General features: G+C 62.4%; 224 protein-coding genes, 3 tRNA genes, 2 other RNA genes and 1 pseudogene (2 of these 230 running past the window's edge). 83 read left to right on the plus strand and 147 right to left on the minus strand.

What is annotated here, in order from left to right; all coding sequences use genetic code 11:
- Positions 1-68, minus strand: partial view of an SspB family protein gene (locus ACZ5Y5_RS05780; RefSeq protein ID WP_464810221.1) — the start only. It extends 409 nt beyond the left edge of the window; only the first 68 of its 477 coding nucleotides appear in the window; it begins with the start codon at positions 66-68; its stop codon lies off the left edge, out of view.
- 97 nt (positions 69-165) lie between these two features.
- Between ACZ5Y5_RS05780 and hisB the strand changes: the two genes are divergently transcribed.
- The 6 genes from hisB (at position 166) to ACZ5Y5_RS05810 (ending at position 4,010) form a co-directional block, all read left to right on the plus strand.
- Positions 166-753: an imidazoleglycerol-phosphate dehydratase HisB gene (gene hisB / locus ACZ5Y5_RS05785; RefSeq protein ID WP_464810222.1), complete on the plus strand. Its 588-nt coding sequence runs from the start codon at positions 166-168 to the stop codon at positions 751-753.
- Positions 750-1,367, plus strand: a complete 618-nt coding sequence (hisH, locus tag ACZ5Y5_RS05790; protein ID WP_464810223.1) for an imidazole glycerol phosphate synthase subunit HisH — start codon at positions 750-752, stop codon at positions 1,365-1,367. Before hisB ends, hisH begins: the two co-directional genes overlap by 4 nt.
- A gap of 27 nt (positions 1,368-1,394) precedes the next feature.
- A complete protein-coding gene (gene hisA, locus ACZ5Y5_RS05795; RefSeq protein WP_464810224.1) occupies positions 1,395-2,132 on the plus strand; it encodes a 1-(5-phosphoribosyl)-5-[(5-phosphoribosylamino)methylideneamino]imidazole-4-carboxamide isomerase in 738 nt (245 codons plus the stop codon).
- Positions 2,133-2,244: 112 nt separating this feature from the next.
- Complete coding sequence (gene hisF / locus ACZ5Y5_RS05800; RefSeq protein WP_464810225.1) at positions 2,245-3,009, plus strand: imidazole glycerol phosphate synthase subunit HisF; 765 nt, start codon at positions 2,245-2,247, stop codon at positions 3,007-3,009.
- A gap of 35 nt (positions 3,010-3,044) precedes the next feature.
- Positions 3,045-3,365 (plus strand): phosphoribosyl-ATP diphosphatase, encoded by a 321-nt coding sequence (locus ACZ5Y5_RS05805; RefSeq protein WP_464810226.1) that lies wholly within the window; start codon positions 3,045-3,047, stop codon positions 3,363-3,365.
- 72 nt (positions 3,366-3,437) lie between these two features.
- Positions 3,438-4,010 (plus strand): hypothetical protein, encoded by a 573-nt coding sequence (locus tag ACZ5Y5_RS05810; RefSeq protein ID WP_464810227.1) that lies wholly within the window; start codon positions 3,438-3,440, stop codon positions 4,008-4,010.
- Here the strand turns inward: ACZ5Y5_RS05810 and ACZ5Y5_RS05815 are convergent.
- The gene (locus ACZ5Y5_RS05815) at positions 4,007-4,912 is read right to left on the minus strand and encodes a histone deacetylase family protein (protein ID WP_464810228.1); all 906 of its coding nucleotides are present in this window, start codon (positions 4,910-4,912) and stop codon (positions 4,007-4,009) included. The two genes, ACZ5Y5_RS05810 and ACZ5Y5_RS05815, sit on opposite strands and share 4 nt — an antisense overlap.
- 58 nt (positions 4,913-4,970) lie before the next feature.
- On the opposite strand from ACZ5Y5_RS05815, the gene ACZ5Y5_RS05820 reads away from it, so the two are divergent.
- The 3 genes from ACZ5Y5_RS05820 (at position 4,971) to ACZ5Y5_RS05830 (ending at position 7,496) form a co-directional block, all read left to right on the plus strand.
- The gene (locus ACZ5Y5_RS05820; RefSeq protein ID WP_464810229.1) at positions 4,971-6,425 is read left to right on the plus strand and encodes a L,D-transpeptidase family protein; all 1,455 of its coding nucleotides are present in this window, start codon (positions 4,971-4,973) and stop codon (positions 6,423-6,425) included.
- A gap of 6 nt (positions 6,426-6,431) precedes the next feature.
- On the plus strand, positions 6,432-6,725 hold the full coding sequence (locus tag ACZ5Y5_RS05825; RefSeq protein WP_464810230.1) for a hypothetical protein: 294 nt from the start codon (positions 6,432-6,434) through the stop codon (positions 6,723-6,725).
- A gap of 90 nt (positions 6,726-6,815) precedes the next feature.
- The gene (locus ACZ5Y5_RS05830; protein WP_464810231.1) at positions 6,816-7,496 is read left to right on the plus strand and encodes a murein L,D-transpeptidase catalytic domain-containing protein; all 681 of its coding nucleotides are present in this window, start codon (positions 6,816-6,818) and stop codon (positions 7,494-7,496) included.
- A gap of 12 nt (positions 7,497-7,508) precedes the next feature.
- Here ACZ5Y5_RS05830 and ACZ5Y5_RS05835 read toward each other — a convergent pair whose 3' ends face one another.
- From ACZ5Y5_RS05835 to ACZ5Y5_RS05860, 6 genes are all read right to left on the minus strand, one after another.
- Positions 7,509-8,204 (minus strand): ATP12 family chaperone protein, encoded by a 696-nt coding sequence (locus ACZ5Y5_RS05835; RefSeq protein ID WP_464810232.1) that lies wholly within the window; start codon positions 8,202-8,204, stop codon positions 7,509-7,511.
- Positions 8,201-8,455 carry a hypothetical protein gene (locus ACZ5Y5_RS05840; protein WP_464810233.1) on the minus strand — a complete coding sequence of 85 codons (255 nt, stop codon included), beginning with the start codon at positions 8,453-8,455 and terminating at the stop codon, positions 8,201-8,203. Before ACZ5Y5_RS05840 ends, ACZ5Y5_RS05835 begins: the two co-directional genes overlap by 4 nt.
- Complete coding sequence (locus tag ACZ5Y5_RS05845; RefSeq protein ID WP_464810234.1) at positions 8,452-9,111, minus strand: HAD-IA family hydrolase; 660 nt, start codon at positions 9,109-9,111, stop codon at positions 8,452-8,454. The genes ACZ5Y5_RS05840 and ACZ5Y5_RS05845 overlap by 4 nt, the downstream gene beginning before the upstream one ends.
- On the minus strand, positions 9,108-10,421 hold the full coding sequence (locus ACZ5Y5_RS05850; RefSeq protein WP_464810235.1) for an RluA family pseudouridine synthase: 1,314 nt from the start codon (positions 10,419-10,421) through the stop codon (positions 9,108-9,110). Before ACZ5Y5_RS05850 ends, ACZ5Y5_RS05845 begins: the two co-directional genes overlap by 4 nt.
- Positions 10,418-10,801, minus strand: a complete 384-nt coding sequence (crcB, locus tag ACZ5Y5_RS05855) for a fluoride efflux transporter CrcB (RefSeq protein WP_464810236.1) — start codon at positions 10,799-10,801, stop codon at positions 10,418-10,420. Before crcB ends, ACZ5Y5_RS05850 begins: the two co-directional genes overlap by 4 nt.
- A gap of 61 nt (positions 10,802-10,862) precedes the next feature.
- The gene (locus tag ACZ5Y5_RS05860) at positions 10,863-11,591 is read right to left on the minus strand and encodes a hypothetical protein (RefSeq protein WP_464810237.1); all 729 of its coding nucleotides are present in this window, start codon (positions 11,589-11,591) and stop codon (positions 10,863-10,865) included.
- Positions 11,592-11,746: 155 nt separating this feature from the next.
- Between ACZ5Y5_RS05860 and ACZ5Y5_RS05865 the strand changes: the two genes are divergently transcribed.
- Both ACZ5Y5_RS05865 and rarD read left to right on the plus strand, forming a co-directional pair.
- Positions 11,747-11,968 carry a hypothetical protein gene (locus tag ACZ5Y5_RS05865; RefSeq protein ID WP_464810238.1) on the plus strand — a complete coding sequence of 74 codons (222 nt, stop codon included), beginning with the start codon at positions 11,747-11,749 and terminating at the stop codon, positions 11,966-11,968.
- 17 nt (positions 11,969-11,985) lie between these two features.
- Complete coding sequence (gene rarD, locus ACZ5Y5_RS05870; RefSeq protein ID WP_464810239.1) at positions 11,986-12,867, plus strand: EamA family transporter RarD; 882 nt, start codon at positions 11,986-11,988, stop codon at positions 12,865-12,867.
- A 20-nt stretch (positions 12,868-12,887) separates the two neighbouring features.
- On the opposite strand, the gene ACZ5Y5_RS05875 is transcribed toward rarD, so the two are convergent.
- Positions 12,888-14,219, minus strand: coding sequence for a dihydroorotase (locus tag ACZ5Y5_RS05875; protein ID WP_464810240.1), 1,332 nt, complete (start codon positions 14,217-14,219; stop codon positions 12,888-12,890).
- Between the two features lie 126 nt (positions 14,220-14,345).
- Here ACZ5Y5_RS05875 and ygfZ point away from each other — a divergent pair, with 126 nt between their 5' ends.
- Both ygfZ and ACZ5Y5_RS05885 read left to right on the plus strand, forming a co-directional pair.
- Positions 14,346-15,083: a CAF17-like 4Fe-4S cluster assembly/insertion protein YgfZ gene (ygfZ, locus tag ACZ5Y5_RS05880; protein ID WP_464810241.1), complete on the plus strand. Its 738-nt coding sequence runs from the start codon at positions 14,346-14,348 to the stop codon at positions 15,081-15,083.
- Entirely contained in the window at positions 15,080-15,904 is an 825-nt protein-coding gene (locus tag ACZ5Y5_RS05885; RefSeq protein WP_464810242.1) for a glutaminyl-peptide cyclotransferase, read from the plus strand. Before ygfZ ends, ACZ5Y5_RS05885 begins: the two co-directional genes overlap by 4 nt.
- 7 nt (positions 15,905-15,911) lie before the next feature.
- On the opposite strand, the gene ACZ5Y5_RS05890 is transcribed toward ACZ5Y5_RS05885, so the two are convergent.
- Positions 15,912-16,217: a plasmid stabilization protein gene (locus tag ACZ5Y5_RS05890; protein ID WP_464810243.1), complete on the minus strand. Its 306-nt coding sequence runs from the start codon at positions 16,215-16,217 to the stop codon at positions 15,912-15,914.
- Between the two features lie 125 nt (positions 16,218-16,342).
- Between ACZ5Y5_RS05890 and ACZ5Y5_RS05895 the strand changes: the two genes are divergently transcribed.
- From ACZ5Y5_RS05895 to ACZ5Y5_RS05915, 5 genes are all read left to right on the plus strand, one after another.
- The gene (locus ACZ5Y5_RS05895; protein WP_464810244.1) at positions 16,343-16,675 is read left to right on the plus strand and encodes a hypothetical protein; all 333 of its coding nucleotides are present in this window, start codon (positions 16,343-16,345) and stop codon (positions 16,673-16,675) included.
- Positions 16,672-16,917 carry a hypothetical protein gene (locus ACZ5Y5_RS05900; RefSeq protein WP_464810245.1) on the plus strand — a complete coding sequence of 82 codons (246 nt, stop codon included), beginning with the start codon at positions 16,672-16,674 and terminating at the stop codon, positions 16,915-16,917. The genes ACZ5Y5_RS05895 and ACZ5Y5_RS05900 overlap by 4 nt, the downstream gene beginning before the upstream one ends.
- Before the next feature lie 102 nt (positions 16,918-17,019).
- Positions 17,020-17,949, plus strand: coding sequence for a DUF808 domain-containing protein (locus ACZ5Y5_RS05905; protein WP_464810246.1), 930 nt, complete (start codon positions 17,020-17,022; stop codon positions 17,947-17,949).
- Between the two features lie 108 nt (positions 17,950-18,057).
- Positions 18,058-19,434 carry an MATE family efflux transporter gene (locus ACZ5Y5_RS05910; RefSeq protein WP_464810247.1) on the plus strand — a complete coding sequence of 459 codons (1,377 nt, stop codon included), beginning with the start codon at positions 18,058-18,060 and terminating at the stop codon, positions 19,432-19,434.
- Between the two features lie 84 nt (positions 19,435-19,518).
- Positions 19,519-19,839, plus strand: coding sequence for a hypothetical protein (locus ACZ5Y5_RS05915; protein ID WP_464810248.1), 321 nt, complete (start codon positions 19,519-19,521; stop codon positions 19,837-19,839).
- A 37-nt stretch (positions 19,840-19,876) separates the two neighbouring features.
- On the opposite strand, the gene ACZ5Y5_RS05920 is transcribed toward ACZ5Y5_RS05915, so the two are convergent.
- The 4 genes from ACZ5Y5_RS05920 to ACZ5Y5_RS05935 form a co-directional block, all read right to left on the minus strand.
- On the minus strand, positions 19,877-20,647 hold the full coding sequence (locus ACZ5Y5_RS05920; protein WP_464810249.1) for an ABC transporter permease: 771 nt from the start codon (positions 20,645-20,647) through the stop codon (positions 19,877-19,879).
- A complete protein-coding gene (locus tag ACZ5Y5_RS05925; protein ID WP_464810250.1) occupies positions 20,644-21,576 on the minus strand; it encodes an ABC transporter ATP-binding protein in 933 nt (310 codons plus the stop codon). The genes ACZ5Y5_RS05920 and ACZ5Y5_RS05925 overlap by 4 nt, the downstream gene beginning before the upstream one ends.
- Positions 21,577-21,639: 63 nt before the next feature.
- Positions 21,640-22,269, minus strand: a complete 630-nt coding sequence (locus tag ACZ5Y5_RS05930) for a class I SAM-dependent methyltransferase (RefSeq protein WP_464810251.1) — start codon at positions 22,267-22,269, stop codon at positions 21,640-21,642.
- Positions 22,270-22,367: 98 nt separating this feature from the next.
- Positions 22,368-22,829 carry a cupin domain-containing protein gene (locus tag ACZ5Y5_RS05935; RefSeq protein WP_464810252.1) on the minus strand — a complete coding sequence of 154 codons (462 nt, stop codon included), beginning with the start codon at positions 22,827-22,829 and terminating at the stop codon, positions 22,368-22,370.
- Positions 22,830-22,951: 122 nt separating this feature from the next.
- On the opposite strand from ACZ5Y5_RS05935, the gene ACZ5Y5_RS05940 reads away from it, so the two are divergent.
- Positions 22,952-23,254, plus strand: coding sequence for a glycine zipper 2TM domain-containing protein (locus ACZ5Y5_RS05940; protein WP_464810253.1), 303 nt, complete (start codon positions 22,952-22,954; stop codon positions 23,252-23,254).
- 69 nt (positions 23,255-23,323) lie between these two features.
- On the opposite strand, the gene ACZ5Y5_RS05945 is transcribed toward ACZ5Y5_RS05940, so the two are convergent.
- Positions 23,324-23,608: a hypothetical protein gene (locus tag ACZ5Y5_RS05945; RefSeq protein ID WP_464810254.1), complete on the minus strand. Its 285-nt coding sequence runs from the start codon at positions 23,606-23,608 to the stop codon at positions 23,324-23,326.
- Positions 23,609-23,744: 136 nt separating this feature from the next.
- Complete coding sequence (locus tag ACZ5Y5_RS05950; protein ID WP_464810255.1) at positions 23,745-24,152, minus strand: EVE domain-containing protein; 408 nt, start codon at positions 24,150-24,152, stop codon at positions 23,745-23,747.
- Positions 24,153-24,226: 74 nt separating this feature from the next.
- On the opposite strand from ACZ5Y5_RS05950, the gene ACZ5Y5_RS05955 reads away from it, so the two are divergent.
- Complete coding sequence (locus tag ACZ5Y5_RS05955; protein ID WP_464810256.1) at positions 24,227-25,171, plus strand: isopenicillin N synthase family dioxygenase; 945 nt, start codon at positions 24,227-24,229, stop codon at positions 25,169-25,171.
- A 9-nt stretch (positions 25,172-25,180) separates the two neighbouring features.
- Here ACZ5Y5_RS05955 and ACZ5Y5_RS05960 read toward each other — a convergent pair whose 3' ends face one another.
- Complete coding sequence (locus ACZ5Y5_RS05960) at positions 25,181-25,564, minus strand: dihydroneopterin aldolase (RefSeq protein WP_464810257.1); 384 nt, start codon at positions 25,562-25,564, stop codon at positions 25,181-25,183.
- Between the two features lie 111 nt (positions 25,565-25,675).
- On the opposite strand from ACZ5Y5_RS05960, the gene ACZ5Y5_RS05965 reads away from it, so the two are divergent.
- The 4 genes from ACZ5Y5_RS05965 to ACZ5Y5_RS05980 are packed head-to-tail and all read left to right on the plus strand — an operon-like array spanning position 25,676 to position 28,604.
- The gene (locus ACZ5Y5_RS05965) at positions 25,676-26,194 is read left to right on the plus strand and encodes a GNAT family N-acetyltransferase (RefSeq protein WP_464810258.1); all 519 of its coding nucleotides are present in this window, start codon (positions 25,676-25,678) and stop codon (positions 26,192-26,194) included.
- A gap of 43 nt (positions 26,195-26,237) precedes the next feature.
- A complete protein-coding gene (locus ACZ5Y5_RS05970) occupies positions 26,238-26,804 on the plus strand; it encodes a DUF1285 domain-containing protein (RefSeq protein ID WP_464810259.1) in 567 nt (188 codons plus the stop codon).
- Positions 26,801-27,412 carry a CoA pyrophosphatase gene (locus tag ACZ5Y5_RS05975; RefSeq protein WP_464810260.1) on the plus strand — a complete coding sequence of 204 codons (612 nt, stop codon included), beginning with the start codon at positions 26,801-26,803 and terminating at the stop codon, positions 27,410-27,412. Before ACZ5Y5_RS05970 ends, ACZ5Y5_RS05975 begins: the two co-directional genes overlap by 4 nt.
- Positions 27,393-28,604: a CCA tRNA nucleotidyltransferase gene (locus ACZ5Y5_RS05980; protein ID WP_464810261.1), complete on the plus strand. Its 1,212-nt coding sequence runs from the start codon at positions 27,393-27,395 to the stop codon at positions 28,602-28,604. Before ACZ5Y5_RS05975 ends, ACZ5Y5_RS05980 begins: the two co-directional genes overlap by 20 nt.
- On the opposite strand, the gene ACZ5Y5_RS05985 is transcribed toward ACZ5Y5_RS05980, so the two are convergent.
- Both ACZ5Y5_RS05985 and parC read right to left on the minus strand, forming a co-directional pair.
- Positions 28,568-30,223, minus strand: coding sequence for a putative bifunctional diguanylate cyclase/phosphodiesterase (locus tag ACZ5Y5_RS05985; RefSeq protein WP_464810262.1), 1,656 nt, complete (start codon positions 30,221-30,223; stop codon positions 28,568-28,570). The genes ACZ5Y5_RS05980 and ACZ5Y5_RS05985 overlap by 37 nt on opposite strands.
- 180 nt (positions 30,224-30,403) lie before the next feature.
- A complete protein-coding gene (parC, locus tag ACZ5Y5_RS05990) occupies positions 30,404-32,692 on the minus strand; it encodes a DNA topoisomerase IV subunit A (protein ID WP_464810263.1) in 2,289 nt (762 codons plus the stop codon).
- Positions 32,693-32,818: 126 nt separating this feature from the next.
- Between parC and otsB the strand changes: the two genes are divergently transcribed.
- The 5 genes from otsB (at position 32,819) to purC (ending at position 37,966) form a co-directional block, all read left to right on the plus strand.
- On the plus strand, positions 32,819-33,583 hold the full coding sequence (gene otsB, locus ACZ5Y5_RS05995) for a trehalose-phosphatase (protein WP_464810264.1): 765 nt from the start codon (positions 32,819-32,821) through the stop codon (positions 33,581-33,583).
- Positions 33,584-33,690: 107 nt separating this feature from the next.
- A complete protein-coding gene (locus ACZ5Y5_RS06000; RefSeq protein ID WP_464810480.1) occupies positions 33,691-35,460 on the plus strand; it encodes a glycoside hydrolase family 15 protein in 1,770 nt (589 codons plus the stop codon).
- Positions 35,457-36,866, plus strand: a complete 1,410-nt coding sequence (gene otsA, locus ACZ5Y5_RS06005; protein ID WP_464810265.1) for an alpha,alpha-trehalose-phosphate synthase (UDP-forming) — start codon at positions 35,457-35,459, stop codon at positions 36,864-36,866. Before ACZ5Y5_RS06000 ends, otsA begins: the two co-directional genes overlap by 4 nt.
- A gap of 38 nt (positions 36,867-36,904) precedes the next feature.
- On the plus strand, positions 36,905-37,045 hold the full coding sequence (locus ACZ5Y5_RS06010; protein WP_464810266.1) for a hypothetical protein: 141 nt from the start codon (positions 36,905-36,907) through the stop codon (positions 37,043-37,045).
- Positions 37,046-37,183: 138 nt separating this feature from the next.
- Positions 37,184-37,966: a phosphoribosylaminoimidazolesuccinocarboxamide synthase gene (gene purC / locus ACZ5Y5_RS06015; protein WP_464810267.1), complete on the plus strand. Its 783-nt coding sequence runs from the start codon at positions 37,184-37,186 to the stop codon at positions 37,964-37,966.
- Between the two features lie 67 nt (positions 37,967-38,033).
- Here the strand turns inward: purC and ACZ5Y5_RS06020 are convergent, their stop codons facing one another.
- Together ACZ5Y5_RS06020 and ACZ5Y5_RS06025 are read right to left on the minus strand one after the other, a co-directional pair.
- Positions 38,034-38,786: a sulfite exporter TauE/SafE family protein gene (locus ACZ5Y5_RS06020; protein WP_464810268.1), complete on the minus strand. Its 753-nt coding sequence runs from the start codon at positions 38,784-38,786 to the stop codon at positions 38,034-38,036.
- 51 nt (positions 38,787-38,837) lie between these two features.
- On the minus strand, positions 38,838-38,987 hold the full coding sequence (locus ACZ5Y5_RS06025) for a hypothetical protein (RefSeq protein ID WP_464810269.1): 150 nt from the start codon (positions 38,985-38,987) through the stop codon (positions 38,838-38,840).
- A 127-nt stretch (positions 38,988-39,114) separates the two neighbouring features.
- Between ACZ5Y5_RS06025 and purS the strand changes: the two genes are divergently transcribed.
- Both purS and purQ read left to right on the plus strand, forming a co-directional pair.
- Positions 39,115-39,348 carry a phosphoribosylformylglycinamidine synthase subunit PurS gene (gene purS / locus ACZ5Y5_RS06030; RefSeq protein WP_464810270.1) on the plus strand — a complete coding sequence of 78 codons (234 nt, stop codon included), beginning with the start codon at positions 39,115-39,117 and terminating at the stop codon, positions 39,346-39,348.
- 3 nt (positions 39,349-39,351) lie between these two features.
- On the plus strand, positions 39,352-40,026 hold the full coding sequence (gene purQ / locus ACZ5Y5_RS06035) for a phosphoribosylformylglycinamidine synthase subunit PurQ (protein WP_464810271.1): 675 nt from the start codon (positions 39,352-39,354) through the stop codon (positions 40,024-40,026).
- A gap of 202 nt (positions 40,027-40,228) precedes the next feature.
- Here purQ and ACZ5Y5_RS06040 read toward each other — a convergent pair whose 3' ends face one another.
- From ACZ5Y5_RS06040 to uvrC, 18 genes are all read right to left on the minus strand, one after another.
- On the minus strand, positions 40,229-40,753 hold the full coding sequence (locus ACZ5Y5_RS06040) for an A24 family peptidase (protein WP_464810272.1): 525 nt from the start codon (positions 40,751-40,753) through the stop codon (positions 40,229-40,231).
- Positions 40,750-41,571 (minus strand): tetratricopeptide repeat protein, encoded by an 822-nt coding sequence (locus tag ACZ5Y5_RS06045; protein WP_464810273.1) that lies wholly within the window; start codon positions 41,569-41,571, stop codon positions 40,750-40,752. Before ACZ5Y5_RS06045 ends, ACZ5Y5_RS06040 begins: the two co-directional genes overlap by 4 nt.
- Positions 41,568-42,425: a tetratricopeptide repeat protein gene (locus ACZ5Y5_RS06050; protein WP_464810274.1), complete on the minus strand. Its 858-nt coding sequence runs from the start codon at positions 42,423-42,425 to the stop codon at positions 41,568-41,570. The genes ACZ5Y5_RS06045 and ACZ5Y5_RS06050 overlap by 4 nt, the downstream gene beginning before the upstream one ends.
- Before the next feature lie 23 nt (positions 42,426-42,448).
- Positions 42,449-43,420, minus strand: a complete 972-nt coding sequence (locus ACZ5Y5_RS06055) for a type II secretion system F family protein (protein WP_464810275.1) — start codon at positions 43,418-43,420, stop codon at positions 42,449-42,451.
- A 4-nt stretch (positions 43,421-43,424) separates the two neighbouring features.
- Complete coding sequence (locus tag ACZ5Y5_RS06060) at positions 43,425-44,429, minus strand: type II secretion system F family protein (RefSeq protein ID WP_464810276.1); 1,005 nt, start codon at positions 44,427-44,429, stop codon at positions 43,425-43,427.
- Complete coding sequence (locus ACZ5Y5_RS06065) at positions 44,426-45,787, minus strand: CpaF family protein (RefSeq protein WP_464810277.1); 1,362 nt, start codon at positions 45,785-45,787, stop codon at positions 44,426-44,428. The genes ACZ5Y5_RS06060 and ACZ5Y5_RS06065 overlap by 4 nt, the downstream gene beginning before the upstream one ends.
- Complete coding sequence (locus tag ACZ5Y5_RS06070) at positions 45,787-46,998, minus strand: AAA family ATPase (RefSeq protein WP_464810278.1); 1,212 nt, start codon at positions 46,996-46,998, stop codon at positions 45,787-45,789. Before ACZ5Y5_RS06070 ends, ACZ5Y5_RS06065 begins: the two co-directional genes overlap by 1 nt.
- Before the next feature lie 20 nt (positions 46,999-47,018).
- A complete protein-coding gene (locus tag ACZ5Y5_RS06075) occupies positions 47,019-47,651 on the minus strand; it encodes a TadE/TadG family type IV pilus assembly protein (RefSeq protein WP_464810279.1) in 633 nt (210 codons plus the stop codon).
- The gene (locus ACZ5Y5_RS06080; protein WP_464810280.1) at positions 47,648-48,139 is read right to left on the minus strand and encodes a TadE family protein; all 492 of its coding nucleotides are present in this window, start codon (positions 48,137-48,139) and stop codon (positions 47,648-47,650) included. Before ACZ5Y5_RS06080 ends, ACZ5Y5_RS06075 begins: the two co-directional genes overlap by 4 nt.
- An 18-nt stretch (positions 48,140-48,157) precedes the next feature.
- Positions 48,158-49,801, minus strand: coding sequence for a pilus assembly protein TadG-related protein (locus tag ACZ5Y5_RS06085; RefSeq protein WP_464810281.1), 1,644 nt, complete (start codon positions 49,799-49,801; stop codon positions 48,158-48,160).
- Positions 49,802-49,820: 19 nt separating this feature from the next.
- A complete protein-coding gene (locus tag ACZ5Y5_RS06090) occupies positions 49,821-50,087 on the minus strand; it encodes a hypothetical protein (protein WP_464810282.1) in 267 nt (88 codons plus the stop codon).
- Positions 50,088-50,101: 14 nt separating this feature from the next.
- Positions 50,102-51,613, minus strand: coding sequence for a type II and III secretion system protein family protein (locus ACZ5Y5_RS06095; protein WP_464810283.1), 1,512 nt, complete (start codon positions 51,611-51,613; stop codon positions 50,102-50,104).
- The gene (cpaB, locus tag ACZ5Y5_RS06100) at positions 51,600-52,526 is read right to left on the minus strand and encodes a Flp pilus assembly protein CpaB (RefSeq protein WP_464810284.1); all 927 of its coding nucleotides are present in this window, start codon (positions 52,524-52,526) and stop codon (positions 51,600-51,602) included. Before cpaB ends, ACZ5Y5_RS06095 begins: the two co-directional genes overlap by 14 nt.
- 69 nt (positions 52,527-52,595) lie before the next feature.
- The gene (locus ACZ5Y5_RS06105; protein WP_464810285.1) at positions 52,596-52,778 is read right to left on the minus strand and encodes a Flp family type IVb pilin; all 183 of its coding nucleotides are present in this window, start codon (positions 52,776-52,778) and stop codon (positions 52,596-52,598) included.
- Positions 52,779-52,792: 14 nt separating this feature from the next.
- Complete coding sequence (locus ACZ5Y5_RS06110; protein WP_464810286.1) at positions 52,793-52,978, minus strand: Flp family type IVb pilin; 186 nt, start codon at positions 52,976-52,978, stop codon at positions 52,793-52,795.
- A 686-nt stretch (positions 52,979-53,664) separates the two neighbouring features.
- Positions 53,665-54,447, minus strand: a complete 783-nt coding sequence (locus tag ACZ5Y5_RS06115; RefSeq protein WP_464810287.1) for a DUF2569 domain-containing protein — start codon at positions 54,445-54,447, stop codon at positions 53,665-53,667.
- A gap of 465 nt (positions 54,448-54,912) precedes the next feature.
- Complete coding sequence (locus tag ACZ5Y5_RS06120; RefSeq protein ID WP_464810288.1) at positions 54,913-56,571, minus strand: sensor histidine kinase; 1,659 nt, start codon at positions 56,569-56,571, stop codon at positions 54,913-54,915.
- 314 nt (positions 56,572-56,885) lie between these two features.
- Positions 56,886-58,802, minus strand: a complete 1,917-nt coding sequence (gene uvrC, locus ACZ5Y5_RS06125; protein WP_464810289.1) for an excinuclease ABC subunit UvrC — start codon at positions 58,800-58,802, stop codon at positions 56,886-56,888.
- A gap of 170 nt (positions 58,803-58,972) precedes the next feature.
- On the opposite strand from uvrC, the gene ACZ5Y5_RS06130 reads away from it, so the two are divergent.
- Positions 58,973-60,025, plus strand: coding sequence for an NAD(P)-dependent alcohol dehydrogenase (locus tag ACZ5Y5_RS06130; protein ID WP_464810290.1), 1,053 nt, complete (start codon positions 58,973-58,975; stop codon positions 60,023-60,025).
- Between the two features lie 122 nt (positions 60,026-60,147).
- On the opposite strand, the gene ACZ5Y5_RS06135 is transcribed toward ACZ5Y5_RS06130, so the two are convergent.
- From ACZ5Y5_RS06135 to ACZ5Y5_RS06170, 8 genes are all read right to left on the minus strand, one after another.
- A complete protein-coding gene (locus ACZ5Y5_RS06135) occupies positions 60,148-60,762 on the minus strand; it encodes a F0F1 ATP synthase subunit B family protein (RefSeq protein ID WP_464810291.1) in 615 nt (204 codons plus the stop codon).
- A complete protein-coding gene (locus ACZ5Y5_RS06140) occupies positions 60,755-61,249 on the minus strand; it encodes a F0F1 ATP synthase subunit B family protein (protein WP_464810292.1) in 495 nt (164 codons plus the stop codon). The genes ACZ5Y5_RS06135 and ACZ5Y5_RS06140 overlap by 8 nt, the downstream gene beginning before the upstream one ends.
- An 86-nt stretch (positions 61,250-61,335) precedes the next feature.
- Positions 61,336-61,563, minus strand: coding sequence for a F0F1 ATP synthase subunit C (locus ACZ5Y5_RS06145; RefSeq protein WP_021240110.1), 228 nt, complete (start codon positions 61,561-61,563; stop codon positions 61,336-61,338).
- Between the two features lie 55 nt (positions 61,564-61,618).
- Complete coding sequence (locus tag ACZ5Y5_RS06150) at positions 61,619-62,404, minus strand: F0F1 ATP synthase subunit A (RefSeq protein ID WP_464810293.1); 786 nt, start codon at positions 62,402-62,404, stop codon at positions 61,619-61,621.
- A 46-nt stretch (positions 62,405-62,450) separates the two neighbouring features.
- Positions 62,451-62,774 (minus strand): AtpZ/AtpI family protein, encoded by a 324-nt coding sequence (locus ACZ5Y5_RS06155; protein ID WP_464810481.1) that lies wholly within the window; start codon positions 62,772-62,774, stop codon positions 62,451-62,453.
- Between the two features lie 175 nt (positions 62,775-62,949).
- Positions 62,950-63,351 carry a YdbL family probable chaperone protein gene (locus tag ACZ5Y5_RS06160; RefSeq protein ID WP_464810294.1) on the minus strand — a complete coding sequence of 134 codons (402 nt, stop codon included), beginning with the start codon at positions 63,349-63,351 and terminating at the stop codon, positions 62,950-62,952.
- Positions 63,348-63,536 (minus strand): YnbE family lipoprotein, encoded by a 189-nt coding sequence (locus ACZ5Y5_RS06165; RefSeq protein ID WP_464810295.1) that lies wholly within the window; start codon positions 63,534-63,536, stop codon positions 63,348-63,350. Before ACZ5Y5_RS06165 ends, ACZ5Y5_RS06160 begins: the two co-directional genes overlap by 4 nt.
- Positions 63,533-66,754 (minus strand): intermembrane phospholipid transport protein YdbH family protein, encoded by a 3,222-nt coding sequence (locus tag ACZ5Y5_RS06170; protein WP_464810296.1) that lies wholly within the window; start codon positions 66,752-66,754, stop codon positions 63,533-63,535. Before ACZ5Y5_RS06170 ends, ACZ5Y5_RS06165 begins: the two co-directional genes overlap by 4 nt.
- Before the next feature lie 130 nt (positions 66,755-66,884).
- Here ACZ5Y5_RS06170 and radC point away from each other — a divergent pair, with 130 nt between their 5' ends.
- A complete protein-coding gene (gene radC, locus ACZ5Y5_RS06175) occupies positions 66,885-67,580 on the plus strand; it encodes a RadC family protein (RefSeq protein WP_464810297.1) in 696 nt (231 codons plus the stop codon).
- Between the two features lie 65 nt (positions 67,581-67,645).
- Here the strand turns inward: radC and ACZ5Y5_RS06180 are convergent, their stop codons facing one another.
- The gene (locus tag ACZ5Y5_RS06180) at positions 67,646-68,992 is read right to left on the minus strand and encodes a DEAD/DEAH box helicase (RefSeq protein ID WP_464810298.1); all 1,347 of its coding nucleotides are present in this window, start codon (positions 68,990-68,992) and stop codon (positions 67,646-67,648) included.
- 124 nt (positions 68,993-69,116) lie between these two features.
- Positions 69,117-69,551 (minus strand): hypothetical protein, encoded by a 435-nt coding sequence (locus ACZ5Y5_RS06185; protein WP_464810299.1) that lies wholly within the window; start codon positions 69,549-69,551, stop codon positions 69,117-69,119.
- A 77-nt stretch (positions 69,552-69,628) separates the two neighbouring features.
- Here ACZ5Y5_RS06185 and ACZ5Y5_RS06190 point away from each other — a divergent pair, with 77 nt between their 5' ends.
- From ACZ5Y5_RS06190 to ACZ5Y5_RS06200, 3 genes are all read left to right on the plus strand, one after another.
- Complete coding sequence (locus ACZ5Y5_RS06190) at positions 69,629-71,068, plus strand: FAD-binding oxidoreductase (protein ID WP_464810300.1); 1,440 nt, start codon at positions 69,629-69,631, stop codon at positions 71,066-71,068.
- A 132-nt stretch (positions 71,069-71,200) separates the two neighbouring features.
- Positions 71,201-71,989, plus strand: a complete 789-nt coding sequence (locus tag ACZ5Y5_RS06195; RefSeq protein ID WP_464810301.1) for a SapC family protein — start codon at positions 71,201-71,203, stop codon at positions 71,987-71,989.
- A 286-nt stretch (positions 71,990-72,275) separates the two neighbouring features.
- Positions 72,276-72,350, plus strand: a tRNA-Glu gene (locus tag ACZ5Y5_RS06200).
- A 25-nt stretch (positions 72,351-72,375) separates the two neighbouring features.
- Here the strand turns inward: ACZ5Y5_RS06200 and ACZ5Y5_RS06205 are convergent.
- The 13 genes and pseudogenes from ACZ5Y5_RS06205 to ACZ5Y5_RS06265 all read right to left on the minus strand — a co-directional run bounded on the left by ACZ5Y5_RS06205 (position 72,376) and on the right by ACZ5Y5_RS06265 (position 84,394).
- A complete protein-coding gene (locus ACZ5Y5_RS06205; RefSeq protein ID WP_464810302.1) occupies positions 72,376-73,125 on the minus strand; it encodes a prepilin peptidase in 750 nt (249 codons plus the stop codon).
- Positions 73,122-73,841 carry a type II secretion system protein N gene (gene gspN, locus ACZ5Y5_RS06210; RefSeq protein ID WP_464810303.1) on the minus strand — a complete coding sequence of 240 codons (720 nt, stop codon included), beginning with the start codon at positions 73,839-73,841 and terminating at the stop codon, positions 73,122-73,124. The genes ACZ5Y5_RS06205 and gspN overlap by 4 nt, the downstream gene beginning before the upstream one ends.
- On the minus strand, positions 73,841-74,329 hold the full coding sequence (gspM, locus tag ACZ5Y5_RS06215; RefSeq protein WP_464810304.1) for a type II secretion system protein GspM: 489 nt from the start codon (positions 74,327-74,329) through the stop codon (positions 73,841-73,843). Before gspM ends, gspN begins: the two co-directional genes overlap by 1 nt.
- Positions 74,326-75,435, minus strand: a complete 1,110-nt coding sequence (gspL, locus tag ACZ5Y5_RS06220) for a type II secretion system protein GspL (RefSeq protein WP_464810305.1) — start codon at positions 75,433-75,435, stop codon at positions 74,326-74,328. The genes gspM and gspL overlap by 4 nt, the downstream gene beginning before the upstream one ends.
- Complete coding sequence (gene gspK, locus ACZ5Y5_RS06225; RefSeq protein ID WP_464810306.1) at positions 75,432-76,421, minus strand: type II secretion system minor pseudopilin GspK; 990 nt, start codon at positions 76,419-76,421, stop codon at positions 75,432-75,434. Before gspK ends, gspL begins: the two co-directional genes overlap by 4 nt.
- Positions 76,414-77,031, minus strand: a pseudogene (gene gspJ, locus ACZ5Y5_RS06230) (type II secretion system minor pseudopilin GspJ); the annotation flags it as partial. The pseudogene gspJ and the gene gspK, both read right to left, overlap by 8 nt.
- Before the next feature lie 107 nt (positions 77,032-77,138).
- Positions 77,139-77,465, minus strand: a complete 327-nt coding sequence (gene gspI / locus ACZ5Y5_RS06235) for a type II secretion system minor pseudopilin GspI (RefSeq protein WP_464810482.1) — start codon at positions 77,463-77,465, stop codon at positions 77,139-77,141.
- A 55-nt stretch (positions 77,466-77,520) separates the two neighbouring features.
- Positions 77,521-78,030: a GspH/FimT family pseudopilin gene (locus ACZ5Y5_RS06240; RefSeq protein WP_464810483.1), complete on the minus strand. Its 510-nt coding sequence runs from the start codon at positions 78,028-78,030 to the stop codon at positions 77,521-77,523.
- Positions 78,014-78,520, minus strand: a complete 507-nt coding sequence (gene gspG, locus ACZ5Y5_RS06245; RefSeq protein WP_464810307.1) for a type II secretion system major pseudopilin GspG — start codon at positions 78,518-78,520, stop codon at positions 78,014-78,016. Before gspG ends, ACZ5Y5_RS06240 begins: the two co-directional genes overlap by 17 nt.
- A 57-nt stretch (positions 78,521-78,577) precedes the next feature.
- Entirely contained in the window at positions 78,578-79,795 is a 1,218-nt protein-coding gene (gene gspF / locus ACZ5Y5_RS06250) for a type II secretion system inner membrane protein GspF (RefSeq protein ID WP_464810308.1), read from the minus strand.
- Positions 79,788-81,332, minus strand: coding sequence for a type II secretion system ATPase GspE (gspE, locus tag ACZ5Y5_RS06255; RefSeq protein WP_464810309.1), 1,545 nt, complete (start codon positions 81,330-81,332; stop codon positions 79,788-79,790). Before gspE ends, gspF begins: the two co-directional genes overlap by 8 nt.
- Before the next feature lie 60 nt (positions 81,333-81,392).
- A complete protein-coding gene (gene gspD, locus ACZ5Y5_RS06260) occupies positions 81,393-83,573 on the minus strand; it encodes a type II secretion system secretin GspD (protein WP_464810310.1) in 2,181 nt (726 codons plus the stop codon).
- Positions 83,570-84,394: a type II secretion system protein N gene (locus ACZ5Y5_RS06265; protein WP_464810311.1), complete on the minus strand. Its 825-nt coding sequence runs from the start codon at positions 84,392-84,394 to the stop codon at positions 83,570-83,572. The genes gspD and ACZ5Y5_RS06265 overlap by 4 nt, the downstream gene beginning before the upstream one ends.
- A gap of 167 nt (positions 84,395-84,561) precedes the next feature.
- Between ACZ5Y5_RS06265 and ACZ5Y5_RS06270 the strand changes: the two genes are divergently transcribed.
- Positions 84,562-85,209 (plus strand): prolyl hydroxylase family protein, encoded by a 648-nt coding sequence (locus tag ACZ5Y5_RS06270; protein ID WP_464810312.1) that lies wholly within the window; start codon positions 84,562-84,564, stop codon positions 85,207-85,209.
- A 3-nt stretch (positions 85,210-85,212) separates the two neighbouring features.
- On the opposite strand, the gene ACZ5Y5_RS06275 is transcribed toward ACZ5Y5_RS06270, so the two are convergent.
- The 4 genes from ACZ5Y5_RS06275 to ACZ5Y5_RS06290 form a co-directional block, all read right to left on the minus strand.
- A complete protein-coding gene (locus ACZ5Y5_RS06275; RefSeq protein WP_464810313.1) occupies positions 85,213-86,667 on the minus strand; it encodes a CYTH and CHAD domain-containing protein in 1,455 nt (484 codons plus the stop codon).
- 181 nt (positions 86,668-86,848) lie between these two features.
- Positions 86,849-87,192: a transfer-messenger RNA gene (gene ssrA, locus ACZ5Y5_RS06280) on the minus strand.
- Between the two features lie 4 nt (positions 87,193-87,196).
- Positions 87,197-87,709 carry a hemerythrin domain-containing protein gene (locus ACZ5Y5_RS06285; protein ID WP_464810314.1) on the minus strand — a complete coding sequence of 171 codons (513 nt, stop codon included), beginning with the start codon at positions 87,707-87,709 and terminating at the stop codon, positions 87,197-87,199.
- A gap of 66 nt (positions 87,710-87,775) precedes the next feature.
- Complete coding sequence (locus ACZ5Y5_RS06290; protein ID WP_464810315.1) at positions 87,776-87,913, minus strand: hypothetical protein; 138 nt, start codon at positions 87,911-87,913, stop codon at positions 87,776-87,778.
- A 289-nt stretch (positions 87,914-88,202) separates the two neighbouring features.
- On the opposite strand from ACZ5Y5_RS06290, the gene ACZ5Y5_RS06295 reads away from it, so the two are divergent.
- From ACZ5Y5_RS06295 to ACZ5Y5_RS06315, 5 genes are all read left to right on the plus strand, one after another.
- On the plus strand, positions 88,203-88,793 hold the full coding sequence (locus ACZ5Y5_RS06295) for an anthranilate synthase component II (RefSeq protein ID WP_464810316.1): 591 nt from the start codon (positions 88,203-88,205) through the stop codon (positions 88,791-88,793).
- A 94-nt stretch (positions 88,794-88,887) separates the two neighbouring features.
- Positions 88,888-89,880: an anthranilate phosphoribosyltransferase gene (trpD, locus tag ACZ5Y5_RS06300; RefSeq protein ID WP_464810484.1), complete on the plus strand. Its 993-nt coding sequence runs from the start codon at positions 88,888-88,890 to the stop codon at positions 89,878-89,880.
- Complete coding sequence (gene trpC, locus ACZ5Y5_RS06305) at positions 89,877-90,668, plus strand: indole-3-glycerol phosphate synthase TrpC (RefSeq protein ID WP_464810317.1); 792 nt, start codon at positions 89,877-89,879, stop codon at positions 90,666-90,668. The genes trpD and trpC overlap by 4 nt, the downstream gene beginning before the upstream one ends.
- On the plus strand, positions 90,665-91,135 hold the full coding sequence (moaC, locus tag ACZ5Y5_RS06310) for a cyclic pyranopterin monophosphate synthase MoaC (protein WP_464810318.1): 471 nt from the start codon (positions 90,665-90,667) through the stop codon (positions 91,133-91,135). Before trpC ends, moaC begins: the two co-directional genes overlap by 4 nt.
- Positions 91,132-92,316, plus strand: a complete 1,185-nt coding sequence (locus ACZ5Y5_RS06315; RefSeq protein ID WP_464810319.1) for a molybdopterin molybdotransferase MoeA — start codon at positions 91,132-91,134, stop codon at positions 92,314-92,316. Before moaC ends, ACZ5Y5_RS06315 begins: the two co-directional genes overlap by 4 nt.
- A gap of 47 nt (positions 92,317-92,363) precedes the next feature.
- On the opposite strand, the gene ACZ5Y5_RS06320 is transcribed toward ACZ5Y5_RS06315, so the two are convergent.
- Positions 92,364-92,519, minus strand: coding sequence for a hypothetical protein (locus tag ACZ5Y5_RS06320; protein WP_464810320.1), 156 nt, complete (start codon positions 92,517-92,519; stop codon positions 92,364-92,366).
- A 152-nt stretch (positions 92,520-92,671) separates the two neighbouring features.
- On the opposite strand from ACZ5Y5_RS06320, the gene lexA reads away from it, so the two are divergent.
- Positions 92,672-93,343 carry a transcriptional repressor LexA gene (lexA, locus tag ACZ5Y5_RS06325; RefSeq protein ID WP_464810321.1) on the plus strand — a complete coding sequence of 224 codons (672 nt, stop codon included), beginning with the start codon at positions 92,672-92,674 and terminating at the stop codon, positions 93,341-93,343.
- A gap of 26 nt (positions 93,344-93,369) precedes the next feature.
- Here lexA and ACZ5Y5_RS06330 read toward each other — a convergent pair whose 3' ends face one another.
- A complete protein-coding gene (locus ACZ5Y5_RS06330; protein WP_464810322.1) occupies positions 93,370-95,478 on the minus strand; it encodes a ComEC/Rec2 family competence protein in 2,109 nt (702 codons plus the stop codon).
- A gap of 36 nt (positions 95,479-95,514) precedes the next feature.
- On the opposite strand from ACZ5Y5_RS06330, the gene gltX reads away from it, so the two are divergent.
- Both gltX and ACZ5Y5_RS06340 read left to right on the plus strand, forming a co-directional pair.
- The gene (gltX, locus tag ACZ5Y5_RS06335) at positions 95,515-96,978 is read left to right on the plus strand and encodes a glutamate--tRNA ligase (protein WP_464810323.1); all 1,464 of its coding nucleotides are present in this window, start codon (positions 95,515-95,517) and stop codon (positions 96,976-96,978) included.
- A 10-nt stretch (positions 96,979-96,988) separates the two neighbouring features.
- Positions 96,989-98,275, plus strand: coding sequence for a citrate synthase (locus ACZ5Y5_RS06340; protein ID WP_464810485.1), 1,287 nt, complete (start codon positions 96,989-96,991; stop codon positions 98,273-98,275).
- Between the two features lie 62 nt (positions 98,276-98,337).
- Here ACZ5Y5_RS06340 and ACZ5Y5_RS06345 read toward each other — a convergent pair whose 3' ends face one another.
- The 4 genes from ACZ5Y5_RS06345 to ACZ5Y5_RS06360 form a co-directional block, all read right to left on the minus strand.
- Positions 98,338-99,720 (minus strand): sensor histidine kinase, encoded by a 1,383-nt coding sequence (locus tag ACZ5Y5_RS06345; RefSeq protein ID WP_464810324.1) that lies wholly within the window; start codon positions 99,718-99,720, stop codon positions 98,338-98,340.
- Positions 99,720-100,814: a DUF2336 domain-containing protein gene (locus ACZ5Y5_RS06350; RefSeq protein ID WP_464810325.1), complete on the minus strand. Its 1,095-nt coding sequence runs from the start codon at positions 100,812-100,814 to the stop codon at positions 99,720-99,722. The genes ACZ5Y5_RS06345 and ACZ5Y5_RS06350 overlap by 1 nt, the downstream gene beginning before the upstream one ends.
- 46 nt (positions 100,815-100,860) lie before the next feature.
- Complete coding sequence (locus ACZ5Y5_RS06355; protein ID WP_464810326.1) at positions 100,861-102,027, minus strand: hypothetical protein; 1,167 nt, start codon at positions 102,025-102,027, stop codon at positions 100,861-100,863.
- A gap of 78 nt (positions 102,028-102,105) precedes the next feature.
- A complete protein-coding gene (locus ACZ5Y5_RS06360) occupies positions 102,106-102,408 on the minus strand; it encodes an Hpt domain-containing protein (protein WP_464810327.1) in 303 nt (100 codons plus the stop codon).
- Positions 102,409-102,487: 79 nt separating this feature from the next.
- Here ACZ5Y5_RS06360 and ACZ5Y5_RS06365 point away from each other — a divergent pair, with 79 nt between their 5' ends.
- Positions 102,488-105,160 (plus strand): hypothetical protein, encoded by a 2,673-nt coding sequence (locus tag ACZ5Y5_RS06365; protein ID WP_464810328.1) that lies wholly within the window; start codon positions 102,488-102,490, stop codon positions 105,158-105,160.
- A gap of 221 nt (positions 105,161-105,381) precedes the next feature.
- Here the strand turns inward: ACZ5Y5_RS06365 and ACZ5Y5_RS06370 are convergent, their stop codons facing one another.
- The 4 genes from ACZ5Y5_RS06370 to wecB all read right to left on the minus strand — a co-directional run bounded on the left by ACZ5Y5_RS06370 (position 105,382) and on the right by wecB (position 110,916).
- Entirely contained in the window at positions 105,382-107,496 is a 2,115-nt protein-coding gene (locus tag ACZ5Y5_RS06370) for a GumC family protein (RefSeq protein ID WP_464810329.1), read from the minus strand.
- Positions 107,496-108,206: a polysaccharide biosynthesis/export family protein gene (locus ACZ5Y5_RS06375; protein ID WP_464810330.1), complete on the minus strand. Its 711-nt coding sequence runs from the start codon at positions 108,204-108,206 to the stop codon at positions 107,496-107,498. The genes ACZ5Y5_RS06370 and ACZ5Y5_RS06375 overlap by 1 nt, the downstream gene beginning before the upstream one ends.
- Before the next feature lie 125 nt (positions 108,207-108,331).
- Entirely contained in the window at positions 108,332-109,627 is a 1,296-nt protein-coding gene (gene wecC / locus ACZ5Y5_RS06380; RefSeq protein ID WP_464810331.1) for a UDP-N-acetyl-D-mannosamine dehydrogenase, read from the minus strand.
- 143 nt (positions 109,628-109,770) lie between these two features.
- On the minus strand, positions 109,771-110,916 hold the full coding sequence (gene wecB / locus ACZ5Y5_RS06385) for a non-hydrolyzing UDP-N-acetylglucosamine 2-epimerase (RefSeq protein ID WP_464810332.1): 1,146 nt from the start codon (positions 110,914-110,916) through the stop codon (positions 109,771-109,773).
- A 161-nt stretch (positions 110,917-111,077) separates the two neighbouring features.
- Here wecB and ACZ5Y5_RS06390 point away from each other — a divergent pair, with 161 nt between their 5' ends.
- On the plus strand, positions 111,078-112,394 hold the full coding sequence (locus ACZ5Y5_RS06390; protein WP_464810333.1) for a UDP-glucose dehydrogenase family protein: 1,317 nt from the start codon (positions 111,078-111,080) through the stop codon (positions 112,392-112,394).
- Entirely contained in the window at positions 112,391-112,513 is a 123-nt protein-coding gene (locus tag ACZ5Y5_RS06395; protein ID WP_464810334.1) for a hypothetical protein, read from the plus strand. The genes ACZ5Y5_RS06390 and ACZ5Y5_RS06395 overlap by 4 nt, the downstream gene beginning before the upstream one ends.
- 69 nt (positions 112,514-112,582) lie before the next feature.
- Here ACZ5Y5_RS06395 and ACZ5Y5_RS06400 read toward each other — a convergent pair whose 3' ends face one another.
- Complete coding sequence (locus ACZ5Y5_RS06400) at positions 112,583-113,431, minus strand: ABC transporter permease (RefSeq protein WP_464810335.1); 849 nt, start codon at positions 113,429-113,431, stop codon at positions 112,583-112,585.
- A 116-nt stretch (positions 113,432-113,547) separates the two neighbouring features.
- Here ACZ5Y5_RS06400 and ACZ5Y5_RS06405 point away from each other — a divergent pair, with 116 nt between their 5' ends.
- From ACZ5Y5_RS06405 to ACZ5Y5_RS06415, 3 genes are all read left to right on the plus strand, one after another.
- Positions 113,548-114,228 carry a GcrA family cell cycle regulator gene (locus ACZ5Y5_RS06405; protein ID WP_464810336.1) on the plus strand — a complete coding sequence of 227 codons (681 nt, stop codon included), beginning with the start codon at positions 113,548-113,550 and terminating at the stop codon, positions 114,226-114,228.
- 107 nt (positions 114,229-114,335) lie between these two features.
- Entirely contained in the window at positions 114,336-116,309 is a 1,974-nt protein-coding gene (gene parE / locus ACZ5Y5_RS06410) for a DNA topoisomerase IV subunit B (protein WP_464810337.1), read from the plus strand.
- Positions 116,310-116,413: 104 nt separating this feature from the next.
- A complete protein-coding gene (locus tag ACZ5Y5_RS06415; protein WP_464810338.1) occupies positions 116,414-117,457 on the plus strand; it encodes a transglutaminase-like cysteine peptidase in 1,044 nt (347 codons plus the stop codon).
- A gap of 9 nt (positions 117,458-117,466) precedes the next feature.
- Here the strand turns inward: ACZ5Y5_RS06415 and ACZ5Y5_RS06420 are convergent, their stop codons facing one another.
- The 12 genes from ACZ5Y5_RS06420 to recO all read right to left on the minus strand — a co-directional run bounded on the left by ACZ5Y5_RS06420 (position 117,467) and on the right by recO (position 138,971).
- Entirely contained in the window at positions 117,467-118,741 is a 1,275-nt protein-coding gene (locus ACZ5Y5_RS06420; RefSeq protein ID WP_464810339.1) for an HlyD family type I secretion periplasmic adaptor subunit, read from the minus strand.
- Entirely contained in the window at positions 118,738-119,676 is a 939-nt protein-coding gene (locus ACZ5Y5_RS06425; RefSeq protein WP_464810340.1) for a cell wall hydrolase, read from the minus strand. Before ACZ5Y5_RS06425 ends, ACZ5Y5_RS06420 begins: the two co-directional genes overlap by 4 nt.
- 134 nt (positions 119,677-119,810) lie before the next feature.
- Entirely contained in the window at positions 119,811-121,946 is a 2,136-nt protein-coding gene (locus tag ACZ5Y5_RS06430) for a type I secretion system permease/ATPase (protein ID WP_464810341.1), read from the minus strand.
- 77 nt (positions 121,947-122,023) lie between these two features.
- The gene (locus tag ACZ5Y5_RS06435; RefSeq protein ID WP_464810342.1) at positions 122,024-123,418 is read right to left on the minus strand and encodes a TolC family protein; all 1,395 of its coding nucleotides are present in this window, start codon (positions 123,416-123,418) and stop codon (positions 122,024-122,026) included.
- A gap of 14 nt (positions 123,419-123,432) precedes the next feature.
- Positions 123,433-124,089, minus strand: a complete 657-nt coding sequence (locus ACZ5Y5_RS06440) for an OmpA family protein (RefSeq protein WP_464810343.1) — start codon at positions 124,087-124,089, stop codon at positions 123,433-123,435.
- Between the two features lie 88 nt (positions 124,090-124,177).
- Positions 124,178-133,411, minus strand: a complete 9,234-nt coding sequence (locus ACZ5Y5_RS06445) for a beta strand repeat-containing protein (protein WP_464810344.1) — start codon at positions 133,409-133,411, stop codon at positions 124,178-124,180.
- A gap of 692 nt (positions 133,412-134,103) precedes the next feature.
- Positions 134,104-134,667, minus strand: a complete 564-nt coding sequence (locus tag ACZ5Y5_RS06450; RefSeq protein ID WP_464810345.1) for a tetratricopeptide repeat protein — start codon at positions 134,665-134,667, stop codon at positions 134,104-134,106.
- A gap of 33 nt (positions 134,668-134,700) precedes the next feature.
- Positions 134,701-135,492 (minus strand): LysR family transcriptional regulator, encoded by a 792-nt coding sequence (locus tag ACZ5Y5_RS06455; protein WP_464810346.1) that lies wholly within the window; start codon positions 135,490-135,492, stop codon positions 134,701-134,703.
- A complete protein-coding gene (gene apaG / locus ACZ5Y5_RS06460) occupies positions 135,489-135,887 on the minus strand; it encodes a Co2+/Mg2+ efflux protein ApaG (RefSeq protein WP_464810347.1) in 399 nt (132 codons plus the stop codon). The genes ACZ5Y5_RS06455 and apaG overlap by 4 nt, the downstream gene beginning before the upstream one ends.
- Positions 135,888-135,920: 33 nt before the next feature.
- Complete coding sequence (gene metZ, locus ACZ5Y5_RS06465; protein ID WP_464810348.1) at positions 135,921-137,129, minus strand: O-succinylhomoserine sulfhydrylase; 1,209 nt, start codon at positions 137,127-137,129, stop codon at positions 135,921-135,923.
- A gap of 10 nt (positions 137,130-137,139) precedes the next feature.
- Positions 137,140-138,186, minus strand: a complete 1,047-nt coding sequence (leuB, locus tag ACZ5Y5_RS06470) for a 3-isopropylmalate dehydrogenase (protein ID WP_464810349.1) — start codon at positions 138,184-138,186, stop codon at positions 137,140-137,142.
- Between the two features lie 50 nt (positions 138,187-138,236).
- Positions 138,237-138,971, minus strand: a complete 735-nt coding sequence (gene recO / locus ACZ5Y5_RS06475) for a DNA repair protein RecO (RefSeq protein WP_464810350.1) — start codon at positions 138,969-138,971, stop codon at positions 138,237-138,239.
- 130 nt (positions 138,972-139,101) lie between these two features.
- Between recO and ACZ5Y5_RS06480 the strand changes: the two genes are divergently transcribed.
- On the plus strand, positions 139,102-140,811 hold the full coding sequence (locus ACZ5Y5_RS06480) for a histidine kinase (protein WP_464810351.1): 1,710 nt from the start codon (positions 139,102-139,104) through the stop codon (positions 140,809-140,811).
- On the plus strand, positions 140,811-141,464 hold the full coding sequence (locus ACZ5Y5_RS06485; protein ID WP_464810352.1) for a response regulator: 654 nt from the start codon (positions 140,811-140,813) through the stop codon (positions 141,462-141,464). Before ACZ5Y5_RS06480 ends, ACZ5Y5_RS06485 begins: the two co-directional genes overlap by 1 nt.
- A 71-nt stretch (positions 141,465-141,535) precedes the next feature.
- On the opposite strand, the gene ACZ5Y5_RS06490 is transcribed toward ACZ5Y5_RS06485, so the two are convergent.
- The 23 genes from ACZ5Y5_RS06490 to thiE all read right to left on the minus strand — a co-directional run bounded on the left by ACZ5Y5_RS06490 (position 141,536) and on the right by thiE (position 163,793).
- Positions 141,536-141,796 carry a DUF1467 family protein gene (locus ACZ5Y5_RS06490; RefSeq protein ID WP_464810353.1) on the minus strand — a complete coding sequence of 87 codons (261 nt, stop codon included), beginning with the start codon at positions 141,794-141,796 and terminating at the stop codon, positions 141,536-141,538.
- Positions 141,797-141,807: 11 nt separating this feature from the next.
- Positions 141,808-143,445, minus strand: a complete 1,638-nt coding sequence (locus tag ACZ5Y5_RS06495; RefSeq protein ID WP_464810354.1) for a ribonuclease J — start codon at positions 143,443-143,445, stop codon at positions 141,808-141,810.
- Positions 143,445-144,224, minus strand: coding sequence for a type III pantothenate kinase (locus ACZ5Y5_RS06500; RefSeq protein ID WP_464810355.1), 780 nt, complete (start codon positions 144,222-144,224; stop codon positions 143,445-143,447). The genes ACZ5Y5_RS06495 and ACZ5Y5_RS06500 overlap by 1 nt, the downstream gene beginning before the upstream one ends.
- Positions 144,225-144,241: 17 nt before the next feature.
- Positions 144,242-144,940, minus strand: coding sequence for a biotin--[acetyl-CoA-carboxylase] ligase (locus ACZ5Y5_RS06505; RefSeq protein ID WP_464810486.1), 699 nt, complete (start codon positions 144,938-144,940; stop codon positions 144,242-144,244).
- Between the two features lie 5 nt (positions 144,941-144,945).
- Positions 144,946-146,382: an NADH-quinone oxidoreductase subunit NuoN gene (gene nuoN, locus ACZ5Y5_RS06510; RefSeq protein WP_464810356.1), complete on the minus strand. Its 1,437-nt coding sequence runs from the start codon at positions 146,380-146,382 to the stop codon at positions 144,946-144,948.
- Positions 146,382-147,938: an NADH-quinone oxidoreductase subunit M gene (locus ACZ5Y5_RS06515; RefSeq protein WP_464810357.1), complete on the minus strand. Its 1,557-nt coding sequence runs from the start codon at positions 147,936-147,938 to the stop codon at positions 146,382-146,384. The genes nuoN and ACZ5Y5_RS06515 overlap by 1 nt, the downstream gene beginning before the upstream one ends.
- A complete protein-coding gene (gene nuoL, locus ACZ5Y5_RS06520; RefSeq protein ID WP_464810358.1) occupies positions 147,938-150,052 on the minus strand; it encodes an NADH-quinone oxidoreductase subunit L in 2,115 nt (704 codons plus the stop codon). The genes ACZ5Y5_RS06515 and nuoL overlap by 1 nt, the downstream gene beginning before the upstream one ends.
- A gap of 6 nt (positions 150,053-150,058) precedes the next feature.
- Positions 150,059-150,364 (minus strand): NADH-quinone oxidoreductase subunit NuoK, encoded by a 306-nt coding sequence (gene nuoK, locus ACZ5Y5_RS06525; protein WP_037463269.1) that lies wholly within the window; start codon positions 150,362-150,364, stop codon positions 150,059-150,061.
- The gene (locus ACZ5Y5_RS06530; protein WP_464810359.1) at positions 150,361-150,972 is read right to left on the minus strand and encodes an NADH-quinone oxidoreductase subunit J; all 612 of its coding nucleotides are present in this window, start codon (positions 150,970-150,972) and stop codon (positions 150,361-150,363) included. Before ACZ5Y5_RS06530 ends, nuoK begins: the two co-directional genes overlap by 4 nt.
- A gap of 33 nt (positions 150,973-151,005) precedes the next feature.
- A complete protein-coding gene (nuoI, locus tag ACZ5Y5_RS06535) occupies positions 151,006-151,491 on the minus strand; it encodes an NADH-quinone oxidoreductase subunit NuoI (RefSeq protein WP_464810360.1) in 486 nt (161 codons plus the stop codon).
- Positions 151,488-152,537 carry an NADH-quinone oxidoreductase subunit NuoH gene (gene nuoH, locus ACZ5Y5_RS06540; protein WP_464810361.1) on the minus strand — a complete coding sequence of 350 codons (1,050 nt, stop codon included), beginning with the start codon at positions 152,535-152,537 and terminating at the stop codon, positions 151,488-151,490. The genes nuoI and nuoH overlap by 4 nt, the downstream gene beginning before the upstream one ends.
- A complete protein-coding gene (gene nuoG / locus ACZ5Y5_RS06545; RefSeq protein ID WP_464810362.1) occupies positions 152,534-154,546 on the minus strand; it encodes an NADH-quinone oxidoreductase subunit NuoG in 2,013 nt (670 codons plus the stop codon). The genes nuoH and nuoG overlap by 4 nt, the downstream gene beginning before the upstream one ends.
- A gap of 2 nt (positions 154,547-154,548) precedes the next feature.
- The gene (gene nuoF / locus ACZ5Y5_RS06550; RefSeq protein ID WP_464810363.1) at positions 154,549-155,865 is read right to left on the minus strand and encodes an NADH-quinone oxidoreductase subunit NuoF; all 1,317 of its coding nucleotides are present in this window, start codon (positions 155,863-155,865) and stop codon (positions 154,549-154,551) included.
- Complete coding sequence (gene nuoE / locus ACZ5Y5_RS06555; protein WP_464810364.1) at positions 155,862-156,545, minus strand: NADH-quinone oxidoreductase subunit NuoE; 684 nt, start codon at positions 156,543-156,545, stop codon at positions 155,862-155,864. Before nuoE ends, nuoF begins: the two co-directional genes overlap by 4 nt.
- Positions 156,545-157,780, minus strand: a complete 1,236-nt coding sequence (locus ACZ5Y5_RS06560; protein ID WP_464810365.1) for an NADH-quinone oxidoreductase subunit D — start codon at positions 157,778-157,780, stop codon at positions 156,545-156,547. Before ACZ5Y5_RS06560 ends, nuoE begins: the two co-directional genes overlap by 1 nt.
- Entirely contained in the window at positions 157,780-158,679 is a 900-nt protein-coding gene (locus ACZ5Y5_RS06565; RefSeq protein WP_464810366.1) for an NADH-quinone oxidoreductase subunit C, read from the minus strand. Before ACZ5Y5_RS06565 ends, ACZ5Y5_RS06560 begins: the two co-directional genes overlap by 1 nt.
- 1 nt (position 158,680) lies before the next feature.
- The gene (locus tag ACZ5Y5_RS06570) at positions 158,681-159,235 is read right to left on the minus strand and encodes a NuoB/complex I 20 kDa subunit family protein (protein WP_464810367.1); all 555 of its coding nucleotides are present in this window, start codon (positions 159,233-159,235) and stop codon (positions 158,681-158,683) included.
- Positions 159,226-159,600 (minus strand): NADH-quinone oxidoreductase subunit A, encoded by a 375-nt coding sequence (locus tag ACZ5Y5_RS06575; protein WP_464810368.1) that lies wholly within the window; start codon positions 159,598-159,600, stop codon positions 159,226-159,228. Before ACZ5Y5_RS06575 ends, ACZ5Y5_RS06570 begins: the two co-directional genes overlap by 10 nt.
- Before the next feature lie 101 nt (positions 159,601-159,701).
- Complete coding sequence (locus ACZ5Y5_RS06580) at positions 159,702-160,514, minus strand: inositol monophosphatase family protein (protein ID WP_464810369.1); 813 nt, start codon at positions 160,512-160,514, stop codon at positions 159,702-159,704.
- 157 nt (positions 160,515-160,671) lie between these two features.
- Positions 160,672-161,235, minus strand: a complete 564-nt coding sequence (efp, locus tag ACZ5Y5_RS06585; protein WP_021238169.1) for an elongation factor P — start codon at positions 161,233-161,235, stop codon at positions 160,672-160,674.
- Positions 161,236-161,316: 81 nt separating this feature from the next.
- Positions 161,317-161,904, minus strand: a complete 588-nt coding sequence (locus ACZ5Y5_RS06590; RefSeq protein WP_464810370.1) for a M23 family metallopeptidase — start codon at positions 161,902-161,904, stop codon at positions 161,317-161,319.
- Positions 161,901-163,001 (minus strand): L,D-transpeptidase family protein, encoded by a 1,101-nt coding sequence (locus ACZ5Y5_RS06595; protein WP_464810371.1) that lies wholly within the window; start codon positions 162,999-163,001, stop codon positions 161,901-161,903. The genes ACZ5Y5_RS06590 and ACZ5Y5_RS06595 overlap by 4 nt, the downstream gene beginning before the upstream one ends.
- 96 nt (positions 163,002-163,097) lie before the next feature.
- The gene (thiE, locus tag ACZ5Y5_RS06600; RefSeq protein WP_464810372.1) at positions 163,098-163,793 is read right to left on the minus strand and encodes a thiamine phosphate synthase; all 696 of its coding nucleotides are present in this window, start codon (positions 163,791-163,793) and stop codon (positions 163,098-163,100) included.
- 74 nt (positions 163,794-163,867) lie between these two features.
- Between thiE and ACZ5Y5_RS06605 the strand changes: the two genes are divergently transcribed.
- A complete protein-coding gene (locus ACZ5Y5_RS06605; RefSeq protein ID WP_464810373.1) occupies positions 163,868-164,599 on the plus strand; it encodes a DUF72 domain-containing protein in 732 nt (243 codons plus the stop codon).
- A 27-nt stretch (positions 164,600-164,626) separates the two neighbouring features.
- Here the strand turns inward: ACZ5Y5_RS06605 and ACZ5Y5_RS06610 are convergent, their stop codons facing one another.
- Positions 164,627-165,523, minus strand: coding sequence for a fructose bisphosphate aldolase (locus tag ACZ5Y5_RS06610; RefSeq protein ID WP_464810487.1), 897 nt, complete (start codon positions 165,521-165,523; stop codon positions 164,627-164,629).
- 218 nt (positions 165,524-165,741) lie between these two features.
- On the opposite strand from ACZ5Y5_RS06610, the gene ACZ5Y5_RS06615 reads away from it, so the two are divergent.
- Positions 165,742-166,263, plus strand: coding sequence for a TlpA family protein disulfide reductase (locus tag ACZ5Y5_RS06615; protein ID WP_464810374.1), 522 nt, complete (start codon positions 165,742-165,744; stop codon positions 166,261-166,263).
- Positions 166,264-166,312: 49 nt separating this feature from the next.
- On the opposite strand, the gene ACZ5Y5_RS06620 is transcribed toward ACZ5Y5_RS06615, so the two are convergent.
- The 3 genes from ACZ5Y5_RS06620 to tkt form a co-directional block, all read right to left on the minus strand.
- Complete coding sequence (locus ACZ5Y5_RS06620) at positions 166,313-167,485, minus strand: phosphoglycerate kinase (RefSeq protein WP_464810488.1); 1,173 nt, start codon at positions 167,483-167,485, stop codon at positions 166,313-166,315.
- A gap of 174 nt (positions 167,486-167,659) precedes the next feature.
- Positions 167,660-168,667: a type I glyceraldehyde-3-phosphate dehydrogenase gene (gene gap / locus ACZ5Y5_RS06625; RefSeq protein WP_021236413.1), complete on the minus strand. Its 1,008-nt coding sequence runs from the start codon at positions 168,665-168,667 to the stop codon at positions 167,660-167,662.
- Between the two features lie 32 nt (positions 168,668-168,699).
- Positions 168,700-170,670, minus strand: coding sequence for a transketolase (gene tkt, locus ACZ5Y5_RS06630; protein ID WP_464810375.1), 1,971 nt, complete (start codon positions 170,668-170,670; stop codon positions 168,700-168,702).
- Between the two features lie 173 nt (positions 170,671-170,843).
- On the opposite strand from tkt, the gene ACZ5Y5_RS06635 reads away from it, so the two are divergent.
- From ACZ5Y5_RS06635 to ACZ5Y5_RS06655, 5 genes are all read left to right on the plus strand, one after another.
- A complete protein-coding gene (locus tag ACZ5Y5_RS06635) occupies positions 170,844-171,041 on the plus strand; it encodes a hypothetical protein (RefSeq protein ID WP_464810376.1) in 198 nt (65 codons plus the stop codon).
- Entirely contained in the window at positions 171,034-171,369 is a 336-nt protein-coding gene (locus ACZ5Y5_RS06640; protein WP_464810377.1) for a cell division protein ZapA, read from the plus strand. The genes ACZ5Y5_RS06635 and ACZ5Y5_RS06640 overlap by 8 nt, the downstream gene beginning before the upstream one ends.
- Before the next feature lie 11 nt (positions 171,370-171,380).
- Positions 171,381-171,537, plus strand: a non-coding RNA gene (gene ssrS, locus ACZ5Y5_RS06645) — 6S RNA.
- 93 nt (positions 171,538-171,630) lie between these two features.
- Positions 171,631-172,209 (plus strand): 5-formyltetrahydrofolate cyclo-ligase, encoded by a 579-nt coding sequence (locus ACZ5Y5_RS06650; RefSeq protein ID WP_464810378.1) that lies wholly within the window; start codon positions 171,631-171,633, stop codon positions 172,207-172,209.
- Positions 172,206-172,445, plus strand: a complete 240-nt coding sequence (locus tag ACZ5Y5_RS06655; protein WP_464810379.1) for a DUF2842 domain-containing protein — start codon at positions 172,206-172,208, stop codon at positions 172,443-172,445. The genes ACZ5Y5_RS06650 and ACZ5Y5_RS06655 overlap by 4 nt, the downstream gene beginning before the upstream one ends.
- A 148-nt stretch (positions 172,446-172,593) precedes the next feature.
- Here ACZ5Y5_RS06655 and ACZ5Y5_RS06660 read toward each other — a convergent pair.
- Both ACZ5Y5_RS06660 and ACZ5Y5_RS06665 read right to left on the minus strand, forming a co-directional pair.
- Positions 172,594-172,670 (minus strand) — tRNA-Asp (locus ACZ5Y5_RS06660).
- 41 nt (positions 172,671-172,711) lie between these two features.
- On the minus strand, positions 172,712-173,866 hold the full coding sequence (locus tag ACZ5Y5_RS06665; protein ID WP_464810380.1) for an AI-2E family transporter: 1,155 nt from the start codon (positions 173,864-173,866) through the stop codon (positions 172,712-172,714).
- Positions 173,867-174,028: 162 nt separating this feature from the next.
- Between ACZ5Y5_RS06665 and ACZ5Y5_RS06670 the strand changes: the two genes are divergently transcribed.
- Positions 174,029-174,496 carry a hypothetical protein gene (locus ACZ5Y5_RS06670; RefSeq protein WP_464810489.1) on the plus strand — a complete coding sequence of 156 codons (468 nt, stop codon included), beginning with the start codon at positions 174,029-174,031 and terminating at the stop codon, positions 174,494-174,496.
- A gap of 169 nt (positions 174,497-174,665) precedes the next feature.
- Here ACZ5Y5_RS06670 and ACZ5Y5_RS06675 read toward each other — a convergent pair whose 3' ends face one another.
- From ACZ5Y5_RS06675 to thyA, 4 genes are all read right to left on the minus strand, one after another.
- Positions 174,666-175,982 (minus strand): dihydrolipoamide acetyltransferase family protein, encoded by a 1,317-nt coding sequence (locus ACZ5Y5_RS06675; protein ID WP_464810381.1) that lies wholly within the window; start codon positions 175,980-175,982, stop codon positions 174,666-174,668.
- Positions 175,983-175,985: 3 nt separating this feature from the next.
- The gene (locus tag ACZ5Y5_RS06680) at positions 175,986-176,990 is read right to left on the minus strand and encodes an alpha-ketoacid dehydrogenase subunit beta (RefSeq protein WP_464810490.1); all 1,005 of its coding nucleotides are present in this window, start codon (positions 176,988-176,990) and stop codon (positions 175,986-175,988) included.
- Between the two features lie 195 nt (positions 176,991-177,185).
- A complete protein-coding gene (locus ACZ5Y5_RS06685; protein WP_464810382.1) occupies positions 177,186-178,544 on the minus strand; it encodes a thiamine pyrophosphate-dependent enzyme in 1,359 nt (452 codons plus the stop codon).
- Positions 178,545-178,649: 105 nt separating this feature from the next.
- Entirely contained in the window at positions 178,650-179,576 is a 927-nt protein-coding gene (gene thyA / locus ACZ5Y5_RS06690; RefSeq protein WP_464810383.1) for a thymidylate synthase, read from the minus strand.
- A 172-nt stretch (positions 179,577-179,748) separates the two neighbouring features.
- Here thyA and ACZ5Y5_RS06695 point away from each other — a divergent pair, with 172 nt between their 5' ends.
- A complete protein-coding gene (locus ACZ5Y5_RS06695) occupies positions 179,749-180,048 on the plus strand; it encodes a JAB domain-containing protein (protein WP_464810384.1) in 300 nt (99 codons plus the stop codon).
- 100 nt (positions 180,049-180,148) lie between these two features.
- Positions 180,149-180,225: transfer RNA gene (locus ACZ5Y5_RS06700), tRNA-Pro, on the plus strand.
- Between the two features lie 171 nt (positions 180,226-180,396).
- On the opposite strand, the gene purB is transcribed toward ACZ5Y5_RS06700, so the two are convergent.
- Positions 180,397-181,713 (minus strand): adenylosuccinate lyase, encoded by a 1,317-nt coding sequence (gene purB / locus ACZ5Y5_RS06705; protein ID WP_464810385.1) that lies wholly within the window; start codon positions 181,711-181,713, stop codon positions 180,397-180,399.
- A 271-nt stretch (positions 181,714-181,984) separates the two neighbouring features.
- Here purB and ACZ5Y5_RS06710 point away from each other — a divergent pair, with 271 nt between their 5' ends.
- Positions 181,985-182,362 (plus strand): EF-hand domain-containing protein, encoded by a 378-nt coding sequence (locus ACZ5Y5_RS06710; RefSeq protein WP_464810386.1) that lies wholly within the window; start codon positions 181,985-181,987, stop codon positions 182,360-182,362.
- An 87-nt stretch (positions 182,363-182,449) separates the two neighbouring features.
- On the opposite strand, the gene ACZ5Y5_RS06715 is transcribed toward ACZ5Y5_RS06710, so the two are convergent.
- The 3 genes from ACZ5Y5_RS06715 to ku form a co-directional block, all read right to left on the minus strand.
- The gene (locus ACZ5Y5_RS06715; protein WP_464810387.1) at positions 182,450-182,635 is read right to left on the minus strand and encodes a hypothetical protein; all 186 of its coding nucleotides are present in this window, start codon (positions 182,633-182,635) and stop codon (positions 182,450-182,452) included.
- A 63-nt stretch (positions 182,636-182,698) separates the two neighbouring features.
- A complete protein-coding gene (gene ligD / locus ACZ5Y5_RS06720; protein ID WP_464810388.1) occupies positions 182,699-185,191 on the minus strand; it encodes a DNA ligase D in 2,493 nt (830 codons plus the stop codon).
- A 3-nt stretch (positions 185,192-185,194) separates the two neighbouring features.
- On the minus strand, positions 185,195-186,073 hold the full coding sequence (ku, locus tag ACZ5Y5_RS06725; RefSeq protein ID WP_464810389.1) for a non-homologous end joining protein Ku: 879 nt from the start codon (positions 186,071-186,073) through the stop codon (positions 185,195-185,197).
- Between the two features lie 138 nt (positions 186,074-186,211).
- Between ku and ACZ5Y5_RS06730 the strand changes: the two genes are divergently transcribed.
- Both ACZ5Y5_RS06730 and pyrF read left to right on the plus strand, forming a co-directional pair.
- A complete protein-coding gene (locus ACZ5Y5_RS06730; protein WP_464810390.1) occupies positions 186,212-186,547 on the plus strand; it encodes a hypothetical protein in 336 nt (111 codons plus the stop codon).
- The gene (gene pyrF, locus ACZ5Y5_RS06735) at positions 186,544-187,218 is read left to right on the plus strand and encodes an orotidine-5'-phosphate decarboxylase (protein WP_464810391.1); all 675 of its coding nucleotides are present in this window, start codon (positions 186,544-186,546) and stop codon (positions 187,216-187,218) included. The genes ACZ5Y5_RS06730 and pyrF overlap by 4 nt, the downstream gene beginning before the upstream one ends.
- A 52-nt stretch (positions 187,219-187,270) precedes the next feature.
- Here the strand turns inward: pyrF and ACZ5Y5_RS06740 are convergent, their stop codons facing one another.
- The 5 genes from ACZ5Y5_RS06740 to ACZ5Y5_RS06760 all read right to left on the minus strand — a co-directional run bounded on the left by ACZ5Y5_RS06740 (position 187,271) and on the right by ACZ5Y5_RS06760 (position 195,103).
- Complete coding sequence (locus tag ACZ5Y5_RS06740) at positions 187,271-187,924, minus strand: outer membrane protein (protein WP_464810392.1); 654 nt, start codon at positions 187,922-187,924, stop codon at positions 187,271-187,273.
- Positions 187,925-188,038: 114 nt separating this feature from the next.
- Positions 188,039-192,217, minus strand: coding sequence for a translocation/assembly module TamB domain-containing protein (locus tag ACZ5Y5_RS06745; protein ID WP_464810393.1), 4,179 nt, complete (start codon positions 192,215-192,217; stop codon positions 188,039-188,041).
- Positions 192,217-194,262: an autotransporter assembly complex protein TamA gene (locus ACZ5Y5_RS06750; protein WP_464810394.1), complete on the minus strand. Its 2,046-nt coding sequence runs from the start codon at positions 194,260-194,262 to the stop codon at positions 192,217-192,219. Before ACZ5Y5_RS06750 ends, ACZ5Y5_RS06745 begins: the two co-directional genes overlap by 1 nt.
- Positions 194,263-194,338: 76 nt before the next feature.
- Positions 194,339-194,818 (minus strand): DUF1465 family protein, encoded by a 480-nt coding sequence (locus ACZ5Y5_RS06755; RefSeq protein ID WP_464810395.1) that lies wholly within the window; start codon positions 194,816-194,818, stop codon positions 194,339-194,341.
- A gap of 105 nt (positions 194,819-194,923) precedes the next feature.
- A complete protein-coding gene (locus ACZ5Y5_RS06760; protein ID WP_464810491.1) occupies positions 194,924-195,103 on the minus strand; it encodes a YdcH family protein in 180 nt (59 codons plus the stop codon).
- A 189-nt stretch (positions 195,104-195,292) separates the two neighbouring features.
- On the opposite strand from ACZ5Y5_RS06760, the gene ACZ5Y5_RS06765 reads away from it, so the two are divergent.
- A complete protein-coding gene (locus ACZ5Y5_RS06765; RefSeq protein ID WP_066527673.1) occupies positions 195,293-195,448 on the plus strand; it encodes a YdcH family protein in 156 nt (51 codons plus the stop codon).
- Between the two features lie 133 nt (positions 195,449-195,581).
- Here the strand turns inward: ACZ5Y5_RS06765 and ACZ5Y5_RS06770 are convergent, their stop codons facing one another.
- The 3 genes from ACZ5Y5_RS06770 to ACZ5Y5_RS06780 form a co-directional block, all read right to left on the minus strand.
- Positions 195,582-195,944, minus strand: coding sequence for a PilZ domain-containing protein (locus tag ACZ5Y5_RS06770; RefSeq protein WP_464810396.1), 363 nt, complete (start codon positions 195,942-195,944; stop codon positions 195,582-195,584).
- Positions 195,945-196,006: 62 nt separating this feature from the next.
- Positions 196,007-196,471: an RNA polymerase-binding protein DksA gene (gene dksA / locus ACZ5Y5_RS06775; RefSeq protein ID WP_464810397.1), complete on the minus strand. Its 465-nt coding sequence runs from the start codon at positions 196,469-196,471 to the stop codon at positions 196,007-196,009.
- A gap of 572 nt (positions 196,472-197,043) precedes the next feature.
- The gene (locus ACZ5Y5_RS06780) at positions 197,044-197,619 is read right to left on the minus strand and encodes a hypothetical protein (RefSeq protein ID WP_464810398.1); all 576 of its coding nucleotides are present in this window, start codon (positions 197,617-197,619) and stop codon (positions 197,044-197,046) included.
- A gap of 76 nt (positions 197,620-197,695) precedes the next feature.
- On the opposite strand from ACZ5Y5_RS06780, the gene ACZ5Y5_RS06785 reads away from it, so the two are divergent.
- Entirely contained in the window at positions 197,696-197,788 is a 93-nt protein-coding gene (locus ACZ5Y5_RS06785; protein ID WP_464810399.1) for a PEP-CTERM sorting domain-containing protein, read from the plus strand.
- A gap of 180 nt (positions 197,789-197,968) precedes the next feature.
- Here ACZ5Y5_RS06785 and ACZ5Y5_RS06790 read toward each other — a convergent pair whose 3' ends face one another.
- Complete coding sequence (locus ACZ5Y5_RS06790) at positions 197,969-198,409, minus strand: host attachment family protein (protein WP_464810400.1); 441 nt, start codon at positions 198,407-198,409, stop codon at positions 197,969-197,971.
- A 101-nt stretch (positions 198,410-198,510) separates the two neighbouring features.
- Here ACZ5Y5_RS06790 and serS point away from each other — a divergent pair, with 101 nt between their 5' ends.
- The 4 genes from serS (at position 198,511) to rimO (ending at position 203,183) form a co-directional block, all read left to right on the plus strand.
- Positions 198,511-199,788: a serine--tRNA ligase gene (gene serS, locus ACZ5Y5_RS06795; RefSeq protein ID WP_464810401.1), complete on the plus strand. Its 1,278-nt coding sequence runs from the start codon at positions 198,511-198,513 to the stop codon at positions 199,786-199,788.
- A 125-nt stretch (positions 199,789-199,913) separates the two neighbouring features.
- Entirely contained in the window at positions 199,914-200,678 is a 765-nt protein-coding gene (gene surE, locus ACZ5Y5_RS06800) for a 5'/3'-nucleotidase SurE (RefSeq protein ID WP_464810402.1), read from the plus strand.
- Positions 200,679-200,697: 19 nt separating this feature from the next.
- Complete coding sequence (locus tag ACZ5Y5_RS06805) at positions 200,698-201,756, plus strand: potassium channel family protein (RefSeq protein ID WP_464810403.1); 1,059 nt, start codon at positions 200,698-200,700, stop codon at positions 201,754-201,756.
- Between the two features lie 38 nt (positions 201,757-201,794).
- Entirely contained in the window at positions 201,795-203,183 is a 1,389-nt protein-coding gene (rimO, locus tag ACZ5Y5_RS06810) for a 30S ribosomal protein S12 methylthiotransferase RimO (protein WP_464810404.1), read from the plus strand.
- Here rimO and ACZ5Y5_RS06815 read toward each other — a convergent pair.
- Positions 203,156-204,004, minus strand: coding sequence for a DUF4163 domain-containing protein (locus ACZ5Y5_RS06815; protein WP_464810405.1), 849 nt, complete (start codon positions 204,002-204,004; stop codon positions 203,156-203,158). The genes rimO and ACZ5Y5_RS06815 overlap by 28 nt on opposite strands.
- Positions 204,004-204,204, minus strand: a complete 201-nt coding sequence (locus ACZ5Y5_RS06820; protein ID WP_464810492.1) for a hypothetical protein — start codon at positions 204,202-204,204, stop codon at positions 204,004-204,006. The genes ACZ5Y5_RS06815 and ACZ5Y5_RS06820 overlap by 1 nt, the downstream gene beginning before the upstream one ends.
- Before the next feature lie 143 nt (positions 204,205-204,347).
- On the opposite strand from ACZ5Y5_RS06820, the gene ACZ5Y5_RS06825 reads away from it, so the two are divergent.
- From ACZ5Y5_RS06825 to argC, 4 genes are all read left to right on the plus strand, one after another.
- Positions 204,348-205,745 (plus strand): leucyl aminopeptidase family protein, encoded by a 1,398-nt coding sequence (locus tag ACZ5Y5_RS06825; RefSeq protein WP_464810406.1) that lies wholly within the window; start codon positions 204,348-204,350, stop codon positions 205,743-205,745.
- A 62-nt stretch (positions 205,746-205,807) separates the two neighbouring features.
- On the plus strand, positions 205,808-206,215 hold the full coding sequence (locus ACZ5Y5_RS06830) for a MarR family transcriptional regulator (protein WP_464810407.1): 408 nt from the start codon (positions 205,808-205,810) through the stop codon (positions 206,213-206,215).
- The gene (locus tag ACZ5Y5_RS06835; RefSeq protein WP_464810408.1) at positions 206,175-207,083 is read left to right on the plus strand and encodes a C40 family peptidase; all 909 of its coding nucleotides are present in this window, start codon (positions 206,175-206,177) and stop codon (positions 207,081-207,083) included. The genes ACZ5Y5_RS06830 and ACZ5Y5_RS06835 overlap by 41 nt, the downstream gene beginning before the upstream one ends.
- Positions 207,080-208,024 carry an N-acetyl-gamma-glutamyl-phosphate reductase gene (argC, locus tag ACZ5Y5_RS06840; protein WP_464810409.1) on the plus strand — a complete coding sequence of 315 codons (945 nt, stop codon included), beginning with the start codon at positions 207,080-207,082 and terminating at the stop codon, positions 208,022-208,024. The genes ACZ5Y5_RS06835 and argC overlap by 4 nt, the downstream gene beginning before the upstream one ends.
- Before the next feature lie 93 nt (positions 208,025-208,117).
- Here argC and ACZ5Y5_RS06845 read toward each other — a convergent pair whose 3' ends face one another.
- On the minus strand, positions 208,118-208,327 hold the full coding sequence (locus ACZ5Y5_RS06845; protein ID WP_464810410.1) for a hypothetical protein: 210 nt from the start codon (positions 208,325-208,327) through the stop codon (positions 208,118-208,120).
- 222 nt (positions 208,328-208,549) lie between these two features.
- Between ACZ5Y5_RS06845 and ACZ5Y5_RS06850 the strand changes: the two genes are divergently transcribed.
- Together ACZ5Y5_RS06850 and ACZ5Y5_RS06855 are read left to right on the plus strand one after the other, a co-directional pair.
- The gene (locus ACZ5Y5_RS06850; RefSeq protein ID WP_464810411.1) at positions 208,550-208,723 is read left to right on the plus strand and encodes a hypothetical protein; all 174 of its coding nucleotides are present in this window, start codon (positions 208,550-208,552) and stop codon (positions 208,721-208,723) included.
- A gap of 42 nt (positions 208,724-208,765) precedes the next feature.
- Complete coding sequence (locus ACZ5Y5_RS06855; RefSeq protein WP_464810412.1) at positions 208,766-210,097, plus strand: PQQ-dependent sugar dehydrogenase; 1,332 nt, start codon at positions 208,766-208,768, stop codon at positions 210,095-210,097.
- Positions 210,098-210,101: 4 nt separating this feature from the next.
- On the opposite strand, the gene ACZ5Y5_RS06860 is transcribed toward ACZ5Y5_RS06855, so the two are convergent.
- Positions 210,102-210,920 carry an ATP-binding protein gene (locus ACZ5Y5_RS06860; protein ID WP_464810413.1) on the minus strand — a complete coding sequence of 273 codons (819 nt, stop codon included), beginning with the start codon at positions 210,918-210,920 and terminating at the stop codon, positions 210,102-210,104.
- A 109-nt stretch (positions 210,921-211,029) separates the two neighbouring features.
- Here ACZ5Y5_RS06860 and ACZ5Y5_RS06865 point away from each other — a divergent pair, with 109 nt between their 5' ends.
- Positions 211,030-211,986, plus strand: a complete 957-nt coding sequence (locus ACZ5Y5_RS06865; RefSeq protein WP_464810414.1) for an L-threonylcarbamoyladenylate synthase — start codon at positions 211,030-211,032, stop codon at positions 211,984-211,986.
- Between the two features lie 36 nt (positions 211,987-212,022).
- Here ACZ5Y5_RS06865 and ACZ5Y5_RS06870 read toward each other — a convergent pair whose 3' ends face one another.
- From ACZ5Y5_RS06870 to ACZ5Y5_RS06900, 7 genes are all read right to left on the minus strand, one after another.
- Positions 212,023-212,289: a hypothetical protein gene (locus tag ACZ5Y5_RS06870; protein WP_464810415.1), complete on the minus strand. Its 267-nt coding sequence runs from the start codon at positions 212,287-212,289 to the stop codon at positions 212,023-212,025.
- A 173-nt stretch (positions 212,290-212,462) separates the two neighbouring features.
- Complete coding sequence (gene msrA / locus ACZ5Y5_RS06875) at positions 212,463-212,996, minus strand: peptide-methionine (S)-S-oxide reductase MsrA (protein ID WP_464810416.1); 534 nt, start codon at positions 212,994-212,996, stop codon at positions 212,463-212,465.
- Positions 212,997-213,038: 42 nt separating this feature from the next.
- Positions 213,039-214,742: a long-chain-fatty-acid--CoA ligase gene (locus ACZ5Y5_RS06880; RefSeq protein WP_464810417.1), complete on the minus strand. Its 1,704-nt coding sequence runs from the start codon at positions 214,740-214,742 to the stop codon at positions 213,039-213,041.
- Between the two features lie 267 nt (positions 214,743-215,009).
- On the minus strand, positions 215,010-215,693 hold the full coding sequence (locus tag ACZ5Y5_RS06885; RefSeq protein ID WP_464810493.1) for a DUF1013 domain-containing protein: 684 nt from the start codon (positions 215,691-215,693) through the stop codon (positions 215,010-215,012).
- Between the two features lie 114 nt (positions 215,694-215,807).
- Complete coding sequence (locus ACZ5Y5_RS06890; RefSeq protein WP_464810418.1) at positions 215,808-216,836, minus strand: glycosyltransferase family 4 protein; 1,029 nt, start codon at positions 216,834-216,836, stop codon at positions 215,808-215,810.
- Positions 216,836-217,699, minus strand: a complete 864-nt coding sequence (locus ACZ5Y5_RS06895; protein ID WP_464810419.1) for a UDP-2,3-diacylglucosamine diphosphatase — start codon at positions 217,697-217,699, stop codon at positions 216,836-216,838. Before ACZ5Y5_RS06895 ends, ACZ5Y5_RS06890 begins: the two co-directional genes overlap by 1 nt.
- A 100-nt stretch (positions 217,700-217,799) precedes the next feature.
- A complete protein-coding gene (locus tag ACZ5Y5_RS06900; protein WP_464810420.1) occupies positions 217,800-218,804 on the minus strand; it encodes an NAD(P)H-quinone oxidoreductase in 1,005 nt (334 codons plus the stop codon).
- Between the two features lie 101 nt (positions 218,805-218,905).
- Here ACZ5Y5_RS06900 and ACZ5Y5_RS06905 point away from each other — a divergent pair, with 101 nt between their 5' ends.
- The 3 genes from ACZ5Y5_RS06905 (at position 218,906) to ACZ5Y5_RS06915 (ending at position 222,555) form a co-directional block, all read left to right on the plus strand.
- On the plus strand, positions 218,906-219,103 hold the full coding sequence (locus ACZ5Y5_RS06905; RefSeq protein ID WP_464810421.1) for a DUF1192 domain-containing protein: 198 nt from the start codon (positions 218,906-218,908) through the stop codon (positions 219,101-219,103).
- A 156-nt stretch (positions 219,104-219,259) separates the two neighbouring features.
- The gene (gene clpA / locus ACZ5Y5_RS06910) at positions 219,260-221,578 is read left to right on the plus strand and encodes an ATP-dependent Clp protease ATP-binding subunit ClpA (protein ID WP_464810422.1); all 2,319 of its coding nucleotides are present in this window, start codon (positions 219,260-219,262) and stop codon (positions 221,576-221,578) included.
- A gap of 344 nt (positions 221,579-221,922) precedes the next feature.
- Positions 221,923-222,555 (plus strand): glutathione S-transferase family protein, encoded by a 633-nt coding sequence (locus ACZ5Y5_RS06915; RefSeq protein WP_464810423.1) that lies wholly within the window; start codon positions 221,923-221,925, stop codon positions 222,553-222,555.
- Between the two features lie 55 nt (positions 222,556-222,610).
- On the opposite strand, the gene ACZ5Y5_RS06920 is transcribed toward ACZ5Y5_RS06915, so the two are convergent.
- On the minus strand, positions 222,611-223,345 hold the full coding sequence (locus tag ACZ5Y5_RS06920) for a Bax inhibitor-1/YccA family protein (protein ID WP_464810424.1): 735 nt from the start codon (positions 223,343-223,345) through the stop codon (positions 222,611-222,613).
- 117 nt (positions 223,346-223,462) lie between these two features.
- Between ACZ5Y5_RS06920 and thpR the strand changes: the two genes are divergently transcribed.
- Positions 223,463-223,712, plus strand: partial view of an RNA 2',3'-cyclic phosphodiesterase gene (gene thpR, locus ACZ5Y5_RS06925; protein WP_464810494.1) — the start only. Its footprint extends 296 nt past the window's final position; 250 of the gene's 546 nt are visible here — the first part of the coding sequence; it begins with the start codon at positions 223,463-223,465; its stop codon lies beyond the right edge, outside the window.

Genomic DNA, 223,712 nt, shown 5'->3' on the forward strand with positions numbered 1-223,712 from the left:
ACGGCGCGCAGGGCCTCCTGCACGATTTCGTCATAGGGAATCAGGCTGTCGGGCAAGTCATCGCTCATGCCCCAATGTCCTAACGGCGCAGCGCGGCGGGTCAAGTGCGCCCCAACACGCAACGCCACATTGCATGCCGCCCCCACTTCGGTATAGGGCGCAGCCATGCGCACGGCCGAAATTCACCGCAACACTGCGGAAACGCAGATCGACGTGACCGTCAACCTGGACGGCACGGGCGTCTATACCGTTTCTACCGGCATCGGCTTCCTCGATCACATGATCGAGCAGCTGTCGCGTCACTCGCTGATCGACATGGAAGTGAAGACGGTCGGCGATCTGCATGTCGATCAGCATCACACGACCGAGGACACGGCGATCGCGATCGGCGAGGCAGTGGCCAAGGCGCTAGGCGACAAGCGCGGGATCACCCGCTACGGCAGCGTCTATTCGCCGATGGACGAGACGCTGAGCCGCGTGTCGCTCGACATTTCCGGGCGTCCCTGGCTGGTGTTCAACGCGAATTTCACGGTCCAGCGCCTCGGCGAGTGGGATACCGAGATGATCGAGCATTGGTTCCACAGCTTCGCACAGGCTGCCGGCATCACGCTCCACGTCGAAAATCTATATGGCAGCAACAATCACCATATCGTGGAAAGCTGCTTCAAGGGGCTTGCCCGTGCGCTGCGCCAGGCGGTGGAGATCGATCCGCGCAAGGCGGACGCGATCCCATCCACCAAGGGGATGCTGTGACTGCGCTCGCCCTCATCGACTACGGCGCAGGCAACCTTCATTCGGTCCATAATGCCCTGCGCAAGGCGGGCGCGAGCGATGCCGTCATCACTGCCGACCCCGAAGTGGTGGCGAACGCGGATCGCATCGTGCTGCCCGGTGTGGGCGCTTTTCGGGCCTGCATGGATGCGCTGTCCGCCATCCCCGGCATGATCGATGCGATGAATGAGGCGGTGGGCCAGCGCGGCACCCCCTTTCTTGGCGTATGCGTCGGCATGCAGCTTCTCGCCGATGCAGGCGAAGAGTTTGGGCGGCATGAGGGCCTTGGCTGGATACCCGGCACGGTGCGGCTGATCGAACCGGCGGACCCGACGATCAAGGTGCCGCACATGGGCTGGAACAAGGTGGTGCTGAACGGCGCGCCGCCGCTGCTGGAACCAGGCGAGGCCTATTTCCTGCACAGCTATCATTTCGAAGCCAGCGATCCCGTCCATGTCGCGGCGGTTACCGATCATGGCGGCCCGCTGGTCGCCGCCGTCGCCCGCGACACGATCATCGGATGCCAGTTCCACCCGGAAAAGAGCCAGACCTATGGCCTTTCCTTCCTGTCCCGCTTTCTGGAGTGGCGTCCCTGAGGCTGCTCGAACCGCACGGATGAATTTATGTCGTTGATCGTTTTCCCCGCCATTGATCTTAAGGGCGGCCAAGTCGTCCGCCTGGCTGAGGGCGACATGAACCGCGCCACCGTCTATGGCGATGATCCTGCCGCCCAAGCGCTGATTTTCGCCGAGGCAGGTGCCGAGCATCTGCATGTCGTCGATCTCGACGGCAGCTTCGCGGGGCGCGCGGTCAATGCAGAGGCGGTCGAGAAGATCGTCGAAGCCTTTCCGGGTCATGTCCAGCTGGGCGGCGGCATTCGCAATCGGGAAGCGGTCGAGCGCTGGTTCGACCTGGGCGTGTCGCGGATCGTGATCGGCACCGCCGCACTCAAAGACCCTGAGTTTGTGAAGGCCGCTGCTCGCGACTTCCCGGGCGGTATCGTCGTGGCTGTTGATGCACGGGACGGCTTCGTTGCGACAGACGGCTGGGCCGAAAAGTCCGATATGCCGGTCGCCGACCTCGCTCGTCGGTTCGAAGACGCAGGCGTCGCCAGCTTGCTCTTCACTGATGTGGGCCGCGACGGGCTGCTGAAAGGCTGCAATATCGAAGCGACCGTCGACCTCGCGCGCTCGACCAACATTCCAGTTATCGCCAGCGGCGGCGTGGCCGGAATCGCGGACATTCGCGTCCTCAGCCTCCATGCGGAGGAAGGGATTGAGGGCGTCATTACTGGCCGCGCGCTCTATGATGGGCGCCTGGATTTGAAGTCAGCGCTCGCGGTGGCGAAGGCGGCGGCGTGAATTCCTTTTTCTCACGCTCCGTTCGCGCTGAGCCTGTCGAAGCCCTGCTCTTTTCTTCAAGGAAGAATAGCCCTTCGGCAAGCTCAGGGCGAACGGGAAAAAGTGGCGACCTATGACCGTCTGCACCCGCGTCATCCCCTGCCTCGACGTCGCCAATGGCCGAGTGGTGAAGGGCGTCAACTTCGTCGATCTTCGCGACGCGGGCGATCCGGTCGAACAGGCGCGCGTCTATGATGCCGCGGGCGCGGACGAGCTTTGCTTCCTCGACATCACAGCCAGCCATGAGCAACGCGGCACCATATTGGATGTGGTGCGCCGCACCGCAGAGGTCTGCTTCATGCCGGTGACCGTGGGCGGCGGCGTACGCAGCCCGGAAGACGCCCGCGCGCTGCTGCTTGCCGGGGCGGACAAGGTTGCCGTCAACAGCGCCGCGGTGGCGCGTCCCGAAGTGGTCGCCGACATCGCCGACCGCTTCGGCAGCCAGTGCGTCGTCGGCTCCGTGGACGCGCGCCGGGTAGGCGAAAATCGCTGGGAAATCTTCACCCATGGGGGCCGCAAGCCCACCGGCATCGATGCGGTCGAACATGCTGTACGGCTCGCGAAGCTGGGCGCGGGCGAGTTGCTTGTCACCTCCATGGATGGAGATGGGACGAAGCAGGGCTATGACCTCGCCCTTACCCGCACCATTGCCGATGCGGTGTCGGTTCCGGTGATCGCCAGCGGCGGCGTGGGGACGCTGGAGCATCTGGTCGAGGGCGTGATCGAGGGTCATGCGAGCGCCGTGCTGGCTGCCTCCATCTTCCATTTCGGGCAGCATACGGTGGCTGAAGCGCATCGGGCACTGGCGGCTGCCGGGGTGCCCGTCCGTAACTTTTGATTGACGCGGCCAGCACCGGCCGCTTGATGGACGCCATGCGATCGACCCTCTTTGACCTGGAAAAGACCATCCGCCAACGGCGGAGCGCCGACCCCTCCACATCCTATGTGGCGAAGCTCACCGCACGCGGCCGGGGCAAGATCGCACAAAAGGTTGGCGAAGAAGCGGTGGAAACCGTCATCGCCGCCATGACGTCCGACAAGGATGGCGCAATCGGCGAGAGTGCGGACCTGCTATTTCACCTGCTCGTCCTGCTGGGCGACATGGACATCCCCCTTGACGCCGTGCTGGATGAACTCGACCGGCGCGAAGGCGTGTCCGGCATCGCCGAGAAAGCCGCGCGTCAGGCGGATTAGTTCCGCCGCCGGAAAGATTCCGCTGCCTCCGCGTTTCCCCTTCGCTTCGCGTGAACAGGGACAGGAGAGCATATGGTACGGACGGTCGTCGGCGGGCTTCTAGGCGGCTTCGCCCTATATGTGATCCGCTTCCTCTTCTGGGGAACGCCGCTCAGCGCCCTCGCCTTCCACCGCGCGGGCGAAGCGCCGAGCGCCAATCTGCAGGCTGCGCTGGCGCAGGCGCTGACACCGACCGGCACTGGCGTCTATATCATTCCCGATCCCGCCAGCGCGCAGGGCACGATCCTCTATGGCAAGGGCCCGGTAGCCACGGTCTTCTATAATGTGAGCGGCTTTCCTGTTACCGACAGCGCAGCGCTGATCGGCGGGCTGATCCTGGCGCTGGTAGTGGGGCTGGCGATCGCCTTTGCCCTGCGCTTTACCGCCGCCGATTTCGGCAACCGCGCGCGGATCGCGGTACTCTTCGCCCTCGCGGCCGTTTTGTGGCTGGATTTGGCCCAGGCAGTGTTCAACCATGTGCCCTGGGGACATATCCTCTACCTCGCTTTCAGCGATTTCATCGCCCTGGCTGCTGGAGGGCTGGTAGCGGCGAAACTGATGGAGAACCGAGTGGTCACCACGACAGAGGCTGGAACGCTGCACTAATCACGGCGCGCTGACTCGCCCGCCAGCCGGATCATGCAGGCGGCGTGGCGTTGCGCCACCGCCATCTTGTCTTCGCCATACCCCCCACCCATGGTGCTCGCGAGCGGAATACCGCGCTCGCGGGCCTCTCGCATCACCGCCCGATCGCGTGCCGCCAGTCCGGCATCGGTCAGCGACAGGCGGCCGAGCTTATCCTCCGCATGGGGATCGACTCCCGCCTGATACAGAACAAGGTCTGGCGCGAAGGCGTCGAGCGTATGGGGCAGTACGTCCATCAGGGCCGCCAGATAATCCTCGTCGCCAGCACCGTCAGCCATCGCAATATCCAGCGAAGACCGAGCCTTGCGAACAGGAAAATTCTTTTCCGCATGGATCGACAGGGTGAAGACGTCCTGCCGCCCAGCCATCAGTTGCGCTGTGCCGTCGCCTTGATGGACATCGAGGTCGAGGATCAGGATGCGGCGCGCGTCGCCCTCCGCGATCAGCCGATTCGCGGCGATGGCCAAGTCATTGAACACGCAATAGCCTGCGCCGCTGTCATACAGGGCGTGATGGCTTCCGCCCGCCGCATTGGCCGCATAGCCGTGCATCATCGCCAGCTTTGCCGCCGCCCAGGTCCCTCCTGGCGACAGCATCGACCGCCGCCGCACCCGATCAGTCACAGGAAAGCCGATCCGCCGCGCTTTTTCCGGTGGCACATTGAGCGTGGCGACCTCTTCCACATAGGCCGGATCGTGCACCGCCTCGATCCAATGCCGCGGAATCGTTTCGGGTTCATGTACGGTAAAGGCAGCCCCGCTTAAGCTAAGTGCCTCCATAACAAGCCCATATTTATCGAAGCGAAAACCGCTTCCCGCTGTTGCGGGAGCGACATAGGCAGGATGGTGAACAACATGGAGCATCATCTTTTTCCGTGATCGGAAGTTTGAACGATGGGGGCTTTGCGCTATCTGGTCCAGCATGAACCGTCCCAATCTGATCCGTTTCTACCTCTCCCCCCTGCTCGGCCTGGCGGCCGCGCCTGCTTTGGCGCAGCCGCCGGCCGTTGCGCCGACGCTGCCTGCGCCCGCCCCGCCGGTCGTCGCGCCGCCTGCCGTGGTGACGCCACCGCCGGTGCCGATCCCGGCCCCATCGGCCGCGCAACAGGCCTGGCTCAATAGTTGGCTGAAGGGCGGCGCCGAACAGGGACTTATGGCCCGCAGCAAGGCGACGAGCGCACTTAGCGGCGATGCGCTCATCTCGGCTGTGCTGGACCGCGCCAAGGCGCTTAGCACCGGACGCGTCGACACGGCCGACTTCCTCAATATCTGGGCGCTGCGGCCCGCTCCTTTCGACCCACGCCCTGGCCTCGCCCGCGCGATCGCCGAGGATCGTTTGCCGCAATGGGCCGCTGGCCTGACGCCGCCCTATTCTGGCTATGACGGCCTGCGCCGCGGCCTCGCCAGTTATGAACGGATTCGCGATGCGGGCGGCTGGCCCGTGCTGACGACAAAGTCCGCTCCCGACGCGGTGCGCAAGCGCCTCGCCATCGAGGATAAAAGCGTTCAGCCCGGCGAAAACCTGACCGACGCGCTTCAGCGGGCGCAGCGCCGCTATGGGCTCAACCCCACCGGCCTGCTCGACGCGCGCACGATCAAGGAACTTAATGTTCCGGTCGAAGATCGCATTGCCGCGATCATGGCGAATATGGAACGCTGGCGCTGGATGCCACGTCAGTTGCCAGTCAACCGCGTGCAGGTGAACATCGCCGCCGCGGTCCTTACCGTGTTCGAGGGCGATCAGCCGGTCACGTCCATGCGGGCCGTTACCGGAGCGCCAGACAATGCGACACCGATGCTGACGTCCAGCATCCATTCGATCGTCGTCAATCCGCCCTGGAACGTGCCGGCCTCCATTGCGAAGAAGGAACTATGGCCCAAAGGTCGGGCCGCCTTGTTGCGGCAGGGGTATAAGATCGTCGGCACGCCCGAAACCGGAGAGCGCATCGTTCAGCCCGCTGGACCGAGCAGCGCGCTGGGGCGGTTGAAGTTCGACTTCAACAATCCGTTCGCCGTCTATCTGCACGACACCCCTGCCCGCGCGAAATTTTCGAGCTATGACCGGCTCGCCAGCCATGGCTGCATCCGTTTGGAAAAGCCGGTGCCGCTGGCTGAACTCATGCTGCAGGACGATCCCAAGCTGTCAGGCCAGGTGCAGTCGCTGATCGACACCGGCAAGACGCAGCGCGTGCAATTGCCCAAGGAAGTGGCGGTCTATCTGCTTTATTGGACCGCCTTTGCCAGCAGCAACGGCACCATGAACTTCCGGTCCGACCCCTATGGCTGGGACAAGCTGCTCGCTCAGAAGATCGAGGCATCGAGCCGCCGTCTGGACCCCATGGCTGCTCCTGCGGCCACCATCGCATCGAAGGATTAAGACCCAATGCGCAAGATTGCCCTCGCCGTTCTCGTCGGCGCGCTCGCCCTTTCCGCATGCGGGAAGAAGGAAGAGGAAGCGCCCGCGACCAACAATCTGGTCGAGCCCCCGGTTGAAAATGTGATCATTGAAGAGCCCGAGGCGCCGCTACCGCCCGCCAATAATGCCGCTGCCGCGCCGGAACCCGCGCCGCCGCCGAGCATTTCGGAACAGCAGCAGATCCAGGATGATGCCGAGGCGACCGGCATGACGGCGCGGCTGGACAATCAGCCGTCCGAAGGAAGCAATTCGACCAATTGAGCCAAAGGCTGGCCGCCTTCGGACGAATGGCGGCCGCCCCTCTCCGCCCTGGTCTTGGACTGTTAAGACCTCTTTGCTATATTGGCCGTCATGGATCGCCGCAGTTTCACGAAGCTCGCTTTGAGCGGGCTCGCTTTTTCATTTTTGGCCGATAGCGCCGGTCGGGCCGCTCTGACGAGCGCGCCGCAGCCCGCAGCGCCCTTACCACCGCCGCCCACGCCGCATCCGGTAACGCCGCTGGCGAAGCAGCCTTATGCCAAGCTGCTCGACCGCGCAAAGGCGGCGCTGGACGAACATTCTCATTTGTTCGCGCTACGCGACCGGGTGGCCTTGGCTGACTTTAACGCCCCCTCACGCGAGTTGCGTTTCCATATTGTCGATCTGGTCGGCGGCCATTCCAGTTCCTATCTGGTCGCCCATGGCCGGGGCTCCGATCCGGCGCATTCGGGCTGGCTTCAGACATTTTCGAACGAACCCAATTCGCTTGCCAGTTCGGCAGGCGCCTACAAGACGGGCGAGATTTACGAAGGGCAGCATGGCCGGGCGATGCGTCTGGCGGGGCTCGATCCGCAGAATAACAATGCAGAGATGCGCGCCATCGTGATCCACGGCGCAGATTATGTGAGCGAGGATCATATCGCCACCTGGGGCAAGATCGGCCGAAGCGAAGGCTGCTTCGCAGTCGCGCGCCACATGCTGCCGCAGTTGCTGGGGCTGCTAGGACCGGGGCGAATGGTCTATGCGAACAAGCTGGGGTCGGCTGACGCTTGAACTGAGCCCGGCCTACCCCGCCGCCAACTCGCAGAACCGCCGCGCCATCGCAAATTCATCCCGCCGTTTGGCGGAGCGGGCGGTCGCTTCGGCGTCCTCGCCCCATTGCTCGATCTCCCAGGCTTCGTCGATCTCGGACGCGGTCCAGATCGCGTCGGCGTCATGCCCGCCCTCAACGATCGCGAGACCGCAAACCAGTGACCCCGAAAGGGTTACCAAGGTGGACAGTCCGGCCAGCATGAAGGGATCATAAGCCAACACAGCCGCTTCCAATCGCTCAAGCGTTTCAGCTGGCTGATCCACCGGGATGATGCCGTGGGTCACGCGGAAATTGACGTCATAGCGATGCCGCGCCCAATCGAGCAGCGGGTCCCATGCCGCCGCCTCGCGCGCGATCAGTTCCGCCGGTCCCTCGGCACGATAACAGAGCAGGTCGCTTTCCCCATAGCGAGCGATGCCTGCGGCAAAGCTCTCCCGGTTCAGCGCTATCTGATCGATCGCCCCGTTGGCGAGCCCGGTGAAGGGCATTGAGCGCGGATCGACGGTATCGCCTTGCGCACGCCACTCGTCCGCAACCGCCTCTGCCAGGCGTTCAGTCGGCAGCGCCAGGGCGGCGCGCGCAGGGGTGCGCACTGGCCGGCTATCCAGCTTGATCTCATACCCCCTGTCGCCCGGAACGACGGCAACATCCTTGTAAAAGCGTTTCATTGCGGCGGCCTCCGGAACAGCGCCAGCAGCAGGCGGGGGATGATGATGAACTGGAACAGGCCAACCACCACGAAGATGGAGCCCATCGCCTTGGCCTTTCCACCCTGCACCCAGCTGAACCGCTGCATCAGGATGAGAAAGCCGAACATCACGATCAGGGCGCCCGACAGGCGGAACAGCCCCAGCGCGAAATGCCGCTGACGCGCGGCCTTTTCCGGGTCGATGGAGGGTGGAGGAGGAAAGTCGGTCATTCCTGGTCGATATGGGTTCTGAGTTCGCTGCTGTCCATCGCCACGCCATGCGCGCCCGCCGCGATCAGTTCCGATGGTTCGTGGTAGCCCCAGCCTACGCCCAGCGCCCTTGTGCCCGCCGCCAGCGCCATATCGATGTCATAGCTGGTGTCGCCAATCATCACCGTGGTTTCGGGCGCCGCGCCCGCCTCTGCCATGGCGGTCAGCAGCATGGAAGGATGCGGTTTTGACGGGTGCCGATCCGCCGTCTGGAGCGTGACGAAATGCGCGTGGATGCCATGATGGCTGAGGCAGAGATTAAGCCCGCGATCCGACTTTCCGGTCGCCACTCCCAAAAGCCAGCCGTCCGCGTCCAGATCGCGAATGAGTTCGGCAATGCCGGGATAAAGCGGCTCGGACACCGCATTGTCCTGCCGCAAGCGGTGAAAGGCGCGCTTGTAGCTTTCGGAGAGATGATCGTGAAAGTCCGCCTGCGCCTCCGGCAGCAGCCGAGCGATCGCCAGCGGTAGCGAGAGGCCGACAACGGACAGGATGCTCGCCCGATCAGGCGGCGCGAGCTTCTCCCCTTCAAAGGCGCGAATCATGGCCGTGCAGATGCTATGCTGGCTATCGACCAGCGTTCCATCACAGTCGAACACGGCAAGCCGGTTGCTCATTTCTTGCGAGGGCCGCCTGCCCCCCGCGAACGGCGTTCGCCCCGCCGCCCCTTGCGGACCTGCTTGGCATGTGCGCGGGCCGCCTTCTTCTCATCCTCGCGCGTGGGCGCGCGTGCGATTTCCTCGTCCAGCGGCAGGTCGCCGCCGTTGATGTCGAAGCCCAGCGAAACGAGGCTGGCGGCGAAATGCTCGGGCAGTTCGGCGCGCACATCGACGCGGCCGCCATCGGGATGATCCACCCGAATGCGGCGGGCGTGCAGGTGCATCTTCCGGCTGATCGTGCCGGAGAGGAACGCTTCCTTGCCGCCATATTTGCCGTCGCCGACAATCGGGTGGCCGATTGCCGCCATATGCACGCGCAGCTGGTGAGTGCGGCCGGTATGGGGTTGCAGCTCCACCCAGGCGGCGCGGTTGCCAGCGCGCTCGATCACGCGATAGCGTGAGCGGGCGGGCAGCCCCTCTTGCTCATCCACGTGCATCTTCTCGCCGCCGGTGCCCGGCTGCTTGGCGATCGGCAGTTCGATCATCCCGTCGTCGATCGACGGCACGCCGATCACAATGGCCCAATAGACCTTGCGCGCGGTGCGGCTGGAGAAAGCCTTTGCAAAATAGGCCGCGGAACGTGCCGTGCGGGCGATCAGCAGCGCGCCGGACGTGTCCTTGTCCAGGCGGTGGACCAGCTTTGGCCTCTGATCCAGCTCGAATTCCAGCGCGTCGAGCAGGCCATCGACATGGTCGTCGGTCTTGGTCCCGCCCTGGGTGGCAAGGCCAGGCGGCTTGTTGATGACGATTGCCTGAGCATCACGATGAATGACCAGGCTCTGCGCAAAGGTGATCTGATCCTCGCTCAGTTCCGGACGGACGCGGCGGGGCTTGGCCGTTTCGGGAGCCTTTGGTTCGGCGGGCGGGACCCGGATCATCTGCCCTTCGGCGAGACGGTCGCCGGGCGCGGCCCGCGCGCCATCGACCCGCAGCTGTCCCGTACGGGCCCAGCGCGACACGCTGTTGAAACCGATATCGGGCAGATGGCGCTGGAACCAGCGATCGAGCCGGATGCCGTCATCATCTGCACCGACGCGGAACTGCCGGACGTCGAGCGACACGCCCTTTGCCGCAACAGCCTTCGCCGCAGCCGGCTTTGCCGCTGCAGGCTTACTCACCGGCTTTGCCGCAGGCTTCGGCGCGTCAGGTTTACGCGCGCGCGCCGCCTTGGCAGCGCCTCTCGCGCGGCCTGGGGCGCCAGCACCACCTGCCGGCTTACGGCCACCGCGTGCGGGACCCGACGATTTACCCGGAGGACGCCCCTTCATGCGACGCTCCGCATTAGGCTGAGGCCACCAACCAGCGCCGCAACGGCCGCTACGACGGAAAACAGGGCATAGCCAAGCGCCATGCCCATCTGGCCACGCTCTATCATCAGCACCGTCTCCAGGCTGAAGGAGGAAAAGGTGGTGAAGCCACCTAGCACGCCGACCGCGAGCAGCAGCCGCACTGCCTCACCCGACCCGCTGTTGAACCGCGCCAGCCACCCGGCAAGCAGGCCCATGGCGAAGCCGCCCAGCACATTGGCGGCAAAGGTCCCCCATGGCCACAACGCGCCCGGCAGCATATGGCCCGCAAAGCGGCCGAGCTGGTAGCGGGCCAGCGCGCCCACGGCGCCGCCGCTCATGACAAGGAGGATATTGTTCATGCCGCCCGCCCTAGAGGCAAAACGCGGCAAAGAAAATGGGCGGACGCGGCTTTCTGCGCGCTTACTGCCCCTGATCGGCGATGATATCGACGTTGGTCCCACCACCCGGCGCGCCGGTGAAGAGGAGAAGGAAGGCCGCGCCATCATCCTTGCGCGTGCCGCCCAGCACATGATCACCGCCCATGATCTTGTGTTCAGCGTCAAAACCAGCGCGGCGCGCCTGCGTGTAATAAAAATCCATGACGCTCTGACGCGGCACCGCCGTCACGAAGGTGGCGGCGCGCAGCGTACAGCCATTTTTGTCCGCGCCAGCCGCTTCCCTCAACTGAGCGCCGGGATAAACGGTGAATGGGTCGGGCATCCGGCTCGCCCACTGCATGCCATAGGCGAGTTGCTTCCGGCAAAACGCGTTGCCACCGGGCTTTTGCTGCTCCTTCGCGACTGCCGTAAGCATCGCTGCCGGTTCGGTCGCCTCACCTTCCGCCGGAGCGGGCGTTGCAAGCAGCTTGCCCCCTGCGATCTTCACTGATTCGGCGAGCGCCCTGGCTGCATCGCCCTTCAAAGCGGGCAGCGGGGCCGCACGATCCGCAATCCGCCCGGACCGGCTCACTTTGCCGGGATCAACCTTGATCTTTCCCTCAAGTGCTTCCTTCAGGCCCGGATCAACGGCATTATTGGTGAGCTGTGCGTCGAGCGCATTCAAGTCCGCTTCTTGATCGCGCTTGCCGCAACTCGCCAGCGGCAAGGCCAGCAGCACGGCAATGGCACAGGCAGAACGGAAACGCAGCATGGCTTCACTCCTTCGTAAACAAGGGATGAAGAGCACAGGTTAATTTTCTGTTAGCACTTTTGGTGAATCGCTAAAAATTCCTTGATGCCATTTGCTGAGCACTGGCATCATACACCATCTTGCCCCCGGACGTGCCAAGGGCCATTCTGGCTACTATGCTTAACGCTCTCTCTGTTCTGATCGGCCTGTTCGCGCTGCTGCTCATGATCCCGGCATTTCTGCCGCTCCTGGGTATCGTCAACTGGCTGCTCGTACCGATCGCGCTGTTCGGTGCGTTGATCGGCGTCCTGTCGGTGAAGAACAGCGGCCGTAATTTCTGCCTGATCGTCGCCGCTATCGGCGCGCTGCGCCTCTTCCTGGGCGGAGGCATTTTCTGAACCAGCATCAACAGGAAGTGCGGGCAGGTCTCATCGCCGCGCTGGGCGCCTATGGCCTTTGGGGCCTGCTGCCCATTTTCTTCAAGCTGCTGCATGCCGTCACGCCGGTCGAGGTGGTGGCTCAACGCGTCCTGTGGTCGCTTACACTGATCCTGGGCTTGCTCCTGGCGCGGCGCAGCCTGAGCGCACTGTTGGCCACGTTGCGTGATCGGCGACTGTTGTTGCCGCTGACTGCATCGGCGCTGTTTATCGCGGTCAACTGGCTGGTCTATGTATGGGCCGTCAATGGCGGCCATGTAGTCGCGGCCAGCCTCGGTTATTTCCTCAACCCGCTGGTCAATGTCGCGCTAGGCGTCATTGTCCTCAAGGAAAGGCTGCGGCGCGGACAGGCGATCGCCATCGGCATCGCCGCGCTGGGCGTCGCGATCATGGCCGCGGCCGCGCTCACCACTCTCTGGATCAGCGTCACGCTGGCGGTCAGCTTTGCCTTCTATGGCCTCATCCGCAAGCTGACGCCGGTCGCACCGATGGTCGGGCTCGGCGCTGAAACCTTGATTCTCACCCCGCTGGCGCTTGCCTATCTATTCTGGTTGTCGGCTCATGGCGGCATCAGCCTTGGCAAGGACGCCTATCTGACGACGCTGCTCATCGCCTCCGGCGCAGTGACGACCGTGCCGCTCATCCTCTTCGCCATGGCGGCGCAACGACTGCCCATGGCGATGTTGGGGCTAACGCAATATGTTGCGCCGTCTATTCAATTCTCCTGCGGCGTCTTCCTCTTTGGCGAAAAGCTGACGCATGGCCAGATACTGAGCTTCGCGCTCATCTGGCTCGGCCTCATCCTCTTCGCCTCGGACAGCGTCGCCGCGGCCAGGCGCAGCAGGTTGGCTGCAGCCTAGACCCGCTGCCGCCTTACGGGTCAGGCGAACTCGGTCGCCTCAAAGCGCACAGCCTCGCCCACCGCTTCATTGGCCAGCGTGTCTTCCCACATGACGCGATGGCCGCGAACGATGGTGCCGACGGCCTTGCCGGTCAGCTCCATCCCTTCGAACGGCGACCAGTTGCAGCGGGACGCCAGCCAGTCGCTGCCAACTGTCCACCGCTTCTTGAGATCCACGACAGTAAAGTCGGCGTCATAGCCAAGCGCGATGCGCCCCTTGCCGACAAGCCCGAACACGCGCTGCGGCCCCGAAGACGTCAGTTCGATGAAGCGCCGCAGCGACAGCCGCCCCTCCGCAACATGGTTCAGCAGCAGGGGGACAAGCGTCTGCACGCCCGGCATGCCGCTGGGGGAAGCCGGATAAGCCTTCGCCTTCTCCTCCACCGTATGCGGCGCATGATCGCTACCCAGCACATCGGGCACGCCCTGGTTCAGCCAATGCCAAAGGCCATCGCGATGCGCGCCCGAACGGATCGGCGGGTTCATCTGCGCATAGGTGCCTAGCCGGGGATAGGCATCCTCGGCCGCCAGCGTCAGATGCTGGGGCGTGACTTCGCAGGTCGCGATATCCTTGTGCCCGGCGATATATTCCAGCTCGGCCGGCGTCGTTACATGCAGGATGTGGATGCGGCGGCGCGCCTGACGAGCAAGGCCAATGATGCGCTTCGTCGCGATCATCGCGCTTTCATCATCGCGCCAGACTGGATGCGACGAAGGATCGCCGTCCACCCGCAGATCCTTGCGCGCATTCATCCGGGCCTCATCCTCGGCGTGAATGGCGACGCGGCGCGTTCCGCTGGCGAGTACGCGCGACAGTGCCCCATCATCATCGACCAGCAGGCTGCCGGTCGATGCGCCCATGAAGATTTTCACGCCCGCCGTGCCGGGAATTCGCTCCAATTCCTTGAGTTGCTCGGCATTGTCAGCCGTCGCCCCGACGTAGAACGCATGATCGCACCACATGCGATGATGGGCACGGGCCAGCTTGTCGCGTACCCGCTCTTCGCTGTCGGTATTGGGATTGGTATTGGGCATTTCGAACACGGCTGTGATCCCGCCCAGGACCGCCGCGCGGCTGCCCGATTCAAGATCTTCCTTATGCTCCAGCCCCGGCTCGCGGAAATGCACCTGGCTGTCGATGCAGCCCGGCAGCACATCCAGCCCCGCACAGTCGATCACCTCGCCCGCATCGCCCAGCGAACCGCCGATGGCGACGATCTTCCCGCCGCGCACGCCCACATCGGCTCTGTCCGCGCCGCCAGGCGTATGAACGGTGCCGTTTTTCAGGATGAGGTCGAAATTCTGGGCCATTTGATATCTCCGTTCGCTTAGCGCGAAGCCTGTCCTGAGCATCGTCGAAGGGTCGAGAAGCGTGTACGCCCCGTGTCTCGACACGAACGGGGTAGAAAAATCAAGGGCTGCGCTTAAGTTGCACACATGACACCGACCACCCTGCGCGACCGCGCACTCCTTAGAATTTCAGGCGAAGAGGCCAAGCCCTTTCTCCAGGGTCTGCTCACCCGCGATGTGCTGACGCTCAAAGCTGATGAACCGCGTTGGACGGGGCTGCTGACACCGCAGGGCAAGGCGCTGTTCGACTTCATCCTTTGGGCCGATGGCGATGATGTGCTGATCGACTGCGAAGCCGCCCAGGCAGAAGCGCTGGCCAAGCGCCTGACCCTCTATCGCCTGCGCCGCAAGGCGGTGATCGCACGCGAAGAGAATGTTGCGGTCCATTGGTCACTCGACGCAAAGGACAAGCCGGTCGATCCGCGCCTCCCCGCCCTTGGGCACCGCTGGCTCGCTCCCGCCTCACCTGGCGACGCATCGCCCGCTTTCCGCGCGCATCGTCTCTCCCTTGGCATATTCGAGGGAACGGCCGAGCTGGGTCAGGACCAGACTCTCTGGCTCGAAACCAACGCCGGAGAGCTGCGCGGCGTCGATTTCGACAAGGGCTGTTATGTGGGCCAGGAAAACACTGCCCGCATGCATTATCGCAGCAAGGTCAACCGCCGCCTCGTCGCCGTGCCGCTATCGGAAGCCCAGGAGAAGCGTCAGCGCTTGGCTTTGCCCGACCTTGGCCTCTCGATCGAGTTGCGCCGAGTGGAGGATATGGACCCCGCCGCTTTGCCATCATGGCTGACCGCTGCGATTGCCGAGCAAGCGGCCGAATGATCTCTTGCATCATCCGTTCGTTTCGAGCGAAGTCGAGAAACGCCGCTCAAAACGAACGCAAGTGGGTAGCTCTGCTTTTCACATTACTTACGCTTCTGGCCGCTCCGGCGCAGGCTGACACCCCCTGGAAGCTGATCAAAACCTACCCGCACGATGCTACCGCTTTTACGGAAGGTCTCTTCTTCCATCAGGGCGCTCTTTACGAAAGCACCGGACTTGAGGGCCGCTCGGAAATCCGCAAGGTCGCGCTCAAGGACGGGAAGGTCATCGAAAAGCTCGTCATTCCTCCGCCCTATTTTGGTGAAGGCATAGTCAACTGGAAGGACCGGCTGATCAGCCTCACCTGGCGCCACCGCCAGGGCTTTGTCTGGAAGCTGTCCGACTTCTCCCCCATTTCCCGCTTTCGCTATGAAGGTGAAGGCTGGGGGATGACGCAGGATGGCCGCAACCTCATCATGAGCGACGGCACCGCCCAGCTTCGTTTCCTGGACCCTGAAACGCTTGCCGAAACTCGCCGGATCACTGTTACCTTCAATGGACGCCCCGTCGATCGGCTGAATGAACTGGAATATGTGAAAGGGGAGATTTGGGCCAATATCTGGTATGACAGCCATATCGCCCGGATCGATCCCGCCACCGGCAAGGTGATCGACTGGATCGACATCGCCCCGCTCGCGAAGGCCAGCGGCGCGACGGACGATGAGGCTGTCGCCAACGGCATCGCCTATGATGCAGAGGGGGACCGGCTCTTCATCACCGGAAAAAATTGGCCCAAATTATTCGAGATACGGCTGCAACCGGAGGCAAAGGCTTCCCGCTGAGGAAGGCTTATCCAGCTGCCCGCTTCCGCCGCGTTTCCCAGCCTTTCTTGGCCGCCGCCGAGCGGTCTGCCGCGGAGCGCCTGGCCGAAGCAGCGCCACCTTTGCGTCCGCCCTTGCGTGAAGAAACATGAGTGTCGGGCTTTCCTCGGCCGGACCCTGACTTGTTTCCACCACCAGATTCCTTGTTCACCGTCGCCCAGGCGCGCCGTTCGGCTTCCTTGTGCGATACGCCCCGTTCTTCGTAGCTTTCCTCGATATGTTCGGCCTTGCGCTTCTGCTTGCCGGTATAGCTGCTCTTGTCGCCGCGAGGCATGATGGGTCTCCTGTCCAGCCGCCCGCCCTGCCTTTCCAACGATCAGCCGCCGGTCCTGTTCAACCCGCTGCGCTACCGTCACGAAAAGAGCGGAACGGAAGCCAATCGGCAGGCGTTCCCCGGCCATGGAAGAACGCACCCTTATCGAGCGGCTCGCCCGCCACCTCGCCGCTGGTGATACGGACCGGTGGCAGGAAAAGGTGGCGGACGCCGCGAGCATCCTCGCAATCATGAAAGACCCGGACGCTGCGATGCGCGAAGCGGGCGATGAGAGCCAGTGGCGCGCAATGATCAACGCCGCGCTGCGGGAGCGCTGGGTAGTGGCGACACATCCCGGCGGCGATCATGCAGAACCCGGCACCGACGAAGAGGGCGAATTTTCGCTTCACCCACATGGCGTGACGGGCAACCGGGCCGATTGGATACATGTTCACGATCCGCAGGAGAAATCGTCATGAAGGGGTTGTTGAAGCTGGCTTTTCTGGGTGGACTTGGTGCCGTAGCCTGGCGGGCGTGGCAGGAACGGCAGGCCAAGGGCGTGTGGGATGATCGGGCGCCGGTCGGCTCATTCGGCATCGTGCGCGACGCCGGACCGGCTGAGCAGCATATCGACCCCCGCGATTGGGACATGGTCGATGAGCAGGTGGACGAATCCTTCCCCGCCAGCGACCCGCCCGGCAACTATCGCGGCATCGCCTGATCCTTCCTGATCCGCGCCGTTATTGCCCCCACCAGACCGCGCCCCTATGAGACGAAGCCGTAAAGGGCTGCGCACCAGCCCTTCAACAGGGGAAATATATCAATGCCTTCGGGTCTGATCGCGCTGCTCGACGACGTCGCGGGCATCGCCAAGCTTACTGCAACCTCACTCGATGACGTCGCCGCGGCGGCCGGGAGAGCGGGGTCCAAGGCGGCCGGCGTGGTCATCGACGATACGGCGGTGACGCCGCGCTATGTGATGGGCCTGACGCCCGATCGCGAACTCCCCATCATCTGGAAGATCGCTCGCGGGTCCCTGCGCAACAAACTCTTCTTCCTCCTGCCAGCCGCGCTGGTGCTTAGCGCCTTTGCGCCTTGGCTGTTGCCCCCGCTCCTGATGCTCGGCGGCGCCTTCCTTTGCTTCGAAGCCGTCGAAAAGCTGCTCGAGGCCGTGCAGGGCGGCCATGACGTCGCCGAAGAAGCGATGGAAACCCACAGTTCGAAGGAACTGGAGGACCAGAAGGTGTCGGGGGCCATCCGCACCGACTTCATCCTATCGGGCGAGATCATGGCGATCGCGCTGGGCACCGTCGCTTCGGAACCGCTGTGGGAACAGGCTCTGGTTCTGTTCGTGGTCGCCATCCTGATTACGGCAGGCGTCTATGGCGTCGTCGGCTTCATCGTGAAGATGGACGATATCGGCCTGCACCTGACCGAACGATCCTCTGCCGCCGCCCGAGCCGTCGGCCGGGGCCTGGTGCACGCGATGCCGCTATTGATGAAAATCCTCTCGGTCGTCGGCACCGCCGCAATGCTGTGGGTAGGCGGCGGGCTCATCGTTCATGGCTTGCACGAATTTCACTGGGATCTGATCCCCGGTACGATCCATCATGTTGCCGAGGGCGCAGCCCACGCCCTGCCTGCCATCGCCGGCGTGATCGATTGGGTCATAAATGCTATCGGAGCGGCGATAGTCGGCCTGGTGATCGGCGGCATCATCGTCGCGGTACTGCACCTGTTCAAGAAGCATTGAAGGACGCTCCAGCAACTCTCCATCTGTGCGTGTCGAGCGAAGTAGGGACACTTCTGCATATCAATTCTCGACTTCGCTCGAAGCGAACGGCTTTGGTTCAGGTCTGATATGAGTCGGCAACACTCCCCCTGGCGCATAGAGGCAGGCGCGCTGCTCGCACTCGCGCTACCCATGATCGCAGGCAATATCGCCTGGGCCGGAATTGCCGCGATCGACCTGCTCATGATCGGCCGCCTGGGAGCGCAGGGAGTTGCTGCTGGCGCTCTCGCCATCAACCTCTTCCACGCCTTGCTCATCTTCGGCATGGGTCTGGTGACGGCTGCGGCACCGCTGATCGCCAATGAACGCGGCCGCCGCCGCCATTCGGTGCGTGACGTCCGACGCACGGTGCAGCAGACGCTGCGCGCCGCCTTCTTCTTTGTCCTGCCCGCCTGGCTCCTGCTTTCCCAAAGCGAAGCAATCCTGCTCGGCATGGGGCAACAGCCCGATCTCGCCCATCAGGCGGGACGGATGATGCATGGGTTGCAATGGGCGCTGCTGCCCTTTCTCGGCTTCACCACATTGCGCAATTTCATTTCCGCGCTGGAGCGGCCGGTCTGGGCAGTGGTCATCATGCTACTCGCCATACCGTTCAACCTGGTTGCGGCCTGGCTGTTGATCTTCGGCCATGCCGGCCTGCCCGCGCTGGGCCTGTTCGGCGCGGGGCTGGCGAGCAGCTTGTCGTCCCTGTTCCTGTTCCTGGGGCTGCTCGCCGTGATCCTGATAGATCGCCGCTTCCGCCGCTATCGCCTCTTCGGGCGCTTCTGGACCCGTGATCGGGAACGGCACCGCGCCGTATGGGCGCTCGGCCTGCCGATCGCGATCACGGTTGGCTTCGAAACCACGGTGTTCAACGCCTCGGCCCTGCTCATGGGTCTTATCGGCCGCGATTCGCTTGCTGCCCATGCCGTCGCTATTCAAATTGCGGCACTGCTGTTCATGGTGCCGATGGGCATCGGCCAGGCGGCAACCGTGCGCGTCGGCCTGGCCTATGGACGCGGGGACAAGGCCGGAGTGGGCCGGGCGGGCTGGCTCGCCCTCGTCCTCGGCTTCGGTTTCGCCTTTGCGGCGGCGATCCTGCTCATCACCCTTCCCCGCCTCCTGATCGGCGCTTTCCTCGATCTTGCCGACCCGGCCAATGCGGGGACAGCAGCACTGGCCGTCAGCTTTCTGGCAGTCGCCGCCCTGTTCCAGCTGGTCGATGCGACGCAGGCGGTGGGCGCAGGCGTGCTACGAGGTCTGCACGATACCAAGGTGCCGATGATATTCGCCCTCATCGGCTACTGGATCATCGGCGTGGGCGTCGGCACGCTGCTTGCCTTCCCTCTGGGCATGAAGGGTCTCGGTATCTGGTTTGGCCTGGCGAGCGGGCTCGGCGCAGTGGCGGTTCTTCTGCTTGCTCGCTGGATGATGCGCGACCGGCTGGGGCTTGTCGGCTCATCCTGAAAATGGCCCGAATGCGCCTCGCATCGATGGTGCGACGCACAAAGCAATTGAACGTTTGTGCCAATTCGCTAAGGACAGGGCGTTATGACTGCCCCGACGACCATTTTCGAAGCCATCGCGCTTCAGAAATGCCTGAAGGCGACCTACAACAAGATGGTCGTCAAGCTGGCGCCGCACATCCTCTATACCCGCCACGACGAGATGTTCATCGACGCCGTGACCGTGGAACGCGAGGGCGGGCCGCCGCGCGAACTGAAACTCGGGACCTTCAAGCTTGCCGGCCTGAACGACGTCAGCGTGCTGGATGAGACGTTCGAGGGGATGTACGGCCTCTACAACGAGAATGACGACAAATATAAGGGCGTCACCCTCTTCGCCATAGCGCCGGAAAGCGCAGCGGCCTGATCAATCACGCAGGCGGTCCAGAAGCGACCGCCCTTTTTCATTTCTTCAGCCGGTAGCCGGTCCGGAACATCCATCCGATGATCGCCAGGCAGACGATCAGCATCGCGCTGACGAACAGCAGGCTGAACTCGATCCCCACGTCTCCGCGCCCGAAGAAGGTCCAGCGGAATCCTGACACCAGATAGACGATCGGATTGAAGAGCGTCACCGTGCGCCACGGTTCGGCGAGCATATGCACCGAATAGAAAGCGCCGCCCAGAAAGGTCATGGGCATGATCAGCAGCAGCGGTATGACCTGCAACTGCTCGAAACTCTGCGCCCATATGCCCAGGATGAAACCGAAAAGGCAGAAGCTGACCGCGATCAGCAGCATGAACCCTGCCATGGCGAAGGGATGCGCCACATGGATGTCGACGAACAGATGAGCGGTCACGAAGATGATGATGCCCACGATCAGCGACTTGGTCGCCGCCGCGCCGACATAGGCGATAACCGTTTCCGTCGCGGATACCGGCGCCGACAGCAGTTCGTATATGGTGCCGGAAAATTTGGGCATGTAGATGCCGAAGCTTGCGTTGAAGATGCTCTCCGTGAACATCGACATCATGATCAGGCCCGGCACGATAAACGCCGCGTAGGGGATGCCGTCGATCTGCGTCATGCGCGACCCGATCGCTCCGCCAAACACGACGAAGTAGAGCGACGTAGTAATCACCGGCACCAGCAGGCCGGTCAGCAGCGTACGGCTGAACCGGTGCAGTTCGAACTTGTAGATCGACCAGATGGCGCGATGGTTGAAGCCGCTCATGCCGCCTTCTCCTGATGGACCAGGCTCACGAAAATATCCTCCAGGCTGCTTTGCTGCGTGTTGAGGTCCTTGTAGCCGATGCCCAGGTCACCAAGCTTGCGCAGCAGCGACGACACGCCGGTGCGCTCCGCACGCGTGTCGAACACATATTCGATCTCATGCCCATCGCCGTTCAGCGCCAGGTTCCATTCGCCAAGCTCGGCGGGAAGCTGTTCCAATCTCTCGCTCAGCGCCACGGTCAGCGTCTTCTTGCCCAGCTTTTTCATGAGGGCGGCTTTTTCCTCGACCAGGATCAACTCGCCCTTGTTGATCACGCCCACGCGGTCGGCCATCTCCTCGGCCTCCTCGATATAATGGGTGGTCAATATGATGGTGACGCCCGTCTGCCGAAGTTCGCCGATCAGCTTCCACATGTCCCGGCGCAGCTCGACATCGACGCCCGCCGTCGGCTCATCCAGGAACAGCACGCGTGGCTCATGGCTCAGCGCCTTAGCGATCATCACGCGCCGTTTCATGCCGCCGGACAGTTCCAGCATCTTGTTGTTCCGCTTATCCCATAGGGACAGGTCCCGCAGGACCTTTTCGATATAGGCGTCATTCCGGGGCTTGCCGAAAAGTCCGCGGGAAAAGCGCACCGTGTCGATCACTCGCTCGAACGCGTCGGTGTGCAGCTCTTGCGGCACAAGCCCGATGGCGGACCGCGACCCGCGATAATCGCGCAAGATATCGTGCCCTGCGACCGTCACCCTTCCACCGCTCGGCCGCACATTGCCGCAGATGATGGAGATCATCGTCGTCTTGCCAGCGCCATTCGGCCCCAGCAGTGCGAAAATCTCGCCTTCCTCGATCTCCAGATCGACGCCCTTCAGCGCCTGAAACCCTGACGCATAGCTTTTGGTCAGGCCCGAAACGGTAATGATGGACGCCATGCGCGCAGATGCCCCCTTTATCTTGACGCCAAGATAGGGTCGCGCCGCTGGGGCGCAACCGGGCTATTCACCTGATCGATGAAAGCGGAAAACCGTGGCTGGCGGAAAATTGCGGACGGTCTGGCCCACGCGCGTCACATCGATGTCCAGCGCGTGCAGCACGTCGCGGCTGACCGGCGGCCTGGTCGAGTAGGTAAACTGAATGAAGCTCCCGCCCGGCCGCAACATGCGAAATGCTTCGGACAGGATATCGGCATGCATATGACGGTCCATCGCCAGCAGGGGCAGGCCGCTTATCACCGTCTGATATTGGCCGGGCTCCCCCGCGGCGACGGTCGAAACGATCTGTGCCGGAGTTTCCAGCACCGACACATGTGGGAAATGCCGCCGAAGCCCCCGCGCAAAGGCCGGATTGATCTCCACCACCTCCAGCTTTTCCGGCGGAAGGCCTGTCTGCAAAATGGCGCGCGTGAAAACGCCGGTGCCCCCGCCCAATTCCATGACGCGCCCATCTGCTGGATCGATATGGCTCACCATCAGCCGGGCCAGATAGCGACTGCTGGGCACGACCGACGCCGTCTGGCGCGGCTTTTTCACCCAAGCGGCCAGGAAATCCAGATATTCCGTCGCGCGAGTACGGAATTCACCATTGGGCAAAGCGACCGCCCGGCCACGGTTGGGCTTGTCATGCATGAGCGAAGGGCGACCTGGAACATGTCATTGCGAATCCCCTTAGCGAGCCCGGCGCACGCAGTCGATTGGCTTTAACATGTCCATAGATGGCAAATTTTTCACTTGCCTAGCGCCGTGGGCGATTCTCCGGGCGACCAGCCGGGCGGCGCCAGCCTGAAACCGGAAAACTCAAAGCCGGGGATGACAGTGCAGCTGACCAGCGCCCACCCGCCCAAAGGCTTGGCCGCTTGCCAGTAACCTGCCGGGACGAGCGCCTGGGGCTGTTGCCCGCTCATGATGTCGATGCCCAATGTCACCTTCTCGGCAGCCCCGCTTTCGGCGGCAATCGAAAGGAGCAGCGGCGATCCACCGTGCCAGAACCAATGTTCGTCTGCATCCACTTGGTGCCAGTGCGAATGCTGATGCGCTTCCAGCAGGAAGTAGATGGCTGTGCCCGCAGCGCGTTCCCCTTGCCGCGCCGCCGCTCTCCAGGTTTCCCGATACCATCCGCCCTCGGGATGTGGCGCAAGATTGAGCGCCTCTATCAGGGCTGCTGCAGCATCACCGCCATGGTCACTCATCGCTCACCCTCAATTTTTGTTAGTTTATTTTCAACGGCTTAGGCTGTTGCCGGAGGTTCATGCAACCTCCTCCAATATTGGCGGGTTCAACAGCCAAATCATTGTTTCGGAGGAGAATTTTTATGCGTAAAGCCATTATCACTCTGTCGGCCCTTTCGATGGCCCTTCCGGTTTCCATGGCAATCCCCACCGACGGGGTCAGCGCTCGCGAGCATTACCGCTATCGCGAATGGCGCGGCCGTGACGGTCGTATGTATTGCCGCAAGTCCAACGGTACCACGGGCCTCATCATCGGCGGCGTAGGCGGTGCGTTGGTCGGCCGCGCGATCGACACGCGTGGCGACCGAGCAACCGGCACGATCCTGGGCGCTGCTGGCGGCGCGCTGCTGGGCAAGGAAATCGATAGCAAGCGTCGCTGCCGTTAAGCTTTGGCCATGAAAAAGGGCGGCTTCCCCTGGGGAGCCGCCCTTTTATCGTTCAGCAGAACTGAAGCCTTACTTCGTGGAAGCGCCGCGGGCCTCTTCGACCTTGAAGGCGACCGACTGGCCGCCCGATACGCCCGAAACCTTGCCATTCTTGACGGCGAGGTTGAACGCGACGGCATCAGGATAACGGCGGCCGGAAATCAGCTTGCCGGTCTTGGTGTCCTTCACCTCGTACACGTAGGTGTAGCCTTCATGGGTGAAGCGCTGCTTGCCTTCTTCCGCATGGGCGGGGGCAATGGCGGCGATGGCAGCGCCGAAAGCGCCGGTGAGTACAATCTTAGACAGCATTCGCATGGGTGTGCTCCTTGTGAATGCCGATCAAACACCTCTGGATCTTCTTGTTCTGTTGATCGCAGTTTTGCAGGCGTGCATCTGCGCGACAATCGCAAAAAGCGGCTGGACAGTTGCGCTTTGCGCAATCAGTGGCTCGTCAGGCTTCGGACATCCCGACGATGTGCCGGAACTGCGCTTCCGTCAGCGGAGATACGGACAGGCGCGACTGCCGCAGCATCACCATGTCCGCCAGCGCCGGATCCGCCTTCATCGCCTTCAGAGTCACCGGTTTGGCGAGCTTTTCCTTCGGTGCGACATGCACGGCGATCCACTTGCCGGTCTCATCCGTGCTATCGGGCGCGGCTTCCTCGACAATCTCCATGATGCCGACCGCCTCGACACCGATATTGCTGTGGTAGAAGATGGAAAGGTCCCCCTTCCGCATCGCTTTCATGTTCAGCTGCGCGGCATGATTGCGTACGCCGTCCCACTCCGCCTTCCCCTTTTCGACGAGGTCGTCGTAGGAAAAAGCATCAGGTTCCGATTTCATCAGCCAGTAATTCATGGCCGCCTCCTTGCATCAGCCGCGGGAGCCGATCAAGGATGGGGAACGCCATTTGCCAGAAGGACATCTGAAACTTGCCGGAAGCTCCGTCGGACCAGATTCCGTTGTTGTCGCTGACAAACATGCCAAAGGAGGATTTCGCCTCCGCAATCGGCCACTCCTTCCAGCATTTCGGTTTCGCCATGGTGAAGGATCACGGCATGGACGCCGCCCTGATCGATGAGGGCTGGACGCTCGCCCGCGCCTTTTTCGCGCTGACTGAGGAGCAGAAGCAGCGCTACGACGCGACGGCCAGTGGCGGGCAACGCGGCTACACGGCGTTCGGACGGGAAATCGCGAAGGGCGCGACGGAGAATGACCTCAAGGAATTCTGGCATGTCGGCCGCGACCTTCCTGCGGATGATCCTCTGGCCGCAACCATGCCGCCCAATATCTGGCCTTCGGAAATCCGGGAATTTCACACCGTATTCACCCGTCTTTATGCGGAATTCGATCGTGTCGGCGCCCGCATCCTTTCCGCCATCGCCCTGCATCTGGGACTGCCTGAAAGCTGGTTTGACGATGCCATAAGGAACGGGAATTCAATCCTGCGGCTGCTCCATTATCCGCCAGTCTCGGTCCGCGCCCCCGGCATCCGCGCGGGCGCGCATGAGGATATCAACCTCATCACTCTGCTGCTCGGCGCGGAAGAGGGCGGCCTTGAACTCCAGGACAGGCAGGGCAATTGGCTCCCGGTCGTGCCGCCTCCTGGCGCGCTGGCCATCAATGTCGGCGACATGCTCCAGCGGCTCACCAACCACCGCCTACGCTCGACCAGCCACCGTGTCGTCAATCCGCCGCCGGAGCGCCGCTCCGTGGCGCGCTACTCCATGCCCTTCTTCTTGCACCTGCGCCCGGATTTCCTGATCGATGCGCTGCCGCAATGCGTGGACGCTGCACATCCCCGGCGCGATCCACCGATCACCGCGCATGACTATCTGACCGAGCGCCTCCGGGAGATCGGCCTGATCAAACAGTGAGGCGGCAGCTTAGCGCCGCCAGCGCCCCAGCGTGATCCCGATCTCCTCGCCCTTCTCGCTCAGCGCCAGCTTGATGATCTTCACTTCGACATGCAGCACCTTGTCGTCCTGCAGGAAGATCGTCTCGATAATATGGTCGGCAACCGCTTCGATCAGGGTGAAATGCTGGCCTTCCGGCAACGCCGCCGTCGCGGCATGCTTCAGGTCCATATAATTTTTCGAGCGCGACAGCGGCGTGTCGAGCGCATAATGGTCCGCAACCTTCAACCGCGCCCGGATAGATATACGCAGCGGTTGCGGTAGGTGCGTTTCTTCCGAATAGATGCCGGTCAGGACATCGACGTCCAGATGATTGACCTCCAGCGTCAGAAAATCGTCAAATCCGCTGTTCATGGCTTTCCTGCTGCTGGCGATGGCCAGAATAGACTTTTATTTTGCGAAGCAGGCGTTAAGCCCGCCGCTCCCGGCGCGGTCCATGCGCCATTGACGGCGGATCGGCAAGACGTGTCTCATATCGTGCCCCTCAACATCGTGGCGGAAGAGGCGATCGAACGGCTGCTCGACGCGGCGTTCGGCTCCGACCGGCACGGCCGCACGGCCTATCTGATCCGGGACGGCATGCCCTGGCTGCCCGAACTATCCTTTGGCGTGGTCGATGAACATGGCGAGCTTGTGGGATCGCTGCAAAGCTGGCCCGTCGCCCTGACCCACCGGGACGGCACGCAAACCCCGCTCATCATGGTCGGCCCTGTCGCCGTGTCCCCCGCGTTACAAGGCACCGGCCACGGCCGGGCGATGATGGACGCGGTAGTCACCGCCGCCCGCGCCCATCGCAGCGAGCCGCTGATGATGATTGGCGACCCCGAATATTATGGCCGCTTCTGGGGCTTTTCCGCAGAGGCGACCGGCGGCTGGACATGCCCCGGCCCCTATGAGGCGCGCCGACTGCTGGCCTTGTCCGTCGATGGCGGAGTGATCGGTGGCGAGGGGATGCTGAGCCCGCGAATCACCGCGCCCGTCTAAATTCCCTTTTGCCATCAGCCGCTGGCGATCCTATCTCGACGCCATGCCCATGGACCCGCCGCCTGATCTTGCCAGCCTATCGCTGACCGAAGTCGCTCATTTGCTGGCGGAGAAGCGGCTGCCGCCGGTCGAACAGTGGAATCCCGATCATTGCGGCGACAGCGAAATGCGCATCGCTCGCAACGGCACATGGTATCATCAGGGTTCGCCCATCGGCCGCGAAGCCATGGTGCGCCTTTTTTCAACGATCCTCAGGCGTGAAAAGGACGGATCTTATATCCTTGTAACCCCAGTGGAAAAACTCTCGATTGAAGTAGAGGACGCACCCTTCCTTGCCGTCGAAGTGAAGAGCGAGGGCGATGGACGCGACCGCGCCCTCGCGTTTCGTCTTAACAGCGGCGACCTTGTGCCGGCAGGCCCGGATCATCCGCTTTCCATCCGCGAAACGCCCCACGGACCCCATCCCTATCTGCATGTTCGCGGCGGCCTTGACGCGCTCGTCAACCGCAGCGTCTATTATGAACTTATGAACATCGCCCTAGATGAAGGCAGCGATCCGATCGGCCTGTGGAGCAACGGCGCCTTTTTCGCGCTGGACGGATCAGCATGACGCTGGCGGAGCGGCTGCGCATCGCTTTGACCGAGGGCCATGCGCGCGAAGTCGGCCTCATGCTGTCGGACACCCGCGACCCACGTATAGATGGGGAGATTGTCCTTGCTCCAGCGGCGGTGCTGGTCGCCATTACCGACCGACCGGAGCCGGGCCTCATCCTCACTGAACGCGCCGCGTCCTTACGCAAACATGCCGGCCAGATCGCTTTTCCCGGCGGCCGTGTCGATGCCAGCGACGCCGACGAAATCGCCGGAGCCCTGCGTGAGGCGGAGGAGGAAATCGGCCTGCCTCCGCACATGGTCGATATCATCGGCACATCCGATCGCTACCACACCTTCACCGGTTTCGACGTTGTGCCGGTGCTGGGCGTCATTCCTCCCGACCTGCCCATGACACCCCAGGCCGACGAAGTTGCCGACTGGTTCGAACTGCCGCTTTCCTACGCTTTGGACCCGGCGAATCGAGTTCAACATGCCGTTGAGTTTCAGGGACTTGAGCGGCATTATTATGAAATCATGTGGAATGACCGCCGGATCTGGGGCATCACCGCCGCGATCCTCGCAAATCTTTCCCGGAGACTGAGCCATGACCGCCTTCTTGCCTGACGCTGACTGGCGTCATCGGTCGGGGCTGGACGGTCTGCTGACTGCGCTGGAGGCGGAAAAGGGACTTGCCCGTTATGTCGGCGGCGCGGTGCGTGACGGTCTGCTCGGCCTCCCCGTCAGCGACCTCGACATCGCCACCGTGCTGGAGCCGCAGGATGTCGTCGATCGCTTGAAAGCCGCCGGTATCAAGGCGGTGCCCACCGGCATCGATCATGGCACCATCACGGCCGTCCTCGCCGGCTGGCCAGTGGAAATAACCACCCTGCGACGGGACGTCAGCACGGATGGCCGCCGGGCCACCATCGCTTATACCGCAGACTGGCGAGAAGATGCCGCCCGCCGCGACTTCACGATCAACGCCCTCTATGCGGACCCGATCACCCATGAAGTGACGGACTATTTCGGCGGCGTCGATGATTTGGAGGCCGGCCGCGTCCGCTTCATCGGCAGCGCCACTGCGCGCATTGCGGAAGATCATCTCCGCATCCTGCGCTATTTCCGTTTCCTTGCCCGCTTCGGCCGGGATGTGCCGGATGACGAAGCCTATGCAGCCTGCCGCGCCGCCGCCAACAGCCTGATGGCCCTGTCGCGCGAGCGTATCGCCGACGAATTGCTCAAGCTGCTCGCGCTGCCCTCGCCGATCCTGTCCCTCCGCCTGATGGTTAGAGGCGGGATATTCGCTCCAGTTCTGCCAGAGATTGATGCGGATGGGCTGTCTCGTGTCGAACAGCTGATCGCGCGCGAAGCTGCAGCCGGGGTGCCACCTGCCCCGCTCCGCCGCCTCGCCGCCTTACTCCCGCCCGACCCCCGCGCCGCCGACCTGGTGGGCGCGCGGCTTAAATTGTCGAACAAGGCCCGCAAGCGCCTGACCGTTGCGCTGGACGCCGATGGCGCCAGTTCCTCGCCTCAGGCACTCGCCTTCCATATTGGCGTCGAGAGCGCGGTGGATCGTATCCTCCTTGATCCCACTGCCCCTGTCGAAAGCCTCCAGCCGCTGGAAGGCTGGACCCCGCCGCAACTCCCCATTGGCGGCGGCGCCCTTATCGCGCGCGGACTGCCGCCCGGACCGGATGTGGCCAAGGCGTTGGGCGAAGTGCAGCGACTATGGGTGGAGGAAGGCTTTCCGGACGCAGACCGGGTCGGCCAGATCGCGGATCAGACCGTCTCGAAATTCCAGCGCGCGCGCCAATAGTCGAAGGCGTCCGCTTCCGGCATGGGCCGCGCGAAATAGAAGCCCTGCCCATTGCCACAGCCCATGGACTGCAACGCATGGGCCAGTTCCTGCGTCTCCACCCCTTCGGCCGTGACATGCAGGTTCAGCGATTCGGCGAGCGACAGGATCGTGCGCACGATCGCCTGCTTGTCCTTGTCTTCCAACATGCCCGATACGAAACTGCGATCGATCTTCAATATGTCGATCGGCAAGCTGTGCAGGCTTGCAAGGTTGGAATAGCCAGTGCCGAAATCGTCCATCGCGATCGGCATGTGCAGATCCTTGAGCGCCACCAGCAGTTTGCGCGCCTTGTCCGGATCGACGATGATGGCGCTCTCGGTGAGTTCGGCGGTCAGCCGGTTGCCCGAAATGCCCGAATAGCGCAGCGCTTCCTCGAACATTGAGGCCACATCATCGCGCGCCATCTGGATCGGCGACAGGTTGACATTGACGCCCACGGGAAGCGGCTGGCCGAACTTGCTGTCCCAGCGGCTGAGCGCCTGCGCCGCCTCATAGGCAGCCCAGCGGCCCAACTGGGTGATAAGGCCGCTTTCCTCCGCTACCGCTATAAACTCGACGGGCGATACATGCCCCAGTTCCGGGTCATTCCAGCGTGCCAGTGCCTCGAACCCGGTAATCTCACCAGTCTGCAGATGGATCAGCGGTTGATAAGCCAGCGTCAAATCGCCTTGCGACAGCGCCGTGCGCAGTCGGCTCTCAATGGAAAAGCGCCGCTGCGCTTCCTTCAGGACGCCATTGCGGTAGATTTCGACCTTGCCGCTGCGCTTGGCGATTTTTACCGCCGCCTGCGCTTTGCGCACGACATCATCCGGATCGTCTTCCAGGCTCGCTGAAAGGGCGCAGCCGATGGCGCAATCGACTCGAATCTGCAGATCGCTCAACCGAATCGGCGAGTTCAGGGAATCCCTAACTCTCTGAACAATATGAAGACAATCAGACAAGCCGTTGTTTAAGCGTGCAAAAATCGCGAAGTCATTGCCGCCGATACGGGCCAGCACATCGCCCTGCCGCAGGTTCGACTTCAGACGCTTTGCAACGGTGATGAGCAATTCATCTCCCGCCAATGGCCCCAGCGACTCATTGACTCGGCTGAACCGGCTAAGGTCGATTGCGATGATGCCGAACTGCGCATTTTCGGGCCAAGGCGCATTATGCAGGCGGTCGTCAATTTCTTCGCCAAAACCCGTGCGATTGGGCAAGGCGGTCAAACCGTCCGAAAGCAGCTCACGCCGCAGATTCTTCTCCGTCACCCGGTCGCTCGTTCGATCGAGCGCCGTGAAGAGGATCAGGTTCGCACCTTCCTCCGGCGATGGCAGCAAGCCTGCCGTGCAGCAGAAATATTCAGGCCCCAGCGGCCCATCCCGGCGAAGCTCGAAGAAGGAGGAGCTTTTGCCCGAAAGGGCCATTTCAATGATCCGCTTGCGCCAATCATCATAATAGGGCGGCTCATCCTCCGGATCGAAGGATGACAGGAAGGTGTGGTAGAAAGATTCGTTCACAGCAACGAGCGATAAGTCACTGTTTTTTTGACACAACATCGCTGCAGCCTGAGGCATTGCCTCCAGCCAGTGCTCCATTTCCGCTAGGCAGCGCAGATGCGTGCGTGCGAACCTCGCAAGGAGGTCGTCTTTCGGCCTTTGGCTTGGCCGAATACGCACAGGAGCGGACTTCATACCTCCGCACTAAGCGCCAGTGGTAAATTTTTGGGAAACGACGTCCCTATTTTCAACCAGATATGAGGATTGTTACGCGATCGTTCAAAAACGATTGTCGCGCGGGAAGCCTACCGGCGGCATCCGCCCGGCTGCTCCGCGGGCAACACGCCAGGGCGTCATATCCGCCTCTGTCCGCGTCCGACCACTGTCGCCGCCCATCGCCCAGCTGAGGCCGTCGCTCATCCGGAACGCCACAACGTCGGACAGCCCGCCATCGCGATAGCGCTGCATCTGGACGCCCTGCCCCCGCGACATGCGCGGCATTTCAACAAGCGGGAAGACCAACAGCTTGCGGTTTTCACCCACCACGGCGACGCTGTCCGCCTCCGCCGCGATCATGCGCACCACGGTGAGGCGTGCGCCCGGCCGCACATTCACCACCTGCTTGCCCTTGCGCGTCTCCGCGATCACATCCGCCACCGCAGCCACAAAGCCGCGGCCATCGGACGCCGCCAGCAACAGTTCGCTACCCGTCTTCGCGGGGAACAGCGTCACAATATCGCCCTGATCGTCCATATCGACCAGCGACCGCACCGGATCGCCAAAGCCGCGTCCGCCGGGCAGCTTATCCGCGCCCAGCGTGAAGATCCGCCCGCTCGACGTCGCCAGCAGCAGCTTGTCGGTCGTCTGCGCATGGAAGGCGATCTTGGGTCCATCGCCTTCCTTGAACTTCAGCGTATCCGCCGCCGCCAGATCCCGGTGGCCACTCATCGCGCGAATCCAGCCCCGTTCCGACAGGATGACGGTGATCGGCTCACGCTCGATCATCGCCTCCAGCGGGATTTCCCGAGCCGGTGCCGCCTCCTCGACCAAAGTGCGCCGCCTGCCGATCTCGCTTTCCGGCGAATAGCGCTTACGCAACTCAGCCAAGTCTTTCTTCAACCGCGTGCGCTGCCTCGCCGGGCTCTCGACCAGCTTCGTCAGCTCATCGCGTTCTTTCACCAGCTCCGCATGTTCCCGCCGCAGTTCCATTTCCTCCAGCTTGCGCAAGGAGCGCAGCCGCATATTCAGGATCGCTTCGGCCTGCCGGTCGTTGAGCTGAAATTCCTCCATCATCACCGGCTTGGGCTCGTCCTCCGTGCGGATGATCTCGATCACCCGGTCGAGGTTGAGATAGGCGATGATATAGCCGTCCAGCAGCTCCATCCGCGCCGCGATCTTGTCCAGCCGGTGCCTTGCGCGCCGGACCAGCACATCGATCTGATGCTTCAGCCACTCGACCAAGACCGGCTTCAGCCCCAGAACCCGCGGCGTCCGCGTGGCGTCCAGCACGTTGAGGTTCAGCGGAAAGCGGTTTTCCAGGTCCGTCAGCCGAAACAGGCTGTCCATGAGGACGTCCGGATCGACCGTCCTCGCGCGCGGTTCGATGACGATGCGGATGTCCGCGTCGCTCTCGTCCCGGACATCGGCCAGGATCGGCAATTTCTTGTCGTTGATCAGCGCCGCGATCTGTTCGATCAGCTTCGACTTCTGGACCTGGAACGGAATCTGCGTGACCACCGCGACCCAGGTGCCACGCCCGCCATCTTCCTTGTGCCAGCGCGCGCGGGTGCGAAATGATCCGCGCCCCGTCGCATAAGCCTCTGAAATGATGGAGGCGCTGTCCACCAACACCCCGCCGGTCGGAAAATCCGGCCCGCGCACGATCTGCATCAGCTCGGCATGTTCGGCTTCGGGATTTTCGATCAGCAGATTCGCGGCATCGATCAACTCGGCGACATTATGCGGCGGAATGCTGGTCGCCATGCCGACCGCGATGCCGCTCGCACCATTGGCCAGCAAATTTGGGAAAAGGCCGGGGAAAACCTCCGGCTCTTCATCCTCGCCATTATAGGTCGGGCGGAAATCGACGGTGCCCTCGTCCAGCCCCGCCATCAGGTCGGCCGCCGCCTGCGTCAGCCGCGCCTCGGTATAGCGCATGGCCGCCGCATTATCGCCGTCGATATTGCCGAAATTGCCCTGCCCGTCGACCAAAGGCGTGCGCAACGAGAAATCCTGCGCCAACCGCACCATCGCGTCATAAACCGATGTATCGCCATGCGGGTGATATTTACCGATGACGTCGCCGACGACGCGGGCGCATTTCTTATATCCTGTGGTGTTACGCGCAGGATTGGCCACCAGCACATCGGGCGAAGCGCCCGCCGGCTCCATCCGCAAAAGCCGCATCGCCCACAGCAGCCGCCGGTGCACCGGCTTCAACCCATCGCGCAGATCGGGCAACGATCGCGCCGTAATGGTGGAAAGGGCATAGACGAGATAGCGCTCTGACAGCGCGTCGTCGAACGGGTGATCCTTGATAGCGTCGAACGGGTCGCGAAAATCGGTCATCATGATCGGAATAGCAGCGCCGCCGAAAAACGGAAACGGAGTTTAGGAGGATGAGCGCGGACGGAAAAAATCGTCCCGCCCCTTTTCCGGGCTTGCACATTCGGCTTTCCGCGCCACTTTGCGCGCGTGTCCGAATCCAGCCCCGCCCCCCTGCCCGACCTGCCCCCGCCACCCGCATCACTGCTGACCGGGGCATCCCTGTTCCTTGACTTCGACGGCACCTTGGCGCCGATCGCCGACACGCCCGACGGCGTCGTGGTGGACAATGATCTGCTGTCGCTGCTCGGCGAGTTGCGCGACGCCCTGGATGGACGGCTGGCCATCGTCAGCGGCCGCTCGATCGCTACCTTGCGCGACCTTGGTTTTGCGGGCTTCCTGCTGGCCGGCACCCATGGCCTGGAATTCGCCAGCCCGGGTGAAGAGGTCGAAGCGCCCCCTCGCCGCCCGGCGGTGGACGATGCCGAAGCCGCCTTCCATGCCTTCGCCGAAGACAAGCCGGGCTTGCTGGTCGAACGCAAGTCGATCAGCGTCGGCCTCCACTTCCGCGGCGCTCCTCAATGGGGCGCGATGGCGGGCGAACTGGCAAGCGAACTCGCCGAAAGGCTCGGCCTCGCCCTTCAGCCGGGCAAGATGCTCTTTGAACTGCGCCCGGGCGGCGCCGACAAGGGTAGCGCGGTGCATATCCTTATGGAGCGCCAACCCATGGCGGGTGGACGGCCCGTGTTCATCGGCGACGATGTGACAGATGAGGAAGGCTTCGCCGCGGCCGCCAAACTGGGCGGTGCTGGCATTCTGGTCGGCCCGCCCAGAGAAACGCTGGCCGCATTCTCTTTGGAACAGGTTGCCGCCGTCAGGCATTATCTCCTGAAGGGGGTCGTTAGGCCGGGCTGAGTTACGGCCTGCGCCCCCATGTTCGAGTGAACCAAGGGGGCAGAGCCATAGTCAGGCACAGTCAAACGAGCTACGCCGGGAACGAGCGCAACCTCGATCTTTGGCCCATCGGCAATTGTCAGGCATCGGCACTGATCGACCGCGCCGGACGGATGATATGGGCCTGTGTGCCCCGCGTGGACGGCGATCCCGTCTTTTCGGCCCTGCTGGACGATAAGGCTTGGGATGCACCTGACGCGCATGGTTTCTGGGCGATCGAGCTGGAAAATTGCGTCTCCGTCGAACAGCATTATATTCGCAACACGCCGATCCTGGTCACGCGGCAGAGCGACGATCATGGCAATGCGATCGAGCTTTACGACTTCTGTCCCCGCCACCGGCATCTGGGACGCATGTACCGCCCGGTCGCCTTCTGCCGCATCGTCCGTCCTGTCGCAGGCAGCCCGCGCGTCCGGGTACGGCTCCGCCCGACAACCTCCTGGCATTCGGAAAATGTGCCGATCAGCTATGGCTCGAACCATGTCCGCCTCGTCCTGTCCTACATGGCGATGCGCATGTCCACCAATGCGCCGATCGGCCTCATCAGCCAGGAAAGCTGGTTCCGGCTGGAACATGACATGCACTTCTTCCTGGGACCGGACGAAAGCTTCTCTGACGCCCTCCGCCCGGCCGTCGAACGGATGCTGGACGACACCATCCATGAATGGCAGGTCTGGGTGCGTGGCCTTGCCATTCCTGCGGAGTGGCAGGAAGCTGTCATCCGCTCCGCCATCACGCTCAAGCTCTGCCAGCATGAGGAAACCGGCGCCATCGTCGCGGCGCTGACGACCAGCATCCCCGAACATGCCAATTCCGGGCGCAACTGGGACTATCGCTACTGCTGGATTCGCGACGCCTATTACACGGTCGAGGCGCTCAATCGCTTGGGCGCGCTCGACGTGTTGGAAAGCTACCTCGTCTATCTGCGCAACATCGTCGATGGGGCGAAGGGCGGCCATATCCAGCCGCTCTATGACGTGCGCGGCAACGCCACGCTTGAAGAGCGGGAGGCGGAAAATCTGCCCGGTTATCGCGGCATGGGTCCGGTGCGGGTCGGCAATGCCGCCTATTCGCAGATCCAGCACGACGCCTATGGCCAGATCGTCCTGTCCTCTGTCCAGGGCTTCATCGACCAACGGCTGCTGCGCATGGCCGGCATGTCGGATTTCGAGTCGCTTGAGGCGGTCGGCGAGCGGGCATGGGCCGTCTATGACCAGCCGGACGCTGGCCTTTGGGAACTGCGCACCCGCGCTCATGTGCACAGCTACAGCGCCGTCATGTGCTGGGCCGCCTGCGACCGCCTGGCCCACGCCGCCGCCGCGCTCGACCTGCCGGAGCGGGAGGTTCACTGGCGCGAGCGGGCCGAAATCATGAAGGCGCGCATCCTGCAATCAGCTTGGCGCACCAACAGCAATGCCATCTCCGCCAACTTCGAGGATGACGCCCGCGACGCCTCGCTGCTCCAGCTGCTCGACCTGCGCTTTCTGACCGCCGACAATCCGATGTTCGTCGGCACATTGAAGGCGCTGGAGCAGGACCTGCGCCGGGGCAACAACATGCTCCGATACAGCGCGCCCGACGATTTCGGCGAGCCCGTAACCGCTTTTAACGTCTGCACTTTCTGGCTGATCGAAGCCCTGCACCGCACCGGCCGTACGGAGGAGGCCCGGCTGCTGTTCGAAGAGATGCTGTCCCGCCGCACCGCGGCCGGGCTGCTGTCTGAGGACATCGACCCAGTGACCGGAGAATTGTGGGGGAACTATCCCCAAACCTACTCATTGGTCGGCATCATCAATTGCGCCGTTCTGCTGAGCAAACCCTGGAGCGTGATGCGATGAGCCGGCTGATTGTCATTTCCAACCGGGTCAGTAGGCCCAACAAGTCCGGCAATCAGGGCGGCCTCGCTGTGGCTCTCGCCCAGGCTCTTCGCGAAAGCCGGGGCATCTGGGTAGGCTGGTCAGGGGAGATCACCGAGAATTTCACCGGCCATATCGGCTTTTCCGAAGATGAGGGCGTCAAGACCGCCACCATCGATCTGGAGGAGCAGGACGTCGATGAATATTATAACGGCTATGCCAACAAGACGCTCTGGCCGCTCTTCCACTTCCGCATCGATCTGGCCGAATATGCCCGCGATTTCGAAGGCGGCTATAACCGGGTAAACCAGCGCTTCGCCGACACCGCCAGCCCCCTCATCGAGCCCGAAGACATCATCTGGGTTCATGACTATCACATGATCCCGCTCGGCCAGATGTTGCGGGACAAGGGCCTTAATAACCGGATGGGCTTCTTCCTGCACATCCCCTGGCCGCCGACGCGCCTGCTCGTCTCGCTGCCGCATCATACGAAGCTGGTGCAGACGCTCTTCGCCTATGATGTCGTGGGCTTCCACACCGAAGAATGGCTGGAATCCTTCCGCCATTATGTGGAGCGGGAAATGGGCGGCACGGTCAATGGCGACTTCGTCACCCTCAACGGCCGCACGATTCAGGCGATCGCCTGTCCGATCGGCATCAACGCGCAGGAATTTTCCAGGGCCGCAGTCAGCGAATCCGCTAAAACCATGTTCGAACAGGTCCGCCGCTCGCTACAGCACCGCGCCCTGATCGTCGGCGTAGATCGGCTGGACTATAGCAAGGGGTTGGAAGAACGCTTCAACGGCTATGCCCGCTTCCTCAAGGATCATCCCGAACATCATCGCAACGTCGTCCTGACCCAGATCGCGCCGCCATCCCGGGGCGAAGTGGAAAGCTATCAGCATATCCGCGCCACGCTCGACGCGCTCGCCGGCCGCATCAACGGCGAATATAGCGATGTGGACTGGAGCCCGGTGCGCTACGTCAACCAGGGCTATCCCCGCGACAAGCTAGCCGGTATTTACCGCGCTGCTCAGATCGGCCTTGTCACTCCCCTCCGCGACGGCATGAACCTCGTTGCCAAGGAATATGTCGCGGCGCAGGATCCTGAGGACCCCGGCGTCCTCATTCTCTCCCGCTTTGCAGGGGCGGCGACGCAGCTCAAGGACGCGCTGCTCATCAACCCCTACAGCCCGGAGGAAATGTCCGATTCCATCACCCGCGCGCTGGCGATGCCGCTGGAGGAACGGCAGCGCCGCTGGCAATCGATGATGAAATGCGTCGAGGAACAGGACATAAGCTGGTGGCGGCAATGCTTCACAGAGCGCCTGATGGCCGTCCAGCGCGAGGATGAAGAAAAGAAACCGCAGATCGAAGCGGCCGAATAGCGCTTCCCTCTCCAGGCTCGCCCGCTACACTGCCGCCCATGAGCAACGACGCAGACGAATGGAGCGAAGGCAGCGGTTTGGCCCATGCGATCCGGTCGCGATCCGGTGTCATTCTGGGGCTCATCGGCCTTGTCGCCTGGATTGCCCTCGTGTGGTTCATGTTCGGCGACGTTCTGTAGGACGCGAATTCAGCGCGCTAATTGCACCCCCGCGCTCTTTGGTCTATGGGCCGACCCCTAGCAGCCCCGGCACCCGCTGATCCTTTTTCGATTCGCGTTTGCCGGGGCACATTCTTTCTTGGGAAGACAGGAACGCGCATGGCTCGACGCCGCCAGATCTACGAAGGCAAGGCAAAGATCCTTTACGAAGGCCCGGAGCCCGGCACGATCATCCAATATTTCAAGGATGACGCGACCGCCTTCAACGCGCAGAAAAAGGGCACGATTTCCGGCAAGGGCGTGCTCAACAACCGTATTTCCGAGCATATCTTCACACTGCTCGGCCAGATCGGCGTACCCACCCACTTCATCCGCCGCCTCAACATGCGCGAACAGCTGGTGCGCCAGGTCGAGATCGTGCCGATCGAGGTCGTGGTCCGCAACGTCGCCGCCGGTTCGCTCAGCAAGAAGCTGGGGATCGAGGAAGGCACGCAGCTGCCCCGCACCCTCATCGAATATTGCTACAAGGACGATGCGCTGGGCGACCCGCTGGTCTCCGAAGAGCATATCGCCTGCTTCGGCTGGGCCACGCAGGAAGAGATGCACGACATCGCCGACATGGCGATCCGCATCAACGACTTCATGTGCGGCCTGTTCGCGGCCATCGGCATCCGCCTGATCGATTTCAAGCTGGAGTTCGGCCGCTTGTGGGACGGCGACTATAGCCGCGTCATCCTGGCCGACGAAATCAGCCCCGACGGCTGCCGCCTGTGGGACATGAACACTGGCGAAAAGCTGGACAAGGACCGCTTCCGCCGCGACCTGGGCGGCGAAGTCGAAGCCTATCAGGAAGTCGCCCGCCGCCTGGGCCTCATGCCCGAAGGCGTGGACACGACCGTGCTGGACCTCGACACCCATCGCAAGAAGCGCAGCAAGGACTGATCAGCACCTCCCAAAATCCTCCCCATCCGTGATGGGGAGGAGGACCGGCGTAGGCCGTGGAGGGAATTTACCCCATCACCGCGTCGGCCATCAGCTTGATGCCCAGCAGCACCATCAACACGTAGATCAGCGTGTAAAAGCGCGCCGGGTCAACCCGCTTCACCAGCACGACACCGGCAAAGGTCGCCGCGATCGCGATCGGCGCCAACATAGCAGTCGCCATCAGATTGGCGCGCGTAAACTGCCCCAGCGCTGCATAGGCGGGCACCTTGATCCAGTTCATCACGGCAAAGGCGATTGCACTTGTGCCGATCAGCACATCCCGCGCCAGCCGCTTGGGCAGCACCCACATCTGAAATGGCGGCGCGCCTGCATGGGCGATCTGGCTGGTGAAGCCGCTCGCCACGCCCAGCAGCGTCCCGATCCAGTCAGGCGAAGTGGACGGCAGCACGATCGCCCCGCCCCTCTCCACCCACAGCCTCTGCGCGCCGAACACCGTTGAAATAAGGCCAAGGGCTCCCAGCACCACCGACTCCGGCACTTGCGCGGCGAAGAGGTAACCGAGCCCCACGCCCACGGCCATGCCCGGCAGCATCACTTTAAGGATATGCCCGTCCCAGCTATGCCGGAACGACCAGACGCTGACCGCATCCTGCAGGATCAATATCGGCAGCATGATCGCAGCCGCCCGCACCGGATCGATGCCCAGCGCCATGATCGGCATCGCCAGCGCGCCAACACCTGCAAACCCGCCCTTGGCGAGACCAGAAAGGATCACTGCGACAATCGCGCATGTATAATAGAGATATTCTCCGCTCATGGCCTGCCCCTAGAGCAGGAAGCGGTTCAAGCGAATGACTTTCTGGCCCGTTCAGGCGTTCGCGCGATATCCGATCAGCACGCCGAAGGTGAAGGTAGCGAGCAGCGCCAATTGAACGCGGCCATGCGGATCGTCATAGCCGACAACCTGCTGCCCGAAGGCGAAAAGCCCGACAAACATCGCCAGCGCAAGACCAGCCATCTCGAAAACCCTTCATCCAGTGCCACGACAATAGCGGACCACTCGCTAATAAAGGGATAATGCCTTGCTTGGCGCGGCGCAGGGGACTAGGGGGTGCGCCATAGCAATCCACGGAGTTTTTGGCCTCATGAAAGCCCGCATCTTCGTCACCCTCAAGGGCGGGGTTCTCGACCCGCAGGGTAAGGCGATCCACCACGCACTCGAAGGTCTGGGCTTTTCGGGCGTGAACGACGTGCGCGCGGGCAAGCTCATCGAGCTGGACCTGGCGGACGGCACCAGCGACGAAGATATCGACGCCATGTGCCGCAAGCTGCTCGCCAACACGGTGATCGAAAACTACCGCATCGAAAAGGTGGCCTGAGCCATGAAGAGCGCTGTCATCGTCTTCCCCGGCAGCAATTGCGACCGCGACCTCGCCACGGCTTTCGAGGCGGTAAGCGGTTCGAAGCCGGCCATGATCTGGCATCGCGAAACTGAACTGCCCGACGACATCGACCTGATCGGCGTTCCAGGCGGCTTTTCCTATGGCGATTATCTGCGCTCCGGCGCGATGGCGGCCCGCTCGCCCGTCATGCAGGCCGTGGCGAAGGCAGCGGATCGCGGCGCCTATGTGCTGGGCATCTGCAATGGTTTTCAGGTGCTGACCGAAAGCGGGCTGCTCCCCGGCGCCCTGCTGCGCAATGCAGGCGGCCACTTTGTCTGCCGCGACGTGTCCCTGACGGTGGAAAATGCCCAAAGCGCCTTCACCAGCCGCTATGGCGCAGGCGAGTCGGTGATTTTCCCGGTCGCGCATCATGACGGCAATTATTTCGCCGATCCGGAGACGCTCGACCGCCTCGAAGGCGAAGGTCGCGTGGCGCTGCGTTACGGCGAAAGCGTCAACGGTTCGGCGCGCAACATTGCGGGCATCCTCAACGAAGCCGGCAATGTGCTCGGCATGATGCCCCACCCCGAGCGCGTGATCGAAGCCGCCCACGGCAAGACCGACGGCCGCCGCCTGTTCGAGGGCTTGGTCGAAGGACTTCTGGCCCGCGCCTGATTCCAACTAGCTGATACGCTCAAGCTCCCTCTCGCATGGCGATGGAGAGCGTTTTTCGTTCACGCGCCCGTGGCTGACAGAGGCATGGTCTTACGCGCCCACGCCGTCACCCGCACCGGGTTCAGGGAGCTTGAAACCTTCGGAAGCGGTCAATCACCTCCCTTTGAAAAGGGGGTGATTGCCGCTTCCTCTCCCCTATCCCTTACTCCAGCCCCATCACATATGTCGGCAGGTGCGCGACGCCGCTCGGGTTGGGGCCAGCCATATAGAGCGCCATCACGGTGCCGAGCGCGATCGCTACACCATAGGGAATCGGCCCCTTCGCCGCGAAGATCGCAAGGGAGGAGCCATCCCGCACCGCACGCGGAACCATCCGCCGCCCGACCATCAACAGCAGCGCCAGCACGCCACCCCCCACCGTCACATAGACGAACCAGGGCAGCGCTGCCGCCCAATCGAACCATAGGGCGCAGGCCGCCATCAGCTTGACGTCCCCACCGCCCATCCATTGCATCGCAAACAGCGCCGACCCCATGGCAAAGACGGCGAGGAACAGCGTACCATTCTGCCAAATATCATTTTCCCACCCGGTCACGGCAACCCAGGGCACGAACAAGGCCATGACAAGCAGGGGGAAGATGTTGGAGATGCGCAGCTTGGCGATATCCTCAATCGCAGCCGCCAGAAGGACCAGGCAAACCGCCAGCAAAATAAGGTCCTTTATCACGGCTGGGCTCCCAGCGTGGCGAGGGCGGCGGCGGCTTCCGGCTGAAAGCTTTCCGATTCCGTCACGGCTCGGCTCAGATAGGCGCGCGCCTTGACTGCGTCCCCCATGCGCAGCGCCACCTGGCCTGCGTTGCCAAGCCGCTTCGCCCAGCGATCGGCATTATCGGCGGGGCGGCGTTCTATGTCGCGTCCAGCCATGATCTGCGCCGCGTCCTCATGGGTGATGATGTGCGCGTCATCGGGCGCCATCTCCAACGCCTTGCCGAATATGGCGACCGCCCTGTCCGCCTGCCCCTGCGCCATCAGCGACAGACCGTAATTGTTGAGGACCTGCACCGGCTTGTCCGTCAGCTGAAACGCTTTTTCATAAGCCGCCGCACTCAGCGCCCATGCTTTTTCCGCATCATAGGCCACTCCCAGCGCGTTCCACGCCCGCCAGCGGCCGGCGCAGCGATCAACGGCGCGGCGCAGCGCGTCCGACGCCTGCTCCGCGCGCCCAAGCCGCAGACGCGCGATGCCCAGCCCTTCATCGACGCGGCAATCCTTCGATCCGGCTTGGTTCATGGCCGCAAAGCGGGTTTCCGCCTCTGCATTCTCCCCCTTGGCGAGCGCCATGCGCGCGACCGCGACGTCAATTGCCGCACTCTCCTGCGCCTGCGCACCGGCGCGCCACTGGGCCAGCATGGCTTCGGCCTGGATTATCCGCCCCCCGTCGACAGCGTCGTCGATCAGGCGGCCATAATCCAGCGCGGGTTTAGGGGCAGGATCTTCCGCAATCGGCGAAGCCGTAGCGACCGCCAGTAGCAGCAGGACGCTCATCCCCTGCCTCCGCTCCACTTCCACAGCTTTTCAAATAGGCTGTCATTTTCCGTCGCGCCCGCCATGGTCGCGCAAGCCTGCGCCGGATTGGCGTCAGAGCTGGTGGTCGACACATCACAACCAATCGCCGCCGCCGGCTTCATCGGCGCCGCATCGGATATGGCAGAAAGCGTGGCGATCGGCGCCTTCAACTCACGCGCCAGAGAAATAGCAGGCGCTGCCGCGCTGGCGTCGGCGACCGTCACGATCGCGGTATTCAGTTGTGACGTCATGCGGCCCGGCAGTGCAGGGCGCGGCCCACTGACAGCCAGTGTGCGCAACCGCACCTCGCCCATCGACATCCGCTCCAGTTCCAGGCCAGCGGCCTGCGCAGGCGCGGAGGCGAGAACTTCCGCTCCGCCCGTCGCAAGCTGCGCCAGCGTCGGACGGCGCGCCGTACCCGGCGCAGCGCCCTGCCCAATCTCGGCCAGCAGAGCGTTCGCCTCCGCCTTCATCCCCTGCGCCATCAGGCTCCGCGCGAAGTTACGGTGGATACGTACATCTCCCGGCGCGCGCGCCAGAGCCAGCTCGAAATAGTCGCGCGCCAGGTCATGCCGCCCCATTGCCGCATAACTGATCGCCACGCCGTTCAGCGCATGGGGATCGGCCGGGTCCTGTCGCATCGCCCACCGGTACGCGTCCAGCGCCAGCGCATGCTCCCCCCGCGAAAACAGCAAGTCGCCGCGCGCCAGGGCATCCTGCCCGGCCACGCCCACCGCCTCACTGTTCACGGATCGGATTGCGACGTCCCGGTTCGCCGAACTGCATGCCGCGCTCGTGAAGATGAGCGCTATCGCCAATGCCCGTCTCTTCATGCCCTGTCCCCCCTTGCAATCCGCTACCTTGTCATCACCGGCAGTATGTCCCGCACCACACGGACCACCGCAGGCAGCATCAGTACCCCGATCATCACTGGCAGCATGCATGCGACCAGCGGCACCGACAGCAGCACCGGCAGCCGGTGCGCCTTCTCCTCGGCGCGCATCCGCCGCTTCTCCCGCATTTCCGCCGCATAGACGCGCAGCGTCTGACCCACGCTCGACCCCAGCTGGTCCGACTGGATCAACAGCGTCGCAAACGACCGGATCTCGTCCACGTCCACATCGTCCGCCATCCGCCGCAGCGCGTCGGCCCGGCTGCGCCCCGCGCGCAGTTCCAGCACCACTTTACCCAGCGTCTGCGACACCAGAGGATGCGATATGGCAAGCTCGCGCCCCACCCGGTCCATCGCGGCTTCCAGGCCAAGACCCGCCTCGACGCAAACCAGCATCAGGTCCAGCGCATCGGGAAAGCCATGAACGATCGCCTCCTGCCGCCGCGCCGCCTTGGCGGAGATGAAGAGATTAGGCAAATACAGCCCAAGCACCGCGACCGCGGTAGCCATGAAATAGAGCTTCACCGGACTCGGCGGCTCGGGCTTGTTGAGCGACATCAGCACCAGCACAGCAGGCAAGGCCAGCGTCAGCACCATGCGGATAAAGGTAAAGACCTTAGGCGCCTCGGGCGAGGAATAACCCGCCGCAATCAGCCGCTTTCGCAAGCTGTCATTCTGCGTATCGGCCAGCGAAATGCCCAGCTTTTCGATCCGATCAACGAGCTTCTTCCACTCGCCGTTATTCCGCTCATTGCGCAGGCTCTGCCCGCCGCCCTGCACCGCGCTCCCTGCTTCGCTGACCACGTCGAGGCGGCTGCGCACCCTGGACGTGCGCGCCATCGCCTCCGATACACCATAGACGATCGCCACGATCGCGACGAACAGCAGGATCAGCAACACCGGCCGAAGCTGCGAGATAAGGGCGAGGTCGAGCATCAGGTCACACTTTCAGGTCAACCATGCGGCGTATCGTGACGAAGCCGATGATGTAGAGAATGATAAGCCCGGAAAATCCGAAGATGAACATCGGGTCCTGCGCGATATCCAGGTAAAAGGCGGGATTGAGCAGGAACAGCGCGACGAAGGCCAGGATAGGCAGCGCCGTCAGCATTACCGCCGTCATCCGCCCTTCCGAACTCAGCGCTCGCACCTTCATGAACAGGCTCGCCCGCTCGCGGATGACCAGCGACAGATTTTCAAGGATTTCGGCCAGGTTGCCGCCCGTCTCCGCCTGCACCGACAGGGACGTCACGAACATGTGCATCTCGTTCATGTCCCACCGCTCGGCCATGCGCTGCAAGGCGTCGCGCAGGTCCGCGCCATAGGTCACTTCATCGACGACGATCCCGAATTCGCTGCCGATCGGATCCTTCATTTCCTTGGTCAGCAGGTCCAGCGCCGCCGCGATCGGATGCCCCGCACGCAGGCCCCGCACGAAAGTATCCAGCGCCACCGGAAACTGTTCTTCCATCTTCTTGCGCCGCCGCTGGCTCAACCGACTCAGCACCATGATCGGCAGCAGCACGCCCAATGATCCTGCAAAGGCCGCCGCCATGACGATCATTCCCGCCGTCATGCCATAGCCGGCCAGCAACGCGCCGATGATCACGATCAGGAAAAGCATGCCCGTCCCGATCGTCATCAGCGTCAGCACCGTGCGCGCTGGCACGCTCAGCCCCGCCCCATGCAGCGCCCGGATCACGCTCAGCGCCATGCGGCCAAAGATACTGTCATGGTTGAAGTTCAGCGTCTCGTCATCGCGCCGCAGCTTGGACAGCACCGTGCTGCGCTCGAACCCCGCCGCGATCATCTTCAGCCGCTTGTTGACGACGCGTTCCTTGCCAGCGCGCGCCCGGAACCAGCTGTGAACGCCCTCGATCGTCAGGATAACCGCCGCGAACAGCAGGACCAGGACGAAAGCGCGGATGTAGAGCGGATTGATCATTGTACCACCGCATCGGGACGGAAGAGTTCGGCGGGCAGGTGAATGCCCCGGTCCGACAGTTCACCCATGAATTTGGGCCGGATGCCCGTCGCCTCGAAATGGCCGCGCACCATCCCATTCTCTTCGCGGCCGGTCATCTTGAAGCGGAAGATTTCCTGCATGGTGATGACCTCACCTTCCATACCGGTAATCTCCGAAATACTCATCAGGCGACGACGGCCATCCGAAAGCCGCCCTACCTGCACGATCACATTCAGCGCCGAAGCGATCTGCGCCCGCGCCGACCGCGGCGAAATGTCGATGCCGCTCATGCCGATCATCTGCTCGACACGGGACAGCGCATCGCGCGGCGTGTTGGCGTGAACCGTAGTCATCGATCCATCATGGCCGGTGTTCATCGCCTGGAGCATGTCGAAAGCCTCCCCGGCGCGCACTTCGCCCACGATGATGCGATCCGGCCGCATACGCAGCGCGTTCTTCACCAGGTCGCGCTGCGTAACCTCGCCCCGGCCCTCAATATTGGGCGGCCGCGTTTCCAGCCGCACTACATGCCGCTGTTGCAACTGAAGCTCCGCCGAATCCTCGATCGTCACGATCCGCTCGGCCTCATCGATGTTCGCCGACATGGCGTTAAGCAGCGTCGTCTTGCCCGAACCCGTCCCGCCGGAGATCAGCACGTTGCGCCGCGCCGCCACCACCGCCGCCAGCACCTGCGCCATCGGCGTCGGCACGCTGCCCAGTTCGGACAGCCGCGCCATGCTGATCGGCACCTTGGCGAACTTGCGGATCGACAACAGCGATCCATCGACCGCCAGCGGCGGCACCACCGCATTGACGCGCGATCCATCCGCCAAACGCGCATCGACAAAGGGCGAAGCCTCGTCCACGCGCCGCCCGACAGCCGCCACGATCTTCTGGATGATGCGCAGCAGATGCTTCTCATCCTTGAAGCGTGTCGCCGTCTCCACCAGCCGCCCGTTGCGCTCGACGAAGACGATCTTGTGGCCGTTCACCAAGATATCGGTGACGCTATTGTCCTTCAGCAGCGGCTCTAGCGGCCCCAGCCCCAGCAGCTCGTCCAATATGTCCGAAACCAGCCGCTTGCGCTCTTCCAGGTTCAACGCATGCTTCTGCAGCGCCAACTGCTCGTGGACGATCTCGCCCACTTCCGCTTCCACCTGTGCGCGCGACATATTTTCCAGCGCGGACAGGTTGATGAGGTCGATCAGCTTCTGGTGCAGCGCGACCTTCAGCTCCGTGTGCCGGTCCTCTTCCCAATGGACCAGCTCGGTTTCGGTCGGCCCTACCTCGTCGCGAGGATCGCCAAACCGGCTGTCGCCTTTCCGGATCTGCCACATCAGCTTTTCTCCGCCTGGCGCCGCGCCGTGACCGCCTGCATGGTGCAATCGACGATGTCAGCCATGTCCTTGCAGATGCGGCTGCGCGCCTTGAGTTCCTGAATCAGCACCCCCTGATCCAGCGCCGAGCTGACCAGCGGGAAGTCGTTTGCGATGCTGAGGTTCACTGGATGATCCAGCGCGGCCGCCGCATCCTCCAGCCCGATCGCCCGAAACAACTTCTTCTCCACCCGATTGGCGATCACATGGATGCGCGCCGGATCGATGCCCTGGTCGCGCAGCAGCGCGATCTGCCGCCGTGCCTGGCGCAGGCTGGCGATGGTCAGTTCGCACACCAGAAAGATTACTTCCGATCGCGCCACCAGCGACATGGACCAGTTGGTCCAGTTGCCCGGCAGGTCGAGATAAATGGTATCGAAGTTGCGCTGCGCCTGCTCGATGACGCGGAACACCTGATCCGCATTCACCGCTTCCAGCGGCATGATCTCCGATGGCGCAGTGACGACATGCAGCCCCGTGGGCGTCTCCACGGTAACCGATCCCAGCAACTCCCGATCGACCCGATTGCCGCCCTGCAGCAGGTCCGCCAGCGTGAGCGGCGATGTGATGCTCAGGAACGTGCCCGCATTGCCGAACTGGATATCGAAGTCGAACAGGCAAACCCGCTCACCCACCTGCTTGACCATCCGCGCATGCAGGCTGGCCGCTTGCGTTGCGATCGTCGTCGCCCCCACGCCGCCGACGCTCTTGATGATCGACACCAACTGCCCGGTCTTGACGTCCCGTCCGCCCTTCTCCGCAATCTCCGCCCGCAGTTGGTCAAGGATCGCGGTCAGTTCGCTGGCCTGCAGCGGCAGCGCCACCACATCATTGATCCCGCTCCGCAGCAGGGCCCGCACCAGCGGAATCTCCGCATTGCGCACCGCCGCCACCACCAACAGCGAGGGATTGGCCGCCCTGAGCCCCGCCAGCCGCCGCATGGACGCGTCGTCGTCCGGCTGAACCTCCAGGATGATGGCCTTGGCCTCACTGATCAACTGCGACGGCACAGGCGCACTCGGCGCCAGCATCGAAAGCGTCAAAGACTGCCCGCTCAGTCGGTCCCCCATTATATCGGAAGCCGCCACTTCCTGCTCCGACAGGATCAGGTGAATCCCCTCATCCCCCACATCGAGGGTCCAGTTCTCGGCGCCTTCCGCTGTGTTCGTCACGATGCCCAAGATCTTGTTCCTCAATTTGACTGCGAGCCCTGGCCGTCTTCCATGGTGAGGGCGGCGCTGAAGCTGGGTAGGGGGATGGTGCCGCCGAAGAGTTGCAGCAACGTCGGCTGAAAGGTCAGTCCAGTTAGTTGGACGGTTATGATTGGCGAAGCGTCCGAACCGTTAGGATCACCTGCGTAACCCAAGCCGGAAGACTTATATAGGATTTGAACATTTTTACTCTTTAACGTCGGCATGAATAGCCGCATACGATCGAAAACTTTTGCAAATGCAGCCGGGTTTGTAATTTGCCCCCATGGGCAAGCGGGAGTGCAAGAGTCGCATTTTATAGATGTCGATTGTGTATTTGGATCATCATAGCATTTCATCGTGCCATATGCATCGACTGGAATCGCATCGCCCTGTTGAAGTCCGCCAACACCAACAAATCTGTAAGTCGCCATGTCAGTCGCAACGGGATCGGTAACGACCGCAAACCTGACTCCCATCTGCGTGGCTTTCTCCGCCTTGTTCCATGTCCACATCAGCCGGCCGACATCGATTATGCCTAACAGGAAAACCAGGAGCAATGGCAGCACAAGCGCGAATTCGGCCGCCGATGACGCGCGGTTGTCGCGCGAAAGGGCTGCTAGCCGACGCTTCATATGCCTTGCACCACAGCTTCAGATTCAGACACTAAATTCAGCGTATTTCTAGTAAAGCCAAGATTGTTGAACAATGACCTATAAGGTACCGTCGCCGACACCTTAACCTTGGGCAGGTCCGTCATGCTTTTGTATATACCAGAATAATTTCCGCTCGTGATCTTCGTGCAGGTGAGAGTTACCGTCACTGTGTTCGGATCGGTCCAATTTACAAGGCGGGCTGTTCCGCCAGTGATTTCGCCTGTCCTAGTCAGATTTTGTGTTTTTGTCCGAACGTCGCCTCCGATCGAGCTAGGGCATGTGAAATCTGTAAAAGAACGGCGTGCAGCGTAGCGGGCTCCGTCACGCACAGCTTTCGCTACAACATGTTCGCTCAGAAAATAATTTCCGAGTTCGAAAGAGCCGAACATCAAAGTGATGAGTAAAGGAGTGATCAACGCCATCTCCGCAGCGGCCGCCGCTCGCGTAGATACCAGAATCTTGGACAAGAAATCTCGCATCTCAAATCACTCGATCAAATAGGGTGTTGATTTCTGAATATACTGAGGAGAACTCGCGCCGTTCCCTGTAGATCCTGCAAGCCCGATAACTTCCACATATAAATCGTTGGATTTGGTACGTTTCGGATTGCCATTCGGTCGAGGTAATGATGGCTCTACAAGGAAGACGTCGATCCAATCGAGAACTTTGAGATCCTTCGACGAGCCATTCACTGCCCCCCCTTTATCCGCTGTTTTACAGTTGATGACCGCAACTGACAGCCTCCTGCGGTCTGTGTTCGCCGTAGGCGTCACTGCGCTTCCGGGCTGACAAACTGGAGCCATGTAACCGGTCCGGTCACCGCTCAAACTATGTGACGGCAAAGCGTTAGCGGCCACTTCCCATTTATACACCGCATAACGGGTGGGCTTGGCGGACGTCGATGTCGTATAACCCAGTGCCTGCCCGGGCGTTTTGCCGTTATAGACATTGGTATCAGCATAAAGATTAACACCGCCATGATTCACGCGCCAATAGGCATTCACATCCCAATCGCCATCACCAATGCGGCTCTTCACGGACGAACCACCGCAAATGCCCTCGTCGCTAACGGCGTGACATTTGTCCCGAGGCATGCCCATAGCGGCCGGCGTAGTGGTTATATCAGACGTATTAGAAGGAAGATAAGCTTCAGCGTCATCGGCCAACCGCCATCCTGACCCGCCATTGCCTGTAGAAAAGGAAGCAGAGGGGCAATTTCCGGTATCATTTTGCTGCTTTTGCATGATGACATCTTTGCTCACATTTGTAGATGGCGGGCAAAGACTGCCGTTACCGCATGAGCTAAGACCATTAGCATAAATGTCAAAGCGCGTATTTAACGCTTCAAACACTGAGTTTGGAATTCCTGGCTCGGTTGTGACACCATCTCCTTTAGTGCAGTCGAATGTCGTGCTCAACAATCCCATGGCATCACGCAATGCGTCTTTGCCGGACATTCCATTAGTTTGCAGAAAACCGAAGTTCCCGGGTCCGTAGTTGTTACCTTTGACATCGCTGTCATTCGCGACCAGCCTAAGACCTTTGCCAATAAGTGAACTTACGTCGAAGCTTGTATCCGTGCTGGTCTCGGCAGGATTACAAAGCATGAGAGGCGGCACCTTGCAGACTGCCGAACCCACCCCCGCATACGCCGTCGCAGATAGCGCGCCTGACGAGAGTATATTAACAATAGGCGTCAGCGCGAAAAAGGCAGTACGCGAGTTGACCGTAACTTCAACGAAGTTAGCAGTCGAGTTTGTCGGATCAACCGTGTCACTCCGATCTTTATTCTTGTAGAATTTGATGAAGCCGGTCCGGTCGCAGCTTGCCTCATTGGCGATTGTCACCGCCAACCCGATTCTATCATTGGCGAAGCGGGTGTCGTTCCGAACCAAAGCACTGGCAGCACTGGCAGCCCGACTACAAGCCCCATCCTTGCCGTCTAGCTGCGTCGCCGCAGCGAGAGCCGCCTGATCCGCAGCCGTCTGCAGTTCGGAATCCAGGCTAGCCATCCGCGCATAATCGAACGCAATGCCGCCAGCCGCTATCAAACCGAAAAGCGAAAGGGCTACCGTCGGCGCCACCGCACCGCTGGTTGACCTTAAGAGGCTTTTCCGACGGGCAGACATGAGTGGCTCCCCTCCCCGATCACTTGCCGCCGGAACCGCCGCCGGTCCCCGAAGTCGTACTGATCGTCGCGGGCTTCTTCACCTTGTCGGTGCGGTAGCGTTCCACTGCCGCAGCGCTCTTCGTGCCGTCGCCGCCCTCGACGAGCGTTCGCTCGTACCGCGGCTCCGGGTTGATCACCTGCTGTGCATAATTACTGCGCACCGCGCCACCGAAGGTCGGATCGTTGGTGGTGCAGCCCGCCAGCACCGGGGCGGTCAGCAGGACGGCCAGGGACAGTCTGCGCATGGTCTCACTCCCGCTCATAGTTCATACCCGCTCTGCGTCGCGCCCGCCGGAGCCGGAGCAGCAGGAGCCGCTTCAACTGGAGCGGCTGGAGCCGGAGCCGCACGGCGACTTTCCGGAGGCATCGCGTCGGGATTGAGCGGGTTGATACCCACCGCCTTGTCCGTCCGCCCCATCAGGAACAGGTCCAACTCATGCGGATTGCCCACCCGGTCGGTCGGCAGGCTGACATCCTCCGCCCGCATCGGCTTCACGAGCCGCGGGGTCACGATCATGACCAGTTCAGTCTGCTGCTTCTGAAAGCCGGTCGAACGGAACAGCGCGCCGATGATCGGCAGTGATCCCAGCACGGGCAATTGCCGCACCGTATCCTGGAAGTCATTGCGCAGCAGTCCCGCGATCGCAAAGGACTGCCCATCGCGAAGCTCCACCACCGTCTTCGCCCGCCGCGTCAGCAGGCCCGGAACCACCAGACCATTGATCGACACCGAAGCGGAAGGATCTATGGAGCTGACTTCCGGCTCAACCACCAGGTTGATGATGCCATCGCTCAACACCGTAGGCGTGAAGCCCAGGCTGACGCCGAAAGGCTTGAATTCAACCGTGATGCCGTTGTTGCCGTTGCCGCCCCCGCCGCCGCCGTTCTGCACGACAGGGATCGGGAACTCGCCGCCCGCCAGGAAGGACGCCGTCTCACCCGAAAGCGCCACCAGCGTCGGTTCGGCCAGCGTCTTCACCAGCCCCTTGCGCTCCAGCAGATCGAGTGCGGAGAAGATGTTGAGGCTGCCGATCTTGTAGGCCCAGGTTCCAACACCGAAAGTATCGGACAGCGCATCGAGCTTTATGGTCGGCACGCCACCATTATTGGTCGGCACGATGGAGTCACCCGCCAGATTGCCGATGCTACCCGCCGTCTTGCTGCCGGTGAAGCTGTGGTTCAATCCAATCTGCTTCGCCGCCTGCCGGTTCACTTCCGAAAAGCGAACCTCCAGCATCACCTGCTGCGAAGCACCGACCGACAGCATGTTGACGACCTTCTCATCGCCACCAGCATAGGTCTTGGCGATCTGCACCGCCCGATCGACAGCCACGGCGTTCGAAACAGTACCGGTCAACACCACCGCATCATTGGAGATGCGCGCGCCGATCTGCTCGCCGGGGATCAGTTCGGCGAGTTGGCGCTTCAACGTCACCACATCCGGGCCCACCGCCACATCGACCACGGCGATCAGCATGTTGCGGCTGTCATAGAGGGTAAGGCTCGTCGTGCCGGGCTTCTTTCCCAGCACATACAGCGAGCGGTTCGTCATCGGCACCAGGTCAGCGACCTCCGGATTGCCGACGAGCGCCTTGGAGAAGGGCCGATCGACGGTCAGCACCTGGCTCTTGTTGAGCGGCACCTCCAGCTGTCCTGCGTGGTTGACATTGCTCGCGCTCAGCGACGCGATCTGGGCCTGGGCGGGCATGGCCGCCGCCGTGGCCAGCGCTGCCCCCAGCGCCAGCATCGACAAGGACTTAGCGGGAACCATAGCGCTTCACCTCATAGCTGGTGCCAGTCGTGCCGCGCACGATTTCGACCGATGCGGTCGCAGGCAGGGCGGAAACATTCTTCGGCACGGCGCGACGCGGCGCGCGCATCACCGGAACCTTGGCGGGCATATAGGCCGCCTCGGCAATCCTGGCCCGCGGGCCGGCAAAGCCGCCCACATAGGCGCCGTCGCGCAGATCCTCCGTCCCCACCGTCTGCACAGCCGGGTTGGGCTCGTCCGTCACATTGCGCAGCACCAGCGTCAGCTGGCCAACCTGCTGGCCCAGGACCAGCTTCTGCGCGTCGACCTGATTGACCTCCAGCGTCGCGGTCCTGCCGACCGCAGGGTCCTTGGAGCTGTCATTGGCGTTCTGGTCGATCGCGATAACGCGGGTGTTCTGCAGCAGCACGTCCGTGATCTGCTGGCTTCCGCCGACGCCGTCCGACGCCGTCCGCGTCACGAATACGTCGACCGTATCACCCGGCAGCACAAAGCCGCCAGCCGCCGCCACATCGCTCACCCGTACAGCCACCGCACGCATTTCAGGCCGCAGCACACCGGACATGGTGGCGCGGCCGCCTTCGGCTGACAATTTGGAGGTGAGGATCGGCTCGCCCGGCTCGATCTGGCGCAGCACCACACGCTGCTTGCCAAGGGAAGTGAGTTGCACAGGGTCCCGGAAGGCGCCGGGCGGCACCGAAGCCGAAGGCCAATCGACCACGCGAAGCTTTTCGGGAGTGATCGCCGTGCCAAACGCCAGCGGCATGGATGCGACGACGACCTTGGCCATGCCGCCTTGCGGTGTGGCCTGAGCCTGCTCAGCCTTGCTCAAATAGCTATTGGCGACGAATACCGCCGCCAGACCTAGCAAGATCGCGAAGCCAAGGATTATTAAAGATCTGCGCTGCCCCACGACAACTCCCCCCGGAATTATGGAGTGGTTGAAGCCGGCTGGCACTGAGGCCAGCCAGCTTTAACTTTATTAGCAGGTGGTGTTGCTAGGCGCGTTGATGCAGTTCGTCGCCTTGTTCATCGCGCCGCCAATCGCCCCGCCTAAGCCCACAGCAGCCAGCGCAATGCCAGTGCCTACAATTGCCAGGATCAGCGCATATTCGGCCGCCGAAGCACCGCTCTGGTCGCGCCAGAGAGCCTTGAAGAAGGTCATGTCTTTTACCCCTATCACTTGCAGGTGGTGTTGCTAGGCGCGTTGATGCAGTTCGTCGCCTTGTTCATCGAATTGCCGATGGCTCCGCCGAGACCTACGGCAGCTAAAGCAATACCCGTTCCCACAATCGCCAGGATCAGCGCATATTCGGCCGCCGAGGCACCGCTCTGGTCGCGCCAGAGAGTTCTCAAGAAAGTCATGTCTCTTTCACCCCTATTGCGCCGAAAGCGTTTCGGCTGCTCTTGCACAGTTCTGCGGAGGGGCCTTTGCCACCTGGCGACCCCAGCAGTGATTTGCTTCACTCGCCAGGCAGTTGGGCAGTTCCCGTAGAACTTGTGAAGAAAATGACCCAAAGCCGGAGCAAGTCAACAGGGTAAAAATTCTCTTTATTTTTCAGTAATTTGATGTGATTTTTTGTTAACCATTTTCGCTATCCATATTCGTAGCGAATAGTAAACGAACTCTTTTTATTAGTATATCTTTAGTTATATTGCTGATGATTTTATAAGTTAATCACAATCATTATTTCATACGTTCTTGGAATTATATCGCTCGCATATCAAGAATAAAGGCTAGTAACAAAGTTATCTCTCACGAAAGATTTGTCAATTCATCTAAATATTCAAATGTCTCCTGATATATATCTTTGCTAAATAGTGGCCACCCCCTACTCACGAACGATAGAAATACCACCAACGGCAGTAGGCTGAACCATCCCGCCGCTCCCCTTTGGGATAAGTTCAAGAGCGGGCGTCACTTCGGTTCGTCGCGAATCACGCGCACTCCGCCGCCCGCAGAAAACGAATCAATTTCTTGCTTGTGCCCAGGATTCCGTAGAGTCGCGAAGTCAGGAAAAATGCCTGAAGCGACTGCTGAAAAGATACCCTCAGGCGCTCACCCGGTTCCGGAAGGTCACATTCACCCGTTCCGACAGCAGCAGATAAGGCAACCAAAGCGCTGCGCTAATCAGCACCTTCTTAACATTGCCCTCCAAAAGTCCCGCAAGCGACACCTCCACTGCATGGGGCACATCCCCGATCCGCACGACCAGCTCCGCAATGCCCAACTGCGCCATCAGGTCCACGCCCCACACCATCAGCAGGAAACGCGGGAATAGCGGCGCCATCCGCAGCGCCATGGCAAAGGCGAACATATAAAGGCTGGACAGCAGCACGACGTCCGCCAGCATCACTGCATAGAGGCTGACATACCAGCCCGGCGAATAGCTGCCGAGCGCAGGTATGGCGCTTAGAAATTCCAGCGTCCGCACCGGCACGTTCAGCGCAATGCCAAGCAGCAGCGACGCCATCACGCCGTAAAGGCCGAACTGCGACATCTCCCGCGCTTTCAGGCAATCGATCTTCCGCCAGCGGCCGACCTGCGCCAGCCGGAAGCTCGGCTGCGCAAGCAGCCGGCCCGCCGGAAACAGCTTCAACCCAAGCAGCAGCGACCCTACGGGCGCGCCCACGACCAGCAGATAGGGCAGCAGCCCCGTCCCGCTCACCCAAGGCGCGCTGGCATAAGGGGTTGCCGGAAAGGCCATCCGCACGCCGCAGGCAAAGGCTGCGACAAGGATCCAGGCCGCCACGATGCGTTGAATGTTGACCTGCATCGACAGCACCAGCGCAACGCTCCTGCGATAAAGATGATCCTGAACCACTCGCACCATGGAAACGGCAACCTCCGCCGGGATAACCCCCAGAAGCGCCGACTATCCGCACTTCTGGTTAATGCTGGGTAAAATGCCCGGCCGGGGCGAAAGTTCTGCGGCAGTTTGATACGGAAGAAGTTTCTCGACTTCGCTCGAATGAACGGAGCAAGAGAAATCCCGCAGCTTACCGTTCGCCGTCAGTGCGATGCTGGCTTTTTACATCCATCTCTCATGATAAAGCCGTCGGATGCGAGGCTGCAGCTACTCTCAACGCCCGCCCATTTCACAAACCTCCGTTCGTTTCGAGCGAAGGCGAGAAACCTCTCAGCGACCTCCACGCTTTCGCGCGAAACCAAAATCGCCCAAAATGCGCTGACCATGACTCATCCCTGCATCCGTTCGTCCTGAGCTTGTCGAAGGACGCGCAAGAGCCCCGACGAGTTCAGCCCGGCGGCTGTGAGTGGTAATCAATGCACTCCCAAATTACTTCCGCGGCACGGTAATCTGGATCATCGTGCGCCCGCCAATGTTGCGCAGGAACACCTCGCCCCCCAGCGCCTGTATCCGCCGCATCAGCGACCGCGAAGGCACTACGCCGGTCGATCCCAGCCGCGCGAGATTTGGCACCCCGTCATCGGTCACATGCAATGCGATGCGGTTCCCCGCGGGCTGCAACGAAAATTCCACCGACCGCGCCTGCGCATGCCGCACCGCGTTGGCGACGATCTCCCGTACGGCGAAGCTCAATTCCCGGCCGATCATCGCGCTTGTCGCGCAATTGCCGTCCTCCACGCGCAGATCGCACTGGATGCCCCATTGCTCCGCCAATGACCTCACCACCATCGACAGCGTTTCGGGCAGATAGGCGAAATCCTCCTCATCCACTTCCGGATTGATGATCCAGCGGATGGTGGCGATCTGGTCCTTGGCGATCCGATCCACATTTCCGACAACCGGCAGGGGGTCGCCTATCGTACCGTTCAGCACCGGCGCGACCTGAAAGCGAATGCTCGCCAGCGCCTGCAGCACGCTGTCATGCAGTTCACGCTGTAACCGCTCACGCTCCCGCGCTCCCGCGATCACATGGGCCAGGTCCATACTGTTGCGCACCATCAATTCTTCGCAGGCACTTTCGAACACCCGCTGCGCAATCGCGGCGACATCCTCATGAGTGGGATCGTCGAGCTGGACCGCGCCCACGGCGTCAAACGTGCCCAGCGACACCCGGACCGACATCAGCGTTTCGGCGTCCAGCAGAGCCGCCCATGCCCGGCCGCCGGGGGTCAGCGGATATATCTGACTGACGCCATCCGAAGACAGGCTGATCGATGCGCCACGGCGGCAATCATGCCATCCCGTTTCCACCGCCAGCAACCCGCCATTGCCCTCGGGCATCCTTTCGCCAAAGCGGCTCGATGCGAAGCGGTAGGGCTCCGCGCTGGCCATGCGGAACAGCACCGCCCCATTCTCCGCAGCCGTCGCGATCTTCAGAGCCTGCAGCAGAAAGGCTCCGGCGCTTCCCTTGGGCGGCGGAAAAGCGCTGTCGGCCAATCGCCGCGCCCGCTCCTGCTCCAACAGCGTTTCACGGCGCGGCCCCAGCAGCATGCCGGTGATCGCAATCACCACTGCAAGGTACAGCACGCGGAGCGCAACTCGCTCGGCCTCCGGTTCGGACGGCAGGATGATCAGTTCGTTGACCCACACCGTCAGCAGCGCCGTGACGGTGGCGAACGCGCCGACCAGCAAGTGAAAGCGCCGCCGCACGATCAGCGCAATCTCGACCGCGACGAACAGGCTGCCGGAAAAATAGGGGCTGGTGCTTGGATTGGTCACCACCAGCAGCGACAGGAACAGCAGCGCGTCCAGGCACACCACCGGCTTTCGCAGCCGCATCTCCATGACCCAGGATCGCGACGACAGCGTCAGCGCCGCCAGCGCGAGCAGCAGCATGGCCAGGACGATGATATTCTCGGCGCCTTCAGCCCATGATCGCGGCGTCGCGAAACCAAAGCTGACGACCGTATAAACGCTCGCCAGCACCAGCCGCGTCACATCCAGCATCCGCCACGGCCGAAGAGCAGACAGGGCGAAGGATCGCCGCCTGTTCAATGTCCGAATTAAATCGGCATGCCCGTGGATCACGCTGTCATAATCTCCCGGCCGTCAATCTATATTATAGGTTATATGACTTCAGCTAGGTAATCAGCCACGGGAAATAATAACAGCAAAGTGAACCTTCGAAGAAGTCACTATTAACGGTAGTTACCGTCCATCCAAACGTGCCGAGAGTTGCGACCCTCATACCTCACCCCGCGCCATGATTTTTCCAGCGTCTACACAGATCATTGCAGCCCGCTTATCATTGCGCAAGGCCAACGAGCAAACGCAGGGAAAGACCTCTCATTAATCGTTGCGATGACGAAACAAAATTTCAAAACCGCGTTCAGTTCGCCATTTCATTCATGGAAAAAGTCATAAACCTGCTGCGCCACTGCCTTTGAAACCCCCGGCGCCTTCAGCAAATCCTCCAAAGCCGCGCTCTTCACCGCCTTTGCCGTCCCAAAATGCATCAACAGCGCCTTCTTGCGGGAAGGGCCGATGCCCGGCACCTCATCCAGCGAACTGGTCGAGATCGCCTTGCTCCTCTTCTGCCGATGCGCCCCGATAGCGAAGCGATGCGCCTCGTCCCTCAGCCGCTGCAGGTAGAACAGGACCGGATGATTGATCGGAAAGCTGATCTCCCGCCCGTCCGGCATATGGAAGACCTCCCGTCCCTCCCGCCCGTGATGCGGCCCCTTGGCGATCCCGATCATGCAGATATCCTCGATCCCCATATCCTCCAGGATCGCCCGCGCCGCTGACAGCTGCCCCTTGCCGCCGTCGATCAACACCAGGTCGGGCCACTCCCCGCTGTCCCGAACCGGGTCCTCCCGCGCTGCTCGGCCAAAGCGCCGCTCGAACATCTCGCGCATCATCGCGAAATCATCGTTCGACGTTTCGGGGTTCTTCATGTTGAACTTGCGGTAGGCGCTCTTCCGGAAGCCTTCGGGCCCCGCCACCACCATCGCACCCAAAGCATGACTTCCCTGGATGTGGCTGTTGTCGTAAATCTCGATCCGGTCAGGCACGCCGTCCAGGCCGAAGGTTTCCACCATCTCCTCCAGCACCTTCGCCTGCGTCGTGGTTTCTGCAAGCCGCCGGTCCAGCGCCTCCACCGCATTGCGCTGCGCCTGCTTGATCAGCCGGGTCCGATCGCCGCGCTGGGGCACCTCGATCCGCACCTTGGCCCCAATCCGCTCGCCTAGAGCCTGCGCCATCAGTTCGCACTCCATCGGCGCCCGGTCGGACAGGATCAGCTTGGGCGGCGGCACCTCCTCATAAAATTGCGCCATGAAGCTCGCCAGCACCTCATCCTCCGCTACTTCAGCGGTATGAACAGGGAAGAAGCTGCGATGCCCCCAATTCTGCCCACCACGGATGAAGAAGGCTTGGATGCACATCGAGCCGCCCTTCGTCGCCAGCGCGAAGATATCGGCGTCCCCCAGCCCTTCGGCGTTGATCGCCTGGCTACCCTGGATGAACGTCAGCGCCTTCAGCCGGTCGCGCAGCATCGCGGCCTGCTCGAAATCCAGCGACTCAGAAGCCGACTGCATCGCCTCGCCCAGCTTCTTCTGCACGGCCGTCGATTTGCCACCCAGAAAGTCCTGCGCATCCCTCACCAGCTCTGCATAGCCAGCAGCGTCGATCCGGCCGACACAGGGAGCGGAGCAGCGCTTGATCTGAAACAGCAGACAGGGCCGCGACCGATTGGCAAAGAAGCTGTCGGTGCAACTCCGCAGCAGGAACAGCTTCTGCAGCGCATTGATCGTCCGCGTCACCGACCCGGCGCTGGCGAAGGGACCGTAATAACGCCCCTTATATTTCCGCGCGCCCCGATGCTTCTGAACGCGCGGAAAATCATGATCCTCCCGCAGAAGAATGAAGGGGAAGCTTTTGTCGTCACGCAGCAGCACATTATAGGGCGGGCGAAAGCGCTTGATCAGCTGCGCTTCCAGAAGCAACGCCTCAGCCTCGCTGTTGGTGGTAACGATCGTCATGGACCGGGTCTGCGCGACCATGCGCTGTAACCGCTTCGGCAACCGGTCAACCTGCGTATAATTGGCGACCCGATTTCGCAGCGCCCTCGCTTTCCCCACATAGAGAACGTCACCGCGAGCGTCCTGCATACGATAGACGCCGGGCCGCGTCGGCAAGGTTTTCAACGTCGTGCGGATCGCCTCCACCCCCGCTTCAATATCGGGAACTCCTGCTCCACGAACGGTGAAGCTGGCCTTGTCTTCGTGGAAACGGTCAGGGGACTGGGGACGCGACATGGATGCAGAGATAGCGGTGATGGAGGCAATCGCAATGCTCTACGCAACTGCGTCGGCGCTTCATCGGCCATTGAATCGGTCGCAGGATTTCCCACCTACCCAGCGCGACTCTCACCAACCTCGACGCAGCGCGACAGCAGCAGGCGTAGATCAGCAAAAAGGGACAGTAGATGGCCATCAAAGCCTATGGCGCCTATGCCGCCGACAAACCAGTCGAACCCATCGACATCGAACGCCGGCCGGTAGGACCGCATGACGTCCAAATCGCCATCGCCTATTGCGGCATCTGCCATTCCGACCTGCATCAGGTCCGCTCAGAATGGGCAGGAACGCTCTATCCTTGCGTACCTGGGCATGAAATCGTCGGCCATGTCACGGCAATCGGTGAGCATGTGACGAGCTTCAAACCCGGCGACACCGTCGGAGTCGGCTGTATGGTGGACAGCTGCCAGCATTGCGCGGCTTGTGAAGAGGGCCTTGAACAATATTGCGAGACGGGCTTTGTGGGCACCTATAATGGCCCGACACAAGATGCGCCGGGGCATACCCTCGGCGGTTATTCCCAAAGCATCGTCGTAAAGGACAAGTTCGTCCTGAAGATAAGCCACCCAGCCGATCAGCTCGCGGCTGTCGCGCCCTTGCTGTGCGCCGGCATCACCACTTATTCACCCCTTCGCCACTGGCAGGCTGGGCCTGGCAAGAAAGTGGGCATCGTCGGTATCGGTGGTCTGGGCCATATGGGCGTCAAGCTCGCCCACGCCATGGGTGCCCATGTGGTCGCCTTCACGACTTCCGAATCGAAGCGCCAGGACGCGCTCGACCTCGGCGCGCAGGAAGTCGTAGTTTCGCGCAATCCCGATGAAATGGCCGCACATGCGGGCAGCTTCGACTTCATCCTCAACACTGTCGCAGCGAGCCATAATCTCGACCAGTTCACCGCTTTGCTGAAGCGTGATGGGACAATGACGCTGGTCGGTGTACCAGAGCATCCGCATCCTTCTCCCAGCATCGGAATGCTGATCTTTGGACGCAAGTCGATCGCCGGATCACTCATCGGCGGCATCGCTGAAACCCAGGAGATGCTGGATTTTTGCGCTGAAAAAGGGATCGTCGCCGACATCGAGATGGTCGCGGCTCGCGACATCGAAGCCGCTTATGAGCGGATGCAGAAAAGCGACGTCAAATATCGCTTCGTCATCGACAGCACGACGCTCGCTGATTGACGTGCCCCCGGCTCTGCAGGATCGCCCCTGCGGAGCCATTAACGGCTTGCCCGATAGAAATGAAAAGGGCCGGCGCGGATCTCCGCACCGGCCCTTTTTCAGGGCGCCCTGCCTTCGAAAGCTCAGAAGCTCGGGCCAAGTCCCTTGATAGCGCTATCGACCAATTGCTTGTCCGCACTTGCGTCATGCTTCTGCGCGATCAGCGTCGCAGCGGCGCTCGTAGCCGCATTCACCGCCTTGGTACGGATACCGGCGATCGCCGCTCGTTCAGCCGCGCCGATCTTGTCTTCCGCCATCTTCTGACGCCGAGCAACCAGCGCGACCGCATTGGTCTTGGCGTCTTCGAGCAGCGTCGCCGCTTCGCTTTCAGCCGACTTGCGCATGGCATCCGCTTCACCAGCGGCAGCCGCCAGCTTCGCCTCATATTCCGACTTCAGCGCTTCGGCTTCAGCGCGCAACTTGGCGGCTTCAGCCAGCTGGCTCTTGATCTGGGCGATCCGGCCATCGAGCACGTTGCCGATCAGCGCGGGCACCTTCTTGATGAGGAGGATGACGATGAACACCGCCATCGCCAGGCTCACCCACGCGGTAGCATCCATGCCAACCGCCTTCGGGTCCGTGTGCGGAACAACGCCTTCATGAGCGACGGTGCCGACCGGCTCCATCCCTTCAGCGTGGATCGCATCGTCGATATGCGGAGGCGTACCTTCGCTATGCTGTGCTGCTGCCTCAGCCATGGGCCAGTGCCGCCTTTACTGCGTTGCGGGCTGCTTCGTCCGACGCCTGAACGCCGGAAATGCGGGCCACCATGTCGCGCGCCGCTTCGGCGGCGACGGTTTCAATCTCTGCCAACGCTGCCTGGCTGGCAGCCTGGATACGGGCTTCGGCAGCGCCGATCCGGCCGGCAATCTCTGCGTCCGCAGCGGCGAGCTGCGCCTCGGAAGCCTTGGCAGCCTCCGACTTGGCGCGAGCTAGCGTCGCCTGAGCCGCAGCCCGGCTTTCAGCATCGCGAGCGCGATAGTCCGCCTCTGCCTCGTCAGCGCGAGCGAAGGCAGCCTTGGCGGCGTCCAGATCACCAGTGATCTTCGCGTCGCGCGCGTCGGCCGTCGCCTGAACCTTGGGGACCATGCCCCGGCCGATGACGAAGAAGACAAAGCCGAACGTCAGCAGCATCCAGAAGATCTGCGACGCATAAGTTTCGGCGATTTGCGCGATTTGAGGCATTTTGGGTCCGTCCGATCAGGGCACCGTCAATTCATAGCGAGCGGACGGAACGGCGAAGGCCGCCCTGCCCGCTCGCCAAGCGGTTGTCAGGCCACGAACACCAGGATCATGGCGATAACGAACGCCAGCAGACCCAGAAGTTCGGCTGCGGCGAAACCGATGAACAGGCGGCCCTGCTGGCCGTCAGCGGCACCCGGATTGCGCAGCGCGCCTTCCAGGAACGATGCGAAGACGTTGCCCACACCGAGCGAAGCGAGACCCGCACCAATGGCGGCCAGGCCAGCACCGAGCAGCTTTGCGGCTTCTGCGTCCATGTCGTAAACTCCCTTTTCTAAACTTGTACAAATGGTTGGAGAAATAGCGGAAAACTTAGTGCAGGTTCTCGGCGTCGTTCAGATAGACCGAGGTCAGCAGCGCGAACACATAGGCCTGGATCACCGCGACCAGCACTTCCAGCGCGCTGATGCCGATCATCAGGATGAAGCTCGCCGAACCGACCGTCAGGCCGTAGCCGACGCCAGCGTTCGAGCTGTTGATGACGAAGCCGGCCAGCACCTTCAGCAGGACGTGCCCGGCGGTCATGGCAACGAACAGTCGTAGCCCCAGGCTGAACGGCCGCACCATGAAGGACACCAGTTCGATCGGGAAGATCACCGGAATCATCGGCAGCGGCGTGCCATGGGGCACGAACAGCGAGAAGAAGTGCAGCCCATGCTTCCAGAAACCGACGATCAACACGATCGAGAAGCTCAGGATAGCCAGCACCCCGGTCGCCGTGAAATGGCTGGTGAAGGTGAAGGGATGAAGGCCGATCAGGCCAAGCGGAAGCAGGCCCAGCAGGTTCGCCAGCAGAATGAACATGAACAGCGAGAAGACATAAGGAATATACTTCTTGCCGCCTTCGCCCACATTGGCGATCAACAGGCTCTTTATGAAGCCCGTCATATATTCGACGGCCATCTGCCAGCGGCCCGGGACCAGTTCGCGCTTCAGGCCGCCGATCACGAAGATCCACAGCACCACAGCAGCAGCCACCATGTAGAGCGCGCTGTTGGTGAAGGCGATGTTAAAGCCGCCGAGCGACAAGTGATCCGTACCGAACAGCGGTTCGATCGCAAACTGGTGCATCGGATCGATTTTGCCGGATTCTGCCACGTTGACCCCTGTAACGTCTGGTATTCGGACTAAGATAAAAGCGCCCCTATTCGCCGGGACGCTTCTTCGTCGTCAATCTGATGATGTTCCTGAACGCGACCACGATCCCGAGACCGAGAAACGCAAGCAGGAGCCATGGGGATGTCCGCAGAAAGTAGTCCAAAGTCCCACCAACCACGGCACCGCCAGCAAGACCCCCGATCAATTCGGCGAGAACCCTGTTGCCCAGGCGCGATCCATCGTCGGCCTGCTGCTTCGTGGTCCCCTGCCTGACCTGTTCGGCTCGTTCGGCCTTTGCGATCCGCTCCTCAAGAGAAGTGATCCGCGCGTCCTCATCCGCCGGGTCTTGCCCAGGTACATCCGCTGCCATGGCCATTCCTTTCCGTTCAGGCAGATAAGCCAACGTCAGGCGGCATGGCGCGTGCGGCTGCACCCGTCAAGGCGCGGCCCGTTTAGAAAGGGCTTTCGGGATAGTCAACCGTAGTTGGCACCAGAATCACCCTGCCGCACGAAGCAGGGAAAAAACTCCGCCAAAGAACGAAAATCTATCCCGCAGTCGCGCAATAGCTGGGAAGCGAAATCGGCCCTGCGCCCTTGGTCTGCCAAGGTCCTGCGCCCACACGATAGACCTGCCCCTGCTTTACCCGGCTGCTCAGCGTCTGGCATCCCGTCGCGGCGGCAACATCCTGCACGGTCACTCCGCGCTTGCTGGCAAGGTCGGTATAGGCGGCGCGGCGCTTGATGTTGATCGATTCGACTTCCGCTCGCACGGCTGCGCTCACCGAACCTGCGATGCCGAGATAGCCGTCCGCCTGTTCACCAACCGCGCCTTCCGCGATAGCGGAGGCGACGGCGCCTGATTGCGCACGGGCCGGAGCGCTCACCACCAATCCGGTAGCGAGGGCAAAAACCGCGCCTGCGGCGATCATCAAAAACTTGCGTGTCATTGCGGGAACAACTCCGGGTTATTCTGAATGAGGTCCTTCGCATCGCGCTGAAGGCGGACCACCACTTCCTGCTGCACTTTCACATTCAGGTTGATTTCGATCGGCTTGTCCGGCGCCTTCACCTGGATGCAGCCCGGGAGGGCTAAACCGGCGAAACCCGCCGCCAAGATCGCTTGTCTCTTCATTTCTGCTCCCTGTTTCCCACAGTGTCGCTTTCCGCAGGCTTAACTGCAATCCCCTCGCGAATCTTCTCCTGCATCTGGTCGCCTATGCTGTTCTGGATCAGGGTCGTCGGATCGATGAAGGACTTGGCCGTGCCAAGCAGTCCACGGAAGGGCGCGGTGATGCGAACATTGAAGATAAACGGCAGGCCGGTCAGATTTCGCGCCATGCCCGCAGGCGCGTCGCCCAGTTTGCCGCGATTGACGCCGTTGAACACGACATTGGTCACCATTTCGCCATCCAGCGCACCGTCCATCAAAAGGGTGAGGCATTTATACTGCAGATTCTTGAGTGCGTCGAAGGCAAGCCGTCCCATCGCCCCCAACTGCTCGTTCGAAACGGGGCCGACATAGGACAGCGTACCCGATTGGCGCGCCGGATCGCAGGGAATCGTCGGCAACACGCCTTCCGGCATGATCAGGGGCGGCATTCCTTGCTGCCTCGCGACCAGCACGCCACCTGCCACGCGCCCGCCCTGGGCGTTGAAGATCAACGGCATGATCCCGTCGAACGTCCCGGTGGCAGAGATGTTTTCAAGCTCCATCGTTTGGATGAAAGCGCCCGCGTCGAGCCCTATGACACGGAACGTCAGATACCGATCCACATCAGCGCTGAAGTCCATCGTGGTGGGAAGAAGGACCAACTGGCCGCCGGAGAAGGGCCAGCCTCCACCTTCAATATGTACCTTCTGCCCCGGTTCGATCCGGTAGCGCACGATGCCGTCCCGCACTTCCACACCGGGATTGACCATTTTTATCCGGACTTCCTGCCCAGGCGCGCTGACCAGCCCCAGCAAGTCGGTGAAGCGCAATTCGCCGGACAGACCTTCGACCGGACCAAAAACGGCGGCCAGATTGGCATTATCGGTACGGAACAGGCCGTCGCTCGTGACTCTCGTACCGTCCCAACGGATATGTCCTTGGCCAGTAACAGTGGCGTTGACATTGGCGACGACACCAAGCGCCAACCGCGTCACGTCTTCAGGCTGCAGCGTGGGGCCAAAGACGAGTCCGGGCACGGCCAAGTCGGCCTTGCCCCTTCCGGATCCCAGATCATGAACGACGTCGGCGCGAGCTACCACCGCATCATTGCGCGGCGCGCGCAGCGTTCCGGTAGCCGCAATCTTCCCATTCCGCAGGCTGAGCGCGAAGTCAGGAACCCTCAGGCGTTCGAACCGCCCAGGCGTTTGCGCGTCCCGCACCATGATTCCAGCTGCCAGCTTCAGCGTTCCCGCAGCGAAACTCCACTCTCCCGCGCCATCTTCCACGATCAGCGGAACATTGCCGATCTTGCCGCCTGCGCCTGTGATCCTGCCGTTCAGGCCCTGCTCCGCGCTCTTGCCTACCAGCGTCTGCGCCGTGAGCCGAACCGGCGACTCCTCGGCTCCAATCGCCAATTCAGCGTGCGTCAGGGCGAAGCCCTCTTGTCCCAAAGCGACTCGCGCACGATCGGCGGACAACCGCATGGGGCTTTGACCACTGCGGCCCCGCAGATCGAGGCCACGAATCTCCGCGCCCGCCCGTACTCCCGCTGGGCCAGCTGCGAACAGGGCGCCGTTGCCAATAGGGCATAGCGTCTGCCTCGTCCGTCCTATCGAGAAACTGCCATAGCGCGCCTCCTCCAGCGCCAGCGGCATGCAGCGGCGGTTGATCGCGATCGCGCCGTTCGCGCTCATCTGTCCCTCTATCGGCGCTACCAGCCCGCGCAGCCGCCCGCCAGGCAGAGGACCATCCAGCCTGACGGTCGTTGTAAAACGCGTATCGCCTTGCGGCCCAGCAATGAACCGGACCGGCTCGAGCGCCAGTCGGGCATCGCCAGCTGCATAGGGATCGAGAAACAGCTGTCCGCCAAACCCGCCGCCAGGCCGCCGCGCCAGTCGGAGAGCGCCGCTCGGCAACCCGCCGCCCCCGGTAGTTACTGCCCCATCCAGCGCCCAGTCGATCGCAGCGCGCCCTCTCCCCGGCCAGGCGATGGTCACATGTCCGTCGCCAGGGATCATCACCCGGGCACCGCTCCGCGCCTCAAAGTGCGTACCGGTGAGCACCATGCTACCGCCCTTGCCGCGCTGCGAAAAGGCGAGGTTCGTTTGCAGAACATTATCCTCACCCGCCCGACGGACTGCGTCCGCGAGCCGAGCGGCCAGGGGCGCGACCGGAGTGCCCGCAGCCGACTGCCTCAACCCCGCCAGCGGATCACGCCCCGCAAGCCGCAACTGATGCGCTGAAAGCCGCCCTTGCGCCTCGGCTTCACCCTTGCCGATCTTCCATCCACCAACGATCTCTGACGGGCCCGTCAGAGCGCCGCCCAAGGAAAGTGCAGCGGCATTGATCCTGGCGCGCCCGGAGGTCCCCTCTGCGCTGCCATCAAACTCTATCCGTCCCGACGGCTTGGCGAGTACGGCGCCATTTGACTTCATAGCTTCGCCCGCCAGATCGACATGGCCGTTCCACCGATCGAGCGCCTTGCCGAGCCACAGGTCCAGATCGGCCTTAGGTTTTGCGATAGCCGTGGCGCTTCCGGGACATCCAAAAGCGGTCGCTCGCGCAGGACCGGAAAGATGCGGCCTTTCATTCCGGATCGCAACGTCAAGTAAGGCGGTCATGCCTGCCATGCTGCATCCCGCAAAAGTAGCGCGCGGCATGGCGGTGGCGACACGCCCGTTGAAGCCCGACCGCAGATTGCCTTTTCCATCGATCTGCATACCGACCACGCCAGCATCCGTGTCGAGCCGTATCCGCGCATCATTCAACGCCATTCTGATGTCGGGCAGGCTGAATGGCGCCTTGGATTCAGGGTCGCGGAACTTGTCCAGTTCGCCGAGGCGAAGCACGCCGTTCCGGTAAGAGCCACGCAGGCGGACGCCGCCCGCCCTTACCGCTGCCACATGCGGAGAAAGACCGGTGAAGGCGAGGTCCACCTCCACCCACCGCGCGGTCAGGTCAGGGTTGGCCGGATCACCAAAAATGATATTTTCGATTCGCTGAGTGCGAAGGCCAACCTCCTTCAGGTCATAGCTCGCCTGCACACCGCGCCGGTTCATCTCCCGGCCAAGGAAATTCTCCGCGATCGGAGCACGCTGAGTCCACAATGCCACCAGGATCAGCGCCAGGGAGCCGGTCCCCACGCCTAGCCAGCGTAGCCAGCCGCGGCGAGATTCCTCTTCGCCGTCCTCAACTTCCATGCTTATCGCCAACCCCGGCTATCACCATTGATCCGTAACGCCTGCATAACGTCCCAGCGCCCTTAAATATCCTTGCCCCGCATTTGCGCAACGCATAGGTCGTTCTCTCTGAACGGGGGATGATAAGGCTTTGGCGGACAGGGATGTTGCGGTCAGCCATGACGGCGTGGGTCATCGCGCACGGCTGCGGCAGAAACTGGCGGACAGCGGCGGCGATGCGCTGCACGATCATGAATTGATCGAATATCTGCTCGCCCTGGCCATCCCTCGGCGAGACACCAAGCCGTTGGCCAAGGCGCTGCTGCGGGAATTTGGCGGCATCGGCGGCCTCATGACCGCCGATTGGCAGGCGATCGGGCGGGTACCCGGCATGGGCGACACTAGTATAGCGGCGGTCAAGATCGTCCACGCTACACTGCTTCGGATGCTCAAGAACGAAGTGGCGCAAAGGCCGGTGCTCGCCAGTTGGCAGGCGTTGCTCGATTATCTCCGGGCAGACATGGCCTATCTCTCTGTGGAGCGCGTTCGCGTCCTCCACCTCAACAGCCGGAACATGCTGATCCGCGACGAACATATGGGCGACGGATCGATCGATCAGGCCGCCATCTACACGCGCGAAGTCATCCGCCGCGCGATCGATCTAGGGTCGTCAGCCCTGATCCTGGTGCATAATCATCCGAGCGGCTCGCCCGAGCCCAGCCGCCAGGACATAGAGATTACGCGCCAGATCGCCGAAGCGGGCAAGCGCCTCAGCATCGCCGTACATGATCACATCATCATAGGATCACAGGGACATAGCAGCCTGCGGGCGATGGGATTGCTATAAAACCCGGAACGGGGCGCGCCCGACAATCGTCATACTGAACAAACCGAGCCTGACGGCGACATTCCTCAGCCCACGAACCCCACCGACAAGAACTCCGGCACCGGCCCGTTCCAGCCCTCGTCCGGACCTTCGTCGGTCGGTTCTGGACGACGCGGCCGCGCACTGTTGGCGTCCTGACGGGCCGAGCGCGGCTCTTCCCGCCGCCGGTCGTCGCGCCGCTTGTCGAACTTCCGCTCTGCCTTTCGTTCGCCTTCCGCCCGGCGAGGCTCTTCCGCCTTCGCCGCCGGAGCAGCAGCCGCCGGTGCGTCGATCGTCTCGATCTTCTGCCCGATCAGCTTCTGGATATTGTCGATCGCCTCCGCATCCTCGGAGGTGACGAAGGTGTAGGCGACACCCTTCGCTCCCGCACGCCCGGTTCGGCCGATGCGATGGACATAATCATCGGGATGCCAGGGCGCGTCGAAGTTGAACACATGGCTGACGCCCTTGATGTCCAGCCCTCGGGCGGCGACGTCCGACGCCACCAGGATGTTCACCGTGCCTGCCCGGAAGCGCTCGAGCTCCGCGATGCGCGCCGACTGGTCGATGTCGCCATGGATCTCACCGGACTTGAAACCGTGACGCTGCAGGCTCTTGTTCAGCTCCCGCACCGTTGTCTTGCGATTGCAGAAGATGACGGCGCTCTGCACCTCTTCGCCATCCAGCATCGCCCGCAGCGCCTCGCGCTTCTTGCGCGAATCCACTTTCACGAGGCGCTGCGTGATGTTGGTGGACGCGGTCGCCGGACGAGCGACCTCGATCGACTTGGGATTGCTGAGAAAACGATCCGCCAGCTTTTTGATCGGCGCGGGCATGGTCGCGGAAAAGAGCAGCGTCTGCCGCTGCGAAGGCAGCTTGGTGCAGATTTCCTCAATGTCCGGGATGAAGCCCATGTCGAGCATCCGGTCGGCCTCGTCGATGACCAGCATCGAACAGCCGTTCAGCAATATCTTGCCGCGCTGAAACAGGTCCATCAGGCGGCCCGGCGTCGCGATCAGCACATCGACGCCCTTCTCCAGCGCCTTCAACTGATCGCCCATCTGCACGCCACCGATCAGCAGTGCCATGTTGAGCTTGTGATATTTGCCGTATTTCTCGAAATTCTCAGCGACCTGAGCGGCCAGTTCGCGGGTCGGCTCCAGGATCAACGATCGCGGCATCAGCGCGCGAGCCCGGCCGTGCGCCAGAATATCGATCATCGGCAGCACAAAGCTGGCTGTTTTGCCCGTCCCCGTCTGAGCGATGCCGATAATGTCCTTCATCATCAGCACCGGGGGGATCGCCTGCGCCTGAATTGGCGTGGGCGTGTCATATCCGGCCTCGTTGACGGCCTTCAATAATTCATCGGAAAGGCCGAGATCGGCAAAAGTCATTCAGTTGTCCGGGACACAGAGGCTATCCGCAGCATGTCGAAACGCGTCGGAAATCGCGCGCGCCTTGCTGAAATATCGCGATCTTGTCAAGAAAATCGCGCATCAAGGGCGTTTCAAAGAAGCCTTAATCGTCGGGCTCAGCCTCTTCCAATCGCCTGAAACTGCCTATGACGCAGCTTAGCCCGCTACGCGCCTGCAACTCATCGCGTCCCGAACATAATGACCCATCATCATCCGGCTCAACATAGAAACCAGAATAGAAACCCATAGAACTGCAACCGCGCTCCAGTCGTGCGCGATAGCGATGATTGTCCGCCAGCAGGAGATCGACGCCATTCTCCACCACCACGCTGGCGGAGCGAATCGAACGAAGCGCAATGCAGCGCGGCCCCTTCTTTTCCTTCCAGGCCCGTCCGGCTTGCGGCGCAATGCGTGCGGGCGCCTTACCCTTCTTCGCCATCGGGACGCGGATGATGACCCGTTGCTCAATCGTCATCTGCGCCAGCTGCACGGGTTCCCCATGCGGCGCGACGAGAAGCAGCAGGACGGAATGAAGCAAATCGAACCCCTTTTGGGGCGGCACGCTATGGGCCGGTGGTTGAACCGTCGATGAATTCCGGGGCATAGCATCGTCCCATGATAGGACAAGAGATCATCGGCCGGTTCGAAGCGCTGCTCGGGCCCAAGGGCGTCATCACCGACCCGGATGACATCGCCCCATGGCTCACTGACTGGCGCGAACGCTTCCACGGCGATGCCGCCGCCATATTGCAGCCTGTCAGCACAGAGGAAGTCGCCGCCATCGTCACCCTTGCTGGCGAGCTCGGCGTACCTCTGGTGCCACAGGGCGGCAATACATCGATGGTCGGAGGAGCGACTCCGCCTGCGGACGGATCAGCGTTGATTCTCTCGCTGCGCCGGATGAACCGCATTCGCACCCTTTCGCCGGACGACAACCTCGCCATATGTGAGGCAGGCGTCATCCTTTCCACCCTTCACGACGCGGCCGAAGCCGCGGGCCGCCGCTTCCCGCTGAGCCTTGGCGCCAAGGGATCTGCAACAATCGGCGGCCTGGTATCGACCAATGCAGGCGGCACGCAGGTCCTGCGCCACGGCACCATGCGCGCGCTGGTGGAGGGTCTTGAGGTTGTCCTTCCAGATGGCAGCATTTTCCATGGCCTCGATGCGCTCAAGAAAGACAATCGCGGTTACGACATCAAACAATTGCTGATCGGCGCAGAAGGGACACTGGGCATCGTAACCGCTGCCTCGCTGCGCCTCGTTCCGGCCATCGCAGCGCGAGCGGTAGGATGGGTGGGCGTTCGATCCCCAGCCGACGCACTCGCCCTCCTCCGCCTCGCCGAAGCTCGGCTGGGCGACAGCGTCGAAGCGTTCGAGATCATCGCAGACGATGGGCTGGGCCATGTCCTCTCGCACATTCCTGGCACCCGCTGCCCGATCGAGACACGAACGCCCTGGCATGTCCTCATCGAAGTTGACCATGCAGACCTCTCCGATCCCAGCCCTGCCGAGCGGCTTGAACAGGCGCTGGCGGAGGCTCTGGAGCAAGGTCTCGCCATGGATGCGGCCATCGCCGCTAATGATGCGCAAGCCGAAGCCTTTTGGCGCATACGCGAATCCCTTTCAGAGTCGGAGCGCGCCCAGGGGCCGGCTCTGCAATATGATATCAGCGTACCTGTAGCCCGCATGCCCGCCTTCATGGTCGATGCCGCCGCGGCAGCCGAGCGCGTATTTCCGGGCACCACAGCTTCCTCCTTCGGGCATCTGGGGGATGGCAATGTCCACTTCCATGTCCGCGCGCCAAAGGACACAAAGGATGGCCCGGCCTGGATCGCCGCCGAAGGCCAGGCCATCAACGCCTTTGTGCATGACGCAGTGGTCGCCGCAGGCGGCTCCATCTCAGCTGAACATGGAATTGGTCAGATGAAGCGGGCGGAGCTTGGTCGGCTCGCCAGCCCAGCGCGGCTACACGCCCTTCGCGCCATCAAGGCAGCCTTCGATCCACAGGGCCTCATGAACCCCGGCAAGCTGATCCCTGGCCCGGATGAAGCATAGCATGGGAGGCCGTCCCATGACGGGCCGACAAAGCGATTGCCTCGCCTCCCCAACGTCTTTATCGCCCTCATCCAGTTTTTAGGAAAGGCAGCGCCTACGCATGCGCTGCTTTTGACAGAATGGAACAGCATCATGGCTAGCGCGCCCGCGAACAATCTTCCCGTATTCTACAACGACCTGCTGCCGCTCAGCAGCGTTGATCATGCGAGCTACCGCAGCCGTACGGTGGAATCGGCGCCTTTCCTTACCAAGCAGCATGCCGTTCCGCTCACGGTCGATGAATTTGTCGCCGCGCAGCGCTTCGTCCCGATCATCTTTTCCGCTGGCGATGAAGCGGTGCCCTTGGCGCTGATGGGCCTTAACGAAGGCGTAAACACCTTTGTCGACGACGAAGGGAAGCTGCGCGGTCCCGCCTATGTGCCTGCCTATGTCCGCCGCTATCCCTGGATGCTGGCGAAGCTGCGTCCCGACAGCGACGAACTCTCGCTCTGTTTCGATCCCACCAGCGAGGCGGTCGGCGAGTTCGAGGAAGGCCAGCCGCTGTTTGAAGATGGCAAACCCACTGAACTGACCCAGGGCGTTCTCAAATTCTGCGAGGATTTTGAGCAGGCTGCTGCGCGCACCGGTCAGTTCATGAAGGACCTTAAGGAACTCGACCTGCTGATGGACGGCGAAGTCGCCATTCAGGTTCCCGGCACCGAACAGCCCTTCGTCTATCGTGGTTTCCGCATGGTCAACGAGGAAAAGCTGCGTGACATGCGCGGCGACCAGCTCCGCAAGATCAGCCAGAACGGCATGCTGCCCTTGATCTACGCGCATCTCTTCTCGCTGCAATTGATGCGCGAAGTGTTCGAGTCTCAGGTGGCGCAGGGTAAGGGGCCGATTTCCGTCCCAGCCGCGCCTCAGCCTGCCGACGCCTGAACTAAGAAAGTTGATCTATATCAACATGATGTCGAAAAGGTTTTTCCCTGCCACTTGAAAGTGGGAGAGACCTTCTTTATCTTCCGAACATACGGCGCACCTGCCCCCCTTTCGGGTGTGTCGTATGGGCGCCTCCCCCTTTGGAGGCGTCTCCTCCCTGAACCTTGGCCACCCCATGTTAAACATGGGGTGGTTTTTTATGGCCTCAATTGCGCCTGCGGTTTCACTTGACGCCCGACGGGCACCCTCCTAAATGCGACCGCCTGCCAGCCGCCAATGCGGCAGCGGCCCCTTCGTCTAGCGGTCAGGACGCGGCCCTCTCACGGCTGAAACACGGGTTCGATTCCCGTAGGGGTCACCAGCGGTCCGGGCGGGACCACCTCACATTACCTGATCAGCACAGACACCCACCAGCCAGGCAACGCCGCCAGCGCCAAACAGGTGCCCAACGGTACGCGAGTCGTTCGATCAATCGATTTGCCAGCGGCAATGCTGGCCACCACAGCAACGAGGCCGAGGCTCGCGGCCATCAGCAGGATGAACGGCAAAGCCTGCCATCCAAACCATGCGCCCAATGCGCTCATCAGCTTGGCGTCGCCCAATCCCAAGCCCTCCCGACCTCGAGTCGCGCGATAGATGAGCGCTACCGCCCCCAATCCCACATAGCCGGCCGCGGCCCCAATCACTCGATCAGCCAGCGCCAGATCCGTAACCCAAAGACCGAGGGTCAGCCCAAGGAAAATCAGCGGCAGCGTCAAAGCGTCGGGCAACCAGAAGTGCCGCCAGTCGAGCACCGCCAGCGTCAGCAACAGCCAGCCGAGCAGAGCCCAACCCGCACCGGCCAGACCAGGCGCCGCCCCGCATGCAAGCGCGCCGACTATCGCACACCCTGCCTCCATGCGTCCGTGGAGCGGATCGATCGCCGCGCCGCAGGTCCGGCAGCGCCCGCCAAGCATCAGCCCACTCAACATCGGGATCAGATCAAGGACGCCCAGCACCCGGCCGCAGCCATCGCAAGCAGACCGCCCGCTCGCTACCCCGCGCCCCTCTGGCCAACGCAGCACCAGCGTCCCCAGGAAGCTGCCCGCGATCGCGCCTGCCATGCCGCCCAGCAGGGCCCAGAGCGGATCGATCACAATGTCCCTTCGACCTTCAGCAGCCGCCCACCGCCCGCACCGGCGAAACCCGCCTTCGCCAGCGCATCGGCCAGGACAGCGTCAGCCGTCTCGACCCGCATCTCCGCGACGTAGCGGCCCGAACGCCAAATCCGCAGATTGACCTTCTCCAGCCCCGATTGACTGACCAATGGCAACAGCAGCGCCTCGCCGTCGCAACTCACGGTGCCCGACAGCCCCTGCGACAGGTTCAGGCCCGGAAACTGCCCGGCCATCTGCGCACGCACACGCCCTTCGGCATGACCGCAGCGATCGCCGGAGAAATAAGCGGTGACATCCTCCATGATCAGGCTACCGATCGGTAGCGGCGCGAAGCTGCGCCCCAGCGGCACAGTGCCGGTCACATCATCGATGCCGACACGCCCCACACCGACTGTCAAAGCCCCGCTCAGATCATCCGCAGCGCCCTGCTCCCGCCAGACATCGATGCGCGCCCGCCCCATCAGCAACGAAATCGGGGAAAGCGCCGCGCGTACGGACCCAACCGGCATCGTGCCCAGCATCAGCTGATCGATGCGCCCGCTCCAGATCGAACCGCGCACATCCCGCGCAGCCACCCCGACCCGCTCCAATCCCGTCAGCCCGAGCGCGATCCGCATCGGCATGAACAGGATCAGTCCGAACGCGAACAGCAGGATCAGGGCGATGCGCGTCCGGCGCGACAGTCGAAGCTTCATCACAGCCCCGCTCCCCGCACCAACACCGCCTGCATCGAAACGCTGCCAGCAGTTGGCGAGGGCCGCGCGCTCATCGTTTCGACGCGCACGCCCTGCGCCTCCAGAGCGGCGAGCCATGAAAAGAGCGCGACCGGCCTTACCGACGCCATCGCAATCTCCATACGCCCTTCCCCCTGCGCCTGCGCCCGCTCCAGCGTCAGACCGGCCTCACCAGCGCTCTGCCCGACAAGCTGGTCGAGGCTCGCCCCCACAGCTCCGCTGCCGGTCGCGCGCGGCAGCGTCTTGAGCAGCTTGACCTTTGCCCTCAGCGCTGCGTTACGATCCGTCGCCTCGATGAGCGCGTCATGCGCCGACCGCTGGGCCGACACCAGCGGCCGCATGATGCCCAGCCAGAGTACAACCACCGCCAGCAGGGCGAACATCACCCCCAGCATCCATTGCTCGCGCGACGACCGCTCGGCCCAAAGTTTCTGCAAAGCTTCCATCATGACCGCACCGTGATGTCCGCCAGCGCCCGCCCGCCCGTATCTTGCGAGGGCGTCGCCGTGATGGTGAAGCCGGCACCCTGAAGCGCCAGCAGCACAGCATTGATTTCCTCCACCCTGGCCCCGGCCAGCGTCGCCCGGATCATCCCGTCCGGATCGCGGGAAAGCGCCATCAGCGACACCGCCGGCGCATCCTGCAATGCGCTGAGCAGCGCCGCGACAGGCGCCGTAAAGGCATAGGCGCCTGCTCCCCGCGCCGCCAACTGGCGCTCGATCTCCGCCTCCGCCTGATCAAGATCGGCTGCCCCCGGAACCACCTGACGCGCCAGCGCCAGGCTTTCCGCATCCAGCTTGCTCGCCGCCACATGCTGCCGCACCACCCCGATCAGCGCGATCAGCAGGCTCGCCAGCAGGATGAGCGAACTCCACAGGAGGATGCGTGCGATCGTGCCTTTGTCGGCAGTCCGGCGCACGCGCTTGGCGAAATCGCCCTGCCGCATGTCAATCGGGGGTCGTTCCAACGCCGCGACTGCCTGTTCGGCGATCTGATCCGGCGAAACCGGCTCCACCATCGCATCAGTCGGCAGGACCAACGCCAGATCGCCCGAAAGGGCAATGTCCTTTCCCCTGAGCAGCAGTTCGCCGCCAAGCTCCCCCTGCGCCACGCCTTCTATCGGCTCTGGCAGCAACAAAGGCGCAGGCACGATGATGTCGGGATCCAGGCCATGATGCTGCGCCCAAAGCAGCCAGTGCTGCATGTCGCTTCGCGCCGCCACCGCAACGACGTGGGGTAGAGCCGGGTCGTCATTCTCGTTCGCCGCCGCGAAGAGCTGATCGGCAGGAACGATAGTCCCTCCCAACGCCGCCAGCCGCGCCGCCGCCCGTCCTTGCCTCGGCGCAAGCTCCGGATAATCGGACCAATGCAGCGTAACCATGGCCGCAGGCGGCACCAGCATAACTACCGTGTCAGCAGGCAAAGCCGTCAACCCGCAGGCCGCAAGCCAGTTGGTCCCGATCCCCGACTGCGCCACCACGCCATCGGCAACGCGCATCCATATCGGCTCGCCCTGCTCGGGCAGCGCCACGATCAAGCCATCTCGCACGCTCATGCGCCGCTTCCCCAGTTGCGGCGGATCAACAGCGCCGGGCTCTGCCGGGCATCGATCAGCGCCCGTTCGACAACCTGCGTCCCCCCAACATCCACCGTCACTTCCACCCCGAAAAATCCCGTCGTCAACTTGACCTGATTGGCCGCTTCCTCAAGTGGGTTGATGCCTTGGGCAGCAAGCGGCGCCCAGAATTGCACCGTGCTGCCGTACCCCTCGGCCGGACGCTGCGCCAGCAATTGCCGCGCCTGCGCCACGCTCACCTGCCCCTGCAACAGCATCGCGAACAACACCGCCTGATCGGGCAGAAGCGTGTTTATATTGATCGGCGACAAATCCGCGGTCGGCAGCGCGCAGATCCATGGCCGCACCAGACCATAAATGGCGGGCGTCACGCCATGAACCGCCCGCAATTCGCTCGCGTCGATCATGAAGCGGTTGGCGGCGCGATAGGGCAGCGCCGCCTGTGCATAGGTCTCATCCTCTGCCCCGCCGGGCTGCGGCACGCTGTCGCTGTCGATCCAGTCGCCGAGTGACGCCGCCGCCACCTGCGCCTGCCGGGCATCGACACCCAGCGTCTGCAGCAGGGCCTGGAATTGCGAGATGCCGACCGGCCGGACTTTCAGATTTGCCTCATTCTCACCGGCCACCACGCTGTTGAGATTGAAGCAATTGCCACCATCCGTCACCCGCGCAACTGCAACCCCGGCCGGAACGGCGACAGGCTGGGGCGTTCCCATCCAATTGCCCGCGAGCGTGGTCTTGCCCGGATTGGCCGAAACCAGATCGCCGATCCGCAGGCGCGCAATCTCCACGCCCGCGTCGGCAAAAGCACGGGCTTGATCGACCGCGCCGCCGTTGCCCGTCATCCGCGTCGCCAACGCCAGCCGCTCCAGCGCTGTCGAGGCCACAACGGCCATCACCGCCACCAGCAACAGCACCGTCAGCAGAGCCGCGCCCCGCTCACCGGCTTTTCGGGGATCAGCCATTGGCCGCTTCCTCCTGCAGCTTTTCCGCAGGCCCGGGGCCCACCATGAAGCGCAGCGTCACCGCCGGCTCACCCGTGCGACTCACCGTTACCTCCACCGCGCGGGGCATCAGGTCCGGCTGGGTTGGCGTCCATTCATCCCGCCACTCACCTTGCGCATCGCGGAAACGCAGGGCGACATCATCGACATTCTCCAGCAAGGCAGCCGGTTCATCGCCCGCTATCCCATCCACTTGCGCATAGGTCCGCCGCTCCAACCGGCCCTGCCGCACCCAATATTCAACCTTCTGAAGCGACGGCCGAGGCAGGTCGCCAAGATTGTCCCACCCGCCCCGGACAAACTGCAGGACGGGTACGGCCTCTCCCTCCCGATGCGACCAGAAAGCGGGCGCCAAAGTCCCCGCTTCGGTGCGACTGATGCGCGGCACCGCTTGACCAAGATCGGCCGCCAAAGCCCCGCCAGCGCGCTGCACGGCCGCCATATCGTCGAGCCGCGTCTTGATCTGCGCTTGCGCCGACACGCTGTTGCCCAGCAGAAGCACGCCGGCCGCCGCCAGCATCGCAAAGATCATCAACGCGACCAGCAGCTCGATCAACGTGAAGCCGTTCTCCCGACATTCGCTTGTTTCGAGCGAAGCCTTTCCTGAGCATCGCTGAAGGGTCGAGAAGCAAGATTCATCCGTGCTCCGCTTCTCACATGACTGAAGCGATTCCCCCATCACTGCACCACCCGCACGAAGCTCAGCACCACCGGCGAAGCGCCACCCTGCCCATCGACAGTCAGGTTGACCTGCAGCAGTCGCTTGTCGTCCATGGTGCGAACTTCGCGGCTCCAATGCCAGCGCCGTCCTCCATTATCGACCTCTCCCTGCTCGCTCCCCAGCGAGGGCGGCGCCGGATCGGTCTGCACCTCCACCATCAGGTTCCGTGCAACGATCTGCCCCAACGCCTTGCTGTCCAGGTCCGCGGCCGTCCGCAACGTCACCCCCTGCAAGCGGACGAGCGCCAATGCGGCCAGGCTGAATACGGCCAGCGCCACCAGCATCTCCAGCAGGGTAAAGCCCCTCTCTGCTGGACGCGAGGATGGCGGAGAAGCGCCTTCAGCCACCGACCATGACCTTTCCGGCCATATCCACCGTCACCGCCACCCGTTCGGCTTCGCGCGCCAGCGTCACGGTCATGGCGTCTGTCGGCAGGCCCGTACCATCGAAGCCGATCTGCTGCCGCCCGTCCTTGCCGACCAGCGCGCGGGTACCCGCCTTCCAGTTGGCCGTGACGAACGGCTTTTCTTCCAACGCGACCCATTGCGCCCCTTCCCGGCGTTGGAAGCCATAGCCCGACGCCGACACCCACACCCCCATGGGACGGGCCGTCACGACCGCTTCGTCGCGCGCGGCGGCAACGCGCGCGGCAAAGCGGTCGGCATCCTCAATCACGCGGCCGCGAGGGTCCGGCATGGCGAGAATGACGGCGGCCGAAATAAAGCCGATGATCGTCAGCACGACCATCAGCTCGATCAAGATAAAGCCGCGCTCGCCGACGCTCTGCCTCTCCGGTGAGGCGACTCCCTGGAGCCCGGCGCAGCGCTTCGCCTCAAAGTTCGCTAGAATAGACATCGGCATTTTCATTGTCGCCGCCCGGCTGACCGTCCGCGCCCAAAGAGCTGATGTCAAACGCACCCTTCCGGCCCGGCACTGCATAGCTATAGGGCCTGCCCCACGGATCATCGGGCAGCTTCTTGATGTAACCGCCACGCCGGTAGCGCTGCGGCTGCGGCAAGGAAGCGGGCGGGCTGATCAACGCCTGCAGCCCGTCGGTCGCCGACGGATAAGCCAGATTGTCGAGCCGATATTGCTCCAGCGCCTGCTCGATGGTCGCGATGTCCGCCTTCGCCTTCTCCACCCGCGCGGTGTCAGTGGCGGGGATCACGTTGATCGCCACGATCGTCGCCAGCAGGCCGATGATGACGATGACGACCATCAGCTCGACCAGGGTGAAGCCGTCCTCGCCCCTCGCCCTAACTCCGTTTGTGCTGAACCTGTCGAAGCGCGCGTGAAGCCGGTTGGTTGGCCTATGCCCTGCGACATCGGATAAAGACATGCGGCTCTTTCGAGCAACGCAATCGTCGGGTGGATTGCAATGCGACATATTCACTCCTCAAGCCCCCGTAAGGCTCTGCAATTGCAGGATCGGCAGCAGGATGGACAGGATGATCACGGCGACAATCCCGCCCATCAGGATGATGATGACCGGCTCCAGCATGGCAAGGGCCGCTGACGTGAAGCTGTCAAACTCCCGCTCAAGATAATCGGCCGCTCGCTCCAGCATCGTGTCGAGCCGTCCCGCGCTCTCGCCGCTCGCTGCGAGATAGACGAGCAGCGGCGGAAACACCCCTGCCCGCCGCAAGGCCGCTGACAGGCTGCCGCCGCCGCGAATGGCTTCGACAATCTCTTCGGACGCCTGGCGCAGCACCCGGTTGTGGACTGTCTGCGTTGTGAGCGACAGCCCCTCCATCAGCGGCAGGCGGCTCGCCACCATCGTCGATAGCGTACGCGCCATTCGGGCTGCATGAAGGTCGCGGATCAGGCGGCCGAGCAAAGGCAGGCGCAGCAGCATCGCGTCGAAACGATAACGGAAGCTCTCGATCTTGAGGGCGCGCCAGAAGGCCAGCGCAGCCAATCCGGTCAGGATCGCCAGCAGCCACCAATAGCCTGCCAGAAAGGCGGAAATCCCCATGACCATTCGCGTCAAAAGCGGCAGGTCCTGACCCACCGTGTCGAACTGCTCGACCACCTTGGGCACCACGAAAATCATCAGCGCCGCGACCACACACACCGCAAAGGCGGCAAGCACGCTGGGATAGGCGATCGCCGTCAACACTTTGGACCGGATGACCGCCTGCCGCTCCATCAGTTCGGACAATCGCTCCATGATCGTCGGCAGGCTTCCTGAGCTTTCGCCCGCGGAGATCATCGCGCGGTACAGCGGCGGAAAGCTCTTCGGCTCGGCTCCGAGCGCGTCGGCGAGACGTCGGCCTTCCAGCACGCCGGAATGCACCTTGGCCACGATCGCGCGCACATGCGCCTGCTCACTCTGCCGTCCGATCGTGCGAAGCGACTCCTCCAGCGGGCTGACCTGGATCAGCGTGGACAGCTGACGCGTGAACAGCGTCAGTTCCTTAGCCGACAGGCGCGGCGACCGCAGCGACAGGGCCGCCCGCTTAGCCGCTTTATCGGCAGCGCCCGGCTCGATGCGGACGATGAACAGCTTGCGCGCATCCAGCCTGGCGCGGGCATCATCCACAGTCTCGGCCTTGACCTTGCCCGACCGTTCCCTCCCCGCCGGGTCGATCGCGATATAGTCGAACTCAGCCATCGCCGATGGTTTCCACCTCGGCCGCGTCGCGCCGCGACACGCGAATGGCTTCTTCGGCGGTGGTCTGTCCATCGCGCACCAGAGCGCGCGCAGCCGATCCCAGATTGGGCGCGTTCAGGAAGGCATGACGCGCGATCAGCGACTCATCTCCGCCATCGTTGATCAGGCGGCGGATCGTATCATCCACCCGGATCGCCTCGAACACACCAATGCGGCCTTTATAGCCCGTCCCGTTGCATTCCTCACAGCCGCGGGCGCGGTAGATGATCGTTCCGGGATCGAAACCAAGAAGGGCGCTCGCCGACTTGTCCGCCTGCACCGGCTCCCGGCAATGCTGGCACAACCGCCGCACCAGCCGCTGCGCGATCACCGCGCGAAGAGTCGAGGCGAGAAGGAACGGCTCCACCCGCATGTCCCGCATCCGCGTGATCGCTCCCACCGCATCATTAGTATGAACCGTGGACAGCACCAGATGCCCGGTCAGCGACGCCTGCACCGCGATCTCGGCCGTCTCCCGGTCGCGGATTTCCCCGACCATCACCACATCGGGATCCTGCCGCAAGATGGCCCGCAACCCCGCCGCGAAGGTCAGACCTACCTTGGCATTGACCTGCGTCTGCCCGACGCCCTCGACCGCATATTCGACCGGATCCTCGACGGTCAGAATGTTCCGGGTCCCATCATTCAACTGCCTCAGACCCGCATAGAGGGTCGTCGTCTTGCCCGACCCGGTCGGGCCCGTAACCAGAATAATCCCGTTCGGTTCTTGCAATCCTTCACGGAAAATCCGATCCGCCGCCCCCGCCATGCCCAGCAGGTCCAGGTTCATGCCTGCATTCTCCTTATCGAGAATACGCAGCACCACCCGCTCCCCCGCCCGGCTCGGCAAGGTAGATACACGCACGTCGAGCAGTTTGCCGCCCAGTGTCAGGCCGATGCGGCCATCCTGCGGCACGCGCCGCTCGGCAATATCGAGCCGCGCCATCACCTTGATGCGGCTGACGACCACCGGCGCGACATGCGGCGGCATACGCAGCGTCTCGCGCAGCACGCCATCGATCCGCATCCGCACGATCAGCCCGGTCTCATAGGGCTCGATATGAATGTCGGAGACACCCTGCCTCGCCGCCTCCGCAATGATACCGTTGATCAGCCGGATCGCAGGCGCATCGTCGGCGCTGTCCAGCAGGTCGTCGGCGGTCGGAATGTCAGCGGCCAGAATGTCCAACTCGTCCGCGCCCACCTCGAGCGACCCCGCCATCGCCGCCGCGCTGCCTTCCATGGCGTAATGATCGGACAGATGCCGATCGAATTGCGCACTGTCGACGAACCGGACGTCGAAACTACGAGCCAGATGCCGCCGCACCTCCAACAGCACGCGCGGATCGCTGCCCTCGCGCACCGCGACAGTCAGGCGCTCACCCTCTGGCGGCAGCATGACCACACCATGCTTGCGCGCAAAGACATAGGGGATATCGACTGCGCGCGGAGCGAAGTGCGGCGTGATCCCGGGCTGATCGGATTCGGGCTGGTTCACCCTATCCTCCGTTGCAGTTGAGCTTGTCGAAGCCGAAGGTGAACGGAAGCCCCCGATAGCTCACCGCTTCCTCCCTTCGGACTGCGCATCGACAGGTCGCACCACATTGCTTGACTGACGCGAAGTCGGCTCGATCACTTCCGCGGCGGGCTGCACCACCGCGTCACCTGGCCGGGGCGCGGCGGCAGGCGGCTCTGCCCCCATATAGTCGCGTACCAATTGGTCGATGCTCGGCTCAGCGTCCGGATTACGCCGCAACTGCATGTCGCGAACATAGCCATAGCGCTGCTGCGTCAGGCGCTGCGCATCTTCCTTGGACCGGAGGATCGTCGGCCGGATGAAGACCATGAGGTTCGTCTTGGTCCGGCTCTTCGAACGCGACTTGAACAATTCGCCCAACCCGGGAATGTCGGACAGCAGCGGAATACGCTCGATCGTCTTGCGCTCATTGTCGTCCAGCAGGCCACCCAGCGCCAGAATCTCGCCATCATCGACCGTCACCGTCGTCTCGATCTCACGCTTGTTGATGATGAGGTCGCTATTGTTGTTGCTCACCGGCCCGGCAACGCTGGACACCTCCTGCTTCAGGAACAGCTTGATCGCACCGCCTGTATTAATCTGTGGCTTCACCTCGAGCTTGATGCCGACATCCTGCCGCTGAACGGTGCGGAACTGATTGTCGAAATTCTGGCTCAGTGCTTCACCGGTCGTGATCGGCACCTGCTGCCCGACCAGGATCGAAGCCTTCTGATTGTCGAGCGTCATCACCGAAGGCGTGGACAGGATGTTGCTGTCGGTGTCGGATTTCACGGCGTTGATGATCGCGCCGAATACGCCATTGCTGCCCAGCCTAGTGGCGACGCCGCCAAAGCCGCCGGTCGCATTCATCAGGCTGTCCACCGCCGCCTGTTGAAGCGACGTTTCCAGTTCGCTGCTGTTATGCGAAGTCGTCGTCGTCACAGTGCCGTTGGCCTGAGTGGTGACGGTCGTGGTATTGCCCAGTTCCCGTGCGCCAATCGCACCCGCCAAGGTGAGGATATTGGGATTGGCGTTGGAATAGTTGGTCGCGGCAAAGCCTGTCTTGGTGCTGCCTATCAGAAACTGGACACCCAGCTTTCTGGCCGCGGCATCGCTGATCTCGACGATGATCGCCTCTACCAGAACCTGCTCACGCCGCGTATCGAGTTGGCGGATCGTTTCGCCCAGCATGCGCTGCACGTCGCTGTTCGCCGCGACGATGATGGCGTTCGCCCCCTCATAGCGGGTCACGATGGCTGGCCCCCGCGTTGAAATTCCGCTGCCGGAAGATCCGCTCGACACCATGGCGGCAGGGGTGGCGGGAGGTGGAGCCGCTCCGTTACCGGCGGCTGGGACCGACGCCGTCACCGCGGAATTGGTCGATTGCCCCACCAATTGCTGTAGGACGGGCAGCAGCTTTTCGGCATCGGCATGCTCCAGCCAATAGACGCGGATCTCGGTCCCGCTCGCCGCCTGCCTGTCAAGGTCGCGCGCCATTTGCGCCAACCGCGCCACCGTTCCAGCATCGCCGCGGATCGCAACCGAGTTACTGCTGTCGATCGGCACGATCGTCGCAGAGCGCTGCGCACCCTCACCCCCGCTTTGCACCAAAGCCTGGAGCGATGTCGCAATCTCACGCGCCCCAGCATTGCGCAACATCACCGTCTGCGTCGCGGCCGTGTCGCGGTCAATCCTGGCGAGAACCTGTCGGATACGCCCGATATTGTCGGCATAGTCAGCCACCACGACGCTGTTTCCCGCGCGGTTGGCCGTAACCGATCCGTCCTTGCTCACCAACGGCCGCAGCGTTTCCAGCGCACTCGCCGCATCGATCGAGCGCAGGCGGAACACCTCCGTCACGAACTGATTGCGGTTGGTCGCGCGTCCCACCACGCTGGGCTGTCCGGCGGCGCCATCAGCGGGCTGAATACGATAGGCTCCGCCCGGCGCTGGCACGGCGACAAGGCCATTCGCGCGCAACGTGGACAGGAAAATTTCGAAATATTCTGATCGCGACAAGGGCCGGTCGGTCACGACCGACACCTTACCCTGGACGCGATTGTCGATGATGAAGGTCCGCCCCGTCACCCGAGCAGCGTCCTGAATGAAGGCGCGGATATCCGCGTCCCTCACATTGAGCGTCTGCTGCGCCATCAGCGGCGAAGCGATAGGCGTCACGAGCGCAAGGGCCATGGAAGCGGAAAGAAGCAATTTTCTGGTCATTGGCCTTGCAGGGTAAGATTGATTGTCGACAGGTTCGCACCACGCTCAACTGTCAGAGAAATTCGCGCGCCGGGCATGATCTTGCCCTGCAGCGCCTGAAGATCGCTCGGTGAGCCAACCGGCTGGCCATCGACCTCAGTGATGACATCGCCCGGCTGAAAACCTGCATTCTGGAACGCTGGACCACGAGCAGTCAGGATAAGTCCGGTGATGCGACCATTCTGCACACGCGGTACAAAACCAATGTCGCGCTTCAGCGCATCCGCAGTAGGATTGTCCGTACCGGTGATCGCCGTCGGCGCTCCGTCCCCTCCCGGTGCAGCCAGAGCGGATGAGGGCTGTGATTGGTCAAGGAAAACCTGCTCTTCCGCGCCGCCCCGGTCGATGGTGATATGATCGAACGCAACCGCCTTCAGCATCACCCCGGGCAATATCTCCTCGCCCACAGCGAAGCTGTTCTGGACACCGTCCGGGCCCGCAATAATCGCTGACCCAAGCCCGGAACCTTCATTCAATCGGATACCATAGACTGTCAGCGCCAGCGAAGTGACAACGCCGCCGCTTGCCGCTTGCGCGGCTCCGCCCCGGTAAAATGGGTCAAAGCCTGAGAATAAACTCTGCCGCGCAGCCAAGTTGGGAAACTGCGCCTGCCGCCCTTCCCAAGGCCCGAAGCTGCCCACCGGCGTCAGCACGGCCCACAGCAATCGCGTGCACTGTAGTGCAAGCAGTCCGAGAAGCAGCTTCTCGACGACGCGCAGCCAATCGATCGGGCCGAGCCGATTGCCAAGGCTTTGAATATTGCCGCGAAAAGGCACGCGCATGAACCTGGTAGTCCCCCTTGATACCGGCGCCTGCTAGGAAACTGTTTTTACTGCTGGATGACAGATATGTGACCTATCCGTGACGGCGGCAATCCGCAAGCGACGACGCTTGCAATTCAAGCGCCGAGCGATAGCTAGAGGTCAGCTTTTCCGCCTCAAGGCCGATCATGTCCAACCGTCCCGTTCCCCAGGAGCCCGATGCCGATCCGGCCTGGATCGCTGGCCATCCTAATATCCAACGCGTGCCGAACCGTGAACTGACGCTGTTCATACAGCGAAACTTCCTCAGCCTTGAGGAATGCGCCGGCTTGATTGACCGCATCGAAGCGAGCCGCCGCCCCTCGACGATCGCCGACCCCAATGGCGACTCACGCTTCCGCACCAGCGAAACCTGCGACCTGGATCGCGCTGACCCCTTTATCGCTGCAATCGACGACAAGCTCGCCACCTTTGCCGGGATCGATCCCGCCTATGGAGAGCCGATCCAAGGGCAGCGTTATGCCGTGGGTCAGGAGTTCAAACCCCACACCGACTATTTCGAACCTCGCGGCATCGACTTTGAACGATATTGCACGGTCGCCGGCAATCGCACTTGGACGCTTATGGTCTATCTTAATCAGCCCGCGGCTGGCGGCGCCACGCGCTTCGTCAAGATCGGCAAGACGGTCCATCCGGAAGCCGGCAAGCTGCTCGCCTGGAACAATCGATTAGAGCCGGGCAGATATAATGGTGCCAGCCTGCACCACGGCATGAAAGTCCGCAGCGGCGTCAAACATATCATTACCAAATGGTATCGCGAACGGCCTTGGGCCTGATCTTCATCTCCAAAAACGCTTTGCCTCCGCCAGTTCCGCATGGGCGTCTGCCGCAGCCGCAATCAGCTTCCTCTTGGCTCCGCGCCCCTTCACCGCTCCGGCATCGCCTGAGAGCCCATGCTGCGCCAACAGACCAGGCGCGCTGACCAAATCGTTAAGCGCGCCCAACTGATCCTGCAGCACCTCCAGCGTCTTGAAATAGCGGCTATACCGCCGCCGTTCCTTTTTCTCGCCGGTGAAAAGCCCTCCGAAAAATTCCGACGCGTATCGCAGCTTCTTCGCCTTCTTGCGGATTTCATGGCGCTGCTCGTCGTTTAGCTTCGCCATCTTGCGGCCGTGCTTCACGACGCAATGGTGGAAGTGCTGTAAACGGCGGGCCGTAAATTGCTCGGCCAGTTCGTCGCCTAGTCCCCCGGCCCTGCAATCCATATTCCCGGCGCCCAGAGTCAACCATTCTACGATATCGATCATCATACCGCGCGCACGCTGAGATTTCAGAGCCTCGATCACCTTGCCGTGAACCGTCGCGCGCGCCTCGTCGATACGGTCGTGCAATATTCCTGGCGCGGTCCGTTCGACCAACACGTCGAGATCGCGCGCCTCGCCCAGCAGCTTCGCCAACCAGCGCAGTTCATCCTGGAATCGGGTGACGTCCGCCTCTTCGAGCATCGGCTTGAACAGCGTCAACGCCGATCTCAGCCGCCGCACCGCAACGCGCGCCTGATGCAGTGCAAGCGGATCATAATGGTCGAGCAGCAATCCCTCGTTCAGCCGGTAGTGACGCACGCAGGCGCGAGCGACAGTTTGGAATGCGTCTTCCGCGCGGCTACCGGGCTTCAGCATCACCGGTTCCGCCTTGAAGGACGCAGACGCCGAATCCAGCAGCCGGTAACCCCGTTCAGACTTGGCGGCGACGCCCAGCCGAACCGGCACGACTTCCTCGATCCGCCGCGCCAAAGAAAAGAGCGCGTACGGCTCGCCAGTCTTGCTCTCCAGCTCAATCTCGCAAATCGGTGCTTGCCGTTCACCGGCGCGCACCACGCCCCTATCGAGCACCAATTCAATTTCGGCTTTGTCTTCTGTGATCAACCAAGTTCGCCGCTCGACATCGACGTGAAAGGCAGGTGCAATGCTGTCCGCATCATCGCCCAAAAGGCCCGCGATAGGCGTCCGGGTATCGATCACGGGCTCATCCTGCGTCACCGGCATTTCCCATTCAGCACGCGCAAACAGTCCACCACCGCCTTCGCAGCCGGCCTTCACCGTCTGTACGCGTTTGTCCCCCGACCGGCGGATACGCAGCGTATAGCCTAGCGCTTTCAACTGCTTGTCTGGCGTGTCGAAATAGGCGGCCTGAAGGTTCGCCTCATCGCATTCGGCCGGCAGAAAGGCTGACCGCCCGAACGCCTCGACAGCATCCTGCGGCAATTCCAGCTTCAGCTCGACTTCCTGCTTCAATTCAGCCGTCTCCGGGTCTCCGCACCTTTAGCACAGGCCAACGATCCGGGCGAATCACCTACACGGCAAAGCGGTCGACGCGCGCACAGCGAAACGGCGGCCACGCTGTAGCCAGCGCCCAATTTTATCCGGGAATGGAGAGGTCCGGAGGATTCTGTTGCCCGGCTCCTCCGGAGGCCGCTGAATTCCCTTCTGTTGCCCGGTGGGTTCAACCGCGTTCTTTTTGGGTAATGTCCGGCCGTTAGGCCATCAATTACGCAGCAAGAGCAAGAGCCTCGTTATCGTTGGCACTTGTGAGTTTTGAACCTTTTTACGGCGTACTCAGGCCGGGTGAAGGTACCGCTTTTCAACACACGTCGATCCTAGTTCGGCCCCGTCAGACGCCCCGCAGAGCGGGACATGTGGTGGAGCCGCCGGGTACTGCCCCCGGGTCCGCTGCGCCTATTGCACGACACGATTTATCACCATAGCCGGGCGAACCCGGCACGGACGCATATGGGATAATGCGCAGGCTTTTTCAACCTTCCGGTCAGGCCGCCACCAGATGAACAGCCTTTGGCTTCGCCACGGGCAGCCCGCCCGTCCTGGCCTGCTCCATCAACTCCTGCTTCCGAGCCATCATCCGATCACGCAGTTCGACCAGATCGACATCGGTCTTCCGGCACTGCGCGAACATGCCGTCCGACTGCCTTTCCTCTTCCTTGACATGATGCTTGATCTCTTCGGACAGCACGGTGACCTTGGCGTCGTAAAAATCATCCTCGGGCGATCCTGCTTCAATGTCGTTCACCAACACCTTCGCGCCGTCATGCTCAACATAGGCTTCGTCCAGCGTGTCATCTTCGATCTTGCCCCGGAAGGCTGGATAGAAAATTTCCTCCTCAATCATCGTGTGGATCTTGAGTTCAGTGCAGATCTGATGCGCGATATCCTGCTTACGGGTGGCCGCCTTCGCTTTTTCGAACTGCTCGAACAGCTCTTCAACTTTGCGGTGATCTGCTTTCAGCAGGGCAATTGCGTCGGTAAACTCGGCTTTGGCCATTTCGTCCTCCTCACGAACTGATGTCGTCAAGAAGCGGCTGAGTTGCGTCTCGGTTCCCGCAGGCCGTCATTCGTGGCCGACATCATGGCCGTGCGGCTTGGCATGGCCGCCCGCGCGCAGATAGCGGACGTCGATCTCACGGATCAGCTGGTCGGCATCCTTGCCTCCCGCCATCTTTAAAAGCTCGTCGATCTTCGCTTCCAATCGGTCGTCATTCTCCTTTGATGCTGGCGATCCGACATAGAGGAAAACAGGCCAGGCCAATGACTTACCAGATCAGTTGCAGAAATTCCGACTGCCAATTTTCGAAAGTGTCGCGCCCCATTTCGATCGCGTAGGAAGCCAGCTCCGGAACTTGCCCATGCGTCTGCGCTTCATCGCATCCTTCTCAATTCATTACGGATGGAGAACGCCACAGGATGCAGCGGGTTCATTTAGGCAATCACCAATTCCCATTGGCCCCGCGCGCTCGGCGCACTATAGCCTTCGTCCTATGATCCTCGTCATCGACAATTACGATAGCTTCACCTGGAACCTCGTCCATTATCTGATGGAGCTGGGGGCCGAAGTCGAAGTCGTTCGCAACGACGCCATTTCCGCAGGCCAGGCCCTATCGAGCGGCGCAAGCGCCTTCCTCCTTTCTCCGGGACCCTGCACGCCGAATGAGGCGGGCGTCAGCCTCGATCTCGTCGCAGCCTGCGCCGACGCAGGCGCTCCGTTGCTGGGCGTCTGCCTTGGCCACCAGGCGATCGGCCAGCATTTCGGCGGCCAAGTCGTGCGCGGCGGCCTGATGCACGGCAAGACTTCCCCTGTCGCGCATGACGGCACGGGCCTGTTCAAAGGCCTTCCCTCCCCCTTTACGGCGACGCGCTATCACTCGCTGATCGTGGAGGACATTCCGCAAAACCTTGTCGTGAATGCAACCAGTGAGGACGGATCGGTCATGGCCTTCCGTCACCAGAGCCTGCCGATCCACTCGGTGCAGTTCCACCCGGAAAGCATCGCTACCGAATATGGGCATGAGATGCTGGCGAACTTCATGCGCATTGCCGGTATCACTGTGCGCGAGCGCGCGCCTGCCTGATCTCGCGCACAGGCGGACGCCTCCGGTCCAGCATCGCTAACTTTCCTAGGTTCGCCCTCGACTCAGGCGTAGCAGCATGATTAAGGCACAAGCGATGACCCGCCTGCCCGATCCGACGACGCCGCTGAGCGCTGCCGAAGCCGCGCACGCCTTCGACCTGCTGTTCGACGCCGACCTTCCAGAGGGCGAGATCGCATCATTTCTGGTCGCCATGGCGCAGCGTGGCGAAAGCGCGATTGAAATCGCCGCTGCCGCCCGCGCCATGCGCACCCGGATGATCCCTGTCGCCGCTCCCACAGGCGCGATCGATGTTTGCGGAACGGGGGGAGATGGCCATCACACGCTCAACGTCTCCACCGCTGTCGCGCTCGTCGTAGCGGCGGCGGGGGTGCCCGTAGCCAAGCATGGCAACCGCGCCGCCTCTTCCAAGGCCGGCGCAGCAGACACGTTGGAGGCGCTCGGCCTTGACCTCGACCGCGCCGCCGAGACGGCGGAGGAGACGCTGGGCGATCTTGGCATCTGCTTCCTCTTCGCGCAGAAGCATCATCCGGCGCTCAAGCGTTTTGGCCCGATCCGAAAAGCGATCGGTCAGCGAACCATCTTCAACCTCATGGGTCCGCTCGCCAATCCTGCAGGCGTCCGTCGCCAGCTCGTCGGCATCGCTCGCCCCGCCTATGTCCCCATCTATGCCGAGGCGCTAGCCGACCTGGGCGTGGATCGGGCCATGATCGTGTCGGGCGACGAAGGGCTGGATGAACTCTCTCTCGCTGGCGGCAATGACGTCGCCGAAGTCACGGCCCAAGGCGTCGTGGCAATGCGCCGCCTCACCCCCGCCGACGCTGGCCTGCCCACTCACCCGGTGGAAGCCATTCGCGGCGGCGATCCTGCCCATAACGCCGCCGCTCTCCGTGCGCTGCTGCAGGGTGAAGAGGGTCCCTATCGCGACGCGGTCCTGTTCAACGCGGCTGCCGCCCTCATCGTGGCGGACGCTGTGGCCGATTTGCGCGAGGGCGTCGAGGAAGCGGCCGAAACTATTGACCGCGGGCTTGCCAACGCGCTGCTCAATTGCTGGATTGCCTATAAATGACCAACAAGCTCATCGAAATCTGCGATACGAAGCGGGAGGAAGTCGCGCGCCGCAAAGCTGCGGTCACCGTGTCGACCCTGCACGCCCGCGCCGCCGAACAGGCGCCCCCGCGCGGCTTCCGTCATGCGCTCGACAACGCCGCCCGTTGCGGCTTCGGCCTCATAGCCGAGATCAAGAAAGCAAGCCCGTCGAAGGGTCTGATCCGCGAGAATTTCGATCCCCCGGCTCACGCTCAGGCTTACGCCGCCGCTGGAGCCGCGTGCCTGTCGGTACTCACTGACGAACCTTATTTTCAGGGCCATGATGATTATCTCATGGCCGCACGGTCCGCCTGCGCCCTGCCGGTCCTTCGCAAGGACTTCATGGTCGATCCCTGGCAGGTGCTGGAAAGCCGCTCGCTTGGCGCAGACGCCATCTTGATCATCGTCGCCGCGCTGGAAGACGGGCAGATGGCGGAGATTGAGGATGCCGCGCTGGGCCTCGGCATGGACGCCCTCATCGAAGTGCATGACGCCCATGAACTGGAGCGCGCCCTGAAGCTGCGATCGCGCCTCATCGGCGTGAACAATCGCGACCTGCGCGATTTTAGCGTCGATTTCGCCCGCACCTATGAATTGGTCGGCCAAGCTCCCGAAGGTTGCACCTTCGTCGCCGAAAGCGGCCTTGGCAGCCATGCCGACCTGGTAGCCATGTCCGAGCATGGCGTCCGTTGCTTCCTTGTCGGCGAAAGCCTTATGCGTCAGCCTGACGTCGAAGCAGCTACCCGCGCGCTTATAACCGGGGCATGAGCAACCTCACTCATCTCGACGAAGATGGCTCAGCCCATATGGTCGATATCTCGGCCAAGCGGGTAACCGCTCGCGAAGCCGTCGCGACCGGCCATATCTCCATGAGCGAGGAGGCGGCCGCCGCAATCGCTCAAGGATTGGTCAAGAAGGGCGATGTCCTGGCCGTTGCCCGGGTCGCGGGGATCATGGCCGCCAAACGCACCGCTGACCTCATCCCATTATGTCACCCCATTGCGCTGACATCGGTCAGCATCGACTTCGATCTTGAGCCCGCCGGCGTCACCGTCACTGCGACCGCCAGAACCACCGGGCAGACGGGGGTGGAAATGGAAGCGCTCACCGCATCATCTGTCGCGCTGCTCACCATCTACGACATGGCTAAGGCGTTGGATAAGGGGATGGTCATCGGCAATGTCCGCCTGATCGCCAAGTCGGGCGGCAAGTCAGGCGACTGGCGCGCGGCATGAGCCTGCTCCCCGTCGCGGAGGCGCAGGCCCGATTGCTGGCCCTCGGTCGCCGCCTACCCGACGAGGAGATCCCCGTCTCCGAATGCGCTGGCCGTTGGCTAGCCCGCGATGTCCTTTCCTTGCGAGATCAGCCCTGGGCTGATCTATCGGCCATGGACGGTTTTGCGATCCGTGCCGCCGAATGGCCTGGCCCTTGGCGCGTAACCGCCGAAAGCACGGCCGGCGGTGCACTTCCACCGCCCATGGTTCCCGGCGAGAGTTGCCGCATCTTCACAGGTGCCCCGCTGCCGCTTGGCGCCGACACCGTCCTCATTCAGGAGGATGCTGATCTTTCAAACGGCTCGCTCAATGCTCGTGGGCCGGCTCTTTCCATCGGCCGCAATGTGCGACCCGCTGCTTCGGATTTCCGTAAGCACCAACTTCTCCTGCCTTCAGGAGCCGCTGTCGGCCCTGCTCAGATAGCGCTCGCCGTCTTGGGTGGGCACGGCGCACTGCCTGTAGGTTCCCGCCCGCGGATCGCCCTGCTCTCCACTGGCAACGAACTTGTGCCACCTGGATCGCCTACACCGCCGGGCCGTCTCCCCTCTTCCAATGCACCTATGCTCGCAGCGATGCTCCGCGCTATCGGTTGCGAGATCCTCGACATCGGCATCATCCCCGATGATCTCGATGCGATGAAGCAGGCGTTCGACCATGCCAGCCAAGCCGACATCATAGTCTCCACCGGCGGCGCGTCAGTGGGCGATCATGACCTCGTCCGCCCCGCATTTACGGGGGTTGGCGGCGATATTGATTTCTGGAAGATCCGCATGCGGCCAGGAAAGCCGCTGATGGCGGGCACGCTGCGCGACGCCATTTTCCTGGGCCTGCCCGGAAATCCGGTCTCAGCCTTCGTGACTGCAACCCTGTTCCTATTGCCGCTCGTCCGGCACATGGCTGGCGCGGCCGATCCCCTGCCCCGCACCGCCGTTGCGACGCTGGCCGCGCCACTACCGGCAACCGGCGATCGGGATGATTATCTTCGCGCCTTCCGCACCGGCGACGGCATGATAGCAGTCACCTCGCAAGATAGCGCTGCGACAGCAGCCATGGCTCAGGCGGACAGTCTCATACTTCGCCCTGCAGGCTCGTCGCCCGCGGCAACGGGTGATCAGGTAACGATCCTCCCCCTCTCCTCATGAGAAAGGGGCCGCAAAGCGGCCCCTCCCCTGGACAAACCGGGCGCTGTTCAGCGCTGTTGCTTGCCGTGATCGCTCTTGTCCTTCTTGCCTTCGCCCATTTGGCCTTGGCGGTTCTCCTGCTGCTGCTGACGGCCGCCTTGGCTTGAACGGTCACCACCCTGCTGGCGGCGCTGATTGCTGTCCTGGTTGTTCTGATTCGCCATCTTACTCTCCTATTCACCCTCTTTTAGGAAGGCGGCCAGATAACGGCTGGATCGCCTGTCCGTTCCTTTCGTTACGGCTTGCGTAAGTTGCTTGACTTGCCTTGTTCCGTTTCCTATGCGTTCTCCATCCGTTCTATGGAGGACAAGCAGGCATGCTGACGCCCAAGCAACAGGAATTGCTCAGCTTCATTCACAACAGGCTAGAGGAAGGCGGTGTATCGCCTTCGTTTGAGGAGATGAAGGAAGCACTCGACCTGCGGTCCAAATCCGGTATCCACCGTTTGATCAATGCCCTGGAAGAACGCGGCTTTATCAGGCGCCTGCCCAACCGGGCTCGAGCACTTGAGGTACTCAAACTTCCAGAGGCAATGCATCGCGCGCCTAAGGCCGTGGTCCAGCCAAAGCCGCAGCTGGCGTCCAAACCGCCGATTGCTGCGAATGATGTGATCGAAATACCCCTTCATGGCCGGATCGCCGCGGGCGTTCCTATAGAGGCGCTGGAAGGGCAAAATATGCTCTCTGTTCCGGCCGCACTCCTTGGTGCGGGCGATCATTATGCATTGGAAGTCTCCGGTGACTCCATGATCGAGGCTGGCATCCTTGATGGCGATTTCGCCCTGATACAGCGGACGGAGGTTGCGCGCGAGGGGCAGATCGTTGTTGCCTTGATCGAGGACAGCGAAGCAACGTTGAAATATTTCCATCGCCAAGGCCCTAAGGTGCGGCTCGACCCAGCCAACAGCGCCTATGAACCGCAAATCTATGACACACAGCAAGTGCGCATCCAGGGAAAGTTGGCGGGCCTCTTGCGCCGCTACAATTGATCTGATGGGCGGGATGCCGGTCGTCTCTAGGGTTGAGTAATCCAGGGATGTGCGTCGCCGGGGACTTTCCCGGTTCGCACTTCCCCATCGTCCAGGTTGATGGCCAGCCCGCCTGTCTGCATCAACAGCCGCCGGTCAGCCTTCAACCAGCGCGGCCGGCACCAAGGGGGAAGGCGACGATCCGCGATGACAATGTCCGCGTGGGCGCAGTCGTTCTCGAGTCTCTCTCTTTCCACCAAATCCCCTGTTCGCGTCAGAAGCAGCCGCCACACGCGGCCACCGCCCGTCAGAGCAACCACGCACAGATCCCTGGAACAATTCGCGTCCGGTAAGTCGGCGAGAGCCGCTAGAGGCCCTTCATAGCCCGCGCTTTCCGCCATCATATCGCGTACATAATCGCCGGCTCGTTCCCGCAAAATTGCCATGCCGCCGCTTCCGGTCCGCACAGCGACATGACGACCGTCAGCCGTCACCAATATGTCGGGCGGCGAAGTTCTGGCTATAACGACCAGCCCAACGACGACCGGCGCCATCCCAATCCATCGCCAGCCGCTTCGCCATAAGAGACAGCAGAGGCCACCCAGCACCATCATGCCGAATATGAAGTTCGGCACCACAGGGGCAGTCATCACTGCCCAGGGACTCGCTGCCACGCTGTGCGCAATCCACAGCAGCAGGTCGAGAGCCCTCGCCGTCAGCCACCATGCAGGCGCTCCCAACCCGATGAGGTCCAGCACTAATGCCAGCGCTTCCAGCGGCATGACGACAAAAGTGGTAAGCGGAATCGCTATCAGATTGGCAAATGCGCCCATCATCCCCGCCTTGTGGAAGTGAAAAAGCGCGATCGGCGCCAACACTAGTTCCACCGCAAAGCCGGTCAGGAGCAAGACGGCCAGGGAGCGCCCGAGACGCGTGACTGTTCGCTCATCCCGCGCAGCTGCAAAGGCGCGAAAGCTGGGGTACTCGCCCAAGGCGACGATTGCAATCACGGCAGCGAAGCTCATCTGAAAACTTGGTCCGGCCAGCGCCTCCGGCCAGAGCAACAGCACCAGCAGCGCCCCGGCAGCGATCAGCCGCAGCGTGATCGCTTCACGGCCGAGGGCAAGTCCCCCCAACACCAACAGCGCTGCGATGCAGGAACGAACCGTCGGCACTTCCGCGCCCGTCAGCAGCGTGTATCCGATACCTGCCAGCGCTCCGCCACCCGCAGCGACCAGCATCAATGGCCAGTCGAGCGCAGCTCGCCGGCTCAACGCCATAATCCGCATCAGCAGGAAAACGACTCCCCCGATCAGGGCAGTCACATGCAGCCCGCTGATAGACAGCAAATGAGCAAGGCCGCTGCGCCGCATCGCCTCGGCATCCTTCTCGGCAATGGCGCCCTGATCTCCGGTCGCAAGCGCTGCGGCGATACCTGCCCCGTCGCCGTCCGCTTTTTGCAAAATATGTGCGAATAAGCGGTTGCGCAGCGGCGGTGCTTCGTCCGACCGCCGTAAGACGGTGATAGGTTTCAGCGCGCGCCCTGTAGCTCCGATTCCTTGGAAATAGGCGCGTCGGGCAAAATCATAGCCGCCTGGCAGACTGGCGGGGGCAGGCGGCATCAGCCGCGCTCGAAACCGGATGACCGCGCGGCGCCCGAACCCAGCAGTTACGTCCGCTGCCGCTACATTCACACGGATCAATGGAGGCAGAGCAGACGGATCGACCGGCCGGATTGCTACGCGACTCATCTGCTGAGCGGGCACTGCATCGGCGGATATGACTTCGCCCGTCAGCTCCAGGAAGATGGGCCGGGGCAGCGGAGCTGTGCCGAATATGGCCGCTTTTCCCCAGATAAGCAGACAGCCCACACAGGCGAGCAGGCTCCCCAGCACCACCATCTGCCGCAACCGCGCGCCCGAGGGCATAAGGCATCCAACGCTCGCCAGCGCAATCGCACCGCAACAGAAAGCAAGCCATTCCAGACGGTTAGGGAGAGATAACCAAGCAGTGATGCCAATTCCCAGCGCCACCGGAACCCACAGGCCCAGTTGCTCGCGCTCCTCTTCGAGCCATTGCTCCAGCCCCACAAATAAGCGTTGCCCCGCCTGCCCGATATTCCGGCCAACGGAGGTTTGTCGTGGCTTAAAAGCCATGCTAGGGGGCGTCGCGTTCATGGATGAGCAAGGCGGATGTCGGGGAATAAAACGGTGAATGCAACGGGTTTGAACAAGCAAGTCGTGACCCGCTTTGCGCCATCGCCGACGGGCTTCCTTCACATCGGCGGCGCGCGCACCGCTTTGTTCAACTGGTTATTCGCCCGGCATCACGGCGGCAAGTTCTTGTTGCGGATCGAAGATACAGATCGCGCGCGCTCGACCGAAGAAGCTGTGGCAGCGATCTTCGATGGGCTCGAATGGCTCGGCCTTGCCGGCGATGAGCCTGCAGTTTTCCAATTCGAACGCTCGGTTCGCCATGCCGAGGTCGCCAATCAGTTGCTTGCGGGCGGCCACGCCTATCGCTGCTATGCTACGCCGGAAGAGCTTGCCGAATTGCGCGAGCAGCAGCGGGCCGCCAAGCAGCCGATGCGCTACGACGGCCGGTGGCGCGACCGCGATCCTTCTGAAGCACCTGCAGGCACCCCTTTCGTGATCCGGCTGAAGGCGCCCAAGGAGGGCGAAACGGTTATCGAAGATGCGGTGCAAGGCCGCGTCGTTGTTCAAAACGCAGAGCTGGACGACATGATCCTGCTCCGTTCCGACGGCACGCCAACCTATATGCTTGCCGTGGTGGTCGATGACCATGACATGGGCGTCACTCATGTGATCCGCGGCGACGACCATCTCAACAACGCCTTCCGACAGCTTGGCATCATCACAGCCATGGGCTGGGAAGAGCCGGTTTACGCTCATATCCCGCTCATTCACGGATCAGATGGCGCAAAGCTGTCCAAGCGCCATGGCGCCCTTGGCGTAGATGCCTATCGTGATGAAATGGGCATGCTGCCGGAAGCCGTACTCAATTATCTGCTCCGCCTTGGCTGGGGCCATGGCGATGAAGAGACTATCTCTCGAGATCGCGCGATCGAACTGTTCGATATCTCCGGGGTGGGCCGTTCGCCTTCCCGCTTCGACATAAAGAAGCTGGAAAATCTGAACGCCTATTATCTGCGTGAGGCGGATGACGCCCGTCTCGCCGCACTGGTGTTTCCGCGCATTGAAAAGCGTTTGGGCATGACAGGCGGGGAGGGCTCCGAAGCGCTGCTGACGAAGGCCATTCCATCGCTGAAACCGCGAGCGAAGACCCTTAATGAAATTGCGGAAGGCGCAGAGTTTCTGTTCAAAAGTTGCCCGCTGGATTTTGACGAGAAGGCACTTGCTCTGCTAGACGACTCGGCACGCGAGCTGCTGGCCAAGACAGCCGACGCTCTTGATTCCGTCCAATCCTGGACGATCGAAGCGATCGAGGAAGCGATCCGCCGCGTGGCAGAGGAAGCCGGTCTGGGGTTGGGCAAGGTGGCCCAGCCGCTGCGCGCGGCGCTGACCGGTCGCACGGTTTCGCCGGGGATTTTTGATGTTCTTTTCCTTCTTGGAAAAGACAGAAGCTTGGAGCGGCTTGCCGACGCCAGACAGGTGTCGCCGGCTGATGGCAATTAAGGAGAACGAGATGTCGGACAATAAAGCGACTTTGACGGTCGACGGCGATACCAAGGATTATGCCATCCTGAGCGGCTCTGTCGGCCCCAAGGTCATCGACGTCCGTAAGCTCTACGCCAACACCGGCATGTTCACCTACGATCCCGGCTTCACCTCCACGGCGAGCTGCGATTCGGGCCTGACTTATATTGATGGCGACGCAGGCATCCTGTTGCATCGCGGCTACCCCATCGATCAGCTCGCCGAGCAGTCGAGCTTCATGGAAGTCAGCTACCTCCTCCTCAACGGTGAACTGCCGTCGAAGAAGGAGCTGGAGGATTTCAGCAATACGATCACGCGCCACACCATGGTGCACGAGCAGCTGACCACCTTCTATCGCGGCTTCCGCCGTGACGCGCATCCGATGGCGATCATGTGCGGCGTGGTCGGCGCTCTGTCGGCTTTCTATCACGACTCCACGGACATCAACGATCCGGAACAGCGGAAAATCGCCAGCCATCGGTTGATCGCCAAGATGCCGACGATCGCGGCAATGGCCTATAAATATTCGGTGGGGCAGCCCTTCGTCTATCCGCGTAATGACCTCAGCTACACCGCCAACTTCCTGAACATGACCTTCTCCGTTCCGGCGGAAGAATATGTGATTGATCCGGTCGTTGTGGACGCGATGGACAAGATCTTCACGCTTCACGCTGACCATGAGCAGAACGCCTCGACTTCCACCGTGCGCCTTGCCGGTTCGTCAGGCGCCAATCCCTTCGCCTGCATCGCAGCCGGCATCGCCTGCCTCTGGGGTCCGGCGCATGGGGGCGCCAACGAAGCTGCGCTCAACATGCTGCGTGAAATCGGCACCGTCGATCGCATTCCGGAATATATCGCTCGCGCCAAGAACAAGGACGATCCGTTCCGCCTGATGGGCTTTGGCCATCGCGTTTATAAAAATTACGATCCGCGCGCGACCGTGATGCAGAAGACCGCGAAGGACGTTCTCGAAAAACTGGGCGTGAACGACCCGATCTTCGACGTCGCCAAGGAGTTGGAGCAGATCGCCCTCAACGATCCTTACTTCATTGAAAAGAAGCTCTACCCGAATGTCGATTTCTATTCGGGTGTGATCCTCTCCGCGATCGGCTTCCCGACCGAGATGTTCACCGTGCTCTTCGCCCTTGCCCGCACTGTCGGCTGGGTGGCTCAGTGGAATGAAATGATCTCTGATCCAGCGCAGAAGATCGGCCGTCCGCGTCAGCTCTACACCGGCCCGGCACAGCGCAACTATGTACCGGTCGACAAGCGCTGATCCACAGCGATAGGCGATAAAAAGGAAAACGGCGCCTCATCAGGCGCCGTTTTTTTCTTGAGCTAGTTCCCAGTAGGAAGCGACAGCGTGAACCGCGCACCCCCACCAGGCGCGTCATCCACTCGGATGTCCCCGCCCATGGCCAGTGCCAGCCGCCGAGAGATATAGAGGCCAAGGCCGCTTCCGCCCGGGTCGCTGCGGCCCAAACGCTCGAACTTATGGAAGACGCGTTCTCGGCTATCTGCAGGCACACCCGCGCCTTGATCCATCACTGCAATCCAGGCAGTTCCATCTTCCCTGCCCGTCTCGATACGCACTTCGCTGTCCTCAGGCCCGTAGCGAACAGCGTTGCCGACTAAGTTCATCAGGATCTGAAGCGCGCGCCTGAATTCACCAGTCGCAGTCGTCGACAATTCAGCCGGTGGCGCATGGATGCGGATATTGCGATCCATCGCCTTCACCACAAAGAGACCTGCTGCGCGCCGCCCTATGTCGGCCAGGTCCACATCTTCTGTGGCGACGGTGAAGTCCAGCCGGTCAATCGCCTGCAAATCGGCCAGATCATCGATCAGCGCCATCAGGTGTCGTCCCGCTGCCGCAATATCAGACGCATATCCCGCATAATCGGGGCGCAGCGGTCCATCTAGTTGAGCGTTTATCGAATCCGCGTTGGCGATAATGCGGCCCAAAGGCTGACGCAGCGAGCGATCGAGCCGCCGTCCAAATTCAGCCGGATAGATGACGACGGCGGGAGCGGCCGGCACGTGCGGCGCCAGAATCGCACGATCCAGGGGAAAGGCCTTACCCCGATAGCCCAGCAACTGCCCGGCAAGATCGAACATCGGAAAGCCCGACAAGCGATAGCATTGCTCCGGCGCTGCCGTCAGCGTAGCGATCTGATCACGGAAGGCGCGGCGTTGGGCAAAGCCGCGCAATATCGCCAAGTCCCCCTCTTCGTCAGGACGAAGTTCGAAGTAGCTGGTGAAGCGGCTGCCAGAGACGGGCGGGACTTCGGGCAAAATGCTCTCTGGGCCTGCCCCTTCCAGGACCATCTGGAATCGCAGCTGCGTGTCGATCTGCCAGTTCCAGCCTTCCGCAACTGCGGCGATATCCGCATCCCGCCTCATGCCATCTGCCGGAGCTACCGCTGCCGGACGCTCATTCCATTCAATGACGGATAGTTGCACGCCGTCCGCTTCGGGCCGCGCACGTACCCACATTTCGACGTCGCCCCGCTCGGTAGCGGCGGTAACCGGCCGCGAAACGGTAACGCCCAGCCGCGATGCCAACCGCGCTATCGCAGCGAGTTGCGGAACAGCCAGCACCGCCCCCACGTCGGAGCCTGCCTCCCGCTGCAGGTCCAGCAAAGGCGCATCTGCGCTCAACAGCAGCCCGTTTGCGGCCACCGTTGCGCGAATGATCGTCGGATGCGCCGGCATATTCATCAGATGGTGACCTGCCGCAGGTGATCGAGCTTGGCGCGAAGCGCACGGGGAGCGCGCAGTGCGTTTACCAAACCGTCTGCCTGCGCCTCTGTCAACGCCTGATAGCGCTCGGCCTCAAGCAGGATTGCTGCGTCGGTGAGCGACGGCCGCACCGGGCGCAGCGCCAGCAGCAGGTGCCGATAGTCCGCATCCGATCCCCCCAGGGAACGGCACAGTGCCGCGAGTTGCGCGACCGGTCCCATCACTAAAATGTCAGCGACATGAGCGCAGTCCATGCGCAACCGCCGTGCCGTGAGCGCCGCGAACAGCAGGAAACGCCTTTGCCCCAGCGCGGCCCCCAGCAGTTCTGGCGCATCAGCACGCTCGCCAAGCCGCCGCACCAGTCGATCGGCGGCCGCAATCGGGCCGCGCGTTTCATCATGTTCGGCCAGAACCGCCCAACCAGCTTTCTCAAAAGCCGGCAGGATAGCGTCAGCATCGGTCGAGGCCGAGCGCTGCACCACTGCCATCAAGCATGCAGCAGCCGTCCACATGAGATCGGCGAAATGCTCTGCCGGAAGATCCGGCTGCATCGGTTCGTCCTCTGCGCCCGCAGCCACCCAGCGGCCCTCTGCCGCCGCCAGCACCGCGAGCGCCTCTGTTACTGCAGCATCGTTGGTCGGAAGAATGATTTCCGCCTCCGCCTCGTCCAGTCGGTCATCAGGTTGACCAAGCTGCCGAAGCAACAGCGTCACGCCGGCCCGCATCTGCATATGGGCGAGTAGAGCGGGACCCAACAGCGTCGGCTGAGCGCAGATGGTGGGCCAGCAGATGGCGCCCATCCGTTGCCCCAGCAAGGCGGTAACCTCGGGCTGCTGCTCCAGTGCGAATCGTAAGGATCGCTCTATTCCGGTGACGCATGCCCCAAGATGCCTGCGTGTCTCCGCCATCAGGGCATCGTGACGCTCACGCCCCTCGTTGGGAAAGAAAAACGCTAGATCAATGGCATGGCCGACGGGTACGGCGGACATGCCGGCCAGGACGGGAGCCGCCGGCCAATTGTCCGCCGCCGCCGGTCCAGTAAGGAACGAAAAGGCGCTCATGCGGGCCAACATAGCCGCACGTCCTTAAAATGCACTAAACCCTAAGAGCGAAAATATTTCAGGCACGTTTGAGCAAAATGATGGTGCCGACCGACGCGATGGCGGCGAGCATCGCCAAAGTGAAGCCGAACATGGTCGCCCCGAACAGCGCCGTCAGCAGCAGCAGGAAGACCGCACTCGCGGGCGTGAAGATCATCCAATGCCTTGCCGATCCTGTTTTCCGCCAGCGGTCGGCGAGCTGAATGATGGCCAGCAGCAATGCAAGGCAGGTCGCCAGCACACTCTCGCCAGCCAAAGATATGCCTCCCACAGCAAAAAAGGGTACGACGAACGCGGTCCATCCCGTCGGCGGCGACCGCAGGGCAAGTTCGTCCAGACGGTCGGCTATCTCCGCCAGACCCAGTGCCAACAGCAAAATCAGGAAGCCGGTGGCAGGCCAGAGTAGCTCTATGGGAACCAGCGAGATCGCGCCCAGGGCCATGGCCGAAATCCGCACCTGCGCCGCCGGAACCTGCGTGCGCATCAGGGCGGGGCTCAGCAGCCGGGCAGCCGGACATAGAAGATAATGTTCTGCAGCCCCGCGCGTCCGCTTCGTGGTCGATCCGGCGGACATCACTGCCTGAGCCACCAAATCTGCCTGCGCCTGGCTATCGATCAGCGCGACGCGACCCGTTAGCAGATCATCTTGTGGCACGGTGACACGACGCGCCCCACTCTGGACAGCAGCGCGCACCAGCGTCAGCGAAAGGTCCCAATCTCCAATCATGTCGAGCGTGCCAAACAGCAGGTCCGGGCTGATCCGCGCTAGCCCGGCCCATCGCTGGCCAGCGTCAATCCGTTCCAGCGGGGCACTGGCGCGGCTGTCATCTGTCACCAGCAGCGCATTTCCTTCCCGTTCGGCGATCGCGTCGAAATGCGTCTGCGCAACGATGATGCCGTCTGCTACCAACAGCACATCGCTATCGCGTGGCGCGTCTCGCACCATGGAAACCATGTCACGAACGAGCGCCACGGCAATACCGTCAGCGCTTAGCCGATCGACAGCTTGCGATAATGCGGGCGTGATCACGCTTACCAGGATCATGATGCGGTCCGCACCCGCCCGGGCGGCCTGACGCGCCTGATACTCGACCAGCGTCTGCCCTGCAAAATGCAAGCTGGCGCGCAATGCCGCCGAGGAATCGCCGGACGCCCGGCTGGCGCTGAGAATGGCCGCAAAAGTCATGCTGCGATGGAACCGACCCGTTCTTGTTGAGCCCAGCCTTTTCGCAAGGCTACCGCCATCGCGCAAGCGTGCTGCGCGTCAGCCCTGTTGAAGCCTGTCGATAGCCATCCGCAATTGACGGAGAATTCGAGGATCGCCTCGTACACAGTCAGCCGCCTCGTCAGCCAGGGCCATCAGGTGAGTCAGGCCAAAACTTGCCGCCAGCCCCTTCAACCGCCAGGACGCCAGCTCCCAGCTGGCGTCGGCCTGCGCATTGCGCAACAGGTCCAACTGGCGTTCAGCGCTTTCCATGAACGCGACGCGAAGGTCCGCGATCAGCGCAATATCTTCGCCGACGGCGGCGGCAAGAGCGGCATTCAGGGCGCCAGGATCATAGGACATGGGGCCAACGCTATCTGGCTTGCGTTAAGTTTTGGTAACAAGGCATTTTGTTGCGCTGAAAAGATGATAGGATGGGGTCATGACCGGGGGCAGCACCATCGTCGAATTCTGGCGAGACAAAAGCATTGCGACTACAGATGAGTCGCAGGAGGACGATACCTTGCTGTTGAAGCAGGCCGTCCAGGATCTTGATGCCGAAAGCGAGGCCGCCGAGCATGGCGAGCGCGCCGCGCGACAGACGCAGGGGCTGTTCGCCATCGCGGCGCTGTCATGGCTTGGTTTTGCCGGCTGGGCGACGGTCAGCGCCGGCCAGTGGCGTGGTGGACCTGCTGCCTGGCCCGGCCTCGTTGCAACACTGCTTGTCCCAATTGTCTTGCTGGGTGTCTGCTATCTGCTGCTCGCCCGCAACAGCCGCGCTGAATCGCGCCGCTATCTGGACACTGCGCGCGCCTTGCGCACCGAGGCAGAACTGCTCGAACTGCGCCTCGGCCGAATCAACCGGCAACTCGAAAGCGCACGACAGGCGATGCAGGATCAGGCGGAGCTGCTCGACAGCTATGGTGCCGCAGCCAGCAGCAATATGGAGGCGTCGGCCGAGCTGATTGCCAGCCGCGCGCATAGCACGACTGAGAAAGCGGAGGCCGCCGAGCGTGCCGGAACCGCCCTCGTCGCACGCATGGACGCGCTTATCGCAACCATGCCGGAGCTTGAGGATCGTGCTGCTCGCATGGCTGCGCGGATTATCGACAACGGCCACGCGTTGGCTGAACGGATCGACACGCTGGAGGCCCGACTTCACGCCTTGGGCGAACTGTCCGATGATGCGCGCGCTCGCACGCTTTCGGCAACCAAAAGCCTGTCGAGCCAGTTAACGCAGTTGCAGGAGGCCACACGCTCGGCGACCGAGGAAGTGAACGGCATGGCCGACATCGCGTCCGGCCGGATCGAGGCAACCGCGCAAAGCGCTCGCCAGGCGATGCAGGATGGAGCAGCCGAACTTGACCGCCAGGCTGGCACTCTGGCCAATCTGCTGGAGCGGGCGCGTGCAGGTATCACTAACAGCGCCGAAGCTACGATCGAACTGCTGACGCAGGACCTGAACCGCGTCGAGGGCGACGTGCGTCAGCGTCTGGAAGCCACGGTCGCCCATGCTCAACAAAGCATGGCAGCAGCAGACCGGGATCTCACCACTCAGGCAGAATCGCTCCGCACCTTGGTCGAGACGGCCCAGGTCGGGATCGCAGCAACCAGCCAGAGCGCGTTGGCAGCCCTTTCGCGGGATGCAGACGAAATCGATGCGCAACTTCGGGAGCGGACCGAGTCTGCATTCGCCCGGGCGCGTGATGGTGTAGCGCTGACCGAGGAAGGTCTCGCGCGGCAGGCAGAGGCGCTCGACGCGCTCGTTGCCCGTTCACGCGGCAATATCGAAAGCATCGGGGACGAAACGGTCACGGCCATTTCGGACCACATGAACGAGGTCGAAAGCCGCCTGCACCAGATTAACGAGCTGATTGAAGGACAGCGGACCCTTGTATCGGGGCTGCACACAACACTTGGCGAAGCGATCGAGGTTGCCCAATCGCGCTTCGCGGCCATGGAAGAAAGCGCTCTGTCCCGTAACGAGCGCCTTACCGATGCACTGTCGCGCCTTACCTCTGAGACCCAGCGGATAGACGACGCCTTGGCAGCGGGCGGGGTCACGGCGGAAAAGCTTATCAGCTGCGCCGAAACTCTGCTCGTCGCGTTGGATTCGAGCGTCCGCGAACTGGACGAGACCTTCCCAGCCGCGCTTCAGCGTTTCGACACGCGCATTTCGACCAGCCGGGCGTTGCTGGACAGCGCCGCGCCGGAGATGGAGCGGTTGGAAGCCATTTCCGAAGCGTTGGTCGGCCGTACTCAGGAAGCCGAAGAGCTTCTACGTGGCCAGGGGCGGCGCCTGACGGAATGGCTGGAAAGTACGCAGAGCGGCGTGGAAGCCAATCGCGAATTGGTTGAGAAGCTGCGGACGGCATTGGACAACGCACATCAGGACGCAACGCGGATCACCGAAGGCGCTGGGCCCCTGCTCGTCACAGCCCTGCTCCGCGTCAAGGATACCGCTGACCAAGCCGCGGAGCGCGCACGCCAAGCACTTGGCCGCGCAATTCCGGATGCCGCCCAATCGCTCGCCGAAGCCAGCGAACAGGCGCTTCAGCAGGCTGTCGATGACAAGGTAACGGCGCAGATCCAGAAGCTCGCCGAAGTTGCCGAAGAAGCCGTTCGGGCTGCACATCAAGCATCCGATCGCCTTACACGCCAGTTGCTGACGATCGCCGACACCAGCGCCACCGTGCAGTCGCGGATCGAAGAAGCCGAACGCGCCGCAGAAGATCGCGATCGCGATCATTTCGCACGCCGCTCGGCGCTGCTGATCGAATCGCTTAACAGCACCGCCATCGACGTCACCAAGATACTGTCCAATGATGTCACGGACTCCGCTTGGGCATCCTATCTGAAGGGCGACCGTGGAGTTTTCACCCGGCGGGCGGTCAAACTGCTGGATGCAGGCGAATCTCGCGAAATTGCGCTTCATTATGACAATGATCCTGAGTTCCAGGAGCATGTGAACCGCTACATCCACGACTTTGAATCGATGCTGCGGATCATCCTGTCGGCCCGCGACGGCAACGCCCTAGGCGTGGCAGTCCTCTCGTCCGATATGGGCAAGCTTTACGTTGCTCTCGCGCAGGCGATTGAGAGGCTGCGCCAATAGGCTAGCGGCAGCGATTTTCATCACCCAGGACTAATTAGCTAGGTACTCGAGGGGCTAGCCGGGCGTGGGGGCGTTTCGCCATGCCGAGTTGCCTAGGTTAAGAAGGAGGCGCTATCTCCAGGCAGCATCTCAGCCGAAGATCATCATCGGTCAGAGGAAACACCGGTCTCTCGGCATTCGCACCGTCAGACACTCAGCAATCGGGGAACATCTAAACTCTGCTACCCACCCCTGCGGTAGTCATATTCGAATGCACGGCCCTGCTGCTTTGTCAGGACAGCGCCGATAATCGCGCCGCCAGCCCGGCGCAGCCGGTCAACGGCCACGCGAAGACCGCCATGATGATTGCGACCCCATTCAACCACGAGCACAGCCGCCTGCGCCTTGGCGGCGAGCAAAGATGTATCTGGAACGCCCAAAATAGGCGGCGCATCGATTAGCACGGTGTCATAGCGCCCCTGCACGCTCGCAAGCAGGACATCCAGAGCGGGCGTCGATAGCAATTCCGCCGGATTGGGCGGAATGGCGCCGCTGGGGAGCAGCGAAACGCCAGGAGTAGAAGTTTCGACGATGACGTCTTCCGCCTTCGCTTGCCCCGTCATTACTTCACTGACGCCTCGTTCAGGGGTGACGTTAAACAATCCCTGCTGTCTCGGGCGGCGCATGTCGGCATCGATCACCAGCACTCGCCGGTCGAGCTTCGCCAAGGCGAGCGCCAAGGCGTGCACCGTCGAGGATTTCCCCTCCCCTTCCTGCGCGCTCGTCACCAGGATGGAACCGGGCAGCCCTTCGGACGAAGCGAGCAACAGCGAGGAAGCAATCGGCACGAACGTCTCCGCCGCAGGCTTGTCCGTCACCGGCACCGTGCCGAGCAGAGGCAGATTAGCCCGCTCTGCCAGCGTGTCAGCCGACGTCACCGCATCATCGAACACATGCCGACCTGCCACCATCAGCAGGCCCAACGCCAACCCGCCGAGTGATGCCAGCAGCATGGTCACGCCGATGCGTGGTGAAGAGGGCCGCGTGGGAACGGCTGCACGGTCCAGCGGCTGTATCCGTCCGGCCTGAAAGCCAGCCTGCGAAGCCATGTCGCGATAGCGCTGCAGCAGGCTATCGTGCAGCAGGCGATAGGTATCGACCGAACGCTCAAGGATGCTCATTTGCACCCCTCGGCCCCTCTCGGTTTGCGCCTGCCTTTCTACTGCGGCTATCTCGGCTTCGATCTGCTTTTCGCCATGAACGGCAACTTCATACTGCTCGCGAAGCGATGCGCGGATGGTGTTCGCCATCGCTTCGGCCTGATCGTCCAAGGCGGCAAGCCGGGCTCGCGCCTCACGCATTTCCGGGTGCGCATCCTTACGGAACTGCCGTTCTTCGACGACCTCAGCTCGCGCCTGCGCCCGCTGCGCCATCAGCTGTTGCATACCGCCATTGTTCAACACTTCAGGCAGCGTTTCCACGCTGGACAAGCGCGCACTTTCCCAGCGCTTTTGAGCGGCAATCCTATCAGCCATCGCCTGGGCACGAAACGCATTCAGCTGCGCCAGTCGCGTCGTGGTAGCCCCTTCCGCACCCGCCGAGCCATTACCTCTTGCAGCCTGCGCGGTATCAGGCGATGCGCCCGTCTGCGTCGCATAAGCGGCTAAATCACGCTCAGCATGCTCCAGATCGCGGCGCGCACCGTCCAGTTCGCCCAGCAGGAACCGTCGGGCTTGCACTCCCGACTCAAATCCTCGCTTCAGATCCGCCCTAATAAGGCTGTCGGCATAGCTGTTCGCCACGCGGGCAGACAGCGCCGGGTCGGCACTTGTGAAGCTGATACGGATGACGCGGCTCTTGCCCGGCAATTCGACGTCAAGATTGTCGCGCAGCAGCCGGACGACCGCTTCCGTTTCCACCTGCCTCTGACTTAACGAGGCCGATCCACGCTCGGGTCGCCGTTCATCCATGCCGTCGAAGAAGGTGCGGCTGCCGACCAGCGCCAGTTCCCGCGCCACGTCTTCGGCCAAGGCGCGGCTGCGGAGCACCTCGAACTCTGTCTGCATCAGCGATTCATTATCCGCCGCCGTCAATTGCCGCTGGGTCGCCCCAGCTCCCGCTGCTCCGGCGGGAACATCCTCCACCTCGACCGAGGCGGTCGCACGATAGTCCGGCGTGGAAAGAAGAATGAAGATGATCCCCGCCAGCACGCACAGCGCCATGGTGACGAACAGAATGATGCGGTGCCGCCACACAGCGGTCGAGCCTGCACGCGCCATGGTCACAATTCGCGATGTTCGCCCTTCGGTCCCGCTTGACGGGGAATCGCTATCGATGCGGATGCTACGCCCTACCATCATCGCCCTCCGTCGAGAGCAACAAAGCCCGCGCCTATCGCAGGCAGCGCCAAAAGGCTTCCACCTAGAATAGCCTTCGCGCGCGACATACCGACGACGATGGTATCGCCTGGCACGATTTCCGGATCGGGCGCCTCCCCTTTCCGAATGGCCGAAAGATCGAACAGCGCCGCCTTCCTCTCCCCATCCGATTGCCGGACGACCATGATCTGCTTGAGGCTGGCGAGCCGGGTGGGGCCCTTCGCCAGCGCAACTGCCTGGAGCAGGCTGAGGCGGCCATCGAACGGAAAGACGCCCGGCTGGCGCACTTCACCATCCACGGTGATGCGCCGGCCGACCGCCTTTTTAATGAAGATCGTGACCTGTGGCGAAACCAGATAGCGTTCACCAAGTCTGCCCGCGATGACGTCGGAAGCTTCGCCTGCCGATAGGCCCGCGACAGGCACGTCACCTATCAATGGCATCCGCACCATGCCTACCGCGCTGACCTGCGCATCTTCAAGCGAGAGGCTAGGCTCATGATAGACCTGAACGCGCAGAACGTCGTCGGCGGAAATCCGGTAATCTGTTCCCAGCGCCTGCGCCGGCGGGATCGCCGCATAGGCCGCATCACCCTTCGGCGCGGTGGCGGCAGTAGAACAGGCAGCGAGCAAAACACAGGCCATCATTGTGGCCAGAGCCCGGTTCATCCTGTCGCTCGGCCGATCCATGTCCGTTCAAAATTCCCCACGCTTTTCAGGCGATCCGCCAAACGGCGGACACCTTGCGCGGGGTTAACGGTGCAGAAAGGTCATGGCAACCACGGGCTAGGCGCTTTGAAAGGCCGCCCGCTCTATCAGACCGCAATACGCCCCGGCTGATCGTGCGCCAAGCGGCGAGGCTGGTCGGGCCAGACCCCGCGTGTATCATAGACAGCCTTGCCGAGGCGCTCGTCCACCGGGACTGATGTGAACATGTCATGATCCACTAGAATGACGAAAACGCCGCATTGTTCCAGAGCCGTATCGAGATCCATCAACTCCGCGCCGGTCCCTGCAAATTCCATCGGCAGATCATGCGCATAGGGCTCGACCAGCTTGACCCGCCGACCATAGCGACGCGCGAGCCGAGCGGCGACCTTCACTGCCGGGCTTTCCCGGAAATCGTCGATATTCGCCTTGAAGGCAAGGCCCAGGCAAGCAACCTCCTCGCCCGGAAATTCGTCGATCATGTCGGATGCCTTGGCCACGACATGGTCTGTCTTGGCGTCATTCACCTCGCGCGCGGTCCGGATAAGGCGGCTGTTTTCTGGATCGCCATGGACGATGAACCACGGATCGACGGCGATACAATGCCCCCCGACGCCTGGGCCGGGCGAGAGGATGTTGACACGGGGGTGACGGTTGGCGAGGCGGATAACCTCCCAAACATCGATATCCATGCCTTCCGCGATAACGGAAAGCTCGTTGGCGAAAGCGATGTTGACGTCGCGGAAGCTGTTTTCCACCAGCTTCACCATCTCCGCTGCCTTGGCGCTGGTGGTGATGCACGCACCCCTGACAAACTGACGGTAGAAGGCAAGCGCGCGCCGCGCGCAACGAGGGGTGACGCCGCCAATGCAGCGATCATTGTCGATCAGTTCAACCAGGATGCGTCCGGGCAGAACGCGCTCCGGACAATAGGCGATGGCGACGTCTCCCGCGCCGCCCTGCCCCGGCATCTTGAGGTCCGGGCGAAGCTGCGCGAACAGGTCGCGCATCGCTTCGGTGGTACCTACCGGAGATGTCGATTCTAGGATCACCGTATCGCCCGGCTTCAACACATCTGCGACGGTGCCTGCGGCTTTCAGCACATGGGAAATGTCGGGTGCACGATCCTCTGAAACCGGCGTTGGAACCGCGATAATGAAGACGTCACTGGGCTCGACTGCCAGGCTGGCGCGCAGATTCCCACGGGCCACGACACCCTGCACCAAGCCATCCAGATCGACTTCCTCAATATGGACGCGTCCGGAATTTACGGTCTCCACTACATGAGCACTGACGTCCACGCCGACAACCTGCGCGCCGCCCCGTGCGATCAAAGCCGCTGTCGGCAAGCCGATATAGCCGAGCCCAATGACGGAAACCTTCTGCTGCTTGTCGATGGGCATGCGAAAATCCTGGAAGCCGATGATTTACCATCGGTTTCTGCAAGGAAATGCTGAAGATTTCGGTAACGGCGAACAGCAGTCCTATCACTGGAGCCCGGATTAAGCCGCAGATACTGCTCGCGTAACAGCGGCAATCGGGCGAGTCAGGCTGCCTCGTCCAGCCCCTCTGCCGCCGTCCCTTCAGCCGCTATGACTGCCGCGATCCGCTGCGCCGCACGACCATCGCCAAAGGGGTTATGCGCCCGCGCCATTGCTGTATAGCCGGCCTCGTCGTCCAACAGCGTCAGCACCTCTCGCACGATCCGCGCCTGATCCGTGCCGACAAGCTTCGCCGTTCCAGCAGCGACGCCTTCCGGCCGCTCGGTTGTCTCACGCATCACCAACACGGGCTTTCCGAGCGAGGGCGCTTCCTCCTGAACCCCGCCACTATCGGTGAGGACCAGATGGCACATGTCCAGCAGCCGCACGAAATGAGGATAATCAAGCGGCTCGATCATCGCCACATTTGGCAGCCCGCCTAATACCGCCTCCATAACAGGCCGCACATTGGGGTTGGGATGGATTGGAAAGATCACCGCCACATCAGGGCGAGAGGCTATGTCCGCTATGGAACGGGCGATCGCTTCCATACCACCACCGAAATTTTCGCGTCTATGGCTGGTGACGGCAACGATCCGCTTGCCCCCAAATCGCGCCGCCAGATCATCCAGTCCCTGGGCTAGCGAGGGCGTCGCACTGATCCGCTCCCGCGTAGCCAGCAGCGCATCTATGACCGTGTTGCCGGTCACATGAATGCCCTTAGCATCGCGGTTTTCGCTGAAGAGCGCCGCTGCGGCCGCATCAGTCGGCGCAAAATTCATGTCCGCTATGCAGGCGACGACGCGGCGGTTCACCTCTTCGGGCCAGGGGTGGTAGATATCCCCGCTCCGCAAACCTGCTTCGACATGGGCCACAGGGATTTGGCGGTAATAGGCGGCAAGGCTTGCGACCATCGTCGTCAGCGTATCCCCATGCACCAACACGCGATCGGGCTTCTCCGCATCGAATGCAGTGCCCAGTTCCACGATCAGCTTCGCGGTAAGTCCATCGAGAGTCTGATTGGGGATCATCGCGTTCAAGTCGATGTCCGGCTTGATACCCGCAATTTCCAGCACTTGGTCCAGCAATCCTCGATGCTGCGCCGTGACGATGACGCGCACATCCACATTCTCTCGCGCGCGTAACGCATGAATAACCGGAAACAGCTTGATCGCTTCGGGACGAGTCCCGAATACCACCGCAACTTTCATCTTTGCCCCCTGATGCGAGCCTTTAAGGCTACCCCCTGCCAGCAAATCGTAACCATCCCCTGAACATGGGGGTAATTCCGACGCGCGCTTTCGCAGGCGCAATGACCTATGCTAGGGCCGCGTCAACCTTTCATTTTTCCAGCGAGGCTGCGGGTAGTTTTATGAAGATCACGATGATCGGCACGGGATATGTCGGCCTGGTTTCGGGCGCCTGCTTCGCCGATTTCGGCCACGACGTTTGCTGCGTGGACAAGGACGCCCGGAAGATTGACGCAATCGAGTCCGGCCGCATGCCGATCTTTGAGCCGGGCCTCGACCAGCTCGTCGCGAACAACGCTGCGGCAGGCCGCCTGACCTTCACCACGGATCTCGCCGCTGGCGTGAAGGGCGCTGACGCAATCTTCATCGCAGTAGGCACGCCATCACGGCGCGGCGATGGCCATGCAGACCTGAGCTATGTCTATGCCGCCGCACGCGAGATCGCCGAAACGGTGGATGGACCGACCGTCATCGTCACCAAATCCACCGTCCCGGTAGGGACCGGCGATGAAGTCGAGCGCATCGTCCGCGAAGTCCGCTCAGATCTGGATATCCAGGTTGTCTCCAACCCCGAATTCCTCCGTGAAGGCGCGGCGATCAGCGATTTCAAGCGGCCTGATCGCGTTGTGGTAGGCACCACCGGCGACGATCGGGCGATCGCTGTCATGGCGCAGATTTACCGTCCGCTGAACCTCAACCAGGCCCCCGTGATGTTCACGGGGCGGCGGACTGCTGAACTCATCAAATATGCCGCCAACGCGTTCCTGGCGACCAAGATCACCTTCATCAACGAGATGGCGGACCTGTGCGAAGCCGTCGGCGCGGAGGTGCAGGACGTGTCGCGCGGCATCGGCCTCGATAACCGCATCGGCAGCAAGTTCCTGCATGCCGGACCCGGCTATGGCGGCTCCTGCTTCCCGAAGGACACGTTGGCGCTGGTCAAGACGGGCCAAGATTATGACACGCCGATCCGCATTGTCGAAACGGTCGTGCAAGTGAACGATCTGCGCAAGCGCGCCATGGGCCGCAAGATCGTCAAGGCTTTGGGCGGCGAAGCGCGGGGTAAGACTGTCGCCCTGCTGGGCCTCACCTTCAAGCCCAACACCGACGATATGCGCGATGCGCCCAGCCTCGCCATCGTGCAGGCTCTGGAGGACGCAGGTGCGCGGATCATCGCCTATGATCCTGAAGGCATGGAAGTCGCCAAACCGATGATGCCCAGCGTCACGATGGTGAAAGACGCATATGAAGCCGCAAAGGAGGCAGACGCACTGGTGCTCGTTACCGAATGGGACATTTTCAGGGCGTTGGATCTTAAGCGCTTGGCAGCCTCCATGAACAGGCCGCTGCTGATCGACCTGCGCAACATCTATCCCCGCAGCGAAGCGGAAGCGGCAGGCTTCGCCCTCACGCGCGTAGGCGGCAAGGGTATCACATGATCGACTCTCAGGAAGGGCGGGCTGGTCCCGCCTTTCCCCGCTTGCGACATTGGGCGATCGCGGCGGGACTGCTATTCTTTATCACACAGGTTGTGCCGGTGATGGCCGGGCTAACCTGACCGGCCAAATTCCTGAGCTCGCATCAGCCTCATCCTGCTTTAGGCGGCGGCGCCCGAAAAACGCGCCGATCACGCCTTCAGCTTCCAACCCCGCTTCAGCAGCACATAACATAGCGCACCCAGCGCCATGTTCAGTCCCAGCAGCACAAGACTGCCTACCACTACATCCCCATCCGCCGCCGCCACGAACCCATAGCGGAACCCCGAAATCGCATAGAAAAACGGATTGATATGGCTGATCGCACGGAACACCGGCGCAAGCCTGTCGATCGAATAAAAGGTCCCCGACAAGAGAGTCATGGGGCCAATCACGAAATTGGTGATCGCAGCGGCATGATCGAACTTTTCCGCCCATATTGACGTCAGCACGCCGATGAAGGCCGTCAAAGCAGCACCCATCAGCCCGAACCAGGCAATCGCCCAAGGATGCGCAGGCGTCACATGCACGCCGGGCCACAGCGCCATCGCGGCCCAAAGCGCCAGCCCTACGCAGAAAGCGCGGGTCACGGCAGCCCCGACAAGCGCCAGCAGCAGTTCGCTGTTGGACAAGGGGGGCATGAGATAGTCGATCAACGTCCCCTGCATCTTGCCCGCCAGAAGCGAAAAGCTGCTGTTCGCAAAGGCGTTGTTCATCATGCCCATGATCATCAGGCCCGGCGCGATGAAGTCGGCGAATGGGACGCCTAGCACTTGCCGGTTCGCTCCCCCGAGCGCGATCGAGAAGATAACCAGGAACATGAGTGTAGTGACGGCAGGAGCCCAGATGGTCTGGAGCTGCACCTTCATGAAGCGGCGGACTTCCTTGCGGTACAGCGCACGCGTGCCCGCCCAGTTCACGTTACGGATAACCATCTCACCCGGCTCGTGAAAGGGGGGGCTGGTTGGGGAGGAAGCTGCAAATTGGGACTGGTCGTTCATGCTTCGATCGACTATCGGCTGGTCTGATGTGCCGCAAGGGCGTTGTGCACGGGTTTGAACCTGCGCGGGCGCGCCCCATATAGGGCGGGAAATTTTAGAATTCGAGGAGTCATTCATTGTCCTGGACCGACGAGCGTATCGACCAGCTCAAGGCAATGTGGGAAAAGGGCCTGACCGCCAGCCAGATCGCCGATGAGTTGGGCGGGGTCAGCCGCAACGCAGTGATCGGCAAGGCGCACCGCCTTGGCCTTCAGTCGCGCCCATCGCCCGTGAAAGCGAACGAGGCGCCGAAAAAGGCGGCTCCAGTGCGCAAGGCCGCGCCGTTGCCTGAAGCCGAGGCACCCAAGCCCACGCCTGTGCAACATAGCGCGCCGGCCCCGGTTCGCGCCGCGCCTCCGGCCGCCTCTCCTGCGCCGTCTTTCGCCACTCCTGCATCCGAAGCTCCGCCCCCAGCGCCGCAGCCGCGCATCATCTCGGTCGGCCCGGGCGGCTTTCTGCGCCAGGGTCCCGGCGACCAGCAGGCGCCTATCCCGCCCGCCCCGCCGCGCCGCCTGGTGCCTGCGAAGCCCAGCCCTGAAATTGCGGGCAAGACGACACTGCTCGACCTGACGGAACGGATCTGCAAATGGCCGATGGGTCATCCTGGTGAACCAGACTTCCATTTCTGTGGCGAAGCGGTGAACCCCGGCTTCCCCTATTGCGTGGAACATTGCGGCCGCGCCTATCAGGCCCAGCTGCCTCGCGGGACACGCCGCCCGCCGCCGCCGCTGCCCTTCGGCGGCCCACGAGTGCGCTAAACCATCAATCCTCCCTGTCGCACGGCGATGGGGAGGATTTTTAAGCTCCGCCCCTTCTTCGCTCCTCCCGCTTGCACAGACGGCGTACCCCCTTATAGCTGGTGCGCATGTCCGATCTGTTCGCGAGCCAGCCGCTTTCCTCTTCCGGTTACGACGCATCCTCCATCGAAGTTCTCGAAGGACTGGAGCCGGTGCGCCGCCGTCCCGGCATGTATATCGGCGGCACGGACGAACGCGCGCTGCATCACCTTGCCAGCGAAGTGCTCGACAACAGCATGGACGAAGCGGTCGCAGGCCACGCGACCCGGATTGAGGTCACGCTGGAGCCCGGCAACAAGCTGACCATCACCGACAATGGCCGGGGCATCCCCGTTGGACTGCATCCCAAATTTCCCGGCAAGTCGGCTCTGGAAGTCATCCTCACCACGCTCCATTCCGGCGGCAAGTTCACTGACAAGGCTTACGCAACCTCGGGCGGCCTCCATGGCGTAGGTATCAGCGTGGTGAACGCATTATCGGTCGTCACTGTCGTCGAAGTCGCTATCAATAAGGAGCTGTTTCGCCAGAGCTTCGCGCAAGGGCTACCCACCAGCGGGCTTGAGAACGTTGGAGCCGCTCCCAACCGGCGCGGCACATCGGTCAGCTTCATCCCCGATCATGAGATTTTCGGCGAGCAAAAGTTCAAGCCAGCTCGGCTTTACCGCCTCGCCCGATCAAAAGCCTATTTGTTCGCAGGCGTCGAAATCCGTTGGAAATGCGCCCCCGAACTCATCAGCGACGACACACCGGCCGAAGCAGTCTTCCAGTTTCCCGGCGGTTTGGCCGATCACCTGAAGGAACAGGTGGGTAACCGGGAATGCGCGACCAGCGCCTTCTTTTCCGGCAGCCAGGATTTTCCTGATACAGCTGGCCGCGTCGAATGGGCGATCGCCTGGCCGCTATGGTCCGACGGCAGCTACAGCTGGTATTGCAACACAATCCCGACCCCTGACGGCGGCACACATGAAAACGGCCTGCGGGCCGCGCTGGTGAAGGGCATCCGCGCTTTTGCCGAGCTGATAGGCAACAAGAAGGCGAAGGACATAACTGCCGATGACATCGTGACCTCGTCAGAGATCATGCTGTCGGTCTTCATCCGCGACCCGCAGTTTCAGAGCCAGACCAAGGATCGCCTGACTAGCCCGGAAGCTGCGAGGCTGGTCGAGAATGCGGTGCGAGACCATTTCGATCACTTCTTGTCGGACCATATGGAGCGGGGCAAAGCGCTACTCGCCTATGTGATCGATCGCATGGACGAACGCCTCAAGCGCAAGGCGGAAAAAGAGGTCAAGCGCAAGACCGCGACCAGCGCACGCAAGCTCCGCCTTCCGGGCAAGCTGACCGACTGCTCCACCGACGATCCCGAAGGTACGGAGATCTTCCTGGTCGAAGGCGATTCGGCCGGCGGCTCAGCCAAGCAGGCGCGTGACCGCAAGACACAAGCGATTCTGCCCCTGCGTGGTAAAATTCTGAACGTGGCCTCAGCCAATAACGCAAAGATCCTGGCTAATCAGGAAATCGCGGACATGATCCTGGCGCTCGGCTGCGGCACGCGCAAGGACTGCAATCCCGACAATCTCCGTTACGAGCGCATCGTGATCATGACCGACGCGGACGTGGACGGAGCGCATATCGCGACCCTGCTCATGACTTTCTTCTTCCAGGAAATGCCGGAACTGGTGCGGCGCGGGCATCTCTATCTCGCCCAACCGCCGCTCTACCGTCTGACCGCCGGAGGCAAGAGCCTCTACGCCAAGGATGATGCCCATCGCGAAGAGCTGTTGCGTACGGAGTTCAAGGGAAAGAAGGTCGATATCAGCCGCTTCAAGGGCTTGGGCGAAATGAACCCGATGCAGTTACGGGAAACCACCATGGACCCCAAGACGCGCGGCCTCATCCGCATCACCTTGCCCGACGATGTCGAGGACAGGCAACAGGTGCGCGAATTGGTCGAGCGGCTGATGGGCACTAATCCGGCGCATCGCTTTGCTTTCATTCAGGAAAATGCCGCGACTGTGGATGAAGAGGCGATCGACGCCTGAACTGCCGGCAATTTTCGGGCGCAACACCGGCAATATTTTGCCTACCGCCGCGTTAACCAGGGCGGCGCACCCTATGTTCAATTTTCTACGGGATGGTGCGAAGCATGTCAGGCTTCGTCCCGTCCCTTCGCACCTCTGCCTCGCGGGCTATCCCAGCACTGCTGCTGGCGGGCATGAGCGGTTACGCGATCGCGCAAGCTCCTTTGACCGTGCCGTCCGCGCCCTATACGGGCCGGAGTGAGGCCAGCTACACACCCTCGGACCGCATTGCCGCCAATCTGTTGGCTGGCGGCATGAGCCGCCTCGCGGCGATCAGCGCGCAACAGGGCGCAGCCATGCCTGCCGCCTTTATCCCGGATCAGCCCTCACCGGCGGCGATCGTCAATGATCGCCGCCTAGGCGCATTCCTGGGCAAGCTGCCCGGCTGGCAGTTGCAGGGCGTCCAGCTGTCGATAACCGTCGGCAGCCTAAACTATCGCCAGCCTGATCTGACGCCGGCATTCATGCGCGGCCTGACGCCTGCACCGGCGCCGCGGCCCGCCGCTTTCCTGATGCCCGTCCGTTCGGCTGCTGCTCCAATGCAGCCCGCGCCGCGCATCGGCCAGCCCGACATATTCGGCTCCGTCGCGCTACCGATCGGGCATACGGCACTCGACAGCAAATGGGCCTCCATATCGCAGCCCCTAGCCCGCAATGGTCTGTGGGGCAGTCTCCTTCGCAGCGCGCAGGCTGCTGGAGGACAAGAGCAGGTCGAGATGATCAACCGCTGGGTCAATCAACGGCTGCACTTCGTCGATGACAGGCAAGGTGGTGACAGCTGGGCGACGGCCAGTCAGTCGCTGCTCCGCGGCGCAGGCGACTGCGAAGATTACGCCATCGCCAAGATGAAGCTGCTTGAAGCGGCAGGGTTCGATCGCCGCGCCATGTTCCTGGTCATCGCTCGCGATCTGGTTCGCCAGGCTGACCACGCAGTGCTGGCGGTGCGAATCGGTAACGAACTGATGATCCTCGACAATATGACGGACAAGGTTCTGCCTTCGTCGCAGGTCAGCGATTATCGGCCTATCCTCAGCTTCAACGCCTATGGCCGCTGGACGCACGGTTATCGCATGACCAAGCCCCAGGCGGTGCAGTTCGCCGCGCGCTAACGCAGCCGCTCACCGCTCCCGCAAGGCTTCCGAACGCGCCTTCATGATCGGCTTGAGCAAATAGGCCAGCACCGACTTACGCCCGGTCATTATCTCCACGTCGCACACCATGCCCGGCGTGATCGGCAGCTTGTGCACGCCTGAACCCAGCCACGCCCGGTCCGTCTCGACCACCACGGTGAAATAGGCCTCCCGCGTCGCTTCATCATAGACGCTGTCGGCCGACACCTGCTGCACCGTACCGGTCAGGCCGCCGTAGATGGAAAAATCATAGGCGGTCACCTTCACCACTGCACGATCGCCGGTCTTGATGAAGGCGATGTCGTTGGGCTTCACCCGCGCCTCGACCAGCAATTTTTCGCCGACGGGCACGATCTGCATGATCTTCTGCCCAGGGCTGACATAGCCGCCGATGGTCGTTACCTGCACGTCATTGACCACGCCATCCACTGGGGAGCGGATTTCCGCCCGCTGCGCCCTGCCCTTTGCGCCGCGAAGGGATTCACTGTTCACAGCGATCTTCGCTTCCAACTGGCTGCGTTCGTTGAGCGCATCCTGCCGGAACTGGAAATTGGCTTCGGACAATTGCGCCTGCGCCTCGCGGATCGCGGCGGACGCGCGAGAAGCCTGCTGCTGCGCTGCGTTCAACCGTCCCTGCGCATCCACAAACTCGCGCCGGGCGTCGAGCAGTTCCGTCTGCGGGATGATCGACTTCGCGGCCAAGGGTTCGAGCATCGCCACCCGCTGCCGCGCCAGCTGTACGCTGCCGGAAAGGCTGGCGATCGTAGCCTGCGCTTCCCCCAACTCTCGGCGGCGCTGTTCAACCTGCGCCGACATGGCGTCCTGCTTACTCCGCAACGCCGACTGGCGCACGGCGGCAAGCGCCTGTTCCTGCTGGCATTCAGGGCCGCCTGTCATGCAGGCCGCGCCTGAGCCAGTGCCTTCCTTCTCCAATCGCCCAGCGCGCGCCGTCAGCGACCGTGTCTCCGCCTGAAGCTGCCCGAGTTCCGACGCCAGCATGGCATCGTCCAGGCGCACCAGAAGCTGTCCCTTGCTCACCTTCTGTCCGGACCGGACGAGAATTTCCTCGATCGTTGTGGGCTCCGCAGACTGGATGACCTGCGCCTTGCTGGACGGGATCACCCGCCCCTGCCCATGCGTCACTTCATCGACCGGCGCCAGGCTGGCCCACATCAGGAAGACCAGCATACCGCCGCCACTGTAAAGGATGACCTGCTTGTTGCCCGGTTGCCCCCGCAGCCAGTTAATCCAGCGCGAAATCATGGTTGCACCCCTTGAATATTATGGTCGTCGGCGGCCAAAGTGACTGGCGTGGCCTTTTGCTGGCGGGCGAGCATGTCCGCCAACGCACCGCCGCTCGGAGACGGATCAGGAATCGACAGCTTCCACCCCTTGGTGGGGTCCATGCGCCCACCAACATCGTTGGCCGCCCGCCGCTCGGGCAAGGCAGCAACCGGCGGGTAGTCGATCACAGGTTCCGACGAAGCGGCGAAGCGGGAAGGATCAAATGCCGGAATGCGCTCGCCCCCCGCATAGCGCCCGGTGAACGCGGCGGGCAGGCCCCAACCGCCCGGCCAGCGGTAAAAGATATGCGCGCCAATCTGCGCCAGCTTCGCCAAATGCGGGGCCCAGCGAGGAAAGACATAGTCGGCATGGTAATGGGTCGCCGTGCCCACATCCTTCTCGACCCGGCCACCAAGCGCATCCGCAGCTATGCGCTTGGCCCGGTCCCACAGGGCGGGCAAGGGCCGCCGCGCGAGCGAACCGTCGCACACAAAGCTGAATTGGCAGACGGAAGCGTCAAACCGCTGATACACGACGCCGCACACCGTCTTGGCGAAGGCGGGATGACGCACTCGGTTGAGAACCACTTGGGCGACGGCGCGCTGACCGCTTTCGGGCTCACGCGCGGCTTCATAATAGACGGCCTGCGCCAAGCATTGCAGCGCGCGGTCATGATCCTCGCCTGCTCCCACCACAGCCCGAAAAGGCTTGGCGGCAGCGATCGCACCATCCGCGAAGCCGAGACGCTGATTTTCTTCGCGCGCCTCGTCGCCTTCGGCCGCAGGGCCGACCTGCTCCGTCATCGCAACCAGGGCCATATATTGGCGGGGAATTGCTGGAGCCGTCTCTACGATCTTTGCACGTAGCGCCGGCTGTGGCTGCTGATGCCATAGCAGCACAGCCGCGAGTGCCACCGCCGCCCCGACGCCAGCACACAGGATTGATGCCCCACCTGTTCCTGCGAAGGCAGGAACCCAGTTCCGCCGGTTCAAATGGGCTCCTGCCCGCGCAGAAGCACGCTGCTTCAAGCGAACGGGCTGAGTCCCGCTCATTGCCCGGCTCCGCGCTGTAGATGGCCGATGATCTCATCACGCGGCCCGTCTGCCAGCACTACGCCCTGATCAATCACGATCAGCCGGTCGACGATCCGCAGCAGCGCATGCCGGTGCGTGGAGACGATCAGCGTCTGCTCCGGCTCCAGCGCCTTTGCCAGATGCTCGATAAACAGATTTTCCGTCTGATTGTCCATCGCCCCGGTCGGCTCGTCCAGGAACAGCAGCTTGGCCGGTTCGACCAACGCCCGCGCCAGCACCAGGAAGCTGCGCTGGCCGCCCGACAGCCGATTGCCACGCTCACCGATGTGCAGGTCAAAGCCCGCCGCGTCCCGGCCGAAGAAACGCGAGGCACCTGAGCGCTCCAGCGCCTCCAGCAACTTCTGATCGTCAGCCTCGCGCGCTCCAAGCAGCAGGTTCTCACGCACCGACCCGCTGAACAGTTCGGCGTCCTGGCCGACATAGCGGAAGGCGGAGCGCAGCTCATGCGGGTGATATTGGCGGCTATCGATATCATCGATGGTCAGCACGCCGGCAGCAGGCGGATAGAGCCCGCAGATGACCCGGCCCAGCGTCGATTTGCCTGACGCCACCCGCCCGATGATCCCGATCCGCTCACCCGGCTCAACCCGAAGGTTGATGCCGCGCAGACTCGGCTGGCTCGCACCCGGATAGGCGAACTCCAGATCCTTGGCGACGATCGCGCCCTTGCGGATCTTGGGAATGATGCCACGCGCGCCGTCCAGCCGTTCGTCGGGCTGATCGATCAGCGTCTGCAGGCTGCCAAGCGTGGTCATCGCCTGCCGCGCACGCACAATCACGAAGGCAAGCTGCCCCACCGGCGAAAGCGAACGGCCCGCCAGCATCACGATGGCGATGATCGCGCCCATCGAAATGCTGCCCGCCGCGAACATGTAGAAGCCGCCAATGACCAGCGCGATGCTCGTCACCTGCTGGCACAGCGCGGCCAGCGTGACGCTGGTCGAGCTCAACCGCCGCAGCTTCTCCTGCGTCGCTGCGCTCATCCGTGCATAACGGCGCCAGCGGTCCAGCATGCGGCCTTCGGCGCGACAGGCTTTCAGCGTCTCGATACCGCCGATCGCCTCGACCAAGGCAGCGTTCTGCAAGCTGGCGTCTGCCTGGGCATCGCGCGACAGCCTGGCCATCGAGCGTTGCAGAAAGAACCCAGCAATAGCCATGATGCCCATCATCACGACCGGCACGACCGCCAGCCAGCCGCCGAGCAGCGCGATGATCCCGACGAAGAAGAAAAGGAACAGCACATCGATCGCCAGAACGACGGTGGTGGAGGTGAAGAATTCCCGCACCGATTCAAATTCGGACACGCGCCGCGCCAGTGCCCCGGTGCTGCCAGCCCTGCTGGCGAGCGGCACGTTCATCACTTTTTCGAACAGGCGCTGGGAAAGCCGCTCGTCAATTTCGCGCCCCGCCTCATCGACCAGCCGCGCGCGAGCCAAGCGCAGGGCGAAGTCGAGGGTAAAGGCCAGCATTACGCCTACGCCCAGCACCCATAGGCTGGACGCCGCCTTGTTCGGGATGATCCGGTCATAGACGTTCATCGTGAACAGCGGCAGCGCAAAGGCGAGGAGGTTGATGATCGCAGCTGCGAGCATCACATAGCCAAAGGAGCCCCTCGCCCGCCAAACCTCGCGCCAGAACCAGTGCTGCCGCGCGCGTTCGTCCCAGGGGCGTTCCTCAGCCCGTTCCCGACCATGATCGGCCATGACAACCAGCGCCTCGCCCGTGAAATGGCCTTCCAGGTCGCTGATCGCAGCCCATACGGGCTCGGTCGCATGGGGCAGCAGCAGCAGTGCATCACCCTGCCGCACCTCGAGCAGCAGCAGGAAACGCTCGTTCCGCAACGGCAGGATCGCGGGCAAGTTGCCCGCCCGCCATTTGTCGAGCCGTCCCCGGACATGGTCCGTCAGCAACCCGATCTGGTCGAGCGCCGATTCCGCCTGGTGAAAGGGCAAGCGTCCTGATTCATCGACCGCCAAGCCCGCGCGGAGCCCGACGATCCCCGGAGAGCGGTCGAAATGCCGCGCCACATGGGCGATGCAATCGACCAGCTCATCACCGGGCGTGCCTTCATGGCTCAGCCATTCGGCCAAGCTAAGTGTGCTTCGTTCCAACATTGTTTACCCCGCGCCACCCCGGCTTGCGCCGGAATGACCCCAAAGATGGAAACTCAGCCCGGATAGCGCCGCCGCTGCAATTCGGCGGGCGGCAGATCCGGAACATCATATTTCTTGCGCGCGTAAGGATTTGCGCCCGAAGGCTGCGCGATCCCCAGCGTGTCGAGCAGCTGGTTGGTCGCGGCCAGGATCTGATATTGCGCGAAGATTTCGGAGAAACGGGCCGTCTCGCTGCGAACCTGCGTGTTGAAGCGCGTGTTCTGGCTGTCCAGCACGTCGAGCAGCGAACGCCGCCCCACATTGAACTGCTCGCGATAGGACACCAGCAGCGAGTCCGACACCGTGCCCTGACGCGACAGATCCGCCAGCCGCTTCTTTTCCGTATCCCAACGGTTCCAGGCGGTGCGGACATCATCCTCCGCCTCGCGCTGACGCTGGCTCAGGCGGAAGCGTGCTTCGCTCGCCCGGCGGGTCATCTCCTGCACCTTCGCCCGGTTGATGCCGCCGTTGAAAAGCTGCCAGCGCAGGACCACACGGCCCTGAACATCGTTGGTATTGCCCTTGAAGCCATCGACATCTTCACCGACACGGCCACGCCCTTCCAGGGTCACCGTCGGCCCAAGCTCCGACTTGGCCTCATCCACCACCGCATGGGCGGCCTGAATGTCGGCCTCCGCCTCGCGGATGAGCGGGTTATGCGTGCGAGCAGCGGCGATAGCCTCGTCCAACGTCGGCGGCACCGCGCCTGTCACGGGATCAGGCATGCTCACCTGATCAATCGACAGACCTGTCAGCGTCCGGAAACTGATCGCAGCATTGGTCAGGTCCTGCTCCGCCTCGCTCTTGCGGACCAGAGCAGCCTGAAGCCGTTCCTCGGCCTGCTGCTGGTCAGCGATGCTGATCGAGCCCTTGCTAACGCCCTCGCCCAAGTCGCCAAGCAGCTTACGGTGAAAGGCGATATTGTCCTCGGCAGCTGCGACGACCCGCTGCTGCAGCATATAATCCAGATACTGGCGCGTGACATTGAGCGCCACGAACTGCGACCGCTCGCCTACCCTCAGCGCCGCGCCGTCGATCCGCGCCGCCTGCCGCCGTTTTTCCGCGCTGCGATAGCCGGAGTCGAACAGTGTTTCTTCCGCAACCAGGCTGGCTTCGAGCGGCCAAAGGGTTTGATCCTGGATCCCGATGGCGCGACGGGTGGCATTTTCCAGCCGCCGGACCCCCGCCGAACCTTCGAGGCTGACGCGGGGCAGATAGAGCCCCTTCGCCTGCTCGCGTTCGAACTCAATGGCTTCCTTGTTCTGGATCGCCTGGTTGATTTCCGGATGGCTGTCGATCGCCGCAGCGATCGCGCTCTTGAGGTCCGTAGTCTGTGCCCAGGCCGTCCCCGCCACGGTCGCCACACAAAGGGCGATCAGGCTGCCGCATGTCTTGCGCATCAATGTCATGTTCGCCTCCCCCCTTAATTCGCGCTGGCTGTGATTTCGACGCGGCGGTTCATCGGCTCGCGCACGCCATCGGCGGTTTCGATCTTCAACTGGGTTTCACCCAGTCCGCTGACGGTGATCGCGTCGGCTGCGATGCCGCCCTGTCCCAGCAGACCCGCGACGTTCTGAGCGCGGCGAAGCGACAACCCGTCATTGTAACGATTGCTGCCCGATGTGTCGGTGTAGCCGGTAACGCCGAAGCGCTTCCATCCACATTGGGCGGCCGACTGCGTCAGCTGGCTGACGGTAGCCGCACCCTCGGGCACAGGCGTATCCATGTTCCAGTCAAAGAAGATGGACACCGCCGGTGCGGTGCAGTCCAGCGCGGGTGGGGCTGAACCTGCGGCCGACACCGGCGGCGGTGGCGGCGCCGAAAGGCGTGCCACAAAGTCGTCGCACTTGTTGATGCTGTCCGCATCCTTCGTGCCGGATTTGATGAAACCGATGGCGATGCCGCACTGGTTCTTGGCCTCTACGGCCCAGGTCCAGCGGCTGTCCTGCGCGGCGCGCACGCTCGCGTCCCCCACAGCGGCTACTGCCGTGTCATAGCGGCTCCTGAGCGCATCCCGCAATTCCGGCTTGCTCAGTTGCAGCAGAGGCGATGCCGGGGCCGCCCATGCGGCCGTAGACATCATCCCCATCAGCAAGCCGAAGGAAGCGATCCTCCCCACCCCGTTTATCATGTTCAATCTCCCCAATTTACCCCGCGAGAATTCCAGATCAGCCATGGGCCACCGCCATCGCCTCATGCGCCGCGATCGCGGCTTCGAAGACCGCTGCTGCGGCTGCCATATGTCCAAGGTCCACCGGCTCTGCCGCAATCGGGTTCAGCAGCACCGGCGTCGGAGCATGCTCCCCGCCCGGAAGCGCAGCGAGAAGCGCGTCGATATGCGGCGTATCATGTGCGCCCAGCGCTTCCTTCACCACCTCCGCCGCTGCAGGATTGGCGTTGGCGGTTGCCTGCGCCGCAGCCAGAGCTGCTGCCGCATTGCCGTCAAAGGAGGGTAGGCTGATTGACTGGGCCAGCAGCGTCTGATGATCCCCAAGGGTCGGCTGATCAGCCTGCGCCGTGTCGGTAGGAGCCGGTGCCGACGAAGCGCTATGGTCCGCCAGCGTGGCATGATCGGGCGCGGGTTCTTCAGAGCCGTGGCTGGCCTGCTGAACGGGCTGCTCGGCTGAGTGCGCCGACTGATCATCGCTCGGTTCCGACAGGGTCTTGGTCTCGTTGTCGGTCAACGGTTCGGACGTCGTCGCGCTCGCCGGTACAGTTTCTGCCGTCGCCACAGGCGTCGTTTCCGTGCTGGTCGGGCTCTGCTGCTTTTCGTCCTGCGTTTCCGCTGCGCCCGCAACCGCGACCAAGCTGGCAGCAACCAGCGCCTGATTGAAGCCGCTCGCCGTCGTGTTGTCCGCCCTTAATTCGCTGTCCTTGGGCGCAGTGGTGAACACGGCGTCGCCGATCGTTCCCTTACTACCATCGGTCCGCACGAAGCTCGCCTCGCCCAGCACTGTGACATCGCCGTTGGCGGCCGCATAGCTCTTGCCATCGGAGTTGAGGTCAATCGCCGCTATGCCCGCCGCGGTCAGCGTCCTGACCTCGCCTGCATCTACATGACCGTTGCCGTTCACATCCTGCCACAGGCCGAACTCGCCAAAGGCAGTGTCCTTCGCGTCAAAGACGCCATCACCATTGCTGTCATAAGCAAGGCGCAAGCCTTCCAGATCGCTCTTGGCGCCCGACGCGTCGTCAGAGAAGACGATGTCATAGGCGGCGCCAACGGTGTGGACGAGCAGCCCATCATCGGCACTCACCCACGCCGTGTTGACCGCGCCAGCGCCATAATCATGGCTGACCCCGGCTGCGAGCGACAAGAATTCCAGCCCATCGCCATCGAGATCGATTGCAATCGGCGCAGCCGGCGTGGCGGGCGTCAAGCCATCCTTCACATGAACGCTGAAGTTCTGGGTGGCGGTGGTGTCCCCGTCATTGTCGGTGAATTGCAGGGTGAAGGGGATCGTCTTGTCGATCGAACTGCTGGCCACGCCGACATTGGTGAGATTGAGCTTCATCTCGCCGCTCGATTGATAGACATCGATCCAGTCGATCAGCGCCCCTGCCGGTGCGGAGATCTTCTGCTGATTGTCCGCATCGGGCCCGTTGATTTCGAATACCCCGCGGGTGCCATCAGTGTAGTGCGCAACGAAGATGATCTTTTCGCCCGCCCCAAAGTTGAAGAAGGAGAAGGTGGCGTAAGAGGCGTTCACAATATTGTACGTGTTGGGAGGCGTGTATCCACCTGCACCGTCATAGTCGGCCAGCGGACCGAAATCGAAGCGGAGGAATTCCCCTGCATCGAAGTTATTATTTGCAAGGCCCCAGCCCTGGGTGGAGCCGTTGACATTGCTCGTCTGGGTCGCGGTGACGGCGCCAGTGGCCTCCCAGGTGGAGATCTCTGCCGGCGTGAAACCGCCCGTGGGCGCCCAGCCGGTGACATAGACCAGCTGTTGCGAAGTCGCCTTGTCGGTGACGACGATTTCGTTGCTCGGTCCGCTACCAAATGCGCTTCCCTGACCGATCGGAACATCGGTTACCGTCGGGTCGAGCTTCGTCACCAGATCGAATACATATTGACCCGAAGTCCCGGCGTTCGGATTGACCGTCAGCGTAAAGACCGTGGTGTCACCTGCATTGAAGCCGCCGCTATGATCCGCATCGACATAGCCGGTCAGCACATTGCCGCTCTGCGATGTCACTACAGCCTGGCCGCCGACCGTAATGGACGATGTGTTGGCGGTGATGACCATCGAGCCGGTACCATCCGCGCCGGGCACATAGTGCAGCGTGCCCACCGCTGGCGCAGTTGCGACATTATTGTCGGTCTGCTGGTTCTGCACCGTGCCAAGCGTCGGCGTGTCATCGACGATGCGAACGACCAGATTGTCGCTGGCCGTCGTTCCGCCAATACCATTCACTGCAAGCGCCACGGTGTCATCGAAGTTGGCGGGTGTAGCGCCAGCATAGCTGTCATTGTCGATGGTGGCGTTCAGCGTGTAGCTGTAGCTCACCGCACCGGTCCCGGCATTGTAACCGGTCAGGCGCAACGTGCCCTCACCAGTGTTCACCACGCCATTGGTGGTGCCGAACGCCTGCATCTGCGCCAGGGTGAAGGTCGTGCCTCCCACCACGATATTAGAGATGCCGTCGGTTGCCGTGACCGTGAACGTGCCCACGGTGATATGTGAGTTATTGTGGAGCGAACCCGTCGGCAGACCAGCTTCATAAACCGTGGCGTCAGGTCCAGTGGCCGCTGCCGTCGTCACCGTCGCACTGTCGGCAGCGCCCTTGACCGTGATCACCAGCTTGGCCGACGACGGATCGCCATCGGCATCTTTCATCGTGTAGTTGAGCGTGAAGTCCTTGCTGAACGCCGCGCCCAGCGCCTGCGTTGCAGCGCGGCTGTTGTCGAGGACATAACTCCAGGTGCCGTTCGCATTCTGCGTCAGCGTGCCATAGCTGTTGAGCTCGGTGATGGCGGCCGTATCGTTAGCACTCCAGGAAACGAAGCTCTTGGGCTGGTCGGCACCTGCCACATCATTGGTGAGCACATTACCCGACAGCGAACTCGCGCCATCCTCGGTCACCGTGCCACCCGCATCATCAACCGCCTGCGGCGTGTCATCCACGATGCGGACCACCAGCGTGTCGCTGGCAGTCGTCCCGCCAATACCATTCACCGCCAGCGCGACGCTGTCGTCGAAGTTGGCGGGCGTAGCGCCAGCATAGCTGTCATTGTCGATGGTGGCGTTCAGCGTGTAGCTGTAGCTCACCGCACCGGTCCCGGCATTGTAACCGGTCAGGCGCAGCGTCCCCTCGCCAGTGTTCACCACGCCGTTGGGGGTGCCGAACGTCTGCATCTGCGCCAGGGTGAAGGTCGTGCCGCCCACAACAATGTTGGCGATGCCGTCGGTGGCCGTCACGGTGAAGCTGCCCGTCGTCACGTGCGAGCCGTCATGCGCGGATCCGGTTGATAGGCCAGCTTCATAAACCGTAGCGTCCGGTCCAGTGGCCGCTGCCGTAGTCACGGTCGCACTGTCTGCCGCGCCCTTGACCGTGATCACCAGCTTGGCTGACGACGGGTCGCCATCGGCGTCCTGCATCGTGTAGTTGAGCGTGAAATCCTTGCTGAACCCCGCCCCTAGCGCCTGCGTTGCAGCGCGGCTGTTGTCGAGGACATAGCTCCAGGTGCCGTTCGCATTCTGCGTCAGCGTGCCATAGCTATTGAGCTCAGCGATCGCCGCCGTGTCGGCGGCCCAGGAAGCGAAGCTCTTGGGCTGGTCGGCGCCTGCCACATCATTGGTGAGCACATTGCCCGACAGCGAACTCGCGCCATCCTCGGTCACCGTGCCGCCGGCATCATCAAGCGCCTGCGGCGTGTCATCCACGATGCGGACCACCAGCGTGTCGCTGGCAGTCGTCCCGCCAATACCATTCACTGCCAGTGCGACGCTGTCGTCGAAATTGGTCGGTGTAGCGCCAGCATAGCTGTCATTGTCGATGGTGGCGTTCAGCGTGTAGCTGTAGCTCACCGCGCCGGTCCCGGCATTGTAACCGGTCAGGCGCAACGTGCCCTCACCAGTGTTCACCACGCCATTGGTGGTGCCGAACGCCTGCATCTGCGCCAGGGTGAAGGTGGTGCCACCCACAACAATGTTGGCGATGCCGTCGGTGGCCGTCACGGTGAAGGTGCCCGTCGTCACGTGCGAGCCGTCATGCGCGGATCCGGTTGATAGGCCAGCTTCATAAACCGTGGCGTCAGGTCCAGTGGCCGCTGCCGTCGTCACGGTCGCACTGTCTGCCGCGCCCTTGACCGTGATCACCAGCTTGGCTGACGACGGGTCGCCGTCCGCGTCCTGCATCGTGTAGTTGAGCGTGAAATCCTTGCTGAACGCTGCACCCAGCGCCTGCGTTGCAGCACGGCTATTGTCGAGGACATAAGTCCAGGTGCCGTTCGCATTCTGCGTCAGCGTGCCATAGCTGTTGAGCTCGGTGATGGCGGCCGCATCGGTAGCACTCCAGGAAACGAAGCTCTTGGGCTGGTCGGCACCTGCCACATCATTGGTGAGCACATTGCCCGACAGCGAACTCGCGCCGTCCTCGGTCACCGTGCCACCCGCATCGTCAACCGCCTGAGGCGCGTCGTCGATGATGCGGACCACCAGTTCATCACTGCCGGTCGAACCGCCGATGCTGTTGACCGTCAGCAGCACCGTATCGTCGAACGCGGTCGGCGTCGCGCCAGCATAGCTATCATTGTCGATCGTCGCGGTCAGCGTATAGCTGTAGTTCACGACCCCCGTCGCGCTGTTGAAGCCGGTGAGGCGCAGCGTACCTTCGCCAGTGTTCACCACGCCATTGGTGGTGCCGAACGCCTGCATCTGCGCCAGGGTGAAGGTCGTGCCACCCACAACAATGTTGGCGATGCCATCGGTCGCCGTCACGGTGAAGCTGCCCGTCGTCACATACGAACCGTCGTTCAATGATCCGGTCGGCAGCCCAGCTTCATAGACGGTGTTGTCCGGGCCCGTAGGCGCCGCCGTCGTGACGGTCGCGTCATCGGCAGAACCGTGAACCGTGATCACCAGCTTGGCCGAAGACGGGTCGCCATCGGCATCCTGCATCGTATAGTTGAGCGTGAAGTCCTTGCTGAACGCCGCCCCCAGCGCCTGCGTTGCAGCGCGGCTGTTGTCGAGGACATAGCTCCATGTGCCGTCGCTGTTCTGCGTCAGCGTGCCATAGGTGTTTAGTTCAGCGATAGCGGCCGTGTCCGCGCCCCAGCCCACGAAGCTGCTCGGGGAATCCGCGCCGGGCACATCGTTCGTCAGGACATTGCCCGACAGCGTGCTCACGGCGCCATCCTCGGTCACGACGCCCCCTGCGTCGTCGATCGCATGCGGCACATCATCGACGATGGCGATGGTCAAGCTGCTGCTCGCCGGATCGCCGTCCTGGTCCGTCAGCACGATATCGAAGCTGACACTGGTGCCGTCGCCGGACGTATTGTCCTTCAGCGTATAGGTGTAGGTGAAGGAACCGTCGCCGGTCAGGTCGTCATAGCTGCCGCCGGTGATAACCAGCGTGCCGGTGCCATTGTCCACCACCGTTTGCGGGAACAGCGAGGGATCGAGCGCCACGCCGCCAACCGTCAGAGACTGAATACCATCGGCAGAATGGAAATTGACGGTGCCCGACACCGCCTCGCGCGGATCGCCATTGGGGCCGGGTGCCGCCTGTTCACCCGAACCTTCGGACTCGCCCGGACGCGCGGGCAGGCCCGCTTCATAGACGGTCGTCGTCTCCCCGCCAGCTTCAGGTATTGCGAGCGTCGGCGTGGAATCCGCGATCGAGATCGTCAGAGTCGTCGGCGACGTGCTGCCATCGCCATCGGCCAGGACATAGAGGAACTTGTCCTCCACGCCGCCTGGCGTCTCGGTGAAGCGGGTATAGCTGTAATCGCCGTTGGAGAAGAGCGTCAGGTCGCCATATTGGCCATGAATGACAGCCGAAGCGCCCGGAGGCACGCCCTGGCCGCTGGCCTGCACGAAGACGCCGCCCACGATGCTGCCGCCGAAGCTGACACGTGCCCCCACACTGTCAGCGCCCAACACATCGGCGCCCGCTGCCCCACTGGTGGTGCCAAGGCCAGTGATGACATTGCCCGCTTCAGCCGCAAAACTGCCCGACGCTACCGTGTCGGTGTCGGCCAGAGCGTGCGGCTTGTCATCGATGATCGCGATAGCCAGGCTGCTGCTGGCCGGATCGCCATCCTCGTCGGTCAGCACGATATCGAAACTGATGCTGGTGTTGGCGTTGCCGGAGGTGTTGTCCTTCAGCGTATAGGTATAGGTAAAGGAACCGTCTCCGGTCAGCTCATCAAAGCTTCCGCCGGTGATCACCAGCGTACCCGTGGCGTTGTCCACCACCGTCTGCGGGAACAACGAAGGATCGAGCGCCACGCCGCCAACCGTCAGCGACTGGATGCCATCACCCGAATGGAAGTTGACGGTACCCGACACGGCTTCGCGCGGATCACCGTTGGCTCCGGGAGCCGCCTGTTCACCCGAACCTTGGGACTCGCCAGCGCGCGCCGGCAGACCCGCTTCATAGACGGTCGTCGTCTCGCCGCCCGCTGCGGGCGTGGTGACGGTCGGAAGCGAGTCCCCGATCGAGATGGTCAGCGTCGCGGGTGAAGTGCTGCCGTCACTGTCAGCCAGGACGTAAACGAACTTGTCCTCCACGCCGCCCGGCGTCTCGGTGAACCGGGTGTAGCTATAATCGCCATTGGAGAAGAGCGTCAGGTCGCCATATTGGCCATGAATGACAGCCGAAGCGCCCGGAGGCACGCCCTGCCCACTGCCGGGCACGAAGACGCCGCCCACGATGCTGCCGCCGAAGCTCACATGCGCGCCCGCCCCGTCGGCGCCGAGCACATCCGCGCCCGTCGCGCCACTGGTGGTGCCGGCGCCGGTGATGACATTGCCAGTTTCGGCTGCGAAGCTCCCCGCTGCCACCGTATCAGTATCCGGTAGCGCCTGGGGTTTGTCATCGACAATGGCGATGGTCAGCGTGGTTGCTGCCGGGTCCCCGTCGCTGTCGGTCACGGTGATGGCGAAATCGTCATGCGTGCCGTTGCCGGAGGTATTGGTTTCCAGCGTGTAACTATAGGTATAGCCGGCCGCCGGCGAACCGGTGATCGTCAAGGTACCGAAGGCGCCTTTCACGGTTCCGCCGTTGGTGACGTCCACATTGTTGACGAACAGCGTGCCGACCGTGTCGTTTCCGGTCGTAATGACCAGCGCGCCGACTGCGGTTTCCGCCGTAGAGGCGGCATTCGAGCCGTTGGGGTTGAGCGCCGACTCATCGACCAGCGTGTCGGAGCTTTCCGCGATCAGGATGGTCGGCGTGGAGTCCGGCAACAGGGTGACGGTAACCGTCGCCTGCGATGTGTCACCGTCGCCATCCTCGATCTGATAGATGAAGCTCGCAGTGCCTTCCTGCCCCGCGGCAGGCGTGAAGGTGAAGAGCCCGGTTACCGCGTCATAGCTGACGCTGCCCAGCGCCGGGCCGCTGACGATAGTAACCTTCGGCGTCGTCGCATTGTGGATATCCACGCCGTCTGCACCGAACACGTCGTTGGTGAAGGCGTTGATGACGATGGGCGCATTTTCCGCCGTCTGCGTGGCAGCATCGTCATGCGCCGTCGGCACATCATCCTTGATCGTGATGACCAGCGTGCCGGGCGCAGAGGCGTCGCCATCAACATCGGTCACGACGACGGTGAACTTGTCCGTCACATCGTCGCCGGATGTATTGTCGGTCACGGTATAGCTGTAATTGATCGATCCAGGCGCGATGCCGGTGATGGTAAGCGTGCCGCTGGTACCGGCAATCTGCTGGCCCACCGCGGTGACGGTCACGCCGTTGATCGTCACGGTCGCCGGCATGTCCGGTGCCACATAGGTGATCGTGCCGTTGGTCGTCTCGATGGTGGCAGGGGCATCCGAACCGGGCGATTCACCTGGGCGGTTTTCAGTACCCAGGCCTGCCTCGTCGACCACGGTGCCCGCGCCGGAGGTCGGTATGGAAGTGATGACCGCCCCGCTGTCACCGATGTTGATCGTCAGCGTCGCGGGCGACAGATCACCGTCGCCGTCGCGCACCGTATAGGTGAAGTTATCGCTGACCCCGCCCGGAGTTCCAGCCGAGCGGACATAGCTATAGCTGCCGTCGCCGTTCAGCGTCAGGATACCGTACAGCCCTTGGATCGCGTGGCCGACCGTATTTGCATTGTCGAGCGCGGCACCGTTGGCACCTGCAGCAACGCCCACGACCGGACCGCTTGCGGCGAAGCCGTCAGCGCCGCTGACGTCGGCGCCTGCGGTGCCTGAGGTCGTGCCCGCGCCGGTGACGACATTGCCGGTTTCCGGGCCATAGGTGCCTGCGGCCACCAGGTCCGCATCATTACGCGCCAGCGGCGCATCGTCTGCGATCGATATGGTCAGCGTAGCCGTCGCCTGATCGCCATCGCTATCAGTCACCACCACCGTGAAGACTTCAGCCGGCGGCGTTCCTACCACATTGTCGCTCAGCACATAGCTGTAGCCGATCGCATCGGGCGCAATAGACGTGATCGTCAGCACGCCGAGCGGCGTCGACACCGTCTGACCAACCGTGGTGATGGGCGTGCCGTTGATAGTCACGCCGGCCAGGCCATCATTCGCCGTGATCTGGATAGTACCGCTGGTGCGCTCGCTGTCGCTTGCTGCCGCAGTGCCCGCCGGTTCCTCGCCGCGCGCGGGCAAGCCCGCTTCGCTAACACCGGCTGTTGCGTTGATAGCGCCGGCCGGTTGATTGGGTGTTACGATCGTGACTTCGGGCGCTTCGTTCGGAGCGATCGGCAGGATCTCGCGCTCTTCGGGCTGACTGAAAGACAATTCGGTTGGCGGCAGCAGATCGCCCAGCCCATGAGGATCACCCACTTCGCCATCAGCAGCCAGGAAGTTGCCCCCGGAACTGCGCGCCGGACCGGCGGCAGGTTGCGGTTCCTCGCCGATTAGCAGAGCGGCCAAGTTTACCGACGGGATTTCAACGTCGCCGACAACGATCCGCGGCACGACCACTGCGCCGTCGAGGATCACCATCTGGGTGCCATCGGGCAGCGTGACGACCAGGTTGCGGCCGTCGACCTCGATATTGTTGATGTCGGTTCCAGCGGGCAGCACGACCGTGCCGTCAGGACCCGGCGTTACGGTGCGCATCGATCCAGGTTGAATGGGATGACCCTTCACCCGCGCGGCGAGAGCGGCCAGTTCCGGCTCAGGTGCCTGCTGACGGTCAGCGGCGGCATCGACATTCCATTCGCGCTCGAAATCCATCTTTCCATCCCAACCTGTCGCCATGGGACGGGCGAAAGACGCGCGCAGAAGACTGTTTCCGAACGCAGTCACGCATTCGAATTTCCATCTTCATCGACATGGCATTAGCGGATCAGCTATTGCCCCTTGTCTGCAATCTCCCGCCGGCTGGACATCACTAGTCCTTACCGCCCCGGATTAACCCTATCGTCTTATTGCTTCTGACCCGATGAGTTATCTTATTAGGCAGGAATAAAGTGAGTCATCTAAAATCAACTTTTGTTAACCATTTTAATGGATTGGGGCCGAAAAAATAACTCACAGCCTATTTCTTTAGATATAGATTATTTATTTCAACTATATCTTGCGGCTTATGTCTCAGCTTTAATCAAGGTTAATTAAGCTGACGCCGAATTTGGCGACTCGGGGCCATTGCCGGAGGACATTCCTTGCTATGGCCGACATGACCACGGGCGTACGCTGGGCTGGAAATCAAAGCGGGCGACCAGCCCTTCGGCCGATCGCCCGCCATTTTTTGCGACCCATAGGATTTCTGTTCCGGTGTCGTGGTCAGTTCCCCAAGCTCACACCAATGCATGCACTGGCGGAAGTTATGGGAAAATCAAACGCCCCCGTCCGATGGATGGCTTTGGATAACAATCGCAGATTGTTTAGCAATTCACCTGAAGGTCTATCACTGAAGATATAAGTAACGAGCCAAAGTCCTGAACAATCTTTTACTCGCCTCCTGCGGTTGCGCTAAGCTCCGGTATTCCTGACAGGATTTTTTCCATCCGGCGACTGCGTTCGCTCGCCGACCCGGTGGTGCGGCGAAATGTTTCCAGCGCATATTTCGCCAATGGCCTCGCTGCATCGGGCCGTTTGTGCGCCAGATAGAAGTCGATGAGATTCTCCAGCGCCATCTGGCAATTGGGATCATCCTCACCCCTGGTGCGAAGATAGCTATCGAAGACACGCCGCAACAATTGTTCCGCTTCCCGATAGCGCCCCACCGACTCGAGCGGCAACGCCAGATCATTGACAGAGATTAGCGTGCGAGGGTCATCGGCCCCGAACAACTCTTCGCCTAAGGCCAGCGCCTTGCGCGCAGAGTCGATCGCTTCGGCCGCATGCCCTTGCCCATAGGCAGATTGCGCCGCAGCCACCAAGGCGCGCCACTCCTTCTCGCGCGCCTCCGTCACCCCCGCGACATAGCGCGCCTGAGCCCAAAGCGGCGGCGAAAGACAAATTATCAGAAGAGCGCCTGAACCCGCGATTTTGGCGAAGATTTTATGGGCCATTTCCCCTCCCCACAGCCACGGACCGCCGGATGATCAGGAAGTCAGTGCCTCGATCAACGCCTTGACCTTTTTCTGCCGCCATTGGGGCAAGGGAGCAATCAGCCAATAAGCGAACGGCGTCTCTATCGTGTCACCCACCGGGCGCACTCGTCCTGCACCAATGTCGGCTTGCGCCAGCAGCAGCGGCACCGTGGCTCGTCCAAAGCCGTTGATGGCCGCCTCAATGGCAAGCCCGGCGTCGGCCACACGAATCGTTGTAGGCTCACCCCCGGCGGGACAGCCCGGCCAATCGATGCGATGTTCTGGTCCTCCCTGCGCTGCCTCGACGGTTACGAAGCGCGCCTCGCCCAGCTTCACGCCTTCATGCTCACCAGGCCCTTCGGCCAGCCGGAGCGCCAGGTCGAGATTGGCCTCGGTGAAATCGAGCGTGTCGTCGGCCGCGACGAGAGCGAATTTCAGGTCAGGCTGGCTCGCCGCATAGCTTGCAAGGCGTGCCTGCAGCCATTTGGCGGTTATGTCCCGCGGCGCCGCGATCGTCAGCGAGGAACTGGACTGCCCCGCCTGCATAGCGCGCACCGCTTCTTCAAATTCCAGGAATCCCGCCCTCAGCGCCTCAAGTCCGGCTTCTGTCTCCGGTGTCAGTTCCAGCCCCTTGGGCGTACGTCGGAACAGCACAACGCCGAGCAGGTCCTCGAGCGCGCGGATCTGCTGCCCGACGGCGGCTGGTGTCACGGCCAACTCATCAGCAGCCCGGGTGAAGGACAGGTGCCGCGCTGCCGCATCCAGGACGCGCAGGCCGTTGAGCGGCAAATGGGTACGCTTCATTCAGCAACCGCCGGAGCTATGAGCGCGAAGTGAGGAATGGCGATATCGAACGTCTCCCCGCTGGCGCCGATCATATGATAATGGCCCTTCATCGATCCGGTCGGTGTATTGAGCGGGCAGCCCGACACATAATCATAGCTTCTGCCCGGCTGCACCACCGGCTGCTCTCCGACGACTCCGTCGCCGTCCACCCGATGCTGCGTCCCCCGTCCATCGGTGATGACCCAATGGCGGGTCAGCAATTGCACCGGCTGGTCTCCATCATTCTCGATCCGAATATGATAGGCCCAGAACCAGCGCCCCCGATCCGGCTCCGACTGTTCAGGCAGGAAGGTGACGGCCACATGCACGTTGATGTCGCGCGTGGTCGCGTGGAAGGGAAAGAGCGCGTTCACGGATTAAGAAATGCGCCTTTCACCCTATGTCCGTCAACGGCCTATCGACTTGAGCGCGCGATCGAGATCCTCGATCACGTCGTCCGGGTCTTCCAGGCCGACATTCAGACGCAGCATGTCTTCGGTGATGCCGACTTCCAGCCGCGCTTCTTCCGCCATGCCATAATGGGTGGTTGATGCCGGATGCGTCATCAGCGACCGGCTGTCCCCGATATTGTTGCTGATATCGACCAGCTCCAATCCGTTCAGCAGGCCATGCGCCTCCTTGCGCCCACCGCCAACGTAAAGCGAGAAGATCGGCCCGGCCATCTCCATCTGCTTCATGGCCAGATTATGCTGCGGATGGCTCTCCAGACCGGGATAGAGTACCTTCTCCACCCGGCTCTGCAGGAATTTCGCGACCTTCAGCGCATTCTCGCTCTGGCGGCGGATGCGCAGGTCCAGCGTCTCCAGACCCTTCAGCACCACCCAGGCGTTGAAGGCGCTAAGCGTCGGCCCGGTGTTGCGGTGGAAGGGCAGCAGTGTGTTGATGATGAAATCTTCCGTGCCGCAGATCGCGCCAGCCAGGACGCGGCCCTGCCCGTCCATCATCTTGGTCGCGCTATAGGCCACGACATCCGCGCCGAAATCCAGCGGCCGCTGGAGAGCGGGTGTAGCGAAGGCGTTGTCCACCACGCTAACGATACCATGCGCCTTTGCGATGCCGCAGATCGCTTCCAGATCGGCGACGTCCATCGTCGGGTTCGCCGGCGTCTCGAAGAAAAAGACCTTGGTGTTCGGCCGCACCGCAGCTTCCCAGGCCGCATTGTCGGTGGCGTCGACTGTCGTCGTCTCGATGCCGAATTTGGGCAGCAGCGTGTCGGTCAGCCAGCGGCAGGAGCCGAACAGCGCCTTGCCCGCCACCACATGGTCGCCCGCCGACAGCTGGCACAGCAGCGCCGCGGTCATTGCGGCCATGCCCGTGGCGGTCGCGCGGCAGGCTTCGGCGCCTTCCAGCAGGGCGATCCGCTTTTCCAGCATTTCGACGGTCGGGTTCTGCAAGCGCGAATAGGTCATGCCCTGCTGCTCGCCAGCAAAGCGCATAGCCGCGTCTTCCGCGCGGTCATAGCTATAGCCGCTAGTCAGGAACAGCGCTTCGGACGTCTCGCCCCATTCGCTGCGCGCACTGCCGCCCCGCACTGCCAGGGTCGCGGGCCGCCAGTTCTTCGTGATTGCCGGGTCCTGCCCGCTCCTGCGCTTCATCGCTTGTTCCTTACTTCAGCGCCGCCAGCACCGCGTCGCCCATCTCGACCGTGTTCATGCTGCCGCCAAGGTCCGGGCTGCGTGCGCCATTGGCAAGCGCCTTGGCAACCGCAGCCTCGATCCGGTCGGCCTGTTCCGGCAGACCCAGCGAATAACGAAGCATCATGCCCGCCGACAGGACCGTTGCCAGCGGATTGGCCTTGCCCTGCCCGGCAATGTCAGGCGCAGAGCCATGGATCGGTTCATAAAGGCCCTGATTGCTGTCGTTAAGCGTTGCCGACGCCAGCATGCCGATGGAGCCCACGCACATGCTCGCCTGATCTGAAAGAATGTCGCCGAACATGTTGCCCGTGACGATCACGTCAAACTGGCCCGGATCACGCACCAACTGCATCGCGGCGTTATCGACATACATGTGGGACAGGGCGACGTCGGGATATTCCGCCGACACCTCGATCACCACATCGCGCCACAGCTGGCTCGTCTCCAGCACATTGGCCTTGTCCACCGAGCAGAGCTTGCCACGACGCGCCCGCGCCGCCTGGAAGCCCTGATGCGCGATCTTGCGCACCTGCTCTTCATTGTAGGACATGATGTCATAACCTTCGCGCAGCCCTTCGGCGGTCTTGCGCATCCCCTTTTCGCCGAAATAGACGTCGCCATTGGTTTCGCGCACGATCAGCAGGTCGATGGCGCTGGCCACCTCCTTCTTGAGCGCGGAAGCATCGGCCAGTTCTGGAAACACCTTGGCGGGGCGCAGGTTGGAGAAGAGGCCCAGCGCCTTGCGCAACCCCAGGATCGCCTGCTCGGGACGCAGGTGCCGCTCCAGCGAATCGCAGTCCGGATCACCCACCGCGCCAAACAGAATGGCGTCAGCGCGCCGCGCAATGTCCAGCGTCTCGGGCGGCAGCGGATGCCCCACTGCCTTATACGCCGCACCGCCGACCAGCCCTTCTTCATAGGTCAAGCCGTCGATCGCCAGCGCATCCAGCACGCGCCGCGCCTGTGCGATGATCTCGGGTCCGATACCATCTCCGGGAAAAAGGGCGATCAACATGGCGGCAACTCCTTAGAACTGATGGCCGCCCCTTATGAAGCCGCCGCGCCTCACGCAACCGCTCTTTTGAGGCGATCGACCAGCCTCTCGCGTGCAGCCAGCACATCGGCCTTCCATTCGATCAGCACCGACCGCTCCAGAAAGAAGCCCGTCAGCCGCAGCCCGTCCAATATCTCGCTCCATTCCCCTGGCCCCCCCTGCAGCAAAAAGGAGGGCAGCCGCAGCAATCGGCTCTCATATCCCGCAGCAGCTTCCCGGCTCACCGCCGCCGCGCTCCGCGGACTGACATAGGCCAGGTCGTCGGCTCCACCCGTCGCGGCACATCGGCCGAGGTCCAGCCCAAAGCCCAGCTCCGCCAGCAGCAGCAGCTCATATCGCACCAATGCCACCGCCCATCCTCGCGCAGCGGGTGCAGCATCGATCGCGCCCAGCACCCCGTCCAACGCCTGATAAAGCGCAGGATAGGGAGTCCCTTCCGGCAACGCCGCCGCCGTCAGCGCGCAGACCCAATCGATCGCTGCCGCAGGCAGGGGCTCGGACAGCAGCGGCGCCCGGCTATGCTCCAACTCCACCGTAAGCCCGGCAAGCTGCTCCTCCGTCCGCGCGCGAAACTCGGCTTTGACGCTATTCCCCGGCAGCAGCACAGGCCGCAGCGCTCGCGACCTCCCGCCCCGCACATAACCCGCCAACAGACCATGATCGGGAGTCAGCAGCCGCCCAATCGCGCCATGTTCACCATGGGACCGTACCCCGCAGACCAGGGCAGGAGTGATCAGCACCGCCATTCCCCTTCCTTAGCCGGGCCGTTCCTGTCGCGCCATGGGACAGATCCGACTTCTTGTGGCAGCGATATAAGTTGTGTCCGCGCCCTGACTGTGGTCAGATATTCCTGTGGGAGTCGGGGGACATGCCACCATGTTGAATATGCCCAAGGCGTCATCCACAGCCATGGATCGCCTGGTGCTTTGGCTGGGTCGATCGCCGACGCTGGGTTTTGCCATATCCCGCGTCGCCTTTGCCGTCGCCGCCAGTTGGCAGGCTTCTGCCATGTTCAGCAGCGAGCCCGATTTCGCGCGGACCATGTTCATTGTTGAGGCAGGAATCTGGTTCTGGACCTTTGCCAGTATCGCGCAGCATATGCTGACTCCGCCGCTGGCTCTTCTGCTGCGCCCGATGTCGCTCTTCGTCGATGTCATCATATTCCTGACGGTGATCGTGCTGTGCGAGCCCTTGCAGATCGCCGCGCTCGCCTGCCTCTTCTTCGTCGCCTGGTCGGCATCTGACCGCTTTGGGCGCGGCTCCATCATTGTCCTCGCCCTTTGCCTCGTCCTCGCCTTTCTGGCGCGTGGCTATTATGAATCCTGGGCATCCGCTCGCCATGTGGCGGAGGTGGACCGGGCAATTGACGGGCTTACCGTCCTCATTGGCTGCACCATCGCGGCAGCCATGCTCAGCATGTCGATCCTGGAAAAACGGCTGATCAGTTGGTCGGAGCGACTGCAGGCCGTGGGCCTATCTTTTCAGAAATCTCTTCCGCGCTTTGTCGTCGAACAGATTTCCGACCTGATGGCCGCCCGCTACTGCACCTTCGTCTGGCAGATGGATGAAGGCCCGATCCAGTGCGAAATCCTGGATAGCGAAGGCGCACGCACCATCAGCTTGCCAGAGCGCCAGGCCGATGGCCTGCTCGGCATAACTCCGCGCGAGGCTCCCTTCCTCTATTCCAGCCAATCAAGCCGCATCCTGCTCCGCAGCCGGCTTGGCATTTTGCGCAATGAAAAGGCTGGGCACCTTACCGAAGCGGTACTCGACATAATGGGCGCTGGCCAGGGTCTCAGCTTCCATGTCCAAACTGGCGAACTGCGCGGCCGCCTCTTCGTCGGTACGCGTCACGGCTGGTCGCCCGCTGCGCTTCTGCGCGCGCTGCGCATCCAGGAAGGGCTCGAGCTATTCCTGGAACGGCACTTCTTCTTCCTCGCCTGGCGTGAGCGTACCTTTGCCGAAGCCCGCCTCGCGCTCAGCCGCGACCTGCATGACAGCGTCCTTCAGACGCTGGCCGCGCTGCGAGTACGGCTTGTGACCGCGATCCATGGCCTCGCCGCTATCGACGCTCCCCATCAGCTCGCGGAACTGCGCGCGATGGAGGAGCTTGTCACAGCGGAACAGGCCCATCTCCGCCGCCTTCTCAGCACGACCGAGACCGCCACCGGCAATGTCGAACTGGGCCGGGAGGTGGAACGCTGCTGCCGCTTCATCGCCCTGCAATGGGGCATTGAGTGTCAGCTGAACCCCATCGATCATCCCGTGACCGTGCTGCCCGAGACCGCCGCAGAGGTCGAATTCCTTATCCGGGAAGCCGCGGCCAATGCGGTCAAGCATGCCGCTGCCCAGCATATCAGCGTTTCCCTGGCGCAGGCGGATGACGAGATATTGATCGCGCTCAAGGACAATCCGGGCGCTCAGCCTGTGAAGCGGGAAAGCTACACCGGCGACTTTGAACTTCAGTCGCAATCAATCATGAAGCGTTTGGGAAAGATCGGCGGAACCGCCTATTTCCACAACTTAAGCATGAATTCACTCATTTCGATCAGACTGCCTTCATCCTTACCGAGGTCCCCAATATGATGGCCCAGATTGCAATTGTTGACGATCACCCGATCTTCCTGGACGGCATGGCGCAGTTCCTCAGCTCGCATGGCCATGATGTTATCTTCTGCGCCCGATCGGTGGATGAGGCCATTTCCCGCCTTCAGGCGGAACAGCCGGACCTGCTGATCCTGGACGTCAGCATGAAGGACGGCGGCGGCCTTGCGATCCTTTCAGCCATCCGCAGCAGCGGCAGCACCGTTCCGGTCATCTTCATGACTGTCCATATCCGCCCCGATCAGACGCTCGAAGCGATCAAGCTCGGCGTGGACGGCGTCGTGCTGAAGGACAGTGATCCCAACGAATTGCTGACCTGCATCGGTCAGGTGCTGAGCGGCAACAAAAGCATTTCACCGTTCGTCATGGAACAGGCGCTGGTACACAGCATCTCCGCCCCCGCAAACGACAGCAACGCCCTCTCGACCCTTACTGACAGGGAACTCGAGATCGCCGGCCTCATCCGCGCGGGCCTGCGCAATCGCGAGATCGCCGCGCGTTGCGGCCTGACCGAAGGCACGGTCAAAGTGCACCTGCACAGTATTTTCCAAAAGCTTGGCATCAAGTCGCGGTCGGAACTCATCATCATGATGATGTCGATCGACAGCGACATCCCCGCGGTGGGGCTGCACTGAGAGACCTTTAGCCCGCGCGCCTCTCACATCGCCCCGACTGACCTTGGCGCAGCTCTCTTCTGTTCGGAAACTCAGGATGGGTGGGTAAACCGCTCGAGCGTCACCCATCCTTCCACATAATTGGCATAATATAGCCCGAACAGCGCAGCAGACAGTATCGTCGCCCGGATCGCCACCATGCCGGGACGAAAGTTGCTAGGCGCGCTGTCCGCTTGCCCTTTCAGCATCACCTCGCCCGTCTCATCGGGCGTACGAATGCCGAAGGGCAAGACGATGAACGCGCTGATCACCCAGAACAGCACATAAATGGCGAAGATCGCGTACCAGTTCATGGGCCGCAGCCTTAAGCGCGAATGAGCAGGACGTCCACCACCGGCTTTTTGCCGGTCCAGCGCGTAGCGGTCCGCCGCACAGCTAGGCGCACCCGCTCGCGGAGTGCTTCTTCGTCCTGCGAGCCCTTGGGAACGGCCTGAGCGGCTTCATCCGCAGCTTCCGCCAGAAACGCAGCCTTATCCTCTTCCACCGGCACGCCTTGGGTACGCAAAGCGGGCTCGCCGATCAGCTTGCCCTTGCGATCCAGCGCAACAGCGACGCTGATCTGTCCGTGCAGGGCAACCTTGCGCCGCTCATTCATGGTGGACCCGTCTGCGGGGAGGATCACATCGCCGTCGAGTACCAGCCTGCCCGTCGCCTCATGGCCGATAATCTCCGGACCATTGGGGGCCAGTCGCAGCAAGTCGCCATTGGACTGCACCACCGCATGCGGCACCCCGCTTGCCAGACCAAGCCGAGCTTGCTCCGCCATATGCCGCCGCTCGCCATGCACCGGCAACAGAATCTGCGGCCGCACCCAACGATACATCGCCTCCAGTTCAGGCCGACCCGGATGCCCCGACACATGCACTTCGGCCTGGCGATCCGTCACCATCAGCACGCCCTTGGTCGCCAGCGCATTCTGGATGCGTCCAATGGCGATTTCGTTGCCAGGTATCTGCTTGGAAGAAAAGACGACCAGGTCGCCCGCGTCCAGCTTGATCGGATGGCTGTCAAAGGCGATCCGCGACAAGGCCGCCCGCGATTCACCCTGGCCGCCGGTGGCGATGATCATCACCTCATTATGCGGCAGCGCCATTACGTCGTCCCAATCGACCGTCGGCGGAAAGTCCTTGAGATAACCCGCCGCTCGCGCCGTTGCGATGATCCGGTCGAGCGAACGCCCTGCCACGCACAACTTGCGTCCCACGGCGTTCGCCACCTCACCCAGCGTCTGCAGCCGCGCGGCGTTGGATGCAAAGGTGGTGACCAGCACACGACCCTTGGCCCCAGCGATCGTCTGCATCAACCCTTCGCGAACATCGCCTTCCGACCCGCTAGCCTCTGGATTGAAAACATTGGTGCTGTCGCACACCAAAGCCAGCACGCCCTCGTCGCCGATCGCCGTCAGTTCCTCGGGCGTCGATGGTTGGCCCAGCAGCGGCTTTTCATCCAGCTTCCAATCGCCGGTGTGGAAAATCCGTCCAAAGGGCGTGTCGATGAGAACCGCGTTGCCCTCCGGGATCGAGTGCGCCAGCGGCACATAACGGAAGCCGAACGGCCCCAGGGCAAAGCTGCCCTCGTTCTCGATTACATTCAGCTCGACCTCTTGGGTCAGCCCTTCTTCCTCCAGCTTCAGCCGGATCAGCCCCGCCGTGAACGGCGTCGCGTAAAGCGGCACGCCCAGGTCAGCCGCCAAATAAGGGATCGCCCCGATATGATCCTCATGCCCATGGGTCACGACGATGCCGAGCAGGTCTTCGCGTCGCTCCTCGATGAAGGTGAGGTCCGGCAGCACCAGTTCCACCCCGGGATAAGCCGGGTCGGCAAAAGTGAGGCCCAGATCGACCATCACCCATTTGCCTTGGCAGCCGTAAAGATTGACATTCATGCCGATCTCACCCGACCCGCCGAGGGCCAGGAAGAGCAGCTCATTTCCAGGTGTCATTAGTTATTCAAACTCCTCTCGTGCAACAGCGCCAACCCCAAAATGGTGAGGTCCGGTGCGATCGCATCGAAAATATCGCTATTCTCATCAAACAGGACGGCGAGCCCGCCTGTAGAAATCACTTTGGCGGGGCGGCCAATCTCCGCCCGCATCCGGGCGACCAGCCCTTCCATCATCGCCACATAGCCCCAGAACACGCCGATATGCATCTGCGCTTCTGTCGTTCGACCGATAACCGAACGGTTCTCCGGCGGCGCGATGGCAATCTTGGGCAGCTTTGCCGCCGCCGCAACTAGCGCATCCAGCGACAGGTTGATACCCGGCGCGATGATGCCGCCCTTGTAGGTGCCATGATAATCGATGACGTCGAAGGTCGTCGCCGTCCCGAAATCAATGACGATCAGATCGCCGTCATAAAGATGGTGCGCGGCGATGGCATTAACAACCCGGTCCGCCCCAACCGACGCGGGCTCCGCCACGTCCAGTTCGATGCCCCATTCCACCGGCGCCTGCCCCGCCACCAAGGGAGCCGTCTTGAAATATTTCTCCGCCAGAACCTGCAGATTATGCAGCGCGCGGGGAACGACGGTGGCGATGATCACCGCGTCCACGTCGCCGATGCCATAGCCCTCCAGCATGAGCAGCTGATTGAGCCATACCGCATACTCATCGGCAGTGCGTCGCGGATCGGTCGCGATCCGCCAGCGCGCGCGGATCTCCCGCCCCTCTAGCAGTGCGAAAACCACATTGGTATTACCCGCGTCGATCGCGAGAAGCATGGCCGGTCCCCCGGATATCAGATGAGAAGGATGTCGCCCGCATGAATGGCACGCGCGTCGCCATTCGCCAAGCGCAGGATCAGCATGCCTTGCTGATCGAGGGTATCGAATGAACCCTCAACCACTTCACCATCCGGTTGAACGACGCGCATGGCAGTCCCTTTGGGATGTGCGTTGAGTAGCCAGTGGGCGCAGACGGGCTCCAGTCCCTGAGCCCGCCAGACCGCCAGCCAGTGCGCAAACAGTTCGGCAAGCCGCTTGATCAGCACACCCGCGCTTGCGTCGCTGACAGCTTGTGCCGCCAAACTCGTCACCGGCCGGTCCAGCCCGGTCGGATGACCCGTCACATTGATGCCGATCCCTACGACCACCGCATCTCCGGCCCGCTCGAGCAGGATACCCGCGATCTTCGCCCCATCCACCAGCACGTCATTGGGCCATTTTATCCGCGCCTGACCAGCGCACAACGGCGCAACAAGCGCGTGCACCGCATTGGCCGCAACCAGCGCCAGCATATGCGGCGGCGGATCATCGGGCCGCAGCCGCACCAGCGTCGAACAGTAAAGATTGCCCTCAGGGCTTTCCCAGGAGCGCCCCATGCGCCCTCGCCCGCCGGTCTGACGGCCGGCGCGCAGCCAACTCCCTTCGGCCAAGCCCTGCTCCGCCAACGCAAGCATGTCTGCGTTGGTGGAGCCAGTCTCCTCGACGAAGCGGATGTCGCTCAGAACAACGACGCCGCAGCCGCAGCGCTCGCCTTGTCGAGCAACGGGTTCAGCAGATAACCGAAGACGATCACCGCCGCGCACGCGGTCAGGATGACATTCTCGACAGCTCCGCCCCGCGCTTCATAGGCAGCGGCCGGTTCGTCGAAATACATCGTCTTGATGATCTTCAGATAATAGAAGGCCCCGATCACCGAGGCTGCGATGCCGAAGGCGGCAAGCGCCGTCAGCCCTGCGGCCACCGCCGCATCGAACACCAGGAACTTCGCCCAGAAGCCGAAGAGCGGCGGGATACCGGCCATCGAGAACATGAAGATCGCAAGCGCCGCAGCGAGCCCTTTACGCGACTGCGACAGACCAGCCAGGCTGGCGATGCTTTCAACCGGACGCCCTTCCGCATCGCGCATCTGCAGGATGCAGGCGAAGCCGCCAATCGTCATCACGACGTAGATCGCCATGTAGCTCATCGTCGCCGCCACACCGGCAGGCGTTGCGGCAGCCAGGCCGATCAGCGCGAAGCCCACATTGTTGATCGACGAATAAGCCATCAGGCGCTTGATATTGGTCTGCCCGATCGCCGCAACCGCGCCAAAGATAATCGAAGCAAGCGCAACGAAGATCACGATCTGCTGCCAATCGAGCCCCGCCGGGCCCAAGGCCTCAATCGCGACGCGCACCGTCAGCGCCATCGCCGCAACCTTGGGCGCACTGCCGAAGAAGGTCGTGACCGGCGTCGGCGCGCCTTCATAGACGTCGGGCGTCCACATGTGGAACGGCACCGCGCTCATCTTGAAGGCCAGACCGGCAAGCAGGAACACCATCCCGAACAGTTCGCCCTTGCCCACACCGTCGCCCAGCGCAACCGCAATACCATCAAAGCTGGTGCCACCGGTGAAGCCATAGAGCAGCGCCGTGCCATAAAGCAGGATGCCGCTCGCCAGCGAACCCAGGACGAAATATTTAAGCCCCGCCTCCGACGACCTCTCATCCTGCTGCATGAAGCTCGCCAGCACATAGGCTGCGAGGCTCTGCATCTCCAAACCGATATAAAGCGTCAGCAGATCGCCGGCAGACACCATCATGCCCATGCCGATGCTGCTGAACAGGATCAGCACCGGATATTCCGGACGCAGCACGCCGCCCACCAGGAAATAGCGCGGCGCCAGCAGGATTGCAGCACCCGCCGCGCCATAGATCAATATCTTGGCGAAGGCCGAAAAGGCGTCAGCGCGGACCAGCCCGTCAAAGGCAAGAGGCCCATGCGCCAGTGAGCAAGGGAGCGCCAAAGCGGCGACGACCAGTGTCAGCACCGACAGCCAATTCACGACGCGGGCGGTGCCATCACCGCCGAAAGCGGCGATCAGCATCAACACCAGACCGCCAGCGGTCAGGATCAGTTCCGGCAGGACCGCCAGAAGGGAAGCGGAATCAATCATTAGTGCGCCTCCCCGTGCGCGGCATGGGCTTCAGTAGCATGGGCTTCCGCCGGAGGGATGGCAGGCCCCATCTTGATCTTGGAATCGCCAGCCGGAGCGGCAGAAGCGATGCGGGCTTCCAGCGCGCGAATGTCCGAACGCATCGGCGCCAGGAAGCTCTCGGGATAGATGCCCATCCACAGCACGGCCGCGGCGATCGGTGCCAGCAGCCACATTTCCCGCATCGACAAGTCGGGCATCGCGGCGGCGTCGGCATTCTTCTGCTCGCCATAGGCGATGCGGCAGTAGAGATAGAGCATGTAGGCCGCGCCCAGGATGATGCCCGTCGTGCAGACCAGCGCTACCCAGCTCGAAGCCTGGTAGATACCCATCAGCGCCAGAAACTCACCGACAAAATTGCTCGTACCCGGCAGGCCGACAGAGGCCATGGTGAACAGCAGGAACAGCACCGCATATTTGGGCATGTTTATGCTGAGGCCGCCATAGCGCGAGATTTCACGTGTATGCAGACGGTCGTAAATGACGCCCACGCACAGGAACAGCGCGCCCGACACCAGGCCGTGGCCCAGCATCACCATCATCGCGCCTTCGATGCCTGCCTGGTTGAAGGCGAACAGGCCAACCGTCACGATCGCCATATGGGCGACCGACGAATAGGCGATCAGCTTCTTCATGTCGGTCTGAACAAGGGCGACAAGGCTGGTATAAACCACCGCCACCATCGAAAGGCCCCAGACCAGCCAGGCGAGCTGCGCCGAAGCTTCCGGGAACATCGGGAGCGAGAAGCGGATGAAGCCGTAGCCACCCATCTTCAACAGAACGCCCGCCAGAATGACCGAACCCGCGGTCGGCGCCTGCACGTGCGCGTCCGGCAACCAGGTGTGGACGGGCCACATCGGCATCTTGACCGCAAAACTCGCGAAGAAGGCCAGGAACAGCCAGATTTGCACATGCGGATCGAAATTATAGGCCATCAGCGTCGGGATGTCGGTGGTGCCTGCTTCATGCACCATCCACATCATCGCGATCAGCATCAGCACCGAACCGAGCAATGTGTAGAGGAAGAATTTGTAGGACGCGTAGATGCGGTCTGCGCCACCCCAGATGCCGATGATCAGGTACATCGGGATCAGACCCGCCTCGAACATCACATAGAAGAGGTAGAGATCCTGCGCTGTGAAGACGCCGATCATCAGCACCTCCATGAACAGGAAGGCGGCCATATATTCGCCGACCCGCTTTTCGATGGCCTGCCAGCTCGCTCCGATGCAGATCGGCATCAGGAAGACAGTCAGCATGATCAGGACCAGGGCGATGCCGTCGATCCCAAGCGCCCAGGCAAAGCGGCCGAAGATCGGCGCATATTCCTGGAACTGCCACTGCGCCGCACTGCCGGACTGATCGAAATTCGCCCAGAGCAGCACGCCGAGCGCCAGATCCACCAGCGTCGCCAGCAGCGCGATCCAGCGCGCGGTGTTCGCGCCCGCATAGAGGCAGGCGATGGCCCCCGCCATCGGCACTGCCATCATCAGGGAAAGGATGGGGAAGCCGTCCATTATCGTGTCATCGCCCAGGTTGCGGCCGCGGCGAGGCCGATCAGCATCACCAGCGCGTATGTGTAGAGATAGCCAGACTGAAGCCGGCGGGTGACTTTGTTGCCCTGCACGACCAGCGCTGCGAGCCCGTTGGGGCCGAACCGGTCGATGAAGCCCACATCACCGAACTTCCAGAAGAAGCGGCCGATGGCGAAGGCAGGCTTGACGAACAGGAAGTTATACAGCTCGTCAAAATACCATTTGTTGAGCAGGAACCGGTACAGAACCCCGAACTCAGCAACGAAGCGGCGCGGCCAGTCGGTATTCTTGATGTAGCTGAGCCAGGCGATGGCGAAGCCGGTCAGCATCACCGTGAATGGCGCGAACTTGACCCAGGTCGGCACTTCATGGCTCGCGTGCATCAGGTGGCTGTCGAACGCCAGCGCGCCCTTCCAGAACTCAACGCCGCCCTCCGGCCCGATGAACTGGTCATGGAAGATGAAGCCGGCAAACACCGCACCCAGGCTCAGCACCACCAACGGCAGCAGCATGACCCAAGGGCTTTCATGCGGATGATAGCCGCCCGTACCCCCTTGCAGCGCATGCGCATCAGCTTCGTAGCCATGCGGATCATGACCTGCATTCTCCTGTGCCGGAGCATTGGCATGCTCCGACCCATGACCATGCGTCGCGTGATCGTCATGCGTGGTTTCTTCATCCGGCGATTCATGATGGCCATGGATCGCGTGCTGGATATGCTCAGAAGCGGCCCAGCGCGGCTTACCGAAGAAGGTGAGGAACACCAGACGCCAGCTGTAGAAGCTCGTCAGCAGCGCGGCGAAAGTCCCCACAAGGAAGGCGCCCACGCCATTGCCGCCGGCAGCGAAGGCCGCCTCCAGGATAGAGTCCTTCGAATAAAAGCCAGCGAAGCCATAGCCGAGCAGCGGAATACCTACACCGGTGATGGCCAATGTCCCCAGCGTCATTGTCCAGAAGGTGATCGGAATCTCCTTCCGCAGCGCCCCATAGTAACGCATGTCCTGCTCATGGTGCATCGCATGGATGACCGAGCCCGCGCCCAGGAACAGCAGCGCCTTGAAGAAGGCATGGGTGAAGAGGTGGAACATCGCCGCGCCATAAGCGCCAACGCCAGCCGCGAAGAACATGTAGCCCAGCTGCGAACAGGTCGAATAGGCGATGACGCGCTTGATGTCGTTCTGCACCGTGCCAACGGTCGCAGCGAACAGACAGGTCGCAGCGCCGATGAAGGTGACAAAGCCCAGCGCCGTCGGCGAGGTTTCGAACATGGGCGACAGGCGGCAGACCATGAACACACCCGCGGTCACCATGGTCGCGGCGTGGATCAGCGCCGACACCGGGGTCGGACCTTCCATCGCGTCCGGCAACCATGTGTGGAGGCCGAGCTGCGCCGACTTACCCATCGCGCCGATGAACAGCAGCAGGCAAAGCACTGTCATGGTGTCGAAGCGATGGCCAAGGAAACCGATGGTCGAACCCGCCATAGAAGGCGCAGCTTCCAGGATTTCCGGAATCGAGATGGTGTTGAACACCAGATAGGTGCCAAAAATGCCCAGCATGAAGCCAAGGTCGCCGACGCGGTTGACGACGAACGCCTTGATCGCGGCGGCATTGGCCGAGGGCTTACGGAACCAGAAACCGATCAGCAGATAGGACGCCAGACCGACGCCTTCCCAGCCGAAGAACATCTGCAGCAGATTGTTCGCCGTCACGAGCATCAGCATCGCAAAGGTGAAGAGCGACAGATAGGCGAAGAAGCGCGGCTGATCCGGCTCCTCCTCCATATAACCCCAGCTGTAAAGGTGGACGAGGCTCGACACGCTGGTGATGACCACCAGCATAACGGCAGTCATCGCGTCAACGCGCAGCGCCCATTGGGCATCGAAGCTGCCCGACTGAATCCAGGTGAAGGCCGGAGCCACATAAGGCTCGGCATGACCCGTCAGGAAGCTGATGAAGATCGGCCAGCTGAGCGCGCAGGAAACGAACAGCGCGCCAGTGGTGATGATCTTCGCGGGCAGCTTGCCCAGGGCCTTGTTGCCAAGACCGGCAATGACAGCCGCGATGAGCGGGAGAAGGACGATAAGCTGGATCATCGAGCTTTAGCCCTTCATCCGGTTGACATCATCGACGGCGATAGTGCCGCGACCACGGAAATAGATGACGAGGATGGCGAGGCCGATGGCCGCTTCACCCGCCGCGACGGTCAGCACGAACATGCTGAACACCTGGCCGACCAGATCGCCGAGGAAGGCGCTGAAGGCGACAAGGTTGATGTTCACGCTAAGCAGGATCAGTTCGATCGCCATCAGAATGATGATGACATTCTTGCGGTTGATGAAGATGCCCAGCACCCCCATCACGAACAGGATCGCGCTGACCACCAGATAATGCTGAAGGCCGATCACAGCTCCACCCCCTGCCCCACGGGCTGATTGACGTTACGCACCGCATCCTGCGGACGGCGGCGGTTCTGCTTGGCGATGATCTGCCCACGCACGCCACCACGCGCGCGGTGCGTCAGCACGATCGCGCCGATCATCGCAACCAGCAGCACGATGCCCGCTGCTTCGAACAGGAAGATGTAGCGCGTATAAAGCAGCACCCCGATCGCCTGGATGTTGCTGAGTTCTGGGTTCACCGGCGCCGCACGCTGAGCAAGCTCGATCGGCCCGGCGCTCCAGATGCCGATGCCCAGCACGATTTCAGCCAGCAGCACCAGCGCGATCAGCATGCCGAACGGTAAATAGTCGACGAAACCAGCACGCAGTTCGGCGAAATCGATGTCCAGCATCATGACGACGAACAGGAACAGCACGGCAACCGCCCCCACATAGACGATGATGAGCAGCATCGCGATGAATTCGGCGCCCAGCAGGACCATCAGCCCCGCAGCGTTGAAGAACGCCAGGATCAGCCACAGAACCGAATGAACCGGATTGCGCGACAGGATCGTCAGCGCGCCGCTGCACACCACCAGAGTGGCGAACAGATAAAAGGCGAAGACGTGAATCACAGGATCATTATCCCCCTTCGATCGGGTCGCGGCTTAACGATAGGGCGCATCGGCGGCAAGGTTCGCGGCGATCGCACGCTCCCACTTGTCACCATTTTCAAGGAGCTTGGCCTTGTCGTAGATAAGCTCCTCACGCGTTTCGGTCGAAAATTCGAAGTTCGGACCTTCGACGATGGCATCCACCGGGCAGGCTTCCTGGCAGAAACCGCAATAGATGCACTTGGTCATGTCGATGTCGTAGCGCGTCGTACGGCGGCTACCATCGTCGCGCGGCTGCGCCTCGATGGTGATCGCCTGCGCCGGACAGATCGCTTCGCACAGCTTGCACGCGATGCAGCGCTCTTCCCCATTGGGATAGCGGCGCAACGCATGCTCACCCCGGAACCGCGGTGAAATCGGGTTCTTCTCATAGGGATAGTTGATGGTCGCCTTGGGCTTGAAGAAATACTTCAGCGTCAACCAATGCGCCTTCACGAATTCCCAGAGGGTAAAGGACTTGACGTAGTAGCCGAGGCTCATTGTGCGCCTCCGTAGCGCGTAAACATGAGGAAGCCCGAAACCAGGAAGACGAAGAAGAGCGACGTCGGCAGGAACACCTTCCAACCCAGGCGCATCAGCTGGTCGTAACGGTAACGGGGCACCGTCGCCTTCACCCAGGAGAAGACGAAGAAGAAGAAGAGGATCTTGGCGAACAGCCAGATGATGCCCGGCACATAATAGAGCGGCGCCCAATCGATCGGCGGTAGATAGCCACCCCAGAACAGGACGGCGTTCAGCGCGCACATCAGCAGCACGTTCGCATATTCACCGAGCCAGTAGAGCGCGAACGACATGGACGAATATTCGGTCTGATATCCCGCGACCAACTCGCTTTCCGCTTCGGTCAGGTCGAAAGGCGCGCGGCCGGTTTCCGCCATCGCCGAAATCAGGAACATGATCGCCATAGGGAACAGCAACGGGTTGAAGGCATGACCGTTGATGAAGCCATAATAGCCCTTCTGGCTCTCCACGATCGCGGTGAGGTTGAAGCTGCCCGCCCACAGCACGACGCAGATCAGGATGAAGCCGATCGAGACTTCATAGCTGATCATCTGCGCGCTGGCGCGGATCGCCGAATAGAAGGGGTATTTGGAGTTGGACGCCCAACCCGCCAGCACGATCCCGTACACGCCCAGCGAACTGATCGCGAGGATGTAGAGCAGGCCGACATTGATATTGGCCAGCACAACGCCAGCCTGGAACGGGATCACCGCCCAGGCGATCAACGCGACCGTGAAGGTAATGATCGGCGCAATCAGGAACAGCGCGCGATTGGCCGCCGAAGGGATGATGGTTTCCTGCAGGAACACCTTCGCCCCGTCCGCGAACGACTGGAGCAAGCCGAAGGGGCCCACGACGTTCGGGCCCCGGCGCAGCGCCATCGCCGCCCAGATCTTGCGGTCGGCATAGATGACCATGGCCACCGCCAGCATCAGCGGCAGGGCAATCACCAAAATGCCGATGATCGTCGAAAGCAGCCAAGCGCCGTTGAAAGGCATGCCCAGATTTTGGAAGAATGCGGTCACTCTGCGGCCTCCGCGAAGCTCTCACCGTGGATCAGCTCTGCCGAGCATTGCTGCATCGTCGGGCTGGCGCGGCAGATGGCGTTGGTCAGGTAGAAATCCTTGATCGGCGAACCGAACTCGCCGCTCGCGCCGGTGGGCAGCTTGGGAATGGACCAGCCATAATCGGCCAAACCTTCCTGCGCCAAAGCCGGAACCGCCTTGGCCATTTCGGCGCGCAGCGCGTCGAAATTGTCGAACGGCAGCGTCGCGCCCAGCACTTCCGAAAGTGCGCGCAGGATCGACCAGTCCTCGCGGGCGTCGCCCGGCGCGAACACGGCCTTTTCGCCGCGCTGCACCCGACCTTCCAGATTGACGTAGGTGCCCGCCTTTTCGGCATAGCTCGCGCCCGGCAGGATCACATCCGCCGCATGCGCGCCCTTGTCGCCATGGTGGCCAACATAGACCTTGAAGCTGTCCTCGAACGCCGAATAATCGACTTCATCCGCGCCCAGCGAGAAGAGCAGCTTCGGTTTGGCCGCAGCCACCGCCTTGATGCCGCCCTGCGTCGTATAGCCGAGCATCAGCCCGCCCATGCGCGCTGCCGCGAAGTGCAGGACATTATAACCGTTCCAGCCATCCTTCACGAGGCCGAGCGTATCGACCAGCGCCAGCGTATCACCATGCGCGCCGTCCTTGGCCAGCACGCCGCCACCGACGATCATCGCCGGACGCGCCGCCTTGCCGAACGCCTCAACAACGGTTTGTGGCAGCTTGGCGAGCAGTGACGCATCATTGCCCAGCCACTCGACCTTGTAGGTCAGATCAACCTCGGGCCCGATCGCGAAAACCTTCGCGCCGCGCTTGATCGCCTTGCGGATGCGCGTGTTCACCAGCGGCGCTTCCCAGCGCAGGTTGGTGCCGACCAGCAGGATCGCGTCCGCGGTCTCAATGCCGTTCAGCGTCGTGTTGAAGTTCACCGCCGACAGGCTCGACACATCGTAGGCAAGGCCAGTCTGACGCCCTTCCAGCATGGCGCCAGCACCGCCGAGCTTCTCGACCAGCAGCTTGGCCGCGAACATCGTTTCGCAATCGAGCAGGTCGCCAGCCAGCGCCGCAACCGAACCGCCATGCTGAACGGCGGCGATCGCTGCAAAGGCCTCGTTCCAGGTCGCCGCAACCAGCTTGCCGTCCTTGCGGATGAACGGCTTGTCGAGCCGCTTACGCACCAGACCATCGACGTTGTGCCGGGTCTTGTCGCTCGCCCATTCCTCGTTCACGTCGTCATTGATACGCGGCACGGCGCGCAGCACCTGACGGCCGCGGCTGTCGAGACGAATATTGGTGCCTACCGCATCCATCACGTCGATCGCCGGGGTCTTGCGCAGCTCCCAAGGACGCGCTTCGAACGCATAGGGCTTGGACGTCAGCGCGCCGACCGGGCAGAGGTCCACCACATTGCCCGACAGCTCGCTCTTCGCGGCATGTTCGAGATAGGTGGTGATCTGCATATTCTCGCCGCGATAGATGGCGCCGATTTCCGGCACGCCGGCGACTTCCTCGGCAAAGCGCACGCAGCGGGTGCACTGGATGCAGCGGGTCATGACCGTCTTGACGATCGGGCCCATATATTTCTCGGTGACCGCGCGCTTATTCTCGTCGAAGCGGCTCTTGCCACGGCCATAAGCGATCGACTGGTCCTGCAAGTCGCACTCGCCGCCCTGGTCGCAGATCGGGCAATCGAGCGGGTGGTTGATGAGCAGGAACTCCATCACCCCTTCGCGCGCCTTCTTGACCATCTCGGTCTGCGTGAAAATCTCCTGATTTTCAGCAGCGGGCAGCGCGCACGAAGCCTGCGGCTTGGGCGGTCCGGGCTTCACTTCGACCAGGCACATGCGGCAATTGCCCGCGATGCTCAGCCGCTCATGATAGCAGAAGCGCGGAATTTCCTTCCCCGCCATCTCGCAAGCCTGCAGGACAGTCGCGCCCGCGGGGACTTCGAGTTCTACGCCGTCTACTTTGACCTTGGGCATGATTACTCCGCTGCCTCCATGACGGGGGCGCTACCCTTATTCTCATTGATCCGGCGCTCGATCTCAGGCCGGAAATGCCGGATCAGCCCCTGGATCGGCCAAGCCGCTGCATCGCCGAGCGCGCAGATGGTATGGCCTTCGACCTGCTTGGTGACCTCCTGCAGCATGTCGATCTCGCTGATGTCGGCCTCACCCGAGCGCAGCCGCTCCATCACGCGCCACATCCAGCCGGTGCCTTCACGGCAAGGCGTGCACTGGCCGCAGCTCTCATGCTTGTAGAAGTAGGAGAGACGGCTGATCGCGCGAACGATGTCGGTAGATTTGTCCATGACGATGACCGCCGCAGTGCCAAGGCCGGAGCCGAGCGCGCGCAGCCCATCGAAATCCATCGGCGCGTCCATGATCTGCGCCGCAGGGACCAGCGGAACCGAAGACCCTCCGGGGATGACCGCCAGCAGATTGTCCCAGCCGCCGCGAATGCCGCCGCAATGCCGATCAATCAGTTCCTTGAAGCTGATGCCCATCGACTCTTCGACAACGCAGGGCTTGTTCACATGGCCGCTGATCTGGAAGAGCTTGGTGCCCTTGTTATTCTCCCGCCCGAAGCTGGAAAACCACTCGGACCCACGCCGCAGGATCGTCGGCGACACGGCGATGGATTCCACATTGTTCACAGTCGTCGGGCAGCCATAGAGGCCAGCGCCTGCCGGAAAAGGCGGCTTCAGACGCGGCTGGCCCTTCTTCCCTTCCAGGCTTTCGATCTGCGCGGTTTCCTCGCCGCAGATATAAGCGCCCGCGCCGCGATGAACGAAGACGTCGAAATCATAACCGGAACCGCATGCGTTCTTGCCGAGGAAGCCCTTTTCATAGGCCTGCTCGACAGCGGCGAAGAGCACCTTCGCCTCATAGATGAACTCGCCGCGGATATAGATGTAAGCAGCGCGCGCGCGCATCGCGAAACCGGCAACCAGCGCGCCTTCGATCAGCTTGTGCGGATCGTGGCGGATGATCTCGCGGTCCTTGCACGAACCCGGCTCTGACTCGTCCGCGTTGATGACCAGGAAGCTCGGACGGCCGTCCTTGCTTTCCTTGGGCATGAAGCTCCACTTCATGCCGGTCGGGAAGCCAGCGCCCCCGCGACCGCGCAGGCCCGAAGCCTTGATGCGCTCGATGATTTCGTCCTGGCCGATTTCCAGCAGCGCCTTGGTGTTATCCCAATCGCCGCGCTTCATCGCCGCGTCGATGCCCCAATCCTGGAAGCCATAGACGTTGGTGAAGATGCGATCCTTGTCGCTGAGAGGCGCAATCACGTCGCTCATGCCGCCGCTCCTTCATTCCACTGACCGCGATAGTCGTGATTTTCGCCGACCATTTCCTTGAGCGTAGTCGGGCCGCCCTCGGGGCAGCTCGTCTGACGATCGATCTGCGGCCCGATCTTGGGCTGCTTGCCAGCGGCGAGATCGTCGAGGATCGCGCTCATGCTGTCATAGGTCAGGTCTTCGTAATTGTCGTCGTTGATCTGGACCATCGGCGCGTTCGCGCAGGCCCCCAGACACTCGACCTCGGTCAGCGTGAACAGGCCATCCGGCGTCGTACCGCCCTTCACCAGCCCCTTGTTCTTGCAGGCCGAAAACACATCGTCCGAACCGCGCAGCATGCAGGGCGTCGTGCCGCAGACCTGCACATGATAGCGGCCCACCGGCGCGAGGTTGTACATGGTGTAGAAGGTCGCCACCTCGTACACGCGCATGTAGGGCATTTCGAGCTGGTCGGCGATATATTCCATCACCGGCACAGGCAACCAACCCTGGGTCTGGGTTTCCTCGCCCACCTGACGCTGCGCCAGATCGAGGAGCGGCATCACCGCCGACTGCTGACGGCCCGCGGGATAGCGCGCGATGACCTTCTTCGCCTGCTCGGCATTATCTGGCGTCCAGGCGAAATTGCCCCAGCGCGCGCGGGTTTCCGCTTCGTCAGGGATATGAACTGCGTCAGCCATTAGCGGTCACATTCTCCGAACACGATGTCCATCGCGCCAAGGACGGCGGTGGTGTCGGCCAGCATGTGGCCCTTCATCATGAAATCCATCGCCTGCAGGTGCGAGAAAGCCGTGGGGCGGATCTTGCAGCGATAGGGCGAATTGGTGCCGTCGCTGACCAGATAGACGCCGAACTCACCCTTGGGGCTTTCGGTCGCCACATAGACTTCGCCGGCGGGCACGTGGAAGCCCTCTGTATAGAGCTTGAAATGATGGATCAGCGCTTCCATCGATCGCTTCATCTCGCCACGCTTGGGCGGCACCACCTTACGGTCGAAGCTGGCGATCGGCCCTTCGGGCATTTCGCTCAGGCACTGTTTCATGATGCGGGCGGACTGGCGCACTTCCTCGACGCGGACCATGAAGCGGTCATAGCAGTCGAAATTGGTGCCGACCGGCACGTCGAATTCCATCCGGTCGTAAACGTCGTACGGCTGCGACTTGCGAATGTCCCACGGAATGCCCGAACCACGGATCATCGGACCGGAAAAGCCCCATTTCAGCGCGTCTTCCTTGGACACGACCGCGATATCGACGTTGCGCTGCTTGAAGATGCGGTTATCGACGACCAGGCTCATCGCGTCTTCGAACAGGCGCGGCAGGCGGGTGTCGAGCCAATCGGCGATGTCAGTCAGCAGCTTGAGCGGCACGTCCTGATGCACGCCGCCGGGCCGGAACCAGGCCGCGTGCATGCGGGCGCCCGAAGCGCGCTCGAAGAAATTGAGGCAATCCTCGCGGATTTCGAACAGCCACAAGTTCGGCGTCATCGCGCCGACGTCCATAACGTGCGAACCAAGGTTCAGCATATGGTTACAGATGCGCGTCAGTTCCGCAAAGAACACGCGCAGATATTGCGCGCGGATCGGCACTTCCAGATTGAGCAGCTTCTCGATCGCCAGCACATAGCTGTGCTCCATGCCGAGCGGCGAGCAATAGTCGAGCCGGTCGAAATAGGGCAACGCCTGGAGATAGGTCTTATATTCGATCAGCTTCTCGGTGCCGCGGTGGAGCAGCCCGACATGCGGATCGCAGCGTTCCACGATCTCGCCGTCCAGCTCCATGACCAGGCGCAGCACACCGTGCGCCGCAGGGTGCTGCGGACCGAAGTTGATCGTGTAGTTCTGGATTTCGGTATCGCCCAGCGTCGGATCGTCGGCGTTGATCCGATGCTCCAGCTTTTCGATATAATCGGACATCAGGCTTTGTCCTCGGGAGTTTTCGGCTTGCGCGTACGCTTGGGCTTGGCCGCGTCCGCTTCACCCGTTTCGGCCTTGGCGGCGCGAGACCGGCGCACAGGCGTGGTCTGCGCGTCGCCGGGCAAAGGCTTTTCCTCGGTCGCCTTGGCGGCTTCCTTGTTCGCCGGCTCGCCAGCGCCGGTTTCTTCCTTCTTCTCCGTCACCTTGGGCGTCGCACCGGCAGGCTCGCCCTTAGGCGCAGCAGGCGGCGGCGGAGGCGCGGGGGCAGGCGTGGGCGCACCGGGCGCCTGGGGCGCCTTTTCGTCGCCCGGCAGCACATATTGCGCACCTTCCCAGGGGCTCATGAAATCGAACTGACGGAAATCCTGGGCCAGTTGAACCGGCTTATAGATGACGCGCTTATCCTCTTCGCTGTACCACATCTCGACATAGCCGGTCAGCGGGAAGTCCTTGCGCAGCGGATGACCCTTGAAACCATAGTCGGTCAGGATGCGGCGCAGGTCGGCATTGCCCTCGAAGATCACGCCGTACATGTCGAACACCTCACGCTCCAACCAGCCGGCGACCGGCCAGATGTGCGTAACGGTGGGAACGGGCTTGTCCTCGTCAGTGCTGACCTTGACGCGGACACGGTGATTCCGCGTGACGCTCAGCAGATGATAGCAGACCTCGAACCGCTCGGCCCGCTCGGGGTAATCGACCCCTGCGATCTCCATCAGCTGCTGATACTGCCCCTGCGCACGCAGAATTTCCAAGGCGTCGGCCAGGCGCTCGCGTACGACGGTAAAGCTCAACTCGTCCGCATGATCGACTGCCTCGACCAGCATCGAACCCAGGAGCCCAGCGATTTCGTCCGCGATCCCTTCAGGGTTCACGATCTTCGGTGCAGAATGACCCATATCAGCGCTCAATCGTCCCGATCCGGCGAATTTTCCGCTGCAACTGCATCACGCCATAGAGCAGCGCTTCTGCGGTCGGCGGGCAGCCGGGCACATAGATGTCCACCGGCACGATCCGGTCACAGCCGCGCACTACCGAATAGCTGTAGTGATAATAGCCGCCGCCATTGGCGCAGGACCCCATGGAAATCACATATTTCGGTTCCGACATCTGGTCGTAAACCTTACGCAACGCCGGAGCCATCTTGTTGCAGAGCGTACCCGCGACGATCATCACGTCCGACTGGCGCGGGGACGCGCGCGGCGCAGCGCCAAACCGCTCCATGTCATAACGCGGCATGCTGGCGTGGATCATCTCCACGGCGCAGCAAGCCAGGCCAAAGGTCATCCACCACAGCGAACCGGTGCGCGCCCACTGGAACAGCTCTTCGGTCGAGGTGACAAGGAAGCCCTTGTCACTGACTTCACTGTTCAGCGCGTTGAAGAAATCCTGGTCGGGCTGCGTTCCCGCCGGCGGCAAGGTGCCGGGGACGGGACGGTCAAGTTCTACTCCCAATCGAGGGCTCCCTTCTTCCACGCATAGACGAGGCCTAGCACCAGCTCCGCTATGAAGATCATCATCGTCGTCCAGCCGGCCCAGCCGATCTGATCGAGGCTGACCGCCCAGGGATAGAGAAACGCCGCTTCCAGATCGAAGATGATGAACAGGATCGCGACGAGGTAGAAGCGCACGTCGAACTGGCTGCGCGGCTCCTCGAACGCCGGAAATCCGCACTCATATTCCGACAGCTTGGCCGGATCGGGCTTGTGCGCGCCGGTCAGGCGCCCAACCAGCATCGGCAGGAACACGAATGCGGCGGAAAGCAGCAGTGCGATCCCTAGGAAAATCAGGATCGGCAGATATTGGGCTAGATCGACCAACGGAATCCCCTGGGCGAAAATGAATATGGGCGCGCTTTAGGCCTGCCGCATATGCGAAGCAAGGCCCCCAAGGCGTGAGAATGATTCGCAAATAACCGACGTCAGCGGAGCGCCCCGGCGACAAGCTTATGCAGCTTGCTGTGGATCGCATCATTCCCGGCGATGATTTCCTTGCGATCGATCGGCTGATCGCCGCCCCGGAAGTCCGTGACGAAACCACCCGCTTCGCGCACCAGCAAAATCCCCGCGGCTACGTCCCAGGGCTGCAGGCCGCTTTCCCAGAAGCCGTCGTACCGGCCCGACGCAACATGGGCGAGGTCGAGCGTCGCCGCACCGAAGCGTCGGATGCCCGCCACCGACGGGCCGACCGCGCCGAAGATACGCGTCCATTGCGCGAAATCACCATGGCCCATGAACGGGATGCCGGTGGCGATCAGGCACTCACCCAGATCGCGCCGCGCCGATACGCGCAGCCGCTGATCATGCCGCCAGGCGCCTCGGCTCTTTTCCGCCCAGTAGCTTTCGTCAGTGATCGGCTGGTAGATAAGGCCGGTCGTAACTTCCTTCTTGCCGCCATAAAGCGGCTCTTCCACGGCGATGGAAATCGCGAAATGCGGGATGCCGTGCAGGAAGTTGGTCGTCCCATCCAGCGGATCGATGATCCAGCGGGGCTTGTTGGGATCGCCCTCGATCACTCCGCCTTCTTCCAGCAGGAAGCCCCAGTCGGGCCGCGCCTTGCGCAGTTCTTCGACCAGCGTCTGCTCGCACTGCCTGTCCGCCTTGGACACGAAATCCGCCGGCCCCTTGCGGGAAACCTGCAGATGTTCGACTTCGCCAAAGTCGCGGCGCAGCTTGGCGCCCGCCTTGCGGACGGCGCGTTCCATGACGGTGAGAAGGCCGGAATGGGATACCATGACAAAAACTCCCCCCTCCCTTTCAAGGGAGGGGTCGGGGGTGGGTGCGATTGCGCAGCAATCGCCTGCAATCTGAAGAGGTAAGGTCGAACGCTCGCTATCGCTCGCGACCTACCCCTTCCCCTCCCTTGAAAAGGAAGGGCTTATGGAAAGCGAATCAATCCGCGCGCTTCACATATTCCCGCTCATACACGTCAACGACGATGCGGGTTCCGGTAACGATGTGCGGCGGCACCATGACGCGCACGCCATTGTCCAGGATAGCAGGCTTGTAGCTTGCCGAAGCGGTCTGCCCCTTCACCACGGCGTCGGCCTCGACCACGGTCGCCTCGACCGTTTCGGGCAGCTGCACGGAGATGGGACGTTCCTCATACATTTCCAGCATGACCATCATGCCGTCCTGCAGGAAAGCCGAAGCTTCGCCCACCAGGTCCTGCGGCAGGTTGATCTGCTCATAAGTCTCGGTGTCCATGAAGACGAGCATGTCGCCCTCGGCATAGAGGTACTGGAAATCCTTGGTGTCGAGGCGGATGCGCTCGACCGTCTCGGCCGACCGGAAGCGCACATTGTTCTTGCGCCCGTCGATCAGGTTTTTCAGTTCGACCTGCATATAGGCGCCACCCTTGCCGGGCTGGGTGTGCTGGATCTTGACGGCACGCCACAGGCTTCCGTCATATTCGATGTTGTTGCCGGGACGAATCTCGACGCCGCTGATCTTCATGGGAAGAGCCTGCCTATATGTCTGAAGGTGAAAAGAGCCGGTGGCGCCTCTACATCGTGCCACCGCGAAGGGCAAGTGGGCTCATCGGATCGGCCGCGCCAGCAGCGGATAGGGATTGATCGCCCTGCCCCCATACCATGGTTCACCCGCCGCCATCTCGTGCACCGCGAAATGCAGATGCGGGGCTGCGGGATCAGCATTGCCTGTGCTGCCGACGGTGGCGATCTTCTGGCCGCGCCGCACCGCCTGACCCTCGGCTAGGCCGGGCGCATAGGCATCCAGATGCGCATAATAATAGATGCGCCGCCCATCCGTTGAACGCTGATAGATGGTGAGCCCGCCATCGACGCTCGTAAACAGCTTCTCGATCCGCCCATCAGCCGCCGCCAGCACCGCCCGGCCGCGCGCGGCCATGATATCTATCGCGTCATGCGGCCGCGCCCCGCCTGCGCGGGACTGCGTGAAAGTGTCGGTCAGCGCCGTTGGCGGCACGCCCTCGACAGGGATCAGCAACTCCCCGGTCTCGGCCGCCGCAGGCCGCTCGAAATTCGAGTGCGGCGGCGCAGGCGCATCGCCAGGAACGATCCGCACGCACATTTTCAGGAACAGGACCAGCAGCAGGATGGCGAGCGCAATCCCCGCCCACCCCCGCCGTCCTGGCCGTTTCATGCCTGAAATACCGCCTTCACCCCGCTCTTCACCATCTGCGCGAGCCGGGCAGCGTCCCAATTGGTCAGGCGGATGCAGCCATGACTTTCGGTGCGACCGATGGTCTGCGGTTCGGGGGTGCCGTGAATACCATAATGCTGCTTGGACAGGTCGATCCACACCACGCCGACCGGGCCGTTAGGCCCCGGTTTGAGCACCGCTTTCTGGTCGGTTGCATCGGCATCCCAGAAAAGGTCGGGATTATAGTGGAAGTCAGGATTGCGGCTTATCCCCTTGATTTCCCATGTGCCGAGAGGGAGCGGATCATGCTCCGACCCCATGGTGGCGGGGAATTGCGCGATCAGAGCGTTTTGAGCGTCAAACACCCGCAGCACGCCATCGCTCTTGTCCACGACGATGTGATCGGCCTGCGGCTGGTCCTTGGCTACGGCCAGGCTGGCGAGCGTAGCGCCCCAGCCGCGCTCATCTCCTTCTATCCTCGCCACCGGCTGATTGCCCACTGCTGGCACTCGCACGGTCGCACCGGGCCCCAGCTTCGTATTGGGCGAGTTAAGCGCCACCAGCACTTCGGGCTTGGTATGAAAGCGCTCGGCAAGCTTCTCGATCAGATTGCGGTAGCCCAGCGCGGGCAGCTTTGCCTGCTCCCCATAATCCTTCGGGATGTTGGAGTAGGGACCGCGCGCGAAGCCTTCGGGAATAGTGACCAGCCATGTCGCGGGCGCAGGTTTGTCGCCCAACAGCGCCTTGGCCGTCGCCTCGTCATATTTGCCCGTTTCGGGCAGCCCCTTTGCAGCCTGGAACCCCTTCAGCGCCGCCGTGAAGGACATGCCTTCCTTCCCGTCCAACACGCCCGGCGAAAAGCCCGCCCGGTCCAGCGCCACCTGCGCCTGAAGGATGCCATCATTGCGCGGCGGCGCTCCTGCGGGCTCCGGCACGATGATGAAGGCAAAGGGATCGCTTGCGGGCTTGGCGGACGCCGTGGTTTGCGCATGCTCCTGCTGCCCAGCCGAAGGTGCAGGCCCGCTCTCATTGGCGTCGGTGACGGAAACCTTGCATGCCGTGCACAGCAGCGTGAGGATCAGCAGATGGGTTTTCAAGGCGATACTCTCCCGATTGTGAGGGAGAAAACGCGCAAGCGCCAGGAAAGCTGCCTTACCCTCTAACCGATCGTTTCGATCGCAGTCGAAAGACGATCAGCGGCCGCCCAGCACCCTCGCAAAGGCGCGAACGCCAGCCTCGGGTCCGTCGGCATGCCCCCACACCGCGCCACTAACCGCCAGAAAATCTGCGCCCGCAGCCACCAGAGGGGCGGCATTCTCGGCCGTGATCCCGCCGATCGCCACACAGGGCAGTTCAAACAAGGTCGTCCACCAACTGAGGATCGACGGCTCGGGCCGATGGATCGTCTCTTTGGTGGTGGTCGGATAAAAGGCGCCGAACGCCACATAATCCGCGCCTGCCTCCCCGGCTTCCATCGCCAGATGGCGACTGTCATGGCAGGTCACGCCAATCTGCACGGAAGGCCCCAGCAGCTTGCGCGCCTCCCGCGCGTCTCCATCGCCCTGCCCCAGATGCACGCCGTCCGCCTCCAGCCGCTGGGCGAGCGCGACGCTGTCATTGATGATGAAGGCCACATCGCGCTCCGCGCATAACTTCTGCAACGGTTCGGCCGCGCTTGCGATCGCATCCTCATCGATGCCCTTCAACCGCAACTGGAACGCCGCCACATCACCGCCATCAAAAGCCTGCGCCAGCCGCTCGACGAAGCCAAGATCGATCGACGGCGGAGAAATCAGGTAAAGCTGGCACGCGGGCCGCCGCCCGTCCCGCTCGAAGCGATCCGCAAAGCCGGGATCGAGGCGCAGTTCATCATCGGTGAAATCAGTCATGCCGCTGCCTTAGCGCGTTTCAACGCCCAAGGAAAAGCATGGAACCTCCCGCGCGCGCTGCGGCTTCTCCTGGCATGATCAGGATTGGCTGCTCCGGATGGAACTACCGCCATTGGCGCGGCCGCTTCTATCCCGAAAAGCTTGGCATGAAGCGCTGGTTCGCCTTCTATGCCGAGCATTTCGACACGGTCGAGATCAACAACAGCTTCTACCGCTTGCCCAAACCCCCGACAGTGGAAGCATGGCGCGAACAGGCGCCGCCCGGCTTCTGCTACGCAGTCAAAGCCAACCGTTATCTCACCCAGGCTTTGAAACTCAAAAATTGCGAAGAACCCATGGAGCGGATGATGGCGTCCTTCCGCCATTTCGGCCCCACGTTAGGCCCTATCCTCTATCAACTTCCGCCCAATCTGTCGCTTAACCTCGACCGTCTGGAAAGCTTCCTCGCCCTCCAGCCGCCCGGTATCGTTCCCGTCTTCGAATTCCGCCATTCCAGCTGGTATGAAGAGAGCGTCTATCAACTACTCGACCGCCACGGCGCGGGCTTTTGCGTCCATGACATGCCCGGTTCGGCCAGCCCGCGCCTCGCGACCGGCCGCGCCGCCTATATCCGCTTCCATGGCGGCCAGGGTAAATATTGGGGCCGCTACCCCGAAAAGCAGCTGCTCGATTGGGCATCCTGGATGAGCGAACAGGTCCGCGGCGACCGTGCCGTCTGGGCCTATTTCAACAACGACGCCAACGCCGACGCGATCGAGGATGCACTGACCCTCAAGGCCATGATCGGCCAAGTCGCCGGGCGCTGATCAACTGGCCAGCGCCCGGCGCTCCAATCACGCCGACTTCTTGGTCGAAGCGGTGTAGATTTCGTCGATTGCCTGACCCAGCGAGCCGTCGAACTCATCATCGCTCATCTGGTGGCGCAGGTCATTCAGCAACGCGCGGCTGAAGCTCGCGATAATGCCCCGGTTCTTGGCCAGTTCGACGCAGGCTTCGGCGCGCGAGAAGCCACCGGACAGCGCCACGACGCGCAGTACGCGCGGATGATCGACCAGCGGATCGAACAGCCCCGGCTTGGTCGGCAGCGACAGCTTCAGCATCACCTTGTCATCGCCCGGCAGCGCGTCGAGCGCCTTGACCAGTTCTTCCAGCAGGATCTGGTCTGCGTCAGCGCGCTCAGGGCTCTTGATGTTCACTTCCGGTTCGATCATCGGCACCAGCCCTGCGGCCAGCACCTGCTGCCCGACCTCGAACTGCTGCTTCACAACGGCGGCAATGCCCTCGCGGTTGGCGAGATTGATAACCGAACGCTCCTTGGTCCCAAACACGCCCAGCGACTTGGCGCGCTTCAGCAGCGTGTCGAGTTCCGGCATCGGCTTCATCAGCTGCACGCCGTTCACCTCATCCTCTAGACCCTTGTCGATCTTGATGAAGGGCACCACGCCGCGCTCGATCAGCGCCTGCGGCACCGGCTTGCCGCCGGCTTCACCATCCATCGTCCGCTCGAACAGGATCGCGCCGATCACCTTGTCGCCCGAAAAAGCGGGCGAGGTGATGATGCGGCTGCGCATGTCGTGGATAAGGCCGAACATCTCTTCATCGTTGGTCCAGGCGCCCTCTTCGATGCCATAGCCCTTCAGCGCCTTGGGCGTCGAACCGCCGCTCTGGTCGAGCGCGGCGATAAAGCCGTTGCCGCCCGCAATCTTGTTCTTCATGTCCTGATCCAGCATCTGCACATACCTTCTCTGTAGGGTTGTGCCGCCCCTTTGGCGGCATCGGAAACGGGAAGTCTCCGGGCAGGAACCCGGCGACCGCAGGGCGCTGTTAGCCAGTCCCATGACGCACCGCAAGAAACATCCCCAGGGCCGCAGGTCCAGCCGTGCCAGTATGACGTTGGCACTCGCGCTTTACCGCTGCTACCGTTGCGTGGGCATTGGGGGGAGTGAAAATGATCAAACAATTGTTGCGCATCGCCGCGCCTTGGGCCGCAGCGTCCCTTCTGATCGTCTCGCCAGCCGCCGCCCGTAAGCCTGCGGTCGGTTCGCCCGCCCCGGATTTCGAGCTGACGCTGGTCGATGGAAGCAAGGTTTCTCTCGCCGATTTGAGGGGGCAGGTCGTCGTGCTGAATTTCTGGGCGACTTGGTGCGGACCGTGCCGAAAGGAGCTACCCACGCTGGACGCCTATTATGCCATGCAAAAGCAATATGGGCTCAAGGTGTTTGCGATCACGACCGAGGATTCTGTGCCTCTGGGCCAGTTGAAGAAGCTCTTCGCCCTTATGCGCATGCCCTCGGCGAAAAGGATCAAGGGCCCGTACAGCCCTCTGACCGGCGTTCCGACCAATTTCGTGATCGATCGTTCAGGCGTGCTGCGTTACGCACAGTCGGGGGCCTTCGATCTCGATCAACTCAACACCGTGCTGGTTCCACTGCTTAGGGAGCGGCCAGCGGATATGCTCACTCAACGATGAAAAAGGACGGCCATTGCTGCCGCCCCTTTCATTCACGCTATGCCTGACCTTAAGCCATCAAAGCCTTGACGCCCGGCAGTTCCTTGCCTTCCATCCATTCCAGGAAAGCGCCGCCTGCGGTCGATACGAAGGTGAAGTCGCTCGCCACGCCCGCATGGTTGAGCGCCGCGACAGTATCGCCGCCGCCCGCCACGGACGTCAGACCGCCTTCCTTGGTCAGCGCCGCCGCAGTCTTGGCCAGCGCCACGGTCGCCTTGTCGAACGGCGCGATCTCGAACGCCCCGAGCGGCCCGTTCCATACCAGCGTGCGACAATTCTTGAGCGCGTCGCCCAGCGCTTCGACAGCGGCAGGCCCCACGTCCAGGATCATTTCGTCGGCGGCGACCTCATGCACGTTGCAGGTCCGGACGGACGGCGGATTGGCCGCAAATTCCTTAGCCACGACGACGTCATAGGGCAGATGGATCGTGCAACCGGCAGCCTCCGCCTTGTCGAAGATCGCCTCGGCCGTGTCTGCAAGATCCTTCTCGCACAGCGACTTCCCGACATCGACACCGCGCGCATGGAGGAAGGTATTGGCCATGCCGCCGCCGATGATCAGATGATCTACCTTGGCGACGAGGTTGTTGAGGACATCAAGCTTGGTCGAAACCTTCGCCCCGCCGACGACCGCGGCCACCGGCTTCACCGGCTCGCCCAGCGCCGCCTGCAGCGCATCGAGTTCCTTTTCCATCGACCGACCGGCAAAGGCCGGCAGCTTGTGCGCCAGCCCCTCGGTCGAGGCATGGGCGCGGTGCGCGGCCGAAAAGGCGTCGTTCACATAGAAATCGCCGATCGCCGCCATCGCTTCCGCGAGCGCGGGATCATTTTTCTCCTCGCCGGGATGGAAACGGGTATTTTCCAGGATCGAGATATCGCCCGGCCGCATCACGGCAATGCCGTCAACAGCCGCCTGACCGCAGCAATCAGGAATGAACTGCACATCGCGGCCCAGCACCGCGGTCAGCGGCCGCGTGATCTTCGACAGCGAATATTCGGGGTTCTTCTGCCCCTTCGGACGTCCGAAATGCGCCAGGATCAGCACCTTTGCGCCGCGATCGGCCAGTTCCAGGATCGTCGGCATCGCCGCGCGCAGGCGGGTATCGTCGGTCACCGATCCATCCTGCATAGGCACGTTCAAATCTTCGCGCACCAATACGGTCTTGCCGCTGATGTCGCCCATATCGTCCAGCGTCTTGAAGGGCTTTGCCACCACGTCGCTCCCAGCCACCCCCTACCCGTCATGCCCGCGAAAGCCGGGATCTCATGCCTCTTGGCAGGGACCTAGTAAAACAAGATCCCAGCTTTCGCCGGGATGACGAAAAAGGGGCGGGTTTTAAGGCCCGCCCCGTTTCTCTTACAGCAGACCCGCAACCACGCCGGTCGTATCGACCATGCGGTTGGAGAAGCCCCATTCATTGTCGTACCAGCTGAGCACGCGCACCAGCTTGCCGTCGATCACCGCCGTTTCCAGGCTGTCGATGGTCGAGCTGGCGGGATCGCCGTTGAAGTCGATCGAAACCAGCGGCTCGTCGGTATAGGCCAGCACGCCCTTCAGCGCGCCCTCGGCCGCGGCCTTCAACAGGCTGTTCACTTCCTCGACGCTGGTGTCGCGCTTGGGCGTGAAAGTCAGATCCACGACCGACACGTTCGGGGTCGGCACGCGGATGGCCGAACCATCCAGCTTGCCCTTCAGCTCGGGCAGAACTTCGCCAACGGCACGGGCGGCGCCGGTGGTGGTCGGGATCATCGACATGGCGGCGGCGCGCGAGCGACGGGCGTCGCTGTGGATCTGGTCGAGGATCTTCTGATCGTTGGTGTAGCTGTGGATCGTGGTCATCAGGCCACGCTCGATGCCGATGCTGTCGTTCAGCACCTTGGCGAGCGGCGCGAGGCAGTTGGTGGTGCACGACGCGTTGGAAATGACGACGTCGTCAGCGGTCAGCGTCTCATGGTTGACGCCGAACACGACGGTCTTGTCCACACCCTTGGCCGGAGCCGAGATGACGACGCGCTTCGCGCCAGCGGCCAGATGCTTGGACGCCGATTCACGATCGGTGAAGAAGCCGGTGCATTCCAGCGCGATCTCGACGCCCTGCGCCGCGTGCGGCAGCTTGGCGGGGTCGCGTTCGGCGGTCACGGCGATGCGCTTGCCGTTGACCACTAGAACGTCGCCATCGACGCTGACGTCGCCGGGGAAAGCGCCATGGACGCTGTCGCGCTTGAACAGCAGGGCGTTCGCCTTCGCGTCGCCCAGGTCGTTGATGCTGACCAGCTCCAGATCATGGTCGGTGCGCGACAAAATTGCGCGCGCCACCAGGCGGCCGATACGTCCGAAACCGTTAATTGCTACCTTCGTTGCCACTGCACTAGCCTCCTGATTGGTAGTTGTTCTTCTTAATGATCCAGCGCGGCCGCAACCTGCGGCGCGATCTTGGCGGCGGTCAGGCCGAAATGCTCGTACAGCACTTCCGCCGGAGCCGAAGCGCCGAATGTGTCGATGCCAAAACGCAAGCCCGCGATGCCGACATAGCGTTCCCAGCCGAACGTGGTGCCTGCCTCAATCGAGCAGCGCAGCACATGGTGCGGAAGGAGATCATCCTTATACGCCTGCGGCTGCGCATCGAAATGCGCCCAGCTCGGCATGGACACGACATCCGCGCCAATGCCCTGCGCTTCCAGCAGATCGGCAGTGGCGACCGCAATTTCCACTTCCGAACCGGTCGCGATCAGCACCACCTTGCGGTCGGCCTTCGCTGCGCGCAGGCGATAGGCGCCCTTGGCGCACAGATTTTCGCCCGCCTTTTCGGTGCGCAACTGCGCCAGATTCTGCCGCGTCAGCGCCAGCACGGACGGGCCGTCCTTGTCCTTCAGCGCCAGTTCCCAGCATTCCGCTGTCTCGACCACATCCGCCGGACGATAAACGTCCAGGTTCGGGATCATACGCAGCGACATGACATGTTCGATCGGCTGGTGGGTCGGACCATCCTCGCCCAACCCGATGGAGTCATGCGTCAGCACATGGATGGCGCGCGTCTGCTGAAGCGCTGCCAAGCGGATGCCGCCCCGCATATAGTCGGAGAACACGAGGAAGGTGCCGCCATAGGGAATGACGCCACCATGCAACGCCATGCCGTTCATGGCGCAGGCCATGCCGAACTCGCGAATGCCATAATAGACATAGCGGCCCGAATAATCGTCCTTGGTGAGCGGACCGGTGCTCTTGGTCTTGGTGTTGTTGGAGCCGGTAAGGTCCGCCGAACCGCCCAGCGTTTCCGGCAGCAGATCATTGATCGCGCCCAGCGCCAGTTCGCTCGCCTTGCGGGTCGCGACCTTCTGCGGGTTCGCGATAAGCGTGTCGATATAGTTGGACAGCGAGAAATCGGCGGGCAACTCGCCAGCCATGCGGCGCTCGAACTCCGCCTTCTGACCATTGCCAGCCAAGCGATCTTCCCAGCCCGCACGCACTTCAGCACCGCGCGAACCGATCCGGCGCCATTCGGCCGCAATATCCTCGGGGATCACGAAGGGCTCAGCCGTCCAGCCCAGGAATTCGCGAGCCGCCGCGACTTCCTCGACGCCCAGCGCCGAGCCATGGACCCCCGAAGTGCCCGCCTTGTTGGGCGCGCCATAACCGATCTTGGTGGCGCAGGCGACCAGCGAGGGGCGCGGATCGGCCAGCGCTTCGTCAATCGCGCGGCGCACATCGGCGACATCATGGCCGTCGCACGACACGACATGCCAGCCGGTCGCGGCATAGCGGGCGCGGACGTCCTCGCTGCTCGACAGGTCCACCGATCCGTCGATGGTGATCTTGTTATCGTCCCACAGCACGATCAGGCGGCCAAGGTTCAGGTGGCCGGCAAGGCCGATCGCCTCATGATTGACGCCTTCCATCAGGCAACCGTCGCCCGCGATCACCCAGGTGCGGTGATCGACCAGACCGTCGCCGAAGGTCGAATTAAGGTGCCGTTCGGCGATCGCCATACCGACGGCGGTAGCCAGACCCGAACCCAGCGGACCGGTCGTCGCTTCGACGCCTGCCAGTTCGAAATTCTCAGGATGGCCGGCGCAGGGGCTTCCAAGCTGGCGGAAGTTGCGAATGTCTTCCATCGTCGGACGCGCATAGCCGGTCAGATGCAGCAGCGAATAGATCAGCATCGACCCGTGACCAGCGGACAGGACGAAGCGGTCGCGGTCCGCCCACTTGGGCTGACTGGGGTCGAACTTCAGATAATCCTTGAACAGGACCGTCGCGACGTCCGCCATGCCCATCGGCATGCCCGGATGGCCGCTGTTCGCCGCCTGCACTGCGTCCATGGAAAGCGCTCTGATGGCGCTGGCGAGCGACTTTTCGGAAACGGTCATCTTAGGCTGGCGTCTTTCCTGCTGCAAAGCGGCCCCCTGCTGAGCCGGCGAATCGAAATCGGGTCCCCTTTGTCGCGTTGCACCCAAGGCGTCAACCATGGCAGGCCCTTGTGGCGCGCCAAGCCGTCCAATGACGGCTTTTGCAAGCCGAAAACTTTGTTTATGCGTGGGTCATGGCAAGCAATCGCATGATGCAGGCGATCGGCGCATTGGAACGCGCGGTCAGCCGGCTCGAACAGGATGTGGACGGCCTCGTCTCCGCGCCCCCCGCCTCCCCTTCCAACCCCGGCCTTGATCCCGCCGCCGCCCGCGCCGCGCTGCGATCGCTCGACGAACTTATCGCTGATCTGAAGGGGCAGGCGCATGGCTGAAACTACCCTCCAGATCGCCGGACGCCATTATCCGATCCGGTGCCGCGATGGCGAAGAGGCGCATCTCGCCCATCTCGCCAGCCTCATCGAACGCAAGGCCCGCCTGGCGCAACAGAACACGCCCGGCCTTACCGAAGTGCGCACCTTGCTTTTTGCGGCGCTCTTCCTTGCCGACGAACTTAATGATCTGAAGCGCGAAGCCATCGGCCGTCAGCAGAGCCTGGCGCTGGGCGACGACGATGACCCCGCCGTCCGAGCGCTGGAGTCGCTCGCCGCTCGCATAGAAAAGCTCAGCGACAGTCTTGCCGCGCACCAGCCGGACGCCTAGATATGGCGTGACGGGTACTGCGCGGTACGAGCTTTAGCGAACATCCCTGAGGCGATAATCACATCCACGGGGGCTGTCCCTGGGCGGGCTCTGGCCCGATCTACATGGTTCCCACCTGACGTTGAGGCGTCAGAGGATATTCCAGCAAACGGCCGAGGCGGTCCCGTCACCCGCTCTCACCTGCTCCCCCAACCTCCGTTCGTTTCGAGCGAAGTCGAGAAACAGGTTCCCAGCCCTCTCCCCCGGGTCTAAATGCGCTCCATGAGCGACGACCCCGACAAGACCGCCCTGCGCACCCTGGCCCGGACACGCCGCCGTGCGTTCCTGACGTCGCTGGACCCCCTCGCGCACCGGCTCGCCTTCAAAGCGGTGCCCTCTCCGCTCGCCCGCCGTCTCACCGATGCCCGAACCGTCGCGCTCTACATGGGCCTTGACGACGAAGCCCCAGCCCAGCGCCTCGCGCCCCAGCTACAGTCCATGGGCAAGACGCTGGCCCTCCCCCGCGTGCTGGATCGCATCGGCAGCATGGACTTCCTCGCCTGGACGCCGGAGGATCAGCTTCATCCCGGCCTCTACAACACGCATCATCCCGAACCCAGCGGCCCGCCCGTCGCGCCGGACGTCATCATCGCGCCCCTGCTCGGCTTCGACCGGGCGATGAATCGGTTAGGGCAAGGCGGCGGCTATTATGACCGCGCCTTCGCCCGCTATCCGGAAGCGCTGCGCATCGGCCTTGCCTGGTCGGTACAGGAACATGACGCCCTGCCCGCTGATCCCTGGGACCTGCCGCTCGACATCATCCTCACTGAAATCGAACTGATCGAAGGACCAGAAGCGTGAATCGCCAACCCGCCCCGTACGAACCCAGCTGGCGCAAGCCTGTGGGCATGTTCATCATCCTGGGGCTGATCGCACTCTGGGCGATTATGATCGGCAGCCTGTCGGGCCTCATCGGCCGCCTGCCGATGATCGCGCAAGTGCCGGTCTATCTGTTCCTGGGGCTCATCTGGATCTGGATACTGCCGCTGAAGCGCCTGCTCGCCTGGATGGAAACCGGCCGCTGGCGACGGGGCTGAGCGCATCCTCCCGTCATCCCAGCGAAAGCTGGATCTCATGCCCGAGGGCACAGCTTAGCATGACGAGATGCCAGCTTCCGCTGGCATGACGATCATCAAAATCTCAGGAAAATTGGCCCTTTTTGGACCATCCACTCTCCGTAAAGAGTGGCGCGAGTGACGGGGCTCGAACCCGCGACCTCCGGCGTGACAGGCCGGCGCTCTAACCAACTGAGCTACACCCGCGTTCGGTGTGGGCGGGCATCTATGCGGGTGCGCCGGACCTGTCAACCGGCTCTTTCACCACTTTCTTCTTTCTCGTCATTTTCTTGTCGCAAAGAGACGGTCAGCGTCCCTCGCTCGAACAGGAAACCCGCAATATCGGGGGTTCCCGCAGCCGCCACCACGGTCTGGATGATGATCAGCAACGGCACGCCCAGCAGCGCGCCCGGCGTTCCCCACACCCATCCCCAAAATGTCAGCGACACGAGAATCAGCAGCGGATTCATCGTCAGCCGCCGCCCCAGCACCATCGGCGTGATGACATTGGCCTCCACCAGATGAAAGCCGATCTGCGTCGCAGCGGGCAGCAGCGCCCGCCACACATCGTCAAAGACCATCAGGCCGCCCAGCGCCAGCAGCGCCGCTGCCAGCATCGGCCCGAAATAAGGCACAAAGTTCAACAGCGCGACGATGCCGCCCCACATCAGGGGCGACGGCATGCCGATCAGCCACAACGCCAGCGCGACCGCCAGCCCCAGGCACAGGTTGATCGTCGCGATCGTCAGCACATAGGCCGATGTCGCGTCGACCACATTCTGGATCACCCGCGCGACCGCCATGGCCCCGTCGAAACTGCCCCGGCTGTTGATCGTCCGCCGCCGCAGCCGGGTCCAGCCAGCCAGGAAAAAATAGATGATGAGCAGCGCGAACACCATCTGGATGATCGCCGAAGGCGCTGATGTCGCCGCGAACTGCAACAACGATCGCGGCGCATCGACCGCCGCCGTCTGCGCCGCCGCCACCGGCCCCGTCGCCAGCATCTGCACCGTTTCATCCACGAAACGCTGAAGCTGCGAATAAAAGTCGATCAGCGGGGCAAGGTTATTCTGTATCTTGGGCAGACGCTGCGGCAACAGCCGGAACCAGTCGGTAGCCGGAACCACGATCAGCACCAGCGCGGTATTGGCGACCATCAGAAATGCGATCACCGCCGCCAGCGCCGCAACGGCCGAAGGCACCCGCCGCCGCTCCATCCATTCCAGGAAGGGCACCAGCGCAATCGCGATCACCAGCGCCGCTGTCAGTGGCAGGAAGAACTCCGCCCCCTCCCGCAACGCAAAGGGCAGCGCGATAATCAGCCCCAGGCCCGTCGTCAGCGCGATCGACGCCAGCAGGCGGTCGCGCCGCCGATTGATCTCATGCTGTTCATGGGGTGTCACTGAAAGATCGTTCCTGCCCGCTTGTCCCTGATGTGTACCGGGCTGCTGCGGCGCGTCAATTTCATTCGGCTACCTAAACACATGGCAAAGACCTGATTAACCAAATCTTCGCCGCTTTTCCCCTAGACCGTCCGTAAACGAAAAGGGGCTTGAATCGGAATGATGCGGAAATTGGCGCTGGCAGGCTTGGCGGTTTGGGCAGCGATGCCCCACTTCGCGATGGCTCGACCGGAGCTACGCATGGAAACCCAGATGTTCGTGGAGCGCGTCCATACCGACATCAACGGCCGCGCCCGCCGCACCCTCGCCAGCGCCAGCCGCGCAGCACCGGGCGACCAGATCGTCTTCGTCGTCAACTTACGCAACGAAGGCCGCGAGCCGGTGCAAGGCATCGCCCTCACCAACCCTGTCCCGCGTGGCACCCTGCTGACCACGCCCGCTCCCTCGATGCAGGTGTCCGTGGACGGAGGCCAACGCTGGGGCCGTCTCGAAGATCTATCGCTACCAACTCCGCTCGGCGGCACCCGCCGGGCCGTCGCCGCCGACATCACCCATGTCCGCTGGGCAAGCACCACACGCCTGTCGCCAGGGGAAACTGCCCGCCTCAGCTACCGCGCAACCATGCGCTGATATTGTGTGGTTGAAGACATGTCGTTCATCGTCACCCCGGACCTGATCCGGGGTCCCGCTGCCTTTTCAAGCGAGCCTTCAAGAAGAAAAACGGGATTCCAGATCAAGTCCGGGAGGACGAGCTGGTAACGTCCACCACCGGCTAAAACCTGCCTCGCGCCAAAACCCCTCACTCCGCAAACAAAAGTACCGGCGTCTCCAGCAGTCGCTTCACCGCCTGCACGAAACTCGCCGCATCCCATCCATCGACCACCCGATGGTCGCAGCTGATAGACAGGTTCATCAGCTTCGCAGGCACCACCTCCCGGCCCCGGAATACCGGCCGCTCGATCACGCGATTGGGGCCGATGATCGCCACCTCCGGCCGGTTGATCACCGGCGTCGTCGCGACCCCGCCGAGCGCCCCCAGCGACGTCAGCGTCAAAGTCGATCCGGAAAGCTCCTCCGCCTTCGCCTTGCCCGACCGCGCAGCCGCCGCCAGCCGCCTGATCTCGCCTGCCAGCTGCCAGATATTCATGTCCTGCGCGTCCCGGATCACCGGCACCATCAGCCCCGCGTCGGTCTGCGTCGCGATTCCCAGATGCACCGCGCCGAACCGCGTCACCACGCCCGCCTCATCATCATAGCGCGCGTTCAGCATCGGAAAGTCGGGCAGCGCCCGGCAGATCGCCACAATCAACAGCGGCAGCATCGTCAGCTTCGGCCGCTCCCCGCGCGTCGCGTTCAATTGCTCGCGCACCCGCTCCAGTTCGGTGACGTCGATCTCATCCACATAGGAAAAGTGCGGAATATGCCGCTTCGACGCCGCCATATTCTCCGCGATCCGCCGCCGCAGGCCGATGACCTTGACCGTCTCGTCCGCCCGTCGCGCGCGCGGCCCCGCAGGCCGATAGCCCTGTCCCGCGCCATAGAGCAGAAAGGCATCCAGGTCCGAATGGCGGATATGATCCCCGCTGGCTTTCACCTGGGCGAGGTCAATGCCCAACTCCTTCGCCCGCGCCCGAACAGCGGGCGAGGCGAGGACCTTGCGCCCGGGATCGCCGGAGCCTTCCTTATTCCCGTTACCTTCAACTCCATTCGGGCTGAGCTTGTCGAAGCCCCCTTCTTGCCCTTCGCCAGGCTCAGGGCGAACGGAGGATGTCATTATCCCGTTCAGCGGATGAGGTTCAATTTCTCCGGACCCCGGCGTTTCCGCCGCAATCTCCTCTTCAGAAGGCGGCTGACCTCCAGCCACCTCCCCGTCACCCTCGACCTCAATCTCCACCAGCATGGCGCCGATCGCGACCTGCTCGCCCGGCTCCCCGGCCAGCCGCTTCACGACGCCTGCCACCGGGCTTTCCATCTCCACCGTGGCCTTGTCGGTCATCATGTCGGCGATAGGCTGGTCTTCCTCCACCCGGTCGCCGACCTTCACATGCCAGCCGACAATTTCCGCCTCGGAAATGCCTTCGCCAATATCGGGCAGCCTGAACGTGAACAGCGGCATCGCTCAATCCCTCATGATCTTGTTGATCGCTTCGCGTATCCGCACCGGCCCAGGGAAATAGGCCCATTCCAGACTGTGCGGATAGGGCGTGTCGAACCCCGTCACCCGCTCTACCGGCGCTTCCAGATGATAGAAGCATCGCTCCTGCACCAGTGCACTCAGTTCCGCGCCAAAACCGCTGGTCCGCGTCGCCTCATGCACGATCATGCAGCGCCCGGTTTTCTTCACCGACCGCTCCACCGCCTCGATATCCAGCGGCACCAGCGTGCGCAGGTCGATGATCTCCGCATCGACGCCCATCTCTAGCACCGTGCTTTCGACCACATGCTCCATCGTGCCATAGCAGAGGATGGTCAGCGCCTCGCCCTCCCGCACCGTTCGCGCCTGTCCCAACGGCACGCGATAATAGCCCTCTGGCACCATCGCGCCCGGATGGCCGGCCCAGCTTTTCGACGGCCGGTCATAATGGCCGTCAAAGGGACCATTATAGATGCGCTTGGGTTCGAAGAAGATCACCGGATCATTATCCTCGATCGCCGCGATCAGCAGCCCCTTGGCATCATAGGGCGTGGATGGAATGACGGTTTTCACACCCGACACATGGGTGAATATCCCCTCGGGCGACTGGCTATGCGTCTGCCCCCCGAAAATCCCGCCGCCAAAGGGCGATCGCACCGTCATCGGCGAAATAAACTCGCCCGCCGACCGGTAACGCAGCCGCGCCGCCTCACTCACCAACTGGTCGAGCGCGGGATAGATATAGTCGGCAAACTGGATTTCCGGCACGGGCCGCAGCCCATAGGCGCCCATGCCGATCGCAACGCCGATGATCCCGATTTCGGTGATTGGCGTGTCGAACACCCGGTTCTTGCCATATTTCTTCTGCAACCCAGCCGTCGCGCGGAAGACGCCGCCGAAAAAACCGACATCCTCCCCCATCACGACCACATCGGGGTCACGCTCCATCATGACGTCCAGCGCGCTGTTGATCGCCTGGATCATGCTCATCTGGCGGGTTTCAGTCATTGCCTCGCCTCTTTAAAATAGAGGACAGCGAAGCTTGGAAAGGAGGGAGTCGCACCACCCCCTCATCAAAACTCGTCATGCCAGCGAAAGCTGGCATCTCTTTGTATGTCCGCGACGGCAAGAAAGAAGAAGCGAGATCCCAGCTTTTGCTGGGATGACGAAGACAGCCCTCCCCCCTCACAGTCCAGCCGCCTTCGCTTCATCCAGCATCTGCCGCTGTTGCTCCCGCAAATGCCAGGGCATCTCCTCGAACACATCCTCGAACATCGTCTCCATCGGATGATGCAGCCCGTGCCCGAGTATTCCGTTCTTCTCCGCCTCCCGCGCCGCGTCGCGCACCTGTTCGGCCAGTTCCTTGTCCATCGCCGCTTGCCGATCCTCGTCCCAGATGCCGAGCGCAATGCAATGCTGCTTCAACCGCGCAATCGGATCGCCCAGCGGCCAATGGCTCCCCTCATCCGCTGACCGGTAAGCGCCCGGATCATCCGAAGTGCTGTGCCCTTCGGCGCGATAGGTGAAATGCTCGATCAGCGTGGGGCCGGCATTGGCCCGCGCCCGGTCGGCCGCCCAGCGCGTCGCGGCATAGACCGCCAGCGCGTCATTCCCATCGATCCGCAGCCCCGCAATACCATAGCCGATCGCTCGCGCCGCAAAGGTGGTCGCCTCTGCTCCCGCAAAGCCTGAAAAGCTGCTGATAGCCCATTGATTATTGACGACATTCAATATGACCGGAGCGCGATACACGCTGGCGAAGGTGCAGGCGGAATGGAAATCTCCTTCCGCCGTCGATCCCTCCCCGCACCAGGTCGCCGCGATCCGCGTATCCCCGCGCGCCGCGCTCGCCATCGCCCAGCCGACCGCCTGCGGATATTGCGTGGCCAGATTGCCGGAGATCGAAAAGAAACTGGCCTCCCGCGCCGAATACATGATGGGCAGCTGCCGCCCTTTCAGCCGGTCGCCCTTGTTCGAATAAATCTGGTTCATCATGTCGATGATCGGCCAGCCCCGCGCGATCAGCACGCCCTGCTGGCGGTAGCTTGGGAAGCACATGTCATCGCTCGCCAGCGCCGCCGCCGCGCCGATCGACACCGCCTCCTCGCCCGTCGATTTCATGTAGAAGCTGGTCTTGCCCTGCCGCTGCGCCCGGAACATGCGCGTGTCGAAAGCGCGGGTCAGCGCCATCGCCCGCAGCATCCGGATCAGCGTTTCGGCAGGCAGCTTCGGGTCCCAGGGGCCAACCGCCCGCCCCTCTTCATCCAGCACGCGGACCAGCCCATAGGCCATGTCCCGCATCGTGCCGGGATCAGCCGCTTCATCGGGTCGCGGCGCAATGCCCGCGGCGGGTATTTCCAGATCGCTGAAATCGGCGGCATCACCGGGCCGGAATTTCGGCTCGGGCACATGCAATTGCAGCGGCGGCAGGTTGCGTCCTGGCGTCGTCGGCTCGCGCGAAGGCTCATCCGGATGGCGGCGCCCAGCCTGCGGCCCTTGCTCCTCTACGGCCTTTCCAGCGCCCGAATTGCCCCGGTCGCCCATCCCTTCTCCTTTTCGCGATTGCAATATTATTGCTTAACGCAATTATTATATTACAACGCCGACAAAAGGCAAGAGTTCCGTTTTCTCGCTATTTCCTTCTTGAATTCACACCGCCACCGGCGCCGCGATGTGACTCTGCGGCGCATAATCGACCACCTCGAAATCCTCGATCCGATAGTCGAAAATGCTCTCCGGCCGCCGCTTTATCTTCAATTTCGGCGCCCCAGCCGGGGTCCGGCTGATCTGCTCCTCCACCAGTTCGGCATGGTTCAGATAGAGGTGCACATCCCCGCCTTGCCAGACGACTTCCCCCGGCTCCAGATCGCACTGCTGCGCCAGCATCCGGGTAATCATCGACAGTCCGAAGATGTTGAAGGCGAAACCCAGCCCCAGATCACAACTCCTCTGGAACAGCAGACCATTCAATCGCCCATCCGCCACCTGGAACTGATAGGTCATATGACAAGGCGGCAGCGCCATCCGCGCCACTTCCGCGACATTCCAGCCCGTAAACAGCAACCGCCGCGATCCCGGATTATTCCTGATTCCCTCGACCAGCTCGGCAATCTGGTTGTGCCCCTTCTCCGCTCGGCAGTAGAGCCCGTCGCCGACCGGCTCATAGCGGGGCCAGTTCACCCACTGCGCCCCATAGACCGGTCCCAGATCGCCCCAGCGCTCGGCAAAGGCCACGTCCTCAATGATCCGCGCCTCAAACGCGTCGCGGCTGATCTCTTCCCCCGTCGCCTTGCGGTAGGCGTCGAGCGGCCAATCGGTCCAGATATGCACGCCCTGCCGAACCAGTTCGCGAATGTTGGTATCCCCGGTCAGGAACCACAGCATCTCCCGCGCCGCCACCTTCCAGTAAACCCGCTTGGTCGTCAGCAGCGGCACTGCCTCATCGGCCAGAGAAAAGCGCATGCTCGCCCCCAGCAGCGATCGCGTGCCCACGCCGGTGCGATCGATCCGCTCGTCGCCCTGCGTCCAGACCCGGCGCATCAGGTCAAGATATTGCTGCTCATAATGCGTGGTCATGCTGGTCAAAGAGATCCCTGATGCGATTCCGCTAACGCGGTATTTCGCATCTAGCCGAGCGGAGGGGTCCCCGCCAAACCTTGCTTTCGCTTCGGATCAATTTCACCGCCCTCTCCTCCATATCGGAGATGGTTGGCGTAGCGCTCCCGGTCCGCAGCGGCATCTTGAGCGCATGGCCGTTACGGACAGCACGCAATTCCTGCTCCTTGACGATGAATGGCGCCCGATCCGCCGGGTCAGCGCCGATGATGGGTGGCACCATGTGGTCCATGAGCTATTGGAGCATGACAGCCAGTGGCTCGTCATCGAACAGCAGCGTACCGACGATCAGCCGACTACTCCCCGCTGGGACGATATCCGTTTTTCCCGCGCTATTTCCCGTCGCCTTCGTCCCATGGAGGTGAAGCTCGCCGATCACGTGATTCAGGGGCGCGAGCGCCAGTTCAGCTTCCGCGCCGCGGGCCTGCTTTGACCATGTTAAAAAAAGCGTCTCCAGCCGCTTGCCAGCCCGAAAAGCCCCCTCTATAGACCCCGCCTGCCCAGCGGCGTTGCAGAGCAATGCCGCTATCGGTCGGGGAGTAGCTCAGCCTGGTAGAGCACTGTCTTCGGGAGGCAGGGGCCGGAGGTTCGAATCCTCTCTCCCCGACCATTTCATTCCATTTAACATAGCTAAACGCCGCTCCGGCGGTTGTCAGCGACCTGCCCTTGCATGGCGGGAATAGGCTCCGCGCCTTCCTGACCGCATGTCCTCAGCTGGCTACAAGCGCCAAAAAAGGGCGCGTTCCCGCGCCCTCCTCGATTACTGCACCGGAAACAGCTTTCAGGCTTCCCCGAACACCCGACGGAAGATCGTGTCCACCTGACGGAAGTGGTAACCCAGGTCGAACTTCTCCTCGATCTGCTCGGCCGGAAGGGCCGCGGCTACATCGGGGTCGGCCTTCAGCAGTTCCAGAAGCGATAGCTGGCCGTCCGATTCCCAGACCTTCATCGCGTTACGCTGAACATAGCGATAGCTGTCCTCGCGGCTTACGCCGGCCTGGGTCAGCGCGAGCAGAACCCGCTGCGAGTGGACGAGGCCACCCATCTTGTCGAGATTCTTCATCATCCGCTCAGGATAGACGAGCAGCTTGTCGATCACGCCGGTCAGGCGGGCCAGCGCGAAGTCGAGGGTGATGGTCGCGTCCGGCCCGATATAGCGCTCGACCGACGAGTGGCTGATGTCCCGCTCGTGCCAGAGCGCGACATTCTCCATCGCTGGCAGCGCGTAGCTGCGCACCATGCGCGCGAGGCCGGTCAGATTTTCCGTCAGCACCGGATTGCGCTTGTGCGGCATCGCGGAACTGCCCTTCTGGCCGGGCGAGAAATATTCCTCCGCCTCCAGCACCTCGGTGCGCTGCAGGTGGCGAACTTCGACCGCGAGCCGCTCGATCGAGCTGGCGATGACGCCCAGCGTCGCGAAGAACATGGCGTGACGATCACGCGGGATGACCTGCGTCGAGACTGGCTCAATGGCGAGGCCAAGCTTCTGCGCAACATGCTCCTCCACGCGGGGGTCAATGTTGGCGAAGGTGCCGACGGCGCCGGAAATTGCACAGGTCGCAACCTCCTCCCGAGCCGCGACAAGGCGGGCGCGGCAGCGGCTGAACTCGGCATAGGCTTCGGCCATCTTGAGACCGAAGGTGACCGGTTCTGCATGGATGCCGTGACTGCGGCCGATCGTGGGCGTCAGCTTATGTTCGAATGCCCGGCGCTTGATGACCTCGAGCAGCTTGTCCAGGTCGTCGATCAATATGTCGGCAGCGCGCGAAAGCTGCACGGCAAGGCAGGTGTCGAGCACGTCGGACGATGTCATCCCCTGGTGCATGAAGCGCGCTTCGTCGCCGACCTGCTCGGCCACCCAGGTCAGGAAGGCGATGACGTCATGCTTTGTAACTGCTTCGATCGCATCAATGGCGGGAACGTCGATCGCAGGGTTGGTTGCCCACCAATCCCACAGCGCCTTGGCCGCCGATTTGGGCACCACGCCCAGCTCCCCCAGCGCCTCGGTCGCATGCGCCTCAATCTCGAACCAGATGCGAAAGCGAGCCTCGGGCTCCCAAAGAGCGGTCATTTGCGGGCGGGCGTAACGGGGGACCATCGGGCGAATCCTGATTGCTGATAAAGGGTCGCGCGCCGCCTAGCAGGCCCGTCATAGAAGGGCAAATGGGGGTGGCGCGGCGCTGCTCAGCCTTCATTTGGCAGCTTTTGATCCCGATTATCGCAGCATCGGAAGATAGGATGAGCCAATGGCAAAGATGAACGGTTAACCCTGAACAGACGTTCAGGAAACGTCTCTGTGGTTTATGTATTCTTGTCAGCGATCGATCGGGGCTGACCCCCCTGTGTCATCATAACGAATGGAGATGGCGATGTTTCGCAGCCTTTTACTATCGACTGCATTGTTGAGCGCCGTTCCAGCGATGGCGCAGGACGCGGCGACTCCCGGCTCCACCGCCCAAGCCGGAGCAGCTACGCCAGCCCAGTCGCCGGCGGACTCGGTGGCTTCAATCGTCGATAGCGAATTTCCAGCCTATGACGCGAATAATGACAGCCAACTCGACAAAGCGGAATTTTCGCGCTGGATGGTCGCGCTGAAGGACCAAGAGATGAAGAGCAGCGGCCAGAAATTGGCGGCGACCGACATCACCGCTTGGGCCGATGGCGCGTTCAAAACGGCGGACACGGACAAGAGCGCCGCTATCAGCAAGCCCGAACTCATCAGCTATCTCAGCGGCGGCGCCACCTGATGCAATAGACGTCAGCCATCAGGCAGCCTGATGGTCGCAACATGAGGCGGCATGGAGCGAAGGCCATGCCGCCTCTTTTTTGTCAGGTCAGCTACGCTTCTTGTTGGCGTAGAGCAGCGCGGCGACGATAGCTGCCGAACCAATGCCGACGGCCGTTCCCATCCATACGCTTCTGCTTGCGGTCTTTCGCACGGCCGATGCCAGATCGGTCTGAGGGCCGGTTTCGGGAGCTTCGCCGTTCGCCGCCGGCTCGTCTTTTTCGGATTTGGTCATGATGAATCAAGCTTATGCACAAAGGCTGGGCGGGAGGAAAGACGGCTCATTAAGATGAGACGGTCAGTAGTCCGGCAGCGTCTGGCGCGCTTCACCCCATCCCCGCAATTGCCGTGATCCCGCCCGCTCAAGCAACTGATCCACATCGGCAATGGTATATGCCCCGGCGCGATCGATATCGTTGAGTTCATCCCAACTGACCGGCACCGCCACCGGCGCATTTTCCCGCGCACGCACCACATAGGGCAGCACGGCGGTCGCTCCGCGCTGATTGCGCAGCCAGTCGATGAAGATGCGTCCCTTGCGTTTCGCCTTGCTCATCGTGGCGGTGAAGCGATCAGGCTCCGCCGCCGCGAGCGCCCTGGCAAAGCGATCGGCGAAATCCTTGACGGCCGGCCATTCGGCTTCAGGCGTCAACGGCACCACGACATGCACGCCCTTTCCGCCCGACAACATCGGGAAGCTGGTCAGCCCAATATCCTCCAAGGTATGGCGGATATCACGCGCGGCTTTCTTCACATCTTCAAAGTCCAGACCTTCGTCCGGGTCCAGGTCGAAGATCAGCCGGTCGGGTTTCTCCACATCCTCCACCCGCGAACCCCAGCCGTGAAATTCGATCGTGCCCATCTGAACGCAGGCGACCAGCCCATCTATGTCGTCGACATAGAGATAATCCTGCTCATCTCCATCCTTTTCGCGGATGGGGACATGCTTCACATGATCGCCGAAGCTGCCGCTGTCATGCTTTTGGAAGAAGCATTTTTTCGACCTGCCCTGCGGACAGCGCACTAGGCTGATCGGGCGATGCGCGATCCACGGCAGCATGATCGCGCCTGCGGCCTCATAGTAATCAGCCAATTGGCCTTTGGTGACCTTCGCCTCCGGAAAGATCAACCGGTCGCGGTTGGATACATGAACATCGCTGTCGCTCTGGGGTGTCTTCATCGCTTGCTCCCTGGCGACCTCACCCGCCTGCTTATCTTCGCGCAGCCCAAGGAAGCTGCCGTGGCGCACGACATCGTCACTGGTAAACTCGGCGAAGGCTATCTCCGCCACTAAATCTGGGCGCACCCATTGCGCGCCGCGGGCTTCGCTGCGCGGAACGGTCAAAGCGGCTGACTTGCGGCTCAGGGCTTTCAACTGCCGGAGCAGGCTCTCGCTGTTACGTGCGTTGAAGCCCGTCCCCACTTTTCCGGCATAGACCAGTCCGTCTTCGCCATTTTGGGCAAGCAGGATATTGCGGAGCGAGCGTCCGCTGGCTGAACTTGGCGTCCATCCGACAATGACGAACTCCTGGCGACGGGTGCACTTGACCTTCAGCCAGTTTTTCGTCCGGGCGCCACGATAGGGAGCGTCCGCCCGTTTGCAGATGATCCCTTCCTGCCCCGCATCGCACATGGTGCGGAACAGCTTCTCCCCCGCGCCGACAATATGATCCGAAAAATGCACATGAGCGCTACCTTGTCCGAGCAGAGCGGCAAGCTTTTCCTTACGTGCAATATTCGGAAGCCATGTCAGGTCCTCTCCATCGAGTGCAAGAAGATCGAAGGCGAAGAGGTGAAGCGCACCCTTGGCCTCACCCTTCAGGACCTGCTGCAATGTCGAGAAGTCTGGGTTTCCGTCCGGCCCCAACGCGACGATCTCCCCGTCGATCAAGGCCGGGGGAAGGTCCATGCCCGCCACTTCTTTCGCTAATGAGGCGAACCGCTCCGTCCAGTCGAGACCGGTCCGCGTGAAGACCTGTACGCGGTCTCCCGCCACACTGAGCAAAGTGCGATAACCGTCATATTTGATCTCGTGCAGCCATTGGCTCCCGGTCGGCACCGCATCGACGAGTGTCGCGAGCTGCGGCGCCTGAAATGGCGGCGGCTTGCCGGTCCGCTGCTTAGCCTTGACCCGGGCGGGCGCTGCCTGTTCCGCCTTCGCCATGGCGGCATCGAAAGCCTTCCCCCGCTTGCCCTTCAGCGAAATCGGCGGCGCATCGGCGGCGATCTCACCCATCGTGCGCCCTGTCTTGATGCTGGTCAGTTCCCGCCCCACCAGATCTTCGGCCGGCCCGGCATAAGCATCGTCGATCTTCCTGAGCAGCCAGTTCTCTCGCTTCCCTTCGCCGGGGCGCGGCTTCAGGCGAATGAGCAACCATTCGCCTTTCATCCGCTGCCCATGAAGGATGAAATGCAGATGTCCTTTGGCTAGGTCCTTGGCGCTCTTGCCGGGAACGGGCTCCCACGTTCCTTCATCCCACAGCATCACGGTGCCGCCGCCATATTCTCCCTTCGGGATCGTCCCTTCGAAACTGGCGTAGGACAACGGATGATCTTCGGTCCGGACAGCGAGCCGCTTGTCGGCAGGGTTCAGGCTTGGTCCGCGCGTAACCGCCCAGCTTTTGAGCACGCCGTCCAGTTCGAGCCGGAAGTCATAATGCAGCCGGGTCGCATCATGCTTCTGGACAATGAAGCCGTTGCCGCTGGAACGGGCCTGCTTGCCCGCCGGCTCCTTGGTCCGGGTGAAATCGCGTTTGCGATTATATTCCTTCAGAGGGTCGGCTTCGGCCATCGATCAGGCCCGCTTGCGCGCTGGAGCCTTGCTACTGGCGCTTCGCGAAGCCGCAGGCTTTTTGGCCGGCCTTTTCGCCGGGGCACTCTTCCCGCCCGTATCCACCGATTTTTTCAGCGCCGCCATCAGGTCGATGACATTGCCGCTGCGCTTTGCCGGTGCTTCATCCTCATCCTCGATGATGCGGCGGCCCTTCGCTTTCTTCTTCTTCTCGATTAGCCTTTCCAGCGCGTCGACATAGCGGTCGTGGAACGTGTCCGGCTTGAATGGCGCGGTCTTCTTCTCGATCAACGCTTCGGCGAGATCAAGCAGTTCCGGGTCGGGCTTCAAATCTTCGATCTCGCGAAAATAGGACTGCGCCCGATTGACCTCGTCGGCGTAGCGGAGCGTCTCCAATATCATGCCCCTACCGCACGGCTTCAGCGAAACGATATATTCCCGGCCTCGCATGGCGAGCTGTCCCAAGCCGACCTTCTTCGCCCGGCGCAGCGCCTCGCGCAACACGACAAAGGCTTCCTCCGCCAGATCATCGGCAGGCACAACATAATAGGGCCGTTCATAATAGAGGACGTCGATTTCATCGGCATCGACAAACTGCGTCAGCTCAAGCGTCTTCTTGCTCTCAAGCTTAACTGCCTCAATTTCTTCGGGTTGCAGCAGGACGTAATCGCCCTTGCTGACCTCGAAGCCCTTAACAATGTCCTCCGGTTTTACGGGACCGATCCCTGGCACGGTCTTCTCATATCTTACGCGCTTGCCGCTAGGCTGATGGATTTGGTGAAAGGCGATCTGCGCGCCGGACTTGGTGGCAGCGTAGATTTCAACGGGGATCGACACGAGCGCCAGCCTGATCTGCCCTTGCCAATATGCACGCGCCGCCATCTTCCACGAGCCTCCTTGCAAGCAGAAAATGCCTACGGGTCGCCAAGGGTTCCGCTGAGGAAAAGAACGACGAGGCGCTTCCGAACTGCGCCGAAATGGCCTAAGCTGTCCGATATCAGCAGCTAGAGGACATGCCGAATGCAATTCCTGCGGACTGCCTTCTGGGTTGTCTTGGCCGTCGCGATCGCCCTGTTCTGCAAGGCGAACAACCGGCCCACCGAAATCAAAATCTGGGGTGACATCGTCTGGGGCACACGTATCTGGTTTCCGATCCTGATCGCGTTCCTGGTCGGCGCCGTGCCCTTCTGGATCATGGCACGTACGACGCGGTGGCGGATGAAGCGCAAGCTGGAAAGCACCGAGCGTGCGCTCATCGCGGCTACCGCATCTGCCGCTCCGGCTACCGTACCCATGACCCCCGCGGACGACATCTCCGCGCCTTCTCCCTCTCTCTCCGCAACAGGAACAGCATGAGCAGCCCCATCTACGTCGCCATCGATACGCCCGACCTCACCAAAGCTCAGGATCTGGCTCGGCGAGTGCGGGGACATGTCGGCGGTTTGAAGCTGGGGCTCGAATTCTTCTGCGCGCACGGCCATCATGGCGTGCGGGAGATGATGAAGTTCGACCTGCCGATCTTCCTTGACCTGAAGCTTCACGACATCCCCAACACCGTGGCTAAGGCGATACAGGCGCTCAACGGACTGGAGCCGGCGATCCTGACGGTTCACGCCGCTGGCGGCCGGGCAATGCTGGAAGACGCAAAGGCCGCGGCAGGCATCAACACCAAGGTCGTCGCGGTTACCGTCCTTACCAGCCTGGACAATAGCGACCTGATCGATATCGGCGTCGGCAGCAAGGCGGAGGATCAGGTGGCGCGTCTCGCCGATTTGGCGCGGGGCGCGGGGTTGGACGGCATCGTCTGTTCGGGGGAAGAGGTGGCGCTGGCGAAGCGCGCCTGGACGGACGGTTTTTTCGTGGTGCCGGGGGTCAGGCCCGCGGGCGGGACGATGGCGGACCAGAAGCGGGCTGTCACACCGCGCGAAGCTCTTGACCGAGGCGCTTCGATCCTTGTCGTCGGGCGGCCGATCAGTCTTGCGGAAAATCCCGATCTCGCGGCGCGGGAAATCGAAGCGACATTATAAAAGCTGCAAGAAGAAGATTGGAGGACCGGCGGCAACCGGCCCTCCGATTCGGTCAGAAACGCCAGCCGACGCTGGCCACGACCTGATGTCGGTCTGTATCGATGTCGAATTCGGTACTCGTCGCGCCGTTCGGGAAATCGATCTGTGCGCTGTCATATTTGGAATAACGATATTCCAGCTTGCCGAACATATTCTGGTTGAAGGCGCGTTCGACACCGCCGCCAACGCGCCAGCCATCCAGCTTGAATGACGTGTTAGTGCTTTGGTTGGTATCGCCGGCCAGAACATTCAGTTTGCTGTTGGTATAGCCGCCCTTCACATAAACGAGCGTGTTGGGGCTGGCGAGGATACCGGCACGCGCACCGATGTAGAGATCGCGACCTTGGCTCACACGACCAAAGCCGAACTGGTCTGTGAAAGGATTGCGGCTGCTCTTGGCAGTGGAGTCGGTGAATTCACCTTCGACGCCGATGACAGCGCTACCGAGATTGAAGTCATAGCCAGCGCCGACACCATAGAGCAGGCCGTCGATCGACTGGTCATCATCGCCATTGTCGTTATCGACGCTGCTACCTGCGCCGGTATGATCATAGCCCAGGATCGCTTCGACGCGGGGCCCGGTAAAGGTAGCGCCGGCATCTTGCGCCAGGGCGGGAGAAGCAACGGCCGATCCGGCCAACAGGGTTGCGACCATTATCTTTCGCATAGGGTACTCCATTCGTCACTAACCTCACTGGAGAGGAAGTGGTGGAAGTCGCCTGAGCTGCTATGGTTGCATGAACCTCAGATAAACGACTGAAAATGTGTCATTTTGGCAACTTCAATAGTCCTTTGATATCCGCACATTCGCGCTTTCCCGGCCCAAAGTCGAAATAGCGGCCAACAAGGACAGCCAGCGCGTAACCTGATATTCTATGCGCGTCGCCGAATAGCCTTGGCCGTCGGTGATCAATTCCACATAGGTCTTACGGGTCAGATATTTTCCGGCCGCGATCGAGGTGCCCTGCCCCTGCGTCGGATCGGCGGCGATGATGCGCAAGCGATCCAGCCCTGCTGCCTTGCGCACGGCATTGATTGGATCGAGCCCTCCGCCGCCCTGCAATGATCCGACCGCGGATGCGAGTTGGAGCGCTTCAGGCGCCGACAGGTTGGTGATAGACGTTCCGAACAGGATACGGGAGAGCAGTTCGTCCTGGGGCAGCGCGGGCACGCTGGTGAAGCTAATGTCGGGCTTTAGCCCCGTCCCGCCGACATGGATCACTGCGGTGAGATCGTTGACATTGGCCTCCGCATCGATGTCGAGCATCGGGTTTACCGGCGTACGTCCGTCGAACTGGATCTTGCCTTCGCGCAGGTCAAAGCGGCGACCGGCGAAAGTATAGCCCCCTCGGACAAGTTCCGCCGTTCCCGAAATGGCCGGGCTGGTTACATTGCCGCCGATGTCGAGATTGGCTCGCCATTCGCTGTCCAGCCCAAGGCCGGTGACGGTCAGACGGTTGCGGGCGCGCGCCTTGATCGCCAGAGCCCAAGGCCTGCTCACGCGAGGGCGCTCAATCTCTTCTCCGTTGCGGTTGATCTCAGTCACGCGCAGCTCGGGTATCTGCGCTATGGCCGCTGCCCGGCCCAGGGTGAACCGACTCCGGTTGAGCAGAAGGTCGCCTCCGATCGTGCCGCCAACCCCGTCCGACTGTAAGGTAATCGGCCCCGTCACAGTGGCGGCGATGTCATCCCGTTCCAACAGCGCGGCATTTTCCGCCTGCAGCCGCAGGTCCATGCCAACCCCCGCAATCCCGGCGAAGGTGAAGCTGCCCGTTCCTGTTACCGTTCCCCCATTTTGCGCATTGGCGGAGAAGCTCGACATGACCAGTTGCGCGCCCGAAAACCGCCCTCGCGCCTTGACATTGTGCAGCCGCATGCCTGTCACAGCGCTGTTGATCGCCGCGTTGTCCGTTGCGAGCGAACCGGCGATGACCGGATTTCCGAGCGTCCCCCGCGCATCCGCCGACACGCTTACCGGCCCTGCGATATCGATGATCTCGACGCCAGTCAGTCGCCACAGCGTATCCGCCGTTCCCCTGTAGCGCAGCTGCCCGAATAGGGGAGCCCGGTTCAGGCGCTCGATCAACCCTCCCTCGCTCCCCAGCGGCATCAACAGCACCTGTGCCCGACCGATCGTCTGGCCGTCAGCGGCGAACAGCATCCGGGCCGCCAGCCTGTCGCGGGTAAGGACGGCGTTGACACCTGCGTCCACCGGACGGGAACTGAGGGACAGCCCGGAACGGGAAAGGCCACGCACCCGCAGTTCCGCCTTGCCAGTGGGCATAGCGCCGCGCGTGTGGACATAGCTGAGCGAACCCGTCGCCGTACCGCCGAGCCCCAGATTGTCATAGGCGATGTCCAGAAGGGAAAGGGGCAGCTTCTGCATCCGCCCTTCGATGCTGGTCGTCACGCCGCTGAGTTCGCCGCCGAGCTGTAATGAACCGCCCGCATAGCTGATCGTCGTGGGCGACAGCCGCCAGCCGTCCGCGCTGCGAGTAAAGACTGCCCTTCGCGTCAGGCGGATCGGGCGTTTGTCGATTGTGCCGCCCGCAGCGACCCGTATCCGGTCCGGCTCCACCTCGGCCTCGCCCTGCAAGTCGAACAGACGCCCTCGCTGTCCGGAAAGGCTTGCCTTGACCGTGCCGCGCCCTCCGACTAGGTCCGCATTGGCGGCCAGGCGGCCCACCAGCACGCCGCCAACGCGCAAACCCCGCGCCTGGACGGTGGCTTTGACGGATGTGCCTGCAGGGTCGAGCAGAAGGGTCGCGTCGATCTTTCCACGCCGCACGGCTATAAGAGTTGGCCCGTTGAAGCTCGCGTCGGCGGCGTCGAGCTTGAGCACCAGCTGTTGAACGTCGTTCACTGGCGCGAAAACGATGCTGCCGCTCAAGGGGCCGGAGACATTCAGCTGTCCTGCAAGACCGCCCGTAACCGGGCGCAGATCTCCGCTTGCCATGACGCCCGACGCAACAAGCTGCGCCACCCGCACCACAGCCTGCCCGCCGCGCGGCAACAGGATCGCACCATTTCCCGTAAAGGCGCCCAGTGTCGAGCCACCCTGTGCCTCGAAGCTGTACCCCGAATTATCCGGGACCAGATGCACGCGCATGTCAGTGACGCCCAGAGCGTCCAAGGGACGCTGGAGCAGCAGGTCGATGGTCGGCCGCTCAATCTTGCCGTCTAGCGTCAGGCGCAAGGGCCCGTATCGTTTGTGCGTCCCCGTACCCTCGAAATGGAAGGTCCGGTCACGCCGCCGGTATCCAGTGGCGTTCAGATGGAGCAACGGTGCTTCCAAACGCAGGCCGGTGAACGTCAGTTGCCCATCAGGTCCGAGCGACAGCCCGCTTCTGACAACCGGCAGTCCCCCGCCGAGGCTTCGCAGAAAGCTGTTATCCAGGCGGCGCAGGCGGGCCATTGCATTACCGCTGAGGCTGAACGCACCCTTCGGTCCCGGTACGGCTCGCAGCTTTGAGGTCAGATCGACGACCCCCAGGCCGCGAATGGCGAGGCCACGTATCTGCCCATCCAGACCGAAATCATACCGTCCCGTCTTAAGATCGGCCAGCATGAGCAGCTTGGCGCCAAGCTTGTCGGATCGGATCGTCATCGGATTGCTCAGGATCTGCTGCCCCTTCACTTGCAGCACCCCGTCGAGGACAAAGTTGCGGATGATCCCTTCGACCAGCTCGCCCTGCCCATCCAAGCGGCGCGCGCGCAGGTGAACCGGGATCAGCAGCGGTCCTTTCCTGGCCTTGCGTCCCTTACCCTCTGCACGCACGTCGCTGATGACCGTCCGGTCAAACGCCAGCTGCTTGGCGCTTAATAGATATTCATATCCATATGCGACAAAGGGGCCGTCGAGCCGCACCTTCGCCGCCACATCCCGCCCGCGCATCGACTTTAGCAATGCTTGGGGGCGGGCGAGCTTCACATCGAGCAGCAGATTATCGAAGGCGCTGTTGCGCAGATCGAGAGCCCCGTCCGCCTTCAGATCGACCGCCGCTGACCGCAGCGCCATTGTGCCGTCAAGAATCCTGTCCTTCAGAGAGCCCTGCGCTTCTATGGCGAGGCGCGGCACCGAAAGACGTTGCAACAGCCCCTGCCCGGCAATCGCCGACGCTTCGACGGATCCTCTTGCCGCATAGGCCCCGCTACGCGCCGCCAACGCCAGGTCGATCGCCGGAGCGCCATCAAGCGTACCAGCAAGCCTGCCATCCCACCGGGTCCAACTGCCCTTGCCCCGGATGCGAAGATTGCCGTCCTGCCGGAACCCGGCCATGGCTGCGAGTACGCCTCCTCTGGGCGCATTCAGCGTGACGTCCAAGTCGAAGCGATCATCATCCGGTCTGCTGTCGAGCGCGATATTGATCGCGTCCTCTCCATCGAGCGCCCGCGCGGAAAGGTCGATGACCGCCCGGCCCCCGCGAATATCAGCATCGCCGGACAGGGTGGCGGTTTGCGCCCGCCCGCTCACGCTCTTGTCGATCAGCAGGCGGTCGACGGAAAATTGCATCAGGCGGATGTCAAAGCCAGGGAGGATCGGCCCCTCCTGCTTTGCCGGATTGAGCCTCGGCAACTTGTGCAGCCTCGCCAGCGGTATCGACAGCCGATCAATATCCAACCGGTTGGACAGCCATGCGAGCGGCCACCAATCCAATTCCACGCGTGGTGCATCCAGGAAGACGCCCTTCGGATCGGACAGCGTGACGCCATGCAGCACCGCGCGCCGGTAGATGCTCCCTTCGATCCGATCGACGTGGATGCGCAGGCCCGATGGCGGGCTGATCCCCGCAATCCGCGATACCAGGAAACGGTGACCCGCCGAGGTATCGAGCCAAGTGAGCGCCGCCGCCGTGCTGAGCAACAGCAGCGCGAGAATTCCGGTGATCCACCGCTGCCAAGGGCCGTCCCAAGCACGGTGACGCCGCGACGGCGATTGCTGAGGCTGGTCCTCAGCCATCAGAAAGCCTGTCCCAGCGAGACATAGACAGCGACGCGCGGATCACCCTTTTGCGGATTCAATGGAGTGCCGACATCCACGCGGATCGGACCGAAGCTGCTATAGTAGCGCACCCCCATGCCAGCCCCGATGCGCAAGTCTCGGAAGCGCGGCAGGAAACTGGTAGAGATGTTGCCGGCATCGATGAACGGCACCACCCCGAAGTTGCCGAAACGCACGCGCGACTCCAGCGAAAATTCGGCAAGGCTCTTGCCGCCGATGGGGTCGTTGTTGGCATCCCGCGGCCCGATCGCCTGATAGCCATAGCCCCTTACCGACGCGCCCCCGCCGGCATAGAAGCGACGGGATGGGGCGATCTGATCGACCGTGGAACCCAAGATCGTCCCGAACCGGGCGCGCGCAGCCAGGACGATACGATCGCTCATTGACTGGTAAATGCTGCCGTCGAGTTGCACGCGGGAGTAACCGAACGTCTTGTCCTGGAAGGAAAGCTCCGGGCTAAACCGTCCGCCCAGCCGGAAGCCACGGGTGGGGTTCAACAAATCGTCACTGCCGTCGTAGGTCAGGCTGAGCGGCACCGCAGCGATCAGGAAGGTGCGTCTGCTTCCTCCGCTGAACGCGTCCTTTTCATCGGAAGCGATCAGTTCAGCGCCGATCCGCCAAACCCACTTTTTTTGGAACAGAATGCTGGTTTGCCGCTCCAACGCGCCGGACAAAGTGATCGTGCGGGCATCATAAGCGTCGCGCTTGATGTTGCTGATCGAAACGAGCCCGGTCAGCACATGATCGCGCTCGCGGAAATTGTTGCGCCGGTAGGTAGCGGATGCCGTCTGCTCCTGGGTGCCCAGCACCCCGCGGAGGAGAAGGGACCCCTCGGGGGGAAACAGATTACGATGCTGCCAACTCACCGCGGCGCGATAGCCTTCGCCCGTTCCATAGCCCAATTCCCCGGCGATGGTGCGAAGCGGCGCGGGGCGAACATCCACCGCCAGATCGACATGCTCCCCGTCTCCCGCATCCTTGGGCGTCAGCGTGACGGACGATACGAGCCCTGTCGCAACGATCGCGCTGCGCAGGTCTTCGACATCGGACGCCATATAGGGATCATCACGATTGAAGCGGGCGATGCGTTCGACGTGCCTGGCGCTGAACAGCTTTTCATCATTCAGGATGATCGATCCGAAGGTTCGGTAAGCGCCAGGGGTCACGATGATGTCGAGGTCGCCCTTGCGTTCCTCATGATCGATGCGAACCTCGGGTTCACCGACCTTCGCAAAGGGGAAGCCGTTTTCAGCGAGGGCCAATGACAGCGACGCCTGCCCTGCAAGAATAGCGTCGGCGTCGATGGGATCACCCGCATGAAGAGGGAAGGCGTCGCGCAGTATCGGCTCGCGTTCACCTGCAGCGGATACCCCCTGCAAATCGACCGAGGAGAGGAGATACCGCACGCCTGGCACGATATCGAAGCCTACGATCAGCCTGTCCCCGCCCGGCTGCGGAGGCGACACGGAGCTGCGGATGCGCGCAGCGTAATAGCCCTTCGCGCGCAGCAGCCTTTCGAGCAGTTCACTGTCTTCCTTGATGCGCCGGTTGATCTGGGCGAGGTTCGCTGGCTTTCCTTCCCCTTCGCGCAGCACCGACAATTCCTTGAAGCGCATGTCAAACTGCGCATCGGCGACCTGATCCAGGCCGGTCAGTTGAACCGAATAACGCCGCTCTTCGCCCGTATCCGCAAACTCCGTGGCTCCTGCAGCATTCTCTGCGCCGGCATCTACAGCGACCTCTTCTTCCGGCTCATTCGTGTCGGCGACCTCTGCGGGATCGGGCGGCAGCGGCGCGACAGTGTCGGGCGTTCCCATGTCAGGCCAGTCCACGCCCAAATCTGGCATGGGATCAAGCGGCAGGTCCTGATCGACAGCTTCGACGGGCGGGGCGACGGTCTGCGCATGCGCGGGATGAGCCGCCAAAAGCAGAGGCAGGGCAAGAAGCCGGGTGGCTTGCGACATGGCTGATGCGCGGCGGCAAGTCCGCAAGCCGGTGTTCATATCAACGGTCTAGCCCAAATCGGAAAGGAAGCGCCAGCCCGTAAGACCATGCTTGCAGCACGTCCTGCCCGGCATTTCAGAACGCGGTGTTCAGGCGATCCATCAGTGCGCGAGCCGGGCTGCTTTCAGGCTGGCTACGCGGACGAGCCATGCTGTCCATCCGATCCTGCAGCCGTGCGACCCTGTCATAGAGGTCCTGGCTCGCCTCTATCAGGGCTCGAGCGGCGAAGGGGAAGGCGGACGCAATTTCCGGATCCGTATGAGTAGCGCGACCCAAACGGTATTTTTCGTCCACCAGTTCCGCGTCGGCGATCTCGCCACGCTGCCATGCCCGCTGGCTGAGCAACCAGGCGATGATGTGCATCAACCGCGTCGTGACCTTGAGCGATTCGCAGGCGAAGGAAACACGGCGGAGGGGGTCCTCCAGTTCCGGCTCGTTCATGTCCCGCAGATCGAAATAGGCGCGCGCCTCGTCAGCCATCACCATGGCTTCCAGGTACAGGCCATCGACCAGACGTCGATGCAGGCCACGGTCAAGAGTGACGGCGCGAGACATAGGGCGAATCACTGACATAAAAGTGCGCGCTTGTCAGTCCCGGCGCACGCGTTTCAGGGGCGATTGTCTCATTCAGGGCCGTTCGAGCCTCCGGTTAACCAACAATCAGGCGATGATATCGGGTACGAGTGCATCTTCGAGCAAGGCGATCTCATCGCGCAACCGCAGCTTGCGCTTCTTGAGGCGGGCGACCTGCATCTGATCGCGGCCGCCGCCCTCAATCAGCGCTGCAATGGCGTCGTCGAGATCGCGATGCTCGACTCGCAGCAGTTCCAGCCGTCGCATGATGTCTTCCCGGCTCACCCACTACCCACTTTCTCGGCCATGTTGCGCGCTGACCCCTGATAGCCCGGCAGGCGGGATCGGACCATCGCAAATTTGCGAGCGGCCCGTCGCAAAGGATGAATCCCGCGAAGACAAAGCAGGTGAATCATGATCTACTCTTCCGTCCATCACCCTCATTAGGAGAATGTCATGGAAAACAGCCACATTTCAGCTCTTTCCGCCAAGCATGCAGGGCTTGAGGCGCGAATTAAGGCGGAGACGAGTCGGCCCATGCCTGACGCGATCCTGGTTGCCTCGCTCAAGAAGCAGAAGCTGCGCGTGAAAGAGGAAATGTCGCGGAATTGATCCGGCATTGAGAGGAGGGCGTGGCGCCGCCAAGGAGCGGACCCGCCCTACCCTTTCGAAAAGCAAAGGCGAACTGGCGGGAATGCCGGAGCGCCTTTTTTCATGAAGGAATTGGCGAGAAAAACGCGATTCTTCAGCGCCTGACCTGATGCAGGCGCAAATAGGAAGGGGCGCGCTCGCTGGAGCCTGAATTTACTGGCTTGCGGGCGAGTTGCGGGTCGATTTCCTGGTCGAAGGCGATGCCGATCTTGTCCTCGCGGGACCAGACCACCTTACCGCTGACCCGGCCCACGCCGCGCAGATCGAAGGTGATGGCGGCGCCCGCGGGCACCGGGCGTTCGCAGTCGGCCATGAGGCCGGTGGCGGACAGATTGCGGACGCGGGCACGGCCAAGCGGCGTGCCTGCATGTGACGTCAAATTGGTGAGCAGGAACAGGCTATCCCGCGGACCCGACCGAGCCGGGCCCCGTTCCGCCATTCTCTGATCGCTGTCCATGTCCAATCCCTTGCAAGACCCGATATTTCGGAAGAACTTGCCAGCGACGGGTGGACAAAGCGTTAATCGTCGCGCGAGACCTTTTCCTGCCGTTCGTGGCGTTCCTGCGCCTCGACCGTCATGGTCGCGATCGGCCGGGCTTCCAGACGGCCGAGCGAGATGGGCTCCCCAGTCACTTCGCAATAGCCATATTCGCCTTCGTCGATGCGGCGGAGCGCAGCGTCGATCTTGGAAATGAGCTTGCGCTGCCGGTCGCGGGTGCGCAGTTCGATCGACCAGTCGGTCTCGCTGGAGGCGCGGTCGTTGAGGTCGGGTTCGCGGAGGGGTTCATTCTGCAGCACGGCCAGCGTGCCTTCGGCTTCGGCGAGGATCTGCTTTTTCCAGTCCCAGAGCCGCTGCCGGAAATATTCAAGCTGCAGGGGATTCATGAACTCTTCGTCAGCCGACGGACGATAGTCGGCGGGAAGTATTACAGCCGATTTCGGCGGATTATGGCCGTCTTTATCGGAATTCAGGACCGATGCCATCTGGCTCTCCGACTCGAGAGGCGCCGACATGGAAAGTGCCGGTCGCCCGTGACTTATGATTGAGGGCGCCTAATAACGAGCGGCACGGGGCGACACAAGCGCGCATTCGAATGGCGGGGCACCTTCGGGGTCAACGCAGCGGATACCAAAAGCGGTAGCCGTGCCGTGTCTTCGCATCAGAGGAAGGCCTGCTCCCAAGACAAAATGAAGACATAAAGACTAAGCTTGGGCGTTTCATAATGAGACGTTAACCATAAAAGTTGGCCTTTTGTTATATACCGCCTCAACTTATTGCCGACATTCAGGGTTAACAGCGTTGAAGTTAACCTGTTCTTTTGCGTTGTTATACGAAGGCAATAGCTTCCTGGTCATTGATGGAAACTGACATGGCTAGCGGAGCTTGAAGACGAACAAGAGTGGATCCCTATGTCGGTACGGATGGCATTGGCCAAATTATGCGCCTGCACCTGCGGTGGTGCGATCATTGGCGGCGGCGCCGTGCATGTCGCTGAGAGCGCCCGCCCGGCCGTGACCCACAGCACGAAGAGCGTGAAGGCCGCGCCCCGCAAGCGCTATGCCGTCCGCACCGTGAAGCGCAAGGTGGTCAGGACCGTGTCCTGCGCGCCGCAGACCGTCACCGTGACGACGCAGGGCGCGCCCGTTCCCCTGCCCCCGCCGATGGTGGCGGCCGAAATGCCGGTCATGTCTGGCGGCGGCGCTGCGCCCGTGGTGATGGCAGGCGGCGGCGGCTTTGGCGGCGGCGGGTTCATCGGCGGCTTCTTCGGCGGAAGCGGCGGAGGCAGCAGCGGCGGATCGGTGGTGATCTCTTCCACCAGCAGTTCGACGGGCGGCATCAGCAGCTCGACCAGTTCGACAACGGGCGGAGTTTCGACTTCGACGGGAGGGATTTCGACGTCCACGTCGACGGGCGGAGTTTCGACTTCCACTGGCGGCGTTTCGACATCGACAGGGGGCGTATCGACCTCCACTGGCGGGGTGTCCACCTCCAGCGGGAATGTCTCGACGTCGAGTGGGAATGTCTCGACCTCCAGCGGCAATGTTTCCACCTCTAGCGGGAACGTGACCAGCAGCTCGTCCACCTCCAGCTCCACGTCGAGTTCGACGTCCAGCTCGTCCTCATCGTCCACTTCTTCTTCGACGAGCAGTTCCTCGTCCAGTTCCTCCAGCAGCTCGGGCGGATCGAGCAGCAGCGGCGGGACCGATGTGCCCGCGCCGCCGATGGTGCTGCTGTTCGGTGCTGGTGCAGTTGCACTGCTGGCGCGGCGGCGGTTCGCGGAGCGGAAGGTTAAGGGCTGAGCGGCAGAGCCATTGCAGCCCTTCGGCGGGACCTATGCCCGAACGCACGATGGATCCTGAAACGAGTTCAGGATGACGGAGGCAGAAAAAGCAGTTCAAGGGTGACCAAATTGGGCAGGTCACCAAGGGGGGAGAAGGGCGGCCGGTGGGGGCCGCCCTTTTTCGTTAAGCCAGCGCCCCTCAACTCTGAGCGATGATCTTTTCGATTTCCGGCACCGGATGGTTGGCCAGGTCTTTCGCGATTTCGCCAACCAGGCGGCTTTGCACTTCCTTGTGATAATGTTTGCGCATTTCGCCCAAGGCGGTCGGCGGGGCGATGACGATCAGCTTGTCATATTCATTGGACAGGGCACGTTTCTTTAGAAGTTCGGCTGCCTCGGCCGCGAAGCGGACCTCTTCCAGTTCGTGAAAATCGGTCTGCTGCATGGCACTCCGGTGACTGCCCACCGAGTTGAATGCGCGCCCAGGCGCGTCGGACGCCTGATCCCGATCATAGGGATTTTCTTGCAGCTTTACGATTTCAGCTTCCAGATTGGGAGCCATGCGGTCTCCCTTGTTCCGGAAGAAGAGCATCTTGCGCCCATCGGCAACCAGCACCATTGCGCCATGATCGATCCACATTAGCGGCTCCTTTCCTGATATTTCCCCGAATTGTTACAGGACAAACGGACGGGAGCGCGCGGGGTTGCGCGGTTCGGCGCGGAACGGCATAGGGCTGACCCATGCACGACATCCGTTTCATCCGCGAAAACCCCGCAGCTTTTGACGCTGGTTTAGCACGGCGCGGCCTGGTTTCCCAGAGCAGCGAGATACTGGCGCTGGATGAGCAGAGCCGCGCAATCAAGACGGAACTGCAGCAGGGTCAGGCCCGCCGTAACGAAGCCAGCAAGGCGATCGGCGCGGCCATGGCAGCCAAGGACATCGAAAAGGCCGACGCGCTGAAGTCGGAAGTCGCTGCGCTGAAGGAGAGCATGCCCGCGCTGGAGGAGGAGGATCGGCAAGTCTCCGAGCAGCTCCATGCCCTGCTGGCCGCCATTCCCAACCTTCCCGCCCCCGATGTGCCGGAGGGCGAGGATGAGGCGGCAAATGTCGAAGTGAGCCGCTGGGGCGAGCCCCGGCAGTTCAGCTTCACGCCGCAGGATCATGCAGATTTCGGCCCTGCGCTGGGGCTGGACTTTGAGGGCGGGGCCGCATTGTCCGGGGCGCGTTTCACGGCGCTGCGGGGGCAGATGGCGCGGCTCCATCGGGCGCTGGCGCAATATATGCTGGATCGCCAGTCGGGCGAAAATGGCTATGAGGAAGTGAACCCGCCGCTGCTGGTGCGGGACGAGGCGCTGTTCGGCACAGGGCAGCTGCCCAAATTCGCCGAGGATCTGTTCCGGACGACCGATGGGCGTTGGCTGATCCCCACGGCTGAAGTCAGCCTGACCAATCTGGTGCGCGAGCAGATTGTCGACGTTGCGAGCCTGCCGCTGCGGTTGACCGCCCTCACCCCCTGTTTCCGGTCTGAAGCGGGATCGGCGGGGCGGGACACGCGCGGCTTTATCCGCCAGCATCAGTTCGAGAAGGTGGAACTGGTGGCGATCTGCAAGCCCGAAGAGTCCGAAGCCGAGCATGAGCGCATGTGCGCTGCGGCCGAAGGCGTGCTGCAGGCGCTGGGCCTGCCCTATCGCAAGATGCTGCTGTGCACCGGCGACATGGGCTTTGGCGCGCGCAAGACCTGGGATTTGGAGGTCTGGCTGCCGAGCCAGCAGACCTATAGGGAGATCAGCTCCGTTTCGAATTGCGGGGACTTCCAGGCGCGGCGGATGAATGCGCGCTACAAGCCGGAAGGCGAAAAGCAGACACGCTTCCTGCACACGCTGAACGGGTCGGGGCTGGCCGTGGGCCGCACGCTGGTGGCGGTGCTGGAAAATTACCAGCAGGCCGATGGCAGCGTGATCGTGCCTGAGGTGCTGGCGCCTTATATGGGTGGGATTACGAAGCTGGAGCCGCGGTAAGCGCGCCTTACCTCTCGTCACCCCAGCGGACGCTGGGGTCGCCGGGACAGGTGGCGCGCCTCCTCATGAGATCCCAGCTTACGCTGGGAAGACGGTGACTGGGATATTGGGAGTCTTTGTAAAACATGCGTATCCTGCTCACCAATGATGATGGCGTTCACGCTCCGGGCCTGAAGGTGCTGGACGAGATTGCGCGCACGCTGTCGGACGATATCTGGATCGTGGCGCCCGCCGAGGAGCAGTCGGGCGCGGGGCATAGCCTGACGCTCACCCGGCCGCTGCGCATCCGGCAGCATGGCGAAAAGCATTATAGCGTCACCGGCACGCCCACCGATGCGGTGATGATGGCGGTCGGGCATCTGATGAAGGACGCGCAGCCCGATCTGGTCCTGTCCGGCGTCAATCGCGGGGCCAATCTGGCCGAGGACGTCACCTATTCGGGCACCGTCTCTGCCGCGATGGAGGGCGCGATTTCCGGGATCAAGTCGATTGCGCTGAGCCAGGTCTATGCGCGCGAGGGGATGGGCGATGCGGTGCCCTTTGCCGCTGCCCGCGCCTGGGGCGAGAAGGTGCTGCGGCCGCTGATCGACATGCCCGCCAGCCCTCGCCTGCTGTTCAATGTGAACTTCCCGGCGATAGATCCAGAGGAGGTCAAGGGCATCCGCGTGGTGCGGCAGGGCTTTCATGATGTGGACCGCACGATGATCGTCGAGGGAACCGATCCGCGAGGCTACAACTATTACTGGTTTGGTCTGGGCAGCAGTTCGGCCGTGCCGGAGGGCAGCGATCTGGCCGCCATTGCAGAGGGATATGTGACGGTGACGCCGCTTCATTATGACCTGACGCAGGATAGTGCGATGGCGGCGACGGCGCGGCTGTTCGAGGAGTGAGAGGACGGCCACACCCGCGATGAGAATCAACCCCGCCCGCCCTCCCCTGGCCCAAACCGGCTTCTTGCGGCGGCGGTCGTCCATGCCGGTGTGGGCCGATCTGGCGTGGCGGGTGGCGCTGGTGTTCGGGCTGATCTCGCTGGTGCTGGCGTTGCACTGGTTCGGGCGCGAGGGGCTGAAGGACAATCTGGATAACCAGATCAGCTTCGTCGACGTACTCTATTTCACGACCGTGACCGTGACCACGGTCGGCTATGGCGATATCGTGCCGGTGAGCCCGCACGCGCGATTGTTCGAGGCGCTGCTGGTGACGCCGATCCGCCTGTTTGTCTGGCTGATCTTTCTGGGCACGGCCTATAATCTGTTTTTCCGCAACATCTTCTACAGGTGGCGCATGGCTCGCATTCAGGCCGATCTGCATAATCATATCGTCGTCACCGGCTTTGGCACCAGCGGCAGTGAAGCCGTAAGGGAGCTGCTGGCGCGGGGTGTCGATCCGCGCGAGATCGTGGTGGTCGATCCGCAGGAAAAGCCGCTGGTGGAGGCGGAGGATCTGGGCTGTAACGTAATGTGCGGCGATTCGACGCGGGACAAGACGCTGAAGGATGTGGCGATCGACCGGGCGCGGACGATGATCGTGTCGGCCGGGCGGGACGATACGTCGATCCTGATCACGCTGACGGCCCGACATCTGGCGCCGCGCCTGCCGATCAGCATCGTGGTGCGCAATGAAGATAATGAGCTGCCCGCGCGGCAGGCTGGCGCGACGACGGTAATCAACCCGGTGAGCTTTGCCGGGCTGCTGCTGGCGGGGAGCACGAGCGGGCGGCATATCGCGGACTATATGGCGGACTTGGCGGCTTCGGGCGGGGAGGTGAAGCTGTATGAGCGGGTGGCGCTGCCGGAGGAGATTGGGCGGCCGCTGTCCGCGATCAACACCGGCCTTGGCGTGCGCATCTACCGGGGCGAACGGGTGATCGGCTTCTGGGAAGAAAGCGCGCAGACGCTGGAACCGGGCGACCTTATCATCGAGATTGTTCAAGGGGATGCGGCCGGCCGAGCGCGCGATCTTGCCTGATCTTTCCGTCCCGCGTGACATTTGGCGCAAAAATCCCTATGTGCGCGCCGATCATGGCAACCAAAATTCCTGAAGCGCCGAAGGTCGGCATGGTGTCGCTCGGCTGTCCCAAGAACCTGGTCGATTCCGAGCGCATCCTGACCAAGCTGCGGTCCGATGGCTATCGGATGTCGGCGGACTATGCCGGTGCGGACGTTGTTCTGGTGAATACCTGCGGCTTCCTCGATTCCGCAAAGGAAGAGTCGCTGGAGGCGATTGGCGAAGCGATCGCGGAAAATGGCCGCGTCATCGTGACGGGCTGCATGGGCGACGAGGCGGAACTGATCCGCCAGAAATTCCCGCAGGTGCTGGCCGTTACGGGCGCGCATCAATATGAGCAGGTGGTGAATGCGGTGCATGACGCATCACCGCCGGTGCCCAACGCCTTTGTCGATCTGGTGCCCGAGGGCGGCCTGAAGCTGACGCCGCGGCATTACAGCTATCTGAAGATTTCGGAGGGCTGCAATCATCGCTGCTCCTTCTGCATCATCCCTTCCATCCGGGGCGATCTGGTATCGCGGCGGGTGGATGCGGTGCTGCGGGAGGCGGAGAAGCTTGTCTCCGCGGGCACGAAGGAACTGCTGGTGATCAGCCAGGATACGTCGGCCTATGGCGTCGATATCCGCCATGAGCCGCGCAGCTGGAAGGGGCGCGAAGTGCGCGCGCACATGACTGACTTGGCGCGCGAGTTGGGACGGCTGCGCACGGCCGAGGGTACGCCGCCCTGGGTAAGGCTGCACTATGTCTATCCCTATCCGCATGTGGATCATGTGATCCCGCTGATGGCCGAGGGACTGCTGACGCCCTATCTCGACATTCCGTTCCAGCATGCCTCACCCAATGTGCTGAAGGCCATGAAGCGGCCCGCGAACGAAGCGAAGGTGCTGGACCGTATCCGCAAATGGCGAGACATCTGCCCGGATATCGCGATCCGCTCATCCTTCGTCGTCGGCTTCCCCGGTGAGACGGAGGCGGACTTCCAATATCTGCTCGACTGGCTGGACGAGGCGCAGCTGGATCGCGTGGGCGCTTTCCGGTTCGAGCCCGTGGAAGGCGCGGCGGCCAATGATCTGCCGGGCGCTGTGCCCGAAGAGGTGAAGGAAGAACGCTACCAGCGCATCATGGAGAAGACCGCCGCGATCAGCGCCGCGAAGCTCCAGGCGAAGGTCGGACGCGTGCTGCCGGTCATCCTCGACGAGGTTGGCGAGGCTGATGAAGATGGCTCCATCGGCGCGACCGCACGCAGTCAGGCGGATGCGCCGGAGATCGACGGCAATGTGTTCCTGCGCGATGTCGGCGACGGGCGGCAGGCTGGCGACATCTTCGACGTACTGATCGAAGATGCCGACGAGCATGACCTTTATGGGGTGCCGGTAAAGGCGTCCTGATATTCCGTCTTGATCGCCTTGCGCATGGCGGCATCCACCGGCAGCACGACTTCGTAAGTGCCTTCGGAATAGGGACCGGCGCTGTAAGGAGCGATGACGACCTTGATCGCGTCGATCAGCTTGCCGCCGCTGGAGATGGGGACCAGCACTTCCTTCATCGGGTCGATGCACTGGGTGAAGGGATCGTCGCCCCGCATGATCGGGCCGCCGCGTTTCTTCGCCCTCGCCTTGTCCAGCCCGTCACAGAAGCGATCGTGGATGGCGGCAGCGAAGTCGGAGGGTGACGTCATGACGGCGCGGATGCTCGTCTCCCGCTTGCGCGCCTTGTCCCATAGCAGCGCGTCATAGCCCGTCATCCCATGCGCCCCGCCGGTGTAGGTGTAGCGGCTGGATTGGAGCGAGAGGAAGCGCGGCGTATCGGCGGCGACTGTCCAGCGGGTTTCCAGGCTGTGCGCGTGGAAGGGAAAGCCAGATTGCTGCGCGGACTTGCGGTCCTCCTCGGCCATTTTCAGCGCGTCCGCCCTGCCCGTTTCCATGTCCTTGCGGAATTTGGCTTCAATGGCCGGCACCGCCGCCGCCTCAGCGGGCCAGGCGTAGAGAAATTCCAGCAAGCCGGTCTTTTCGGACTGCTGGAAAGGCTTGGCGGGTGGCGCGGGCTGCTCCTCCCCCGCCATCCGATTGACGAAATTCGCCGTCGCGATGTCGTTGCGGCTGTCCTGCGCGCCGCTTGCCGCCTCATCCTTGGGAGACGGCGAGCAGGCGCAGAGAAGCAGGGCCAACCCGAAGAATGGCCCCACCTTCCCCCTATGGCAACGCTGCATCAATGCGGCTTGGCTGCCAGACAACGTTCGCTGATCGCCTTGCGCGTATAGCTGCTCTGCAGCGCGGCGGCGGCATTCGCCCAACCTTCCGCGACCAAGGCTTTTTCGACCGCATGCGCGCCATCATAGCGCCCACTTTCGGCCAGTTGATAGGCGCGCGCACGAAGGGCCTGAAGCCGCGCGTCGTCACCGTGCATCATCATGTCTCTCTCCTTCTTTTTGCTTGGGGCCAGTCTATGCCTGTTCCCCGCGCCGCGCAAATATGGTTGGGGGCAGACCGAGACAGCGGCTCGACGAAAATGGGGCTTTCCAACCTTGCCGTCCTTGTCCAGACTTCAACGCCATGACCGATTATGCCGACCTGCTGAAAGCGGATAACAATCAGCCCGCCCATATGATCCAGATTATCGATGCGGAGGGCTTTGAAAGCTGGCTCGCCGCTCAGCCCGACCGGGTGCGCGCCATCGTCGCCGCGCAGAAGTTCGCGGGCAAAGGCTATGAGCATGCGATAATCCCCGGCGAAGGCGCGGCCGACTGGTCCGTCGTTGCAGGCGTCGCCAATGCCGGGAAGCTCAGCAGCTGGTGCCTCGCCAAGCTGGCGGACGTCCTGCCCGAGGGGCTGTATCGGCTAAGCGGTGCGAGTGCGGGCGCTGCGATGCTGGGATGGCTGACGGCGCAATATCGCTTCGATCGCTATCGCCGCGATGAAAATGCGGCGGGACCGCGCGTGCTGCTGACCAGCGAGATCGCGCAGATCGAGCCCGCTGTCCGGCTGGCGCAAGCCGTGGCGCTGGTCCGCGATCTGGTCAATGTCCCGGCAGGCGACATGGGTCCGGCGGAGCTGGAAGCGGAGACGGCGAAGCTGGCAAAGGAGTTTGGCGCGAAGTTGACCGTGACCAAGGGCGATCCGCTGGAACAGGGTTTCCCGATGATCCATGCGGTGGGCCGGGCGGCGGGCAAGGCATTCTCGCCGCGCCTTATCGAACTGCATTGGGGCGAGCCCAGCCATCCCCGCCTGGCCGTGATCGGGAAGGGCATTTGTTTCGACAGCGGGGGGCTGGACATCAAGCCGTCATCGGCGATGCGCCTGATGAAGAAGGACATGGGCGGAGCGGCGCATGCGTTGGCACTGGCGCGCTTGATCATGGGCGCACGCCTGCCGGTGCGGCTGCACCTGTTGATACCGGCGGCGGAGAATGCGGTCGGCGGCAACGCCTTTCGGCCCGGCGACATATTGCGCAGCCGCAAGGGGTTGACGGTGGAAATCGGCAATACTGACGCTGAAGGGCGGCTGGTACTGGCTGACGCTCTGGCATTGGCGGGCGAGGAGGAGCCGGAACTGGTCATTGACTATGCGACGCTGACGGGCGCGGCGCGGGTCGCGGTCGGGCCGGATCTGCCCGCACTCTTCACCAATGACGACCAGCTTGCGGCGGAGATGGACGCGGCGGGCAGCGAAGCCGATGATCCCACATGGCGCCTGCCCCTGTGGGACGGCTATGCCGAGATGCTGAAATCCGACATCGCCGACATCAACAATGCAGGCGAAGGCGGCTTTGCCGGGGCGATCACCGCGGCGCTGTTCCTGAAGCGTTTCGTGCCGGAAGGGGCCAAATGGATCCACCTCGACACGTTCGCCTGGCGCCCCTCCCCCAAGCCCGGCCGTCCAAAGGGTGGCGAGGCACTGGGCCTGAGGGCGGTTTTCCACATGCTGCAGCAACGCTATGTTAAATCAGAGTAGAAATGATCCTGTAGTGTGAGGCCGTTACGCAACCGGATTGGCCATTGTGCGTTACGGGGGGCATGGATGCCGCCTCTGCACAGGATCAGACTACTGAGCTGAACCGCCCGGGTCTGAAGCCACTTGCCCAATGGATGCAAACGCTGGTCGATTATGTGCGATCCGGTAAGCCCGATCTCACGAACCGGCAAATGGCCTTGATGATGACCGTTTACATCACATCAGGCCCCCATACGGTGCGGGGACTCGCAGAAGCCTTGCACGTATCGAAACCGGTCATCACGCGCGCGCTGAACAAGCTATCGGCGCTCGGCTACCTCCGCAGGGAGCGGGATGCGGCCGATCGGCGCAATATTTTCATCACCCGGACCCCCAAGGGGGCGGAATTCCTTGACGCCTTTCACCATTTCATCGCAGGAACCGGCCGCGATGAACGCCACGACCACTCCTCCGCGGAACGCACCGCCTGAACGTATCCGTTTCAAACTGGACGGCCGCTCTGTCACGCTCGACAGCCGCATCCATGCGGCGCGCGGCGATTTGGCGGACCTGTCGCTGGCGGGGGTGCTGTTTTCGGCCCATTATGCCCGCGCGGTCGAACTGACCTGCGTTGCTGCTGGCGCGCCGCTGCTCTCTGCGCCCGCTATCACCGCCACGGCGGTCAGCGAATTGCTGCGCGGCGAAAGCTTTCATGCGCTGGACGTCACGACAGACTGGGCCTGGGGCTTTTGCGGCCATGACGGCTATGTCGGCTATGTCCGGCGCGAGGCGCTGGATGTGCACGAAGAAACGAACCACCGGGTCTTCGCTGGCACCGCACCGCTGTTCGGCGCACCCGATATCAAGTCGCCGATCCGGGATTATTGGCCAGGCGGCGCATTGTTCACCGGCGAAGCAGACGGCAAGTTCATCGCCTGCGCCGAAGGCTATGTGCATGAACGGCATGCGGTGCACGCCGACGCGCTGGAAAGCGACTGGGTCGCGGTGGCGCTGCGCTATCTGGGCCAACCCTATGTGTGGGGTGGACGGGGCCATCGGGGGATCGACTGTTCTGGACTGGTGCAGGTGGCGCTGGGCCAATGCGGGATCAAGGCGCCGCGCGACACCGACCTGCAGCGCGAAGATATCGGCGCGCCCCTGCCGTCGGATGAGCCGCTGAAGCGCGGCGACTTCGTCTTCTTTCCGGGCCATGTCGGCATCATGACGGACGGCGAAAATCTGCTGCACGCCAATGCTCATTGGATGGCGGTGGTCGTGGAGCCGCTGGCGGATGTGGTTGCGCGGCTGGCCGGCGATCATGCGGAGCCCATCATTTCGCGGCGGAGGATCGGCGCGTGACCCACAAGATATTCATCGATGGCGGAGTCGGCACGACCGGCCTGGAAATTGGCGAGCGGCTGGCGGGACGGCCTGAACTGTCCTTCATTACGCTGGACGAGGATAAGCGGAAGGATGCGGCCGCCCGGCGGGAGGCGCTGAACGCTGCCGACATCGTCATCCTGTGCCTGCCGGATGATGCAGCGCGCGAAGCCGTGGCACTGATCGACAATGACCGCACGCGGGTGATCGACGCATCCACCGCGCACCGGGTCGCGGAAGGCTGGACCTATGGTTTTGCCGAGCTGGAGCCGGGTCATCGGGAAAAGCTGGCCAATGCGCGCTTCGTGTCCAATCCGGGCTGCTGGCCGACGGGTTTCCTTGCTCTGGTCCGGCCGCTGGTGCTGGCGGGGCTGATCCCGGCGGACTGGCCGGTCACCGTGTCGGGCGCGTCGGGCTATTCGGGCGGCGGCAAGGCCATGATCGCGGAGTTCGAGGCGGCCGAGGGCGCGCCGAGCGCCTTCCGGCCCTATGGGCTCAGCCTGACGCACAAGCATATTCCGGAGATGCAGCGCTATTCGGGCTTGGCCCATCCGCCGATCTTTGCGCCAGCAGTCGCCAACGCCTATCGCGGCATGATCGTCGAAGTGCCGCTACAGTTGCGGGCGATGGCGGGTACGCCGAAGGTGGCTGATGTGCATGCGGCGTTGGCGGAAGCTTATGCCGGATCGCCGATCGTCAGCGTTGCGTCGCCGGAGGATAGCGCGGCGACCGGACAGGTTGCGCTGGAACATGTCGGCGCGACGGACCGGCTCGCGCTGTTCGTATTCGGCAATGAGGCGGCGGGCCAGGTGCGGCTGATGGCGGCGCTGGATAATCTGGGCAAGGGCGCGGCGGGCGCGGCGGTGCAGAACCTCAATATATTGGCGGGACTGCCGGAGACGGCCGGGTTGCGGCTTTAGCCTCCCGGCTTCCGTTTGCTTGAGGCAAGTTCGAGAAGCCGCGCATTACCTGTCTCGACGTCGTTCGAAACGAACGGCGTTAGTGATGGCCGATCAATGCACCGTACCGAGCGGCGCTTCATGGGCCAGCAGGATGATCAGCCGCTCGATCTGCCGCCAATGGCAGAAATGGATATAGTTGCCGAGGTCGCGGCTGCGGTCTGCGCGGGCGGCGGCTTCATAGCCTGCATTGTCGCCGAATGAGGCCATGAGTTCCGCCGCATCCTCATAGCTCTTTCGATCCGAAAGATATGGCAACTGCATGGCGACCCCCCGAAACTTCACGAACCCCGATGGGGATCGCGACTCAAATTGCGTGCCATTTCCGTGGTTTGACGCATCGCTGCGCCTTTGGAGGGTGAACGGCACGTTAGCCAAGTCCCGATGCGGCACAGATGTCCAAAGACGGGACCGCGCGCGTCCCGATATGGCGCAGGCGGGAAAGCTGCTGGCATTGCCGCGCCTGCCGTGGCAAGGGCTCGCGGGATGACCAACGGCAAGAAAAATCCGACCGGCGCGGGCGCCATCATCGCCCTCCTGATCCTGGCTGGCGCGATCCTGGGCGGCATGCTGGGCCAGCCAAGCGCGGGGCTGCTGACCGGCGCGGCGCTAGGCGGGGTGATCGCACTACTGCTCTGGTTGCGCGAACGGGGCCAATAGCGCGCCTTGCCGCGCGGTCCATCGCAGCATAGACAGGGCGGCATGAAGAAGCATCTGATCGCCATCACCCTTATCGTCCTGGTCCTCGTCGCGGGCGTGATTTTCTATTTCGCGCAAGGGGATAAGGCGCAGCTGGCGGCAGGCGCGGATACGGGCAAGGAGCCGGTCTTCACCGCACCGCGCAGTGAGCTGATCCCGACGATCAAAGTCGCCGACGTGAAGGGATGGGCCGCTGGCGAGAAGCCGGTTGCGGCCAAGGGCCTGACCGTGGCGCGCTTCGCCGAAGGCCTGTCGCACCCCCGGTCGATGCTGGTCCTGCCCAATGGCGACATATTGGTGGCCGAGACGAACAGCCCGCCCCGACCGAGCGGCGGCATCGTCGATCGTGTGATGGTCCATCTGATGGACAAGGCGGGCGCGGGCGTGCCTTCGGCCAATCGGATCACATTGCTGCGCAACGCGGATGGCGACGGCCGGGCCGAGGTAAAGACGGCGTTCCTGACGGGGCTGAACTCGCCCTATGGCATGGCGCTGGTCGGCGACACGCTCTATGTCGCGAATACCGATGCGCTGATGGCTTTCCCCTACAAGGCGGGAGAGACGCGGATCACCGCCAAAGGGCGCAAGATTCTGAACCTGCCCGCCAATGCGCCCAACATGCACTGGACCAAGAGCCTGGTGGCAAGCCCCGAAGGGCTGCTCTATGTCGGCGTCGGTTCCAACAGCAATATCGGTGAAAATGGCCTGGACGGCGAGGCTAATCGAGCCGCCGTGCTGGAGGTCAATCCGAAGACCGGCGGCTATCGCATCTATGCTTCGGGGCTGCGCAACCCTGTGGGACTGGCGTTCGAGCCGAACAGCAAGGCGCTGTGGGGCGTTGTCAATGAACGTGACATGCTGGGCAGCGACCTGGTGCCCGACTATCTGACGCGGGTGGAATTCGGCGCATTCTACGGCTGGCCCTGGAATTATTGGGGCGGTTATGAGGATCGCCGCGTCCAGCCGCAGCGTCCGGAGGTGCGGGAATATACCAAGCGGCCCGACTATGCGCTGGGCAATCATGTCGCACCGCTGGGACTGGCCTTCGCCGACAAGGTGAAGATCGGCGGGTCCTTCGCGAACGGTGCCTTCGTGGGGCTGCACGGCAGTTGGAATCGCAAGCCTGTGGCGGGTTACAAGGTCGTGTTCGTGCCCTTCGCCGCCAATGGCGAGGTGGGTAAGGGCAAGCCCGTTGATGTGCTGACCGGTTTCCTGAACGCCGATGGCGACGCGCACGGACGGCCGGTCGATGTCGCGGGCGATGCGAAAGGCGCGCTGCTGGTCAGCGACGATGTGGGCAATGTGATCTGGCGGGTGACCGGCTCGAAACAATAAGCGGTCAGATGGCGAGGCCGCTGCGCCCCGCCAGCTCGACGACATATTGCCACGCGACCCGGCCCGAACGGCTGCCGCGCTGCGTCGCCCACTGGATGGCCTCCAGCGGATCGAAGCTGAGGCCGAGGCTGGCCGCATAGCCGCTCACAATATCCACATAGGCTTGCTGATCGATTGCGTGAAAACCGAGGCTGAGGCCGAAGCGGTCGGACAGCGCCATCTTGTCGTCGATCACATCGCGCGGATTGACGGGATCGTCCTGCTCCGAAAGGTGACGCGGGACGATGTGGCGGCGATTGGACGTCACATAAAGGCGGACATTGGCGGGACGCGCGGCGGTGCCGCCCTGCAGCAAGGAGCGCAGCGCGCGGGCATCGCCCACGCCATTTTCATCGAAGCCCAAGTCATCAAGGAACAGGATGAAGGGCCGCTGCGTCGCGCGCAGGAGGGAGAAGAGACGCGGCAGGCTGGCCAGTTGATCGATCGCGCATTGCAGCAGGGCTATGTCCGCGCCCTCACGCTGAAGCTGGTCGATGACCGCGGCGACAACCGCCGACTTGCCCGTCCCCCGCGCGCCCCAGAGCAGCACGTCATGCGCGGCATGGCCCGCAGCATGGCGGCGGGTATTTTCCAGCAGCGTCGCCTTTTGCGCGTCGATGCCGGTCAGCAGGTCGTAATTGACCGGGTCGAAGGCGTCGACCGCCTGTATCGCCGTTCCATCCCACACATAGGCGGGGGCGCCGGCGAGGTCAGCGGAGGTGGCGGGCGGCGGCGCGATGCGTTCGAGCGCTTCGGCGATGCGGCTCAAGACATTGTCGTTCATGGGCCGGACTTAGCCCCCCTCCCCCGCCCCGGCAAGCCGCGCGGCCCTGTCATTCTTCTGTAGTAATGGACTTTTACTCTCCGCCCGCGAAGCTTATACCGCTGGGGCCGTGACCATCCCAAATACTGCCTTTTCCACCCGGATCTGCCGCTATGGCGCCGAGGCGCTGCGCGAGGCCGCGCTGCTGATCCGTGCTGGCGAGCCGGTCGCCGTGCCCACCGAGACTGTTTACGGGCTCGCCGCCGATGCGACGGACTCCGGCGCGGTCGCCGCCATCTACAGCGCTAAGGGGCGGCCGAGCTTCAACCCGCTGATCGTCCATGTCTCCGACCGGGAGATGGCCGAACGGCTGGCGGTATTTTCCCCTGTCGCCGGAAAGCTGGCTGCGCGCTTCTGGCCCGGTGCGCTGACGATGGTCCTGCCGGTGCGGGAAACGAGCGGCCTGTCGCCACTGGTGATGGCGGGCCTGCCGACGGTCGCGCTGCGGCTACCCGCGCACCCCGCCATGCGCGCGCTGATCCGGGAAAGCGGACGACCCCTCGCCGCCCCGTCCGCCAATCGGAGCGGCGCGATCAGCCCGACGCGGGCGGAGCATGTTCTGGCCAGCCTCAATGGCAAGGTGCGTCTGATCCTGGACGAAGGGCCGACGAGCGAAGGACTGGAATCGACGATCGCTGCGCCCGAAGAGGACCGTATCCGGCTGCTGCGGCCGGGCCCGGTGACGGCGGCGATGCTGGAGCAGGCGACGGGCTTGCCCGTGGTAACCGGGACAGCCGAGGCGAAGATCGAAGCGCCGGGGCAGCTGGAAAGCCATTATGCGCCATCCAAGCCGGTGCGGCTGAATGCGTTGCGGGCGGAAAAGGATGAATATCTGATCGGCTTTGGCCTGATGCCCTGCAATGTGAATTTGAGCCCCGACGCCGATGTGCAGGAAGCGGCGGCGAATTTATTCGCGGCGCTGCATATCGCCGACGCGAGTGCCGCTTCGCATATCGCTGTTGCGCCGATACCGGATGTGGGGATTGGGGTGGCGATCAACGATCGGTTGAGGCGGGCGGCGGCCTAGGGTCCCTTCTCCGCCCTCATGGTCGGTGAGGTCGGCTCAGTCGCAATCCTCATAACCCGCGCGGCGGCATTCTCGGCGGCGTTGCTCCTCGGCTTTCTTGCGTTCCTTGCCCTCGCGCGCCTCTTGCTCGCGCATGCGGCGGCCGTAATTGCGGTCGGCTTCGTCCTGGCTGGTGGTGGCCCAGTCGGCGGCCTGCGCCCCTGCGCGGACCGGCAGCGTGGCGACGTCGAGAGCGGTCTTTGCGATGCAGCCGGGAAGCATGAGCATTGCCCCGGTTGCGGCCAGTATCGCGGATATGCGCATTGAACGTCCCCTGTAGCTGTCCGCCCGCCATGGCATAGGTCAGATTAACCTTGGCCTAAGAGACTTTAGAGCAGGATGACATTACCCTGATCCGTGCGCTTCGAGCGTCGAGAAGCGGAAAGGGCAACGCCCGCGTTTCTCGACTGCGCCCGAAACGAACGGAGGCCGCCTGCCTAACCCTCGACCCGCTCGGCAAAGCCCTTGCGCAGCTTGGCGAGTTTGGGCGGGATGACGGCCATGCAATAGGGGTTCCGATCGCCGACCCGTTCCCAATATTTCTGGTGATAATCCTCGGCCGGATACCAAGGCGCGTCGGGTTCGATCGTGGTGACGATCGGATTGCGGTAATCCGGCTGCGCGCGGGCGATGGCGGCTTGCGCCGCAGCTTCCTGCTCGGGCGAATGGGGGAAAATGGCAGAGCGATATTGAGTGCCGACGTCGTTGCCCTGCCGATTGAGGGTCGTCGGATCATGCGTCGCAAAGAAGATGTCGAGCAGGTCGCCATAGGAAATCACGTCCGGATCATAGGCAATGCGGATCGCTTCGGCATGGCCGGTCGCGCCGGAACAGACCTGTTCATAGCTGGGGTCGGGCAGTTGCCCGCCGATATAGCCGCTCTCGACCGAACGGACGCCCTTCAGATTTTGATAGACTGCCTCGGTGCACCAGAAGCAGCCGCCTGCCAGCGTCGCAATGTCTTCGGCCATGTGCCTGTTCCTTATCCTGTGTGGCCACGAAGATAGGATCAGTCAGGCGGCGGTTCCAGCCTTGGCAGCGGCTTCCGCCTTCGCCCGCTCCTCGGCGACCAGTTCCTTGCGCGACAGCTTGCCGACGAGCGTCTTGGGCAGGTTCAGGCGAACTTCCACATCGCAGACCTTCTCATGCTTGCCGAGTTGCGGATTGAGCCATGCCTTGAGGCCCTCCCCGTCAATCTCCGCCCCTTCCTGAAGCGTCACGAAGGCCTTGGGACATTCGCCGCGATAGGTGTCCGGGATGCCGATTACGAGCGCTTCCTTGACCGCCGGATGGTGGTAGAGAACTTCCTCCACCTGGCTCGGGAAAACCTTGAAGCCGCCAACGGCGATCATGTCCTTCAGCCGATCGACGATCTTCACATAGCCATCTTCATCGATCAGGCCGACATCGCCGGTGCGCAGCCAACCGTCGATGAACACTTCCTTGTCGGCGTCGGGCCGCTGCCAATAGCCTTTCATGATCTGCGGACCGGAAAAGACCAGTTCGCCGGGCTCGCCGGGCGGCGGCGGGCGGCTTGGGTCTTCGCGATCCACCAGCTTCACATGGGTGCCGGGGATCGGCTGGCCCACCGTGCCGGGCTTGTTCAAGCCCTCATAAGGGTTGGAGCAGACGACCGGGCTGCTTTCGGTGAGGCCATAGCCTTCGCAGAGCTTGGCGCCTGTCGCCGCCTCGAACCGCTGCTTGAGTTCCAGCGGCAGGGGCGCGCCGCCCGAAATACAAAGGCGCAGCGATGAAAAATCGATGTTCGGCGTCGCTGGATGGTCCAGCAGCGCCTGATACATGGTCGGCACGCCAGGCATGGAACTGGGCTTCGTCCGCTGGATAGCGGCCAGCACCTGCACGGCTTCGAAGCGAGGCAGCATCACCATCTCGCCGCCGTTCAGGACGGTGCGGTTGAGGACGCAGGTGTTGGCGAAGACATGGAAGAAGGGCAGCACCGCAATGATGCGGTCGGCAGCTTCGGGATGCGGATCGATCAGGCGGACCTGCCGTGCATTGGCGGTCAGGTTCTGGTGCGTCAGCATCGCGCCCTTCGGCCGTCCGGTGGTGCCGCCGGTATATTGCAGCAGGGCGACGTCATTGACCGGATCGATGGCAACTGGCGTGGGGTCGTCTCCATGGCGCAGCAGGTCGGCATAGTTGGTGATCCGGGGATCATGCGGCAGGGGCGCGGTTTCGCTGCGTTTGAAGATGCGGAAGAGGACCGACTTGGCGGGCGGAAGCGCTTCGGCGACGCAGCCGACGACCAGCCGTTCCAGACTGCTGTTATCCAGCACTTCCAACGCGGTCGGCAGCAACGCCTTGGCAGAGAGGGTGAAGAGTATCTTGGTCCCGCTATCCTCGACCTGATGTTCCAGTTCGGCGGCGGTGTAGAGGGGCGAGAAGTTGACCACTGTCGCCCCGGCCATCATCGCTCCATAATAGCCCGCGACATAATGGGGGACGTTGGGGAGGTAGAGGCCGACGCGATCGCCCTTTTGCACGCCCATATCCTGCAGGCCCTTGGCGACCCGGCGGATCATGAGAAGCATGTCGCCATAGCTGGTCTTGCGGCCAAGAAAGTCGATCATCACCGCGTCGGGCTTCGCCGTCGCGCTGTTCACGACCATGTCCACCATCGACATGGGGGGGAAGGACTGATCCCAGGGTGAGGGATGATTATAGCGGTCCAGCCAGACCTGCTCGCTGCTCTCCATTGCTGAAGGTGTAAGTGAGGTGGTTGCTTTACGCAAGCGTAAAGCAGGGAGGTGAGTTTGGTTTGATTAGGAGGTCAACGAGTGCGCCGCTGCCCCCCCGTTCGTTCGAGCCCTTCGGCTGCCCGCCAAGACAGGCGGTCAGGACGGGCCAAGGTCGAGAAACGATATGGTGCCGCTTGCCCTTTCTCAGCTTCGCTCGAAACGAACGAACGTGGGAGCGCGCAGCAGGGATCCGTCCGCTCCAGGCGAGCGGACGGACCTAGACGATCAAACCTGACCCTGATTGTCGCTGAAGGGATCGAGGATTTTCGCGGCGCCCGAAATCAGTTCGGACTCGCTCTTCAGCGCTTCCTCGGCGCGACGCGCGGCGTCCTGGCGTTCGCGGCGCAGTTCCTCGATCAGCGCTTCACGGTCGCCGTCCAGACGGGAGTCCGTGGGCGCTTCGATACCGGCCTTCTTCGCGGCCTTCGACACCAGCGCGTCCAGTTCACGCTGCGAGCAGAGGCCGAGCGTCACCGGATCCTTGGGCACGATGTTGGAAATGTTCCAGTGGGTGCGGTCACGGATCGCGGCGATGGTGGTGCGGGTCGTGCCGATCAGCTTGCCGATAGCGCCGTCCGAAATTTCCGGATGATTGCGCAGTATCCAGGCGATGCCATCGGGCTTGTCCTGGCGCTTGGAAACCGGCGTGTAGCGCGGGCCCTTGGTGCGGCGGACGGGTTCAGGACCCTTCAGCATTTTCAGGCGGTAATCCGGGTTTGCTTCGCCCTTGTGGATTTCATCCATGGTGATTTCATGCGCACGGACGGGGTCGCGGCCGGTATATTTGATGCCGGCGGTATCATCGGCAATCGCCTGCACTTCCAGGATGTGGAGCCCGCAAAATTCCGCGATCTGATCAAAGCTCAGCGCGGTATTGTCGACCAGCCAGCTGGCTGTCGCATGGGGCATGAGAGGCTGGGACACGGGTATTCTCCGGCACTAAAAATGACAAGGGCCGCCCAAGCAGGGCGGCCACGCCCGATTTGAGATAGTGCATGAAGCCCCGCGGAGCAAGGAAAAGCGTCAGGCTGCGCTGTCCATGACGGCCGGGTCGATGCAGTGAAGCCCGGTCAGGAATTCCTCAGCGCTACGTTGCCAGCTGAAGCTGCGGCCATGCGCTTCGCAGGCGGCGCGGCTGCACCGTAGCGCGGCGGCGATCGCATCGTCCAGCCGGTCCGACAGCGCACCGCATTCGGGCGTAACGATGTCGATCGGGCCGGTCACCGGGTAGGCCGCAACCGGCGTACCGCACGCCAGAGCCTCTATCATCACCAGGCCAAAGGTATCGGTGCGGCTGGGAAAGACGAATACATCCGCGCCCGCATAGACCCCCGCCAGTTCTTCACCAAACAGGGCGCCCAGGAAATGCGCGTCGGGATAGGCCCGCTGAAGGTCGGCACGCGCGGGGCCGTCGCCGACCACGATCCTGCTGCCTGGATGACCGCTGGCGAGGAAAGCTTCCAGATTTTTCTCCACCGCGACCCTGCCGACATAAAGCTGGATCGGGCGAGGCAGACCGGCGAACTGCGCCGGCGGTTTAGCGCCGGGCGTGAAGGAGGCAAGGTCCACGCCCCTGCCCCATGGCCGCACCTGTGCCAACCCATGGGCGCAAAGCTGCTGCCGAACTGAGCGCGTCGATACCAGCACTGCCTGCGCAGGGCCATGAAACCAGCGGATGTATGACCAAAACCAGCTCGCAGGCAGGCCAGTGCGGCGGGCCACATAGTCGGGAAAGTGCGTGTGATAGGCGGTGGTGAACGGCACAGCGCTGCGCAGGCACCAGCGCCGGGCGGCAAGGCAGAGAGGCCCTTCGGTCGCAAGGTGCACCGCGTCCGGCTGAAAGGCGGCGATCGCCTGGCCAATCACGGCAGAGCGGACAAAGGCGAGGCGGATTTCCGGATAGGTCGGGCACGGTATCGAGCCGTAGAGATCCGGGGAGATCACCTTGACCGCATGCCCCCTGCCCTCCAACTCCGCCTGGATAGTCTGGAGCGTCCTTACCACCCCATTGACCTGTGGCGACCAGGCGTCAGTGACGATGATGATCCGCATCAGGCAGCGAGCCGCGCCTGTTCGGCAGAGCCGCGCGCCGCGAGTTCATCGGCCCAGTGCAGCACTTCCATCCGGCCGTCGAAATGCTCGACCAGTGCAGTGCAGCCTTCGACCCAGTCGCCGTCATTATAATATTGGACGCCGCCAATCTCGCGCATCTCGGCATTGTGGATATGGCCGCAGACGACGCCATCGACGCCGCGGGCTCCAGCCTCATGCGACACCACTTCTTCGAAGCGGGAGATGAACTCGACGGCATTCTTGACCTTGTGCTTGGCCATTTTGCTGAGCGACCAATAGGGCAGCCCCATGCGCTGACGGACGGCGTTCACGACGACGTTCAGGCGCATCAGCAAGCTGTAGGCGGCGTCGCCCACAAAGGCGAGCCAGCGATGGGCCAGCATGATCGTGTCGAATTCGTCGCCATGCAGCACCAGCAACTTGCGGCCGTCGGCGGTTTCATGGATCGCCTTGCGCCGTATCTCCACCCCGCCGAAGCTGAGGCCGGTGAACTGGCGGAACATCTCGTCATGATTGCCGGGAATATAGACGACGCGCGTGCCGCGCTTGGCACGTTTCATCACACGCCAGACCACATCATTATGCGCGGCGGGCCAGTAGAAACGTCTCTTGAGCCGCCAGCCGTCGATGATGTCGCCGACCAGATACATGGTCTCGCTATCGACGCTGTCCAGAAAATCGATCAACAGCTTGGCGTTGCAGCCGCGCGTGCCGAGGTGGATGTCCGAAATCCAGATCGTGCGATAGCGGCGGCGCTTGCCCGTGCGTTCCGGTGTGTCGAAACGATCAACGCGCCCTTCTTCAATGTCAGCCAAGAAGGGCAAGCGCGTTATGGCATTCATGATGCGATCCCTGGAGCTATTGTCCTCGGGACCGAATCCTTAGCGCCGCAATGTTACAACTCCGCGCGGAATGTGACGGAAATGCTACCTTTAGGCCGGGTCAGACGGTCAGCACGATCTTCCCGAAATGCTCGCCCGCGTCCATCCGGGCATGCGCTTGCGCTGCTTCGACAAGAGGAAAACGCCGGTCCATCGCAGGTCGCAGCTTGCCTTCTTCGACGAATGGCCAGACCACTCTCGCCAGTTCGTCAGCCACCAGGCTTTTGAAGGCGGAAGAACGTGGCCGCAGCGTCGATCCGGTCAATGTGAGCCGCCTGGTCATGATCGCTGGCAGGAATATGCTGGCTTTGGGACCGCCCAACACTGCGATGGTGACGTGGCGGCCATCTTCCGCGAGGCACTGGAGATTGCGCGGCACATAGTCACCGCCGACCATGTCCAATACAGCCTGCACGCCCTGCCCGCCGGTGATGCGGCCGACTTCCTCGACAAAGTCCTGATCACGATAGTTGATCGCATGGTGAGCGCCCCATGCCTTCGCCTGGTCGCACTTGGCGTCGCTGCCGCAGGTGACGATGATCGTGATATCGAAAAGACGGCAGAGCGAGATCGCCATGGTGCCGATGCCGCTGGTCCCGCCATGCACCAGCACGGTGTCGCCGCCGACCACATAAGCGCGCTCGAACAAATTGGTCCAAACGGTGAATAGCGTTTCGGGCAAGGCGGCAGCTTCGACGAGGTCATAGCCATCCGGGACCGGGAGACACTGGCCCGCCGGGGCGACCGCATATTCGGCATAGCCGCCGCCCGGAAGCAACGCGCATACACGCTGGCCGATCAACTGTCCGGCATTGCCGCCCGCCGCGACGATCGTGCCGGAAACCTCCAGCCCGGGGATGTCGGATGCGCCAGGCGGCGGCGGATATTTGCCCTGCCGCTGCAGGACGTCGGGCCGGTTCACCCCTGCCGCCGCGACCCGGATCAGCACTTCGCCTGATGCTGGACGGGGGACAGGGCGGCGCTCGGGCACCAATGCCTCCGGACCGCCGGGGACGGGAATCGCGATCGCCGTCATCTCATCGGGCAACGCATTCTCAAACGCCATGATGGCCGTCCCCCAGCAGCAATGTTGCACCGCACCTGAATTCGACAAGCGGTTCAAGGGCCTTATTGACAGACCAGCCCCGGCGGTCAACATTAGCGTCTATGGACATGGACGACGATCTGCCTCGCAAGATTGATGATCCGCTGGCCCAACTGCTTCGACAGGATTTGGGTCCCTTGTCCGTTGCCGATCTGGAGGAGCGCGTCAGGGCGCTCGAGGGCGAAATAGCTCGAACAAGATCAAAGATTGAAGACGCCGTTAACCACAAATCAAGTGCCGAGGCGTTATTCAAGCGATGAACCCGCGCCCCGCCCCTTGCGGCCCTGACATGGGCTTCACCGGGCACGGGCAGTCTGGCAATTCCGGCGGTCAAGGTTCGCTCCTTGATCTGCCGTCGAGCAATGCCGACATATGGTTTAAGTCAGCCCCTCTGCGGGCTCAGGAGTAGAATAGAAATGCCATCTTTCGCACCCGCCCTTGAAACCACCCTGCACAACGCACTGACCCACGCGTCGGAGCGCCGTCACGAATATGCGACGCTGGAGCATCTGCTCCTCGCGTTGATCGATGACGAACATGCATCCAAGGTGATGCAGGCGTGCGGCGTGGAGTTGGGCGAATTGGGCGACGCCGTCACCCAATATCTCGACAGCGAACTCGACAGTTTGAAGGTGGAGGGCTCAAGCGATCCCTCGCCCACCAGCGGCTTCCAGCGCGTGGTTCAGCGCGCGATCCTGCATGTGCAGTCTTCCGGAAAAGATGAAGTGACGGGAGCCAATGTGCTCGTCGCGCTTTTCTCGGAAAGGGAGAGCTACGCCGTCTATTTCCTCCAGCAGCAGGACATGAGCCGCCTGGATGCCGTCAGCTATATCAGCCACGGCGTCGGCAAGGGTACTGCCGTTCCTGAACAGCGCGAAACCAAAGGCGCTCAGGAAGAGGAAAAGAAAGCGCAGGACAGCAAGGGCAAGAAGGACAGTGCCTTGGAGCAGTTCACGGTCAACCTCAATGAGAAGGCGGCGCGGGGCAAGGTTGACCCGCTGATCGGCCGCGCTTCGGAAGTCGATCGGACGATCCAGATCCTGTGCCGCCGGTCGAAGAACAACCCGCTCTATGTGGGCGATCCGGGCGTGGGCAAGACTGCGATCGCAGAGGGCCTGGCGCGCAAGATCGTCGAGGGCGAGGTTCCCGATGTCTTGAAGGAAGCGGTGATCTACTCGCTCGACATGGGCGCGTTGCTCGCGGGCACCCGCTATCGCGGCGATTTCGAAGAACGGCTGAAGGCGGTCGTCACCGAACTGGAAAAGATGCCGCATGCGGTTCTCTTCATTGACGAGATCCACACGGTGATCGGCGCGGGTGCGACCAGCGGCGGCGCGATGGATGCGTCCAATCTGCTGAAGCCCGCTCTGTCGGGCGGCACGATCCGCTGCATCGGCTCCACCACCTACAAGGAGTTCCGCAACCATTTCGAGAAGGACCGGGCCTTGCTGCGCCGGTTCCAGAAGATTGACGTCAACGAACCGACGGTCGAGGACACGATCAAGATTCTCGCCGGGCTGCGCAGTGCCTTTGAAGAGCATCATAACGTCAAATACACCCCCGACGCGATCAAGGCGGCGGTGGAATTGTCAGCGCGTTACATCAACGACCGCAAGCTGCCGGACAAGGCGATCGACGTGATCGACGAAGTCGGCGCGATGCAGATGCTGGTGGTGCCGAGCAAGCGCAAGAAGACGATCACCCCGAGGGAGATCGAGCAGGTCATCGCGACCATGGCCCGCATCCCTCCCAAGACCGTCTCGGCCGACGACAAGTCGGTGCTGGAAACGCTCGACACCGATCTGAAGCGTGTCGTGTTCGGCCAGAACCGGGCGATCGAGGTGCTCTCCTCCGCGATCAAGCTGTCGCGGGCGGGCTTGCGCGATCCGGACAAGCCGATCGGCAACTATCTCTTCTCCGGCCCCACCGGCGTCGGCAAGACGGAAGTTGCACGGCAGCTGGCGAACTTGCTCGGCATTCCGCTCCAGCGGTTCGACATGTCCGAATATATGGAACGGCACTCGGTCAGCCGCCTGATCGGCGCTCCTCCGGGCTATGTCGGCTATGACCAGGGCGGCCTGCTGACCGATGCTGTGGATCAAAATCCGCACAGCGTGCTGCTGCTGGACGAGATCGAGAAGGCGCATCCCGACCTGTTCAACATCCTGTTGCAGGTGATGGATAATGGCCGCCTGACCGATCACCATGGCAAAACGGTGGATTTCCGCAACACCATCCTCATCATGACCACCAACGCTGGTGCGTCGGACATGGCGAAGGAAAGCATCGGCTTTGGCGAGCTGACGCGCGACGATGTGCAGGAGGATGCGGTGAAGAAGCTCTTCACCCCGGAATTCCGCAACCGTCTCGATGCCATCGTGCCGTTCGGCTATCTGCCGCCGGAAATCGTGGCACGGGTCATCGACAAGTTCGTGCTTCAGCTCGAACTGCAGCTCGCCGATCGCGACGTCCACATCACGCTGGATGACGAGGCGAAGGCATGGCTCACCAAGCGCGGCTATGACAAGCTCTATGGCGCGCGTCCGATGGGCCGTCTGATGCAGGAGAAGATCAAGCAGCCGCTGGCTGAGGAACTGCTGTTCGGCAAGCTGGTGCATGGCGGTGAGGTCCATGTCCGGCTGAAGGACGACGCCCTCGCCTTCGAGATCACCCCCGCCGCCCCGAAGAAGGGCAAGAAGGGTGGGAAGTCGAAGCCCGCGGAATCAGCGAAATAGGCCTCGCTCATCGAGCGTCAAATTGCAGAAGGGCGGCTCTGTTAAGCCGCCCTTTTTTTATTGAACAGACCCCCCGGAATTTTTCATTTTTCGCGCGGAGGCGCAGAGGACGCCGGGATAGCAGCTTGGACCTGTTCGGATTGAGGCGCGAGGCGCCGACAAATCCTCGGCGTCCTCTGCGCCTCCGCGCGAACAAACATTCACGGCGCTTCACCCCTCCTTGGAGTGCTGGTCGCTAAATGCTGGCATCACAAACAACGGACATATGTCGCCGGTTGCCACCCCTTCAATCCTTGGCCATGCTGGCCGGGCTACCGCATCTACCGCCGGTGAAGGAGTCTCCCATGCCCGCCGATATCACCTTTTACACCAACCCCATGTCACGCGGGCAGATTGCTCGCTGGATGCTGGAGGAAGTCGGGCAACCCTATGAAACGGTGGTGCTGGACTATGGTGATGGCGGCATGAAGTCGGCCGACTATCTGGCGATCAACCCAATGGGCAAGGTGCCTGCCATCGTTCATGCCGGTAAGATCGTCACCGAAGCCGCCGCGATCTGCGCCTATCTGGCCGACGCCTTTCCCGCGGCTGGGCTAGCGCCACCCACCAACAGCCGCGCCGATTACTATCGCTGGCTCTTCTTTGCCGCAGGGCCCGTTGAGTCCGCTGTCACGAACAAGGCGCTAGGCTTCGCCGTGCCGGAAGGCCGCGACAGGATGATGGGCTATGGAACATTCGACCATGCCATCGACGCACTGGAGCGCGCCGTTTCAGTGCCCCGTTGGATTTGCGGGGATCAGTTCACCGCTGCCGACGTCTATGTCGGCGCGCAAGTGGATTGGGGCCTGACCTTCGGAACGATGCCGTCGCGCCCCGCTTTTGAAACCTATGCCGCTCGCCTGCGGGAACGGCCCGCCTATAAGCGGCAGAAGGAACTGGACGGCGCGTTGATCGCCCAGATGAAAAAGCCTGAATAAGAAAAAGGCCCGGTGAAATGATCCACCGGGCCTTTTCAACCATTTTGTTCAGCGCTCAGTCGCGATTGCCCATGAAGCGCAGCAGGAACAGGAACATGTTGATGAAGTCGAGATAGAGGTTCAGCGCCCCCATCACCACCGACTTGCCAACCATCTCCGTGCCCGCCACATGGACATAGATGCTCTTGATCTTCTGCGTGTCATAGGCGGTCAGGCCCGCGAACAGCAGCACGCCGATGAAGCTGACCACCATGTCCATGGCACTGGAACGCAGGAACAGGTTGATGAGCGAGGCTACCAGCAGCCCCACCACCCCCATGATCAGGAAGGTGCCGAAGCCCGAAAGGTCGCGCTTGGTCGTATAGCCCCAAAGGCTGAGACCAGCAAAAGCCGCCGCCGTCGCGAAGAAGGTCTGGGCGACTGAGGTGCCGGTATAAACGAGCAGGATCGACGAGAGCGACAATCCCATTACCGCCGCATAGGCCCAATAGAGCGCCTGCGCGGTCACGGTCGATAGACGCCCAATGCCAAAGCTCAACACCATGACAAAGGCCAACGGCGCGAACATGATGACATATTTCAGGATGCCGGGACCCGCCAGGATCTGATAAGCCAGACCGCTGGAGGCAAACAGCATCGCGACGATGCCGGTCAACAGCACGCCACTCGCCATATAATTGTAAACAGACAGCATATAGCTGCGCAGACCGGCGTCGAACGCCTCCCCACGCGCTACCGTCGTCCCGCCGAAGCCGGCTACGCCCGAGCGGGGATCAGACCAATTGGCCATGAGATAATCTCCTTCGCCGGCACAGTCCGCCGGTTTGCCTATTATCGGCGCATATCGTCGCCAATTCAAGTGAGCAGCGGCCTTAGCTTGCGGCCGCAATCGTCCTATATCAGCAGCATGCACCGCCTCTTCGTCGCCATTCGTCCCCCGGCCGAAATCCGCGCCAAACTTTTGTCGTTGATGGGCGGCATCGCTGGCGCTCGCTGGCAAGATGACGACCAACTGCACCTCACCCTTCGCTTTGTCGGAAACGCCGATACGCACCAGGCCGATGATCTGGCCGCAGCCCTGAACAGCATCCGCTTCGCTCCCTTCGCGATTTCGCTTTCCGGCCTTGGACAATTTGAGCATAAGGGACGGGTCGATA

Source organism: Sphingobium sp. TomTYG65, assembly GCF_055395525.1.

Bases quoted from the DNA above. Each gene is read 5' to 3' on its own strand.
- ACZ5Y5_RS05930 (WP_464810251.1), bottom strand. From the start codon at position 22,269: ATGCATGACAAGCCCAACCGTGGCCGGGCGGTCGCTTTGCCCAATGGT.
- ACZ5Y5_RS06620 (WP_464810488.1), bottom strand. From the start codon at position 167,485: ATGGGCGACATCAGCGGCAAGACCGTATTGGTGCGCGAAGATTTGAAC.
- ACZ5Y5_RS05935 (WP_464810252.1), bottom strand. From the start codon at position 22,829: ATGAGTGACCATGGCGGTGATGCTGCAGCAGCCCTGATAGAGGCGCTC.
- ACZ5Y5_RS06500 (WP_464810355.1), bottom strand. From the start codon at position 144,224: ATGCTTCTCGCGATCGACGCGGGTAATACCAATGTGGTTTTCGCACTG.
- gspN (WP_464810303.1), bottom strand. From the start codon at position 73,841: ATGAAGCTTCGACTGTCGCGCCGGACGCGCATCGCCCTGATCCTGCTG.
- ACZ5Y5_RS06635 (WP_464810376.1), top strand. From the start codon at position 170,844: ATGGCAAGCAATCGCATGATGCAGGCGATCGGCGCATTGGAACGCGCG.
- ACZ5Y5_RS06650 (WP_464810378.1), top strand. From the start codon at position 171,631: ATGAGCGACGACCCCGACAAGACCGCCCTGCGCACCCTGGCCCGGACA.
- ACZ5Y5_RS05815 (WP_464810228.1), bottom strand. From the start codon at position 4,912: ATGCTCCATGTTGTTCACCATCCTGCCTATGTCGCTCCCGCAACAGCG.
- ACZ5Y5_RS06130 (WP_464810290.1), top strand. From the start codon at position 58,973: ATGGCCATCAAAGCCTATGGCGCCTATGCCGCCGACAAACCAGTCGAA.
- leuB (WP_464810349.1), bottom strand. From the start codon at position 138,186: ATGTTGATCGCCCTTTTTCCCGGAGATGGTATCGGACCCGAGATCATC.
- ACZ5Y5_RS06750 (WP_464810394.1), bottom strand. From the start codon at position 194,262: ATGAACACCGGCTTGCGGACTTGCCGCCGCGCATCAGCCATGTCGCAA.
- ACZ5Y5_RS06265 (WP_464810311.1), bottom strand. From the start codon at position 84,394: ATGCGCGTGCCTTTTCGCGGCAATATTCAAAGCCTTGGCAATCGGCTC.
- ACZ5Y5_RS05975 (WP_464810260.1), top strand. From the start codon at position 26,801: ATGACGCTGGCGGAGCGGCTGCGCATCGCTTTGACCGAGGGCCATGCG.
- ACZ5Y5_RS05885 (WP_464810242.1), top strand. From the start codon at position 15,080: ATGATCTCTTGCATCATCCGTTCGTTTCGAGCGAAGTCGAGAAACGCC.
- nuoN (WP_464810356.1), bottom strand. From the start codon at position 146,382: ATGATTGATTCCGCTTCCCTTCTGGCGGTCCTGCCGGAACTGATCCTG.
- ligD (WP_464810388.1), bottom strand. From the start codon at position 185,191: ATGGCCGAAGCCGACCCTCTGAAGGAATATAATCGCAAACGCGATTTC.
- ACZ5Y5_RS06745 (WP_464810393.1), bottom strand. From the start codon at position 192,217: ATGGCTGAGGACCAGCCTCAGCAATCGCCGTCGCGGCGTCACCGTGCT.
- ACZ5Y5_RS05925 (WP_464810250.1), bottom strand. From the start codon at position 21,576: ATGGCGTCCATCATTACCGTTTCGGGCCTGACCAAAAGCTATGCGTCA.
- ACZ5Y5_RS05875 (WP_464810240.1), bottom strand. From the start codon at position 14,219: ATGGCCCAGAATTTCGACCTCATCCTGAAAAACGGCACCGTTCATACG.
- ACZ5Y5_RS06885 (WP_464810493.1), bottom strand. From the start codon at position 215,693: ATGCCCCATGCGACAGCCAGCTGGCTGGTCGACAATACCGCGCTGAGC.
- ACZ5Y5_RS06900 (WP_464810420.1), bottom strand. From the start codon at position 218,804: ATGGCGTTTGAGAATGCGTTGCCCGATGAGATGACGGCGATCGCGATT.
- ACZ5Y5_RS06755 (WP_464810395.1), bottom strand. From the start codon at position 194,818: ATGTCTCGCGCCGTCACTCTTGACCGTGGCCTGCATCGACGTCTGGTC.
- ACZ5Y5_RS06835 (WP_464810408.1), top strand. From the start codon at position 206,175: ATGAACGCCACGACCACTCCTCCGCGGAACGCACCGCCTGAACGTATC.
- ACZ5Y5_RS06435 (WP_464810342.1), bottom strand. From the start codon at position 123,418: ATGACATTGATGCGCAAGACATGCGGCAGCCTGATCGCCCTTTGTGTG.
- ACZ5Y5_RS06075 (WP_464810279.1), bottom strand. From the start codon at position 47,651: ATGAAGCGTCGGCTAGCAGCCCTTTCGCGCGACAACCGCGCGTCATCG.
- ACZ5Y5_RS06860 (WP_464810413.1), bottom strand. From the start codon at position 210,920: ATGAACGACAATGTCTTGAGCCGCATCGCCGAAGCGCTCGAACGCATC.
- ACZ5Y5_RS06140 (WP_464810292.1), bottom strand. From the start codon at position 61,249: ATGCCTCAAATCGCGCAAATCGCCGAAACTTATGCGTCGCAGATCTTC.
- ACZ5Y5_RS06350 (WP_464810325.1), bottom strand. From the start codon at position 100,814: ATGTTGGCCCGCATGAGCGCCTTTTCGTTCCTTACTGGACCGGCGGCG.
- hisA (WP_464810224.1), top strand. From the start codon at position 1,395: ATGTCGTTGATCGTTTTCCCCGCCATTGATCTTAAGGGCGGCCAAGTC.
- clpA (WP_464810422.1), top strand. From the start codon at position 219,260: ATGCCATCTTTCGCACCCGCCCTTGAAACCACCCTGCACAACGCACTG.
- ACZ5Y5_RS06400 (WP_464810335.1), bottom strand. From the start codon at position 113,431: ATGAACGACCAGTCCCAATTTGCAGCTTCCTCCCCAACCAGCCCCCCC.
- ACZ5Y5_RS06845 (WP_464810410.1), bottom strand. From the start codon at position 208,327: ATGCAGTTGCCATATCTTTCGGATCGAAAGAGCTATGAGGATGCGGCG.
- ACZ5Y5_RS06815 (WP_464810405.1), bottom strand. From the start codon at position 204,004: ATGCAGCGTTGCCATAGGGGGAAGGTGGGGCCATTCTTCGGGTTGGCC.
- ACZ5Y5_RS05805 (WP_464810226.1), top strand. From the start codon at position 3,045: ATGCGATCGACCCTCTTTGACCTGGAAAAGACCATCCGCCAACGGCGG.
- ACZ5Y5_RS06090 (WP_464810282.1), bottom strand. From the start codon at position 50,087: ATGCGCAGACTGTCCCTGGCCGTCCTGCTGACCGCCCCGGTGCTGGCG.
- ACZ5Y5_RS06640 (WP_464810377.1), top strand. From the start codon at position 171,034: ATGGCTGAAACTACCCTCCAGATCGCCGGACGCCATTATCCGATCCGG.
- ACZ5Y5_RS05940 (WP_464810253.1), top strand. From the start codon at position 22,952: ATGCGTAAAGCCATTATCACTCTGTCGGCCCTTTCGATGGCCCTTCCG.
- ACZ5Y5_RS06160 (WP_464810294.1), bottom strand. From the start codon at position 63,351: ATGACACGCAAGTTTTTGATGATCGCCGCAGGCGCGGTTTTTGCCCTC.
- ACZ5Y5_RS06285 (WP_464810314.1), bottom strand. From the start codon at position 87,709: ATGGCCAAAGCCGAGTTTACCGACGCAATTGCCCTGCTGAAAGCAGAT.
- gspM (WP_464810304.1), bottom strand. From the start codon at position 74,329: ATGATGGAAGCTTTGCAGAAACTTTGGGCCGAGCGGTCGTCGCGCGAG.
- ACZ5Y5_RS05910 (WP_464810247.1), top strand. From the start codon at position 18,058: ATGAGTCGGCAACACTCCCCCTGGCGCATAGAGGCAGGCGCGCTGCTC.
- ACZ5Y5_RS06605 (WP_464810373.1), top strand. From the start codon at position 163,868: ATGATCAGGATTGGCTGCTCCGGATGGAACTACCGCCATTGGCGCGGC.
- hisF (WP_464810225.1), top strand. From the start codon at position 2,245: ATGACCGTCTGCACCCGCGTCATCCCCTGCCTCGACGTCGCCAATGGC.
- moaC (WP_464810318.1), top strand. From the start codon at position 90,665: ATGAGCAACCTCACTCATCTCGACGAAGATGGCTCAGCCCATATGGTC.
- ACZ5Y5_RS06020 (WP_464810268.1), bottom strand. From the start codon at position 38,786: ATGAGCGGAGAATATCTCTATTATACATGCGCGATTGTCGCAGTGATC.
- ACZ5Y5_RS06880 (WP_464810417.1), bottom strand. From the start codon at position 214,742: ATGGAGAGCAGCGAGCAGGTCTGGCTGGACCGCTATAATCATCCCTCA.
- wecB (WP_464810332.1), bottom strand. From the start codon at position 110,916: ATGAAAGTTGCGGTGGTATTCGGGACTCGTCCCGAAGCGATCAAGCTG.
- trpC (WP_464810317.1), top strand. From the start codon at position 89,877: ATGACCAACAAGCTCATCGAAATCTGCGATACGAAGCGGGAGGAAGTC.
- ACZ5Y5_RS05915 (WP_464810248.1), top strand. From the start codon at position 19,519: ATGACTGCCCCGACGACCATTTTCGAAGCCATCGCGCTTCAGAAATGC.
- ACZ5Y5_RS06485 (WP_464810352.1), top strand. From the start codon at position 140,811: ATGGCCCAGATTGCAATTGTTGACGATCACCCGATCTTCCTGGACGGC.
- ACZ5Y5_RS06170 (WP_464810296.1), bottom strand. From the start codon at position 66,754: ATGGAAGTTGAGGACGGCGAAGAGGAATCTCGCCGCGGCTGGCTACGC.
- ACZ5Y5_RS05825 (WP_464810230.1), top strand. From the start codon at position 6,432: ATGCGCAAGATTGCCCTCGCCGTTCTCGTCGGCGCGCTCGCCCTTTCC.
- ACZ5Y5_RS06805 (WP_464810403.1), top strand. From the start codon at position 200,698: ATGAGAATCAACCCCGCCCGCCCTCCCCTGGCCCAAACCGGCTTCTTG.
- nuoF (WP_464810363.1), bottom strand. From the start codon at position 155,865: ATGAGCGACGTGATTGCGCCTCTCAGCGACAAGGATCGCATCTTCACC.
- ACZ5Y5_RS05970 (WP_464810259.1), top strand. From the start codon at position 26,238: ATGCCCATGGACCCGCCGCCTGATCTTGCCAGCCTATCGCTGACCGAA.
- tkt (WP_464810375.1), bottom strand. From the start codon at position 170,670: ATGACCGTTTCCGAAAAGTCGCTCGCCAGCGCCATCAGAGCGCTTTCC.
- ACZ5Y5_RS06480 (WP_464810351.1), top strand. From the start codon at position 139,102: ATGTTGAATATGCCCAAGGCGTCATCCACAGCCATGGATCGCCTGGTG.
- ACZ5Y5_RS05980 (WP_464810261.1), top strand. From the start codon at position 27,393: ATGACCGCCTTCTTGCCTGACGCTGACTGGCGTCATCGGTCGGGGCTG.
- wecC (WP_464810331.1), bottom strand. From the start codon at position 109,627: ATGCCCATCGACAAGCAGCAGAAGGTTTCCGTCATTGGGCTCGGCTAT.
- hisB (WP_464810222.1), top strand. From the start codon at position 166: ATGCGCACGGCCGAAATTCACCGCAACACTGCGGAAACGCAGATCGAC.
- gspL (WP_464810305.1), bottom strand. From the start codon at position 75,435: ATGAGCGTGCGAGATGGCTTGATCGTGGCGCTGCCCGAGCAGGGCGAG.
- purB (WP_464810385.1), bottom strand. From the start codon at position 181,713: ATGGTCCCCCGTTACGCCCGCCCGCAAATGACCGCTCTTTGGGAGCCC.
- dksA (WP_464810397.1), bottom strand. From the start codon at position 196,471: ATGGCATCGGTCCTGAATTCCGATAAAGACGGCCATAATCCGCCGAAA.
- ACZ5Y5_RS06495 (WP_464810354.1), bottom strand. From the start codon at position 143,445: ATGACACCTGGAAATGAGCTGCTCTTCCTGGCCCTCGGCGGGTCGGGT.
- ACZ5Y5_RS06685 (WP_464810382.1), bottom strand. From the start codon at position 178,544: ATGGGCGACCGGGGCAATTCGGGCGCTGGAAAGGCCGTAGAGGAGCAA.
- msrA (WP_464810416.1), bottom strand. From the start codon at position 212,996: ATGGCCGAAGACATTGCGACGCTGGCAGGCGGCTGCTTCTGGTGCACC.
- ACZ5Y5_RS05820 (WP_464810229.1), top strand. From the start codon at position 4,971: ATGAACCGTCCCAATCTGATCCGTTTCTACCTCTCCCCCCTGCTCGGC.
- ACZ5Y5_RS06890 (WP_464810418.1), bottom strand. From the start codon at position 216,836: ATGCGGATCATCATCGTCACTGACGCCTGGTCGCCACAGGTCAATGGG.
- ACZ5Y5_RS06355 (WP_464810326.1), bottom strand. From the start codon at position 102,027: ATGACTTTTGCGGCCATTCTCAGCGCCAGCCGGGCGTCCGGCGATTCC.
- ACZ5Y5_RS05895 (WP_464810244.1), top strand. From the start codon at position 16,343: ATGGAAGAACGCACCCTTATCGAGCGGCTCGCCCGCCACCTCGCCGCT.
- ACZ5Y5_RS06490 (WP_464810353.1), bottom strand. From the start codon at position 141,796: ATGAACTGGTACGCGATCTTCGCCATTTATGTGCTGTTCTGGGTGATC.
- ACZ5Y5_RS06065 (WP_464810277.1), bottom strand. From the start codon at position 45,787: ATGTGGCAGATCCGGAAAGGCGACAGCCGGTTTGGCGATCCTCGCGAC.
- ACZ5Y5_RS06580 (WP_464810369.1), bottom strand. From the start codon at position 160,514: ATGGTATCCCATTCCGGCCTTCTCACCGTCATGGAACGCGCCGTCCGC.
- ACZ5Y5_RS05845 (WP_464810234.1), bottom strand. From the start codon at position 9,111: ATGAGCAACCGGCTTGCCGTGTTCGACTGTGATGGAACGCTGGTCGAT.
- ACZ5Y5_RS06060 (WP_464810276.1), bottom strand. From the start codon at position 44,429: ATGATCAATCCGCTCTACATCCGCGCTTTCGTCCTGGTCCTGCTGTTC.
- ACZ5Y5_RS06610 (WP_464810487.1), bottom strand. From the start codon at position 165,523: ATGCTGGATCAGGACATGAAGAACAAGATTGCGGGCGGCAACGGCTTT.
- ACZ5Y5_RS06190 (WP_464810300.1), top strand. From the start codon at position 69,629: ATGATAGGACAAGAGATCATCGGCCGGTTCGAAGCGCTGCTCGGGCCC.
- ACZ5Y5_RS06295 (WP_464810316.1), top strand. From the start codon at position 88,203: ATGATCCTCGTCATCGACAATTACGATAGCTTCACCTGGAACCTCGTC.
- ACZ5Y5_RS06870 (WP_464810415.1), bottom strand. From the start codon at position 212,289: ATGCGCATATCCGCGATACTGGCCGCAACCGGGGCAATGCTCATGCTT.
- ACZ5Y5_RS06180 (WP_464810298.1), bottom strand. From the start codon at position 68,992: ATGACTTTTGCCGATCTCGGCCTTTCCGATGAATTATTGAAGGCCGTC.
- ACZ5Y5_RS06715 (WP_464810387.1), bottom strand. From the start codon at position 182,635: ATGACCAAATCCGAAAAAGACGAGCCGGCGGCGAACGGCGAAGCTCCC.
- thiE (WP_464810372.1), bottom strand. From the start codon at position 163,793: ATGACTGATTTCACCGATGATGAACTGCGCCTCGATCCCGGCTTTGCG.
- ACZ5Y5_RS05840 (WP_464810233.1), bottom strand. From the start codon at position 8,455: ATGACCGACTTTCCTCCTCCACCCTCCATCGACCCGGAAAAGGCCGCG.
- ACZ5Y5_RS06375 (WP_464810330.1), bottom strand. From the start codon at position 108,206: ATGGATCGGCCGAGCGACAGGATGAACCGGGCTCTGGCCACAATGATG.
- ACZ5Y5_RS06450 (WP_464810345.1), bottom strand. From the start codon at position 134,667: ATGGCCCATAAAATCTTCGCCAAAATCGCGGGTTCAGGCGCTCTTCTG.
- ACZ5Y5_RS06390 (WP_464810333.1), top strand. From the start codon at position 111,078: ATGAAGATCACGATGATCGGCACGGGATATGTCGGCCTGGTTTCGGGC.
- ACZ5Y5_RS06135 (WP_464810291.1), bottom strand. From the start codon at position 60,762: ATGGCTGAGGCAGCAGCACAGCATAGCGAAGGTACGCCTCCGCATATC.
- parE (WP_464810337.1), top strand. From the start codon at position 114,336: ATGTCCGATCTGTTCGCGAGCCAGCCGCTTTCCTCTTCCGGTTACGAC.
- gltX (WP_464810323.1), top strand. From the start codon at position 95,515: ATGTCGGGGAATAAAACGGTGAATGCAACGGGTTTGAACAAGCAAGTC.
- ACZ5Y5_RS06760 (WP_464810491.1), bottom strand. From the start codon at position 195,103: ATGCGACGGCTGGAACTGCTGCGAGTCGAGCATCGCGATCTCGACGAC.
- ACZ5Y5_RS06320 (WP_464810320.1), bottom strand. From the start codon at position 92,519: ATGGCGAATCAGAACAACCAGGACAGCAATCAGCGCCGCCAGCAGGGT.
- otsA (WP_464810265.1), top strand. From the start codon at position 35,457: ATGAGCCGGCTGATTGTCATTTCCAACCGGGTCAGTAGGCCCAACAAG.
- ACZ5Y5_RS06820 (WP_464810492.1), bottom strand. From the start codon at position 204,204: ATGATGCACGGTGACGACGCGCGGCTTCAGGCCCTTCGTGCGCGCGCC.
- nuoL (WP_464810358.1), bottom strand. From the start codon at position 150,052: ATGATCCAGCTTATCGTCCTTCTCCCGCTCATCGCGGCTGTCATTGCC.
- ACZ5Y5_RS06145 (WP_021240110.1), bottom strand. From the start codon at position 61,563: ATGGACGCAGAAGCCGCAAAGCTGCTCGGTGCTGGCCTGGCCGCCATT.
- gspI (WP_464810482.1), bottom strand. From the start codon at position 77,465: ATGCTGGTGGCGCTGGCCGTATTCAGCCTGGCCGCATTGGCGCTCGTC.
- pyrF (WP_464810391.1), top strand. From the start codon at position 186,544: ATGAGCAGCCCCATCTACGTCGCCATCGATACGCCCGACCTCACCAAA.
- ACZ5Y5_RS06195 (WP_464810301.1), top strand. From the start codon at position 71,201: ATGGCTAGCGCGCCCGCGAACAATCTTCCCGTATTCTACAACGACCTG.
- ACZ5Y5_RS05920 (WP_464810249.1), bottom strand. From the start codon at position 20,647: ATGAGCGGCTTCAACCATCGCGCCATCTGGTCGATCTACAAGTTCGAA.
- ACZ5Y5_RS06330 (WP_464810322.1), bottom strand. From the start codon at position 95,478: ATGGCTTTTAAGCCACGACAAACCTCCGTTGGCCGGAATATCGGGCAG.
- ACZ5Y5_RS06920 (WP_464810424.1), bottom strand. From the start codon at position 223,345: ATGGCCAATTGGTCTGATCCCCGCTCGGGCGTAGCCGGCTTCGGCGGG.
- ACZ5Y5_RS05830 (WP_464810231.1), top strand. From the start codon at position 6,816: ATGGATCGCCGCAGTTTCACGAAGCTCGCTTTGAGCGGGCTCGCTTTT.
- ACZ5Y5_RS06855 (WP_464810412.1), top strand. From the start codon at position 208,766: ATGAAGAAGCATCTGATCGCCATCACCCTTATCGTCCTGGTCCTCGTC.
- ACZ5Y5_RS06045 (WP_464810273.1), bottom strand. From the start codon at position 41,571: ATGAGCGTCCTGCTGCTACTGGCGGTCGCTACGGCTTCGCCGATTGCG.
- ACZ5Y5_RS06395 (WP_464810334.1), top strand. From the start codon at position 112,391: ATGATCGACTCTCAGGAAGGGCGGGCTGGTCCCGCCTTTCCCCGCTTG.
- ACZ5Y5_RS06050 (WP_464810274.1), bottom strand. From the start codon at position 42,425: ATGAAGAGACGGGCATTGGCGATAGCGCTCATCTTCACGAGCGCGGCA.
- ACZ5Y5_RS05900 (WP_464810245.1), top strand. From the start codon at position 16,672: ATGAAGGGGTTGTTGAAGCTGGCTTTTCTGGGTGGACTTGGTGCCGTA.
- nuoG (WP_464810362.1), bottom strand. From the start codon at position 154,546: ATGCCCAAGGTCAAAGTAGACGGCGTAGAACTCGAAGTCCCCGCGGGC.
- ACZ5Y5_RS06345 (WP_464810324.1), bottom strand. From the start codon at position 99,720: ATGAATATGCCGGCGCATCCGACGATCATTCGCGCAACGGTGGCCGCA.
- ACZ5Y5_RS06445 (WP_464810344.1), bottom strand. From the start codon at position 133,411: ATGGCGACAGGTTGGGATGGAAAGATGGATTTCGAGCGCGAATGGAAT.
- ACZ5Y5_RS06560 (WP_464810365.1), bottom strand. From the start codon at position 157,780: ATGTCCGATTATATCGAAAAGCTGGAGCATCGGATCAACGCCGACGAT.
- ACZ5Y5_RS06740 (WP_464810392.1), bottom strand. From the start codon at position 187,924: ATGCGAAAGATAATGGTCGCAACCCTGTTGGCCGGATCGGCCGTTGCT.
- nuoE (WP_464810364.1), bottom strand. From the start codon at position 156,545: ATGGCTGACGCAGTTCATATCCCTGACGAAGCGGAAACCCGCGCGCGC.
- ACZ5Y5_RS06455 (WP_464810346.1), bottom strand. From the start codon at position 135,492: ATGAAGCGTACCCATTTGCCGCTCAACGGCCTGCGCGTCCTGGATGCG.
- ACZ5Y5_RS06440 (WP_464810343.1), bottom strand. From the start codon at position 124,089: ATGTCTACGGCCGCATGGGCGGCCCCGGCATCGCCTCTGCTGCAACTG.
- ACZ5Y5_RS06695 (WP_464810384.1), top strand. From the start codon at position 179,749: ATGGCCGTTACGGACAGCACGCAATTCCTGCTCCTTGACGATGAATGG.
- ku (WP_464810389.1), bottom strand. From the start codon at position 186,073: ATGGCGGCGCGTGCATATTGGCAAGGGCAGATCAGGCTGGCGCTCGTG.
- purS (WP_464810270.1), top strand. From the start codon at position 39,115: ATGAAAGCCCGCATCTTCGTCACCCTCAAGGGCGGGGTTCTCGACCCG.
- ACZ5Y5_RS06055 (WP_464810275.1), bottom strand. From the start codon at position 43,420: ATGCTCGACCTCGCCCTTATCTCGCAGCTTCGGCCGGTGTTGCTGATC.
- ACZ5Y5_RS06315 (WP_464810319.1), top strand. From the start codon at position 91,132: ATGAGCCTGCTCCCCGTCGCGGAGGCGCAGGCCCGATTGCTGGCCCTC.
- ACZ5Y5_RS06270 (WP_464810312.1), top strand. From the start codon at position 84,562: ATGTCCAACCGTCCCGTTCCCCAGGAGCCCGATGCCGATCCGGCCTGG.
- ACZ5Y5_RS06110 (WP_464810286.1), bottom strand. From the start codon at position 52,978: ATGACTTTCTTGAGAACTCTCTGGCGCGACCAGAGCGGTGCCTCGGCG.
- recO (WP_464810350.1), bottom strand. From the start codon at position 138,971: ATGGCGGTGCTGATCACTCCTGCCCTGGTCTGCGGGGTACGGTCCCAT.
- ACZ5Y5_RS06905 (WP_464810421.1), top strand. From the start codon at position 218,906: ATGGACATGGACGACGATCTGCCTCGCAAGATTGATGATCCGCTGGCC.
- nuoI (WP_464810360.1), bottom strand. From the start codon at position 151,491: ATGAGCCTCGGCTACTACGTCAAGTCCTTTACCCTCTGGGAATTCGTG.
- ACZ5Y5_RS05950 (WP_464810255.1), bottom strand. From the start codon at position 24,152: ATGAATTACTGGCTGATGAAATCGGAACCTGATGCTTTTTCCTACGAC.
- trpD (WP_464810484.1), top strand. From the start codon at position 88,888: ATGACCCGCCTGCCCGATCCGACGACGCCGCTGAGCGCTGCCGAAGCC.
- ACZ5Y5_RS06155 (WP_464810481.1), bottom strand. From the start codon at position 62,774: ATGGCAGCGGATGTACCTGGGCAAGACCCGGCGGATGAGGACGCGCGG.
- ACZ5Y5_RS05865 (WP_464810238.1), top strand. From the start codon at position 11,747: ATGCTTAACGCTCTCTCTGTTCTGATCGGCCTGTTCGCGCTGCTGCTC.
- ACZ5Y5_RS06730 (WP_464810390.1), top strand. From the start codon at position 186,212: ATGCAATTCCTGCGGACTGCCTTCTGGGTTGTCTTGGCCGTCGCGATC.
- thyA (WP_464810383.1), bottom strand. From the start codon at position 179,576: ATGACCACGCATTATGAGCAGCAATATCTTGACCTGATGCGCCGGGTC.
- ACZ5Y5_RS05960 (WP_464810257.1), bottom strand. From the start codon at position 25,564: ATGAACAGCGGATTTGACGATTTTCTGACGCTGGAGGTCAATCATCTG.
- serS (WP_464810401.1), top strand. From the start codon at position 198,511: ATGCACGACATCCGTTTCATCCGCGAAAACCCCGCAGCTTTTGACGCT.
- ACZ5Y5_RS06790 (WP_464810400.1), bottom strand. From the start codon at position 198,409: ATGTGGATCGATCATGGCGCAATGGTGCTGGTTGCCGATGGGCGCAAG.
- ACZ5Y5_RS05835 (WP_464810232.1), bottom strand. From the start codon at position 8,204: ATGAAACGCTTTTACAAGGATGTTGCCGTCGTTCCGGGCGACAGGGGG.
- ACZ5Y5_RS05850 (WP_464810235.1), bottom strand. From the start codon at position 10,421: ATGAAGGGGCGTCCTCCGGGTAAATCGTCGGGTCCCGCACGCGGTGGC.
- ACZ5Y5_RS05860 (WP_464810237.1), bottom strand. From the start codon at position 11,591: ATGCTGCGTTTCCGTTCTGCCTGTGCCATTGCCGTGCTGCTGGCCTTG.
- crcB (WP_464810236.1), bottom strand. From the start codon at position 10,801: ATGAACAATATCCTCCTTGTCATGAGCGGCGGCGCCGTGGGCGCGCTG.
- gspG (WP_464810307.1), bottom strand. From the start codon at position 78,520: ATGTCTTTATCCGATGTCGCAGGGCATAGGCCAACCAACCGGCTTCAC.
- uvrC (WP_464810289.1), bottom strand. From the start codon at position 58,802: ATGTCGCGTCCCCAGTCCCCTGACCGTTTCCACGAAGACAAGGCCAGC.
- ACZ5Y5_RS05890 (WP_464810243.1), bottom strand. From the start codon at position 16,217: ATGCCTCGCGGCGACAAGAGCAGCTATACCGGCAAGCAGAAGCGCAAG.
- lexA (WP_464810321.1), top strand. From the start codon at position 92,672: ATGCTGACGCCCAAGCAACAGGAATTGCTCAGCTTCATTCACAACAGG.
- ACZ5Y5_RS06615 (WP_464810374.1), top strand. From the start codon at position 165,742: ATGATCAAACAATTGTTGCGCATCGCCGCGCCTTGGGCCGCAGCGTCC.
- purC (WP_464810267.1), top strand. From the start codon at position 37,184: ATGGCTCGACGCCGCCAGATCTACGAAGGCAAGGCAAAGATCCTTTAC.
- ACZ5Y5_RS06670 (WP_464810489.1), top strand. From the start codon at position 174,029: ATGCGGAAATTGGCGCTGGCAGGCTTGGCGGTTTGGGCAGCGATGCCC.
- ACZ5Y5_RS06025 (WP_464810269.1), bottom strand. From the start codon at position 38,987: ATGGCTGGTCTTGCGCTGGCGATGTTTGTCGGGCTTTTCGCCTTCGGG.
- ACZ5Y5_RS06830 (WP_464810407.1), top strand. From the start codon at position 205,808: ATGGATGCCGCCTCTGCACAGGATCAGACTACTGAGCTGAACCGCCCG.
- ACZ5Y5_RS05905 (WP_464810246.1), top strand. From the start codon at position 17,020: ATGCCTTCGGGTCTGATCGCGCTGCTCGACGACGTCGCGGGCATCGCC.
- purQ (WP_464810271.1), top strand. From the start codon at position 39,352: ATGAAGAGCGCTGTCATCGTCTTCCCCGGCAGCAATTGCGACCGCGAC.
- ACZ5Y5_RS06825 (WP_464810406.1), top strand. From the start codon at position 204,348: ATGACCGATTATGCCGACCTGCTGAAAGCGGATAACAATCAGCCCGCC.
- efp (WP_021238169.1), bottom strand. From the start codon at position 161,235: ATGAAGATCAGCGGCGTCGAGATTCGTCCCGGCAACAACATCGAATAT.
- gspK (WP_464810306.1), bottom strand. From the start codon at position 76,421: ATGGCTGATCCCCGAAAAGCCGGTGAGCGGGGCGCGGCTCTGCTGACG.
- ACZ5Y5_RS06895 (WP_464810419.1), bottom strand. From the start codon at position 217,699: ATGAATGCCATAACGCGCTTGCCCTTCTTGGCTGACATTGAAGAAGGG.
- ACZ5Y5_RS06850 (WP_464810411.1), top strand. From the start codon at position 208,550: ATGACCAACGGCAAGAAAAATCCGACCGGCGCGGGCGCCATCATCGCC.
- ACZ5Y5_RS06115 (WP_464810287.1), bottom strand. From the start codon at position 54,447: ATGGTGCGAGTGGTTCAGGATCATCTTTATCGCAGGAGCGTTGCGCTG.
- ACZ5Y5_RS06340 (WP_464810485.1), top strand. From the start codon at position 96,989: ATGTCGGACAATAAAGCGACTTTGACGGTCGACGGCGATACCAAGGAT.
- ACZ5Y5_RS06565 (WP_464810366.1), bottom strand. From the start codon at position 158,679: ATGGGTCATTCTGCACCGAAGATCGTGAACCCTGAAGGGATCGCGGAC.
- metZ (WP_464810348.1), bottom strand. From the start codon at position 137,129: ATGAAGCGCAGGAGCGGGCAGGACCCGGCAATCACGAAGAACTGGCGG.
- ACZ5Y5_RS06105 (WP_464810285.1), bottom strand. From the start codon at position 52,778: ATGACCTTCTTCAAGGCTCTCTGGCGCGACCAGAGCGGTGCTTCGGCG.
- ACZ5Y5_RS06590 (WP_464810370.1), bottom strand. From the start codon at position 161,904: ATGAAACGGCCAGGACGGCGGGGGTGGGCGGGGATTGCGCTCGCCATC.
- ACZ5Y5_RS06415 (WP_464810338.1), top strand. From the start codon at position 116,414: ATGTCAGGCTTCGTCCCGTCCCTTCGCACCTCTGCCTCGCGGGCTATC.
- ACZ5Y5_RS06915 (WP_464810423.1), top strand. From the start codon at position 221,923: ATGCCCGCCGATATCACCTTTTACACCAACCCCATGTCACGCGGGCAG.
- ygfZ (WP_464810241.1), top strand. From the start codon at position 14,346: ATGACACCGACCACCCTGCGCGACCGCGCACTCCTTAGAATTTCAGGC.
- ACZ5Y5_RS06085 (WP_464810281.1), bottom strand. From the start codon at position 49,801: ATGTCTGCCCGTCGGAAAAGCCTCTTAAGGTCAACCAGCGGTGCGGTG.
- ACZ5Y5_RS05985 (WP_464810262.1), bottom strand. From the start codon at position 30,223: ATGGAGCACTGGCTGGAGGCAATGCCTCAGGCTGCAGCGATGTTGTGT.
- ACZ5Y5_RS06360 (WP_464810327.1), bottom strand. From the start codon at position 102,408: ATGTCCTATGATCCTGGCGCCCTGAATGCCGCTCTTGCCGCCGCCGTC.
- ACZ5Y5_RS06165 (WP_464810295.1), bottom strand. From the start codon at position 63,536: ATGAAGAGACAAGCGATCTTGGCGGCGGGTTTCGCCGGTTTAGCCCTC.
- ACZ5Y5_RS06765 (WP_066527673.1), top strand. From the start codon at position 195,293: ATGGAAAACAGCCACATTTCAGCTCTTTCCGCCAAGCATGCAGGGCTT.
- gspD (WP_464810310.1), bottom strand. From the start codon at position 83,573: ATGACCAGAAAATTGCTTCTTTCCGCTTCCATGGCCCTTGCGCTCGTG.
- ACZ5Y5_RS06370 (WP_464810329.1), bottom strand. From the start codon at position 107,496: ATGGTAGGGCGTAGCATCCGCATCGATAGCGATTCCCCGTCAAGCGGG.
- ACZ5Y5_RS06365 (WP_464810328.1), top strand. From the start codon at position 102,488: ATGACCGGGGGCAGCACCATCGTCGAATTCTGGCGAGACAAAAGCATT.
- ACZ5Y5_RS06420 (WP_464810339.1), bottom strand. From the start codon at position 118,741: ATGATTTCGCGCTGGATTAACTGGCTGCGGGGGCAACCGGGCAACAAG.
- rimO (WP_464810404.1), top strand. From the start codon at position 201,795: ATGTGCGCGCCGATCATGGCAACCAAAATTCCTGAAGCGCCGAAGGTC.
- ACZ5Y5_RS05810 (WP_464810227.1), top strand. From the start codon at position 3,438: ATGGTACGGACGGTCGTCGGCGGGCTTCTAGGCGGCTTCGCCCTATAT.
- gspF (WP_464810308.1), bottom strand. From the start codon at position 79,795: ATGGCTGAGTTCGACTATATCGCGATCGACCCGGCGGGGAGGGAACGG.
- ACZ5Y5_RS06095 (WP_464810283.1), bottom strand. From the start codon at position 51,613: ATGGTTCCCGCTAAGTCCTTGTCGATGCTGGCGCTGGGGGCAGCGCTG.
- parC (WP_464810263.1), bottom strand. From the start codon at position 32,692: ATGACCGATTTTCGCGACCCGTTCGACGCTATCAAGGATCACCCGTTC.
- ACZ5Y5_RS05945 (WP_464810254.1), bottom strand. From the start codon at position 23,608: ATGCGAATGCTGTCTAAGATTGTACTCACCGGCGCTTTCGGCGCTGCC.
- ACZ5Y5_RS06010 (WP_464810266.1), top strand. From the start codon at position 36,905: ATGAGCAACGACGCAGACGAATGGAGCGAAGGCAGCGGTTTGGCCCAT.
- ACZ5Y5_RS06515 (WP_464810357.1), bottom strand. From the start codon at position 147,938: ATGGACGGCTTCCCCATCCTTTCCCTGATGATGGCAGTGCCGATGGCG.
- ACZ5Y5_RS06680 (WP_464810490.1), bottom strand. From the start codon at position 176,990: ATGAGCATGATCCAGGCGATCAACAGCGCGCTGGACGTCATGATGGAG.
- ACZ5Y5_RS06710 (WP_464810386.1), top strand. From the start codon at position 181,985: ATGTTTCGCAGCCTTTTACTATCGACTGCATTGTTGAGCGCCGTTCCA.
- ACZ5Y5_RS06675 (WP_464810381.1), bottom strand. From the start codon at position 175,982: ATGCCGCTGTTCACGTTCAGGCTGCCCGATATTGGCGAAGGCATTTCC.
- ACZ5Y5_RS06770 (WP_464810396.1), bottom strand. From the start codon at position 195,944: ATGGACAGCGATCAGAGAATGGCGGAACGGGGCCCGGCTCGGTCGGGT.
- surE (WP_464810402.1), top strand. From the start codon at position 199,914: ATGCGTATCCTGCTCACCAATGATGATGGCGTTCACGCTCCGGGCCTG.